The organism is Burkholderia sp. EMB26, from assembly GCF_024730645.1.
Classification (GTDB): Bacteria; Pseudomonadota; Gammaproteobacteria; order Burkholderiales; family Burkholderiaceae; genus Burkholderia; species Burkholderia cenocepacia.
The window spans coordinates 1,929,090-2,156,071 of the sequence record NZ_CP078071.1 but is presented as its reverse complement, the minus strand read 5'-3'; the positions used below and the strand labels follow the sequence as shown (position 1 = coordinate 2,156,071).

Genomic DNA, 226,982 nt, shown 5'->3' with positions numbered 1-226,982 from the left:
TCACGCCCGGCACCTGACGGGCCGCGTCCACCGCGGCCCGGTCCTGGGACTCGTCGGCGATCTGCCCGGCCAGCGTCACGTCGCCCGTCTTCGCCTTCGCGAACACGGTGACCTGCGCATTGCCGACGCCGGGCGCCCTCACGATGGCCTGACGGACCTTCTTCGCGAACGCGCGGTCGGCCGCGCGCTCGGCTTTCTTCGCCGCACGCGGCGACGCGGTTGCCGACGCCGCCTGCTCGGCGGGCGCAGCGGACGGGGCGGACTGCGCGTGAGCGGCCAGCGGCGACAGCGCAACGAAACCTGCAACGACGATTGCAAAACGAGACTTCATCGGATTCTCCTCGACAGGAACCAACGGGTACGACGGATGGGCCGGCCGTCAGGCCGTGACGCCCGACAACGCACGGGCATGCTCGCGGCCGTGCGGCGCCGCGAGCGCGTCCAGCGCGCGCGCGTCGGCTTTCAGCGCGGGCGACAGCGTCGCGCGCAGATGATCGACGAAGGTGCGGACCTTCGCGTCCAGGAAGCGGCGCGACGCATACATCGCGTACACGTCGAGCATCGTCAACCGGTAGTCCGGCAGCACGCGCACGAGCCGCCCGGTGCGCAGGTCGTCGATCGCCGAATAGATCGCGAGCGAACCGATGCCCAGCCCCGCGCGCAGCGCGATCGACATCGCCTCCGGCGCATTCGCGTGGAACGGCGCGGCCGCGACCGCATGCGACACCGCCTGGCCGCCCGCGCCGTGCAGCAGCCATTCGCCGTTCGCTTCCGCCGGCGTATCGAGGCGCAGGCAGGTATGGCGCGCCAGGTCGGCGGGCACGGCCGGCGCGCCGTGGCGGGCGAGGTAGGCCGGCGACGCGACCAGCACGCTGAAGGACGTGCCGCACGAATGCGCGATGCACGCGGAGTCCGGCAGGCTCGCGGCCGTGACGACCGACACGTCGTAGCCCTCCTCGACGAGATTGGGCATCCGCTGCGAATAGGTCATCTCGATGGCGACGTCGGGAAAGCGCGCCCGATAGGCGACGGCCGACGCGGTGACATGGCTCTGCCCGAGGCCGGGCATCGTATGCACGCGCAAGCGTCCGTACGGGCGGACCAGCGCGTTCCTCGCCTCGGCGTTCGCCTGGTCGACATCGCCGAGGATCGATTGCAGGCGCTCGAAATAGCGGCGTCCGCTGTCGGTCAGCGCGATTTTCCGGGTGGTCCGGTTCAACAGACGAATCTGCGCATACGCTTCCAGGCTCGCGACGGCCCTCGACACCTGGGCGGTCGCGACATCGGTCTGCTTCGCCACGGCGGAGAAGCTGCCGGCCTGCACGACGCGAACGAACGTCCGCATGTTCTCGAGCATGTCCATTTCGACTCATCGTCCAGTGCGGTGCTGCATCCACGCGACGCGCCGGCGGGGCGCGGCGACGCATTCGGTGCCCCGATTGTCGGACCATCCCCACCGCGGCTTCAGCCCCCCGACCGGGGGGCTGAAGGGTAGGCCGATCATGTGGAATGCTTGGCGTTTGCGTCGACGGCGGCCCGCAGCGATCCCTCCGCGGCCCGCGTCGCCAGCACGATCTTGCCGATATGTCGCCCCGAATCCATCAGCTCGTGCGCCGCACGGGCGTCGCGCAGATCGAACAGCCGATAGACCTGCGGCCTGACCGTGCCTTGCCGGATCAGCGGCCACACGGCCTCCTCGAGCTCGCGAATGATCTGCGCCTTCTCCGCGTAAGTGCGCGAGCGCAGCGTCGAGCCGATGTGCGTGAGCCGCTTCGTCAGCATCGGAAACAGGTCGAGCGCCTTCGCGGGGCCATTGATCACGCCGATCTGCACGATGCGCCCGTTCATCGCGGCGGCCGCGAAATTGCGCGCGACGTAGTCGCCCGCGATGATGTCGACGATCACGTCGACGCCCTTGCCGCCCGTGAAGCGCGCGACCGCCTCGACGAAATCCTCGCTGCGATAGTCGATCGCGAGATCCGCGCCGAGCCGCATGCTCGCGTCGCGTTGCGCGTCCGACCCGACGGTCGTGATGATCGTCGACGCGCCGAACGCCTTCGCCAGCATCGTCGCCGTCGTGCCGATGCCCGACGCGCCGCCGTGGATCAGCACGCTTTCGCCGGGCGACAACCGGCCGCGCTGGAACAGGTTCAGCCAGACCGTCATGAAGGTCTCCGGCAGCGCCGCCGCCTCGGCCATCCCGAGGCCGTCGGGAATCGCGAGCGTGTTGCTCTCGTTCGCCACCGCGTATTCCGCGTAGCCGCCACCGGGAATCAGCGCGCAGACGCGATCGCCGACGGCGAACCGCGTGACGTCGCGGCCGACCGCGACGATTTCGCCGGCGATCTCGAGGCCGGGAATGTCGGACGCGCCGGGCGGCGGATCGTACAGCCCCTTGCGCTGGAACACGTCCGGGCCGTTGACGCCGGCCGCATGAATCCGGATCAGCACGTCGTCGGGGCCTGGCACCGGTACGGCGCGGGTCGCCGGCACGAGCACGTCGGGGCCGCCGGGACGCACGATTTCGATCGCGGTCATATGGGTGGGAAGGGGGTTCGCGTCATCAATCACGATATGATCCTCAACGTTCGTCGATGCGCGGCCGATTCGCGGGCCATCCTCGAATCGCGGCATCGCCATGTGTGTGAAGCCAGTCTATGGGCGATGCCGCTGGCGGGCACGCAGCGATTTACCGGTCGGGGAATGCAAAAATGCATCAGTCGGGACACACGATGAACTGGGACGACGCGCGCGTCTTTCTCGCGATCCATCGCGAACGCACGCTGCGCCGCGCGGCGCAGACGCTCGGCGTCGATCAGGCGACGGTCGGGCGGCGGCTCGCGACGCTCGAGCACATGCTCGGCGCGACGCTGTTCCTGCGCTCGTCGAAAGGCTATCTGCCCACGCCGGTCGGCGAACTGGCGCTGCGCGCCGCCGAGGCGATGGAGCAGCACGCGCACGAACTGGTGCGGCTGACGCACGGGGTCGACCGGCGGCTTGCCGGCGAGGTGAAGATCACGACGACCGACGCGCTCGCGATCGAGTTCGTGATGCCGTCGATCGCGCGGCTGCACGCGAAACATCCCGACGTCTCCGTCGCGCTGAACACGTCGACCCACATCCTGAATCTCGCGAAGCGCGAAGCCGATATCGCCATCCGCACCGTGCGGCCCGAGAACCCCGATCTGGTCGCACGCCGGCTGGCGTGCTGGGACATGGGCCTGTTCGCGTCGCCCGACTATCTGCGCCGGCACGGCGAGCCCGAGCGCGGCCGCGCGTTCGCGGGCCACGACCTCGTCGTCTACCAGCCGTACATCGACGCCAGCCGCAAGCCGACCCTCGCCGGCGAACCGATCGACGGCGGGCGCATCGTCACGCGCACGAACTCGAACCTGATGATGCGCGCGGCGCTGCGCGCGGGCCTCGGCGTCGGCGAGATTCCCGTCCACATGGGCGAGCGCGACGGGCTCACGCGCATCTGGCCGGACCGCATGCGGCAGTCGCCGTACGAGGTCTGGCTCGTCACGCACCGCGACCTGCGCCACACCGCGCGCATTCGCGCGGCGATCGACGAGATCGTGGCCGCGTTCGCCGCGCACCGCTGACGCGCGCCGGCACCGTATCGGCCGGTCATTCGTCGTCGCGCCGCACCCGCGACGGATCGAGCGCCAGCCCGCTGCGCACCGCCTGGATGCGCGACGTCACGTTGAGCTTCTCGAAGACGTTCTTCAGGTGCCACTTGATCGTCTCCGGCGCGACCCGCAGCGCACGGGCAATTTCCTTGTTCGACAGGCCGCGCGCGACGTAGTCGAGGATCTCGACTTCCCGTGCGCTGAGGTTGCCGGCCCCACCCTGCCGTGTGGCGGGCGTGGCGTTCGATTGCCGCTGCCCGTCGAACGCACGGGCCAGATCGCGCAGATACCATGCGCCGACCGCCGGAAAGCGGTCGGCACGCTTGTGTAAGCGCGCCAGCAGGCGCTCGGCCGCGGCCCCTTCGTCGACGAAGGTTCGGACGAGTCCGTTGCCCTGGCCGTATTCGAGCGCGCGCGCCAACGCCGCGAGCGCCGCGCTTTCGTCGCCCGCCTGGTCGAGCGCGATCGCAAGCAGCACGGCCGCCTGCGCCGCGAACCAGTCGAACCCGCGTGCGGCCAGCACCGCGTGCACGGTCGCCATGCGTTGGGCCGCCTCGCTCGCGCGCGCATCGGCGAGCAGCAGCCTGGCCTGCGCGGATTGCGCCATCTGCCACGTCTCGACGTGGCTCGACGCTTCGTCCGGCGGCACGGGCGACACCAGCGACGCCAGCGCCCGCCCCACGCGATGGGCTTGCGTCGGCTTGCCGGCGGCCAGATGCAGCCGGATACCGGTCGCCATGCACGCGACGCGCAGCCGCAGCCATTGCCGGCTGCACGCGACGCGATCGGCTTCGTCGAGCATGTCGTGCGCGCGCGCATCGTTTCCCGACTGGAATTGCAGCAGCGCGGCCGTCTGCATGAACCTCAGCAACGGCCCGAGCGAGCACGCCTGCATCGCGATGTCGAAGCGATCGGCCTGCGCGTCGCGCACCTTCGCCCAGTCGTTCCATTCGTAATAGATCGCCGACAGATAGCCGGCCGACAGCGCCGTCGCCGCCGACAGGCGTCCCGCCGATCGTTCGGCGGCCCGCAGCGCCGCCTCGAACGTCTTCGACGCGTCGTGCAGCCGGCCCGCGACGAACTCGGCCAGGCCCGACATGTTCTGGCGGTACACGTTCGCGTAAAGCGGCTCGTGTCCGGACGCCGCGTGTTCCGCGCGCGCGCCGAGATCCCGCACGTCGCCGAGGCGGCCCGCGTAGCCGAGCCCGAAGATCAGCGTCGTCTGCCCGATCTGCTCGACCCACGAACCGGCCGGCGGCGCGGCCGCGAGCACGCGCTCGCCGAGCTGCAGCGATTCGATGCTGTGATCCGACAGCCCGGCGATCAGCGAGCGCACGGCCAACAGTTCGGTCGCCGTGACGGCATCGGTATCGAGTCGCCCGGCCGCGATGTCGGCTTCCAGCGCTTCCAGCGCACGGCGCGCCTCGACGATCTGCATCGACAGCGCGAGCGCCCACGTATGCGCGATCCGCAACCGCAGGCGGCCCGCCAGCGCCTGCGCGGGCAGGCGCGACACCCAGTCGAGCACGGTACGCACGTCGCTCGACGCGATGAGCTTCATCGCGCACGCCTCGACCCAGCCGGCGGCCGCATCGAAGTCGCCCGCCGCGAGCGCGTGCCTGACGGCGTCCGGCCATTGCCGCTCGTCCGCGTACCAGGCGCTCGCGCGACGATGCAGCGTGGCTACCGCGCCGGGCTCGCGCAGCGCCAGTTCCTCCCGCAGGTATTGCAGGAACAGCGCGTGATAGCGGTAGCGCCGCCGGTCACCGTCGATCGACCGGATGAACAGGTTGTGCGCATTCAGCCATTCGAGGCAATCGAGCGCATCGTCGCGGCCGGTCAGCGCATCGCACAGCGCCGGCGTCATCCGGTCGAGCACCGCCGTATGCAGCAGGAAGTGGCGGATCGCGTCCGGTACCTGCGTCATCACGTTGTCGTTCAGGTACGCGGCAATGCCGGCACGCGCGTGGCTGACCTGCTCGGCCACGCGCGCCGCGTCGCTGTCGTCGTGCAGCGCCAGGGCCGCCAGTTGCAGGCCCGACACCCAGCCTTCGGTCGCCGCGCGCAGACGCGCGACGTTGTCCGCATTGAGCGGCTTGCCGGCCACCCGCTCGAAGAACGCACGCGTCTCCGTGTCGTCGAAACGCAGGTCGTGCTCGTCCACCCGCACGAGTTCGTCGCGCGATTCGAAATAGCTGAGCGGCAGCGCGGGTACCGAGCGGCACGCCAGCAGGACGTGCAGGTTCGACGGCGCGTAGCGCAGCAGGTCGAACATCGCGTCGTGAATGACCGGCGACGCGAGGCGATCGAAGTCGTCGAGCATCAGGAACAGGTCGACGCCCGCGCTGTCCAGTTCGTTGAGCAGTTCGTCGAAGACGGTCTTCAGCGGAATCAGCGCGCGATCGCGCAACAACTGCTGCGCGCGGGCGCCGACACCGCCGGTTGCGTCGACGATCGCGGCGACCACGTAGGACGCGAAGATCGACGCGTTGTCGTCGTCCTGGTCGAGACTCACCCACGCGACTTTGACGTCCGACGCCACCAGCGCGTGGCGCCATTCCGCCAGCAGCGTGGTCTTGCCATATCCGGCCGGCGCGCACACGAGCGTCAGCCGGCGGTCGAGGCCGCGCCTGAGCCGGCCGAGCCGCGCGATGCGCGCCACGATGCCGCGGGCCGACGCCGGCGCCAGCTTGGTGCGCACCAGCACTTCGATCGCATCGGGGTCCGGCGGGCGGGCCGGTTGTCTGCTGTCCATCGGCGCCATGCTGTTCGTGTTCTCCTCGCGCTGATCGCGTGTCCGCCGGCCCGCCGGCGAAGCCGCCGGCCGGGCCCGGTCTCGCCGTGCGCCGAAAACAGCATAACGATTCGACGCCGGCCGTCAAAAGTAGGTGATGTCCGTACCGGCGTGGGCGCGCGCAGCGCGTATCGGTCCGCGACACGGGACCCGCATTGTTCTCGAACCGGCGCGCGATGTTCAGCCCCCCATTCGGGGGGTTACCCCGGGCGGGGAGCCGCGGGGCCCTGGCCACCGGCGTCTGGGCGGCCGGGCACCCGTCAGTCGGGCTGGTAGCGCTCGCGCAACGCGCGCTTGTTGATCTTCCCGACGCTCGTCTTCTCGATCGCGTCGACGATCAGCAGCCGTTCCGGCACCGCATAGCGCGAGATCAGCCCGCGATCGGCCACCTGCTTCAGATGCGCTTTCAATTCCTCCGGCTCGACGCGGCCAGCCTGCTCGTCGGTCAGCACGACCAGCGCGAGCGGACGCTCGCCCCAGCGCGCATCCTTCACGCCGATCACCGCCGATTCGCGCACGGCCGGATGACGCGACAGGATGCTCTCGAGTTCGAGCGACGAGACCCATTCGCCGCCCGTCTTGATCACGTCCTTGATGCGGTCGGTGATCTGCAGCCGGCCGTCGGGATCGATCACGCCGATGTCGTTCGTATGCAGATAGCCGCCGGCCCACAGCGCCGCCGACGCCGGCGCATCGCCGAGATAGCCTTGCGTCGCCCACGGCATCCGCACGACGACCTCGCCCGCCGACCGGCCGTCGTGCGGCACGTCGCGAAACTGCGCATCGACGATGCGCAGGTCGACGAGCGGCAACGGCAGCCCCGCCTTGGTCCGGCGCGCGATGTCGTCGTCGGCCGACGCACCGCCGGCCGCGCGCGGCGGGTCGATCTGCGCGATCGTCATCAGCGGGCAGGTTTCCGACATCCCGTACCCCGTGTAGACCTCGATGCCGCGCGCGAGCGCCGCCCGCGCGAGCCCGTCGGACAACGGCGAGCCGCCGACGATCACCTTCCACGCCGACAGGTCGACCGCCGCGGACGCCGGGCTGTCGAGAATCATCGCGAGCAGCGTCGGCACGCAATGCGAGAACGTCACCGCTTCGCGCGCGATCAGCGCCACCAATCCGTCCGGCGAATAGCGGCCCGGATAGACCTGCTTGAGCCCGAGCGCGGTCGCGATATACGGCATCCCCCAAGCGTGCACATGAAACATCGGCGTGATCGGCATGTAGACGTCGTCGCGATGCACGCGGCCGCGATCGCGCGCGCTCGACAACGCCGCCATGCCCGCGAGCGTATGCAGCACGAGCTGCCGATGGGTGAATGCAACGGCCTTCGGCAGGCCGGTGGTGCCGGTCGTGTAGAACGTCGTCGCGCGGGTTTGCTCGTCGAAATCGGGGAACGCGAAATCGGGCGAACCGGCCGCGACGAGCGCCTCGTATTCGTCGGTGAAACCATCCGGCAAACCGGCTTCATCGCCGTCGGCGATCAGCACGACGTGCCGCACCGTATCGAGCCGGTCGCGCATCCCCGCCAGCAGCGGCAGGAAGTCGCGGTGAACCAGCACGATGCGCGCGCCCGAATGGTTGAGCGTATACAGCAACTGATCGGGCGACAGCCGGACATTGGCCGTCATCAGCACCGCGCCCATCATCGGAATCGCGTGGTAGCACTCCAGATAGCGATGGCTGTCCCAGTCCAGCACGGCGACGACGTCGCCCGCGCCGACGCCGATCGACGCCAATCCGCTCGCGAGTTGCCCGATGCGATGCCGGAACGTCCAGTAATCGTGCCGGACCCGGTCGCCGTACACGATCTCCTGCTCGGGCCGCGTCGCCAGCGGCGCATGAAGCAACTGCTTGATCAGCAGCGGATACGCATGGGCGGACGGTGCCGGCTCGTCTTGCGGATACGGGTATGACGAATTCATGAATGTCTCCATGGGCGACCGGTCGGGTCGTCGGGCGTGCGGCCACGATACCGGACCGGCCGGCTTTCGCGCCCCCCCTGTCCGGGGGGAGCGAGCCCCCGTCGAAACCGGCGACGAGCCGTCCGGACGCGTATCACGGCGATGGATACGGGATACCCACCCGTTCGGGGAGGCGTTCGCCGCGGAACGGCGTTGTAGGATTCATCGCAGCACGTATCGTCCCTGCGAGATACCCGTCCGCACGACCGGGACATGACCGGAACGCCAGGTCGCCGCCGCGGAATCGCCGCGACGACTCACGCAGGCGCCCACCGGCCACGCCCGCCCCATCCGAACCCATCCCCCGAGCAAGGAGCAGCCATGACTTCCGACACGACGCAGACGGACCGCACGCCCGCCGCCGACCCGGCGGAGAACAACGCGTATTTCCCGTCGCCGTATTCGCTGTCGCAGTACACGTCGTCGAAGACCGACTTCGACGGCGCCGATTACCCGAATCCGTACACCGGCGGCAAGTGGAAGGTCCTGATGATCGCGACCGACGAGCGCTACATCCTGATGACGAACGGCAAGATGTTCTCGACCGGCAACCATCCGGTCGAGATGCTGCTGCCGATGCACCACATGGACAAGGCCGGCTTCGAGATCGACATCGCGACGCTGTCGGGCAATCCGGCCAAGCTCGAACTCTGGGCGATGCCGAGCGATGACGAGGCCGTGCAGAGCACCTACCGCAAGTACCTGCCGAAGCTGAAGACGCCGCTCAAGCTGTCCGACGTGCTCGACCAGCATCCCGGCGCCGATTCGCCGTATATCGCGGTGTTCATTCCCGGCGGCCACGGCGTGCTTGCCGGCATTCCGCACAGCAGGGACGTCAAGCGCACGCTGCGCTGGGCGCTCGACCAGGACCGGCACATCATCACGCTGTGTCACGGGCCCGCATGCCTGCTGTCGGCCGCCGTCGACGAAGATCCTCAGGACTACCCGTTCAAGGACTACGAGCTCTGCGTGTTTCCGGATGCGCTCGACACGGGGCCGAATCTCGACATCGGCTACATGCCGGGCCCGCTGCCGTGGCTCGTTGCGCAAAGCCTCGAAAAGCTCGGCGCGCGCGTGCTGAACAAGGACATGACCGGCCGCTGCCATCAGGACCGCAAACTGATCACGGGCGACAGCCCGCTCGCGTCGAACGGCGTCGGCAAGCTCGCGGCCGCCGCGCTGCTGAAGGCGGTCGGGCACTGACGGTACGCGCCGCCCTGGCGCGGCGTCTCGCCGGGGCATGGCCGCCCGTCTCCATTCGACCGCCAGAGCCGTACGGTAGTATGGCGATTCGATGGAACCCCGCTGAATCCGAACGAGTGGCCATGCCCGAATTTCCTTCATCTCCCGGCGCCGGCCAAGGCGCGCAGGCGCTCGTCCTCATCGCCGAGGACGAACCCGAGATCGCCGAGATCCTGATCGCGTATTTCGCGCGCAACGGCCTGCGCACCGTGCACGCCGCCGACGGCCGCCGCGCGCTCGAACTCCACCTGTCGCTGAAGCCCGACCTCGTGCTGCTCGACGTGCAGATGCCGCACGTCGACGGCTGGAAGGTGCTTGCCGAGATCCGCCATCGCGGCGACACGCCGGTCATCATGCTGACCGCACTAGACCAGGACATCGACAAGCTGACCGGGCTGCGCATCGGCGCCGACGACTACGTGGTCAAGCCGTTCAACCCGGCCGAAGTCGTCGCGCGCGCCCAGGCCGTGCTGCGCCGTTCGATGGCCGGCGCGCGCCAGGAAGAGCAGCGCGTGCTGCGCGCCGCGCCGTTCGAGATCGATCTCGAGCACCACGAAGCGACGGTCGAAGTCGACGGCGTGCGCCACACGCTCGTGCTGACGCTCACCGAATTCAAGCTGCTCGCGCAGCTCGCGCGCGCGCCGCGCCGCGTGTTCAGCCGCGCCGAGCTGATGGCGACCTGCCTGCCAGAAGGCGACGCGCTGGAACGCACGGTCGACAGCCACGTCAGCAAGCTGCGCAAGAAACTCGACGATCTCGGCGTCGCGGGCGTACCGGCCAGTGTGCGCGGCGTCGGCTACAAACTGTGGAGCGGCGAGTGAGACTCGATGGCCTGAGTCGCCAGATCGCGCTGACGATGGGCGCGATCGCCTTCGGCATCACGGTGCTGATCGTCGTGACGGCCTATGCGTTCTACTACCTGCTGTACCAGTACTCGCCGGAGTCGTTCAAGCCGGAAAGCTGGCTCCCGAGCGGACCGGAGTGGGTGTGGATCACCTCGACCACACTGGTCGGCCTGTTGATCGCGGTCATCGTTGCAATCAACCTGTCGCGCCGCATCCTCGTGCCGCTGAATTCGGTGACGGACAGCATCCGCCGCGTTGCCCGCGGCGATCTCGGCGCACGCGCGGTCGCCGGCGATCGTTCGTTGAAGGAAGCGGCGCTGCTCGCCGACAACTTCAACGCGCTCGCGAGCGAACTGCAGCGCGTGACCGACGAGCAAACCTTCTGGAACGCGGCGATCGCGCACGAGCTGCGCACGCCCGTGACCGTGCTGCGCGGGCGCTTGCAGGGGCTCGCCGAAGGTGTGTTCACGCCGAGCGATGCGCTGTACCGCAGCCTGCTCGTGCAGGTCGAAGGGCTGACGCGGCTGATCGAGGATCTGCGCGTGGTCAGCCTCGCCGACAGCGGCCATCTGAGCATCGAGATCCGCGACACCGACCTTGCCGCCGAAGTGCGCGCCGTAGTCGACGCGTTCGCGCACGCGCTGCAGGCCGCCGGCCAGCAACCGGTGCTCGATCTCGACCCGCGGCGCATGCGCTGCGACCCGGTGCGCATCCGCCAGGCGTTGCTCGCGTTGCTGGAAAACGCACGCCGCCACGCAGTGCCGGGCGCGATCCGGATCCAGACCCGCATCGAAGACGGCATGTGCCGGCTGCGCGTCGAGGACGACGGCCCCGGTATCCCGGCCGAGTTCGCGCCGCACGTGTTCCAGGCTTTCCGGCGCGTCGACGAGTCGCAACCCGGCGGCACGGGCCTCGGGCTCGCCGTCGTCGCGGCGATCGCGCATGCCCATCGCGGCGAAGCGCTGTGCGTGCCGACCGGCGCGGGCGGCACGCGGTTCGAGGTGCAGTGGCCGGACGATCTCGTGCCGGCGCCCGAAAGCGAGCGGTTCGCGGCGTAACCTGGCGCCGTTACGTCGCGACACCCTCACGCGCGCGGTTCGCGCCCGACCTGGTCGAGCGGCGGGCTGAACCAGGTGCCCCGCGGCGATAAAGGTCCCATCGCCGCCCCACCACCACATTTTGTGCATCGCACGACCGAACCTGAGCAAAAAGTATCGGTTCGCGAATTCTTTTGATGTGGTGATCGCATCGCCCCCGTCACACCATTGTCCCTGCCGTCATCGGCGGCATTCGAACAAGCAGAATCAAGGAGACACGGGTGAACAAGATGCGAATCGTCGCAGCCGGCCTGCTGCTCGGCGCCTGTCTGCCGGGCGTCGCGGCCGCGCAAACCTGCAAGGTGCCGACCCTTCGGGTGCTCGCGCAGAAGAGCCTCGGCCTGTCGGTGATGGAGAAATCGCTGGCCGACTACGAGAAGAAGAACGGCACCAAGGTCGAGATCAGCTATTTCGGCGAAAACGACCGCCGCGCGAAATCGCGGCTCGACGCGTCGACCGGCGCGGGTTCGTACCAGATCTACTACGTCGACGAGGCGAACGTCGCCGAATTCGCGTCGGCCAACTGGATCGTGCCGCTCCTGAAGTACTACCCGAAGGACTACGACTACGACGACTTCCTGCCCGGCCGCCGCGCGGTCGCGAGCTACAACGGCGTCGCGTACTTCGCGCCGCTGATCGGCGGCGGCGACTTCCTGTTCTACCGCCGCGACCTGCTCGACGCCGCGCACATCCCGGTGCCGAAGACCCTCGACCAGCTCGTCGCCGCGATCAGGAAGCTCAACGCGCCGCCGAAGCTGTACGGCTGGGTCGCGCGCGGCCAGCGCGGCTCGGGAATGAACGTGTGGCGCTGGTCGCCGTTCATGCTCGGGATGGGCGGCGCGTGGACCGACAAGGGCGGCCAGCCCGCGTTCAATTCGCCGGCCGCGGTGAAGGCCACGCAGCTCTACAGCGACCTGTTCAAGTACGCGCCCCCCGGCTCGGCGACCTACGACTGGAGCAACGCGCTCGAAGCGTTCCGCTCGGGCAAGGTCGCGTTCATGATCGAATCGACGCCGTTCGCGGACTGGATGGAAGATGCGAGCAAGTCGAGCGTGGCCGGCAAGGTCGGCTATACGCGGCCGCCCGCGCCGCTGCCGTCGGCCGCGTACGGGCACGGCTTCGCGATCTCGGCGGTCGGCGCAAAGGACGACTGCACGCGGATGGCCGCCGGCCGCTTCATCGCGTGGGCGACCAGCAAGGACCAGGAGCAGGCGCGGCTGCGCAACGGCGTGTTCAGCGACTACAACCGCTCCAGCACGATCGCCAGCCCGTACTTCAAGCAGCACGTCGCGCCGCAGATCCAGGCCGGGCTGAACGACACCAACCCCGTCACGCAGGTGACGATCTGGCGGACGCCGCAGTGGCCGGATATCGGCGACAACCTCGGCATCGCGCTCGAACAGGTGTTCACCGGCACGCAGACGGACATCCGCGGCACGCTCGACGACGCGGACCAGTATGCGAAGGACGCGCTCGAACATGGCGCTCGCAAATGACGGCACGGGCGGACGCACGCTCGGCGTCCGCCCGGCCCCTTCCGCCACGTCGGTCCGGCGCGGCCGCGCGCGCCGCGACCGCACGAGCCTGCCGTGGGTGTTCCTCGCGCCGACGCTCGCGCTGCTCGCGGTCCTGAGCCTCGTCCCGACGATCGCCGCGATCAATCTCGCGCTGCGCAACCGCGTGCTGCGCTACCCGGACAGCGAATACGTCGGCCTGCGCAACTTCGTCCGGCTCGCGTCGGACCGGCGCTTCCTGAACGCGATCGAGGTGTCGGTGCTGTGGGAAGTCGTCACGGTCGCCGGCGCGGTGCTGGTCGGGATCGCGCTCGCGGTGTTCCTGTTCGAGCGCGTGCACGGCCGCTGGCGCCGCTTCGCGTCGCTGGTGCTGATCATGCCGGTGCTGCTGCCGCGCGTGTCGGCCGCGTTCATCTGGAAGTTCATGTACGCGCCGCTCACCGGCATCCTGAGCTGGCTGCTCGGCACGCTCGGCGTCGAGCACACCGCGTTTCTCGCCGATCCGCATCTCGCGCTGTACGCGGTCGCGCTGGTCGACGTGTGGCAGTGGGGGCTGTTCTTCGCGGTCGTGATCCTGAAGCTGCTGGAAACGCTGCCGCCGGAGCCGCTCGAGGCCGCGCGGCTCGACTACGCGACGACCTGGCAGGTGCATGCGTACATCGCGCTGCCGATGCTGAAGGCGCCGCTCGTCAGTCTCGTGTTCATCAAGATGGTCGAATCGCTGCGCTCGTTCGACCTGATCTACGTGATGACCAAGGGCGGCCCCGGCATCGCGACCGAAACGCTCGATCTCTACGCGTACCAGCAGGGCATCGGCCTCGCCGGCAAGGTGTCGTATGCGTCGGGCATGGCCGTGCTGATGATGGTCGCGACCACGCTGGTCTTCACGCTCATCTGGAAGAGGGTCAACAAATGGGACGACTGATGGCCCGCCGCGGCCCCGCCGCCGTTTCCACCGTCGCGATCGCCGGCGCGATCGTGCTCGTCGCCGCGTTCCCGCTGTTCTGGGCCGTGCTCAATTCGCTCAAGCACCTGCTCGACATCGTCACGCCGACGCCGCGCTTCTTCTTCACGCCGACGCTCGCGAACTACGAACAGGTGCTGTCGAGCCCCGAGGTGCTGATCGGGCTCGGCAACAGCATCGCGATCGTCGGCGCGGCGGTGCTGATCGGTGCCGTGCTCGGCGTGCCGGCCGCGTATGCGATTGCGCGCTACCCGGTGCGCGGCAAGCGCGACATCCAGTTCTTCCTGCTGTCGCTGCGGTTCCTGCCGCCCGTCGCGGTCGCATTGCCGCTGATCGCGATCTGGGTCGATCTCGGGCTGTACGACACCAAGCTGTCGATGATCGTCACGTACCTGCTCGTCACGCTGTCGACCATCACGTGGCTGTCGATCCCCGTGTTTCGCCGGCTGCCGCGCGAGATCGAGGAAGCCGCCGCGCTCGACGGCTACGGCCCGTACGCGGTGTTCTGGCACATCGCGCTGCCGGTGTGCGCGAGCACGCTGCTCGGCGGCATCGTGTTCAGCTTCGTGCTGGTGTGGAACGAACTGATGATCGCGCTCGCCCTCACGTCGTCGCGCAGCGCGACGCTGCCGGTGGTCGCGTCCGCGTTCACGTCGCTCGGCCAGGAAGTGCCGTGGGGCGTGATCAACGCGTCGACGGTGCTGCTCGCGCTGCCGCCGCTCGTCTTCGTCGGCATGCTGAGCCGCCTGCTCAATTCGATGGTCAAGGGAAAATAAGGAGAACACGTTGAAAGCGCTCGTACTCGAACGCACGCGCGAGCTCGCGCTGCGCGACATCGACCTGCCGCAAGCGGTCGGCCCCGGCGACGTCCGGATCAAGGTCCATACGGTCGGCGTCTGCGGCAGCGACGTGCATTACTACGTTCACGGCGGGATCGGCCCGTTCCGCGTCGATGCGCCGATGGTGCTCGGCCATGAAGCGTCCGGCACGATCGTCGAGACCGGCGCCGACGTCACGCACCTGCGCGTCGGCGACCGCGTGTGCATGGAGCCCGGCGTGCCGCGCCTCGATTCGCCCGCGACGCTGCGCGGGCTCTACAACCTCGATCCCGACGTGCGCTTCTGGGCGACGCCGCCGATCCACGGCTGCCTGACGCCGTTCGTCGTGCATCCGGCCGCGTTCACGTACCGGCTGCCCGACAACGTGTCGTTCGCCGAAGGCGCGATCGTCGAGCCGCTGTCGATCGGCCTGCAGGCCGCGAAGAAGGCGGCGATGAAGCCCGGCGACCTCGCGGTCGTGATCGGCGCCGGCACGATCGGCGCGATGACGGCGCTCGCCGCGCTCGCCGGCGGCGCCGCGCGCGTGATCCTCGCCGACGTCGTGCCGGACAAGCTCGCGCTGTTCGCCGGCAACCCGGCCGTCACGACCGTCGACGTGCGTACGCGGCCGCTGGCCGACGCGGTGGCCGAAGCGTCCGGCGGCTGGGGCGCGGACGTCGTGTTCGAGGCGAGCGGCAGCGCGAACGCGTATGCGGGCCTCGTCGACCTGATGTGCCCGGGCGGCTGCGCGGTGCTGATCGGGATGCCGGTCGCGCCGGTGCCGCTCGACGTGGTCGCGCTACAGGCGAAGGAGGGCCGCATCGAATCGGTGTTCCGCTACGCGAACATCTTCCCGCGCGCGCTCGCGCTGATCGCGTCCGGCGCGATCGACGTGAAGCCGTTCATCTCGCGCACGTTCCCGTTTTCCGAAGGCGTGCGCGCGTTCGAGGAAGCGGCGAACGGGCACCCGCGCGACGTCAAGATTCAGATCGAAATGGATTGAGCCATGGCCCAGATCACCTGCAAGGCTTTGTCGAAGCACTACGACGGCGGCCCCGCCGTGCTGCATCCGCTCGACCTCGAGATCGCCGACGGCGAATTCATCGTGCTGCTCGGCCCGTCCGGCTGCGGCAAGTCGACGATGCTGCGGATGATCGCGGGCCTCGAGGCGATCACCGGCGGCGAGCTCGTGATCGGCGATGCGGTCGTCAACGACCTGCCGTCGCGCGAGCGCAATGTCGCGATGGTGTTCCAGAACTATGCGCTGTATCCGCACATGACGGTGTACGACAACATCGCGTTCGGCCTGCGGCGGCTGAAGGTGCCCGCCGACGAGATCGACCGCCGCGTGCGCGACGTCGCGCGCATCCTGAGCCTCGACGCGCTGCTCGACCGCCGTCCGCGCGCGATGTCGGGCGGCCAGCAGCAGCGCGCGGCGATCGCGCGCGCGATGATCAAGACGCCCGCCGTGTTCCTGTTCGACGAGCCGCTGTCGAACCTCGACGCGAAGCTGCGCACGCAGTTGCGCGGCGACATCAAGCGGCTGCACCGGCAACTGAAGACAACCACGCTGTACGTCACGCACGATCAGCTCGAGGCGATGACGCTCGCCGACCGCGTCGTGCTGATGCGCGGCGGCCACATCGAGCAGATCGGCACGCCGGCCGAGCTGTACGGCCAGCCGCACACGGTATTCGCGGCCGGGTTCGTCGGCACGCCGGCAATGAACTTCGCGGACGGCACGATCGCGCGCGTCGGCACGAACGTGCTGCTCGACTGCAACGGCGCGCGCTGGCCGCTCGCGTCCTCGCGCTTCGCACGGCTGCAGGACGGCCAGCAGGTGAAGGCCGCGATCCGCCCGAACCACCTGCAACTCGTCGCCGAAGGCGATCCGACCCCGGGCACGCTCACGCTGACCGGCACGGTCGAACTCGTCGAGCTGCTCGGCGCCGAGGCGCTCGTCACGCTGGACTGGCGCGGCCAGCCGTGCGCGGCCCTCGTGCCGGCACCGATGGCCCCGGCGCCGGGCGCCGTGGTAGCGTTCCGCTTCGACGAAGAAGCCCTGCATCTGTTCGACGCCGGCACCGAGCGCAACGTCACGTTGCCGGACGCGAACCCGATCGCGCACGCGGCGCCGCCGGCGGCCGCGACGCGCACCACGCCGCCTGCCGCGACGGGCTGGTCGATGTCCCGTTCGTAGCACGCCGGCACGCCCCGACGGAGTACACGATGAACCCGGATCTCGAGATCGTTCCCACCCACCGCGACGAATCGTTTCGCGCGTGGGTCCACGACTATCCGCATTCGGTCGCGAAGTGGCACTTCCATCCCGAGTACGAGATTCATCTGATCCAGGCGTCGCACGGCAAGGTGTTCGTCGGCGACCACATCGGCGATTTCGGCCCCGGCAACCTGATCGTCACCGGGCCGAACCTGCCGCACAACTGGGTCAGCGAGCTGGCCGACGGCGAACGCGTGCCGTCGCGCGACGTCGTGCTGCAGTTCTCGCGCGATGCGATCGAGAAGATGGTCGGCGCGTTCAGCGAGCTGCAGCCGGTGATCGACCTGATCGACGATGCGGCGCGCGGCGTGCAGTTTCCCGACCGCGTGGGCATCGAGGTAGCGCCGCTGATGCTCGAACTCGCGAATGCGCACGGCTGCCGCCGCGTCGAGATCCTGATGTCGCTGTTCGACCGGCTGTCGTCGTGCCGCGAGCGGCGCGTGCTCGCCGGTCCCGGCTACCGCAGCGACGCGCAGCACTACATGTCGTCGACCATCAACCAGGTGCTGTCGTACCTGCAGCAGAACCTGCCCGGCATGCTGCGCGAAGCCGACGTCGCCGCGTTCGCCGGCATGAGCGTCAGCACCTTCACGCGGTTTTTCCGGCGTCATACCGGCTCGTCGTTCGTGCGCTACCTGAACCGGCTGCGCATCAACGAAGCGTGCGAGCTGCTGATGTTTTCCGACCTGACGGTGACCGACATCTGCTACCGGGTTGGCTTCAACAACCTGTCGAACTTCAACCGTCAGTTTCTCGCGATGAAGCAGGTGCCGCCGTCGAAGTTCCGCGCGCTGCACCGGCTCAACGAACCGCACGGTCGCGACGACGCGCCGCCCCCGCGACGCGCGCCGCCCCGCGCCCCAGACAGGACGCTTCATACGTGACATATCTCGGCATCGACCTCGGCACGTCCGAGGTCAAGGTTCTGCTCACCGATTCCCGATCGGTGCCCCTCGCGACCGGCTCGGCCGCGCTGTCGATCAGCCGGCCGCATCCGCACTGGTCCGAACAAAGCCCGCAGGCGTGGTGGCACGCGATGCTCGACGCGATCGCGTCGGTGCGCGCCGCGCATCCGGCCGGCTTCGCCGCGCTGCGCGGCATCGCGCTGTCCGGCCAGATGCACGGCGCGACGCTGATCGACCGCGCGGACCAGGTGCTGCGCCCCGCGATCCTGTGGAACGACACGCGCGCCGGCACCGAATGCGTCGAGCTGGAAGCGCTGGTGCCGGAATCGCGCGCGATCACCGGCAACATGGCGATGCCCGGCTTCACCGCGCCGAAGCTGCTGTGGCTCGCGAAATACGAGCCCGCCGTGTTTCGCGCGGTGCACAAGGTGCTGCTGCCGAAGGACTACCTGATCTGGCGCCTGTCCGGCGAATTCGTGTCCGACATGTCCGACGCGGCGGGCACGCTGTGGCTCGACTGCGCGCGCCGCGACTGGTCGGACCGGATGCTCGCCGCGACCGAGCTGTCGCGCGCGCAGATGCCGCGCCTCGTCGAAGGCAACGCGCCCGCCGCGCAGTTGCGCGATGCGTTGCGGCGCGAATGGGGCATCGACGGGCCCGTGACGATCGCCGGCGGCGCCGGCGACAACGCGGCGTCCGCGATCGGCATGGGGGTCACGGGCGCCGGCAGCGGCTTCCTGTCGCTCGGCACGTCGGGCGTGCTGTTCGCCGGCAACGACCGCTTCGCGCCGAACCCGGACGCCGCCGTGCACGCGTTCTGCCACTGCGTCGAAGGACGCTGGCACCAGATGAGCGTGATCCTGTCGGCGGCCGCGAGCCTCGACTGGCTCGCGCGTGCGCACGGCACGACCGCCGGCGCGCTCGCTGCGCGCGCCGAACGCGCCGATCCGGCCCGCGCGCCGCTGTTCCTGCCGTATCTCGGCGGCGAGCGCACGCCGCACAACGACGCGCATGCGCGCGGCGTGTTCTTCGGGCTGTCGAACGAACACGATGCGGACGATCTCGCGTATGCGGTGATGGAAGGCGTCGCGTTCGCGATGGCCGACGGCTACGACGCGCTGCGCGCGGCCGGCACGACGCTCGACGCGGTGTCCTTCATCGGCGGCGGCTCGAAGAGCGCGTTCTGGGCGCGGCTGTGCGCGAATGCGACCGGGCTCGCGATGCAGCGCCATGCGGACGGCGCGGTCGGCGCGGCACTCGGCGCCGCGCGGCTCGCGCGGCTGGCGGCGACGAACGACACGCTGGAGGAGGTCTGCGTCGCGCCGCCCGTCACGGAGACGGTCGCGCCCGATGCCGCGTCGGTCGATCTGCTGGCGGGGCGGCTCGCGCGCTACCGGCGGTTGTATCGCGCGCTGCGGGACGAGTTCGCGGCGGCCGACTGAACGCCCGCGCGATCGCGCTTGACCCGGCCCTTGGGATCGCCTTTATGCTGGGCGCAACGAATCGACAGCAAAGAGGTGACGGATGGGTACCGCCACACCCCGTTTGAACGCATCGGCCGCCGCCGCGCGGCTCGGCGTCTCGATCAAGGCGCTGCGGCTGTACGAGCGGCACGGCCTCGTCACGCCGGCGCGCACGCCGGCCGGATACCGCACGTACGGCCCGGACGACCTCGCCCGCGCCGCCGACATCGCGGCACTGCGCAAGCTCGGCCTCACGCTCGCGCAGGTCGCGAGCGTGCTCGACGGCGACGCGCGCGGTCTCGACGCAGCGCTGGCCGCCCACGAAGCGGCGCTCGATCACGGGATTCACGATTTCGTCAGCAAGCTCGACCGCGTGCGCGCGATGCGCGCCGGCCTGGCACGCGGGCGGATGCCGGCGGACGGCGAACTCACGCGGCTGCTCGACCCCGGCAGCGCCGGCGTCGCGTTCAGCCTGCCGTGGCCGTGGGGCGGCGAGTGGTTCGAGTGTCGCGATATCCGGCCGCTGAACTACATCATCGGTTCGCCGGGGAGCGGCAAGACGCGGCTCGCGCTTCGGCTGGCGGAGGCGCTGCCTGGCGCCGTGTTCGTCGGCCTCGATCGGCTGGACGACGATTGTGCGGCGGCATCCGACGCATTGCGCGCCGATCCGCAACTGAAGTCACGTGTGGACCGCACGTCGGCGTTGCTGGTCGGCACGGGCGCGACGCCTTCGGCGGCGCTGACCGCGCTGCTCGTCAGCCTCGAAGCGGAAAGTCCGCGCGTGCGGATCGTCGACCTGATCGAGCAGGGCCTCGATCGGGCCACGCAACTGGCGCTGATCGCGCATCTGCGCGACAGCGCGGCCGCCGGCATGCGGCCGCTGTTCCTGCTGACGCGCTCGACGGCGATCCTCGATCTCGCGGCGGTCGGTCCCGACGAAACCATCCTGTTGTGCCCGGCCAATCACAGCCCGCCCGCACGCGTCGCGCCTTACCCGGGCGCACCCGGGTATGAAGCCGTGGCCACGTGCCTGGCGGCGCCGGAAGTCCGCGAGCGGATCGCGCGGCGGCCGGAAGCGCGCGCTATGATGCTCGGTACGGAACGCGAAATGAATTGAATGTTTCGCGACCTGTCCGTCGGAGAACATGATGGCACGCGACACGCGGGTAGAAATCGAACTCGACGATATCGAATCGACCGAACAGTTGCACGTACGACTGATGAAGAAGTTGAGTTTCCCGGATTGGTATGGAAGAAACTGGGATGCGTTCTGGGACGCCATTACCGCGCTGGTCGATATGCCGCTCATTCTCCGGCTGAAAGGCTGGTCGGAATTCGAACGCCGCTTTCCCCGCGACGCGAAGCTGATGCGCGACTGCCTGCAGGACATGGCCCGGCAATATCCGGCCTTCGCACCCCGTGTCGAATACGATTGATCGAACTCGCCGCGAGCCGCAAGATCGTGCGTCCGTTCCTTCCAGACTAGATCGCGACAACCTCAAATGGATTTGCCCCCGGATTGACGCCATTGTGACAGTTGCGCCACCGTCACGATCCCAGCCGCCCCATCCTCCGCGCCATCGCCGGGCTTACCGCATGCACGGGATCGAAGCCGAAGAATTCGAGCACGTGCCGCGCGACGTCGTCGCGATCGTTGTCCGCGCAGATCATGTGATAGCTGTTCTCCAGCACGATCCCGCGCGCATCGGGCATGTTCTCCAGCAGGAAATCGGCCGAGCGCAGGCTCGTCAGCTCGTCCTCGCGTGCATGCAGCACGAGCGTCGGGCACCGCGTGCCGGCCGCGGCGTCGAGCGCCCAGTCGCGCATCCGGTCCACCTGCCGCACGCACGCGAGCGGCACCCACGCATAGTGGAAACTGTCCTGCCGCTCGAACTTCTTCTTCACGATCGCGCGGATCGTCGCGTTCTTGATGCCGAACGGATCGCCTTCCTCCACGCGCATTCGCTCGGCGACACCCGGCACGCGGTACAGCACGTGCCGCAGCGACCGGTACCACGGCGTCGACCAGCCGTCGATGAACATCGGCGTCGCCAGCAGCGCGAGCCGGCCGCGCGCATGCTGCACGCGATGACACAGCAGCAGCGCGACGAGCGCGCCCATGCACATCCCCGCGACGTGCAGCGTGTCGTACTCGCGCGCCAGCGCGCGGTATTGTTCGGTCACCGCATCGAGCCACGCCTCCGCGCGCACGCCGACCAGATCCTCCGGGCGCGTGCCGTGCCCCGGCAGCGTGATCATGTGCGTGTCGCCGCCCGCGCGCCGCATCGCCTTGTGCAGCGAACCGAGATCGTATTGCGTGCCGCCGAGCCCGTGGATCAGCAGCACGCCCGTGCGGCCCGTCATGACGCGTACCCGCTCATTCGTCCGCCGGCCACACGCGCTCGAGCTGCCACACGCCCGCCACCACCGTCACGTCGACGTTCGAATCCAGCAGCGGCGCGCCGTGGTCGGTGATCGTCCGCGTGCCGCCGTCGCGCAGCACGATGCGCAGCGACAGCGACGCGCGGTCCTCGCCCGCGATCTCCGCATTCCAGTAGTCGCGCAGCGCGTCGCGATCGCCCGGCTGCACGCGTTCGAGCACGAGCGGCACGGTCGCGATCTGCGCGGCGTCGACGCCGACGCCGAACACGCGCTCGACGTCGCCGCTCCACTCGATGCGGCCCGACTCGGGATCGAGCACGTACGCGATCTGGCCGGCGCTCGCGAGCGCGAGCTCCATGTTGTTCTGCAGGACGGCCGCATGCTCGTGCACGCGCTCGCGCGTCGTCTTCAGCGTGCTGACCGTCAGCACCAGCAGCGACGCGACCGCCAGATAGAGCTGCGCTTCGAGCAGCGCGCTGCCGTAATGCGCGTGAAGCGACGCGAACGGGCCGTCCCCTTGCGCGGTCTGCTCGATCACGATCAGCGCGAGCACCAGCACCGACGACGAACCCGCCCGGCCGCCGAGCAGCAGCGTCACCGCGACCGTCAGGAACAACGGGACATACGTGAGCGCGAAGCCGGCGCCCGTGCCGAATTTCCGCGACGTATCGCCGTCGAAGATCACGAGCGCGACGGCCGCGAGCAGCACGAACGCGACGATGCCGAGCACCAGGTCGAAGCGCTCGTGGTCGCCCGAACGGTGCGCGCGAAAGCGCGACCACGACGCGAGCACCGGCGTGACCAGCAGCACGCCGACGAAATCGGATGCGGCCCACACCGACCACACGTCGAAGAACGGCGCGCCCTTGAGCGTCGTGTACCACGCCGCGCCGCCGATCGCGCCGACGACGCCCGCGATCATCCCGGCGAGGATCACCGAGCGCAGGAAATACAGCCCTTCGAGCGAAAAGCGCACGCGCTGCACGAGCCAGACCGCGAGCGCGGCCGCGCCGACCTCGTCGACCGTGAACAGCACCGCGTTGACGAGGCTGCCGTGCTCGATGGCGGTCAGCGCGAGCTGCCCAACCAGGAACGCGCCGGCCAGCGTCAGCCAGTCGCGCATCGGCCGCAGCATGAATGCGCCGACCGTCACGCCGGCCGGCAGCCAGATGTAGCCCGTCAGCCGGACGGGGCCGTTGAATTCGTGCGAGATGTAGCCGGTCGCGAGATACAGCGCCGCCCAGAGCAGCGCGGCGACGAGCCCCGGCCGCGATCGTTTGGTGTCCATCGAGAATCCCTGTGTATTGCGCCGTGCGTGCGAGCGATGTGCGAATGATAGGCGGGCGGGTTGAACGGCGGAATACCGGACGGCGGCAGCACGTTCGGGGCACCGGCGCGCGCCCGCAAGCTGGCGAGTGTGACCGGCAAGGTATCGGAAAAGTTCGCCGCTTGCCGGGCGCTATCGGGACACGTCTGCAAGCCGTCTTGTCCGGATGGCCAAAATCGCACGCGGCCGGTCATTCGGCCCTACGATGAAAGGCAGTCGAAAGCATTCGTTTCGGGTATCGTCCAGCTCTCCCATCTGCATTCCATACGACCGCAAATGAAAACAGTCCCGACCCGGCCGATATCGGCCTCTTCGACGCGATGAGCCGATTTCGCGTCACGTACGACGGGCCCGCGCTCGAATCGCCCGAGATGGACGTGCGCGAACTCGCGCCCGCGCTGCTCGCCTTCGGCGATTTGCTCGACGCGTCGACGCGCGCACTGTGCGGCGATCAGGTCCGGCCGCAGGTCAACGTGCGCGGCAGCTTCAAGACCGGCAGCTTCGGCATCGATTTCACGCTCGCGACCTCGCTGCTCGGCCGCATGCGCGACATGCTGAGCGGCAGCGAAGGCACGGCGCTCGCCAATGCGGTGACGATCCTGACCGCGCTCGGCATCGCCGCGCCCAGGGCGAGGAAGGGGCTTTTCGCCGTCCTCAAATGGCTGCGTGGGCGCGAGATCACGCACGTGCGGATGCAGAACAACACCGCGGTGCTGGACGTCGACGGCGACGAACTGGAAATCGACCTACCCGTCCTCACGCTGCTGAGTGACGTCCGCGTTCGCCAAGCCATCGCGCAAGTGCTTGCGCCGCTCGCTCGCGAAGGCATCGAGATTTTCGCTGCCGGCACCGATACCGAGGTATACGAGACGGTCGCCCACAACGAGATCGCATGGTTTCACGCGCCGGAGCCAACCGATTCGCTCCTGCTCGACGAGCATCGCAAGATGGCATTCTCGATCGTGTCGCTCGTGTTCAAGGACGACAACAAGTGGCGGCTGCACGACGGCACGGCGACGATTCACGCGACGATCACCGATGCCGGCTTCCTGTCGCGCGTGAACAACAGCCAGATCAGTTTCAGCAAGGGAGACGTGCTCTTGTGCAATGTCCGTATGCAGCAGTGGCAAACTTCGGACGGGGCAAAAACCGAATACGAGGTCACGGATGTCCTCGAACATCGCCCGGCCGGCCTGCAGATTCCGTTGTCGGGCCTGTGATCCACGTAGCGGCCTCGCGCCCGACGCAACGTCTCACCATTCATGAAACCCGCGATCCATCTGCGTGCTGCCTCCCAGGAAGATCTCCCGTTCCTGCTGACGCTCCGTCGACTCACGATGACCGAGCATCTGCAGCGCGTCGGCGCGCCGACCGACGATGAAGCGCACGACCGCCGCATCCGCGCGAACTTCGACGACGCGATGATCGTCTGTGAAGGCGCCGATGCCATTGGCCTGCTGAAGGTGACACGCGCCGCCAGCGAATGGCACGTCCATCAGGTCCAGATTCTCCCCGCGCGCCAGGGCCAGGGAATCGGCGAAGCCGTGCTGCACGCATTGCTGACCGATGCGGCGCACGCGCGCGTGCCGGTATCGCTCAGCGTGCTGCACGGCAACCCGGCGCGGCGGCTCTACGAACGGCTCGGCTTTCGCGTCGCGTCGGAAACCGACACGAGCGCGAGCATGGTCTGGCACGCGTGACGCGCGTCATGTCGACGCCATCGCATGGCCCTTACTGCGTGATCTTCGCGTCCTTCAGCAGATTGCCGATCATCTGCGCGCTCGCCTTCTCGGCCGCGATCGCCTGCAGTTGCTGCTGAAGCGTCGGCTTCGCGGTTTCGAAACCCGGCACCTGCGTCGGCCGCTTCGCATCCAGCTTCACGATCGCCCGCACGCCATCGACCGGAATCGAATCCTTCGTCGTCGCGCCGACCGTCAGCTTCTCGAGCGCCTGCGCAACCGGCAGCGGCAACCCGGCCGTCTTGCCTTCCGCCGCCGGCGTGTTGAAGCTCACCCACGGCAGCTCGCCGCCGGTATCGCGGCTCGGCGCCAGGCTGTACTGGCGTGCCAGCCCGTCGAACGACTTGCCCGCCTTCAGCTCGCTCAGCACGGTCGCCGCCGCGACCGGGTCCTTGACGACGATCACGCGCGGCTTGTATTCGTTCTTGCCGAGCGCGGCGACCAGTTCGTCGTAGCGCGCCTTGACCTGCTCGTCGGTCACCGGCTCCGGCTTCACGTGGTCGCGCAGGTACAGTTGCACCTCGGCCGTCACCTTCGCCTGCTGCATCGCCGCCTTGACCTCGGGCTTGTCCGCGTAGTTCGCCTTCTCGGCTGCCTGCTGAACCAGCACGCGCGTGATCAGCTGGTTCTTGATCGCCTGGCGGATCTGCGGCGAATCGGGCTGCCCGGACGCGCGCAGCAGCGTATCGACGTCGGCCTGCGTGATCGGCGTGCCGTTGACAGTCGCGACCGTCTCCGGCGTCTGCGCATGGACCGGGCCGCTCAGTGCGCCGGCCAGCACGACGATCGTCAACAGGCGATTCGGGATCGTTTTCGTCTTCATCGTTGGGTCGCTTCAAGCATAAGAAACGCGGCAGGGCAGCCGCGCTCGTTCATCGTGCACGCCCGCACAACGTCCGCGGGAGCCGCCGCCATTGTGCACGGAACCGCATTTCCACGTCGGGAGGTTCGGGAAGCAGGTCCGGCACGGCGCGGCGCGCAGGGTGCCCGCGGTGCATTGCATGCGCATTGCGCAACAATCCCGCGAAAATGCTCACCATTGCTTCACGACTTCGCGAGTACGGCCGCTGCCCGAAGCGGCCGCACGTTCAACACTTTCAGCACGTCAGGGCGTCCACCGGTACACGGTGATGCTGTTCCCCTTCACGTTGTTCTTCATCACCACGTACTCGCCGTTCGACCGGCGGTACGCGCGGATGCTGTACATCGCGTCGATCGCGCTGCTGGTGTCGACCGTCGCGGGGCTCGCATTGACCAGCGTCGTGTCGAGATTGCCGGTGGTGAGGTTGAACGCGTCGACGTTCGGCCACAGCGGCCCGCTGCTGCTGAACCAGTAGCCGACGAACAGATGGTTACCCGCCGCGTCGATCGATTTCGCGCCGCTGTGCGGCAGCGTGATCACCGGGTCCGGCTTCGTCGTATTGCCCGCGCGCCAGCCGTGATACACCTCGATGCGCGTGCCGATCGACGTCCAGTCGTTGCTGCCGATCGCGCCCTGCGCGAGCACCATCGTGTCGCTGTCCGCGAGATAGACGATGCGCGTCAGCGGCACGATGCTGGCCGGAATGCGGGTCGCGACACCCGGCCCCCACGACGGCTTGCCGTTCGCGTCGAAGCCGGTCAGCGGGTAATGCGTGATCGCCCCCGTCTTGTCGAGCCCGGCCCATACGCCGCCCTGGCTGTCGAGGCTGAAGCCGCCCGTCACGCGCTGCGTGGTATTGAACGCGGGGCCGGGAATCGAGCCGTCCGGAATCGCGACGTAACCGTTCGCCGCGTTGAAGTGATAGAAGTAGAAGACCGGCGGGTTCTGGCCGGCCGCGACGAGAATCCGGTTCGCGCCGACCGACGTGAGCAGCCCGAAGTGTTCGTCGCGCTGCGTGTCGCTCATGTTGATGCGCGGATCCGACGGGTACGTGAACGGATCGACGGTATTCGCGACGAACTTGCCGCCCGCGCTGCCGCTGTAGATGTGCGTACCGCCGTAGAACAGCGCACCGTCCGTGACCGGGTCCGGCGCGGCGATGCCTTCGAAGTTCAGCGACTGCAGCGTCCAGCGCAGGTTGCCGTTGCTGCCGTACGCATGAATGTCGGTCGCGCCGTTGCGCCCGAGATCCCAGCTGCCGCCCCACGGATTGTTGAGCACATAGAGGTTGCCGCCGGTGTCCTTGCCGATCCCGACGATGCGCGTGAAGCGTTGCGGGCCGACCTGCCCCTTGATGCCCGTCGTCGTGTCGAGATAGCCGCCGCGCACGCCGAACGTGCCGGCCAGCGCAGGCTGGCCCGATATCGAATAACGCTTGATGTTCTGGTCGGGGCCTTCGTCGCCCACCAGCAGTTGCCCGGCCGCCGCATCGACATGCAGCGCCGACGGATGCGAGCCGGCCGGCATCCGGATCGTATTCAGCAGCGCGCCGGTCGGCCTGAAGCCGACGATCGAGCCGGCGCTTTTCTGCGCGACCCACACGTTGCCCGCGCCGTCCACCGCGAGCGCGCCCGGCGCCGACACGCCGATGTCCCGCTGCCACACGCCGTCGGTCGTGAATACGCGCACGCGATTGCCGTAGAAGTCGCTCGCATAGAGCAGCGAGCCGGCCGTCGCGAGCCCGGTGACGACATCGATGCGCGGCTGGTTGGTCGCCGCGCTGATCTGGATGACACGATCGCGAACCTTCGTCGCGCGGCTGTAGCGCCCCACCGCGCCGCTGCCGTACGTCTTGCCGGGCTGCAGCGCGACGAACAGCGACGTTGCATTGCCGGTGATCGCGCTGCCCTGGAATTCCGAATGCGCGCCGATCGAGCCGATGCTCTTGCCGTTCTGGTAGATCGCGACGCCGCCCTCATCCTCGTCCCACATCGACGCCGTGTAGATCACGCCTTCGGGGGCGACCCACATCGCGCGCGCGACGTTGCCGACGTGCGCGGCGAGCGTGCCGTACGTATTCGCGAGCCAATCGGTGGTGTTGGCTGCATGACCAGCGGGTGCACATGCGGCGATTGCCGCGGCAACGAGCGCGGCCTGGATGCGTTTTCTGGCGACCATGACGGATGCTCTCCTGAACAGGGTAGTCATTCACATGAGGGATCGGCCGGCCAGATGGCTTGAAGCCCGCGAGATGTAAATTCTTCCCCGAATCATCCGGCGCAGTCGGTATGTCATACGGCATGCATTCGATCATGCGCAGCGCGAGAATAACGTCATATAAATCGAAAAAAATTGCGAATCTCCCCTTGCTTGCGGCGAGCGCCGCCGCCCGTCAGTGAATGGTCACTTACGCGCCGGATCGGGAATGGGGAAAATCAGGCGAGCGCCTGTCGGAATATCGCCGCCGATTCGACGTCGATCGATTGAAACGGCGAATGCCATTTCGGCAACATCGGGAAAAGCCGCCGCCCCAAAACACATCGCCGGCCCGAATCCGTATCGAATCCGGGCCGGCGAATGTCATTTGCCGCGGGTTGGGCAACGCGGCGTTGCGCCGCCGCGTTGCCACGCGTCATGCCGACGTTTCGCGCACCTTCACCGCTACGCGCGCACCGTCCGAATCGTCATCGTCGCGCGGCGCGTCGAGCTGCCCTTCCCACTTCGCGACCACGGCCGCCGCGATCGAGTTGCCGACGGCGTTGGTGGCCGAACGCCCCATGTCGAGGAACATGTCGACGCCCATGATCAGCAGCAACCCGGCTTCGGGCATGTTGAACTGGTTGAGCGTCGCCGCGATCACGACCAGCGACGCGCGCGGCACGCCCGCCATCCCCTTCGACGTCACCATCAGCATCAGCAACATCGTGATCTGCGTGCCGAGCGGCAGATGGATGCCGTACACCTGCGCGATGAACAGCACCGCGAACGTGCAGTACATCATCGAGCCGTCGAGGTTGAACGAATAGCCGATCGGCAGCACGAAGCTCGAGATCTTGCGGTTCACGCCGAAGCGGTCGAGCGCGTCCAGCAGCTTCGGATACGCGGCCTCGGAGCTGGCCGTCGCGAACGACAGCAGGAACGGCTCGCGAATCAGCCGGATCAGCGTGAACGCGCGCTTGCCGAGGAACGTCACGCCGGCCAGCGTGAGCACGGCCCAGAGCAGCGCGAGCGCCAGGTAGAAGCTGGCCATGAACTTCGCGAACGTGAGCAGGATGCCGAGCCCTTCGGTCGTGATCGTCGACGCGAGCGCCGCGAACACCGCGACCGGCGCGAACCCCATCACCGCCCCCGTGACCTTCAGCATCACCTGCGCGAGATCCTCGATCACCCCGGTCAGGCGCTTGCCTGCGTCGCCGAGCGCGGACAGCGCGGTGCCGAAGAAGATCGAGAACACGACGATCTGCAGGATTTCGTTGTTCGCCATCGCCTCGGCGATCGACTTCGGCACCAGGTGCACCACGAAATCCTTCAGCGTGAACGCGCCCGTCTTCAGGTTGAGCGCCGCATCGGACGGCGGCAGCGGCAGGCTCAGGTGGCTGCCCGGCTGCAGGAGCGTCGCGGTCAGCAGGCCGAGCAGCAGCGACGTGAACGACGCGATGAAGAACCAGCCGAACGCCTTGACGCCCACGCGGCCCACCGCGCTGCCGTCGCCCATCTGCGCGATGCCGACGGTCAGCGTCGCGAACACCAGCGGCGCGATGATCATCTTGATCAGGCGCAGGAACACATCGGACAGCAACGACACGTACCCGGCGACCTCCTTCGCCATCTTCGGGTCGGGAAACGCGCTATGGCAGGCGTAACCCACGGCGATGCCAAGAATCATCGCGACAACGATGTACCTGGTAATGTTGTGCTTCTTTTTCATTAGTGATCCAAATTACAAAGCGTATGTTGCTAACGGCTGGCCCATCATTCGCGTCCGGCTGCGAATCGAAACCTGTGTCTCCAAGCGGGCGACCTGTCCGCCTCGGGCGGTCACTCGGGCGGACAAGGGGGGGCATTCTAACGCAAACGGCGGGCCGGCTTTCAAATCTGAAAGCGCCGCGGGTTGATTTGCGTCCTGATGTCGTCGGGAAAGGGCAGGTGTCGCGGTCCGGCTCGCTTCCGGCGCGGCCGGATGCCGGGGAATTTCAGCGGATCGGATAGCGCGCGGCTTGCCGGAAGGCCGCGGCGAACGTGTCGACGTGATGCGCGCCGGTGGCGTCGGGCGTCAGGCAACCAGCACGTAGGTGCGGAAGAAATCGCCGAGCGCGGCGGCCGTCTGTTTCATGTCGACGGACGTGCCGAGGCTGCGGTCGAGCCACAGGCCGTTGAACAGCGCGAAGACGATGTTCGTCGCACCGGCAGGATCCAGCGATGGCCGGACCCAGCCTTCGGCCTGGCCGCGCGCCAGCAGCGCCGCAAGATCCGCGCGCATCTTCCGGTCGAGCCCGACGATATCGGGGCGGCGTTCGGCATCGCGCGCCAGTTCGAGCCAGCTGTCGACACCGAGGCCGTCATCGCCTTGCGCCATCATCCCGGCCAGCTCGTCGGCCGTGATGCCGGCCAGCCCAAGCAGGCCGTCCCTGCTGAGGATGCGGTTGAAGTCCTGCGTATAACGCTCGACCTCGACCGCGATGATCGCGTCGATCATCTCGCGCTTGTCGGCGAAATACCGGAACACCGCGCCCGCGCTCATGTCGGCCGCCGCACAGATATCTTCCGTGCGCGCGCCGTGGAACCCCTTGGCCTTGAAGACCCGGGCGGCCGCGGTCAGGATCTGCTCGCGGCGCTGCTGATGAAGGTTTTCGTTCCGTGTACGCGCCATGCTTCCCGAAATAACCGGACTAAATCGTCGCATTATAGGGAAGACATCGACCCGAATCAAATCCGGCGCCATCGTTGCAATCGAAATCGCGATCGCGGGAGATCGTCACGCACCGGGCGACACGATCCAGCGATCACGACAGATTCTCACAAAGATGCGCAGACCTCGACACTACGGCACGTAAACGATCTGTAATATTTGGAAATGATTCGCATTGACGCCGTACGCCGACGTCGATGCGCAATCCCGGGCCGGAAACGCGGCACCGCGTTCGCGCCATGGCTTCCATCAGATCGAGTCCGGCATTTCATCAGTATTCCTCTGAAATGACGGATCGATAAAAAAGCGGCATCGTGATGAACATTCTGTACACCAACTTCCACGGCGATTACGGCGGCGGCCAGGACACCTACGTCCGCGATCTCGCCGTCGCGATGAGCCGCCATCACCGCGTGACCGTCGCGTCGCCGGAAGGCAGCCGCCTGTCGCGACTGTTGAAGGACAGTCCCGACGTGGCGATCTTCGACATGGAATTCAAGCCGCGCTGGAACCGGCTGTGCCGGGAGATTCTCCGGCTGCGCCGGCGGATCGCCGCCGAGCGCTTCGACGTGATCCATGTGAACGGGGCCGCCGATCACAGGCAGGTGATGCTGGCACTGCTCGGCTGCCGGTATCGGCCCGCGATCGTGCTGACCAAGCACAACACCTATCGCGCCGACAGCCTCGGCAACGTGCTGCGTGCGCGGCTGGCCACCGACCATACGATCGCGGTCAGCGACTACGTCGCCAGCATGCTCGCGCTGCGCTCGCCGTACGGCAACGTCACGGTGGTCAAGCACGGCGTGCGCCGGCCGGCCGCCGAACGACTGGCCGGCGACGAGATCCGCCGCCGCAAGATCGCGCTGTTCGGCGCGTCCGGCGCGGAGGCGATCGTGCTCGGCAGCAGCGCCGGCACCACGCCCGAAAAAGGCTGGATGGACCTGATCGCGGCGCTGGGCCGCCTGCCGGAAGCCGAGCGCGAGCGGTTCCGCGTGCTGCTGATCGGCGCGGAGCCGTCCGGCGAGCAGCGCGAACAGCTCGCGCGGCACGGCATGGCGTCGCGCACCGCGTTCACCGGACGGCTCGACGACGTGTGGGCGCCGTTCTCGATCATCGACGTGTCGTTCGTGCTGTCGTACCACGAGAGCCTGTCGTATGCGTGCCGCGAAGCGATGTCGCTCGGCTGCCCGGCGATCGTGACGCGCGTGGGCGGGCTGCCCGAGAACGTCGAGCCGGGCGTGGACGGCTGGGTCGTCCCGCCGCGCGAGCCCGCGGCGATCGAAGCGATCCTGCGTGCGATCGTGCAGGAACCCGGCTGCGTCCGCGCGATGGGGCGCAGCGCGCGGCTGAAAGGCAAGCGCGAATTTTCGTTCGACGCGTTCGTCGACGCGACCTTGTCCGTCTATCAGAAGTCGATTCGACACAACCCGTACCGCTGGGTGACTTCCTTGAGATCCACGAAATGGCATTGAATATCTGGAAGAAGTACTGGGACCTGCGCACGCAGGAATGTCCGTGCGACGTGCACTTCGTCGAATGGCTGGAATCCGTGCACCTCAAGGGCATCCGCATCTATCACTTCGGCACCGGCGGGCATCACCATGTCGGCATCGAATGCGCGCGGCCGCACCTGAACAACACTGTCTTCGGCGTGACGGCATCGCCGAAGGAATACAAGTCGTATGTCGATCTCGTCACGCGGCAACCGGAGGTGAGCAAGACCTACCTCGCGTATTTCGGCGACATCTATACGAGCCATTCGCGCCTGCTGCCGACGTTCGACGTCGTCACGCTGTTCCATCTGTGCGAATTCCGCGACGAAGCGAACAGCCGCTACGGCGCGAAGACCGACGAAGCGGTGCTCGACCTGTTCGCGCGCCATACCGCGCCCAACGGCCATCTGTTGTTCTACACGGGATCGTCGGCGTATCGAAAGGCTGAACCGATCATCGCGCGGTGGGCCGCCAATGCCGATTTCGTCGAGGTCGGCGACTTCAAGACCCTGCGGATTTTCCGCAAGGCCGCGTAATCCCGCTTTCCTGCGACCCGCCGATGCTTGCGCGCACCCCACGCTATCCGATCCTGATGTATCACCAGATCCGCCCGCTGCCGCCGCCGACCGACCGGCTGCGCAGCCTGAGCGTCGCGCCCGACGCGTTCCGCCGCCAGATGACGCTGTTCCGGCGGCTCGGCTACCGCGGCCTGAGCGTGCGCGAACTGCAGCCGTACCTGCGCGGGGAGCGGCAGGGCAAGGTCTTCGGCATTTCGTTCGACGACGGCTTTCTCAACGTGCTGACGCATGCGATGCCCGTGCTGGACGCGCTCGGGTTCACCGCGACCTGCTACTTCGTCGCCGGCCGGTTCGGCGGCGCGAACGACTGGGATGCTGGTGCGCCGACCAAGCGCTCACCGTTGATGACCTGCGAGGACATGCTCGCGTGGCGCGATCACGGCCATGAAATCGGCTCGCACACGCTCGATCACGTCGCGCTGTCGTATGTGCCGGCGCCTGTTTCGGACTTTCAGCTTACCGAATCGAAGCGGCAACTCGAAATGCTGAGCGGGCAATGTGTCGAATCGTTCTGCTATCCGTACGGCGATCTCGACGCGCGCGTGCGCGACCAGGTCATCGCGGCCGGTTACGGCAACGCGACGACGACTCGACGCGGATGCGCCGGCGCGGCCGACGATCCGTTTCTGTTGCCGCGGATTCCGGTCGCGGGCGGAGTCGGGGCTGCGAGGCTGTGGTTCAAGTGCTGGAAGGGGCGGATAGCGGGGCGCCGATAAGTATCCAGGCAGTTCGTCCGGATGAACCGGTACCACGCCGAGCCAATACCCGTCTCCTTCGATGTCACTGTCATCATCCGCATCTTGTGTGGGCCATATTCATCGTTCTGGTCAGCAATCCTTCATGCTCCGACCGCACTCGAAGCATGTCGCGAGCAACGGACCAGGAAGCGTCCGCGGCCGGCCCATGCGCCGCCGAATCTCGGCGGCAATCATCACGTCGCACGCAACGCGGCGACTGCAACATGCGTGCGCCGTGTCCCGGGCAATGCGATTCAGAAGCGGTATCCGACCGACAGGAACGTCACGATCGGATTGACCCGGAATTTGCTGGTGCTCGTGACCGTGCCGACGGAGGACCGGGTGGTGAGCGTGGCGCGTGTCGATACCCACGAATACGCGACCGACGCGTTGATCGACCAGTGCGAATCGATGTTGTACGTCAGGCCGCCGTTGACGACGGGCGCGAAGGAATGACTGAGCGACACGGATGTCGGTCCCTCGAGCGCGGTCCCGACGGTCGGCGAGAAATAGATCTGGCCGGTGGAAACGGGATTGCTGAGCTTGATGTTGCTGAACCACGTGTAGGTGACGCCGGCGCCCAGATACGGCCTGAACCGTGCATTCGGCTGGCCGAAGTAGTAGTTGAAGATGATCGCCGGACTCCAGGCCCGCGCGGTCCCCAGCTCGCCGAAACCGCTGAGCGTACCTGCGCCGTTCAAGTGCCAGCTCGGCGGAAAGCCCATGACCGTCGTCGCCGCGATATGGTCGGTCAGGAAGTACGTTGCGGTCAGTCCGAACGTATCGCCGCTTGCGATGTCCCCGCCGCTGCCGGTCATCACTTGCGACTGGCCGAGTGCATTGAGGGTCAGCGGATCCGCCGATCCCTGCGGGGCAAAGTGGGACCAACCGGCACTGACCACCCACTGACCGGCTGATTGCGCATGCGCGCCAGAGATGGCCGCGACCAATACGACGGCTCCTGCACTGATTCGTTTCATGATTGTCTCCAGATTTTGGTGTTGGTGTTCAAGAATCGTGAAACCTGCCTTCATCGCCGTGCGCCACGCATGACTTGCGGGCTGTTCCCGCGCGTGTGACGCGCAACGCCAAAAACGTCGGGTGCTGCTTCGTCAAGCGAAATTCCCGCTCCATAAATTCGGATTCCGAATCTATTTGCTCAATTCAATGCCGAACGTTCCGGGAATCGACAATCAGTGATGTTCGGGTTCCACGGAAGTCGAAAAGGCGAACGGGAAGCGGCCCATCACCGTATTGGCCTTCGCTGTCTGCGCGTGATCGCTCAGCGCCACATGCAGGGTGAGCCCGCGCGACGGGTCGTCCACCATGCTCACCCGCGCACCCTCGACGCCGGCATCCTTCAGCGCGGAGACCAGCGCGTCGAACGTCTCCCATCGTTTGAGCTCGGGCTTGAAGATCTTGCCGACCGCCGTAAGCGGCATCGCATCGACGATATGAATCCGCTTCGGTATCGCGGCGCGCTCGCCGATCATGCCGCGTATGAACGTGTCGAGCTCCGTCTCGGTTGCCGTTGCGCCGGCTTTCAACTGCACGTACGCGACCGGCAGCTCGCCAGCATGCACGTCGGGACGTCCGATTGCCGCAGCGATCTGCACGGCCGGGTGGCGGTGCAGCGGTTCTTCGATCGTCGCCGGATCGATGTTGTGCCCGCCCCGGATGATGAGCTCCTTGCGGCGGCCCGTGAGCCAGAAGTAGCCCTGGGCATCGCGCCGCGCGAGGTCCCCGGTGTTGAGCCACTGCCGGCCGTCGCCGAGATCGAGCCACAGGCTCTTGTTCTGATCTTCCTGAAGATAGCCCGCGAACACGTTCGGCCCGGAAATCGTCAGCACACCGACTTCGTTCTCGACGCAATCGCGCACGTAGCGGCCTGCGTCGTCGAGTATCACCGCCTTCATCATCTGGCCGGGGATGCGCAAGCCGATCGAACCGAGACGCCGTTCGCCGCCTGGCGGATTGACGCTGCTGACGCAGGCGCCCTCGGTGAGCCCGTAGCCTTCGAGGATCCGGACCCCGGTGCGATCCTGGAACGTGCGGAATACTTCCACGGGCATCGGCGCGGCACCGCACAGTCCATATTCCAGCGAGTCGATGTTCCGGCCGTCGACGGGCACGTCGAGCAACGCCGAATACAAGGTCGGCACCGCGCTGAAGAAATTGATCCGGTGGTGCTCGACGATTTCCCAGAATCGTTTGACGACGCCGTCGCCGCGATAGCCCTGTGGCGTACCCAGCACCACATGTGCGCCGCGCGAGAACGGCACCAGGCCGGTTGCCAGCACGGCATTGACATGGAACAGCGGCAGTCCGCAGAACACGGTCTTCCCCGGGCCCATCCCGGCGCCGACGACCTGCCCGACGCTCCAGGCATTGGCCACCTCGTTGCCGTGCCGGCGAATCGCGATTTTCGGCAATCCCGTGGTGCCGCCCGTACAGAAGTAGGACGATATGTCGTCGGCTTCGAAACGCCGTGGGATCAGCAGCGAATCGCCGGATTCACGCGACATCGCACTGTCGAAATCGTGGATCGCGACGTGGCGCGGAACGGCGCCGCGCACGCCCGCGCGCCCGTGCAACCGTTTGCATTCGCGACGCTGCATCGCGCGTGCGGCAATGCGGCGCCACCCCTGCACGCGCTCGGCCAGATCGATCAGGACGAGGCTTTGCAGCGACGGCACCTCGCTCAGGACGGGCTGGATCTTCGACCAGATATCCGTTCCCGGAAAAGGCGCCAGCGTCACCAGCACCTTTGCGTTTGCGGCCTTGAGCAGCGATGCGATCGCCGGCCCCTCCAGCAACGGATTGATCGCGCACACGATCCCGGCCGCTTCGCCTCCCCAGATGACGAAATGCGTTTCCGGCAAATTCGGCAGCACGTAGGCGACCACCGCGTGGCGATCGATACCGAGGCGCGAAAACATGTTCGCGGCGCGGGTGATATCCCGCAGAAGCGCCGCATAGGTCCAGCGCAATGGCTTGCGATGATCGTCGGCGCGCAGGAAAAACGACAAGGCCGGCGCGCTCGGGTCGATTGCCGCACCACGGCCGATCATCTCGTAAGTGCTGGCCGGGAGGTCGGCGGGCGGCCCCTGGTTTTCGATCCGAAGCACGTCCGCTTCGGTTGCGATGGCGTTCATGCGAGCTCGTCCACGATTCGGTTGCGTTGCACACCGAGGTCGATCGCCCCGTCCCTGCTCCGGATCCGCGACTCGACCAGATCCCCGGCCTTCAGGTACTGCGGGCGCGCGGCCTGAACCTTCGTGAAAATCCGCCACTTCATGTGCTCCGGCAGCAACGCGGCAATTCGTTGCTTCGCCGGCGACGGAATGCTGAGCGCGCACCCGGAAGGCGTGCCGGTTGCAAGCAAGTCACCGGCGTTCAGATCCTGAACACCCGAAAGTTCCGTGAGCGTTTCGGCCGGACCGTACACGAGGTTCCCCGTCGAATCGCTCTGCCGCACGTCCCCGTTCACGGTCAGTGTCAGCGTCAGCGCGTGCAGCCGTGCGATATCGCTGGCCTCCAGCAGGCACAGATACGGCCCGACCGGCCCGAACGTCCGATAGCTTTTTCCCTTGTAAAACTGCATTTGGGGAATCTGGATATCGCGTGCGGAATAGTCGTTGACGATCACGAGGCCCGCGACGTACTCGTGCAGGTTCTTGTCCGTGATGGCTTGCCGGGACGTGATATCGCGGCGAAGCACGAGCCCCAGTTCGATCTCGTAGTCCAGAAACCGCACATGTTGCGGCCGGATGACGTCGGAATCGGCGGCGACGATGCAGCTCGTCGCCTTCGTGAAGATCATGTTGAATGACTTCGCATCCGGATTCATGCCGGACTCGATCATGTGCTGGCGATAGTTGGCGCCCTGGCAAACGAACCGTTGATTGCGCGTGACCGGCGACAGCCACTCGACGTCCGATTCGGGAATCGTTTCTCCGTCGAGCGCGGCGAGGTCATCGATCCGATGTGCGCGCACGAATTCGCCGGTCGTCGGGTAGTCGCCCGGTATCGGCGTGATCCGGTGATGCCTCACCACGCCCCATTGGGCGCGCCCCTGATGCCGGTAGTGCAAGACGTGCAATGCCATGAAGATGCCTCGAACAGGTCTGAGTGAAGATGAAGGTCACGCAAACAGCTTCGCGAGCGTGCGCAGCTTCGCGAACGTGACGTCCGGACTGGCCCGGAGGTTTCGGATGAGCGATGCGATGCTGGCGGCGGTGATCTTCGGTTTGGTGAAGCTGCGCGGCATCCGCGGGCCCCACTGCGACATCGCTTCACGGCTGACTTCATGGATGCCCGTCGCCACGTCCGCCGTGAACATGTCCCCATCGCAATAGTGTTCGTGCTTGTCGCCCCAGGGGTCCTGCCAATAATCGAAGACCTGGCTGCCGAGAATGTGGCGACCCATTCCCCATGCGTGCGTCCATCCTTTTTCGCTCAGCACACGCTGCCCGATCCCCACGGCGTCCGCGTCCACCAGCTCGAATGCCGAGTGGCTGTAAAGCGCTGCGAACCCCTGTGCCAATGCCAGCGTATGGTGATCCGTGGGGGTCGCCCCGCGATCGAGCCGCAAGAACGCGACGGCGGGCGATCCATCCGGCAACACCTGAACGTCGCTCGGGATGAAACCGAAGTGAGACGTGTACCACGCACAAGTCGCCTGGAAATCGGCGAGTTCGAGCACGACATGACCGAGGCGAATCACTTCCGGCGCCGCCAGCGGCGCACGCTGGGTATCGTTCACGCGAACGACGGAATCGGGGGAGTTGAACGGTAACGCCGACCGGTGCGGCAGGGCGCCGGCCCGCGCTTGTCCCGCGACCGCGTCGACACGAAAACCCGACGGATCGACGAGCGTGACGCGATGGCCGCCACCGGGCCACGGCGACGGCGCCACGTCCGACGCGCCCGGCACGCCGGCAAGCTTTCGCAGCGCGTCGATGCCGTCCACTTCAAGCCCGAAGCCGACGAACCGGTTTTTTTCAGCCCGCCGGACGACGTAGCAGAACGGTGTGGCGGCCGTGCCTCGAAGGAACAAATGTTCGCCGTCACGGGATACCGTCCGCAGGCCGAAGTCGTTGAGAAATCGTTCGGCCCGTTCGAGATCGGGACGCTCGAACATCAGGTAGGAAAGCGCCCGAGCCTTCGTCGTCGGCTGGGGACTCCGTGCGGGTTGTGCAGTCGTAAGCTTCATGGGGGCCTCAGGAAATCGGCTGGGCAATGTGATCGGACAGCGACGACAACGCGGTGCGCGCACCAAGCAATCGCAGGGATTCGAGAACCAGACGGGTCGAGTCGGCCACCGGGCCTTCGTGCAGGACCGTTTTGTCCGGCCGAATCACGGCCGCCCAGCCAAACCGCACGACACCCGGCATGAACGTACCGTCCAGGTCCTCCCATCCGTCGTCCTCGATGCGATGAAGGCGCTGCCCGCGGTGCATCACCTGCACCACGACGCCGCCCGCCGCGATCAGCGCGGCTCGCGCGCCGGCGTCGAGCTCGACGCCCGGATCCCGTCCGAATCCGATCAGCGCGAGACCAGTACCGAACACGTCGTCGCTCAGGCGGATCGTCCCATCGTGCCTGCGCAGCCATCCCTGCGGCAGGGCTGCACCGCGCACGAGCCGCGTGGACGAATGGCCGGGGACGAACAGACCGCTCCGGAACGCATTCTTCGGCTTGATCCCGAGTTCGTCGAAATGATTCCGTAGCGGCGGAACGAGCCGCGTCAATCGCATCAGACCATGCGTGAACAACGCGATCCCGGCGTTTCGCGGCATCACGAGCTTGCCCATGAATTTCGCGACGCCGATCATCGCCTTGGCGTGCGGTCGGCGTTCCCGATCGTAGGAATCCAGAATTTGCGGGGTTGCGTGGCCTTTGACGACCCACGCCAGTTTCCAGCCGAGATTCGCGGCATCGCGCAGGCCGGCGACGAGCCCCTGGCCAACGAACGGCGGCGTGATATGGGCGGCGTCGCCCGCGAGAAAAACGCGCCCTTTGCTGAACGTCGTGACGGTTCGGGCATGAAAACGGTACACGGCCTTGCGTTCGATCACCATGTCCTCGATGCCACCCCACGGCGCGAGCAGTTCGCGGATGCGTTCGTCGGATTCCATCTCTTCGCGCGTCTCGTCAGGATGGAGCATGAACTCCCAACGCTCGCGCCCCCCGGGTGCGGTCATATGAGGCGTCGGTCGCCGGTGGTCACAGATGAACTCGACATGGTCGATGGGTCGGCGCACGTTTCGCGCATCGACGATCAACCAGTCCTCCGCGAACGTCTTGCCTTTGAAATCCTGTCCGATCAGCTGGCGCACGATCGAGCTGGCGCCGTCGGCACCGACGACGTAGCGGGCGCGCACGACGTGCCGTGCGCCCGGCCCGCTGTCGAGCGTGGCGGCGACGTGGTCGGCGTGCTCGTCGAGCGAGACGAGCGTCACACCGAGCGCCATTCGGGCCGTGCGGTGCGCGGCCAGTCGGGCACGCAAGCATCGCTCCAGGTCCGGTTGATAGAACGTCACGAGCTTCGGATGGCCATCGATGCTCCCCAGCGTATTGATGCGCCCGAACTCGCCGAACCAGGGCGAGCGCATCCGGACGTACGGAATCGCCACCGTATCGAGGTCGGCTTCGTTCACCCCGACGTACTGCAGGATGCGAAGCGCGTCGTTGTCGAGCGCGATCGCACGCGGCGCCATGAAGATCTCCGCCGCCCTGTCGACGACGAGCACGCGCACGCCGTCCCGGCCGAGAAGCGCACCGATCGCCGCGCCAACGGGACCGCAGCCCACCACGAGCACGTCTACCTCCGACGGCAAGTCGCGGCCGCCGGCACAGTTCGCGTTGTCGTTGCCTTCATGGACGCCCGGCTCGCACGTCAGTTTTGTCTCCACCACCGTTCCGTCTCCCATTCTCGGGACTGGCCACTGCCGGTCGCCTTGATGACATTAAAGTCATAACTGATAACTTTGTCAATTTTGACGTTCGAACGTATACTCGAACACCGAAACCATGCGCACGCCGATGCCCAACACTTCTTCCCGTCGCACCAGAACACCGTCGCCGGCCGTCTCGAACGGGCAAGCGCCGTCGAGCCCCGAGGTTCGCGAGCCGCGGGGCGCGCGCCGCAAGCGCGAGACGCGCGCGCGCCTGCTGGATGCCGCCTTTGTACTCATGGCGCAAAAGGGGATGGAAGGCGTCGCGATCAATGAAATTACGGAAGCCGCGGACGTGGGTTTCGGGTCGTTCTACAACCACTTCGAATCGAAAGAGGCGATTCATGCCGCGGTGTTGGAAATCGTGTTCGAGGAGTTCGCGGATACCCTGGACCGCATCGCAGGCGGCCTCACCGACCCGGCCGAGATCATTTCCGTGTCGCTGCGCCATACATTGCTGCGAGCCAGAAGCGAGCCGGTCTGGGGACAATTTCTCCTGCGCGAGGGGTTGTCCATGCGAGCGCTCAGCCGCGGCCTCGGACCGCGGTTGTTGAGGGATATTCAGAAAGGCATCCTCGCGGGGAGGTTCTCGGCAAGCGACCCGCTGATGAGCGTGATCACGGTCGGGGGCGCGGTACTGACCGCCATTGCGATCGAGCTCCGATTCGATGCGGACGAGAAGCCGGTTACCGACATGTTGAACATGATCGGGTACAGTCAGAACGGCTTTGCCGAACGGGCAGCTTCATCCCTGTTGCAGACCTTGGGTGTGCCGCGAACTGAAGCGATAGAGATCGCGAATCGCCCGTTGCCGCCCGCCGTGACGCCTGCGCCCAACGAATCGCAAGAACGTTAGCGGTCCATCGTTCGGCTGTGATGGGCAGAACCTTGGCGGGTGCTCGCGTCGTGCTGACGACCGCCGTCACGCACTCCCACGCCCCGTACCGGCAATCGTCAATTTAACTGTACCGGTACTGTACAGAAAACCGTCGCTACACTGACTCCATCCCAGCCTCGAACCGAATGGAGAATCCGCGATGGAATTCCTCACCCTCAGCGCGCTGCCCGCCGGCATGCTGTTCGCGCTCGTCACGACGATCACGCCCGGCCCGAACAACACGATGCTGCTCGCGTCCGGCGTCAACTTCGGTTTTCGCCGCACGATGCCGCACCTGTTCGGCATCAGCATCGGCGTCGCGATCCTGATGCTCTGCGTCGGCTTCGGCCTCGGCGAAGCGTTCAAGCGCCTGCCGCTGCTGTACACGCTCCTCGAAGTGGCGAGCGTCGCCTATCTGCTGTACCTCGCGTGGCGCATCGGCACGTCGGGCGAAGTGAAGGCGCACGGCGCCAAATCGCGGCCGATGACGTTCATCGAAGCCGCCGCGTTCCAGTGGGTCAACCCGAAGGCGTGGATGATGGTGCTGACCGCCGCGACGACGATCCGCCTGTCCGCCGACTATGGAATGAATGCCGCATGGATGGCCATCCTGTTCATCCTGATCGGCTTCCCGTGCATCAGCCTGTGGGCCGCGTTCGGCCTCGGCCTGCGCCGCTTCCTGTCGAATCCCCGCGCGCTGCGCATCTTCAACGTGACGATGGCCGTGCTGCTGATCCTGTCGCTGTACCCGCTCGTCGCCCATCTGCTGCCGCAGTAAGCGCTCACGAGCGCCCGTTGAGCTTCAGGTGATGCAGGCGTACCCTTTCGGTACGGGCGCGTGCAACCGCTTCGGCGGTTGCACCGCTGCTCTGCATGGAGATTGCCGATGAAGCCAATGCTCAGAGCGGGCGAGCACATCGAGGGTATGCACTGGATCGCCGAGTATCACCCGCTCACGCACGATATCCGCGTGCTGCGCGAGAACATCGAAGTCGGCACTTACTGCGCGCCGCCGACGCTGTTCGGCGACGAGGCGGGAATGGGCGCCGCGAACCATGACGATCATCGCGGCCGGGAAGCCGCGCTGCGCGCGTATCTGCGCAACTTCGTCAAGGAGCACGACGCGGAGGAGTAACGGTGCGACGGCCGCAATGTCGACGGGCCGCGAAGGCGGCCCGGTCTGTCGTCGTGCGCCGGTCGATCTGCTCTCGCCCGGCCTGAATCCATCACGCGCCGGGCCGATGCAACGCACCGGCCCGCACGCCGCTCAATGCCCGAGCGACTCGATCTTGCCCGCCGGCTGCGCCACGCCATGCGGGCGCGCCATCTGCTTGATCAGCAGCGCGACACACGCGAGCACGCCCGCGACGGCGATCGTCGCGAACACCCCCGCGAACGAGAAGTGCCGGCGCGTCAGCTCGGCGACGAGGAACGACCCCGCGATCCCGCCGAAACGGCCGACGCCGAGCATCCACGCGACACCCGTGCCGCGCCCTTCGGTCGGATAGAACGCGGCGGCCAGCGCCGGCATCGACGACTGCGCGGTGTTCATCAGCACGCCGGCCACGAACACGACCAGCACCAGCAGCCCGACGTTGCCGGCCGCCTGCCCGATCGCATACACGCTCACCGCCGTCAGCGCGTAGCACACGGCGATCACGCGGTTCGCGTTGAAGCGGTCCATCAGCACGCCGCACAGCACGGCGCCCACGCCGCCGAGCGGGAACAGCGCCGAGATCAGCGTCGCGCTCTTCGGCGTCAGGCCCGCATCCTTCAGCAGGATCGGCATCCAGTTGATCGACGCGTAGAAGATCACGAGGCCCATGAAGTACGCGAGCCACAGCATCACCGAGCCGACGATGTACGAGCGCGACAGCACGACGCCGAGGCCCTTGCCGCCCGTCTGCGGTGCGGCTTCGGTCAATGCGAACGAGCCGGCGTTCAACGCGTCGCGCGAGATGCGTGCGAGCGTGGCGCGGATCTTGTCGACGGACTGACCGGTCGCGACCATGAAACGCACCGATTCCGGCATCTTCAGCAGCAACAGCACGCCGAGCAGCAGCGGCGTCACGCCGCCGAGCACCAGCACGCTGCGCCAGCCGAAATGCGGAATCATCCACGCGGCCAGGAAGCCGCCGAACGCGGCGCCGAGCGGAAAGCCGCAGAACATCAGGTTGATCACGGTCGCGCGGCGCTTGTCCGGGCAGAATTCGCCCATCATCGTGACCGCGTTCGGCATCGCGGCGCCGAGCCCGACGCCGGTGATGAAGCGCAGGATGGTCAGGTGTCCGATCGTGTTCGAGAACGCGGACATCAGGCACGCGACGCCGAACAGGAACACCGAGCCGAGCAGCAGCGAGCGGCGGCCGAGCCGGTCGGACAGCGGGCCCGACACGAGCGCGCCGCACGCGAGGCCGAACAGCGCGGCGCTCAACACGGGCGCGAGATCGGGCTTGGTGAGGTTCCATTCGCCGAGCAGCGACGGCGCGATGAAGCCGATCGCGGCCGTATCGAAGCCGTCGAGCAGCACGATCACGAAACACATGAGGAACACGAGCCATTGAAAGCCGCCGAACGGCTGCTCGTTGATGAAGGTCTGGACATCGACCACGGGTGCGCGATTCATCGCTAGTCTCCTTGTCGGCCGGCGTGGGCGCGTCTGCGCTTGCGCCGGTCCCATGCAACATTGATATATGCAAGAAGCGCGGCCTCGTGGCCGCGCCGTTCCTTCGTTCACGCACCGATTCGCTGCCGGTGCGCTCTTCATCGACGACTGCCCGCCAGCCTCGGCGGGCCGCCCGATCGGATCATCGCCGGCGCTTAACCGGCCGCATCCTGTTCCTTGAAGATCTTGTCCGCGAGATGGAACGCGGAATTCGCGGCCGGCACGCCGCAATAGATCGCGGTCTGCAGCAGCACTTCCTTGATCTCGTCGCGCGTCACGCCGTTGTTGCGCGCGGCGCGCAGGTGCAGCGCCAGTTCCTCGCCGCGATTCAGCGCGACCATCATCGCGATGGTCAGCAGGCTGCGCGTATGGCGCGGCAGCCCGTCGCGGGTCCAGATCTCGCCCCATGCATAGCGCGTGATCAGGTTCTGGAATTCGTCGGTCACCTCGGTGCGGTTCTCGATCGAACGGTCGACGTGCGCGTCGCCGAGCACCGCGCGACGCACCTTCATCCCTGCTTCATAACGTTCCTGGTCATCCATCGCCGGTGCCTCACGCAGTCAGGAAATCGAGCAGCGCGCGGTTAAACCCGCCGGTGCACTCGATGTTCGAAATGTGCGCGGCGTCGAATTCGACGTGCAGCGCACCGGGAATCGCGGCGGCCAGCGCGCGGCCCTGGTCGGGCGGCGTCGACATGTCCTTCGCGCCGGTCACGACGAGCACCGGCAACGCGATGCCCTTCACTTCCTCGCGCAGGTCGGCCGCGTTCAGCGCGTCGCAGTTCGCCGCATAGCCGTCCTTGTCGGTATGCACGAAGGTGTCGCGGATCGCATCGAACAGACGCGGCTCGCGTTCGACGAATGCGTCGGTGAACCAGCGCGGCAGCACGGCGTCGGCGAGCGCGGCCATGCCTTCGGCGCGCGCCTTCTGCGCACGCGGCCCCCACACTTCCGGCGAGCCGATCTTCGCGGCGGTATTCGACAGCACCGCGCGCACGATGCGCGACGGGTAGCGCGCGGCGAGCGCGGCGCCCGTCAGCCCGCCCATCGAGATGCCGCAGAAATGCGCGCAGTCGATGCCGACGTGGTCGAGCAGGCCGATCACGTCGCCCGCCAGTTGCTCGATCGTGTACGAACCGGACGGCGCGTCGGAATGGCCGTGGCCGCGCGTGTCGTAGCGCAGGATGTTGAAGTGCTGCGTGAGCGGGCGGATCTGCGGGGCCCACATCTGCAGGTCGGCGCCGAGCGAATTCGAGAAGACGAGCCACGGCGCGTCGTCGCGCGCGGCACGGTCGATCCGGTAATGCAGTTTCACGCCGTTGACAGTGGCGAAAGGCATCTCAAGGTTCTCCTGGTTAGTGCGCGCCCGCATGCAGCGCGAGCACGGCGTCGACATAGGCATGCGCCTCGCCGACGTAATGTGCGGGATCGAGCAGCCGCGCGAGCGCGTCGCGCGACAGGTGGGCCGACACGGTCGCATCGGCGGCGAGCACGTCGAACAGCGTCGCGCCCGTGCGCACGGCTTCCTTCGACGCGTGCTCGACGATGTGATGCGCATCGAGCCGGCCGATGCGGTCGCCGAGCGCGAGCATCACGGCTTCGCCGAGGATCAGCCCGTGCGTGAGGTCGAGGTTCGCGGCGAGGCGCTCGGTGTTGACGTCGAGGCCCGCGACGATCTGCGCGATCTGTGCGAGCGCGCCGCCCGTCAGGCGGGCGAGGTCGGGCAGCGCATCCCATTCGGCCTGCCAGCCGCCGAGGGCGCGCTCGTGCTCCTGCACCATCCCCGCGAACACGGTCGCGACGAGGTTCGGCGCGCGCACGGCAGCCGTCAGCACGGCTGCGCAGCCGACCGGGTTGCGTTTGTGCGGCATCGTCGACGAGCCGCCCTTGCCGGCGGCGGCCGGTTCGCCGAGCTCGCCGACTTCGGTCTGCATCTGCAGCGACACGTCGCGCGCGATCTTGCCGAGCGTGCCGATCAGCATCCCGAAGCACGCCGCCGCTTCCGCGATGCGATCGCGCTGCGTATGCCACGGCACGGCGGGCACCGCGAGCTTGAGATCGGCCGCGAGCGCGGCGCTCACGCCGGCTGCGTGTTCGCGCAGGCTCGCGAGTGTGCCGGCCGCGCCGCCGAACTGCAGCACGAGCGCGCGTTCGCGCAACTCGGCGAAACGCGCGCGATGGCGCAGCAGCGCATCGAGCCATTGGGCGAATTTGAGGCCGAGCGTGATCGGCAGCGCCTGCTGCAGCCACGTACGGCCGATCATCGGCGTCGCGCGATGGGTGCGCGCGAGCGCCGCGAGCGACGCGCAGGCTTCGTCGAGCAGCGGATCGAGCACGTCGAGCGTGTCGCGCAACTGCAGCACGGTCGCGGTATCGATGATGTCCTGGCTCGTCGCGCCCCAGTGCACGAACTTCGCGGCCTCGGGGTCGTCGGCCTTCACTTGCGCGGTGAGCTGCTTGACGAGCGGAATCGCAAGATTGCCGCCGAGCGCCGCACCGTGCGCGAGCGCGTCGGCATCGAGCCGGCCGGCGTCGCACGCACGTTCGATCGGCGCGACCGCGGCGGCGGGAATCACCTGCTGCGCGGCCAGCGCGCGCGCAAGCGCGGCCTCGACGTCGAGCATGCGCTGGATCGTCGCGCGGGGCGACCAGATCCGGTTGAGCGGCTCGGTGCCGCAGATCAGGGAGGTCAGGCGGGCGCTGTCTTCGAGCATGGCATCAGAATGGGGAAACGGCGTGCGCCTATTGTCTACCCAAGCGTGCCGGCGTGCGCTCGAATGCGCGCCCCGGCACGCTTGCCGTTCAGGCGGCGGCCTTTTGCGTCGCGTCGATCAGCGGCACGCCGGTCAGCTTCTGCAGCTCGTCGAACGACAGGTCGGTGAAGATCTCGCTCACCGCGAGGCCGTCGGCCGTCACGTCGAGCACGGCGAGATCCGTATAGATGCGGCTCACGCATTGCACGCCGGTGACCGGATACGAGCACTGCGCGACGATCTTGCTCTCGCCCTGCTTCGTCAGGTGCTCCATCATCACGAACACCTGCTTCGCGCCGATCGCGAGGTCCATCGCGCCGCCGACGGCCGGAATCGCATCGGGCGCGCCCGTATGCCAGTTCGCGAGATCGCCGTTCGCCGACACCTGGAACGCGCCCAGCACACAGTAGTCGAGGTGGCCGCCGCGCATCATCGCGAACGAATCCGAGTGGTGGAAATACGCGCCGCCGGTGAGCAGCGTCACGTGCTGCTTGCCGGCGTTGATCAGCTCGTCGTCCTCCTCGCCGGGCGCGGGCGCCGGGCCCATGCCGAGCAGGCCGTTCTCGCTGTGCAGGAAGATCTCCTTGCTCGGGTCGAGGTGGTTCGCCACCAGCGTCGGCACGCCGATGCCGAGGTTCACGTACGCGCCTTCGGGGATGTCCTGGGCGACGCGCTTGGCCATTTCATCGCGGGTCAGTCGTTTCATGTCGGTTTCTCCAGGCGGGTCAGGCGGCTTGCGACGCAGCGTGTTCGGCGGCCAGCTCGGCCGCGTGCGCGGCCTGCGGCACCTCGACGATCCGCTGGACGAAAATGCCCGGCGTCACGATGTGTTCCGGGTTCAGCGCGCCGAGCGGCACGACTTCCGACACCTGGACGATCGCGACCTTCGCGGCGCTGGCCATGATCGGCCCGAAATTGCGCGCGGTCTTGCGGTACACGAGGTTGCCCCAGCGGTCGCCCTTGTATGCCTTCACCAGCGCGAAATCGGCGTGGATCGGCGTCTCGAACACGTACGGCTTGCCGTCGATCACGCGCGTTTCCTTGCCTTCCGCGAGCTTGGTGCCGTAGCCCGTCGGCGTGAAGAACCCGCCGATGCCGGCGCCCGCCGCGCGGATGCGCTCCGCGAGGTTGCCCTGCGGCACGAGCTCCAGTTCGATCTCGCCCGCGCGGTACAGCGCGTCGAACACCTGCGAGTCGCTCTGGCGCGGGAACGAACAGATGATCTTGCGCACCTTCTTCGCCTTCAGCAGCGCCGCGAGGCCCGTCTCGCCGTTGCCCGCGTTGTTGTTGACGATCGTCAGGTCGCGCGCGCCCTGTTCGATCAGCGCGTCGATCAGCTCGGACGGCATGCCGGCCGTGCCGAAGCCGCCGATCATGATTGTCGCGCCATCGTGGACGTCGGCAACCGCCGACTGAAGCGATTCGAAAATCTTGTTGACCATGTCTCTTCCTGATGCGAACCCGCGGCTCGTGCGCGGCCTGTCGAGGGGACACGCGCGTGCCGCGTGCCGCGCCGGAGGCCTTCGTCGACCCTCGGCTTTTGTTCGCTATTCGAACTCAGATTCGATTAGCGAACGATGGGCCGATCATAGAGTCGCGCACAGCGCGTTGTCAAGGCGGGTTGCCTCGGAGGCCGTCGCATCGTCGAACGGCAAGCCGACGTAGTTTTCAGCGAGCGACTGCGCGGCGGCCCGCGAGCGCGTCACGTACTTCAACTCGGCAAACTTCAGGCGATTGACGAACGGCGAATCGTCCGGCGACGCATGCAGCATGTTCGTCATGAAGTACGAGAAGTGCTCGGCGCGCCACACGCGTTCGAGGCAAGTCGCCGAATAGCGCTCGAGCGGCGTCGCGTCGCCCGTCCGGTAGCGTGCGCCGAGCGCGCGGGACAGCGCGCGGACGTCGGCCACCGCGAGGTTCATGCCCTTCGCGCCGGTCGGCGGCACGATGTGCGCGGCGTCGCCGGCGAGGAACAGGCGGCCGTGCTGCATCGTCTCCGACACGAAGCTGCGCATCGGCGTCACGCTCTTCTGCGTGATCCGGCCCTCGGTCGGCGTCCAGCCGGTGTCGTTCGAGAAGCGCGTGTGCAGTTCGTCCCAGATCCGCGCGTCGGACCATGCGGCGAGGTCTTCATCCGGCTTGCATTGCAGGTACAGCCGCGTGACCGTCGGCGAGCGCATCGAGAACAGCGCGAAGCCGTTGTCGTGGTGTGCGTACACGAGCTCGTCGAGCGACGGCGCCGCGTCGGCGAGGATGCCGAGCCACGCGAACGGGTAGACGCGCTCGAACGTGTTCAGCCGGTCGGCCGGAATCGTCTGCCGCGCGATGCCGTGGAAGCCGTCGCAGCCGGCGATGTAGTCGCAGTCGATGCGGTCGGCGCGGCCGTCCGCATGCTTGAACGTGACGAACGGCCGCTCGCTTTCGACGTCGTGCAGCGCGACGTCGCTGACTTCGAAGTGCATCTGATGACCGTGCTCGACGCCGGCCGCGATCAGGTCGCGTACGACTTCGTGCTGGCTGTAGACGGTGATCGCGCGCCCGCCGGTCAGCTCGGACAGGTCGATGCGGTGACGCTGGCCGTCGAACAGCAGCTCGATGCCGTGATGTTCGAGCCCTTCGCGACGCATCCGGTCGCCGAGGCCGGCTTCGTTCAGCGTGTCGACCGTGCCCTGCTCGAGCACGCCGGCGCGGATGCGGTTCTCGCAGTATTCGCGCGAACGCGCTTCGACGAGGATGGAATCGACGCCTTGCAGGCGCAGCAGGTGGGAAAGCAGAAGGCCGGACGGACCGGCGCCGATGATCGCGACTTGGGTGCGCATTGTTCGTCTCCAGAACATTAATTCGAATCGTGGAACACATTTGAGCGCTTTCCCGACTATGCGGCAACGCGATTCAGGAGATATGTTGTATACGTTTCGAAGATACCGGCCCGGCCATGGATGCGCTCGATCTGAACCTGATTCCCTACCTCGTCGCGCTCGACGACGCGCGCAACGTGAGCCGCGCGGGCGACCTGCTCGGCGTGAGTCAGCCGCGCGTGAGCACCGCCCTCGGCCGGCTGCGCGAGTATTTCGGCGATCCGCTGTTCGTGCGCACGTCGCGCGGGATGGAGCCGACGCCGCGCGCGCTCGCGCTGCTGCCGGCCGCCCGCGACGCGCTCGCGCAGATCGAGCGCGGCCTCGTCGCGCCGCACGACTTCGATCCGGCCGCGAGCACGCATACGTTCTCGATCGCGCTGTCGGACGTCGGCGAGATCGTGTTCCTGCCGAAGCTGCTGCAGGCGTTCGCGACACATGCGCCGCACGCGAACCTGCGTTCGGTCTCGCTCGCGCACGACGAAGTCGGACGCGGCCTCGAAGCCGGGTCGATCGATCTCGCGGTCGGCTACTTCCCCGACCTCGACGGCAACAACTTCTTCCAGCAACGGCTGTTCACGCACCGGTTCGTCTGCCTGATGCGGCGCGGTCATCCGTTCGAGCAGACGCCGCCGTTCACGGTCGAGCAGTTCCTCGCGTGCGGGCACGCGGTGGTGCGCGCCGAAGGCCGCAGCCAGGAGGTGCTCGAGAAATATCTGGCGAAGCAGCGCATGCAGCGCCGCGCGGTGCTCGAAACGCCGCACTTCATGAGCCTCCCGTTCATCCTGAGCCGCACCGACCTGATCGCGACGGTGCCGCACGCGATCGGCTACGCCTATGCGGCCGAGCACGCGTTCATCGTGCCCGTCGAGCCGCCGCTCGCGTTGCCGCGCTTCGACCTGAAGCAGCACTGGCATCGCAAGTACCACAACGACCCGCGCACCGCGTGGCTGCGCGGCGTCGTCGCGTCGCTGTTCAACGACGAGCAGGACGAATGGCCGAAGTGACGAAGGGGCGCGGCGGCCCGCACGCACGACCGGCGAAAGCATGAAACAATGGCCGGATATCGGCCGCCGCAGGCGGCCTTCGATGGAGCCACTACATGGGTAAGGGAAAGAAATCCGCGCGGCCCGAGGCGGTCGCCTCCCGGCCGAGCCGTGAAGAAGCCGAAGACGCCGTCCGCGTGCTGTTGCGCTGGGCCGGCGACGATCCCGCGCGCGAAGGCCTGCTGGACACACCCGCACGCGTCGTGCGCGCGTACGAGCAGTTCTTCGCCGGCTATGCGCTCGACCCGCGCGACATCCTCGCGCGCACGTTCAGCGAAGTCGACGGCTACGACGAGATGATCGTGCTGAAGGACATCCGCTTCGAGAGCTACTGCGAGCACCACATGGTGCCGATCATCGGCCGCGCGCACGTCGCGTATCTGCCGAACCATCGCGTCGTCGGCATCTCGAAGCTCGCGCGCCTCGTCGATGCGTTCGCGAAGCGCCTGCAGATCCAGGAAAAGATGACCGTGCAGATCGCCGACACGCTGTTCGACGTGCTGCAGCCGAAGGGCGTCGGCGTGATCCTCGAAGCCGCGCACCAGTGCATCTCCACGCGCGGCGTGCACAAGCCGGGCGTCGAGATGGTCACGTCGCGCATGCTCGGCACGTTCCGCACCGATCCGTCGACGCGTCGCGAATTCCTGTCGATCGTCGCGAATCCTTCCTCGGTCAACCTGACGAATACCTGATGGAGCAGACGAAGCAAACGGCGCACGCGCCCGTCGTGCTCGTGACCGGCGCCGCGCGCCGGGCCGGGCGCGCGTTCGCCGAGTATTTCGCCGCGCACGGCTATCGCACCGCGGTGCACTACGACCGTTCGGCCGATGCCGCGCAGGCCGCCGCCCGCGCGATCGCCGAACGCGGGCACGATTCGGTGGCGCTGCAGGCCGACCTGTCCGATGCCGCGCAGATCACCACGCTGATCGACCAGGTGTACGCGCGCTTCGGGCGCCTCGACGTGCTGGTCAACAACGCGTCGGTGTTCTGGCAGGACCATTTCCCGAGCTTCGACCTCGCGGCGTTCGATCAGGCGTGGGCCGTCAACTGCCGCGCGCCGATCCTGCTCACGCGCGCGTTCTACGAGCGGGCCCGGGCGGCCGGCACGCAGGGCGTCGTCGTGAACGTGGTCGACCAGAAGATCAAGGAAAACTTCCACCGCGACCATTTCAGCTACACGGTCGCGAAGGCCGCGCTCGGCAACCTGACGCAGATGCTCGCGCTGTCATCCGCGCCGGTGCTGCGCGTGAATGCGGTGTTCCCGGGGCTGATGCTGCCGAGCGACGACCAGACGCAGGCCGACTTCGAACACGCGAGCCGCGCCTCGACGCCGCTCGCGCGCATCGCCGGCCCCGACGACGTCGCCAGCGCGATCCTGCTGCTGACGGGCAATGCGTACAACGGCGTGGATTTCGTCGTCGATGCGGGCCAGAACCTGATCCGCGTGGACCAGGACGTGCTGTACAAGCACCGCTCGCCGGACGGCAAGCACTGACGCTTCGATGAACGAAGGCGGCTGCACGCCGCCCTCGTGCGCCGGGCCGAGCGGGCTTCGCACCGCTCACGCCCGCGAACGCCGGACGGCGGTCCGGCCGCCGATCCATTCCGCGTCATCCGCCGCGTTGCGCGGAACGGCGCCCGCGCATTCGCTGCCGCGTTACGGCTTCTCGGCGCTCCCGCCTTCGCGGACCTTACCCTGCGCGACGCTCGTGCCGGGCGGCACGCTGTGCGTGAGCCACACGTTGCCGCCGATCACCGAGCCGCGCCCGATCGTCACGCGGCCGAGAATCGTCGCGCCCGCGTAGATCACCACGTCGTCCTCAACGATCGGGTGCCGTGCATTGCCCTTCACCAGCGCGCCGTCGCCATCGGCCGGGAAACTCTTCGCGCCGAGCGTGACGGCCTGGTACACGCGCACGCGCTCGCCGATGATCGCGGTCTCGCCGATCACGACACCAGTGCCGTGGTCGATGAAGAAGCTCGGGCCGATCTGCGCGCCGGGGTGGATGTCGATGCCGGTCGCCGAGTGGGCGATTTCATTGATGAACCGCGCGAGCAGCGGCACGCCGAGCTGGTGCAGCGCATGCGCGAGCCGATGGTGCATCATCGCCAGCACGCCGGGATAGCACAGCAGGATCTCGGTGATGTGCTGCGCGGCCGGGTCGCCCGCGTACGCGGCCTGGATGTCGCTGACGAGCAGCGCGCGGATCGCCGGCAACTGCCGGCCGAACTCGCGCGCGATCTCGAACGCGCGTTCGTCGAGCTCGGCGAACGGCGTATCGACGTGCTCGGGCAGGAACGGCAACGCGCGGCGGATCTGCTCGGACAGGATGCGCAGCGTGCTTTCGAGCGTGTGGCCGACGTAGTAGTCGACGCTTTCGTCGGTCAGGTCGGGCGCGCCGTAGTGCGTCGGAAACATCGACGCGCGCAGGCCGGTCACAATCTTGCAGATTGCATCGCGCGACGGCAGTTCGCGGATGCCGCGCGGATGGCGCGTGCGATGGAGTTCCTCGCGCGACTCGCGCAAGCCGGCGACGATTTCTTCGAGGCCCCACTGACGGGCGGGTGATGTCGACATAAGCCAATGCGGGCAGCCGCGCGCGGATGCGCGGCCGCTAATAAAGTGACGGGTTCCGCAAGATTACCGCGTTTTTTGTCCGGGAGCGGCACCCCGGGGATCGGCCGGACGGCCAGCGCCGCACGCGTGCGACGGCGTCACATCGAGATGCTGCTCGCGTCGATCCAGCGCACGGCCCAGTCGCGCGCGTGCGCGATCGCGTCGCCTTCGTCGTTGAACTGGAGCTCGATCGGAAAAAAACGGTTCGCAACCAGCTCCCCGTCGCTCGATCGGGAGATCACGACGTAGGGCTTGAATGAACCGTCACTGGCGCGTGCGGGCGCGCAATTCAACAGATAACCGCGGTGCGTGAAGGCAGTAGTCGCTTGCATGAATCCGCCACCTCTAGTCCCTTGCTTTGTTGTTCGCTACCCGTCTTTAAGGGTGCTGCGGCGCCCCGGCGCGGGCAGAGGCGGCGAGACTTCATCCCCTGTCGCCGCTTCGCAGGAAAAGAATCATACTCTGTAGAAAACGCGTCTTCTAGCTGAAATAAATCATGACAAATCAGTGCGCGTCGCGCGACCGCGGCGATCGCCCGCGCGCCTTTTCCCGTCGTGCCCGGAACGGGATTTGCTTCGATCCGGAGCGTGTCGCCGCCAGGAGAGCCGTGATGGAATCATCCGCTCAAACAGGTCGTGCGCATCCGCGCAGCGTCGAACTCGACAACGACGACACGCACGACAGCACGGTCGATACCGACGGCAAGCACCGCGAAGCGTCGCGCCTCGCCGGCGCCGGGCCGATCTCGCCCGACCAGATCACGCGCAGCAACGCGTCGCTCGTCAATGCGATGCCGGAAGCCGGCGACGGCTTCGCCGGTTTCGACAGCCGCCCCGACGGCAATCATCCGGCGTTCGCGCTGCGCGCCGGCTACAAGGTGATCGAGAAAGGCTTCGACACGCCGCCCGCGGGCGACGCGCCGTTCGGTCCCGTTCACCGGATGTACGGCAGCGCGTACTGGCCCGGCCACGGCCGCCGCCCCGAGCGCGTCATCGAGTTGACCGCCGTGCCGGGATAGCCCGCGCGGCGTTTGAATCGATCGTTCGATTCGGAATCGCCGTCGAACGATGGCGGTGGATCGGCGCGTACGATTCGCGCTACGCGCCGATACTCGTTCGCGCGATGCCGAAGCGAACGGTTCCGCGCACGGGCCTCGGCGTTCACGGTCATGCCTGCCGCGCATCGCATCGACGCACATGCATTGACCGAAGTCATGGCGGCGCGGCGCGATTGCGATTGAATGGCGATGCGTGCCGCGCATCGGCGTGACTGCCGTGTCGGGTCGATGCGCGCGCATGCGGTTTCGCCGACGATGCGGCCACACCACGCGACACGCATCGCGCGGTGCAGCATGCGTCGCATGCATGGCCCTGCCCGGCCGCGACCGGAACCGCGCGACCGTGCGGCAGCGCGGGCATCTCGCTGCACGATCCTGCCCGTTGGTTTACTCTGCCTCGCAGCATCGCGCATCGCCCAGCCCGCTCGGCCATCCGGCCGACTTCGTTTCAACCCGCCACTCGGAGACACTATGTACAAGCGTATTCTGGTTGCCGTCGACGGCAGCGACACGTCCCGCCATGCGTTCGACGCCGCGCTGGCGCTCGCGAAAGCGCACGGCGCCGAGCTGCAGCCGTTCTACGTCGTCGAAAACGCCGCGATCTACTACAACGTGCCCGGCTACGATCCGTCCGTGCTGCGCGATCAGCTCGTCGCGCAGGGCAACACGCTCGCGCAGGATTTCGCGAAGCGGATGCAGGCCGCCGGCGTGAAAGGCGAAACGCGGCTGAACGAAGCGACGTCGCTCAACGACGTATCGTCGCTGATCCTCGACGGCGCGAAAGCGTTCGGCGCCGATCTGCTCGTGCTCGGCACGCACGGCCGTCGCGGCTTCCGCCGCCTCGTGCTCGGCAGCATCGCCGAACAGTGCGTGCGCCACGCGACGCTGCCCGTGCTGCTGATCCCGGCGGCCGCCAACGCGGACGAGCCGGCCGCCTGAGCGGCGCTCGGCAGGCGCGGCCGGTCGCGACGTTTTGTCACCCGACAGCGGCAACTTGCGGTGGGACAATGATTTCGTCGATTCAACGCCGGAGTATACGATCATGCTGACGCCCGTCGCCACCCGCCCCGCCGCCACGCCCCATGCCGGTAGCTGGGCCCCTCGCCAGGCCGCGCACTGCTCGTCGTGCGCGATGCGGCACCTGTGCATGCCGCAGGGCCTGGCGCCCGAAGCGCTCAGTCGCCTCGAGTCGGTCATCTGCGCGGCACGCCCGGTCAAGCGCGGCGAAGCGCTGTTCCGCGAAGGCGACGCATTCGACAACCTGTACGCTGTGCGCTCGGGTTCGCTGAAAACCGTCGCGACGCGTCACGACGGCCGCGAACAGGTCACGGGCCTGCACCTTGCCGGCGAAGCGCTCGGCCTCGACGGCATCTGCGACGATACGCACCCGCGCACCGCGGTCGCGCTGGAAGACAGCTCGGTCTGCGTGATTCCGTACAGCGCGCTCAAGACGCTGTGCTCGGAAGCCGGCTCGATGCAGTTGCGCATGCACAAGCTGATGAGCGAACAGATCGTGCGCGAAACGTCGCAAACGATGCTGCTCGGTTCGCTGAATGCCGAAGAGCGCGTCGCCGCGTTCCTGCTCGACGTGTCGTCGCGCTACCTGAAGCGCGGCTACTCGCCGTCGGAATTCAACCTGCGGATGACGCGCGAGGACATCGGCAGCTATCTCGGCATGACGCTCGAAACGGTCAGCCGCACGCTGTCGAAATTCCAGAAGCGCGGCCTGATCGAAATGCAGGGCCGCCACGTGCAGATCATCGACTTCGACGGCCTGCAACACCTCTGATACCGCACGGCGCGCGCCCGTCGCGCGCCGCCTGCCCAACGTCGCCGGTCAGTCGAGAAACAGCGCGGCACGCGCTTTCAGCGCCGCGCTGAAATCGTCGAGCCAGCCGATCGACAGACGCCAGCTCTGCCAGTACAGATCGATGTCGATGGTTCGCCCGCGCGACATGTCGATCAACTCGCCCGCCGCCAGCTGGCGGTCGACCATCCGGTCCGGGCACATCCCCCATCCCAATCCCGTTTCGCACGCGCGCAGGTAGCCGGCGACGTGCGGTATCCAGTGCTGCGGCGGATCGAGATCCGCGCGCGTCACGCGCCGGATGAAACGCGCCTGCAACCCGTCCTTCGGATTGAACATCACGCACGGCGCGCGGCGCAGCGCATCGCGCGTGATCCCCGCGTCGAAATAACGTGCGTAAAACGCCGGCGAACACACCGCGCGATAGCGGATCCGCCCGAGCCGCTCCGACCGGCAGCCCTGGATGGGCTCGGCCTGCGCGGTCACGGCGCCCTGCACGCTGCCGTCGCGGATGCGCGAGGCCGTGTAATCCTGATCGTCGATCACGAGGTCGAGCAGCGTCTCGCGCTCGGTGCAGAACGGCCCGACCGCGTCGATGAACCACGTCGCGACGCTGTCGTCGTTGACGGCCACGCGCAGCGTCGGCCACGCGCTCGCGATCTGGCCCGGCAACGCGGGCATCCGGCCGCCCAGTTCGGCTTCCAGCAACTGCACGCGTTCGGTATGCCGGCACAGCAGCGCGCCCGACGTGGTCGCGACGCACGGCTGCCCGCGCTTGACGAGCACGCTGCCGACCCGCTCCTCCAGCAGCTTCACGCGCTGCGACACCGCCGACGGCGTGACATTCAGCTCCTTGGCCGCCCGCTCGAACGAACCGTGCCGGATCACGGCGGCGAGGGCATCGAGCAACGCGTAGTCGAGCATTAGATTTCCTTAATCTGCATTAGGTGATTTAGCTTCTCTTATTCCCGCGCTGCTCGCAGACTAGCGCTACCCGATTCGTTCGTCTACTGCTTCCACGGCTGTCCCCCATCATGAACTGGCTCGCTTTTTCTCACGGCGCCGCCCTGTGCGCGTCGCTCATCGTCACCATCGGCGCGCAGAACGCATTCGTCCTGCGCCAGGGCATCATGCGCTCGCATGTCGGCAAGATCGTGCTGCTGTGCGCGGTGTCCGACATGATCCTGATCGGCGCGGGCGTCGGCGGCGCGTCGGTGCTCGTCGAGCGCTATCCGACCTTCGTCCACGCGGTGCTGTACGTCGGCCTCGCATATCTCGCGTGGTTCGGCATCAATGCGCTGCGCCGTGCGTTCAAGCCCGGCCACGACACGCTCGACGTGCGCGGCGACGCGGTCGCGCCGCCGCCGCAGAGCGCGCTCGCGATCGTGCTGATGACGCTCGCGTTCACGTGGCTCAACCCGCACGTGTATCTCGATACGTTCCTGCTGATCGGCACGGCCGGCGCGCGCGAGCCGGAAGGCGGGCGGCTCGCGTTCGCGATCGGCGCGATGACGGCCAGCGTCGTGTGGTTCCTCGGGCTCGGCTATGGCGCGCGCTTGCTGGCGCCGTGGTTCCGCAAGGCGGTCGCGTGGCGCGTGCTGGATGGCGCGATCGGCAGCATGGTGCTGTTTCTCGCGGCCGTGCAGTTGCGGTAGGGAGGGAGCGTCGCGGCAGACGCGGTCTGCCGCGACGTGAGGTCAGCCGGTCGCGGTCGCGACCGGTATCGCGTTCGGCGTCAGGCCGTCGAAGTCGCGTCGGGCAGCGTGCCGCCAACCGCCGCGGGCTGGTTGCTGGCGAGCTGCGGCTCGTTGGCTGCCATCGGGTCCTGCTGCTTCGCCGGATCGGCCTTGGCGAGTTGCGTGGCGGCCTGCTCGGCCTTGTCGCCCTCGTAACGCCAGTACAGGAACTTCTTGCCGCGCTTGCCCATGAAGTACTGGCGGTTGACCGACCAGCGGCTCGCTTCGGCGAAGCCGGCGTAACCGTCTTCCATCTGCTTCTTGAAGCCCGCAATCGAGTCGTGCACGTAGTGATCGAAGAACCGGTCGAACGTCGCGCGCGCCGCCGGATCGATGCCGCCCAGCCAGTTGCCGGTGACCCGCGTCGCCGCGTCGATCGCCTTGTACTGCTCCGAGATGGTCCGCGTCAGGATGCCCCCGTTGGCCCGACGCACGGCATCCGCATCTTCGTTCCATTCGCCGTCGGTGATGGCCATGTGGGGGTCCACGCCGCCCGGCGGCTTCAGCCGGCCGTCGTGCAGGCGCCGGCTGCGGCTGGCGCGCCACTGGTAGTAGCGGTTCATGTGCCAGATGATCTGCGACTCGAGCCGGTCGCTGTTCGACGCCACGCCCGCGCGACGCTCGTTGCCCTGCCCCATGTACACGTTCCAGGCCGCCTCCAGCTCGCGGGAAATCGCGAACAGCCCGCCGGCCGTTTCCATGACATCCTTCGGCTCGCGGAACGGCACGCCGGCCTTCCAGGCCTCGATGAAGAGATTGTTCAGCGCGACGTTGGCCAGTTCGTTGGTTCGCCCTTCCTGGTAATTGCGCTCGTAGCCGCCGCCCACGTCCGAGTGCATGCCGGGGTAATACACCTCGCGGCAGTTCGCGGGAAGCTTCTGATCCTCGCGCACCGAGTCGCCGGGGAATTTCTCCCGGACCTCATGCGACGCGACATAGTGCACGCATTGCCGGACGTAGTCCGGAATGCGGATGTCGTTCGCCCATTCCGCATGGCCGCCCTTGTCGATGCCGTGCAGCACGCCGCCATAGACCGGCCCGAGGATCGCGCCCACGATGTAGGGCGCCGCCTTCTCCAGGCGGCTGCCGCCGAAGCCCGTCGACGCCACCGTATCGAGGATGCCCATGAAGTAGACGACCACTTCGGGACGCATCCCCTTCATGTTCTTCTTGTTCCACCAGAGCCGGCCGCCGATGTTCTCGGCCAGCTGCTCGGTCAGCATGCGGACGAACGCGCGCGCCTCGGTGGCGCCGCGCGAGAAACCGAACGCGGCCACGTTGATCTGGCTCACGGCCGGCATGTGGTTCGTCACGTGTTTTTCGAGCTCGCGGAGCATCCAGCGGATGCGCGCCTCGCCCTTGCTCGCGGCCGCCATGCCCAACACGCCGTCGAGACCCTTGCCCGAATCGCCGACCTTGCTGCAGGGGGTGCCGACGCCCTCGACGTACCGGCCCATCGTGCGCGGATTGGCCTTGTTGAACGGGACATGGGCGAACATCGCGAGCTTGGCGATGTTGCTGTACTTGGTTCTCGCGACGTCCGTCGAGCCGTTGCCGTCCTCGCCGTAGTTGTTGCCCGTGCCATCGAAGAAGGCCGTGAACCACACGGGCTTCGGACACTCCTTGCATTGCTCGACCCGCAGCGGATCGAGCGCCTCGCGGTGCGCGTGGCGGATCGAATCCTCGACCGGCGTGATATCGGTGATGCGTCGAATGAGGGGAGGATTGCTCATGGCGGTTACGCTCCTGTTCCGATCAGGTGTCCGGCGTCAATTCCACTGGGCCGGCTTCTTGCGCCCATAGAACGGATTGGGAATTTCCTTCAGGCACGCGCGGTCGGCCAGCTTGCGCTGCGCGTCACGCTTGGACAGGGCCACCTTCGGGTCCGGGCCGTCGACTTCGAAATCCATGTCGCCTTCCACCCGGCCATCGGGGAAGAAGTGCAGCACGATGCCGCCGCTCTTGTCCTTGACGGGCGGCCGCGTGACCGTGATCTCGCCTTCGCACCACGCCATCCCCGGCTGGGTTTCCCGGTGCGTGTACGGGTCGTAGTTCGCGGACGACGCTTCCATCGCGCGCTTGTCGACCACGCGCTCCCACCACACCTTGAACGTCTTCGGGGTCTTCCAGCGGAAATCCCACGCGAGACTCGGGCGCGAGCCGCCCCCGCCGGACCAGTACTTCGCATTCCGGGGCGTGGCGTGCGCGCCGTCGGCGCTCGCCGCGTCGTCGAGGCTGTTCTTGTCGGGCGGCAGCAGATAGACGCCGTAGATGTCGTAATCCGTATAGTTGAAGGACCCGGCGGTAATGATGTCGTAGTTCGGGTCGTTCCATTTATTCACTTCGCCCGGCGCCAAGCTGTCCTTTTCGGCATCGTTCACGCTCTTGCTGCAGGCAGCCGTGGAGAAAACCATCACGGACAGCAAGGTGATCCAGCAGCGGTTCATATTGAACTTCCTTCTCTTTCAGTCGATTTCATTCGCGTCGCGTCGCGCACGCGCCATCACGCGGCCGCTTCCTGCATCCGCCGCCAGTCTTCCGCCGGCACCCGCGCCAGCGCCTCCGGAAACGCCTGCCCCTGCGCCACCGCGTCGAACACGGCGGCCATCGCCGGATCCTCGTCGAAGCGCGCGCCGTACCGCAGCGCCAGTTCGCAATAGATCAGCAGCGACGCCGCGCTGTCGGCGCCGTGCGCACGGCAGCGCGCCAGTTGGTCGCGCACGAAGTCGTAGTGCCGCGCGGCCGGCAACGACGCCAGCAGCGCGGGCTTTTCGACGCGCAGCCGCTCGAGCATCGTGTACGGATAGCACGCGGCGAGCAGTTCGTCCTCCTGCGCCTGGGTCAACTGCAGCGGAAATTCGGCGGCCTGCCTGACGTCGGCGGGCGCGGCGATGTCCGCCGTGCGAAGCTGCAGCGCGGTATCGCGGTGAATCCAGTGCCGCACACCCTGCGCCAGATACGCGCGATGCGCGGCGGGCAGCATGTCGAGCCAGAACGGCAGCACGCGCGGATCGAAGAAGCGCATCAGCATCACGCTCTCCATCTGCTCGAGCTGGACGTCCACCATCGGCGCCAGATGCGCGGCCAGTCGCGCGAGCGACAGCGGCGACACGAGCACGCTCGCCGCCGGCCATGGAATGCTGCGCGCCTCGATCGCGTCCGCGGCATCGGCGCCGTCGGCGCCCGGCTGCCATTCGAACAGCAGCGGCCCGACGATTCTCGCCTCGTCGTCGGCGTCGTCGAGCAGCGAAGCCGCGACGAACGCGGGCCACGACGCCTTCTCATCGTCCGGCAAGGTATCGAGCAAGGCACCGTCGATCAGGACGTAAGCGCGCAGCCCGTCCTGCGACGACAGCGCCGCCTGCAGCGCGTCGGCCGCCTGCGCGGCGATCGGGTCATTCGTCATGCGCTGCCCTGCCTCACGCCTTGGCCGCGAACGGTGACGCCATCGACGCCGCGTTGACCATGCACGGCGCGCACGCCGTGCCCGGGAACGCGCGCGCGGGCACCGGCAGGCTGTCCGGCCCGATGAACGTATGCGACGCGGCATGCGCGGTGAATTCGCCCTTGGTCCCGTGCACGATGCCGCTGCCGTTCCAGCGCGTATAGCTGGTGCCGCCGTTGATCAGGACTTCTTCCTTCGCGGTGATGGTGATGCGGTTCGCATCGACCTTCACGTCCAGCTTGGCCAGCACGTTGATGCTGTCCTTCAGCGCCTGGATGTCGATGTCGGCGGCGGCGGCCACGAGCCGGATGCCCTTCTCGAACGCGGCGACGCGCACCGCCTGCTGCGCGCTGACCAGCATGCTCTTGCCCGCACCGATGCTCGTATGGGCGCCGCTCGTCAACGCGACGTGCTGATCGCTCGCGACATGGGTCGACCCCGTCGTCGTGGCCAGGATCCCGGCCGGGCTGGCGAGCGCGAGAAACGGCTGCGCGAACTCCGGAAACTCGCCTTGCTGCGGATTGCCGCCGCTGCCTCTCAGGCCGTCGTTCTGCGTGCGAAGCGCCTGATGGACGGCATCCTGGTCGCCGGACTCCTGCGCCTTCACGTCGTGCGCGGAACCCGACAGCGACTCGTGCAGGTCGTGCGCCTTGTCGAGACGCGCGACGGTCTCGCCGATGTCGGTCGCGTGGGCACGCGCGTCGTAGCGCGCCTCGCTGGTGACGAGCAGGCCCTTGGCCGCCCGCACCGCGCCATGCGCGTCGGTCCGCAACTCGAAGCCGCGGGCGCGCTGATCGGTGCGCCCCTGGGTTGCATCGATGCGGACGTTGTGCCCGAGCGTCAGCTCGCTCGCGTCGGTATCGCTGCGCAGCTTCAGCTGGAGCTGCTGCGGCGTATCGTCGAGCAGCACGTGGTTCGAACGCCCGCCCGCCGCGTTGCCGCTGTCGCCCGACAGCTCGCGGCTGCGCAGGCCCGTCAGCACGTGCTGGTCGGGCAGCGCCCACGGCGGCATCCGTTCCGCGTTGTACGTGGTGCCCGACACGACGGGGCGATCGGGATTGCCGTCGAGGCACATCACGAGCACCTCGCTGCCCACGCGCGGATGCGCGATCATGCCCTTCTCGCCGCCCGCCCAGCCGGCGGCCACGCGGATCCGCGCGCTGATCTGCGCCGCACGATCCCAGTGATAGACGATGCAGACGCGGCCATATTCGTCGACGTCGACGCTGCCGGCCCCTTTCGCGCCGGCGACGGTCGCGGTTTGCGGCGCCAGCACGCGCACCGGTTCGCTGTTGAACCCGCGGCCCGGGCGCCACGGCGTACGTCGATGGCCCGCGACGAAGCGGTTGCGATACTCGGGTTTCCCGTCGGCCTGCAGGTAATTGTTCGCCGCTTCGTGACGGGCTTCGAGAATCAGGTACTCCTGATCCTGCGGGCTACCCGACGCCGCGCTGAAGTGATCGGACAGCTGGAACCAGCGGCCGGGCAGGATGCCGTGATGGTTGCCGGCCGCGTCGAAACGCGTCGCGGCCGCCTCGATCTCTTCCATCCGCACGCGCGCGAGCGCATCGCCGGCGCGCGTCTGCTTCGCGAACCCGTAGTGCCCCACGTACTCGTGATGCTCGACCTGCGGCGCGACGCCCGGCGGATGCAGCGTCGGAATCTGCGCATGGGCCGCATGCGGCGCCTTGAAATCGAACGCGGTCGCGCTGTAGCTGCCGGCGGACAACGACCGCACCGCGGACCATTGGGAAATGGCGTCGGCGGCCATCGGGCCGTCGTGGGTCTGGAAACGGATCACCGGCGAGCGGCCGTCGACGGCCGGGCACTGCACCGTGCTGTCGTCGCCGACGATCAGCTTCAGGCCTTTCTCGTCGTGCTCCCACCAGTACAGGAACCCGACGGCTTCCAGATGGCGGACGATGTAGTTCCAGTCGCTTTCGCCGAGCCCGCCGCCCTGGACGTTCATCGTGCGCGCCGGATCGTCGCCGCGCACGCGCCACTCCCACGACGGCGCGAGCCCCTGGTAATCGGCGAGCAGCGTGCCGATCTGCTGCTGAAGCGATTGGCCGAGGAACAGGCGGTTGTTCACGCGAGTCCGCAGGAAATGGCTCCACGGGCGCAGCACCGCGCGGTATTCCGCAATCGAATCGTCGTTGCGGACCAGCGAAAACGCGGTGCAATAGCCGGTGAAATAACGCAGGCCGCCGTCGGGGCGCACCATCGACACCGCGAGCAGCTTGCCCAGCATGTCGGCCAGCGTGATGCCCGCCTCGCTGGACAGCAGCGTCACGTCGAACGTGAAATCGATCCCCAGCCCTTCGTGCGCGACGAGACGCTCGGCAACCAGCCGCGCCGGACGTTGCCGCCCGTACGCGTCGGTCACCGACGGTGCGTCGTCGTGCGGAAAAGACAGCGCGAGCAGGCGTTTGTCTTGCAGGAAAAACGGGGTTCGAATGAATGCCGCCAGGTCAGCCATGACCGCCTCAGAATGATTTTTCGTTCGTATGGAAACGGCCCGCTGCCATCCCTAATTTTGGGATGAAAGGATATCGTAGACAACGCAGCGCGACAACGTTGACGCCCTACGTCATTTCCCTGTCCCGGCACGGAAAATCGGTAATAAATACAGCACGTTGCGCGCGTGGGAGCCGGTGCTCGAACGGACGTCGCCGCCATGATGACGTCGCCTCGTCCGGCATCCCGACGCACGCGCGCGAAACCCGCCGGTTGCAGCGCCGGCGGCGGAACCTCGCCACGCGCTTCGCCGTCTCAACGCGACCGGCTTCACGTCCCGCAGTCCCTCCCGTCACCCGCAGCTTACGGAGCAGAACATGGCACATCGCACCCTCGGTACATCCGGCATCCAGGTTTCGCCGCTCGCGTTCGGCGGCAACGTCTTCGGCTGGACCGTCGACGAAAACGCATCGTTCGCGTTGCTCGACGCGCTCGCCGACACCGGCATCAACTTCATCGACACGGCCGACGTCTATTCGGCCTGGGTTCCCGGCAATCACGGCGGCGAATCGGAAACGATCATCGGCAAGTGGCTGAAGCGCTCCGGCAAGCGCGAGCAGGTCGTGATCGCGACCAAGGTCGGCCTGCTCGACGCGCGCGCGGGGCTGTCGAAAGACAACATCCTGAAGGCCGTCGACGATTCGCTGCGCCGCCTGCAGACCGACTACATCGACCTGTATTTCTCCCACCGCGATCTCGCCGACACGGCCCCGCTCGAAGAAACGCTCGGCGCGTATCAGACGCTGATCGACGCGGGCAAGGTGCGCATCATCGGCGCGTCGAACTACAGCGGCGCACGCCTGCGCGAGGCCGCCGCGATCAGCGCGCGCGACGGGCTGCCCGCCTACCAGGTCATCCAGCCCGAATACAACCTGCTCGACCGCGCCGACTACGAACGCGATCTCGAGCCGGTCGTGCGTGACCTGAAGCTCGGCGTCGTCAACTACTACGCGCTCGCGAGCGGGTTCCTGTCGGGCAAGTACCGCAGCGAAGCCGACCTGAAGAAGAGCGTGCGCGGCGATCGCGTCGCCGGCTATCTGAACGCGCGCGGCCTGCGCATCCTCGCCGCGCTCGACGCGGTGTCGGCGAAGCACAATACGCAGCCGGCCGCGATCGCGCTCGCGTGGCAGATCGCGCGGCCGACGATCACCGCGCCGATCGCGAGCGCGACGTCGCTCGCGCAGCTCGCGCTGCTCGGCGAGGCGATCCGCGTCACGCTCGATCAGGACGACATCCGCCGGATCGACGAAGCCAGCGCCCCCTGAAGTCCGCGGCGGCGGCAGGCCGATGGAATCGCACGGGCAGGCGGCTCCACGGCTTGCCCGCGATTCACGCAGGGCGGATGGATACAATGGCGAGCATCCGATGGCCGCGGGGCTCGACCGGGCTTCTTCGCGCCGAATCAAAACCACGCATAAGAAACCGCCGATGATCCACCTTGCCCGCCGCTCCCGTGCTGCCCGTCATGTCCGTCCGCTCGCCACGACGATCGCCGCGCTGCTCGCCTGCGCACCGGCCGTATCGTTCGCGGGCTGGTACGAAATCGCGAACTACACCGGCACGATCGGCAACGCGCCGGTGCACGTGTCGCTGCAGACCTACGACGCGATCAACCACAACGACGCGGGCCGCTGGCGCGTCGACGGCAGCTACTATTACGACGCGCATCGCAAGCCGATCCCGTTGCGCGGCCAGCGCGAGCCCGACGGCCGCCTGACGCTGTGCGAAGCGTCGTCGCCCGCATCGAACGCCGACGCGCCGGTCGTGCCGGCCGCCTCGCCGTCACGACCGAAGCCTTGCCCGATCGCGCTGACCGTCAGCGGCAAAGCGGCGACCGGCACGTGGGACGACGGCCGCAAGACGCTGCCGATCACGCTGAACGAAGTCGGGCGGCTGAACGACACCGACGACCCGCACCTGCAACTCGACGGCAGCGTCGATATCCCGATGTGGTATCGCACCAAGACGCACATGCTGGTCGGCGTCTACGCGCGGTCCGACAAGTGCGGCGTGGCGATGCAGTCGCTACGGGCCGTGAACATCGCGACGGGGCGCGTCGATCGCACCATCGCGCTCGACTGCGACGCGGGGATGGTGATGACGTCGATCTACGCGAACGTCACCGGCGCGCACCGGGCGGACCACGTGAGCGTCGAATTCCGCGACGGCAAGATGGGCTACGCGGAGGACGTGTCGCTCGGGCTGCCATCGTCCTCGTCGAAGCCGAAGTAAGCCGGCCACGCCTACCCCAAAGCCGCATACGTGTCTTGACTCGCACGGCCGCTTTCGTTGACCCGGACGGCCATCGATCGCGCAATCGCGCGCCGCGCCCCGCTGCAAGCGCGTCACGCGCATGTCCCGGGTCTTTCACGGATTGACCGCGACGTTCGGCGTGCCCGAGACTGCGCCGCTCGGGCCGTCATCGGGAGAACGTCATGCCGGACACCAGCACGGAGATCGCCACGATCTCGACGCGCGCCGTACGCGGCGCCGAGCGCGTCGACTTCTGGGTCGACCACGTCGCACGCACGCTCGTGCGGATCGAATGCAGCGGAAAGTCGTCCGAAGGGATCGATGCGTCGCTGCGCAAACGCGATCTCGGGCTGTTCCGCGCGTGCGACATCGTCGCGAACCGGCACGCGGTCGTGCGCACGTCGCACAACATCCACGCCGACCAGCGCGACGCCGTGTTCATCTGCCTGATGCACGAAGGGCACGGCTATACGTTCCAGGACGTCGACTGCATGCAGCACGGGCCCGGCGACCTCGTGCTGTACGACACGTCGATGCCGTACGGTCACGGCTTTCCCGCCGACATGGCGATGACCGTGCTCGACGTGCCGCGCGACGTGTTCGAAGCCCGCGTCGCCCCGTGGCGCTACCGCAGCCTCGTCAAGATCGATCGCGACGACGGGGTCGCGTCGTGGGCCGTGCGGCAGGTGGTTGCGCTGCTCGCCGCGCCGCAGGAGCCGACGCCCGACGCGCGCGAACGGCGCGCCGCCGCGATCCTCGAGCTCGTGCAGTCGATGCTGCGGCTGCGCGACGGCGACGCGTCGCCGACGAAGTCGACGGTCCACACGCTGTCGCGCGCGAAGGCGTTCATCGACAGCCATCTCGCCGACGACGATCTCGACAGCCGGTCGGTCAGCCGCGCGATCAACCTGTCGCCGCGCCAGCTCGCCCGCGTGTTCGAGATCGAAGGCACGCCGCTCACGCGCTACATCCTCGCGCGGCGGCTCGAACGCTGCCGCGCCGACCTGCGCGACCGGTCGCTGAAGCACCTGACGGTCAGCGAAATTGCGTTCCGCTGGGGCTTCAACAACAGCGCGCACTTCAGCCGCAGCTATCGCGCGCGGTTCGGCGAAACGCCGAGCGACACGCGCGCGCCGGCCGACACGCGCTAACCGCTGCCACCCGCTCCTCGCACCGCCGCTCGCCGCATGTCCCGCCGAGGCAAGCACGGCGTCCGCGTCGGTCAAATCGGGCCGCAACCCGCTCGCTAAGCTGGCTTCCTGCGCGGCGGCATTCGTTCCGCCGCCCGACAGCAAGGAGAAGAAGCGGGATGGAGACGTACGACCACATCGTCGTCGGCGGCGGTTCGGCCGGCTGCACGGTTGCGCACCGGCTGGTGAAGGCCGGCCGGCGCGTGTTGCTGCTCGAGGACGGCCCGAAGGACGACAGCCTGTTCATCCGGATTCCGGCGACGTTCATCCGCGTGCTCGGCACGCAACGGACGGTGACGTTCGAGAGCGAGCCGCAGCCGGGCGCCGCGGGACGCAAGACCTACGTGCCGCAGGGCCGCACGCTCGGCGGCGGCAGCTCGGTCAACGCGATGCTGTACGTGCGCGGCACGCGCGACGACTACGACGACTGGGCCGCGCTCGGCTGCACCGGCTGGGGCTGGGACGACGTGCTGCCGGTGTTCAAGCGCGCCGAATCGCATCTGCGGCTGTCCGAGCCGTTCCACGGCACCGACGGGCCGTTGAAGGTCGGCGACACGCGCTTCCGGCATCCGCTGAGCCTCGCGTTCGTGAAGGCCGCGCAGGAAGCCGGCATCGCGTACAACGACGACTTCAACGGCGCCGCGCAGCATGGCGTCGGCTTCTATCACACGACGATCTTCGACGGCCAGCGCGGCAGCACCGCGGCCACCTATCTGGCCGACGCGATCGCCGATCCGAACCTGCGCGTGCTGACCGGCTGCCGCGTGACGCGCATCCGGTTCGACGGGCGCCGCGCGAGCGGCGTCGAATGGCGCACCGCGAGCGGCGCGACGGGAGCGGCCGTCGCGCGCGCCGACGTCGTGCTCGCGGCCGGCGCGCTGAGCACGCCGAAGCTGCTGATGCTGTCGGGCATCGGCCCCGGCGCGCACCTGCACGCGCACGGCATCGACGTGCTGCACGACAGCCGCGACGTCGGCGCGCACTACCAGGATCACCTCGAGGTATCGATCTACGGCCGCACCCAGGCACCGGTCAGCCTGCTCGGCGAGGATCGCGGGTGGCGGGCGTTGCGGCACGGGCTGCAATGGATGCTGTGCCGCTCCGGCCTGCTGACGTCGAACGTCGTCGAATCGGGCGCGTTCGTCGATACGACCGGCGGCGGCCGCCCGGACATCCAGTTCCACGTGCTGCCGACGCTCGTCGGCGACGTCGACCGCGCCCCGCTGCCCGGCCACGGCCTGTCGATCAACCCGTGCCTGCTCCGGCCGCGCTCGCGCGGCACCGTGCAACTGCGCGGCAACGATCCGGCCGCGCCGATCCTGTTCGACAGCGGCGCGCTGTCGGACCCGGCCGACGTCGAGGGCCTCGTGCGCGGCGTCAGGCTCGCGCGGCAGATTCTCCGCGCGCCGTCGCTCGCCCGCCTCGTGCGCGAAGCCGAGACGCTGACCGACGCCGCGCTCGCCGACTACGTGCGGCGTCGCGCGAAAACCGTCTATCACCCGGCCGGTACGTGCCGCATGGGCAGCGACGCGCACGCGGTCGTCACGCCGCGTCTCGCCGTGCAAGGCGTCGACGGGTTGCGGATCTGCGATGCATCGGTGATGCCGCGCATCGTGTCCGGCAACACGAACGCGCCGACGATCATGATCGCGGAGCGCTGCGCGGCGTTCATGTTGACGGCGTGACGCAATGCACGTGCGTGTGCGCTGCAGCACGCCGCGCCGAAAACGCAGACGGCGCGTGATGCACGCGCCGCCGTCGACCTGTCGGAAAACCGGCGTCAGCCCGCGGCGTCACGCGCCGCGTCGCGCAGCGCCATCGGCGACGCGCCGTAGCGCTCGCGGATCGCGCGGCTGAAGTGCGCCTGGCTCGAAAACCCCCAGCGAAACGCGATCTCGCCGATGCTCGTCTTGCGCAGCCGCGCGTCGGTCAGTTCGCGATGCGCGTGCGACAACCGCTCCGACCAGATGTGCTGCGTGATCGACTCGCCTTCGGCCGCGAAGAGGCGCCCCAGATGCCGCAGCGACAGCCCGACCGCATCGGCGACGGCCTGCGGCCCGAGTTCCGGTTCGCCGAGATGCGTCGCGATGTATTGCTTCGCGGTCAGCAGGTACGACAGCGACGCGCGCGATGCGCCCGCGCCGTTCACCTCCGCATCGACGAGCGCCGCGATCAGCGTGCGCGTGTGCTCGGCGAACCGCGCGGCGTCGCGCTCGACCGGCGCCTTCATGAACCGCTCGACGCTCGCGCGCAAGGTCGCGCCGAGCATCGCGCCCGCACCCGGCTTCGGCGCGATCCGCAGCGGCAGCGCGGCCAGCTCCGCATCGAGGCGGTCGTCGAGCGTCGTGATCGGGATATCGATCAGCAACTGCCGCATCGGCGTCAGGAATCCGAACAGATACGGCACGCGCGTGTCGTAGACGACGACATCGCCGGCTTCCGCGAGCAGGCACCGGTCGCGCTGGATGAAATACGCGCGCCCGCTCAGGATCTGGCACGCGAACAGCGATTCCTTCGGCAACTGGCGCACCAGCGCTGGGCTGCGCTCGATCACGTGATCCTGCCCGCTGATGTCGGCGATGCCGAGGCCCGGCAGCGCGATGTCGGTCTTCTCCACTTCGAGCCCGGCCGGCGACAGCGACGAGCAGCGCAGGCCGACCAGCGTCGCCGCGTTGAACGCATCCCAGTACGCCATCCTGTCGCGCGCCGGCACGTCGGCCGTCGAACCTCGCGTGCGTGAAAAAACGGTCGAATTCGTCACGTCGCCTCCTGCTGGCGCCTGTCGTGCGGAGCGGCACGGATTGGGGGATGGTTCGTCTGGATCCTGGTGCGATGCAATGTCCGGCGCGGTCAAGCAATTCGTCCAGCCCAGTCAAGAGCGGCGCGCACCGGCTGGCTAAAGTCGAGCCCACGACACCCCTACATACAAGGAGACACACCGTGGTCGACAAAGCCGTATCCGAATTCTGGCAAAACATCCCGGCGATTGCCAATCCGTTCAAGCCCGATGCGCTGCCCGAAGCCTACATCCCGAACGCGGCCACCGACGACGAGCGCTATTACGTTCCGTTCACCGAAACGGTTTCATCGCGGCCGCTGTGGATCTCGCCGTCGCAGAACAAATGGTGCGACATCCTGATGGCGAAGGAAGCCGGGCTCGTGAACCGGCACTATCACCCGCACGAGGTGTTCGCGTACACGCTGTCCGGGAAATGGGGCTACCTGGAACACGAATGGACCGCGACGCGCGGCGATTTCGTGTACGAGACGCCGGGCGAAGGCCACACGCTCGTCGCGTTCGATCACCCCGAGCCGATGCGCGCGTTCTTCATCGTCAAGGGCCCGCTGATCTGGCTCGACGACGAAGGCAATCCCGACGGCTACTTCGACGTGCACTCGTACATCGCGATGTGCAAGGCGCATTACGAGAAGGTCGGCCTCGGCGCGCAAGCGATCGAGAAGCTGTTCCGCTGACGCGCGGCGAGGCTCACGATGACTTCCCCGTCCTCCTCCCGGCCCGCCTGGACGTACGAGAACAGGCTGCTGCTGATCCTGTTCATGACGTTCGGCTTCGTGTTCTTCGACCGCCTCGCGCTGTCGTTCCTGTTTCCGTTCATGTCGGCCGAGCTGCACCTGACGAACACGCAGCTCGGCATGGTGTCGTCCGCGCTCGCACTCACGTGGGCGCTGTCGGGCGCCGCCACGGGTGCATGGTCCGACGCGCGCGGCACCCGCAAGCCGCTGCTGATCGCGGCCGTGCTCGGCTTTTCCGTGTGCTCGGCGCTGTCGGGCCTCGTCGGCGGCTTCGCGAGCCTGATCGCGTTTCGCGCGCTGATGGGCATCGCCGAAGGGCCGGTGCTGCCGCTGTCGCAATCGCTGATGGTCGAAAGTTCGACGCCGAGCCGCCGCGGGCTGAACATGGGCCTGCTGCAGGGCTCGGCCGCCGGCCTGCTCGGCGCGATGATCGGCCCGCCGGTCGTGATCGGCATCGCCACCGCGTACGGCTGGCGCGAGGCGTTCTACGTGTCGTGCATTCCGGGCTTCCTGATCGCGTTCTGCATCTGGCGCTGGGTGCGCGAAGCGCCGCCCGGCGGCGTGCGCCACGCGCAGGCCGACACCACCGCGGCACCGGCCGGCGGCGGTGCGACGGTCAGCCGCTGGGCGCTGCTGAAGGAGCGCAACATCCTGCTCTGCGTGCTGATCAGCTGCTGCTTCCTCACGTGGTTCGTCGTGATCATCTCGTTCGCGCCGGTATTCCTCGTGGAAAGCCGCCACCTGTCGCCGGCCGACATGGGCGTCGTGATGACCTGCCTCGGCGCCGCGTGGGTGTTCTGGGGCTTCGCGGTGCCGGCGATCTCCGACCGGATCGGCCGCAAGCCGACGATGATCGCGTTCGCGCTGATCGCGGCCGTGTGCCCGGTCGTGCTGATCCACGTCGGTTCCGTCTGGGCGCTCGGCGCGCTGGTGTTCGTCACGTACACGGGCCTCGGCTGCTTCACGCTGTTCATGGCGACGATCCCGGCCGAGACGGTGCCGCCGCGCGCGATCGCGAGCGCGCTCGGGCTGATCATGGGCGCCGGCGAGCTGATCGGCGGCTTCGTCGCACCGACCGTCGCCGGCTTCGCCGCGGACAAGTACGGCCTGCAGTTCGCGATGTGGACGTCGACCACCGGCGCGATCCTCGCGTGCGTGCTGTCGTTCGGCCTCGTCGAAACCGCGCCGGCCGTGCTGCGCAAGCGCGCGCTCGCCGGCGCCGCGGCCGGCCGCCTCGATACGCAAAACCTCGGAGGACGCTGACATGCGCGCACTTCAATGGCATGGCCCGCGCGACGTCCGTCTCGTGGAAATCGACACGCCGCACGTCGGCCCCGGCGACGTGCGCATCGCGGTCGCGTATTGCGGCATCTGCGGCAGCGACCTGCACGAATATGCGGACGGCCCGCACGCGATTCCGGTCGACGCGCCGCATCCGCTGTCGCGCCGCACCGCGCCGCTGACGCTCGGCCACGAGTTCTGCGGCACCGTCGTCGAAGTCGGCGCAGGCGTGACGACGCTGCGCGCGGGCGACCGCGTCGCGGTCGAGCCCGAGTATCGCTGCAGCCAGTGCGCGTACTGCCGCGCGGGGTCGTACAACCTGTGCGTGTCGATGGGCTTCGCCGGGCTGATGGGCGACGGCGGGATGGCCGACTTCGCGGTCGTGCCCGCCTACATGCTGCATCGCCTGCCCGACGGCGTGAGCCTCGAACAGGCCGCGGTGATGGAGCCGGCCGCCGTTGCGCTGCACGCGCTGCGACGCAGCGAGCTGCGGCTCGGCGAGACCTGCGCGGTGTTCGGGCTCGGCCCGATCGGCCTGCTGCTGATCATGCTCGCGAAGCGGCAGGGCGCGACGACGATCGTCGCCGTCGACGTGTCGCCCGAACGGCTCGCGGCCGCCACGCGCTTCGGCGCGACGCATGCGTTCGATGCGCGCGGGCTCGATGCGTCCGCGCTGCAGGACGCGATTCGCGCGGCCACGGGCGGGCTCGGCGTCGATGCGAGCTTCGAGGCGGCCGGATTGCAGGCCACGTTCGAATCAGCGATGCGGGCACTGCGCAAGGGCGGCCGCGTCGTGATGGTGGGCCTGATGCCGCACGCGGGTTTCGACGCGTTCCGCGCGGTCAACGACGAACTGACCTTCACCGCGAGCGTCGGCTATCGGCATGCGTACGAAGACCTGCTGCGCATCGTCGCGTCGGGCGCGCTCGACCTCACGTCGATCGTCACGCGCACCGTGTCGCTCGAAGACGCCGTCGCTGACGGCTTCGACGCGCTGCTCGCCGATCGCACGCAGATCAAGATCCTCGTTTCACCCGCGCAGCGGCCAGCCCGTCGCGCCACCACCATCGGGAGTGCCGAACATGAATCGTCAGTGGGCGTTTGACGGGCAGACCGTCGTGGTGACGGGCGGCACGTCGGGCATCGGCGCGCGCACCGCGCTGCGGTTCGCGCAGGCCGGCGCGTCGGTCGTCGCGCTCGGGCTCGACGCCGCCGGTCCGCACGCGCCGGTGCATGACCGCATCCGGTGCGTGGAACTCGACGTGGCCGACGGCGCGGCACTGACGCGCACGATCGCCGGGCTGCCGCGGCTCGGCGCGCTCGTCAACGGCGTCGGCATCAGCCGCCACGCGGACGAATACCGGATGGACCAGTTCGAGCACGTGCTGAACGTGAACCTGACGTCGGTGATGCGGGCCTCCGACGCCGCGCTGCCCGCGCTGGCGGCCACCGGCGGCAGCATCGTCAATATCGCGTCGATGTACACGTACTTCGGCAGCAAGGACCGGCCCGCGTACAGCGCGAGCAAGGGCGGCATCGCGCAGCTCACGCGTTCGCTCGCGCAGGCGTGGGCCGATCACGGCATCCGTGTGAACGCGGTCGCGCCGGGCTGGATCGACACGCCGCTCAGCAGCGCGCTGATGGCCGACACGCAGGCGTCGCGCCGCATCGTCGAGCGCACGCCGCTCGGGCGCTGGGGCACGACCGACGAAGTCGCGGAAGTGATCCTGTTCCTGTGCTCGCCCGGCGCGTCGTTCGTCACCGGCGCGGTCGTGCCGGTGGACGGCGGGTATTCGACGGTCTAGCGCTCGACACGTCGCGCATCGACGGATCGACGCGGACCTGCCGAGGCGCGTTGCACGTCACGGCTTCCCGTGACCGTCGCCGAACCGGGTTCGCCCGGTTCCCGTTTCTTCATATCAATCAGTAGTCCCATTAAAAAATATCCGGCTCGACCGGATCATGTGAGGAGCACTTTGGAGATGACGAAAAAGACCTTTCTGGCCCTCGCGGCCTGCACGCTTCCGGCTGCGGCATTCGCCCAGAGCAGCGTGACGATGTTCGGGCTGATGGATGCCGGCATCAGCTACGTCAGCAACCAGGGCGGCCACGGCGCCGCGAAATTCGACGACAACATCTTCTTTCCGAACCTGCTCGGCTTCGAAGGCAAGGAGGATCTCGGCGCGGGCACGCGCGCGATCTTCCGGCTCGTCAACCAGTATTCGCTCGGCAACGGCTCGATCATCGGCGGCGGGCTGTTCGCGCGCACGGCCTATGTCGGGTTGCAGAACGACCGGTACGGCACGCTGACGCTCGGCAACCAGTACGAATTCATGGTCGATGCGCTGGCCGCCAGCGGCAACGAGATCGCGCAGGATCTCGTCGGCCTGTACGGCTTTCGCAACGGGCCGTTCGACCGGCTCGCGCTGCCGAACAACCCGACCGGCGCATTCGACTGGGACCGCGTCGCGGGCAGCAATCGCGTCGCGAATTCGGTCAAGTACACGAGCCCGTCGCTGTCGGGCCTGACTGTCGGCGCGCTGTACGGCTTCGGCAACGTCGCGGGCTCGATCGGTGCGAACAACACGGTCAGCATCGGCGCAAGCTACGATCGCGGCCCGTTCGGCGCGGGCGCCGCCTATACGAACCAGAAATACGGCGCGGCCGGCGGGCTGCCGCCCACCAGCGTGCGCAACTGGGGCGCGGGCGTGCACTACACGGTCGGCTCGGTCACGGGCAAGGCGCTCGTCACGACCGTGCACAACGCGCGGAACGGCGCGGGGGCGTGGTCGGCGGAAGCCGGCGCCGCGTGGCGGCCGTCGCCGGTATGGGTGATCGGCGCGAGCTACACGTACATGAAAGGCAACGACACGCTCGACAACGCGCACGCGCACCAGTTGCTCGCCGCCGTCCAGTACTGGCTGTCGAAGCGCACGATGGTGTACGTGGCCGGCGTGCATCAACGCGCGAGCCACGGCAGCAATGCGCAGATCAACGGCGTGATGGATGCGAACGGCGCATCGAGCGGCGCGGTGCAGTCGATCGCGCGGGTGGGGTTCAGTACGCGGTTCTGATCCGGCGCGGGCTGTCGACGCTCCGGCAGCCCGCGCGGTTCGCCGACAACACGATTGCGCGCGCAGGTCACAGAAACAGCAGCGCCGGATTCAGCGCCGTTTCGTCGCACGGCCGCGCACGCCAACCCAGTGCCACCGGAACCGAATAAAGCCGCCGCGCGCCGAAACGCGGCCAGAAATGGCACAGCCCGGGCGCGATCACCTGCACCACGGACAACCCGATGTCGGGCCGCGTCTTGTCGACGACGAGCACGTCCATCCCGGCCGCCGCGATCCGCCCGACACAATGCGCGATCGCCGCCGGCAACGACGCGATATCGAGCGGCTGCCACGTCGAATGCGTCGTGGCGGGCGTGCCTGGCGCCGGATACAGAAATCCCGTCGACGAAAGCATGTCGCGATCCCACGGATCGGGCGCATCCGCCGCGATATCGAGCAACTGGTTGACCTCGGTCAGTGCCCGCTGCACCGCGATCCTGCCATCAGGATGACAGCCGAAACCGATCGAGAAACGTCCGTCCTGCAGATTTTCCGCGAGCGCGGCCACGGTCGGCACCGTGAGATCGGTGGTGATGTCGAGCGCCCACACACGCCATCTGAACGTCGCGTATTCGTGCACGAGCGCGTCGAAGTACGGATCGGCGAAGCTCGCGAGATCGATGCCGGGGCGTTCGACCCGGTTGTACCACCAGATCGCGACCGCATCGCGCTCGATCAGCTCGAGCATGCCTTGCAGCATCGCCTCGTCGAGGCTCGATCCCGCCGCGCAGCCGTTCGGATTGTGCACGCAGGCGGCCGGCGCCCGCGCACTGTCGGGCGTTTCCGCGTAGCAATAGCTCAGCGGCACGAGACGGCGCCGACCGTCGACGAGCGACCACGCAGGCGTCCAGTCGATCACGTCGCGCGACGTGAAGCGCGGCGGCACCTGCTTGCGGACATCGCGCGTCAATGCGTTGATCGCGTCGCGCGCGTCGAATTGCCGTTCGCTGAACTGCTGAAGCGCGTTCACGTGGATCGGCTCGGCGTCGCAAGCCGGATCGGCGCGCAGGCCGTCGATGCTGCCGGTCACCGTTGCCTCGTCGCCTTGATACACGCTGCTGAAGCGTTCGAGCGCCTCGCACAGCGCGCTGGTGCGGGCCTGCTCGTCGGTGCGACCCTTGCCGGAGCAGAGCCTGTCGAACCGGTTGCTGTCCGGTACGGCGGCCGGGCACACGAGAAAGCCCGACGCATAGACCTTGCGCAGGCCCGCGTGCCGCTTCGGCATCGGATGCAGATACGCGATCGCGCCGCTGACCGGCGAGATCAGGTGCGCGTGGCGCGCGAACACCTGCTGCGGATCGGCGGTCCGGTAGCCGCCGTCCGCGCGCGCCAGCGGCGCAGGCCCGGCGAGCCGCGGCGCACGCGCCGCCTGCTCGCGCATCCACAATGGATGGCCGCAGCACGGGCATTGCGGCCGCCTGACCACGCGGTGCCGTTCGAGGGTCAGCGTGTCAAGGCGCTGCGCGACGATATGCGTTTGCAAACGCTCCGCGACCGCGCGGTTGACCGCGATCTGCTCGACCGTCGCGGCCACGAGCGCGGCCGCCGCCGCGGCCCCGGCTCGCGAGGCGGCCGGCGGCACATGCGTCGCGTCGCGGCCATGATGGCGCGCCAGCAGCGCCTCGACCGGCCGGTTGACGCGAATCCAGTAGCGCACGCATTCGACGCACGGCGCATCGGCAAGCGCGTCGACGCCGCCGGCCAGCAACGGCCCGATCAGCGTCTGCACACCGCCGGCCGCGACGACGAGCAGCGCACCGCCGCGCGCCGCCACGCGGGCGGCGCATGCGGCGAGATCGTCGCGGTCGTGCGTATCGACGATCGCGACGGTCAGTTCGGCTTCCTTGGCGATGCCGATACCGGCCATGTCGAGCGCGCGCCGAAGCGGCGCGCCGTCCGCACCGAACGTCTCCACCGCGACCCGCAGTTGCGCGACGCGCGCGCACGCCGCGTCGCCGTCGAGCCCGGCGCGCTCGAAATAGCCGCGCGCCGCATCGTCGCCGTGCGGCGGATCGGCGCGCACGTAGCCGCGCCGCACCAGATGGTCGAGCCGCGCGAGCACGTCCCATTCGCCGAACGTGCCGGCCAGCGACGTCACGATCTCGGCAATCGTCATGCGGGCCCGCAGGCACGCGGCGATCCGCACGAAGATCGCGCCGGACAGCATCGCGCGCTTGAATTCGTCGACGACGAACAGCGTATCGGGCCCGGCATCGAGCACGAGCAAGTGCGGCTTGAAGCGCAATACGCGCGAAAGGTCATCGAGCATGCGTCGGGCTCCGTGCGACGGGTCGGACAAACGTCGCGCGGCCCGGGCAACCGCCCTGGGCCGCGCGACGGTGCGCGGGTCGGCCGCGCCCGGTCAACAGCAGGTGAACAGGTAACACGGCCCCGCGTCGCAGTAGGCCGCGAGCGCCACGGCCTCCTCGTCCAGGTGCGCCGGCTGCTCCGGTATGCCGACCGTCATCACGTTGCGCGGCAGGTTCCAGCTCCCGCCGCCTTTCCCGTCGCTCGTCCAGCCATGATCGCCGCCCGTCTTCTCGATATCGATGTCGATGATCCACGGGCACTGATAGCCGAAGTATTTCGCGAGCGTATCCAGCGGCCGGTCCAGCAATTCGGTCTTGAACGCCGGGTCGCGCCACGAAAGCGCGATCGCACGCAGATAGACCTTCTGAAACTCCAGCATCGATTCGAGCGTCGGATTCGCGTTGTCCTTTGCCATGTCGGTTTCCCCGGAGTCATTCCATGATGGTGATGTGGTCCGCGTTGTACGCGGCCAGCGCCTGCGCGAACTGCGTCTCGTCGGCGGGCGCGGGCGGCAGGTACAGCGTGAGCCTGTTTTTCTGGCCGGCCGTCCAGTCGCCGTTGACGGTCGGCGTCCATTCCGACGATTTGAGCTGCACCTTCAGGTCAAGCTTGAACGGGAAGTGATAGTCGAACTGCTCGCGCAATGCATGGACCGGATCGGCCTCGAGCTTGTCGAGAAACGCCGACGAATGCCACGCGAGGGCGATCGCCCGGATGACGGTCGCGCGGTATTCGAGAAACTGTTCGTACGTCGGTAATCGAAGATCCTTGCTCATCGGTCTGCTCTCCTGAATGACGGTTTGAACTGCTTACGGCAACGACTGCAACGTCGCTTCGGCGAGCCTGGCGATGCGGCCCATGCCCGCCGTCGTTGCAATTTCGACTGCGCGCCGGCATGCGTCCAGCGCGGCCACGCCGCCGCAACGCGGATCGGCCCGGCGCAAGTACTCGCCCTGCTTCAGCAATAGTTGTGCTTCGTAATACCGTTCGCCGCTCGATTCGCACCAGGCGAGGCACTGCCCGATCTGCGCGAGCGCCGCGTCATGGTCGCCGCGTTCGGCATCCAGTTCGGCCAGCAGCGACGCGTAGTAGGTCAGCCCGAGCAGGCCGCCCGATTGCCGCTGCGCGTCGAGATGCGCGACGACGCCCGCGCGATCGCGTTGCGTCCACGCGTGAATGATCGCGGCGTAGTGCCCGACCGCGCGCAGCCGGTGCGCGTCCGCGAGGCGGAGAATCGCCTCGGACACCGCTCGCGCCGCGTCGCGATCGCCCGCGAGCTGATGCGTGCGCGCGAGGTACATCATCGTGACGCCGAGCGTCGGCAGATGATCGAGGCAGGTCGCGCGATACACGGCTTCGTGCGCCATCGCGAGCGCCGGCTGAGGATCGTCGTCCATGCACCAGCGCACGCTGGCGAGCGACGCCATCGTCCATGCGCGCGTATCGAGCCCCAGGATGCGCCGGTGCCCCGCGTCGCGTCGCACGTCGTAACCGGCCAGCACCGCGTCGAACGCGGCACGCGCGCGCGCATAGTCGCCGTCGACCCACAGGCTCATGCCGCGCATCGCGTCCGCCGCGACCTGCACGCCCGCCTCGCCGCGCTCGGTCGCGAGCGTGTCGAGCCGCTTGCCGATCCGGCGCACGGTCGCGCGGTCGCCGGCGACGTGGTAGTAGGTCGACAGCGTCCACAACGCGCTGATCTCGAGCTCCGGGTCGTCGAGCGTCTGCGTCTGCCGCAGCAACTGTTCCGCATGCTCGCGTACCTGCGCATCGGCCCAGCCGAAGCGCGCCATCGTCGCGTGCGTCAACGTGGCGCGGATGCGTGCGCGGTCGTGCTCGCGCTGCGCGTGATCGGCGGTGGCGAGCCAATCGAGCACGGCCTGCCCATAACGGATCGCATCGTCGTATCGCGAACGTTCGAGCGCGCGGCGCGCCGCGTCGATGCCGTGCGCGATCGCGTCCGCGCACGCGCCGGCGCGCGCGAAGTGTCCGGCGACGCCGAACGCATGCGCCCCGGCGCCGCGATCGGCCTGCGCGAGCAGCGCACGGCCGACGCGCGCGTGGTTGCCGCGCCGCACCGCGGGCGGCATCGATTCGTATGCGGCGTCGCGAATCAGCGCATGGCGGAACGCATAGAACACGCGGTCGCGCCGATGTTGCGCATACACGATCCGCTCCTCGAGCAGCAGCCGCAGATGCGCGTCGAGCGTGACCCGATCGTGCGGCGACGCGTCGGCGAGCAATTGCGCATCCACTTCGAGCCCGATGGTCGCGGCGAGCTGCGCGGTGTCGCGCGCGTCGTCGATCCGGTCGAAGGCCAGGCCGAGCATGCCACCGAGGCTGAGCGGCAGCGGATACGGGTCCGTTGCCGCAGGCCCCGCGAGCGGACCGTCCGCGCCGCTCACCGTCAGCTCGCGCGCGACGGCCTCGATGAACAGCGGAATGCCGGCGGTGCGATCGGCGAGCCGGTCGAGCCACACCGGATCGAACGCGCCCGGGCCCAGATGCGCCGACATCAGACGTTGTGCGTCGTCGCGCGGCAGGCGGCGCAGCACCACGCGATCGGTCGCGCCGCGCCAGCGCGCGAGCTTGTCGGGGCGCGACGTGAGCACGATGCACAGTGCCGCTGCGCGCGGCGAGTGCTGCAGATACGCGAGAAACTCCTCGGTCGAGCGATCGAGCCACTGAACGTCCTCGATCACGAGCAACACCGGCGCGCCGTTGCCGAGCGACACGATCAGTTGCTCCAGGACGTCGAACAGCGCGTGCTGCTCGCGCGCGCTCGACCACAGCAGCCCGTTCGGATCGCAGGGCAGCCCGAGCCAGGTCGCGAGCGCGACACGCGCCGCCGCATGGTCGCAATCGAGCGGCGCGATCATCGCGTCGATCGCCGCGAGCGCCGCGCCGGGCGCACGATCGGCGTCGACCTGCCAGTGCGCGGCGATGAACCGCAGGATCGGAAACAACGCGTGGTTCTCGCGTTCGGGCAGGCAGCCGCACTGCGCGAAGGCATGGCCGCGGGTCCGCACGGCCTCGCACAGCTCGTGCACGAGCCGCGACTTGCCGAAGCCCGCATCGCCGATCACCAGCCGCGGCACGCCGGGCGGCGCCGGCTCGCCGCGCCTCGCGCGACGATGCCGTCCGTGCGTGTCCTGCCACGCGCGCAGCAACGCGTCGAGTTCGCGCGCGCGGCCGACCATGGGCGTGCGCCTGCCGGCATCGAGCGAATCGAACGGCGTATCGGCGTGCCGCTCGCCGAGCAGTTCATGAACCGGCTGCGACACGACACCCGCGCGCGCGAGCCGCAACGCGGTCGGCCGCGAATCGGCATGCCGTTCGAGCACGAGCCGCGCATCGTCGCTGATCAGAATCTGTCCCGGGCCGGCCAGCCGCAACAGCCGCGATGCCGCGGCGGGCGTCGACACGCCCGACATGTGCGACGCCTGCGCGAGCACCTGCCCGACGTGAATCGCGGCGGCCACTTCGACCCGCCAGCCTTCTTCCGCGCCGGCAGCAGCACGGCCGCCGGCGGCCGGCGGCACCGGCAGCCGCGCGCGCTCGGCGACGCGCACCATGTCGAGCGCCGCCCGCACTGCCCGGCGGGCGGGCCGGTCGATGTCGCCTTGCAGGCCGAAATGGAACAGCAGCGTGTCGCCGAGCCGTCCGCCCGCATGCGCGCCGTAACCGACGGCGATATCGGCGCACTTCGTCAGCCACTGTTCCTCGTAGCCGTCGAGCACCATCCCGTGCTCGGTTCCGGCATGGCGCTGGCGGCCCTCTCCGGCGATCGTCACGCAGCAGCACAGGGTAGTGATCTGCCGGTACTCGCCCACCTCCGCGATCGTCTCGCCGCGCGGCGCAAGCGGTCGCGAACGCGCGTGCCGGCCGGCGCGACCGGCGTCGAACTGGCCGACGAGCGCGGCGAAGTTGAGCGCACGAAACTGCGCCGCGAGCGCCTCGGCCGACGCGGCGCGCTGCCGCGGATTCTTGTTCAGCGCATGCCGCAGCACCGCGCCGAGCGGCAGCGCCGCGATCGACGGCGGGAGCGCCACATCCACCGGGCTCAGTTGCTGATAGAGGATCTCGGCCACGCTTGCGCCTTGCATGACGACCTCGCCCGTCAGGCATTCGATCACGATCAGGCCCCACGCATACAGGTCGCTGGCGGGCGTCGGCGGCTCGTTGCGCAACTGCTCGGGCGCGCAGTAGGGCGGCGAACCGAGCACCTCGGTCGCGAGCGTCGCGGTCTGGCGCGCGATGTCTTCGGTGCCGGGCAGCAACGCGCCGATGCCGAAATCGAGCAGCTTCGCGTGCGGCCCGTCGTCGGCCATCGCGATCACGATGTTCTGCGGCTTCAGATCGCGATGCACGATGCCGCGCCGATGGGCGGCCGCGAGGGCGTCGAGCACCTCCGTCATCAGCCGCCCGGTGTCGATGGCCGACAGCGGCCCGTCCGCCGCGAGCCGGTCGCGCACCGTCCGGCCCTCGACCAGTTCGAATACGGCGAACAGCCGCCCGTCGGGCGCCTCGCCCTGGTCCAGCAGCGCCACGATGTTCGGATGCCGCAGCGCCTCGCACAGGCTCGTCTCGCGCCGGAAGCGTGCCCGCCGTCGCATCCGCTCCGGCGCAACCAGCGCGGCGTCGTCGCGCATCAGCTTGAGCGCGACGGCGTGCCCCGTCTCGTCGCAGGTCGCCCGAAACACCACGCCGTTGCCGCCTTCGCCGAGCAGCGCGCCGAGCCGGTAATGCCATTTGCCGGCGAGCGTCGCGAAAGGCGCCGCGCGCTTCGACGGTTCTGGTGCGTCCGGGCGGACGGCGGGGTGAGACGCGGTCGGTAGCACGGCCGGTTCTCCCGCGTTCACGGGCAATGGACGACCGGGCCCGGCACCGCGCGCGGCACGCCGAGACGCGGCCCGACGGCCGGCACCGACTCGCATTCGAGATGCTCGCCGCGCATGATCCGGAACGGCACATCGCCGAAGCGGACGCTGCCGCGCCGACGCTCGACGAGCTGGCTCGCGCCCAACCCCGGCAGCGCTGCGAACTGGCTCCGGGCGCGATGAATCTGCACGTTGACATGGGACGCGTCGATGCCGAGCATGCGCGCGAGCCGGTCGAGTTCGATCCACCCTTGCGTGGCGGCGTCGTAGCCGGCCTGCATGTCGGCCGAGCGCGCGCGGGCAAGCGTGACGAGGCTGTAGTGATGGGCGCGTTCGCCGAGGTCGACCACGCCGCCACGGACATGCAGCAGCATGCGCACGTGCTCCTCGTCTCGGCTGACGAAGAACTCGAGCAATTGCGCCGGCGCGGCCGGATCGGCGGGGGCGGCGAGCATCACCGTCGAGCCGTGGCGCGCGAGCGCGAGGCGCCACGCGAAGTCGCCGGTCGACACTTCGTCGCCGTCATGCAGCGCGCGCGGCGGCAACGTGTCGTCGCACAGCCATTCGCCGGCCGGCGAACGAACGATCGTGACCGGCTGCGCGGCAGGCGCCGGCAGGATCTGGCATGGCGCGAGCACGATCGGCGCGGCGGCGCCGCGGATCGGCCACAGCGTATCGGCCGGATCGTCGAGCGACTCGACGCGCCACGGCGCGATGCCGGCCCTGCCGAAGCGGATCACGTCGCCTTGCTGCAGCACCGCATGCTCGCCGTCGCGCAGCGAGACGCCCGATACCGACGTGCCGTTGCTGCTGTGATCGTGGAGCTCCCAGAGCCCGCCGACCCAGCGGATATGGGCGTGGACGCGGGACACCGAGCCGTCCCGGATGACCGTGTCGCAGCGCGCGTCGTCGCGGCCGAACACGTGATACGCGCGGAGCAGGCATGCGTCTCCGGAAGCGTCGTTCTTGAGTATCGCCATGGCCGCCCCGTGTCGGATTCGCCCGGATCGTTCGAGTGACGCATCGATGCCGCCGGGCAAGCGATTGCTTCAATGATCGCGAACAGTGCCGCCCGTTCGCCGCCTCGTTACCTGTTTTTCTGGTCAGCTTCCTGCAAGGGTCGCCCAAGCGTCGCGCGTTATTTCGGCAAATTGAATGGTCGATCGCTTTGTTTTTTTAAAGTCTGGCATCCCGATGAAAATCCTGCCAAATAAAATCGTGCTCCGCAACCGGCATACCTGGATAACGATTTTATATTGCAATGCCTTACCTTTTCGATGAATTTTCGGGTGACGGATAAAGGGTCGAAATTCTTCATCGCGGCTCGCTCTGCCGTGATCCATGCGCCATGGCCGACACGGTGACATTGAATGACGGAGTCGGATTAATGACCTTTGCCAACGCGGAATTCTTGTTTGCACGGTGGAAATAAAATAAAACCGTTTCGATTTTTAAAATAGTTTTCTTCGGCGTTTTTATAATCTCTCCTGTTTAACTTATTCATGAATCCCGCGGCATCGCGGCGGATGTCTCGCGGGGTAGTCGGCGAACGCAGGTGTATCCGCACGACCATGCATCGGGAGGCGTCGATCGAACGGCCGCGACACCGGATGCGGCATCGCGCCCGCCCAGTCGCCGGGATCGATTCACCCACGACATCGCAGGAACGCCCCCAACGGCCGCCTCGTCGCACGCCCCGCCCCACCATCCCGCCCTCAATAATCCCCTTGACGCTGTATCTTTCGATATATATCTTTAGATATGTTTTACGATATACAAGACACGATCATGCGACACAACCACTTCCGCGGCCATGCCCGATGCGACGGTCATGGTGCGCATGACCACCCCGAGGGATTCGCCGGTCTCTGGTACGCGATCGGTCGCCACCGTCGCGGCCACGATGCATTCGGCGGCGGCCCGTTCGGCGGCCGTGGCGGGCGCGGCTTCGGCGATTTCGGCGACGACGGCATGCCGCGCGGCCGCCAGTTCAGCTCCGACGATCTCCAGCTGCTGCTGCTCGCGCTGGTGGCCGAACAGCCCAGCCACGGCTACGAACTGATCAAGGCGCTCGACACACGCTCGAACGGCTTCTACAGCCCGAGCCCCGGCATGGTGTATCCGGCGCTCACCTATCTCGAGGAAGTCGGCTTCGTCGCGTCGCAAGCGGAAGGCAACCGCAAGCGCTATGCGCTGACCGACGCAGGCCGCGCGCATCTCGACGCCCAGCGCGAACGCGTCGACACGCTGTTCGCGCGCCTCACGCACCTCGCCCGCAAGATGGAGTTCATGCGGCGCGCGTTCGCCGGGGAATCGGCGGGCAACGAAGCGCAGGACGAATCGCAAGCCGGCTGGCTGCCGGAATTCGTCGAGGCGCGTCTCGCGCTCAAGCGCGCGCTGCTGCACAAGAGCGCCGCCGACGCCGACGAACAACGCCGCATCGCGGCCATCATGCGCCGCGCGACGGCCGAAATCGAAGGCGGCGCCGGCGCGTGATCCGCGCCGTCCCGTCACCACCCAAGGAGAACGGATCGATGCAGAACACATCCGAGCGCACCGTCACCCGCGTGCGCCACCCCCTCAAGTTCCGCCTGCTGCAAGTGCTGCGCGTGCATCCCGTGACGCCGCATCTGCTGCGCGTCACGCTCGGCGGCCCCGATCTCGCGGATTTCGAATCCGCGTCGTTCGACGATCACGTGAAGATATTTTTCCCGCCGCCGGGCGCGGAACGCCCCGCGCTGCCGACGCTCGGCGCGAACGGCCCCGAGTTTCCGGCCGGCGAACCGAAGCCGGTCGCGCGCGACTTCACGCCGCGCCGCTTCGACCGCGCCGCCCGCGAACTCGATCTGGAATTCGTGCTGAACCATCCGGGCCCGGCATCGCAGTGGGCCGCGCAGGCACGCGTCGGCCAATGGCTCGGCATCGGCGGCCCGCGCGGTTCGTTCGTCGTCCCGACCGGTTTCGACTGGCATCTGCTGATCGGCGACGATACGGCGCTGCCGGCCGTCGCGCGGCGTCTCTCGGAATTGCCGGCCGGCGCGCGCGCGGCGGTCGTGCTGGAAGTCGCGGATCGCACCGCGCAGATCTCGTTCGATACGCGCGCCGACGTGCATGAAATCTGGCGCTTTCGCGCCGAAGCCGACGCGGCGGACGGCGACGCGCTGCTGAATGCCGTGCGCGACCTGCCGCTGCCGTCGTCCGGCGACGGCTACGTGTGGGCGGCCGGCGAAGCGCTGTCGATGCGCGCGGTGCGCCAGCACCTGACCGGCGAGCGCGGCGTCGACAAGTCGCGCATCCGCGCGGCGGCCTACTGGAAGCGCGGCGCAGCGGCCGTGCACGAAACGCTGGAAGACTGAGCGGGGCGGATACCGCTCGACCGGCGGCTGAAACAATCGTGGCGCCGGCGCAGCAACGGGCTTGGCACCGGCATCGCGGCGGGTATATATGTATGTCTGCGACGCCGCTGTCGGGCGACAGCCGCCGCAGCCCGCCCAGGAGCGCCCGGTCATGACAAAAGAAAGCCACGCTTCGCCTTTCCTTCGCCACCTGAAGATCGCCGGTTATTGCGGCCTCGCCGCGGTCGTCCTCGCGCTGTTCGTCGCGATGTGCGCGATCCTGAAGGAAAGCGCCCTCGACCGCGATGCCGCGCGGCATCCGGCCGATACGTCCGAACTGCACGATGCGGGCGGCAGCCCGTCCGCCTCGGCCGAATCGGCCCGCACATCCGGCTCGTCCGGCTGACGGCGTTCCGCCGCTTCCTTCTGCTTACGGCGCCTGCCGGCGCCCCATCACGACCGCATGCACCGAATCGCCGAGCCGTTCGAGCAGCGCGGTCACGCGTTGCCCGTACAGGTGCGCGGCCAGCGCGCCCACCGTGCCGACCAGCACCCCGCCCGCCATGTCGAACGGCCAGTGCACGCCCGCATAGACGCGCCCCCATGCGATCGCCACGGCCATCGCGGCCATCACGAAACCGGTGACCCGCGTCGTGCCGCCGAGCAGCAGGCCGACCGCCATGCTCCACGCGAACGTCATGTGATCGCTCGGAAACGAACTGTCCGGCGCGTGCGGAATCAGCTGCGTGCCGACGCCGGCCATGAACGGGCGCGGCGAGAACCAGACATGCCCGAGCATCTGCGCGAGCACGAGCGCCACGCAGACGCCGACGCCGGCTTCGATCGCCTGGCGCCGCGCGGGGCGTGCGCCGAAGATCCAGGTCAGCAGCAGCATCGCGGGCAGCGCATAGACGAGCCAGTCGGCGGCGAAGATCGCGAGGCGGGCAACGCCCGGGTGCGGTGCACCGCCGGCGTTGATGGCGGAAAAGAGGGCGAGATTGAGGTTCTGCATGAATCCGGTTGCGTGGGGCGTCAAGGATCGGCCGGTTGCCCGGCCGGAGTCGAACGATGCTAGAGCGTCGCCGCTTAAGCGGTGCTTAATGCGGCAGCCGCCCGGACAAGGCCCGCGCGGCGAACGCACTTAGAGCCTGCACTGCAACACAAGTTCACACAATTGTCATATTCCCGCGCGACCGTTTCCCGTAAAGGCTCACCCTCGCTCCCGTAAAGACTCACCCTTTTCACACGATGGCGTCATCGATGCGTGCGACCATGGCCCGGCCGGCACGCCGTCCAGGCCGTTTGTCTCATTCATCTCAATATTTACGCCGCAAATTATTCGAAATCGGCAACAATTAATTCCAGATGCGGCATCGCACAACGGCAACGCACAGGCATACGATTACGTCCACTCATCCACGAAGCGATCAACAACAAGGAGTCCGCATGAAACCCAGCGATGTCCGATCGAAAGCGTTTGCGATGCCGTTGACCAGCCCTGCGTTCCCGATGGGCCCGTACCGTTTCGTCGATCGTGAGTTTCTGATCATCACGTACCGCACCGATCCGGACCGCCTCCGTGAAATCGTCCCCGAGCCGCTGCAGGTCACCGAGCCGCTCGTCCACTACGAATTCATTCGCATGGCCGATTCGACCGGCTTCGGCGATTACACCGAAAGCGGCCAGGTGATCCCGGTCGAATACAACGGTCAGGCGGGCGGCTATACGCTCGCGATGTATCTCGACGATCATCCGCCGATCGCCGGCGGCCGCGAGCTATGGGGCTTCCCGAAGAAGCTCGCGTCGCCCACGCTGCACGTGAACACCGATCACATCCTGGGCACGCTCGACTACGGCAAGGTGCGCGTCGCGACCGGCACGATGGGCTACAAGCACAAGGAACTCGACATCGACGAGCAGACGAAGCGGCTCGCCGGCCCCAATTTCCTGCTGAAGATCATCCCGCACGTCGACGGCACCGCGCGCGTCTGCGAACTGGTGCGCTATTACATGCAGGACATCAAGATGAAGGGCGCATGGACGGGCCCCGCATCGCTGGAGCTGGCGCCGCACGCGCTCGCGCCGGTGGCCGATCTGCCGGTGCTCGAGATCGTCGAGGCGCGCCACCTCGTCGCGGATTTGACGCTGGGCCTCGGCGAAGTCGTCTACGATTACCTGGCTCAGTAACACGTCCGCAGTCCTTTCTCCCTGTCAATCCTTTCACCACGGGAATTCGAACATGAGCAACCTGAATGGCAAGACCGCAGTCGTCACGGGCGCCGCGAGCGGCATCGGCAAGGAAATCGCACTGGAGCTCGCCAAGGCAGGCGCGGCCGTCGCGATCGCCGACCTGAACCAGGACGGCGCGAACGCGGTCGCCGACGAGATCAACAAGGCAGGCGGCAAGGCGATCGGCGTCGCGATGGACGTGACCAACGAGGAAGCCGTGAACACCGGCATCGACAAGGTGGCCGAAGCGTTCGGCTCGGTCGACATCCTCGTGTCGAATGCGGGCATCCAGATCGTCAATCCGATCGAGAACTACTCGTTCGCCGACTGGAAGAAGATGCAGGCGATCCACGTGGACGGCGCGTTCCTGACGACGAAGGCCGCGCTCAAGCACATGTACAAGGACGATCGCGGCGGCGTCGTGATCTACATGGGTTCGGTGCACTCGCACGAAGCGTCGCCGCTGAAGTCGGCGTACGTGACGGCCAAGCACGGTCTGCTCGGCCTGGCGCGCGTGCTGGCGAAGGAAGGCGCGAAGCACAACGTGCGCTCGCACGTCGTGTGTCCGGGCTTCGTGCGCACGCCGCTGGTCGACAAGCAGATTCCGGAGCAGGCGAAGGAGCTCGGCATCAGCGAAGAGGAAGTGATCAAGAAGGTGATGCTCGGCAACACGGTCGACGGCGTGTTCACGACGGTGCAGGACGTCGCGCAGACGGTGCTGTTCCTGTCGGCGTTCCCGAGCGCCGCGCTCACGGGCCAGTCGTTCATCGTCAGCCACGGCTGGTTCATGCAATGAAGCCGCACGCCCGCACCGAAAAGCAGGCCGTGGATGCGGCGGACCTGCACCACGAAGCCGGCGCGCCGGCGGCCGCACGGTCGCTGCCGTACGAAACGATCGCGCTCGTCCTGCAGGGCGGCGGCGCGCTCGGCGCGTACCAGGCCGGCGTGTTCGAAGGGCTGCACGAGGCGGGCATTCCGCTCGACTGGATCGCGGGCATCTCGATCGGCGCGCTCAACACCGCGCTGATCGCCGGCAATGCGCCCGAGCATCGCGTCGAGCGCTTGCGCGAATTCTGGGAAACGATCTGCCAGCCGGCGTTCTTTCCGACGATTCCGGCCGCGTTCGAATTCGCGCTGTTCAACAGCATCGACCAGGTCCGCACGTTCTTCACCGCGTCGCAGGCCGCCAGCGCGATGATGCAGGGCCAGCAGGGCTTCTTCGTGCCGCGCTTTCCGCCGCCGCTGCCGGGCGTGTCCGACCATCCTGAAAAAATCAGCTGGTACGACACGTCGGCGCTGCGCGCGACGCTGCTGAAACTGTGCGATTTCGACCGGATCAATTCGGGCGAGACGCGCGTGTCGGTCGGCGCGGTCAACGTCGGCACCGGCAACTTCGTGTACTTCGACAACTCGCGCATCCGTCTCGCGCCCGAGCATTTCATGGCGTCCGGTGCGCTGCCGCCCGCGTTCCCGCCCGTCGAGATCGACGGCGAGTATTACTGGGACGGCGGTGTCGTGTCGAACACGCCGCTGATGGAAGTGCTCCGCGCCCGGCCGCGCCGCGACACGCTCGCGTTCCAGGTCGATCTGTGGAGCGCGCGCGGGCCGCTGCCGCGCACGATGGCCGACGTCGCCGAGCGCACGAAGGACGTGCAGTACTCGAGCCGCACGCGTTTCGTCACCGACACGCTGCAGCGCGAACAGCGCTACCGCAACGTGCTGCGCCACGTGCTCGAACAGGTGCCGGAAGAGCAGCGCAAGAACGACCCGTGGTGCGTCGAGGCCGAAGCGATGTCGAGCGGGAAGAAGTACAACATCCAGCATCTGATCTATCAGCAGAAGGCGTACGAGCATCACTACAAGGACTATCAGTTCGGTCTGTCGACGATGCGCGACCACTGGTCCGCGGGTCTCGACGACATCCGCAAGACGCTCGCGGTGAAGGACGGCCTCGCGCTGCCCGTCAACGACGCGGGCTTCGTCACGCACGACATTCACCGCCGCCGGTAATGCCGTGTGCAACGGGCCGGCATGCTGCATGCGCCGGCCCGTCCTCCTTTCCGATTCGACATGCCGATTTTCATTGCGCTATTCGCGCTCATCGCCCTCGGATGGGGCGCCGTTCACCTGTTTCACGTCATCGCCGCGCAGTTCGGCCAGCCGGTCGCGATCGCGGCCGCCGTGCTGGCCGCCGCGCTCCTGGTCGCGCTGATCGCGTGGTGGCTCAAGCGTCGCCGCGACATCGCACCGAACACGAAGGAAGAAGGCTGGACGCACGTCGTGCATCGCGCATGGGGCGAGTTGCGCGTGTCCGCGACGCAAGGGCTGCTGTGGCTGTCGCATGACGGCGCGGACGGCCGCTATACGCTGTCGCAGCTCGACGGCTGCGAGGCCGCGCCGATCGACGGCCGCTGGCATCTCGTCGTGCGCGTGCGCGACGCCGTGCGCGGCGAATGGAAGCTGCCGATGATGGACAAGCGCGATGCGCAGCGCTGGGCGCGCGTGCTCACGCTGGCGAAGGACAACCGGCTCTGAATCTGAACGCGCGTGCGGGCCGCATGGCTCGCACGGGCCGATCGCACAATGATCGGCTATCGCGCACCGAGCGCCCACAGCGCGTCGAGCACGTGCTGCGTCGCCCGTTCGACCGGGCCGGCACGATGGGCAATCCCCAGCTCGCGCCACAACGCCGGCCGTAGCGGCCGCATGACGATGCGCGCATCCGGCAGCGGGGCACCCGCCTCGTGCGGCAGCAGCGTCGCGCCGTACCCCGCGGCGACCAAGCTCTTGATCGCATCGTTGTAGTTCAGTTCGATCCGCGGCTCGGGCCGATGACCGCCGAGCGCGAACCATTCGGTCGTGAGCCGCGACAGGCGCGTCGTCGCATCGTTGAGGATCAGCGGCCGCGCGGCCAGATACGCCGGCGTCACACGGGCCGGAAGCGGCCAGTCCGCAGGCAGGAAAGCCATCACCGGATCGCGGCGCCACGGCCGGATCGACAGCCCCGCGACCGGCGCCTGCGGCAGCGCAACCAGCCCGACATCGAGCGTGCCTTGTGCAATGCGCGCCAGCGTGTCCTGCGACGTGAGCACCGCGATCTGCACGTCGATATCCGGATGCTGCGCGCGCAATCCGGCCACCGCCTGCGGCAACAGATGCGCGATCGCGCCGGTCGATGCGCCGAGCCGGACGCGCCCGCTCAACCCCTGCACCTGTCGCTGCACGTCGTCCAGCGTGGCTTCGACCTCGGCCAGCAGGCGCCGCGCCCGCTCCACCAGCACTTCGCCGATCACCGACGGGCGCACGTTGCCGCGTGTGCGCGACAGCAGCGGCGCGCCGACGCGGCTTTCCAGCTCGGCGACATGCAGACTGACGGTCGGCGGGGCGAGGTGAAGCCATTGCGCCGCCGCCACGAAGGAACCCTGGTCCGCGATCGCGACCAGCGTACGCAGGCGGTCCAGACTGATCTCGCGCATCGCATCCCTCTCGTTCAGGAAAGCTGAATCATACGATCAGCAAATTCAACTTTTCCTATTCTAGGCGTTCGGTGGACGATACGGTTTCCCCCGACGACCGAACGCGACGCACACGACCATCATGAGCTTCCCCACTGTCTTCATCGACGGCGACCAGGGCACGACCGGGTTGCAGATTCACGCGCGTCTGCGCGACCGCACCGACGTACGGCTGCTCACGCTTCCCGCCGCCGAACGCAAGGACCCCGCGCGCCGCGCCGATGCACTCAACGCGTGCGATATCGCCATCCTGTGCCTGCCCGACGCGGCCGCGCGCGAAGCGGTCGGCTTCATCCGGAACCCGGCGGTACGCGTGATCGACGCGAGTTCGGCCCATCGCACGCAGCCCGACTGGGTCTACGGCTTTCCCGAGATGGCCGACGGACACGCGCAGGACATCGCACATGCGAAGCGCGTGACCAATCCCGGCTGCTACCCGACCGGCGCGATCGGCCTGCTTCGCCCGCTGCTGCAGGCCGGGCTGCTGCCGCGCGACTACCCGGTGAGCATCCACGCGGTGTCCGGTTACTCGGGCGGCGGCCGGGCGGCCGTCGACGCATTCGAATCGGCCGACGCCGCCACGCGCGCGTTGCCGCTGCAGGTGTACGGCCTCGCGCTCGAACACAAGCACGTGCCCGAGATCCGGCAGCATGCGGGGCTCGCGCACCGCCCGTTCTTCGTGCCGGCCTACGGTGCCTATCGGCAAGGCATCGTGCTCACCATTCCGATCGAGCTGCGGCTGCTTCCGGCCGGCGCGACCTGTGAGCGGCTGCACGCGTGTCTCGCGCACCACTACGCGGACGCGCGCCACGTCGACGTGACACCGCTCGCGGACGCCGCCGCGGCAACGCATCTCGATCCGCAAGCGCTGAACGGCACCAATGATCTGCGGCTCGGCGTGTTCGTCAACGAAGCGCGCGGCCAGGTGCTGCTGTCCGCGGTGTTCGACAATCTCGGCAAAGGCGCATCCGGCGCGGCCGTGCAGAATCTCGACTTGATGCTCGGTGCGTCGAGCGCCGTGTAACGCGCCCGCAGGCGCCGTCGACGGCGCCTGCGCACGCCCCCGTAAAAGCTCACCTTTAGCCGGTTTCAGGCCGTGTCGTCGCTCGCGACGGCGTTCAGGCCGGCCAGCGTCTCCACCAGAAAATCCACGCACACGCGCACCTTCGCCGACGCCGCGACGCGTTCCGGATACACGGCCCAGATGTTCGCGGGCTGAAGCGCGTCCGGCAGCACGCGGCACAACGCGCCACGTTCGATCAGCGGCCCGGCCTCCCAGATCGAGCGCAGCACGATGCCGCGCCCGGCCAGCGCCCATTGCACGGCCACCTCGCCATGGTTTGTCGACAGCGCGCCGCCGACCTTCACCGTGGCCGTTTCGCCGCGCACGGTCAGCCGCCATACGCCGAACGGATGATCGCGCTCCTTGATCGCGAGACAGTCGTGCGAGGCCAGATCGGCCAGCGAGCGCGGCGTTCCGCGGCGGGCCAGATAGTCGGGCGACGCGCACAGCACGCGATGGTTCGTGGCGAGGCGGCGCGCGATCAGGTGATCGGCGATCTCGTCGCCGATGCGCACGTCGAGGTCGTAGCCTTCGCCGGCCACGTCGACGAGCCGGTCGAACAGATCGAGCCGCACGTTCAACTGCGGATAGCGCGCGCTGAAGTCGAGCAGCGCCGGCGCGACGACGTGCCGGCCGAAGCCGAAGCTGCTCGACAGGCGCAGCGTGCCGCGCGGCACCGTGCGCGTGGTCGACACGTCCTCGACGAGATGATCGACGTCGTCGAGAATCTTCTCCGCGCGCGCGAACACGCGTTCGCCGGCTTCGGTGACCGTCATGCGGCGTGTCGAGCGATGCAGCAGGCGCGTGCCGAGCTGCGCCTCGAGCATCGCGATGCGCTTGCTGACGTACGCGGGCGATACCGCGAGCTGCTCGGCGGCCGCGCTGAAGCTCGCGAGGCGGACAACCAGGCTGAACACGCGCAGGTCGTCGAGGTTCGGCGATTTATTCACGATTCGTGGAAAGTCGATTAACTTTTGCGTGATTTTAATCCGGATGGAAATAAATAGAATGACGTGACGGGCCGTTGCCTTCCCGGCAGCTGGCCGACCAGCCAAGGAGATTTGCATGACCGACAGGACTTACAGGATTGCCGTGATCCCCGGCGACGGCATCGGCCGCGAAGTGATGCCCGAGGGGCTGCGCGTGCTCGCCGCCGTGACCGCGCGCTTCGGCGTGCGCTTCGACTTCGTCGAGATCGACTGGGCGAGCTGCGACTACTACGCGCGGCACGGCAAGATGATGCCGGACGACTGGAAAGCGCAGCTGTCGGACATGGATGCGATCCTGTTCGGCGCGGTCGGCTGGCCGGCGACCGTGCCCGATCACATTTCGCTGTGGGGCTCGCTGCTGAAATTCCGCCGCGAATTCGACCAGTACATCAACCTGCGGCCCGCGCGCCTGTTCGACGGCGTGCCGTCGCCGCTCGCCGGCCGCCGCGCCGGCGACATCGACTTCATGATCGTGCGCGAGAACACCGAGGGCGAATATTCGTCGGTGGGCGGCACGATGTTCGAAGGCACCGAACGCGAAGTCGTGATGCAGCAGTCGGTCTTCACGCGGCACGGCACCGAGCGCGTGCTGAAATTCGCGTTCGAGCTCGCGCAGCGGCGCGCGAAGCGCGTGACCGTCGCGACGAAAAGCAACGGCATCGCGATCAGCATGCCGTGGTGGGACGCGCGCGCGGCCGAGATGGCCGAACGCTATCCGGAAATCGCGGTCGACAAGCAGCACATCGACATACTGTGCGCGCGCTTCGTGCTGCAACCGGACCGCTTCGACGTCGTCGTCGCGTCGAACCTGTTCGGCGACATCCTGTCGGATCTCGGGCCGGCGTGTACGGGCACGATCGGCATCGCGCCGTCGGCGAACCTGAACCCCGACCGCACGTTCCCGTCGCTGTTCGAACCCGTGCACGGTTCCGCACCCGACATCGCGGGGCAATACATCGCGAATCCGGTCGCGATGATCTGGTCGGCGGCGATGATGCTCGACTTCCTCGGCAACGGCACGGGCCGCGAACGCGACGCGCACGATGCGATCGTCGCCGCCATCGAGGACGTGCTGCGCACGGGGCCGCGTACCCGCGATCTCGGCGGCCATGCAGGCACGCAGGAAGTGGGCGAGGCGATCGCCGCGCGGGTCGCCGGTTGAGGGGCGCGTCCGGCGTTCGCGCCGGGCGGCACTGCGTGAATAGTCTGCGGTGAGCGGCGCGCGATGCGGTTGCGCACTTGTGCAGACTCCGCCGATACGTCGCGGTGGAGTCGAGCGGTGAGCGACGGCACATCGCAACGCGCACTGTTTGCGCGGATCTTCGTTGACGTCGAAATCAATTCGATCGGTGAGTTGCACGTCGCGCTCGCACCCACCGATCGTCAACACACGTTCGCTTCGACGCGATCGGTGAGATGCATCACGCGACGACGCACACCGCAGCACGTCGAGACATCCGCCGCTTCATCGGGCGCAAGGCCGCGTCGAGTCGAAGCACACAGTCCGACGCAGCATTTCACCTCGTCCCGAAAAATCTCACCTTCAGCGGACGGCTCCCGAATTTCCTCACCATTGAACCGCGGGGACGCGTTCGCCGCTCCGTTGAGCGCGTGCGCGGCATCACAGCCCGAGGTCGGACAGCCCCGGATGATCGTCCGGACGACGGCCAAGCGGCCAGTGATAAAGGCGGTCCGCCTCGCGAATCGGCAGATCATTGATGCTCGCGTGGCGATGCGCCATCAGGCCGTTCTCGTCGAACGCCCAGTTCTCGTTGCCGTACGAACGGAACCAGTTGCCCGCATCGTCATGCCACTCGTACGCAAAACGCACCGCGATGCGATTGCCGTCGAACGCCCACAGCTCCTTGATCAGCCGGTAGTCGAGTTCGCGCGCCCACTTCCGCTGCAGCAGCCCGACGATCTCGTCGCGGCCCGTCACGAATTCCGCGCGATTGCGCCAGCGGCTTTGCGGCGTATAGGCGAGCGAGACGCGTTGCGGGTCGCGCGTGTTCCACGCGTCCTCGGCGGCGCGCACTTTCTGGCGCGCCGTGTCGAGCGTGAAGGGCGGAACGGGCGGACGAACTTCGGGGGAAGCGGACATGGGTTGCTCCTGTTCAGGGTTGTGGCCGCGAACGCACGCAGCCGGTTCGGGTTCGCTGCGTCGGCTACCGCGACACGGCATCGAGCAGCAGTTCGGCCGTCGCGCGCGCATCGCGCGCGGCGTTTGCATCGCCACTGACGAGCGCCACGCCGATCGCGCCGTCGATCAACACGAGCCACTGACGCGCGATGCGCGCGAGCCCGCGGCGCTCGATGCCGGTTTCGTCGGCACAGGCGTCGAAGCGCTCGCGCACGAACGCCAGCAGACGCGCCTTGTGCATGCGGGCAACGACGCGCACGGGATCGTCGGCGTGGGGTATCTCTCCCGCCGTATTCAGGAACGCGCAGCCATGAAAGTCCGGCTGCCCGAACCAGTCGCGCAGCACGTCGAACATGCCGAGCAGTTGCGCGCGCGGCGTCTTGCCGCGCGCCAGCGTGGCGTCGACGAACCAGCGCATCCAGCGCTCGTCGCGACGTTCGAGCGCGGCGACCACCAGCGCCTCTTTCGATTCGAAATGCGAATAAAAGCTCTTTCGTGCCGCGCCGGATCGCTTGACGATCGCATCGACGCCGGTCGCATGGATGCCGCCCGAATAGATCAGCGCTTCGGCCGCGTCGAGCAGCCGGTCGCGCACGCCCGGTTCGCCGGAGGAGTCGAGAAGTGTGTTCATGGGTTTACGGTAGAACGATCGTTCTCCGCCGTCAACCTTCATGCGAAAAGCCCTGCCGGCGAGAGGGCCTCGTCGGGTCCTGGCGGAGACGTCGAGGCCGGCCGCGTTTACGACATTTTTTCTTGAAGCGGCGACGCGACGCTCACTACACTTCGGTCACCCTGTCTGGGCGAAAGGACATCATGCAGCGACCGGAATCCGCGCGCCCCGCGCGCGCCTATGCGGCTTATGCGAAGCGGCTCGACCGCCGCGTCATCGTGCGGCGCTTCGACCCGCGCAGCGATTCGTACGACACGCTGACCGCGCTGCTGCATCGCGCGTTCGCGCCGCTCGGCGCCTTGGGCTTCAATTGCCCGTGCGTCGATCAGCCGGCCGCGGCGACGCGCGAACGCGTGCTGACCGGCGAGTGCTTCGTCGCACTCGGCAACGCGCATCTGGTCGCGACGATGACGATGCGCTCGCACGATCCCGATTCGCGCTGCGATCCGTATCGCAGCCGGCGCGTCGCGACGCTCGAGCAGCTGGCCGTCGATCCGGTCTGGCAGGATCGCGGCATCGGCCGCGCGCTGCTCGCATTCGCGCAACGTCGTGCCGCCGCGCGCGGCGCGACGCATCTCGCGCTCGACGCGCCGTACGCGGCGGCTCGGCTCATCGCGTTCTATCGTCGCGACGGATTTCAGCCGGTCGACGTGGTGCGCTTTCCGGGGCACAACTACGACAGCACGATCCTGTGCAAGGCCGTCGGCGGCGCCGACGGCAGCACGCGCGCGCACGGCACGATACAGATCGACGTCGCGCGGCAAGCCGGTGCGGCATCGTGAAACCCGATGTGCGCAAGCGCGATGACGACGACGATCGCGCACGGCTCGCCATCCGGCAGGCACGCGTGCGGGCGGCGCTAAGGCTGCGTGGCGTGATGAAGCTGACGATCGTCACGATCGCGGTGGCGCACGTGTTGACGTTCGCGTTCGAAGGCGTGCTGGCCGCAGCCGGTTTCGCACCGGACGCGGCGGCCGTGCTGCTGTTCCGCTTCGCGACGTGCGCGCTCGTGAGCTTCTGGCTGCAGGCGGATGCGTTGCGCGCGTACCGGTACGCGGCGCAACACGGGTTCGTCACGGCTCCCGGCGCGCATGGCGATCCGCTCGACGTTGCGCCGCAGTGTCCGAAGCGCTGGCTCGTCGTGTTGAGCCTTCAGCTCGACCCGCGCGGATCGAATGGTGAACGGATCAAGTAGCGGTCGGCGCACCGATCGAAGCCGATCGCCCGCGCATCAGTGAGTCGCAACGCGGGGTGCGGCTCACGGTTGAGGTTTCGGTTCGGCATGATGTCGCATAGGGTGGCGGGCGAACGCGTGCACGCCAAGCGAAGCGGGGAACTGCGGGGAAGTGGAGAAACAGGCGCCGTATGGCGTGACGGGAGAGAAGCGAAGCAGCTGCCGACCGGTGAAGCGAACGTGCAATTGCCGGTCACCGATGCGGGATCGTGCGGCGATTCGGCACGCAAACACAGCTCCCGAATAATCTCACCTCAAGCGCTGCGTCACGCGTTTCGACGTGTGACGGTGCGCGTGCAAACGAAAACGGGGCAGGCGGCGATCGCGCCGCGCTGCCCCGTCTCGACACTCAGTCGACTCAGACGGTCCAGTCGAGAATCACCTTGCCGCTTTCGCCGGACAGCATCGCGGCGAAGCCTTGCTCGTAATCGTCGGCCGCGAAGCGGTGCGTGATGATCGGCGACAGGTCGAGGCCGCTCTGCAGCATCGCGACCATCTTGTACCAGGTCTCGAACATCTCGCGGCCGTAGATGCCCTTGATCTCGAGCCCCTTGAAGATCACCTGGTTCCAGTCGATCGCCGTCTGCGCGGGCGGGATGCCGAGCAGCGCAACCTTGCCGCCGTGGTTCATCGCCTCGAGCAGGCTCGTGAACGCGCTCGGCACGCCCGACATCTCGAGACCGACGTCGAAGCCTTCGGTCATGTGCAGGTCGGCCATCACGTCGCGCAGCGACTCGCGCGCGACGTTGACCGCCCGCGTCGCGCCCATCTTGCGCGCGAGCTCGAGCCGATAGTCGTTGATATCGGTGATGACGACGTTGCGCGCGCCGACGTGCTTCGCGATCGCGACGGCCATGATGCCGATCGGGCCCGCGCCGGTGATCAACACGTCCTCGCCGACGAGGTTGAACGACAACGCCGTGTGCGTCGCGTTGCCGAACGGATCGAAGATCGACGCGAGATCGTCGGAAATCTCCGGCGGAATCTTGAACGCGTTGAATGCCGGAATCGCCAGGTATTCGGCGAACGCGCCTTCGCGATTCACGCCGACGCCCACCGTGTTGCGGCACAGATGCCGGCGCCCGGCGCGACAGTTGCGGCAGAAACCGCACGTGATGTGACCTTCGCCGGACACGCGATCGCCGATCGCGAAGCCGCGCACTTCCTGCCCCATCTCGACGATCTCGCCGACGTATTCGTGGCCGACGTGCATCGGCACCGGAATCGTCTTCTGCGCCCAGTCGTCCCACTTCCAGATATGGATGTCGGTGCCGCAGATCGCCGTGCGGCGGATCTTGATCAGCACGTCGTTGTGGCCGACTTCGGGGCGCTTCACCCGCGTGAGCGTGAGGCCGGGGCCGCGTTCGAGCTTTGCCAGTGCTTTCATGGTCGCGCCTCCGTCAGATGATGCCGAGCGACTTGCCGACGCGCACGAACGCGGCGACCGTCTGGTCGATCTGCTCGGGCGTATGCGCGGCGCTCATCTGCGTACGGATGCGCGCACGGCCGCGCGGCACGACGGGGAACGAGAAGCCGATCACGTAGACGCCTTCGCCGAGCAGCCTGTCGGCCATGTTCGTCGCGAGCTGCGCGTCGCCGAGCATCACCGGGATGATCGGATGCGCGCCGGGCACGAGCGTGAAGCCGGCTTCGGTCATCTGCTTGCGGAACCGCGCGCCGTTCTCGCGCACGCGCTCGCGCAGCTTCGCGCCTTCGTCGCTGCCGAGCAGTTCCAGCACCTTCAGCGACGCCGCGGCGATGCTCGGCGTGAGCGTGTTCGAGAACAGATATGGACGCGAGCGCTGGCGCAGCAGCTCGATCACCTCGCGACGCGCGGCGACATAACCGCCCGAGGCGCCGCCGAGCGCCTTGCCGAGCGTGCCCGTGATGATGTCGACGCGGCCTTCGACGCCGCAGTGTTCGGGCGTGCCGCGGCCGTGCGTGCCGATGAAGCCGACCGCATGCGAATCGTCGACCATCACCAGTGCGCCGTAGCGATCGGCGAGATCGCAGATGCCTTTGAGATCGGCGATGATGCCGTCCATCGAGAACACGCCGTCGGTGGCGATCAGCTTGTGCCGCGCGCCCGCGGCATCGGCTTCCTTGAGCTTCGCCTCGAGGTCGGCGAGATCGTTGTTCTTGTAGCGGAAACGCTTCGCCTTGCACAGGCGAATGCCGTCGATGATGCTCGCGTGGTTCAGCTCGTCGCTGATCACTGCGTCGTTCTCGTCGAGCAATGTTTCGAACAGGCCGCCGTTCGCATCGAAGCAGCTCGAATAGAGGATGCTGTCCTCGGTGCCGAGAAACGCGGCCAGCGCGCTTTCCAGTTGCTTGTGGACGGTTTGCGTGCCGCAGATGAAGCGCACCGATGCCATGCCGAAGCCGTCCTGGTCGAGGCCGGCCTTCGCCGCATCGAGCAGGCGCGGATCGTTCGCCAGACCCAGATAGTTGTTCGCGCAGAAATTGAGCACGCCGGCACCGCCGGCGAGCCGCACGGCTGCCGCCTGGGGACTCGCGATCTCGCGCTCGGTCTTGTAAAAACCGTCCGCGCGGATCTGGTCGAGCGTCCCGCGCACCTGGGCGAGAAAGGCATCACGCATCGCAAAGCTCCTGACAGGGTTTCGCATTCCGCAGCGCACTGCTCGTGGCGGCGCAACGGCCTGCTACTGTTATAGTCGGTCGTTCGGTTGACCGCATTTATCCGATATTCCGAACTTGAATTCGAAATATCGAACAACTCTAAGCGAACGGAATCCAAATGGCAAGTTCCTCCGGCTCGCGGCGCCCGCCCGCCGCAGCCGCCCCGCAACCGCCGGCCGCGACCCCGCCGCGCGTGGGCGAGCAGATCCAGCGACTGCGCAACGAGCGCAAGCTGACGCTCGACGACCTGTCGCGCGCGGCCGGCGTATCGAAATCGATGCTCTCCGAGATCGAACGCGACAAGGCCAACCCGACGATCGCCGTCGCGTGGCGGCTGACGAACGCGCTCGGCATCACGCTCGACGAACTGTTCTCGCAGCCGAAGGCGCCCGAGACGATTCGCGTGGACGGCCCGCATGACATTCCGACGCTCGCCGGCCACGACGGCCGGTACCAGCTGCGCGTATGGGGCCCGATCGACCTCGCCGGCAAGTTCGAGTGGTACGAGCTGACGCTGCCCGGCGGCGGCGCACTGGTATCGAACGCGCACGAACCGGGCACGCGCGAACATCTCACCGTGCTGCAGGGCGCGATGGAAATCGAGGCCGCCGCCGCCAGCCGACGCCTGAAGACGGGCGACACCGCACGCTACCCGGCCGACGAGCCGCATGCGATCCGCAATCCCGGCAAGGCCGAAGCGCGGGCACTGCTGATCGTGATCCATCGCTGACGGCGCGGATAGTCGGCCAAAAGGCCAATCGCAGGCCTGTTGCGGAAAACACTGTATGTTTGTACAGTATACGGACATTCCGCCATGCACGGGCCGGAGCCGGCGCACCGAGGCGCCCGCCCTGGTCGACAGGAGCCTGCAATGACAGAAGAACAAGATTTGGCCGCGCTCAGCTTCAAGGCTGCCGCGCACGACCTCGAATTGATCGTCCGCCATATCGCCGGGCGCTACATCCGTCAGCGCGTGCCGCTGACGTGGCGCCTGCTGCACGCGATCGAAGCCGAAGCGCTCGCCGATCTCGGCTTTGCGAGCCGGCACGACGCGGGCATGCGCCAGTTGTTCGAACGGCCGTCGGACATGACGTTTCCCGAAACCGACGATCCGATCGACTTCGGGCGCTCGAATGCGCTGCCCGCGGTCTTTTCGTTCGCCGTTCTCGCCTATGAAGCCGCGGCAACGGCGCACGACACCGCGCGTCCCGCGCGCGCGCTGCGCCCGTCCAAGGCGTGGGGAGACTGATGGCCCAGCCCCGGCCGAGCCGCACGGCGGCCGATTCACCCGTTCGCTGCCCGAGACGTTGCGGAAAGGGCTACCATATACGCAACTAACGGAATTAATACCATGTCCCTTCCCGCCGCTCCCGACACTGCCGCACACCCGGAAGAAAAGGATCTGTTCGATCGCGATGCGTCCGACTGGGTCGCGTCGCCCGAAGCTGCGTTCGACGCATGGCTGGCCATGCAGGACTATCGCCGCTCGTCAGCCGATGTCTATCGCGCACAGTGGGGCGCGTTTCTCGCGTGGATGCGCGCGCATCAAAAGAACCTGGCGACGGTCGATACACCGACCATCGCGAACTTCGTCGGCGAGTTGCCGATCAAGAAAACGCAGCGGATGCGCTATCTCCGGCTGATCGAGCGCGTGCTCGACCATATCCGCCGCACCGAGTACGCGTCGACCAATCCGGCCCGCTTCATTGCTCAGGATGGCGAAGCGAACTGGCGCAAGGCGCGCGACAACGAGCCGACCGGTTTCCTCACGCCGGCAGAGCGCGCGACGTTGCTCGCCTATCTGTTTTCGCCGATCGGCGTATCGGGTTCCGCATACTGGAAGGAGCGTCGCGACCGCGCGCTCGTCGCTGCATTTCTCGGCGCCGGCATCAAAACCGGCGAAGCGCGCTCACTTACGATTAGTTGCATCAATACGAGTGGCACGTCGCTGCGGATCGAGTCGACGCATCCGGATTATTCGCGGGAGACCCATCTGGCCTCGTTTGCGATCGCTTTGCTCGAAGCCTGGCTCACCGAGCGCAAGCGCCAGGAGATTCCGGGAGAACTCGTCTTCCCCGCATCGCATGCCGGGCGACCGATGCACAAGGCGACGATGCTGCGCGCGATCGATGCGATCGTCGAATCGGCCGGGCTCACGTCGTCACGCACCGCGCGCGCCAGCCCGCAAACATTGCGCAACACCTATGCGGCGGAATTGTTCGAGCACGACGTGCCGCCCGAGCGGGTCGGCAAATGGCTGGGCTTCATGCGGCCGATCTCGTCGAATCGCCTGCATCGCGCGTGGAAAAACTGGCGCGACGGGCTGGCCGACCACAACGGTGACGCGTCCGACCGCGACGAAACTCACTGATCGGGAACCGGCTGCTCACGCGAACCGATCCGTGAGCAGCCTTGTGTGGCGCAGCCTCACCGTTTCACAGCTCCCGAAAAATCTCACCTCAAGCTTCCCGGATCATCTCACCTGTGCGGCGCCGCTGGCCTCCCGGTCAGGTGTGCGCAAAACGCGCGACGGCTTCGAAGCGGGACGGCCAGGTGCCGGAAGCGTGCTCGCACTCGGGGCACGCGACTTCAAAACCTTCGTCGCCGTGCGACAGTTCCGGTTCGCCATCGCAATGCGGGCACTGGGTCGGCGCCGGAATCTCGTGATCCAGCGCGGTGCCGATCGCGGCATACGCATCCGCGTCGAGTTGTCCCGCCTCGGCCAGGCGCCGGATCAGCGCGGCGATTTCCGGATTCATTCCGCGGTTCGCGCGCAACGAACTCACGTCACGCGTTGCGCGCTCCAGTTCGTCGCTCTGCGTACGCAGCTGTTCTTCGAGCCGGTCGGCGCGCGCCTTGGCCGAACTCAATTGCTGCAGGAAATCGAACTCCTTGCGCTGGACGTCGCGCAACCCGCTCTGGTAGGTCGACGCCATGCTGCGCAACGAGTCCAGTTCGACCAGCATCGGTTTGACGCGACGCTCGGCTTCGGCCACCGCATCCTTGATTTGCTGCGCATAGTGCTCGGTACGCTGCTGTAATTCGGCTTGCAGCGCATCGATGCGGTCGCGCAGGGCGGCGTTCTGTGCCTGTTCGGCTTCGATCCGGCCGGCAGCCGCGGCCAGTTCCTTTTCCAGTCGTGCGACTGTGGTGAGCAACGTTGCTTCGCTTGCCGAACCGTGAGTCGTTTGCGACGCGAGCTGAACCTCAAGTTCGGTTACCCGCGCCTGCAATTGTTCGTTTCTCGCTTCCCCGCGCGCGAGCGCCCCTTCGAGCGTTTCCTGGCGGACGGTTGCGTCACGCAACCGCTGTTCGGCTTCGGCCATGTCGGCGCGAACCTGCTCGCGGTCGCCATCGAGGCTGTCGCGCGCCGCTTTCAATGCTTCTTCATAGAGTGCGCCCAGCAACGCGCCGGCTTTTTCCTCGACGGCTTTCGGGATCGCCGCGCCGTCCAGCCTGATCTTGGACGCGGAACGAATGCGCTCCCAGAAATGGTCGATGTCTTTCGGGATGTCGCTGGCGCTGCCGGTCTGGGTGAGATCGCGGACGTTGGCGGCCGAGGGCCGGATGCCGAGATCGAAGAACAAGCGTTTGCACGCATGCAGTGACAGTTCCTGGCGCCGTGCACCGCTTGCGCGCAGCGATTCCAGTTCTTCCCGAATGACTTGACGCATTTCGTCCAGGGTCATGACCACACTCGCAGACTATGAAATGTTGCAATCATAACGAAATACGTATTTCTTGATACTTGTTTCGGGGGTCCGTTGTGAATTTACGTCGTTTTGCACAGAAATCGGATCCGCGCGCCCATCTGGTCGAAGGAGGCCCGGAATTCCGTGAAACAAAGCGAAGAAAGTCAGCCAAGTCCTTGTCCTGCAAGCATTTTCCAGTGAACCGCGAATTTCGGCCTTTGTTTCACATGACACCGGATCCGGTTGCCGTTCGGTGTTCAGGGGTTGAGGTGTCTGTGGAAAACTCGTCAGCCGATGTCTTGAGAGTATTAGAAGTAAACACCCTTGAACCCTTAGTTAAAAACGTTAACGCCACGGCACAGCCTTATGGAGCAAGGCTTTCCGGCCGACAAGGTGAAGTTTTACGGGAGCCAAGGTGACCTTCTGCGGGAGCTGACGTGATGGGGTTCGGGGAGCTGCGTGAGCCGTTGCAGGAAGGGTCGTGAGCGGATTCGGGATCACAGTAAAACACGCGTTTTCCCAAAGGTGAGGGTTTTCGGGGCCTCACAGCCATGGAACCCGCGCTGTGCCTGACTGCACAGTTTTCTGCCTGTGCAGACATAGGTGAGAATTTGCAGGACCCGCTTCGCGCCCCGATTCTGCCCATCTTTTGGGCAGATTTGGCGAAAGGTGAGGTTTCACGGGACTCCACGGGAATTTGCTGTGAGGATTTCCGGGAAGCGAACGCCATTTTGCACAGCAAAAGTGCTCTCGGGGGCCTGTGATGCCCCAAAGGTGAGGTTTTTCGGGAGGGAAATCCGGGTTTTCCTGCCCCGATCCCGTTAAGGTGAGCTTTTTCGGGGCATGGATCACAGACCGTGATCCGGCTTGCAGGTGAGATTTTCCGGGAGCCGCAGGTGCTGAAAAAATGGGCAAAGGTGAGGCTTTTCGGGACCTGTTGCCGGCCAAATTCGCTGAAAAGCCCGCCAGGACTGGAAGAAATCTCGTTTTTGCTGTGCCACTTTTTGGCACAGGTGAGATTTTTCGGGGGCTGACATACGGTTGTCGTATGAAGGATTCCGGTCCAAAGGTGAGGTTTTTCGGGGGATCCTGGCGCGGCACAGCCAAATGCCTGCTGTGCATAAGTATCGGAAGAGATTGGAGTTTTTGATACCGCGCCGGTTACGGTGAGGTTTTTCGGGAGCGTTTTCCGTGCCCGCTGCTGTGCCGCATTTCGTCGGTAAGGTGAGCGTTTTCAGGAGTCGTTGGCAGCCGATCCCGCGCGGGTCGGGCGTTCGTCGGTAGCCGGATGAATCAGCAGGCTGTGCTTGAGGTGAGTATTTTCGGGACCGGATACGATTTGCGCGCTGTACAATGCGCGCCCGGGCTGGCCAAACACGCGCTGATCAGGCTGCGCGTGCCGGTTTCGACGGCGCTTTTGCATGTGTCGAAGCCGAATCGATCTCCCGGCGCGCCACGCCTGTACATGCATACAGGCCCGCTGGGCGGCGGTCGACGAGATCCGGTGAGGTGCAATCGCGAGCCGGTGTCGAACTCACGGCTGCGCAGTCGCAAAATTACGACAAATCGAAAGGTGAGCCGATACGGGAGCCAATTCCGCACGTGTCGAGCACAGGTGAAATTCTGTGAATCGGCGCATGCCGCGGCACGTCTGGAAGAGTCCGGAACGCCGCAACGGCGGACCGGTGAGCGTTTTCGGGAGCCGTTCGGGTGAGTGCCGTTTTGCCGGCGAGCTTCACCGGCTATGGTGAGCATGTCGTTCTGGACGCACATCACCGCAGGCGCTATCCTTCCGGGAAACTTCTCCTCCGACCCGACGTATGGCCACGACGAAGCGCGCCAAGAAAACCGATGTGGATGTGGTGAGTGCCAGTTCAGCCGAATTGCGAAAGGCCGTCGAGGCGATCGCCATTCAGCCGAAGAGCGGCAAGATCACGCTCCTCACTCGCAAGCTGTTCAATGTCCTGCTGGCCGTCGCGCAGCAGGCCGACGACTCGGGCGATACGTATCGCGCACTGCTGTCGGACATCGTCGCCAACTCCGCTTTCGATTCGAACGACACCGCCTTGGTGAAGGAACACCTGCGCCGCATGGTGTCGGTGCAGGTCGAATGGAGCACGGGGACGTCGAGCCAGAAGCCGGGCCGCAAGTGGGGGATCTCCACGCTGATCGCGGATGCGGAAATTCTCGAGGATCCGACCACCCGCCGCGTGTGGGTCGAATTCTCGTTCGCGCCGAAGATCAAGAAGAAGCTGCTCGACCCGGTCCAGTACGCGCGTCTGAGCCTGCAGTTCCAGAGCCAGCTGCGCAGCAGCGCGGGTCTCGCGCTGTACGAGATCTGCGTGCGCTACCTGACGAACCCGAGCCACCTGACGATGCGCGAGCCGTGGGAATGGTGGCGGCCGATCCTGTCGGGCACACCCGACACGGAAGCCGGCGACGAAGCGAAGCGCGAGTACAAGTACTTCAAGCGCGACTACCTGCGCCCGGCGATCGCGGAAGTCAACGCGGTCACGAACATCTTCGTCGAGCTGATCGAGCACCGCGAAGGGCGCCGGGTTGCCGAGATCCAGTTCCGCGTGACCGAGCGCAAGCAGCCGATGCTCGCGCTCGACGAACACCCGAACGTGTTCGACAGCACGCTGGTCGACCGGATGGTGAAGCTCGGGATCCCGCTGAAGGAAGCGCAGACGCTCTACGCGGACAGCGAGGAAAACCGGATTCGCGCCGCACTGCAGATGACCGAGCAGCGGATGCGCAGCACGACTCTCCCGCCGGTGCGCAGCGCGCCGGCGCTGTTCAAGGATGCGCTGAAGAAGGGGTATGCGCCGCCGGTCGAATCGGTCGACGCGCTGCCTGCCGGCACGCCGTCCGCGAAGGTCGCGGCTGCCCAGCCGGACGATCTGAAGGCCCGCCTGCTGAGCGAGTTCGCGGCGTTCCGCCGCAAGGAAGCGAAGGTGCTGTACGAAGAGCAGGGCGACGCGGAGCGCGAAGTGGCGCGCGAGTCGTTCGAATCCGAGGCATTGCCGACGATGGGCTCGCATCTGCGCGACGACTGGCGCAAGCGCGGCCTCGATTCCAAGCTGGCCGAGACGGCTTTTTTCGACTGGCTGGCCCAGAAGACCTGGGGCGAACCGACGGACGGCGACCTGCTGTCGTTCACGCTGAACCAGTCGCGGGCCGCTTGAGGCCCGCTCAGGCCCGTTGACGGGCCGCCGCCGGCTCCGCCCCCTGATCGGGCGGGACCGGCGCCCTCAATAGGCCCTGCGGGCCGTTTCCCTCACTCCGACAACAGCATCCGCTCGAGCTGCTCGAGAATCGCGTCGCGCTTGTCCTTCGGGAGGCCGCGCAGGCGCAATTCGATGCGGTCTTCGCCATACGACTTCAGGTCGCCGACCGACTTGCCGCCGAGCTTGATCTCGAGACGCTGCGCATAGCGCTGACGGCCTGCAGGCTTCGGCGTCTCCTGTGCCGCGACGCGACCCTTGACGATGTCCGACACCTGGCGCGTGCTGAGATCGTCCGACACGATCTTGTTGATCAGCCGCAGCGTGGCCTCGGTGCCGCGCGCATTGTGATAGCGGCCGACCTGATACGCCATGTTCGATCCGAAGCGATCGGGGCGTGCGACCATTTCCTGCATGATCGCTTCCGGCAACTTGCCGATCGACAGCGCGACGGCCACCGTCGACTCGTCGAGGCCGAGATGCTCGGAGAGTTCTTTCTGGCTCTGGAAATGCTTGTCGTCGAGGAAGCGGCGCCACACGACGGCGTTGTCGAACACCGTCTGCGAATCGCGCTGAACGTTCAGGTCGTAGCCGAGCTTGTAGCTCTGGATGCCGATCGGCACATCGATCACGATCGCTTTGACCGATTCCTTGTTCGCTTCCTTCAGCGCCCGCACGCGACGCCCGCCATCGCTGACGAAATATGTGCCCGGGTTGTCGTAATCCGGAATCACGTGGATCGCCTGCTGCTGTCCCTGCTTCGCGAGGTTGACCGCGAGTTCGGCAATCGACGATTTCAGATAGAAGTGCCGCGGGTTGAACGGGCTGTGCTTGATCGCCTTCAGCGGCAGCTCGATCACCTGCCCGGGTGCATAGCGATTCTCGAGACGCCACGCGCGATATTGCTGCGATTCGTCGATCGACGGATCGATCGTGAATTCCGGAGCAGGCGGCGGTGCGATGTCCTTCTTCGCGGATTTGGTCGGCGCCGGGGGCGGCGTCTCGGACTTGACGATGCCGTCGATCGCATTGAGCCGATCAAGCGCCGTGCGCTTCTCGCTCGTCGTGATATCCGGGCGCGCTTGGAATCCTTTGGCAAATTGGGAGGGTTTCATGTGACTCCTTTGTGCGCATAAAGTCAGGGCAGCATGGCGACGATTTCGTCGGCGCATGCGCGAATTTCGGCGGCGGCCAGCTTGCCGCCACGATCGTTCATCTGCAGCACGGTCTGACCGAGCGCCATCGCCTGCTTGTACGCTTCCCGAGTCGGAATCTGCGTCTTCAGCAGCGGGAAGCCGAGTTCCTCAAGCGCACGCTTGAGCTCACGGGTCAGCATGCGCTTCTCTTCGGTCTTGTTCAGCAGGAAGACCGCGCGGAGGTCTTCGTTCATCACCTGCGCCTGCTGAATCAGTTTGACCAGCCCGACGCTCGACCAGTAGTCGGCCGGCGACGACGACGTCGGAATCACGGCAATCGACGCGGCCAGCAGGACGACACCGGAGACTTTCTCGGTGATCGACGGCGGGCAGTCCACGACGATGATGTCGTAGTCGTTGATGAACTTCTTGATCTCGCGATGGATCTGGCCGTCGGCCTCGGCAAGGTTGACGACCGGAAACGGGATGCCGTTGTCGCTGTCGCCGGATGCGCTCGACCAGTGAACGAGCGTGTTTTGACGGTCTGCGTCGATGACGAGGACGCGCTTCCCTTTTTCATGGAACGCGGCGCCGAGATGCATGGCAATCGTGCTTTTGCCGACGCCACCTTTTTGTTGAGTGACTGCAATGATTTCCGCGGCCAATTTTCACTCCTGTTTTGGTCGTTGGAATTCTACAGGACGATATTTGAATTTCAATGAAATTGTCGTTCGACAACTACGCGTTGGCCATTCGGACGATCGGTTTATGCGCATAAACGAGCGGTGGATGTTCGATGGCTCGTTTGGACGGTGTGGTGAAGAGGAAGCGGCTGATGCCGAGTGATCGATGCCCTGCTCAGGATTACGTCTTCATGGGCGTATCGTCGGGGCCGTTCGTGGCAGAGATATCTCGACGCTCTCTCCTTTCGCGGGACGAGCCGCGTTGCCTGCGAGCCGCGAGTTTGTGCGCATAAAGACTGCGGAGGCCGATCGATGGGCTTCGTCGCTAGAGCGCATGGTATTCACTCGCGAGCGTCCGGCGTGAGCTGCGTGTCGTAGTCAGGTGCGTAGATCACGAGGTGCGTCGTTGAATGGACGTGCATGGAGGCAATGTCCTGCCGGGCCGTAGTGTTTATGCGCATAAACCAGAGGCAACGATAGGCCGCGACGAAGCGCCGTTGACAGAGACTACACCTGAGTCAGGCGGCAACGACGTCATGTCGGGGACGACGGTCTATCGATATAGCCATCGCGCAGTGCCGTTGCGTGTCGACATACGTCCATGCCACGAGCCACGCTGTACTTCGCCCGGCAATCGCGCGCTTTATGCGCATAAACCTTCCCGGCGTGTTCCGCAATCGCATACCCCTTTCGCCACCCGAGACAGCCCTCACGAGACAGCCCTCACGAGACAGCCCTCACGAGACAGCCCTCACGAGACAGCCCTCACGAGACAGCCCTCACGAGACATCGGCTGCGCCGGTCGTCGGCCCCGCGAAGCCACCCGCCCGACTTTATGCGCATAAACAACCACTCTTCGACGCGTCTCCCGCCGAACACAGGACACTCCCCTCTCGCGATCACAGCGCATCGCCAAACCGAAACCGCCTCAGCGACCTATCAAGAGGAACCCCACACCGATCTCGATTGCCCCCCCATCAGGCCCCTCGATGCAGACTCGCTACAATACAGGCCTCCCCCATCCTGCCTTGAACGATGATCACGATCTACCACAACCCCCGATGCTCGAAGTCCCGCGAGACGCTTGCGTTGGTCGAGTCGCTGAATACCGCCGGCGCGCCGCTGAATGTCGTCGAGTACCTGAAGACGCCGCCGACTGTCGAGGAGCTGGACACGCTGCACAAGCAGCTCGGCCGCCCGGTCCGCGACATGCTGCGCGACGGTGAGGAGCCGTACAAGGCGTTGAATCTGGCCCGCGCGGATCTGACCGACGCCGAAGCCTACGGAGCGATCGTCGCTCATCCGGTTCTGCTGCAACGCCCCATCGTCGTGTATCGCGGCAAGGCGGCTATCGGTCGCCCGCCCGAGTCGGTGAAGGCGCTGTTCGAATAATTCTTGCCGCGCGTATTTTTCTTATTGCATCAACGCGCTCCAGCCCGGCGAGCGCAACGGCAATCCACGCCGACGCGCTCGCCGGGCCGCACCCGCCAGCCACCACCGGAACGATGCGTCGGCAGGCACCGCGACGCCTAGCCCCCACCGGACGATCCATCGTCACCGTCCGGCTCCCCCCCGGCCGCCGCTTTCGCCGCCGTCCGCAACAGCGCGATCTGTCCGCGATAGGCGCGGCATCCGCTGCAGGTCGGCAGATGCACGCGCACCTGCAGGCGCTCGTGCAGCGTCAGACGCCGATCGAGCGCATCCGACAGCAGTCGCGTCACGTCAGTACATTTCCCCGGCAGCATCTTCGGTCGTCAGTCCTTTTTCGCTCAGGCAGGTTCGCAGGCGCGTGCGCGCCCGATACAGCAGCACGCTGCAATGATTCGTCGTCAGCGTCAATTCACTGCAGATGTCCACGATCTCGACATCGAGGAATTCGCGCATCATGAACACGCGTCCGATCTGCTCCGGCAGATGGTCGAGGCACGCCTGGAACAGCGTCCAGAATTGCTGCCGCTGCAACAGCGTTTCGGGCTTCGGCCACGGACGCGGTTTCGCATGCGCGGCCCAGTGACCGTTGTCCTTGAACAGTTCGCGATCGAGCACGGATTCGCCGTCGAGCTCCGCATCGAGCGCGGTCAGGCTCACCATCCGCTGCCGTGCGCGCAGCACGTCGATCAACTTGTTGCGCAGGATGCCGAACACCCAGGTCTTGTGGGCCGACTGTCCGGCGAAATCGCCGGCATGCGACCACGCGGCGGCCAGCGCTTCCTGCACGGCGTCTTCGGCCGCGTCGGCGTCGCGGAGCTGGAGTCGCGCGAAGCGCAGCAGGTCGCGCCGCAGTTGCGCGAGATAGGTGGGATCGTCGTATGCGGACGGCATGTCTGGGTGGCAGTGTCTCGAGGCGACCGCGCGTGCGTCACCGAGCGGGCGCGTCGCGGTGCGAGCAGCTTACTGGGCGCGGTGCCGGCCTGCAACGCAATGTTCCGTCACGATTTCACGAAGCCGGTCGCCGCGCTGCGCTATGCTTGCCGAACCCCGTCGCGCGCGTCGACGCCGACACGCGGCGGGCAATCTGTAACGTCGGAACATAACGGTCGAGTTATCCACAATTTCTGTGGAAAACCTTGTGGAAAGTCGGCCGGACGGCCCCGTGGGACGGCTCGCGGGCTGGCTTGCCTATAAACAGACCTTTGTCGCTCATTCGGAAGCAATCGATCCGATTCCTCACTCACCGGAAGGAGAATGCCATGTCCTATCGTATTGCGGTCGTCGTCGGCAGCCTGCGTCGCGCGTCGACGAACCGTGCGCTCGCGCACGCCGTGATCTCGCTCGCCCCCGCCGATTTCTCGTTCGAGTTCGTCGAGATCGGCGAGCTGCCGTTGTACAGCCAGGACTACGACGCGGATTTCCCGGACGTCGCGAAACGCTTCAAGCAGTCGATCGAAGCCGCCGACGCGCTGCTGTTCGTCACGCCCGAGTACAACCGGTCGATTCCGGGCGTGTTGAAGAATGCGCTCGACTGGGGTTCGCGCCCGTGGGGTTCCAACTCCTGGTCGGGCAAGCCGGGCGCGGTGCTCGGCACGTCGCCGGGCGCGGTGGGAACCGCGCTCGCGCAGCAGCACCTGCGCAACGTGCTCGCGTACCTCGACGTGAAGACGCTCGGTCAGCCGGAGATGTTCATCAAGCACGATCCGGCGCGCATCGACGACCAGGGGCAGATCGTCAGCGAGGACACGCGCAAGTTCCTGCAAGGCTTCGTCGATCGCTACGCGAGCTGGGTGCGCCTGCTGAAGTCGGCGTGATGTCGCCGGCCTGATCGCCACCCCCGTTCACGCCGCCGGCGCCGGCCCGCCCGCAGCGGGTCACGCGCCGGCGTGGCGTGCGTCGCGCGCTTCGCGGATGCCGAGCAGGATCTCGTCGAGCAGCGCGATGTCGAACGGCTTCGACAGCACGCGGACGTTGACGGTGCGCGTGCGGTCGAGTTCCTCCGCATAACCCGTGACGAGAATCACGGGCAGTTTCCCCGGCCGCTTCTCGATCGCTTCGGCGAGATCGATGCCGTTCAGGCGGCCCGGCATGTGGATGTCCGAAATCACGAGATCGAACGCATCGTTCGCGGCGGCGCCTTCGATCAGGCGCAACGCGTCGTCGGCAGTCGGCGCATAGGTCACGCGATGACCGAGCAGCGACAGCAGCGCCTCCGTGCCGGCCGCGACTTCGCCGTTGTCCTCGACGAGCAGCACGTGCAGGCCGGCGAGCGCGCCGCTCCCCGCATCGTGCGCGACGGCCGCCGGCCGCGCGACGACATCCTCGGCGCGCGCGCGCGGCAGATACAGACGCACCGAGGTACCCGCGCCGACCGCGCTGTCGATCGTCGCGAGGCCGCCCGAGCGTTCGCAGAACGCGAATACCTGGGGCAGGCCGAGCCCCGTCCCCATCCCCTGCGCCTTCGTCGTGAACAGCGGCTCGAACGCGCGGGCGAGCACGTCGGGCGCCATGCCCGAACCCGTGTCGTCGAGCGAGATCTGCACGAAGTCGCCGGTCAGCGGGAAGCCGTCCTCGCGGCGCAGCGTGACGTTGCGCGCACCGACCGTGAAGCGTCCGCCGGTCGCCATCGCATCGCGTGCGTTGACCGCGAGGTTGATCACCGCGAGCTCGAGCTCCGCGACGTCCACGCGGATCGGCCAGACGCCCGGCTCGATCGCGACGACCAGCGACGACTTCGACCCGAGCGACGTCTTCAGCAGTTCGCGGCACGTGCCGACCCATTGCCCGACGTCGATCGTCTCGTTGTGCAGCGGCTGCTTGCGCGCGACGCCGAGCAGCTGGCGCGTGAGCGACTGCCCGTTCTTCAGCGCGCGTTCGATCGCGCCGAGCTCCTTGTCGAGATGCTGGACGCCGCGCCGCCGCGCGATCTGCACGTTGCTCGAGATGATCATCAGCAGGTTGTTGAAGTCGTGCGCGACACTGCCGACGAGATTGCCGAGCGCCTGCATCTTGCGCGACTGCCGGTACGCCGATTCGATCGAGCGCCGCATCGACGCTTCGGCCTGCCAGCGGTCCCACGCCTCTTCTTCCGCCTTCAGCCGCTTGAGCGACAGCCAGATCACGGACCACAGCGCGACCGACGGCGCGAACATCGAGAGGAACAGCACGCTCAGGTGTTCGTACCATTCATGCCAGATCGCCGACGTGCGGTACGCGCAGCTCACGTAGACGGGATAGCTGCCGACCTGGCGATACGCGACGATCTCGCTGCTCGCGCCGTCGTGGCGCACGCGCACGACGCCGGCGCGCGGATCGTTGCGCGCATTGCCGAACGTGATCGAGCGATCGGTGTGCGCGAGCGACGGCGGCGGCGGATACGACGCGATCACCGCGCCGTCCGAGCGCGCGAGCGCCATCGTCATCGGCGTGCTCGCGCCGCCGAGCAGGTCGCGGTAGAACGCGTTGAAATACGACGACTTCAGCGCGATCGACACCATGCCGGCGAACGAACCGTCGCTATGGCGCCGCGCGACGCCCGTGTTGAACACGGGGATGTTCTCGAGCTTGAGCGGCCCCATCATCAGCCGCGAGATGTGTTCGATGACCTTGCCGTCGCGAATGCCGGCGAAGTCGTCGCGGTTCGCGATCGACGCGTACGGCGCCGGATAGTAGAGGCTGTTGGCGAGCAGCATCCCGCTCGCGCCGAAGATCGACACGGCCGCCACCTGCGGATAACCGCCGCCGATCGTGTTCAGCGCTTCGTGGATGTCGGATTCCCTGCTGCGCACGGTCGCGTCGTCCATGTCCTGCACGAGGTCGACGATGCGCGCATCGAGCGTTTCGCTCAGGTCGAACACCTTGAGCGCATGCTCCTCGGCGACGCGCACCGTGCGCATCGTCACGTCGCTCGCGGCGGCCTCGCGCGCCTTCAGGTCGTTGTACGCCATCACCACCACGTAGATGCACGGCAGCACGATCGCCGCGACGAGCAGCACGATCAGCGTGACGCGGCGCACCGCGAAATCGTGCTCCGGTGCGCCGGACGCGTAGCTGCCGTCGTCCTGCCAGTCGTCGGCGGGAGGGGGGGCGGGGGCGCGGGAGTCGGCAGGCCGTTCGGACGTCATCGAGGAAAGCAGGTGAGGCAGAGGTGTCTGCCATCATAAACGAGTTGCGACGGCCCGCCGCGCGGCGCCGTACGGGCGTCATCCCGTCGCATGTGACAGCGGTAAACCGTCAGATTGAAAACGCGACGAATCCGGCAGCGCAAACGTACACAAGGAAAAATTTTGCGTGCTTATCTCGAAAATGGTCGCGGCTGTTTTCGGAATGGCCCGCGATCGGATCGATTCTGTTCGAAATGGTGAAAATGGCGAGTTGCATCGCCTCCGGTTTACTCCGAGAATCGCGCCTTGCTTTCCCTATGACAGATATATGCGCCCGCCGGCGATGCCGCGCGGTGCGTCGCGCGCATCTGCGTCGCGGCGCCCGTGCGCGGCCGCAAGGCGGTTGCCCGCGCCCGAAACGCATGGCACTAAAGAAGTGCGCCGCGCGGTCGTTAACGCGAGAGAGACCATTCCGTATACCGCATCGCCCCATGCCTTTGCCGATTGTAATTGCCGACGATTCGCTGCTCGCTCGCAAACTTCTGACAAAGGCGCTGCCGGGAGACTGGGACGTTGACGTCGCGTATGCAGCGAATGGTCGCGAGGCCTTGGCGCTCTATCGTGACGGCAAAGCTTCCGTGATGTTTCTGGACCTGACGATGCCCGACATGAGCGGATATCAGGTCCTGGAAACACTGCGCCACGAAGATCTGAACACGTTCGTGATCGTGGTATCCGCCGATATCCAGCCGCAGGCGCAAGCACGCGTGCGTGAATTGGGCGCGATCGCATTCGTTGCCAAGCCCGTGACGTCGGAGGCATTGCTGCCCATTCTCAAGGAGTATGGGTTGTATGCCTGAATCGGTGTTCACGGCGGAGCAACGCGACGCGTTGCAGGAGATCGCCAACCTTGCAATGGGCCGCGCCGCCGCGCGGCTGGCGTTGCTGCTCGGGCATTTCATCGAGCTGTCGGTGCCGCGCGTGCGCGTCGTGAAAGCGGCCGACGCGGGCGACGCGCTGCGCGAGATGACGGGCATCCACGACAACGTGACCGCCGTGCGCCAGGGCTTCCGTTCCGACATCAAGGGCGAGGCGATCGTGCTGTGCCGCACGGCGGGCGTCGCGCGGCTCATGTCGGTCGTCGACCGCACGTTCGGCGACGGCGTGTACGGCGGGATGGCGACGCCGGACGAGCTCGTGTTCGACGTCGCCAACGTGCTGATGGGCGCGTGCGTCGCGTCGATCCTCGACGAACTCGGCCGCAAGCCCGTGTTCTTTCCGCCGGGGCTGCTCGGCGCGAACGTGTCGTTCGACGACGTGTTCCAGCCGAACGAACTCGGGTGGAGCGTCGCGCTGCTGCTGGAGGTGAACTTCGGGCTCGAGGACCACACGTTCCGCGCGCATTTCGTGATGCTGATGGCCGAGGATTCGATCCGGCTGATGGGCGACGCGCTCGACGCGTTGCTGTCCGCGCTATGACGGCCGCCGCCCCGTCGCTGAGCGACCTCGTGATCGAGCGGGTCGGCTTCGGCCTGTTCGTGCTCGACCGTTCGATGACCGTCCTGATGTGGAATCGCTTCATGCAGGACCACAGCGGCATCCCGGCCGCCGACGTGATCGGCCGCAACCTGTTCGACTGCTTTCCGGACCTGCCGCACGCGTGGCTGTCGCGCAAGCTCGAGAGCGTGTTCCAGCTCGGCAGCTTCGCGTTCAGCTCGTGGGAGCAGCGGCCCTACCTGTTTCGCTTCGAGCACGACCGGCCGATCACGGGCGGCGTCGACTACATGCAGCAGGACTGCACGTTCATGCCGCTCACGCGCGGCCGCGACGTCGAGGCCGTGTGCGTGACGATCTCGGACGTCACGCATGTGAGCGTGATGCAACGGGAGCGCGAGGAAGCGGTCGCGAAGCTGCGCGAACACGCGAATCGCGACGGGCTGACCGGCATCGCGAACCGGCGCTTCTTCGAGGCGCGGCTCGGCGACGAATTCGCGCGCTGGCAGCGCTACGGCGGCGACCTGTCGGTGCTGCTGTTCGATCTCGACCACTTCAAGACGATCAACGACCGCTTCGGGCATGCGGCGGGCGACGCCGTGCTGCGCGAAACCGCGCGCCGCGTCGCGTCGATCGTGCGCGGACAGGATACGTTCGGCCGGTTCGGCGGCGAGGAATTCGCGCTGCTGCTGCCGTGCACGAATCTCGACGAGGCGATGCGGGTGGCCGACAAGGTGCGCGACGCGATCGGCAGCCTGCCGGTCGACGCCGAGGGCGTCAGCGTGCCGGTCACGGCGAGCGTCGGCGGCGCGTGCGCGAAAGCCGGCGCGCTGACCTGCGACGTGCTCGTCAACGAGGCCGACGCCGCGCTCTATCGCGCGAAGCGGCTCGGGCGCGATCGGTCGGTCGCGTACGCGTGACCGGCCGCGCCCGCCCTGCTCAACCCTTCGCGATGTCGGCGAGCACGCCGGCCAGCACGGCCGGCTGCGACACGAACGGCGAGTGGCTGCTGTCGAGCTGGTGCACGTGGGTCGGGTTGCCGGGTGCGAACGCGTCGGCTTCGTCGATGAAGCGCTGCTGCAGCGCGGGCAGGATCACGCGATCCTGCAGGCACTTGATGTAGTGACGGTCGAGCGCGCCCCAACGGGCGGCGGTCGTCGGGATCGCGGTCGCGAACGGCGCGGCCGGCACGTCGCAGCTCATCAGGTTCGCGACCGCATCGAAATCGGCCTGCGGCACGTCTTCGTACAGCGCGCGCTTCATCAGTTCGCGATATGCGGCGTCGCCGCTGTGCGGATCGACGCGCAGCGCACCGGCCACACGCGGGCTCGCGAGCATCAGCGGGCCGAGCAGCTCGCCCTGGTTTTCCGGCGCGCGCACGTAGTCGAGGCCCGGCACGCCCGACGCGGGCATGAACGCCGCGAGATAGACGATCTTCGCGATCTTCTCCGGCGCGCGTTCGGCGGCCGCCGTGATCGCGAGGCCGCCCATGCTGTGCCCGACCAGCACGACCTTGCCGCGGCCGAGCGCGTACGCGTCGTCGACGGCCTGCATCACCTGCGTCGCGTATTCGTCGAGCGTGGTGTTCGCGACCGGCGACGGCTCGGCGCCGAACGCGTCCTGATCGAGCGGCCGGGCGAGATACGACGCGGGAAAGCGGGCATGGATGCCGTGCGCGGGCAGGTCGCGCGCGATCGACAGGTAACCGCGCGCGGCCAGCGCCGCCGCGACGTGGGCGTAGCACCACGCGCCATGCCACGCGCCGTGCACGAGCACGAAAACGGGATGATCGGCCTGCGGGGTGGCGGTGTCGTGCGTCTCCATGGTGTCCGTATTTTTTGCGGGAAAGGTGTCATCTTAGACGAACCGGCCGGCATCGAGACGCGATCGCGCGGCGCGTTTCGATGCCGGCAACGATCCGTCCCTTTGTGTCGCGCAGGCCACATTTCGTCGGGATCCGATTTGAATTTGTGCCGAAGCGCGCTAATTTGTTGCTTTACCTGCGATTGCGCCCCATGAACGTCGACTATCTCTTCTATCGGAAGCCGAACAAACCCGGCCCCTATTCGCTCGACGACCTGGGCGACATCGCGCCGCCGATCGGCCCGGGCGACGTGGTGCGGGCGGGCATCGCGCGCGTGTTCGAGCAGATCGACTGGCAGGAATCGCCCGACGTGCCGGGCGCGTGGTTCGGCACCGGCGGCGCGGTTTTCCAGTTCACCGCCGAGCCCGACGGCCGCGTGACGAGCTTCATGGGCTCGCGCCTCGAGCGCCGCTCGATGCTGCAGCTCACGCGCGAAATGGGACTCATCGCGCTCGATCTGCAGCGCGACATCGTCTACGGCTGACGCACCGCGCGGCGCCGGTTTGCCAAGGCCGGCTGTGCGGGCCTCCCGACAGCGCTGAACGCCCCGCCAGACAGGGCGCGTGTCCGCCATCGAACTTCAAAGATTGCTATACTTTCGGCCAATTCCGGCTTCCGGCCGGTAATTTGTGCCTGTCTGCGTCGATCGTTCGCATATCTCGCACGCATTCGACGCCCTGACCATCCCAGCCGGGCATGGCTTCTTCAATCGCCCCGCGTGGGTGTCTCCGTGGAGCTCGTCTTGGCCGTTTCCCATTCCGTCGTGGACGAACAAGAAACCGACGCCGCTGCCGTCACATCGGGCAGTTCTTTCTATCTGGCGATGCGCATCCTGCCGGCCGTGCAGCGCGATGCGATGTTCCAGGTCTACGCGTTTTGCCGCGCGGTCGACGACATCGCCGACAGCGACCTGCCGCGCGCCGAGCGCAACGCGGGCCTCGATCGCTGGCGCGCGGACATCGACGCATGCTTCGCCGGCCGCCCGCCGCGCCACCTGGCCGCGCTCGATCGCGAGATCCGCGCGTTCAACCTGCAGCGCGACGATTTCCACGCGATGATCGACGGGATGGCGATGGACGCGGCGGAAGACATCTGCGCGCCCGACGAGCCGACGCTCGACCTCTTCTGCGACCGCGTCGCGAGCGCGGCCGGCCGGCTGTCGGTGAGGATTTTCGGGATGCCGGAAGCCGAAGGGATCACGCTGTCGCACCACCTCGGCCGCGCGCTGCAACTGACGAACATCCTGCGCGACATCGACGACGACGCGGCGATCAACCGCTGCTACCTGCCGCGCGAACTGCTCGCGCGCGAAGGCATCGCGATCACCGATCCGGCGACGATCGTGCGCGATCCGGCGCTGCCGCGCGTGTGCGCGACGCTCGTCGAGCGCGCGCTCGAGCATTTCCGCCAGGCCGACGCGGTGATGGATACCTGCCCGCGTGCGCAGGTGAAGGCGCCGCGCATCATGTCGGGCGCGTATCGCTGCATTCTCGAGGCCGCGATCGCACGCGGCTTTGCCGCGCCGCGCGCCCCGCTGCGCAAGCCGAAGGCGCGCATGCTGATGATCGCCGCGCGCTACGCGCTGTTCTGAGTCGACCGACGCGATGCCCAGGACCGTCCATGTGATCGGCGCAGGACTCGCGGGCTTGTCGGCCGCGGTCGAGCTGCAACGGCGCGGGCGGCGCATCGTGCTGCACGATGCGCATGCGCACGCCGGCGGCCGCTGCCGGTCGTGGTTCGACGGGACGCTGAACACGACGCTCGACAGCGGGCTGCACACGGTTTTCGCGGGACAGCCGGCGACGCAGCGCTACCTGCGCGCGATCGGCGCGGCCGATCAGCTCGCCGGGCCCGCGCTGGCTGAATTCCCGGTGATGGACATCGCGTCGCAACAGCGCTGGACGCTGCGCTTCGGCAACGGCCGCTGGCCGTCGTGGCTGTTCGATGCCGCGTCGCGCGCGCCGGGCACGACGCCGCTCGACTACCTCGCGCTTGCGCCGCTCGCGCTCGCCCGCACGGGCCGCTCGCTCGCGCAGACGATGCGATGCGACGGCGTGCTGTGGGATCGCTGGCTGCGGCCGTACTTCCTCGGGGTACTGAATATCGAGCCGCGCCACGCGAGCGCCGAGCTCGCGCGCGCCGCGCTGTGCGGCACGTTCGCCGCGGGCGGCCCCGGTTGCCGTCCGCGCGTCGCGCGCCGCGGGCTCGGCAGCGCGTTCGTCGAACCGGCGCTGCGGATGCTGCAGTACGGCGGCGCGCAGATTCGCCTGAATTCGCGGCTCGACGCGTTCGAGTTCGGCGCGCACGGCAATGCGGTCGATGCGGTGTCGATCGGCGGCGAGCGCATCGATCTCGCGCCGGGCGACGCGGTCGTGCTGGCCGTGCCGCCCGAGGTCGCGCAGCCGCTCGTGCCGGAACTCGCCGCGCCCGACACGTTCAGCGCGGTCGTGACCGCGTATTTCGCGGTCGAAGCGTCGGCCGGCCATCCGCTGCAGACGACCGTCGTCAACGGCGTCGTCGATGCGGTGCGGAGCGGCGACGGCCAGCTCGCGGCGACGATCCGCGATGCGGGCCGCTGGCTCGACATGCCGCGCGACACGCTCGCGCGGCGCATCTGGGAAGACGTCGCGCGCGTGACCGGCGCGAACCCGGAAACCATCCCCGCGTGGCAGCTCGTCGTCGAGCCGCGCGCGGGCTTTGCGGCGGTGCCGTCGCAGGAAATGAAACGTCCGGCCGTGCGTACGCGCTGGACCAATCTTGTACTGGCGGGCGACTGGATTGCCACCGGCTTGCCCGCCACGATCGAGGGCGCGATCCGTTCCGGCCAGCTGGCCGCGGACGTGCTCCAGACGCAATAAAGAGAGGGACCGATGAACGATCTCACCGAAATGGCTACCTTGTCCGCCGGCGCCGTGCCGGCCGGCGTCGACGCGGCCGTCGCGCGGGCGACCGACGCGCTGCTGGCCGCGCAGCAAGCGGACGGCCACTGGGTCTACGAACTCGAGGCGGATTCGACGATTCCCGCCGAATACGTGCTGCTCGTCCACTATCTTGGCGAGACGCCGAACCTCGAGCTCGAACAGAAGATCGGCAAGTATCTGCGCCGCATCCAGCAGGCCGACGGCGGCTGGCCGCTGTTCACCGACGGTGCGCCGAACATCAGCGCGAGCGTGAAGGCCTACTTCGCGCTGAAGGTGATCGGCGACGACGAGAATGCCGAGCACATGCAGCGCGCGCGCCGCGCGATCCACGCGATGGGCGGCGCCGAGATGTCGAACGTGTTCACGCGCATCCAGCTCGCGCTGTACGGTGCGATTCCGTGGCGCGCGGTGCCGATGATGCCGGTCGAGATCATGCTGCTGCCGCAGTGGTTCCCGTTCCACCTGTCGAAGGTGTCGTACTGGGCGCGCACCGTGATCGTGCCGCTGCTCGTGCTGAACGCGAAGCGACCGCTTGCGAAGAACCCGCGCGGCGTGCGCATCGACGAGCTGTTCATCGACCCGCCGGTCAACGCCGGGCTGCTGCCGCGCCAGGGGCATCAGAGCCCGGGCTGGTTCGCGTTCTTCCGCGTGGTCGACCATGCGCTGCGCGCGGTCGACGGGCTGTTCCCGAGCTACACGCGCGAACGCGCGATCCGCCAGGCCGTGTCGTTCGTCGACGAGCGCCTGAACGGCGAGGACGGCCTCGGTGCGATCTATCCGGCGATGGCCAACTCGGTGATGATGTACGCCGCGCTCGGCTATGCGGAAGATCATCCGAACCGCGCGATCGCGCGCAAGTCGGTCGAGAAGCTGCTCGTCGTGCACGACGATGAAGCGTATTGCCAGCCGTGCCTGTCGCCGGTGTGGGACACGTCGCTCGCCGCGCATGCGCTGCTCGAAACCGGCGATGCGCGTGCGCAGGAAGCCGTGCTGCGCGGCCTCGAATGGCTGCGCCCGCTGCAGATTCTCGACGTGCGCGGCGACTGGATCTCGCGCCGCCCGAACGTGCGGCCCGGCGGCTGGGCGTTCCAGTACGCGAACGCGCACTACCCGGACGTCGACGATACGGCCGTGGTCGTGATGGCGATGGATCGCGCGCAAAAGCTCACGCAATCGGACACGTATCGCGAATCGATGGCGCGGGCGCGCGAATGGGTCGTCGGCATGCAGAGCAGCGACGGCGGCTGGGGCGCGTTCGAACCGGAAAACACGCAGTACTACCTGAACAACATTCCGTTCTCCGATCACGGCGCGCTGCTCGATCCGCCGACGGCCGACGTGTCGGGGCGCTGCCTGTCGATGCTGTCGCAGCTCGGCGAGACGCCGCTGAACAGCGAGCCGGCCCGCCGCGCGCTGGACTACATGCTGAAGGAGCAGGAGCCGGACGGCAGCTGGTACGGCCGCTGGGGGATGAACTACGTGTACGGCACGTGGACGGCGCTGTGCTCGCTGAATGCGGCCGGCCTGACGCCGGACGACCCGCGCATGAAGCGCGCCGCGCAGTGGCTGCTGTCGATCCAGAACAAGGACGGCGGCTGGGGCGAGGACGGCGACAGCTACAAGCTGAACTACCGCGGTTACGAGCAGGCGCCGAGCACGGCGTCGCAGACGGCCTGGGCGTTGCTCGGCCTGATGGCGGCCGGCGAAGTGAACAACCCGGCCGTGGCGCGCGGCGTCGACTACCTGGTTGCCCAGCAGAACGAAGAAGGTCTGTGGGACGAGACGCGCTTCACCGCGACGGGCTTCCCGCGCGTGTTCTACCTGCGCTACCACGGCTATCGCAAGTTCTTCCCGCTGTGGGCGCTCGCGCGCTACCGCAACCTGAAGCGCGCGAACGCGACGCGCGTGACGGTCGGGATGTAACGCGTGGCGACGACGCAGCACAACGGCGCATTGCCCGTCATCGCGGTGACGGGGATGGCGTTCGAGGCGCGCATCGCACGCGGTGACGGCGTCGAGGCGGTGTTCGCCGCGCGGGCCGACCGGCTCGAGCGCGCGCTCGCCGATGCGACCGCGCACGGTTGCGCGGGTATCGTGAGCTTCGGCACGGCGGGCGGCCTCGCGCCCGATCTCGCGCCCGGTGCGCTCGTGATCGCGAACGCGATCGACGGGCCGTTCGGCCGCGTGGAGACCGATGCGGGCTGGAGCGCGCGGCTCGTCGCCGCGCTGCAAGACACGCCGGTGTGGGCGCGCGTCACGCGCGGCACGATGGCGGCCGTCGGCGCGCCGGTCGTCAGCGAACAGGACAAGGCGTCGCTGCATCACGCGAAGGGCGCGCTGGCCGTCGACATGGAGTCGCACATCGCGGCGGCCTTCGCGGCCGCGCGCGGCGTGCCGTTCGCGGTGTGCCGCGCGATCGTCGATCCGGCGTGGCGCACGCTGCCGCGTGCGGCGACGGCCGGCCTGCGCGACGACGGCAGCACGGCGATCCTGCCGATCCTGCGCGAACTGCTGAAGCAGCCGTCGCAGCTCGGCCCGCTGCTGCAGGTCGCGAGCGACGCGCGCGCGGCGCGCACGACGCTGATCCAGGCGCGCCACGCGTTCGAGCGGGCGGGCGCGATGCGGATCGTTTGAGCGGCGCGCGCCGATTTTTCTCCCCTCTTCGCGTTTTGCGCGGACAAAAAAAGAGCGCTGCATGATGCAGCGCGCTTTGTTCTTGCGCGGTCGCCGTGGTGGCGTTACTGCGCGGCCGGATTGCTCGCGGGCAGCGTCGGCATCGCCGGCGCGATCGGCGCGCCGTTGGCGGCCGGCGCCGTCGTGGCGCCCGACGATGCCGGGGCCGATGCAGCCGCCGGCGCGCTCGCGGGCATCGCACTATCCGCACCCGGATCGTCGTACTGCGGCAATCCCGGCGCGGCCGGCGCGTTGCTCGGCGTGGCGCCCGATGCGCCGCCCGACTCGCCCGGATCCTCGTAGTTCGGCAAGCCGCCCGGCATGGTCGGCGTAGCCGCCGGCACCGCGCCTGCTTCACCCGGCTCCGCATAGTTCGGCGCCGCGGCCGATGCCGACTGGCCGTGGTACGTGAGCGACTTGCGCTGCTGCAGGTACGCGTCGCGCACGAACGAATACGGATCGAGCGCGGCCTGCTTCAGCAGGTCGGTCGCGCCGAGCAGGTCCGAACGCGCGCTGATGAACTGCGCGATGTACATCGGATTGCGCGCGGCCGGCTCGATGTAGTTCAGCAGGTTGAAGCGCACGTCCACCGCGCGGCCGACGCCGTCGCGGATCGTGCTCGGCCCGAACACGGGCAGCACGAGATACGGGCCGGACGGCATGCCCCAGCGCGCCATCGTCAGCCCGAAATCCTGGTGATGCTTCGGCAGCCCGGCCGGCGTCGCGATGTCGATCAGGCCGGCGACGCCGAACACCGAGTTCATCGCCACGCGCATCAGATCCTGCGTCGCATCGGTGATGCGCAACTGCAGCAGGTTGTTCGCCATGTTGCCGAGATCGCCGAGGTTCGAGAAGAAGTTGCTGATCGCGGTGCGTACCGGCGTCGGCGTGACTTTCTGGTAGCCCTTCGCGATCGGCTGGGCGATGTTCGTGTCGACCGTGTCGTTGAACTTGTACATCGCCCGGTTCATCGGCTCGAGCGGGTCGTTGGGATTGCGGTTCGGTCCCGTCGCGCAGCCGGTCAGCATCGCGCTGGCGGCGACGGTCGCCGCAATGATTCGCACCTTATTCATTGATTCCTTGCGATTGGTTCTTGGCGCGTTTGACGCGCGGTTTGCCCATCAGGACGGGCTGGAACACCACGGCGCCGATCAGCGTACAGGTCAGGGCCAGCGCGAGCAGCTTGCCCATGCTCGACGTGCCCGGATGATGCGACAGCCACAGGCTGCCGAAGGCGGTCGCCGTCGTCGCGGCGCTGAACAGCACGGCATGCGTGAGGCTCGAATGCAGCAGCCCCGTCTGTCCCGCGCGCCACGCCATCACGAAATACACCTTGAACGCGACGCCGACGCCGAGCATCAGCGGCAGCGCGATGATGTTCGCGAAGTTCAGCGACATGCCGAGCACGACGCACATCTCGAGCGTCACGATGCCCGACACGAGCAGCGGCACCAGCGTGCGCAGCACGTCGCCGAAGCGGCGCAACGTGACCCACAGCAGGATCGTGATCGAGATGATCGACCACAGCGCCGCATGCAGGAACGCGTTGATGATCGTGTCGGCCGAATGCAGGATCGAGATCGGCCCGCCGGTCGCGCCCGGTTCCGCGGCCTTCACGGCCTTGGCGAAACGGCGCAGCATCGTGTCGTCGTTCGGGTCGACGCCCTTCGGCACCTTCGGCGAGATCTGCACGAGCGCGTGGCCGTCCGGCGCGACCCAGTCGCGCACGACTTGCGGCGGCAGCGATTCGCGCGTGATGTCCTGCGGCTGCAGCAGCGAAGCGAGCTGGTCGAGCGCGATGCGCAGCGTATCGGAGAACGCGCGTTCGGCACGGTCGCGCGTCGCGCTGTCGGCGGCGGCGAGCTTCGCGAGCGACGCGGACAGGTGCTGCGCGGCGGCGGCGCCCGGGCCGGGGTGATCTTCGGCTGCATAGCTCAGCAGATCCGACACGCGCTTGAGCGCGGCCACGCGTTGCGCGTCGGTCGCGGGCGGCGCGGCCGGCTGCGTCAGCGCGGGCAGCAGCTCGCTCGCGGCCGCGGCGATCGCCGCGCGCTTGGCCGGCTGGTCGGCGGGGATGAAGGTCGACAGCGTGGTCGTGCGGCCGACTTCGGGCAGCGCGTCGAGGCGCTTCGCGGCCGCATCGGCTTGCGCGAGCGACGGCGCGAGCAGCGTGACGTCGTTGACGGCGGCTTCCGGCGAATCCTTCAGCGCGAGCAGCGTCGCCATCGATTCGCTGTTCGGATCTTTCAGGTGCAGCGGGTTGAAGTCGAAATGCAGGAACGCGAGCAGTGGCAGCGCGCCGATCACGACCGCGAGCGTGCCGATCAGGATCGGCTTGCGGTGGCGATCGAGATAATCGTCGACCGGCGCGAGCCACGGAAAGCCCGGCGTCTTCGATTCGCCCGGCGGCGCGAACAGGCGCAGCAGCGCGGGCAGCAGCGTGAGCGTGGTCAGCAGCGCGACGAACATCCCGACGCCCGCGATCAGCCCGAGCTCGGACACGCCGCGATACGCGGTGGGGATGAACGAGAAGAAGCTCGCCGCGACGGCCGCGGTGGCCAGCGCGAGCGGCATGCCCATCGAGTGCGCGGCGCCGATCAGCGCGTGATCGATGCGCGAATCGCGGAAGCGTTCCTCGCGGTACTTCACGCCGTACTGGATCGAGAAATCGACGCCGAGGCCGACGAACAGCACCATGAACGCGACCGAGATCATGTTCAGCGAGCCGACCATCGCGAGGCCGAGCGCGGCCGTCACGACGAGGCCGACGAACAGCGTGACGAGCACCGAGCCGATCATCCGCTTCGAGCGCAGCGCGAGCCACAGGATCACGAGCACGGCGAGCAGCGTGAGCACGCCGTTGAGCGCGGCGCCGTCTTCGACCGACGCGAATTCGTCGTCGGCGAGCGGCTGTTCGCCGGTCAGGCGCACGGCCGCGCCGTAGCGCTTTTCGAGGTCGAGCGACCGGGCCGCGTCGCGGATCACCTGGCTCGTCGCCGCGCCGGCCTTCAGCGCGCCGTAGTTGACCACCGGCTGCACGGTGACGAACGCGCGCGCGGGCTGCCGCGCGGCATCGTTGTCGACCAGCGCGCGCCACGAGAACGCGGCCGGCTTGCCGGCCAGCACATCGTCGACCGTCGCGGCGCTGCGCGCGAGCAGCTTCGCCATCGCGGGCAGCTTCACCTGGCCGGTCAGGAGCGGCTGGCCGAGCGTGGTGGACAGTGTGGTGGCGAGCCCGGTGAGGCTCGGGTTCTTCGCGAGTTCGTTGACGAGCGGGCGCGCGCTCGCGAGCTGCGCGGTCGTATCGGTGACGTCCTGCGGCGACAGGAACAGCAGCCCGTTGTGCTCGAAGAACGGCCCGCCGCCCGGCTCGGCGACGGGGCCGATGCGGCCGGCGGCGGCGTCCTTCTGCAGCGCTTCGGTCAGCGCGTGCGCGGCGGCCGTCGCGAATTCGGGCGCGGGCGCCTCGACGACCGCGAGGATCGTGCCGTTGCGTTGCGGGAACGCCTTGTCGACGGCTTGCCCGAGCGCGGCCCATTGCGGCTCCGCATCGACGAGCTTGCTGATGTCGGTGTTGATCTTGAAATGCTGCGCGACGTAGACGCCGCTGAAGGCGGCGATGACGAGCGACAGGACGACGACCCAGACGGGGCGGCGCACCGACCACGCAACGAGTCGGACGATGAGAGATGTCACCATGTGGCGGTGGGGAGCGGCTGGCAAGGGCAAAGTAGCCAAGTATACCGGCGCGGGGCGGCGACGGTCGTGACGTTGGGGAGATTCGGGGCGGGAAGGATATTTGCTCGCGACGTTGGAATCGGATCGCGCGGCCGGTCCATTTGTATGGGGATATTTACATAATCGGCGCGGCGCTGCGCCGCCACGCCGCCACGCGCCTGTGACAAACGGCGCCGAAAGGTAACAGTCGGTCACCGGGCGGCAACGGGGCGTCAGGCCCGGTATACTTTGCTCCACCGGCCGATGCAAAGAGCCGGCCGTTTTTTTCCATCGAGTGCGAAATTCGTATGAAACGTCATCTGTTTGCTTTCGTCGCGGCGGCCGCCGTGTCGGTTTCCGCTTTCGCGCAGAGCGCGCCGGTCGATGTCGTCCGCACGGCGGTCGAGGGCACCGTCAACGCGATGAAGGCCGATCCGGCCGCGCGCGGCGGTGACATGGCGAAGGTCACGCAGGTCGTCGAGCAGCGCTTCCTGCCCGCGACCAACTTCGAGCGCACGACCCGCATCGCGGTCGGCGACGCGTGGAAGCAGGCCACGCCGCAACAGCAGCAGGAGCTGTACAAGCAGTTCCGGTTGCTGATGACGCGCACCTACGCCGCGTCGCTCGCGCAGCTCGGCGGCCAGGACGCGAAGTTCTCGTTCAAGGCCGGCGGCGCGTCGGGCGCCGATGCGCTGGTGCAGTCGACGGTGACGACGCCGGGCGACAGCCAGTCGGTCGGCTATCGTCTCGGCAAGGTCGGCAACGACTGGAAGATCTACGACATCGACATGTCGGGTGCGTGGCTGATCCAGGTCTACCAGGGCCAGTTCAAGAGCCAGCTCGCGACGGGCGGGATCGACGGCCTGATCGCGTATCTGCAGAAGCACAATTCGCGGACCAACTGACGACCGCTGCAAGGCTGCGGTCTGGATGGACGAAGGGCGCCCCCGGGCGCCCTTTTTTCATCGCGGCGCGTCGGCCGCGCGTCATGCGCCGACGCCGAGCATCCGCAGGCAATCGTCGACCACCGCATCGACGAACGCGGCGCGATCCGTTTGCGGCGCCGCGATGATGTGATCGGTCGCGCCGTGCACGCCGGCATAGATCAGCAGCGCGGTGACCTGCGGGTGCGCGAGCCGCCACGTGCCGGCCCGGGCGCCGCCGTCGAGAATCGCGCCGAGCTGCTCGAGGATCGCGTTCTTGTCGGCATTCTCGCGATCGTGGTGGTGATGGTTCGTGTAGACGATGTCGTGCGTGCGATAGGTTGCGGCGTAGATGTCGATGCTGGCGCGGATCCATGCGCGCAGGCGCGCGAGCCAGTCGTCGGCGTCGCACGCGTCCACCGCCTGCTGCAACTGATCGAGGAACGATGCGGTGTAGCGCTGCGCGAGCGCCGCGAGCATGTCGGTCTTCGATTCGAAGTAGTGATAGAACGTGCCCTTCGCGACCTGCGCGTGCTCGACGATCTCGCTGATGGTGGTCGCTTCGACGCCCTGCGCGAGGAACAGCGTCTCGGCCGCGGCCATCAGCTCCTCGAGGCGGACTTCCGCCGGCTTCGTGCGCGGCTTGCCCGCCGGCGCGTCGTCTTTCACTGTCCTGATCCCTGCCTTGGTCCTGTCCGTCATCGCGCGGCTCGACGCCCGTTCATGCAAAGCCCGCAGTTTAGGCCAGCGCCCCCGTTTACGGCCAACATGATCCATTGACCGACGGTCAGTCGATATGTAAGATGAGAATCATTCTCATCAATGGACCCGTCGCGGGTCGACCGCCATGTCTCGCTACCGTCGCGCCGCACTCGTCCTGGCCGTCTGTCTCGGCACCTTTCTCGCCACGCTCGACATCAGCATCGTCAACGTCGCGTTGCCGACGCTGCAGACGGCGCTCGATACCGATATCGGCGGCCTGCAGTGGGTCGTCAATGCGTACGCGCTCGCGCTGTCCGCGTTCATGCTGTCGGCCGGCCCGCTCGGCGACCGCTACGGTCACAAGCGCGTGTGGCTCGCGAGCGTGATCCTGTTCACGGCCGGTTCGATCGTCTGTGCGTGCGCGGGCCGGATCGGGCCGCTGCTGGCCGGCCGCGCGATCCAGGGGCTCGCCGGCGCGTTGCTGATTCCCGGCGCGATGCCGATCCTCACGCATGCGTTTCCCGATGCGCGCGAACGCGCCCGCGTGATCGGTGGCTGGTCGGCGTTCAGTGCGCTCGCGCTGATCCTCGGGCCGCTGCTGGGCGGCCTGCTCGTCGAGCATGGCGGATGGCAGGACATCTTCCTCGTCAACGTGCCGATCGGCATCGTGGCCGTGCTGCTCGGCGCCTGGGGCATTCCGGAGCGCCGGCATCCGGCGCATGCGGCGTTCGATCCGTTCGGGCAGGCGCTGAGCGTGGTGTGGTTCGGGTTGCTGACCTACGGGCTGATCGGGATCGGCCAAGCCGGTGTGTCGCAGGTGAAGGTGCTGGCGCCGCTGGCGGGCGCCGCGGTGGCGTTCGTCGTCTTCGTGCGGGTCGAAACGCGGGTCGAGCGGCCGCTGCTGCCGGTGTGGCTGTTTCGCGACCGGCGGCTGGTGCGCGCGAATCTCGCGTCGTTCGTGCTCGGGTTCTCCGGGTACAGCAGTCTGTTCTTCCTGTCGCTGTTCCTGCAGCAGGCGCAGGGTCGTGCGCCCGCCGCGGCCGGCTGGCAACTGATGCCGCAGTTCGTGATGACGGCGATCACGTCGATGCTGTTCGGGCGCATCGCGGCACGCATGCCGCTGCATACGCTGATGGTGGCCGGATACGGGCTGATCGGCACGATGCTCGCGGTCATGGCCGGCTTCGGTGCGACAACCCCCTACGCGGCGGTCGGCGTGGTGCTGGCGCTGCTCGGCGTCGGCATGGGGCTCGCGGTGCCGGCGACCGGCATGACCGTGATGGAACTGGCGCCGGCCGAGCGCGCGGGCATGGCGTCGGCGACGATGAACGCATTGCGCCAGACCGGGATGAGCCTGGGCATCGCGGTGCTCGGCAGCATGATGAGCGTCGGCGCGTTGCACCGGATGACGGCCGCGATGCACGCGGCGGGCGGCGCGCACGCGGATACGCTTGCGCGGCAGGCCGTGATGGAGCACGTGCTCGCGGCCGGACGGCCCGACATGCTCGGTGCGTATCGGGATGCGATGGCGCACGGGTTTTCGCTCGCGATCCTGTGTTCCGGAATCCTCAGTATGGTGATCGCGCTGATGTTGACGATGCGACGTGAAAAGGCGCAGCAAGCGGCCGTGTCGTGCGTGACGTCTTCACGGCCGGAGCCGGAATGAGAAGGCGCGCGGGCGGGTCGCGGCGGATCGGTTCGACAGGCGGGCCTACCGCCGCCGATGCTCGACCGCGAACTTGATCAGCTCGGCCTGCCCTTCGATCTCCAGCTTGCGCTTCAGGTTGAGCCGGTGCGTCTCGACCGTGCGCACCGACAGCCCCGTCTGTTGCGCGATCTGCTTGCTCGACAGCCCCTCGGCCAGCGCGTCGAGGATGTCGCGCTCGCGCGGCGTCAACCGGTCCAGCGGCGACGCGGTCGCGCTCGCCTGGATCATGCGCGCGGCCAGCCCTTCGCTGAAGAACGTCTGCCCGGCCAGCACGGCGCCGATCGCGCGGACGATCTCGCTCGCGGGCGAATCCTTCAGCAGATAGCCGCTCGCGCCGGCACGCACCGCCTGCGTCACGTACTCGATGTTGTCGTGCATCGACAGCATCAGCACGCGAATGCCCGGAAAGCGCTCGTGGAATACGCCGGCGAGCGTGATGCCGTTCATGCCGTTCATGCCGACGTCCATCAGCGCGAGATCGGGTTCGAGCGACGCGGCGAGCGCGAGCGCCTCGTCCGCGTTGCCGGCCTCGCCGACCACCGACAGATCGGCCGCTTCGAGCCGCATCCGCAAGCCGTCGCGTACGAGCGGGTGGTCGTCGACGAGCAGCAGTCGGGCGGCGGGCCGGGCGGTATCGGGGGCGCTCATGCGTGAAAGGTCTCCTGTAATGGGGCGCGTCGTCACGCCGCGCTGCGCAGCGGCACGCGTGCGGCGACGATCGTGTGGCCCACTTGCGACGTGATCGTCAGCGTGCCGCCGAGCGCGTCGAGGCGCTCGCGCATGTTGCGCAGGCCGATGCCGCGGCGCGCGTCGGCCTGCGAGCGTTCGGCGTCGAAGCCGCAGCCGTTGTCGGCAATCGTCAGCGTGACGGTTTGCGCGCCGACGTCGAGCGTGACGGCCGCGCGCGACGCCCGCGCATGATGCACGATATTGCTCAGCGCTTCCTGCGCGATCCGGAACAGCGCGGTGTTGACGGCTTCGGGCAAGGGCTGCGTGCCGCTGTGCGCGACCTGCGTATAGCCGATGTCGATGCCGCTCTCGGCGCCGAGCTCGCGCACGAGTTGCTCGAGCGCGGCCGCGAGGCCGAGATCGTCGAGCATCGACGGCCGCAGCGCATGCGAGATGCGCCGGACTTCGCGCAGCGTATCGCCGAGCCGCCCGACACCCGACGCGAGCGCCTGCTCGGCTTCGGGCACGCGCGACGTGCCGCGCTCGAAGCGCGCGAGCGCGGATTCGAGCATCAGCTTCGCGGACACCATCATCTGGCTGATCCCGTCGTGCAGTTCGCGTGACAGCCGCGCGCGCTCCTGCTCCTGCGATTCGACGACGCGCTGCGCGAGCTGCTTGAGTTTCGCGTCGGCGCTGCGCGACTCGCTGACGTTCAGCACCAGCGCGCACACGGCGATCGCCGCCGCGCCGGTGAGCGCGATCGCGGTGAGCCAGCTCATCGTGCGCTCGATGTTCGCGGACGCGCGCGCGTCGATGCGCTGCAGCGCGGTGTCGACGTCGTCGAGATAGATGCCGGTGCCGACCATCCAGCCCCAGCGCTCGAGCGCGACGACGTAGCCGAGCTTCGGCGCGACGCGGCCCGTCGACGGCCGCTGCCATGCATAGCGCACGTAGCCGCCGCCCTGCGACGCCGCGCCGATCAGCTTCTGGATGGTCAGCGCGCCCTGCGGGTCGCGCATCGACCAGAAGTTGTGGCCGACGCGCTCGGGCTCGCGCGGATGCATCAGCGAATTGCCGTGCAGGTCGTACACGAAGAAATAGCCGTCCGGGCCGAAATCCATCTTTTGCAGCATCGCGAGCGCCTGCGTGCGCAGCAGCGCGTCGTCGCGCGCATTGCGGCCGCTCGCGTCGTAGAGCGGCATGATCGCGCTCGTCGCGAGCTCGACGTAGTGTTTCAGCTCGACTTCCTTGCTCGACAGGTACGCGGCCTGGATCGTCGCGTGCTGCGTGCGCGCGAGCGACGTCGCCTGCTGGCGCACGCCGAAGCCGATGCCGGCGATCGCGAGCAGGAACGGCACGATGGCCAGAAGGAAGATCTTTGCCTTGAGTCTCATGGTGGTGCGAAGCGGCCGCGAACCGGCGCGGCCGTGGTGCGGCTGGCCAGGCGCGGCCAGCCAGGCGCGGCCCGGCCGGGGACGTCGGCCGCGCGGTGGCGCGGTGGCGTATCGAGCCGATATTGTCGGTGATTTTGTCTGCGGACGGCGGCGGCCCCGCCGCTGCCCGTACGCTCAGGCCCGCCGCGACTGGCGATCGTCGGGCGGCGTGGCCGCCTGCACGACGATGCGGTTGCGCCCGCCTTCCTTCGCCCGGTACAGCGCATCGTCGGCCAGCTTCAGCGCGGCCTGGATGTTGTCGTCGCGTTCGGGATAGCTGGTCGTCACGCCGATGCTCACCGTCAGCCGGCCGACCGTGCCGGCGTCGTGGCGGATGCCGAGATCGAGGACGCCCGTGCGGATCGTTTCGGCGATCGTCACCGCGCCGTCCGAGTCGATGTCCGGCAGCACCACGACGAATTCCTCGCCGCCATAGCGCGCCGCATAGTCGGCCGGGCGGCGCAGGCAGCCGGCGATGCAGTGGCCGACCGCGGCGAGGGCGTCGTCGCCGGCCTGGTGGCCCTGCGTGTCGTTGTAGCGCTTGAAGTAATCGACGTCGATGAACAGCAGCGACAGCGCATGTTGCGAGCGCGCGGCACGCCGCCATTCGCGCGCGAGCGTGACGTCGAGCATCCGGCGGTTGTCGAGGCCCGTCAGGCCGTCGGTGCGCGCGAGCGCCTGCAGCTCGGTTTCCGCGCGATGACGCTTGCGCAATTGCACGTCGAGCAGCAGCGACAGGCCGACGAAGCCGATCGCGAGCACGACCATCGCGGAGCCGATCGGGATCGCACGGTCGTACCACGCGGCGTAGGTGTCCGCTTCCGAGCGCGCGACCATGACGATCAGCGGCAGGCCGTCGAGGTGCCGGAACACGTACAGGCGTCGCACGCCGTCGATCGACGCGGTATCGGCGAAGCTGCCTTCGCTGGCGGTCATGAAATGCCGGAACGTGCTCGCGCGACTGATGTCGCGGCCGACAATCCTGGGGTCGTAGGGCTCGCGCGCGACCATCTTGCCGTCCGTGTTGATCAGGGCAACCGAGCCGCGATCGCCGAGCGACAGGCGCGAGAACAGATTCTGGAAATATTCGAGCCGGATCGACATCACCGCGACGCCGCCGAACGACCCGTCGGGCCGCGTGATTCGCCGGCTGAGCGCGATGCTCGGCGAGCCGCCGCGCAGCCGCGAATGATACGGGGGGCTCACGTACAGGCCGATCTCGGGGTGGTCGCGGGGCACGGTGAAGTACGGTTCGTTCGCGAAGTTGGCCTTGCGCGGCACGTCGCTCTTGCCGTCGACCGCGATGTCGCCCTTTGCGTCGAGCACGTAGATGCCGCCGAGGTACTTGGCCGTCGTCGCGCGGTCGAACAGCACCTGGCGGCGCAGCGGCATCGGCAGCTTGGTGACGTCGGGGTCGTTCGCGCCTTCGACGACCGCCTGCAGCGACAGCGAATAGATCTCGATGTTGCGTTCGATGTCCCACGACGCCATCAGCGCGAGATTCTGCTGCATGCTGCGCGAACGGTCGCGCGCGTCGATGCGGCCTTCGTACAGCACGATTCCGCACAGTAGCAGCAGGATCAGCGCGATCAGCAGCCCCGTATAGAAGATCAGGTGCGGCAGCAGGAACCGGCGCAGATGAGCGGCGACACGGCTCGTCAGGCCGGATTCGCTGGGCATTGCGTAGTCGGTTTCGGCCATGGTCCGTGGATCGGGGGCATCGTCGCCGGGCGGCGGATCGATGCGATTGTTCGTATGACTACCGGTGGCGATCCGGTGCGCAGCCCTCTGCCCGTGCCAGCCTTTCGTTCAGCGGAAAAAACGGCCGCCGATTATCGACAATCGCGACCGGATAAACCCTATATTCACAGGTAAACATTGACTGCAATTCGACGATCTGACGAATTGCGTGATGCGAATTCCACGGAGTATAACGCGCGTGTTTGCGTGCGCGGAAAATGTTGCATCCTGTTGATCGGGGTCAAATTACGGTGTAGTCCCGGGCTTGCCAATATCGGGCGCAGCGTTGCGGCGCAAGGCTCTGCGGGGGAGCGGGGAGGTCGCGCCGACGGTTGCGGATACCGGCGGATTAATGGTGGGCCGGCGACAGGCGCCGATTATCGGTTTCAACGCTCGGCTGAACGCGAATATGAAAACGGGCAGCCGCGAGGCTGCCCGTTTCGCGAGGCCGGCGTACGGCATGCGGGACGAACCCGCATGCGCAGGTTCATGCGCCGCGCTGTTGCGCCTTGAACGCGAGCCGGAACTGATGCAGCAGCGGCTCGGTATAACCGCTCGGCTGCGACGTACCTTGCAGCGCGAGCGCGCACGCGGCCTGGAACGCGGTCGACTGGTCGTAGCCGGGCGCCATCGGGCGATAGTTCGGATCGCCGGCGTTCTGCTGGTCGACGACGCGCGCCATCCGCTTGAACACGTCGAGCACGAATGCCTCGGTGATCACGCCGTGGCGCAGCCAGTTCGCGATGTGCTGGCTCGAAATGCGCAGCGTCGCGCGATCTTCCATCAGGCCGACGTCGTGGATGTCCGGCACCTTCGAGCAGCCGACGCCCTGTTCGACCCAGCGCACGACGTAGCCGAGGATGCCCTGCGCGTTGTTCTCGACCTCGCTCAGGATTTCCGCCTCGCTCCACGCGGCACGCTCGACGACCGGCACGGTCAACAGCCCCTCGAGCAGTGCGTCGCGCTCGCTCGCGTACGGCGTCTTCTCGAGTTCCTGCTGGACGGCCTGCACGTCGACGAGGTGGTAGTGCAGCGCGTGCAGCGTCGCGGCGGTCGGCGACGGCACCCATGCGGTGTTCGCGCCGGCGCGCGGATGCGCGATCTTCTGCTCGAGCATCGCATGCATCAGGTCCGGCATCGCCCACATGCCCTTGCCGATCTGCGCGCGGCCGCGCAGGCCGGCCGACAGGCCCGCGAGCACGTTGTTGCGCTCGTACGACTGGATCCACGCCGACGACTTCATGTCGCCCTTGCGGATCATCGGGCCCGCTTCCATCGCGGTGTGCATCTCGTCGCCGGTGCGGTCGAGGAAGCCGGTGTTGATGAACGCCACGCGCGCGGCGGCGGCGGCGATACATGCGGCGAGGTTCACGCTGGTGCGGCGCTCCTCGTCCATGATGCCCATCTTCAGCGTGTTGCGCGGCAGGCCGTACAGATCCTCGATGCGCGCGAACAGCGTGTCGGCGAACGCGACTTCCACCGGGCCGTGCATCTTCGGCTTCACGATGTAGATCGAGCCCGTGCGCGAATTGCGCTTCGCCTTCAGGTCGTGCAGCGCGCACAGCACCGTGACGACGCCGTCGAGAATCCCTTCCGGAATCTCGTTGCCGTCGCGGTCGAGCACCGCGCCGTTGGTCATCAGGTGGCCGACGTTGCGCACGAACAGCAGCGAGCGGCCATGCAGCGACAGCGTGCCGCCGGCGGGCGTCGTGTACTCGCGATCGGCGTTCAGGCGGCGCGTGAAGGTCTTGCCGCCCTTCGCGACTTCCTCGACCAGCGTGCCCTGCATCAGGCCGAGCCAGTTGCGGTAGAGCTGGACCTTGTCGTCGGCGTCGACCGCCGCGACCGAATCCTCGCAGTCGATGATCGTGCTGACCGCGGCTTCGAGCACGACGTCCTTCACGTTCGCGAGATCGGCGCGGCCGATCGGCGTCGACGCGTCGATCTGGATCTCGAGGTGCAGGCCGTTGTGCTTCAGCAGGATCGCGGACGGCGCATCGGCCGTGCCCTGGTAGCCGACGAACTGCGCGGGCTGCGCGAGCGCGACGTTGCCCTTCGCGGTTTCGACCGCGAGCTGGCCGTCCTGCACGCGGTAGCGCAGCGCGTCGCGGTGCGAGCCGCTCGCGAGCGGCGCCGCGGTGTCGAGCACGTTGCGCGCGTAGTCGATCACGCGCTGGCCGCGCGTCGGGTTGTAGGCCGACGTGCGTTCGGCGCCGCCGTCTTCGGGCAGTGCGTCGGTGCCGTACAGCGCGTCGTACAGGCTGCCCCAGCGCGCGTTCGCGGCGTTCAGCGCATAGCGTGCGTTCGACAGCGGCACGACGAGCTGCGGGCCGGCCTGCGTGGCGATCTCGCTGTCGACGTTCGCGGTGGCTGCCGCGACGTTCGACGGGACCGGCACGAGGTAGCCGATTCGTTCGAGGAATGCGCGATACGCGGCATGGTCGCGAACCGGGCCGGGGTGCGCGCGATGCCACGCGTCGAGTTCCTGCTGCAGGCGGTCGCGTTCGGCGAGCAGCTCGCGGTTGCGCGGCGCGAGGTCGTGCACTAGGGCCGAGAAATCGCTCCAGAACGCGGCCTTGTCGATGCCGGTGCCCGGCAGCGCTTCGTTTTCAATGAACTGGCTCAGCGCTGGCGCGACTTGCAGTCCTGCTTGGTCGATCATCGTGAATCCTCCCGGGGAAAATGCGCGCGGTTTGGCTGGTTATTCCGCGACGCTCTGTGTACCGGCGCGGGCGATCTGCGCGTCCTGTTCGGACTTTACGCCAGACACACCGATCGCGCCTGCAATCCGGCCGCCGACCGTGACCGGCACGCCGCCTTCGAGCAAGCCCGTCAGCGGCGCGCTCAGAAACGCGGTGCGGCCACCGTTGATCATATCCTCATACGCCTTCGTCTCGCGACGGCCGAGCGCCGCCGCGCGGGCCTTGTCCTGCGCGAGGGTGCTGCTGGCCGGCGATGCGCCGTTCAGCCGAGCGAACGCGAGCAGGTGGCCGCCGTCGTCGACGACGGCGATCGACACGGCCCAGCCGTGGCGTTCCGCTTCCGCGCGCGCCGCGGCGAGCATGCGCTCGGCATCGGCCAGTTCGAGTTCGGGTTTCATTTGCATGGGTTTCCTCCGGAAGCGGTGGTCAGGTGACCAGCCGGTTGTCGACGAGCTCGATCCAGTGGCGCACGGGCGTGCGGCCCGCGCCGTTCAGATGAGTCTGGCAGCCGACGTTGGCGGTGACAATCAGGTCCGGCTGCGCCGCTTCGAGCGCATCGAGCTTGTTGTCGCGTAGTGTCGTCGCGAGGTCGGGTTGCGTCAGCGCATACGTGCCGGCCGAGCCGCAGCACAGATGGCCGTCGGCGACATTCGTCAGATCGAAGCCCAGCCGCGTCAGGATGCGCTCGACCGCACCGCCGAGGCGCTGCGCGTGCTGCAGCGTGCACGGGCAATGGACCGCGACGCGCCGTGGCGTCGCATCGGCGAGTGCCTCGAGCGGCTCGGCCGCGATCACTTCGGCCAGATCGCGCGCGAGCGCGCTGACGCGCCGCGCCTTCTCCGCATAGACGGGGTCGGAGCGCAGCAGGTCGCCGTATTCCTTCACGAACGCGCCGCAGCCGCTCGCGGTCAGCACGATCGCCTCCGCACCGGCCTCGATCGCGGGCCACCATGCGTCGATGTTGCGGCGCGCGCGCTGAAGGCCCGCATCCTGCGCGTTCAGGTGATATTCGGTCGCGCCGCAGCAGCCGGCTTCGCGCGCGGGGCTCACGCTGATGCCGAGCCGGTCGAGCACGCGCGCGGCGGCCGCATTGGTGTTCGGCGACAGCGACGGCTGCACGCAGCCCTCGAGCATCAGCACGCGCCGTGCATGACGCACGGCCGGGCGCGGCGCGGCGGCGGGCACGGCGGCCGGGATCTTGTCCCGCAGCGTGCCGGGCAGCAGCGGGCGCAGCGCGCGGCCGGCCTTCAGCAGCGCGGCGAACGTCGCCGGGCGCGGCACCACGTGACGCAACCCGGCGCGCAGCAGGCGTTCGCGCGCCGGCCGTTGCACGCGCTTTTCGGCTTCCGCGCGGCCGATGTCGAGCAGCGTGTGATAGCGCACGCCGGACGGGCAGGTCGTCTCGCAGTTGCGGCACGTCAGGCAGCGGTCGAGATGCCGTTGCGTGCGTTCGCCGCACGGCTCGCCTTCGAGCAACTGCTTGATCAGGTAGATGCGGCCGCGCGGCCCGTCGAGCTCGTTGCCGAGCACCTGATAGGTTGGGCAGGTCGCATTGCAGAAGCCGCAGTGCACGCACGCGCGCAGGATCGCTTCCGCTTCGTCGGCCCGGGCGAGGGCCTTGCTTGCTTCGCTGAGATTGGTTTGCATCGGCGGGTCGGGATCGGGTTCGCGTCAGAAGTCGGCGTAGAGCCGGCCGGGATTGAAGATCGCGTGCGGGTCGAGCTGCGCCTTGAGCTGCCGGTGTACGCGCAGCAGCGCGGGCGGCAGCGGCTGGAACGGCTCAGGTGTCGTGCCCGGCGTGAAGCAGGTCGCGTGGCCGCCCCATTGCGCGGCCAGGCGCTGCACGTCGGCCGGCGCCGCGTCGCTTTTCAGCCAGCGCTGCGCGCCGCCCCAGTCGACGAGCTGCGCGCCCGGCCACGCGTCGAGCGGCGCGGCAGCCGGCACCGACACGCGCCACAGCGGGCGCGGGTCGTCGAAGAACGGCAGCGCGAGATCGCGCAGCCGCGCCCAGAATGCGTCGCCGCGGTCGTCCATCCGGTCGCCGCCGATCGTGTCGCGCGCGGCCTTCACCGAGCCGTCGCCGCCTTCGATCCGCACGCGCAGTACGCCGTTCGCGTGGCACGCACCCGCGAGCGGCAGCCCCGCGCGACGCCACGCGGCGACGCGCTGCACGGCTTCGCTTGCCGCAAGCGTCAACGCGAGATCGCACGTCGCGCGCGGCTTCGGCAGCACCTTCAGCGACACTTCGGTCACGACGCCGAGGCAACCGAAACTGCCGGCCAGCAGGCGCGACACGTCGTAGCCCGCGACGTTCTTCATCACTTCGCCGCCGAAGCGCAGATGCTTCGCGTGGCCGGTGATCACGCGGCAGCCGAGCACGAAGTCGCGCACCGCGCCGGCCCACGGACGACGCGGGCCCGACAGCGCCGCCGCGAACATGCCGCCGACGGTGGCCGCGCCGCCGAACGACGGCGGCTCGCACGGCAGCATCTGGCCGGCCGCGTCGAGCATCGCGTCCAGATCGGCGAGCGGCGTGCCCGCGCGCGCGGTGATCACGAGTTCGGTCGGGTCGTACGACACGATGCCGCGATGCGTGCGCACGTCGAGCGTGCGGCCTTCGACCGGGCGGCCGGCGAACGCCTTCGTGCCGGCGCCGCGGATGCGCAGCGGCTGGCGATCGCGGATCGCCGCGTCGACCTGCGCGACGAGCGCCGCGCTGTCGTCGATGGATTCGATGTCGCGTCGCATCAGAAGCGCTCCAGTTCGGGAAACGGCAGCTTGCCGTGATGGACGTGCATTGCGCCGAATTCGGCGCAGCGGTGCAGCGTCGGGATGTTCTTGCCGGGATTGAGCAGCCCCTGCGGATCGAATGCGGCCTTCACCGCGTGGAAGAACGTGATTTCGTCGGCGTTGAACTGCACGCACATCTGGTTGATCTTCTCGCGCCCGACACCGTGTTCGCCGGTGATGCTGCCGCCCGCCGCGACGCACAGCTCGAGGATCTTGCCGCCGAGCGCTTCCGCGCGGTCGAGCTCGCCGGGCCGGTTCGCATCGAACAGGATCAGCGGGTGCATGTTGCCGTCGCCCGCGTGGAACACGTTCGCGACCGGCAGCCGGTATTCGGCGGACAGCGCGGCGATCCCTTCGAGCACGCGCGGCAGCTCGCGGCGCGGGATCGTGCCGTCCATGCAGTAGTAGTCGGGCGACATCCGGCCGACCGCCGGGAACGCGTTCTTGCGGCCGGCCCAGAAGCGCTGGCGCTCGGCTTCGTCGCGCGCGACGCGAATCTCGCTTGCGCCCGCGTCGCGCAGCAGCGCGGCGACGCGTTCGGCATCCTCGTCGACGTCGCTGGCCGCGCCGTCGAGCTCGCACAGCAGGATCGCCTGCGCGTCGACCGGATAGCCCGCGTGGATGAAGTCCTCGGCCGCGCGGATCGCGAGGTTGTCCATCATCTCGAGGCCGCCGGGGATCACGCCCGCGCCGATGATCCGCGCGACCGCGGCGCCCGCCTCGGCGACGTCGTCGAAGCTCGCCATCAGCACCTTCACGCTCGGCGGCTTCGGCAACAGCTTCACCGTCACCTCGGTGACGATGCCGAGCATTCCTTCGGAGCCGGTGAACAGCGCGAGCAGGTCGAAGCCCGGTGCATCGAGCGCGTCGGCGCCGAGCGTGAGCGTGTCGCCGTCGATCGTCAGGATCTCGACCTTCAGGATGTTGTGCACCGTGAGCCCGTATTTCAGGCAGTGGACGCCGCCCGCGTTCTCGGCGACGTTGCCGCCGATCGAGCACGCGATCTGCGACGACGGGTCGGGCGCATAGTAGAGGCCGTGCGGCGCGGCGGCTTGCGAGATCGCGAGATTGCGCACGCCGGGCTGCACGCGCGCGATGCCGGCATCGGGGTCGATGTCGAGGATCCGGTTGAACTTCGCCATCACCAGCAGGATGCCTTTTTCGAGCGGCATCGCGCCGCCCGACAATCCGGTGCCCGCGCCGCGCGCGACGACCGGCACGCCGTGCGCGGCTGCGACGCGCAACACCGCGCGCACCTGGTCGACCGTGTCGGGTAGCACGACCGCGAGCGGCACCGTGCGGTACGCGGCCAGCCCGTCGCATTCGAACGGCTTGAGCGCCTCGCGTTCGTGCAGCACGTCGAGGCCGGGCGCCGCCGCGTGCAGCGCGGCGACGAGGGTGGCGCGGTCGACGGTCGCCAGCGGCCCGTCGATCCGTTCGTCGTAGATGAAACTCATTGGTTCGTCTCCACCATGCGGGCGGCCGCGCGAGGCGCGACACGCCGGAAGGACAGGATTCTTGGCGGCCCGCGCGGGCATGTCCAGACGTCGCTAAGGTGGTCATACCAGTTTTTGATAAGCGATCGATCCTGCGTTCTTGAATGATCGGTAAAACCCAACGACAACAAGGCTTTGTGCGAAAATCGGCGTCATCTGTCCAAAGTGGTCATACCAGTATGGAAATGCAGGAGCGGGAAGGGCCGGCGCGACGCGTGGCCGACGTCGTCGCCGAGCGGATCGAGCAGTTGATCGTCGACGGCGTGCTGAAGGCCGGGCAGGCGCTGCCGTCGGAGCGGCGGCTGACCGAGAAGCTCGGCGTGTCGCGCACGGCCGTGCGCGAAGGCATGAAGCTGCTGCACGCGCGCGGGATCATCGATACGACGCACGGCAAGGGTTCGTTCGTCGCGAGCCTGACCCCGCAGCGTGCGATCACGCCGATGATGCATCTGCTCGGCTCGCAGCCGCGTACGCTGTACGACCTGTTCGAGGTGCGCGGAATGCTCGAGGCCGAGGCCGCGCGGCTCGCGGCGCTGCGCGGCACGCCGGCCGATTTCATCCTGATCCGGCGCCGCTACGAGGAAATGACGGCGGCCGACGCGCAGGATCTCGATCCCGCCGCGCGCGCGAAACTCGACCACGCGTTTCATCTTGCGATCTGCGAGGCGTCGCACAACCCCGTGCTCGTCAATACGCTGCAGTCGCTGACCGACCTGCTGCTCAGCTCGGTGTTCGCGTCGGTGAACAACCTCTATCACCGCGAACCGCTGAAAAAGCAGATCGACCGTCAGCACGCGCGGCTCTACAACGCGGTCACGGGGCGGCTGCCCGACCAGGCGCGCAAGGCCGCGAGCGAACATATCCGTCAGTGCGTAGACTATCTGCGCGAGATCGAGCAGGAGGAGCAGCGGCTCGTGCGTTCGACGTTGCGGCTCGAAGGGTGGACGTGAACGGGCGGTGGCTCGCCTGCACGTTGATGTAAATCACGCCTGGTGCGCTGACGCTGCGGCCTCACGATCGAATATGTCACAATGTGATCTATTCGGTGCGCGGCTTGGCATCGCTCGTGCACGTGGATGCAACACGTACGGCGTACCGTCGAGCGTGATACGCCACCGATCCCGCTTCTGACAGGAGGATGCTGCATGTCGATTCCGACGCGTGGCGACGGGCACGACGCCCGCGCCATCCAGATCCTGCATCGCCCCGTCTGCGACCTGCTCGGCTGCACCTGGCCGATCGTGCTCGCGGGCATGGGCGGTGTCGCGCGCGCGGAGCTCGCGAGCGCCGTGAGCGCGGCCGGCGGGTTCGGCTTTCTCGGCATGGTGCGCGAGCCGGTTGCGCTGATCCGCAGCGAAGTGCAGCGAGTACGCGCGGCGACCGATCGCCCGTTCGGCATCAATCTGATTCCCGCGTCGACGCCGCCCGATCTGCTCGATGCCCAGCTCGACGCATGCGTCGAGCTGCGCGTGCCCGTCGTCGCGCTGTTCTGGGACGTGATGCCGGCCGTCGTGCGGCGCCTGCGCGACGCGGGCGTGTGCGTGGTGCATCAGGTCGGCTCGCTCGACGATGCGCGCGCGGCCGAAGCGGCCGGGGCGCAGGCATTGATCGTGCAGGGGCGCGAGGCGGGCGGCCATGTCCGCGGCGACCGGCCGCTTGCCGCGTTGCTGCCCGACGTGATCGGTGCCGCGAACGTGCCGGTACTCGCGGCGGGCGGGATCGTCGACGGTGCGGGCGTGGCGGCCGCGATGGCGCTCGGCGTGCAGGGCGCGGTGATGGGCACGGCCTTCATCGCGACCCACGAATCGTTCGCGCATGCGTATCACAAGCAGCGCATCGTCGAGGCGCACGAAGGCGACACGCTGCTGACCGACATCTTCCACATCAACTGGCCGCGCGGCGCGAGGGTGCGCGTGCTGCCGTCGAGCGTGACGCGCGGCGAACGCGGCGATCCGTTCGGCGACGCGCGGACCGTGATCGGCGACGAGGAAGGGCGGCCGATCTATCTGTTCAGCACCGATTCGCCGCTGCGCACGATGACCGGCGATGTCGAGGCGATGGCGCTGTATGCGGGCACGGGCGCGGGGCGGATCGAGGCGGTCGAGATGGCCGGCGACGTGTTGCAGCGGATCGTCGCCGGCGCGGCCGCGATACTCGACAAAGGCGGCGCGGGGACGCCGGCTGTCGCCGTCGACGAGCGCGAACACGAGCGCCGCGCCGCGTTGCTGGCTACGCTCGACGAATTGCTGGCAGCCGAGCGCGCGGGTGCGCGCGTCGCGTCCGAGACGGCGACCGAGGTGACCGACGATACCGAGCTGCATCGGCTGATCGCCCGTATCCGCCAGGACGAGGCGCACTGGTGCAGCGTGCTCGTCGACGCGATCCGGTCGCTCGACGCGGTGCCGACGCGCGCGACCGGCGCGTTCTATGAGAAGGCGATGGCGATCGACGATCTGGCGGAGCGGATGGCGTTCCTGAATCGCGGCCAACGCTGGGTCGTGCGCAAGCTGCAGACCTTGCTGCCGACGCTCGCCGATCCGGACATTCACCATGCGCTGTCGTTGATGCTGGTCGCGCACGAGAAGAATATCGGGGCGGTGGACGTGCGGCTGCGCGGCGGCGCGGGCGGGGCGCAACCGGCGCGGTAACCGCTAGAATTGCGGTTTTCGCCCGGAATACGTCCATGTCTTTTGCCTCGCTTGGCCTGATCGAGCCGTTGCTGCGTAACCTGCAGGGCCTCAATTACCAGACACCCACGCCGGTGCAGGCCAAGGCGATTCCCGCCGTGCTCGGCGGCAAGGACGTGATGGCCGCGGCCCAGACCGGCACCGGCAAGACGGCCGGTTTTGCGCTGCCGCTGTTGCAACGGCTGGTGCAACACGGCCCGGCGGTATCCAGCAACCGCGCGCGCGTGCTGGTGCTGGTGCCCACGCGCGAACTGGCCGAACAGGTGCTGCAAAGCTTCGTCGAATACGGCAAGGGCCTCGATCTGCGGTTTCTGGCCGCCTACGGCGGGGTGAGCATCAATCCTCAGATGATGAAGCTGCGCAAGGGCGTCGACGTGCTCGTGGCGACGCCGGGCCGCTTGCTCGACCTCAATCGCCAGAACGCGGTGCAGTTCGATCAGGTGCAGACGCTGGTGCTCGACGAAGCCGACCGCATGCTCGATCTCGGCTTCGCGCGCGAACTCGACGCGGTCTTTGCCGCGTTGCCCGCCAAGCGCCAGACATTGCTGTTCTCCGCCACGTTCTCCGACGAGATCCGCACGATGGCGGCGGGCATTCTGCGCAGCCCGGTCGATATCAGCGTCAGCGCGCCCAACGCCACGGCCAGCAAGATCAAGCAATGGGTGGTGACGGTCGACAAGCGGAACAAGCCGGACCTGTTCATGCATCTGGTGGCGCAAAACAAGTGGGAGCACGCGCTGGTGTTCGTCAAGACCCGCAATGGCGTCGATTATCTGGCGGTGATGCTGGAGAAAGCCGGCTATGCGGTCGACACGATCCACGGCGACAAGCCGCAACCCGCGCGTTTGCGGGCGCTGGAGCGTTTCAAGGCGGGCGAAGTGCAGATGCTGGTCGCCACCGATGTGGCGGCGCGCGGACTGGATATCGACGATCTGCCGCTCGTGATCAACGTCGATCTGCCGATCGTCGCGCAAGACTATGTGCACCGTATCGGCCGCACCGGCCGCGCGGGCGCCAGCGGCGTGGCGGTATCCCTCGTATGCGCCGATGAAGCGCCGCAACTGGCCGCGATCGAAGCGCTGATCCGGCAGACGCTGCGGCGCGAAGAAGAGCCGGGTTTCGAAGCCGAGCATCGCGTGCCGGAAACCAGCGCGACGGGCCAGATCATCAAGAAACCGAAAAAGCCGAAGAAGCCCAAGGTGCCGCAAGCCGCGCCGGTCGCGAGGCAAACGCCGGGCAAGAAGCCGCATACGCCGAGCAACGACGGCAGGCGCAAGCCGGGGGCGCAGCATGCGACGGCCGCTGGTGCCGGTAAAGGTCCGGACTACACCATCGGCAGCCCGTTCAGCGTGCAGAAGCCGCGCAGCAAGCCAGCCGGGAAGGCGGGGGCGGCGAAGCCCGCCGGGAAATCCGCCGGTGGGCGCGGCAAACCGGGCAAACCGTCCAGGTAGGCCGAATCTTCCTGTCCGGGGTGCCGAGACGATTGAATCGTCCGATGCAGTGGACGAATGCGGATGGTTGGAAGCAGCGCGGCCGGTTTTCTCGTTGCCGGCCTGAAACCGGCCGCGACCCGGCCTTCCCGGCGTGACCGACGATGTGCGATGACTGAAGTGAGAGAGGGAATGACGACGACATTCGACGAGGCGACAACGGCGGCGATCGCCGCGTTTGCCCAACTGGATTTGTACACGGCCGTGCAAGCAATGCGCGCCGAGGCCGATTATGACCACGAGCGGGACCAGTGGATCACGCGCTATATCGACGAGCACGGCGGCGGCGTGGACGATGCCGAGTACGACGCCTTGCATGCTCAGGCGCAGGCAACGCCGGAATACGCGCACTTCATCGATGGGGTTCGCCAAGAAATCCTCGAATACTTCGGCGTGACCGACGATCAACTGGACTGCATGATCGTGCTGCGCGAGGACGACAGCGATGCGCTGTGGGCGGAGGTCAACCGCCAGCGGAGCGCGCTGGGAACCGGTGAAGTGCGCGGCGATCTCTGACAGGCCCGTCATTCGCCGGTACTGTGGGTGGGTCATTCGAGCATGTCGATTCCACCCGGGTATCGGATGCTCGCCTATCGGTCTTCTCGCGCAAGTCGCAGCAAGACGTCGGCGAGGGCCCGAATTTTCGGTTGTGCCGCACGTTGGGGCGGATAGACGAGGAAGTACGAAAGGCCGTCTCGAGCCACGTCCTCGAACGGCGTCACCAGCGATCCGGCGCGGAGCCGGTCTCTTGCCATTCGCGGGTCGCCGATTGCAACGCCGTGTCCTTCCATCGATGCCGCGAGCGTCAATTCGAGGGTATCGAATACGAGTCCGCGTCCCGCATCGACCTGGCGTGCCCCGACATGATCGAGCCAGCACTTCCATTCCGCGTGGCTGGGCCCGGGATGGAGCAATTCGACCTGCGCAAGGTCGGCAACGGATCGCAGTGAGGTTGCCAAGGCGGGCGCGCACATCGGCGTGAGCATCTCGGCAAACAGCGGGATCGCCTCCATACCGGTCCATTGCCCCGTGCCGCGCACGACGACGGCATCGACGTCGGACGTCGTGAAATCCGGCGTGTCGTCCGCGGATGTCGAGATACGAAGCTCCGTTCCGCTCATCGCGCGCTGGATGTCCGGCAGCCGCGGGAGCAGCCAGCGAACGGCGAACGTGGAAGGCAGCTTCAACGTGAGCACCGAGGTCGCCCGTGCATGGACGTCCGCGTGCCGAACCAATTGCGTGAGCACGTTGACCGCGACCGTCAGCAGTGCATTCCCTTCCGCCGTCAACGTCAGCCCCGATACGTGGCGCACGAAGAGTGCGCATCGGTAATGCGTTTCCAGCTGCTGTATCTGGCGGCTGACCGCACCTTGCGTCCGGCATAGGTGGTCCGCCGCCTTGCTGATGCTGCCCAGCTGCGCCGCGGCGACGAACGACTGAATCGCCGCCAACGGCGGGAGCGGCCGCGTCAGGTCGGCCAGCGGATATGCATGCGCCGCATACCCGGATTGCAAATTTTTCGATTGTTCGGTCATCGGGGCGTCGCTATCGTGCGTCTACCGGATGCCCTGTTCTTGCGAGTGAACGGGGTCGTCAACGAATGATCGGAGGATAGTCTTGGGCTCAACGTCGGGATCACTATATACGCAACAGGTTCGCGCCTACCTTCGGGAACTGGAGCGAGGCGATGTCGGCGCCATCTGCGCGCTATTTACGCCGGACGCGCGGATTTTCTCGCCATTTCTCGGCTGGATGCAGCCTGAGCCCTTCTTTTCGAAGGTCGCTGCCGCGTCGGGAGAAAGCAGGATTACGCCGATCGATATCTGCGTCAGCACGAGTGGCGCTCGCCGTGCGACCGGTTACTTCATCTACGACTGGGGCCTGAAAGACGGCTCGGCGGCGCGCTTCGAGTGCGTCGACGTATTCGAGTTCGACGTCGCGGGGCTCATCGAACGAATGATCATCGTCTACGACACCCATCCGATTCGCAGTACGGTCGGCGACAAGTACGCGTAGCCGAATCGATGTCGAGCAAAGTCGCGCCCAGACGTCCAGGCGCGTCGAAACCGGCAGTCAGCTGCGCGTTTAATCGGTTGGCGGCATTGGAGCCTGGATGGCGGGCCAAGGTCGCCAACCGACATCGCCCCAATCTGCAAAGCATGAAAAAAGCCCGCCGAAGCGGGCAACCTCACGATGCGGAGGGGGAGATTCGAAACGCGAGCGGCGCGCGTTCAGCCTTTCGTCGCGCCGAACGTGAGCCCCGCGACGAAATGCTTCTGCATTGCGAAGAACATCGCGACCGACGGCAGCGCGGCGAGAATCGACCCGGCCGAGACGAGGTTCCAGGAAGTCGTCCATTGCCCTTTCAGCGCGGCGACGCCCGCCGTGATCGGCGCCGCCTCGTCGCCTTGCGTAAGGCACAGCGCCCAGAAGTAATCGTTCCACACGAACGTGAACACGAGAATCGCGAGCGCGGCCAGCGCCGGCCGGATCAGCGGCAGCACGATCCGCCAGAACACCGTCCATTCGCCCGCGCCTTCGATGCGCGCCGCCTCGATCAGCTCGAACGGCAGCTGCTTGATGAAGTTGCGCAGGAACAGCGTGCAGAACCCCGTCTGAAATGCGACGTGGAACAGGATCAGCGCTTCGACGGTATTGAACACGCCGAGCCGCAGCGACAGGTCGCGCACCGGAATCATCAGCACCTGCACCGGCACGAAGTTGCCGGCGACGAACGTGCCGAACAGCGCGGTATTGCCGCGAAACCGGTAGGTCGCGAGCGCGAAGCCGGCCATCGCCGCGAGCGCGATCGAGCCGATGACCGACGGCACGGTGATCTGCACGCTGTTCCAGAAGTAATGCAGCATCGGCGACGTGGTCAGCGCATCGCGATAGTTCTCGATCATCGCGAAGCGGCGCGGCCAGCCCCAGTAGTGGCCTTCGACGAGTTCCTCCGTCGAGCGCACCGACGTGACGAACACCGCGATCATCGGCAGCAGCCAGATCGCGAGCGCGACGGGCAGCGACAGCTTGTACAGCCGGCGCGATACCGGCTTCCAGTGGGCAACGGGTGTCGGAAACATGATGAGTGGGCTCCCGAAAGGTCACTGCTCGTTGCGCAGCATGCGGCGCAACTGGAACACGATGTAGACGAGCATGATCGCGAACAGCACGACCGCGATCGACGCGGAATAGCCGAGCCGGTAGTACTTGATCGCCTGGTCGTACATGTAATACGCAAGCACGGTCGAGCTTTCGAACGGGCCGCCGCCCGTCATCACCGAGATCAGGTCGAAGCTGCGCAGCGCGCCGATCACGGTGACGACGATTGCCATGAAGGTGGTCGGCCGCAGTTGCGGCAGCACGACGTGCCACAGCAGCGCGAAGCCGCGCGCGCCTTCCATCCGCGCGGCTTCGATCTGTTCCGGGTTGATCGACGTGAGGCCGGTCAGGTACAGGATCATGCAGTACGCCGTCTGCGGCCACAGCGCCGCGAACACCACGCCGAGCGTCGCATAGCGTGCGTCGCCGAGCACCGGGATGCCGTGCCCGGCGATGAGCGCGAGCAGCCCGAAAGTCGGATCGTAGAACCACGAGAAGATCAGCCCGACGACCACGCCCGACAGCACGAACGGCGCGAAGAACAGCGACTTCACGAGCCGGATGCCGCCGACCGCCTGGTTCAGGTACAGCGCGAGCGCGAGGCCGAGCGGCGGTGCGAGCATGAACAGCACGAGCCAGATCACGTTGTTGCGCAGCGCGGTGTAGAACGTCGGCGCCTGCAGCAGCTCAGCATAGTTCGCGAGCCCGACGAAGGTGCGCTCGGTCATCCCGTCCCAGTTGTACAGGCTCAGCCACAACGTCGACAGGATCGGCCAGATCACATAAATGGCAACCATTGCGCAGGCCGGCGCGAGAAACAGCCACGCGGCGCGCCGTTGCCGCCGCACGGCGGGCGACGGCCGGCGCGCGGGCAACGCGGTGGTGGACGGGCCGCGCGGCGGCGGTGCGGTGCCGGCGGGCGGGGTGGACGTGATCGGACTGGACACGGCAAGCCTCCTGAACGGACACGGCGGCGCGCGGCCGCCGGTTGGGTCACGCGGTCACTTCTTGTAGATCCGCTTGCGGGTCTGTTCGAGTTGCGCGAGCACCGTATCGAGCTGCGCGGGATTCGCGAGGAACTGCTGCATGCCCTTCATCCCTTCGTCGGCCATTTCCTTGGTCATGTCGCGGTCGTAGAACTGCGCGACGCCGCCCTTCGTGTCGGCGAGGATCCGGAAGCCGATGCGCGAGATCGGATCGGCCGGCTCGGGCGACTTGCTGTTGGCCGACAGCGAGCCGAGCCCTTCGGCGAGCTTCGCGCCCATCTCGGGCGTTTCGACGAACGCGAGGAACGTGTGCGCATCGGCCTTGTTCTTCGCCTTGGTCGGGATGTGCAGCGATTCGACCGGGCCGTCCTCGGCGGTCGGCACCTTCGGGTCGATGATCGGAAAGCGGTAGTAACCCATTTCCGGCTTCACGTTCGGCGGGAAACCGGCCGCGATGAAGGTGCCCATCAGCATCATCGCGGCCTTGCCCTGGAACAGGAACGGCTGCGCGCCGTCGAGATCGTAGGACAGCGCGTTGTCGATGAAGTAGCCCGAGTCGATCAGCGATTTCCACGTCGTGTAGACCTTCTTCACGCGCGGGTCGGTGTACGGCACGTCGCCGGCCATCAGTTGCTGATGGAACGCGTTGCCGTTCAGGCGCAGGTCGAGATAGTCGAACCAGCCGGCGAGCGTCCACGCGTCGCGGCCGCCGATCGCGATCGGCGTGATGCCGGCCGCCTTCAGTTTCTTGCACGCATCGAGAAACTGGTCCCACGTCTTCGGCTCGTCGGCGATGCCGACCTTGCGGAACAGGTCCTTGCGGTAGAACAGCCCCCACGAGTAGTAGACGGTCGGCGCCGCGTACTGCTTGCCGTTATAGGACGACGCGCCGCGCGTCGACGCATACATCGCATCCCAGCCGTTCTTCGTCCAGTCGCCGCTCAGGTCCTCGAACAGCCCGCGCTTCGCGTAGTACGCCATCCGTTCGCCCGCATGCCAGTTCACGACGTCCGGCGCGACGGTGGTGAGCCACGCCGGGAGCTGCACCTTGTACGCTTCCTCGTCGACGAAGGTCGGCTTCACGTCGATGTCGGGATGCGCCTTGTGGAACGCTTCGATCGTCGACTGCCAGACCGCGCGCTGGCTCGCGCCCTTGAACGCGATGTTGATGGTCAGCGTGCCGGCATCGGCGGGCGCCGTCGTGCCGAGCGACGCGAAGGCGACCGCGGCGGCCGTGGCGAGCCGGGCGGCGGCGCGAAGGGGGCGATGTGTCATGGTGTCTCCAGTCCTGTGTGTCGTTGTGCGTGCCCGGCGCGTCGCGGCGCCGGTGAGGGGTTACGAACGGCTTCGATACACGGCTACGTCCTGCGGTCCGACCTGCGCGGCGCCGAACACGAACGCCGACGGCGGTATCGCGTCGATCGTGTGCGGCGTGCTGCCGTAGTTGAACACGTAGGTCAGGCCGCCGCGGCGGCTCACGCGTACGCCGTCGGGCAGCGGTGTCGGCGCGAGGCCCGCTTCGGCCGCGACATCGGCGAACAGGCGCATGGTGGTCGCGTCGTCGAACAGCGCGGCCCAGTAATGCAGCGCGCCATGCGACACGCAGGCGGGATGACCGTCGGCGAAGCGCGCATGCACGACGCTGCGCGTGTCGTCGTGCAGTTCGACGAAGTCGCGCCAGTGGCGCGCCGCGCCCGCGAGCGGCGAGCCGTCGCGCAGCGCGCCGTCGATCCGTTCGGTCAGGTTCGGCCGCAGCGATTCGACGCGCCACACGCGTACCGGCAGGATCGACGCGAGCGGGCCGGGCGGCAGCGCCGGCGGAATCTGCAGGTCGACGGTTTTCGAGCCGGTGCGCGGCCCGAACACCACATGGGCGCTCGATGCGGCGAGCCGTGACGCGAAATCATCCGGCACGATCGGCAGCGGCGGCACCACGACGACGCGGTAGCCGTCGAGCGGCGCGTGCGCGGACACGATGTCGACGTCGAGGCCGAGCGCGCGCAGCGCCGAGTAGTACTCGAACGCGAAACGCGGGTAGTGGAAATCGGCACCCTGCGGCTGCACTTCGAACAGCCACTTCGCCTCGTAGTCGAACACCAGCGCAACGGGCGCGCGCACCGCGCCGTCCGCATCCGCGCCGGCGTCGTGCACGGTCGCGATCTCGCGCGCGACGCGCTGCGCTTCGCGGCCGCCTTCGTCGAGCTTGTCGTCGGGCGTGTGCAGCCCCGCGTGCATCTGTTCCTGCGCGAACGGCGCCTGCCGCCAGCGGAAGTAGGACACGCAGCCGGCGCCGTGCGCGAACGCCTCCCAGCTCCACAGCCGCACCATGCCCGGCAGCGGCGCGGGGTTCCACTGCGCCCAGTTCACGGGCCCCGGCTGCTGTTCCATCACCCAGAACGGCAGCTGCGACATGCCGCGATACAGGTCGTGATTGAACGACGCGAAATCCGGATGGCCGGTGCGCAGCCAGCGCGCCTTCACGTCGGGCGCGAACCATTGCTCCTCCAGCGCGCCGAGCGGGTAGCTGTCCCACGTCGCGATGTCGAGGTCGCGGGCGACCTCGTAGTGATCGAACTCGGTGAACAGCTGCATGAAGTTGTGCGCGACCGGCCGGCCCGGCGAGTGTGCGCGGATCACGTCGACCTGCATCCGGTGATAGCGCGCGAGCTCGTCGGACGCAAAGCGTCGGTAGTCGAGGCGATGCGACGGATGGGCTTCGGTCACGGTGCCCACCGGCGCGTCGACTTCGTCGAAATGGCGATACTCCATGCTCCAGAACACGGTGCCCCATGCACGGTTCAGCGCGTCGATCGTGCCGTAGCGCGCCTTCAGCCATTCGCGGAAGCGCACGAGCGCGGCCGGCGAGTAGCTGACGACGGTCTGGTGGCAGCCGAGCTCGTTGTCGGTCTGCCAGTAGCGCACGGCCGGATGGCGGCCGTAGCGCTCGGCGACCGCCGTGCAGATCTGGCGCGACGCTTCGAGATAGGTCGGCGACGAGAAATCGTAGTGGCGGCGCGAGCCGAACGCGCGCGGCCGGCCGTCCGCGCCGATCGCGAGGATGTCGGGATGACGGTCGACCAGCCATTTCGGCGGCGTCGCGGTCGGCGTGCACATCACGATCTCGAGGCCGGCCGCGCCGAGCACGTCGACCGCACGGTCGAGCCAGCCCCAGTCGTATTCGCCCGGCGACGGCTCGATGCGGCTCCATGCGAATTCGGCGATCCGCACCTGCTCGATGCCGAGCGTTTTCATCCGGCGGGCGTCGTCGGCCCACATCGATTCCGGCCAGTGTTCCGGGTAGTAGCAGACTCCGAGGCGCATGCCGATCCTTATGCGTAGTGGTGAACGTGGACGTCGGCGCACGCGGGCACCGCGCGGCCGTCTTCGGTAAACAGATGGCAGGCCGCGGCCGGCGCGTGCACGTGCACGCGTTCGCCGGTGCGCACCTGCGCGTCGCCGGGCACCTTCGCGATCAGCGGCGTCGCGTCGGGCAGGCCGGGCGAATCGAGGTGCACGTAGGTCTGTTCGCCCAGGCGTTCGACGAGCGCGACGTCGCGCGCGAGCGTCGTTGCGTCGGCCGCGGCGCCGAGCGTCAGGTGTTCGGGACGGACGCCGAGCGTCACGGCGGCGCCGGCGCTCAGCGCCGAGCCGTCACGCGGCAGCGCGAAGGTTTCGCCGGACGGCACCAGCTTGACGGTCGTGCGCTGCGCGTCGCACGCAGTCACGACGGCCGGCAGGAAGTTCATCCGCGGCGAGCCGATGAAGCCCGCGACGAAGCGGCTGGCCGGGTGGTGGTAAAGGTCGAGCGGCGCGCCGACCTGCGCGATGCTGCCGTGCTGCGCGGTATCCGCGCCGGCGTGCAGCAGCACGATCTTGTCGGCGAGCGTCATCGCCTCGGTCTGGTCGTGCGTCACGTAGACGACGCTCGCGCGTTCGAACTGCCGGTGCAGCCGCGCGATCTCGATGCGGGTCTGGCCGCGCAGCGCCGCGTCGAGATTGGACAGCGGTTCGTCGAACAGGAACACGCCGGGCTCGCGCACGATCGCGCGGCCGATCGCGACGCGCTGCCGCTGGCCGCCCGACAGCGCCTTCGGCTTGCGTTCGAGCAGCGTGTCGAGCTGCAGGATGCGCGCGGCGTCGCGCACCTTCCGGTCGATCTCGGCTTTCGGCACGCGCGCGAGCTTCAGCCCGAACGCCATGTTCTCGTACACCGTCATGTGCGGAAACAGCGCGTAGCTCTGGAACACCATCGCGACGCCGCGCTCGGCGGCCGGCACGTCGTCGACGCGGCGGCCGTCGATCGACAACTCGCCCGCGCTCAGATCCTCGAGCCCGGCGATCATGCGCAACAGGGTCGACTTCCCGCATCCGGACGGCCCGAGAAACACGCAGAACTCGTGCGCGCCGATCTCCAGATCGACGTCGCGAATGACCGGCGCGTGCTCGCCATAGGCTTTCTGCACGCGTCGCATCGAGATGCTCGCCATTGTCTCCGCTCCATGTTTTAATGCGCCACACTGCTTGATTAAGCGCTTAATCATCGCGATCAAAAAAAGGGGCGATGCGATCGCGGCCGAGTCGCGCCCGTCGGTCGGGCGGCAGGGTGTGCGGCGATAGTGCGCCGCTTCGGTGAGCGAAGCAAATATTGGATCGACGTCTCATATAGTGAGCAAACGATGGCAACTCTGGATGAAGTGGCGCGCCGCGCCGGCGTGACGGCCGCGACGGTGTCGAACGTGCTGCGCGATCGCGGCCGGGTCGGCGACGCGACGCGGGCGCGGGTGCTCGAAGCGGTCGACGCGCTCGGGTATCGGCCGCACCTCGCCGCGCGGGCGCTGGCGGAAGGGCGCGCGCCGACGGTCGCGCTGATGGTATCGAGCATCGCGAACCCGTTCTATCCGGAGTTCGCGCTGGCGGTCGAGCGCGCGGTGCGCCGCAACGGGCAGTTCCTGATCGTCTGCAATACGAACGAAGATCCGTTGCAGGGGCGCGCGTATCTCGACCAGATCGCCGGCACGATCTCCGAAGGGATTCTCGTGACCAATGCGAACCTGCACCTGCCGGACCTGCTCGACGTCGCGCGGCGTGGCGTGCCGGTCGTGCTGTGCCTGTGGGAGCGGCCCGACGCGCCGCCCGATGGGTTGCCGTGCGTCGCGATCGATTTCCGCGAGGCGGGACGGATCGCGACGCGGCATCTGCTCGAACTCGGTCACGAGACAATCGGCGTGATCGTCGGCGGCGCGGCGAGCGGCGTGCAGGCGGCGCGCTACGACGGCTTCGTCGACGTGATGCGCGATGCGGGGCTCGACGCGTCGATCGTCGCGGCCGAGCGTGATTCGATCGAAGGCGGGCTGCGTGCGGCGGGCCGGCTGCTCGATGCGCACCCGCGCTTGACCGCGCTGGTCGCGACCAACGACCTGCCGGCGATCGGCGCGATGCATGCGGCGGCCGATCGTGGCCGGCGCGTGCCCGACGATCTGTCGATCGTCGGCATCACCGACATTCATCTCGCGCGCGACACGCGGCCCACGCTGACGACCGTCGCGATCCCCACCGCCGAAGCGGCCGGCCTCGCAGTCGAGCTGCTCAATACGCTGCGCGAGGCGGGCGGGCAGGGCGACGACGCGTCGCGCGTGCGGGTCGCGTCGCTGCCGACGCTGACGGTGCGCGGCACGACCGGGCCGGTGCCGCGCGCGGCATGACGAAACGCGAGCGGTAGCCCGCCGGCTTCAGCCGCCTTCGACGAGCCGCAGCACGATGCGCCGGGCCGAATCGAGATGCGCGACGGTCATCGCGCGGGCGCCGCGGGCATCGCGTTCGAGGCACGCCTGCAGGATATCGTCGTGTTCGACCTGGAACGACGGGGTATCCGCGAGCAGCGTGGCCTGCAGGCGCTCGTAACGTTCGACCTGGCCGCGCAGTTCGGCGATCGACTTCAACTGCCGCGCGTTGCCGCAGCGCGAATACAGCAACGCGTGGAATTCGCGGTTCAGTTCGCCTTGCCGGCGTGGCACGGTTGCATCGCCGAGCAGCCGATGCACGAGTTCGGCGCGGGCGAGCGTTTCGTCGTCGAGCCGCTTCACGCTGCGGTAGATCGCATCGCCTTCGAGCAGCACGCGCAGATCGTAGATTTCCTGCACGTCCGACGCGCTCAGCATGCGCACGACGGCGCCGCGATTCCGGAAGATGTCGAGCAAGCCCTCGCGTTCCAGCCGCTGGATCGCCTCGCGCATCGGAATCCGGCTGATGCCGAAGCGCTCGGCCAGATCGCGCTCGACGAGCCGCTCGCCGGCCGCCAGTTCGCCGTTGATGATCATGTCGCGCAGCGACGCGGCGATCGCGTCCGCCGTGGAGTCGAGTTTGGCTTCCATGCCTGCCTGTTTCGTCATTTTGGAATAATGGTATACCAAACGGCCATCCAGTGCCACAATGGCGATCATCGGCGGGCGTCACGCAACGGCGTCCGGCCCGGTCGAGGCAACCGACATCAATGGAGAGCGAGATGGCATCGGGCGAACACCAGTATCGCGTCGCAGTGGAGTGGACGGGCAATCGTGGCACCGGCACGTCGGGGTATCGCGAGTACGGGCGCGATCATGTGATCCGCGCAGGCTCCAAGCCGGATATTCCCGGCTCGTCGGACCCGGCGTTTCGCGGCGACGCGGCGCGCTGGAACCCTGAAGACCTGCTGCTCGCGTCGGCATCGGCGTGCCACAAGCTGTGGTATCTGCACCTGTGTTCGGAAGCCGGCATCCGCGTGCTGGCCTATGTCGACCACGCGGAAGGCACGATGCTCGACGGCGCCGAAGCGGGTCGCTTCACCGAAATCGTGCTGCGCCCGCAGGTGACGATCCGGGCCGGCGACGATCGTGAACGCGCGGCGCAGCTGCATCACGATGCGCATGCGAAGTGTTATATCGCGAATTCGGTCAATTTTCCGATTCGGTGCGAGCCGGTGATCGAGGTTGCCGCGGCGTAGAAAACCGCGGCTGCGTCGTCACAGCGCGACCCCATAAACCTCCCGCGCCGCGGCCCGAATCGCCTCGACCATCACCGTCACCGCCGGCGAATGCAGCCGGTCGGTGCGCGTGATGATCCCGAAATCGTCCATCCGGCAATCCATCTCCAGCGGCAGCATCGTGACGATCCCGTGCCGCGCGTAGTAGCGCGCGACGTCCTCGGCGAGCACCGCGATCATGTCGCTCTGTTCGAGCAGTTGCGTGATGAACAGCAGCGCCGACGTTTCGACGAGGTTCGCCGGCGGCGCGAGGCTCGCGCGCTGGAACACGAGTTCGAAGCGGTGCCGCAGCACGCTGCCGGCCGGCGGCACGACCCACGCGGCGCGCTGGACGTCCGCGAGCGCCAGCGGCGCTTGCGCGAGCAGCGGATGGCCGGGCCGCACGACCGCGGCCACCGATTCGCCGGTCAGCGGCTCGTAGCGCAGGCGCAGCTTGTCGTGTTCGGCGGACAGCCGGCCGAGCACGATGTCGATCTTTTCCTGCGCGAGATGTTCGAGCAGCACGTTGCTGGTGTCGATCTCGACCGACACGTGCAGGCCCGCATGCGTGCCCTTCACCGCGGCGACGGCCGGCGGCACGAGCCGCAGGGCCGGCGACGTGATCGCCCCCACCGCCACGTGGCCGAGATGGCCGGCCTTCAGCGCGGCCAGCTCCTCGCGTGCCTGGTCGAGGCTGCCGAGCGCCGCGCGCGCGTGGCGGATCAGCGCGTCGCCGTACAGCGTCGGCCGCATCCCGCGCGGCAGACGCTCGAACAGCACCGCGCCGATCGATTCCTCGAGTTCGCGCAGCAGCTTCGACGCGGCCGGCTGCGTCATGTTCAGCGCGGCCGCCGCGCGGTGGATGCTGCCTTCGTCGGCGAGCGCGACGACCAGCAGCAACTGGCGCGTCTTCAGGCGGGCGCGGTTTCCCCACGGACTGGCTTCGGTCATCGTACGGGTTTATATCGATATCGGAATCGATATCGTAATCGCCAAAAACGTCATTAGCCAGTTATCAAAATTCTGCCTAGACTGCGCCGGTATCCCGTCACCACAGGACTGACGATGTCGGCAACAAAACCCAGGCTGCGCTCCGCCCAATGGTTCGGCACGAACGACAAGAACGGCTTCATGTACCGGAGCTGGATGAAGAACCAGGGCATTCCCGATCACGAATTCGACGGCCGGCCGATCATCGGCATCTGCAATACGTGGTCCGAACTGACGCCGTGCAACGCGCACTTCCGCAAGCTCGCCGAGCACGTGAAGCGCGGGATTTCGGAAGCGGGCGGCTTCCCGGTCGAGTTCCCGGTGTTCTCGAACGGCGAATCGAACCTGCGGCCGTCGGCGATGCTCACGCGCAACCTCGCGTCGATGGACGTCGAGGAAGCGATCCGCGGCAACCCGATCGACGCGGTCGTGCTGCTCGCCGGCTGCGACAAGACGACGCCCGCGCTGCTGATGGGCGCGGCAAGCTGCGACGTGCCGGCGATCGTCGTGTCGGGCGGCCCGATGCTCAACGGCAAGCTCGAAGGCAAGAACATCGGTTCGGGCACGGCCGTGTGGCAACTGCACGAAGCGCTGAAGGCCGGCGAGATCGACCTGCATCACTTCCTGTCGGCCGAAGCCGGGATGTCGCGCTCGGCCGGCACCTGCAACACGATGGGCACCGCGTCGACGATGGCGTGCATGGCCGAGGCGCTCGGCGTCGCGCTGCCGCACAACGCGGCGATTCCGGCCGTCGATTCGCGCCGCTACGTGCTCGCACACATGTCGGGCATCCGCATCGTCGAGATGGCGCTCGAAGGGCTCGTGCTGTCGAAGGTCCTGACGCGTGCGGCGTTCGAGAACGCGATCCGCGCGAATGCGGCGATCGGCGGCTCGACCAACGCGGTGATCCACCTGAAGGCGATCGCCGGCCGCATCGGCGTGCCGCTCGAACTGGAAGACTGGATGCGTATCGGCCGCGACACGCCGACGATCGTCGACCTGATGCCGTCGGGGCGCTTCCTGATGGAGGAGTTCTATTACGCGGGCGGGCTGCCGGCCGTGCTGCGCCGGCTCGGCGAAGGCGGGCTGCTGCCGCACCCGGACGCGCTGACGGTCAACGGCAAATCGCTGTGGGACAACGTGCGCGAAGCGCCGAACTACGACGACGAGGTGATTCGTCCGCTCGACCGGCCGCTGATCGCGGACGGCGGGATTTGCATCCTGCGCGGCAATCTCGCGCCGCGCGGCGCGGTGCTGAAACCGTCGGCGGCGAGCCCCGAACTGCTCAAGCATCGCGGCCGCGCGGTGGTGTTCGAGAACCTCGACCACTACAAGGCGACGATCAACGACGAAGCGCTCGACGTCGACGCGAGCTCGGTGATGGTGCTGAAGAACTGCGGGCCGCGCGGCTATCCGGGCATGGCCGAGGTCGGCAACATGGGGCTGCCGCCGAAGCTGCTGCGCCAGGGCGTGAAGGACATGGTGCGGATTTCCGACGCACGGATGAGCGGCACCGCGTACGGCACGGTCGTGCTGCACGTCGCGCCGGAAGCGGCCGCTGGCGGGCCGCTCGCCGCGGTGCGCAACGGCGACTGGATCGAACTGGACTGCGAGGCCGGCACGCTGCATCTCGACATTCCGGATGAAGAGTTGCAGCGCCGCCTGTCCGACGTCGATCCGACCGCGGCGCCGGGCGTGGCCGGCCAGCTCGGCAAGGGCGGCTACGCGCGGCTGTATATCGATCACGTGCTGCAGGCGGACGAGGGGTGCGACCTCGACTTCCTGGTCGGCACGCGCGGCGCGGACGTGCCGAGCCATTCGCATTGAGCAGGCGGGCGGCGCGACCTGCGTCGCCGCCGGTTGCGGGCCTTCCCGGCCCGCGCTTCATGAAACCGTGAACGCATGACGGCCGGCGACAACCGGGCCGAAGCAGGACGCGAACCATGACATCGAGCAGCACGCCGCGCTATCGCGGCATCTTTCCCGTCGTTCCGACGACGTTTGCCGATACCGGCGAGCTCGACCTCGCGAGCCAGAAGCGCGCGGTCGATTTCATGATCGACGCCGGCTCGGACGGGCTGTGTATCCTCGCGAACTTCTCCGAGCAGTTCGCGATCACCGACGACGAACGCGACGTGCTCACGCGCATGATCCTCGAGCACGTGGCCGGCCGCGTGCCGGTGATCGTCACGACGTCGCACTACAGCACGCAGGTGTGCGCGGCGCGCAGCCTGCGCGCGCAGCAGCTCGGCGCCGCGATGGTGATGATGATGCCGCCGTATCACGGCGCGACGTTCCGCGTGCCGGAAGCGCAGATCTTCGACTTCTATGCGCGCGTGTCGGATGCCATCGACATTCCGATCATGATCCAGGATGCGCCCGCGAGCGGCACCGCGCTGTCCGCGCCGTTCCTCGCCCGGATGGCGCGCGAGATCGAGCAGGTCGCGTACTTCAAGATCGAGACGCCGGGCGCGGCGAACAAGCTGCGCGAGCTGATCCGGCTCGGCGGTGACGCGATCGAGGGGCCGTGGGATGGCGAGGAAGCGATCACGCTGCTCGCCGACCTCCATGCGGGCGCGACCGGCGCGATGACGGGCGGCGGCTTCCCGGACGGCATCCGGCCGATCCTCGAAGCGTTCCGCGAAGGGCGGCACGACGATGCGTTCGCGCATTACCAGGCGTGGCTGCCGCTGATCAATCACGAGAACCGCCAGTCCGGGATCCTCACCGCGAAGGCGCTGATGCGCGAAGGCGGCGTGATCGCGTGCGAGCGGCCGCGGCATCCGATGCCGGAACTGCACCCGGACACGCGCGCGGAATTGCTCGCGATCGCGCGCCGGCTCGATCCGCTCGTGCTGCGCTGGGCGCGCTGAGCGATTCGCGAAGGAGAAAGGCACGATGAGTGAACCGATTTCGCTGGGCGTCGTCGGGATCGGCAAGATCGCACGCGACCAGCATCTGCCGGCGATCGCCGCCGAACCGGGCTTCGCGCTGACCGCATGCGCGAGCCGTCACGCGGAAGTCACGGGCGTACGCAACTACTCCGACCTGCGCGCGCTGCTCGCCGCCGAACCCGAACTCGACGCGGTGTCGCTGTGCGCGCCGCCGCAGGTGCGCTACGCGCAGGCGCGCGCCGCGCTCGAAGCCGGCAAGCACGTGATGCTCGAGAAGCCGCCGGGCGCGACGCTCGGCGAAGTGGCCGCGCTGGACGCGCTGGCCCGCGAGCGCGGCCTCACGCTGTTCGCGACCTGGCATTCGCGTTGCGCGAGCGCGGTCGAGCCCGCGCGCGCATGGCTCGCGCACCGCACGATCCGCGCGGTGCAGGTGCGCTGGAAGGAAGACGTGCGGCGCTGGCATCCGGGGCAGCAGTGGATCTGGGAGCCGGGCGGCCTCGGCGTGTTCGATCCGGGCATCAATGCGCTGTCGATCGTCACGCGCATCCTGCCGCGCGAACTCGTGCTGCGCGAGGCGACGCTCATCGTGCCGAGCGACGTGCAGACGCCGATCGCGGCCGAACTCGATTGCGCGGATACCGACGGCGTGCCGGTGCGCGCGGAATTCGACTGGCGCCACGGCCCCGTCGAGCAATGGGAGATCGCGGTCGACACGGCCGACGGCGTGCTCGCGATCAGCCGCGGCGGCGCGCAATTGTCGATCGCCGGCGAGCCGGTCGAGATCGGACCCGAACGCGAATACCCGGCACTGTATGCGCACTTCCATGCGCTGATCGCGCGTGGCGAAAGCGACGTCGACGTGCGGCCGCTTCGGCTCGTCGCCGATGCCTTCCTGTTCGGCCGGCGCGTGCAGACCGACGCGTTCGGCCGCTGAACCTGCGCGCGCGCTTCGGTACGACGAAGCGCGCGCGACGAATGATTGATTACGGCACACATCACGGCATCAGCCGATACAAAGGAGACACCCATGAACCGCACGACTCACACGATTCGCCGCCATACCCTGCGCGCGCTGCTGGTCGCGCTCTGCATCGCGCCGCTCGGCATGCAGGGCGCCGCGCACGCCGACGCGCCGCTGAAGATCGGCTTCCTCGTGAAGATGCCGGAGCAGGCGTGGTTCATCAACGAGCAGAACGCGGCGTCCGCGCTCGGCCAGAAGGAGAATTTCTCGGTCGTGAAGATCGGCACGCCGGACGGCGAGAAGGTACTGGCCGCGATCGACAACCTCGGTTCGCAGGGCGCGCAGGGCTTCGTGATCTGCGCGCCGGACGTGCGCCTCGGGCCGGCGATCGCGTCGCGCGCGAAGCGCTACAACATGAAGTTCGTGACGGTCGACGACCAGCTCGTCGATTCGAGCGGCAAGCCGCTGCCGAACGTGCCGCACCTCGGGATGTCGGCGACCAAGATCGGCAACCAGGTCGGCCAGGCGATCGCCGACGAGATGAAGCGGCGCGGCTGGAAGCCGGAAGAAGTCGGCGCGCTGCGCGTGACCAACTACGAGCTGCCGACCGCGAAGCTGCGCACCGACGGCGCGACGCAGGCGCTGCTCGCGAACGGCTTCCGCAAGGAAAACATCTTCGACGCGCCGCAGAAGACCACCGACGACGAAGGCGGCTTCAGTGCGGCGGCGCCGGTGCTCGCGCGCCATCCGAACGTGAAGAAATGGGTGATCTACGCGCTGAACGAGGAAACCGTGCTCGGCGCGGTGCGCGCGACCGAACAGCTGCACATCCCGGCGGCCGACGTGATCGGCGTCGGCATCAACGGCGCGGGCGAGGCGTTCGCCGAGTTCCAGAAGAAGGAGCCGACCGGCTTCTACGGGACGATCGCGGTCAGCTCGACGAACCACGGCAAGGACAGCACGCAGAACCTCGTCGACTGGATCCGCAACGGCAAGACGCCGCCGGCCGACACGCAGACGAGCGGCAAGCTGATGACGCGCGCGAACTGGCAGGCCGTGCGCGCCGAACTCGGTATCTGAGCGGGGCGAGGCGAGAACGCGATGACGATGCAGACGATCACGGCCGCGTCCGGCCACGACGCCGAAGCGGGCATGCGGCCGGACGGCCCGCTGCTCGCGCTCGACGGCATCACGGTGACGTTTCCGGGCGTGCGGGCGCTCGACGCGGTGTCGCTGTCGGTGCGCGCGGGCGAGGTGCACGGGCTGATGGGCGAGAACGGCGCGGGGAAATCGACGCTGCTGAAGGTGCTGTCCGGCGTGAACCAGCCGCAGGCCGGCACGCTGACGCTGAACGGCACGGCGCAGCGCTTCGCGTCGACGCGCGCGGCGCTCGAGGCCGGCATCGCGATCATCTACCAGGAACTGCATCTGGTGCCCGAGCTGACGGTCGCGGAAAACCTGATGCTCGGGCAATTGCCGAGCCGGCTCGGCGTGGTCGACGAGCGCACGCTCGCCGCGCGCGCGCTCGATGCGCTGGAGCGGCTCGGCGAGCACATCGATCCGGGCATCCCGGTGAAGTATCTGTCGATCGGCCAGCGCCAGATGATCGAGATCGGCAAGGCGCTGATGCGCGACGCGCGCGTGATCGCGTTCGACGAACCGACGAGTTCGCTGTCCGCGCGCGAAACCACGCAGCTGTTCCGGATCATCCGCGCGCTGCGCGCGGAAGGCCGCGCGATCATCTACGTCACGCACCGGATGGAGGAGGTCTATGAACTGTGCGACCGCGTGACGGTGTTTCGCGACGGTCGCCGCATCGACACGTTCGATTCCGTCGCCGATCTCGACCGCGACCGGCTGATCGGCTGCATGGTCGGCCGTTCGATCGAGGACGTGTACGGCTACCGGCCGCGTGCGGCCGGCGACGTGCTGATCGAAGCGAAGGGGCTGGCGGGGCCGGGGCTGGCCGAGCCCGTGTCGTTCACCGCGCGGCGCGGCGAGATCGTCGGCTTCTTCGGGCTCGTCGGCGCGGGCCGCTCCGAGCTGATGAAGCTGCTGTACGGCGCGGTGCGACCGAGCGCCGGGCACGTCGAGCTGAACGGCAAGCGGGTGGCGTTCGGCAGCCCGCGCGACGCGGTGCGCGCCGGCATCGCGCTGTGCCCGGAAGACCGCAAGCAGGAAGGCATCGTCGCGATCGCGTCGGTGGCCGACAACCTGAACATCAGTGCGCGCCGTCATTTCAGCCCGGCGCGCGTGCTGCTCGACGGGCGGCGCGAACGCGAGCTCGCGCAGCAATACATCGAGCGCCTCGCGATCAAGACCCGCGACGGCGACACGCCGATCGGCGCGCTGTCGGGCGGCAACCAGCAGAAGGTCGTGCTCGCGCGCTGGCTGGCCGAGCGCATCGACGTGTTCCTGATGGACGAGCCGACGCGCGGTATCGACGTCGGCGCGCGCGCGGAAATCTACAACCTGTTCTACGAACTCGCGGAAGCGGGCCGCACCGTGATCCTCGTGTCGAGCGATCTGGCCGAGGTGATCGGCGTGTCGGACCGCATCGTCGTGATGAAGGAAGGACGGGTCGCGGGCGAGGTCGCGAAGGCGCACGCGACGCCCGATGCGCTGATCAAGCTCGCGCTGCCGCGCTAGCGGCGTGCTGTTCAACCGGAAAGCAAGTGAACTGATATGAGCCAGGCAATGCAACCCCAACGTACTTCCCCGTCCCCGGATGCCGCGGCCGCGGCCACGCCCGCGCGGCCACGCGGCGGCGTGTGGCAGCTGATCAACCGCTCCGGCATCGTGATGGTGTTTCTCGTGCTGTTCGCGGTGCTGTCGATGACCGTGCCGGACTTCCTCACGCCGCGCAACATCCAGGGCCTGTTGCTGTCGGTCACGCTGATCGGCTCGATCGCGGTGACGATGATGTTCGTGCTCGCGCTCGGCGAGGTCGACCTGTCGGTCGCGTCGATCGTCGCGTTCTCGGGCGTCGTCGCGTCGACGCTGATCACCGCGACGCACAGCGTCGTGCTGGGTATCGCGGCCGGCGTGCTCGCCGGTGGGGCGGTCGGGCTCGTGAACGGCGTGCTGATCGCACGCTACCGGATCAACTCGCTGATCGTCACGCTCGCGATGATGGAAGTCGTGCGCGGGCTCGCGTTCATCACGTCGAACGGCGACGCGGTGATGATCTCGGAAGAGCGCTTCTTCGATCTCGGCGGCGGGTCGTTCCTCGGTATTTCGTATCCGATCTGGAGCAACATCGTCGGCTTCGTCGTGTTCGGTTTCCTGCTGCGCAAGACGGTGTTCGGCAAGAACGTGCTGGCCGTCGGCGGCAACGGCGAGGCGGCGCTGCTCGCGGGGCTGCCGGTGATGCGCATCAAGATCGCCGTGTTCGTGCTGCAAGGGCTCGTGACGGGCTTCGCCGGTGTAATGCTCGCATCGCGGATGAGCCTCGGCGACCCGAAGACGTCGGTCGGCCTCGAACTCGGCGTGATCTCCGCGTGCGTGCTCGGCGGCGTGTCGCTGACGGGCGGCGTCGCGACGATCTCCGGCGTGCTGGTCGGCGTGCTGATCATGGGCTCCGTGCAGGACGCGATGAGCCTGCTGAACGTGCCGACGTTTTACCAATATCTGATACGCGGCGGAATTCTGTTGCTCGCGGTGCTGTTCGACCAGTATCGTCGCAACCAGCGGCGCGCGATGAAGATCTGATTTCGGTGATGGCGCGGCCGCCCGCGAACGCGACAGATCAGACATCGGGAGACGGCATGCAACAGACTCATCCGGCCGCGTCGGCGACGCTGCTGGCCGACAGCCGCAACACGCTCGGCGAAGGCGCGACGTGGTGCGACAGGACGCACGCGCTGTATTGGGTGGACATCGAAGGCGCGCGGCTGTGGCGCTGCCGCGCGGACGGCTCGGACCTCGCGCAGTGGGCGATGCCCGAACGGCTCGCGTGCTTCGCGCTGACCGACGAGCCGGACGTGCTGCTCGTCGGGCTCGCGACCCATCTCGCGTTCTTCGACCTGCGCAGCGGCGCGTTCACGCGGATCGTCGACGTCGAGCCCGACTTGCCGACGCGGCTCAACGACGGGCGCTGCGACGGGGCCGGCGCATTCGTGTTCGGGATGAAGGACGAAGGCGCCGAACCGCCGCGCGCGGTCGGCGGGTTCTATCGCCTCAATCCCGACCTCACGCTCGAACGGCTCGCGTTGCCGCCGGCCGCGATCGCGAACAGCATCGGGTTCTCGCCGGACGGTTCGAAAATGTATTTCTGCGATTCGCTGGTGCGCGAGATTTTCGTGTGCGATTACCGTGCGGGTGGCGACGTCGCGAACGTGCGGCCGTTCGCGCGGCTGATCGATGCCAATGGCGATCCGGACGGGTCGATCGTCGATCGCGACGGTGGGCTGTGGAATGCGCAGTGGGGCGGCAGGCGCGTGGTGCGTTATGGGCCGGACGGGGTCGAGACGGATCGCGTTGAAGTGCCGACCGCGCAGCCGAGCTGCGTTGCGATCGACGGTGAAGGCCGGCTGTATGTGACGAGTGCGCGTGTTGACCTGAGCGATGACGCGCTGGCCGGCGATGTGCACGCGGGCGGCGTGTTCGTCGCGCAGACGCGCTACGCGGGGCTGCCGACCGCGCGGTTCGCGGGCCGGCGCGCGTCGCACGGCTGACCGCCGCAGCCGACCGCGCGTACCGCGCGTGTCGCGTACAACCGGACAGAACGACGTTTCGCGTGCTGGTAAGATGGCTCGCAATTCCATCCAGCACGCGCCATGAGTTCCACCCCGACCAAGCCCGCCCGTTCGAAACCCGCCGCGAAGGACGCCGCCCGCGCCACGGGCGACAAGCCGAAAGCGCGCGTGCAACAACGTCTGACCTACGTGATCGGCGGCCTCGACAGGCTGCTGCGCCGTCACATGACCGACGCGCTCGCGCCGCTCGGCATCACGCTCGCGCAATACACGGCGCTGTCGGTGCTCGAGGCGCGCGGCGCATCGTCGAACGCGCAACTGGCCGAGCGCTCGTGGATCACGCCGCAATCGGCGAACGAGGTGATGAGCGTGATGGCCGCCCGCGGTTTCGTCACGCGCGAAGCCGACCCGTCGCACGGCCGCATCATCCTGCTGAAGCTGACCGACGCAGGCGCGGCGATGCTGCGCGAATGCGAAGCCGTGCTGCGCCCGCTCGAGGCCCGCATGCTGGGCGACATCCCGGCCGACGACGCCGCGCACGTGCAGCGCGCGCTCGAACTGTTCTCGCGCAACCTGCGCGGCTGAGCGCCTCCCCGATTTTCACGACGCGGGCCCGTTCGGCCCGTGCGCGCTTCGTCCGCGCCATCGGCGATCGCTCGACCGCTCCCTGATTTCCCCGCCGCATTCTCCGGTTTCCGCTCCGGGTTTACACCGGCGCTCGTGCCGCTTGCAATATCAGGTAGCCTGATATTAAATGAAGTCGTCCGCAGCACGCAGGCTGCGCACCGAATCGCACTGGAAACGAACGACAGGAACAGACATGAGCAAGTACGACAACCGCTGGCAGACCGTTGAAGTGAAAGTGGAGGCCGGCATCGCGTGGGTGACGTTGAATCGCCCCGAGAAGCGCAACGCAATGAGCCCCACGCTGAACCAGGAGATGCTTCAGGTGCTCGACGCGGTCGAGTTCGACGACGAGGCGAAGGTGCTCGTGCTGACCGGCGCGGGGGCCGCATGGACGGCCGGCATGGATCTGAAGGAGTATTTCCGCGAGATCGACGGCGGCCCGGACGCGTTGCAGGAAAAGGTGCGCCGCGACGCATCGGAATGGCAGTGGCGCCGCCTGCGGATGTACGGCAAGCCGACCATCGCGATGGTGAACGGCTGGTGCTTCGGCGGCGGGTTCTCGCCGCTCGTCGCGTGTGACCTCGCGATCGCGGCCGACGAAGCGGTGTTCGGGCTGTCGGAGATCAACTGGGGCATCCCGCCCGGCAACCTCGTCAGCAAGGCGATGGCCGACACGGTCGGACACCGCCGCGCGCTGCACTACATCATGACCGGCGACACGTTCACCGGCGTCGAAGCAGCGGAGATGGGCCTCGTGAACAGCAGCGTGCCGCTCGCCGGGCTGCGCGACGCGACGATCGCGCTCGCGGCACGGCTGATGGACAAGAACCCGGTCGTGCTGCGCGCGGCGAAGCACGGCTTCAAGCGCTCGCGCGAACTCACGTGGGAGCAGTGCGAGGATTACCTGTATGCGAAGCTCGACCAGGCGCAACTGCGCGACCCGGAGCGCGGCCGCGAACAGGGGCTGAAGCAGTTCCTCGACGACAAGGCGATCAAGCCGGGTCTGCAAGCCTACAAGCGCTGATACAAGCGCGGACGCAGCCGCCGGCTTCCCCGCCGGCGTAATCGCAAGAGACAGGCAAGGCAGGAGACGACATGACCGACAGACGGATGCTGATCGGCGGCGAGTGGTGCACCGCCCGCGACGGCCGCACCTTCGACCGCTTCAACCCCGCGACGGGCGCGCTTGCGTCGCGCGCGCCGGCGGCCGGCAGCGCCGACGCCGACGCGGCGATCGACGCCGCGCACCGCGCGTTCCCCGCATGGGCGGCGCTCGCGCCGACCGAGCGCCGCCGGCTGCTGCTGAAGGCGGCCGACCTGATGGACGCGCGCATCGACGAGATCATCGCGACCGGCGTCGCCGAAACGGGCGCGACGCCCGGCTGGATCGGCTTCAACGTGACGCTCGCGGCGAACATGCTGCGCGAGGCCGCGTCGATGACGACGCAGATCGCCGGCGACGTGATTCCGTCCGACGTACCGGGCAATCTCGCGCTCGCGATGCGGGTGCCGTGCGGCGTGGTGCTCGGCATCGCGCCGTGGAACGCGCCGGTGATCCTCGGCACGCGGGCGCTGGCGATGCCGCTTGCGTGCGGCAACACGGTCGTGCTGAAGGCGTCCGAGGCGTGCCCGGGCGTGCACGCGCTGATCGGCGCGGTGCTGGACGACGCCGGGCTCGGCGCCGGCGTGGTCAACGTGATCACGCACGCGGCGGCCGATGCACCGGCGCTTGTCGAACGGATGATCGCGCATCCGCATGTGAAGCGGATCAACTTCACCGGGTCGACGCACGTCGGCCGCATCATCGCGCGCCACGCGGCCGCGCACCTGAAACCCGTGCTGCTCGAACTCGGCGGCAAGGCGCCGGTGCTGGTGCTCGACGATGCGGATCTCGATGCAGCCGTCGACGCGATCGCGTTCGGCGCGTTCTTCAACCAGGGGCAGATCTGCATGTCGACCGAGCGCGTGATCGCCGCGCGGCCGGTCGCCGATGCGCTCGTCGAGCGGCTCGCCGCAAAGGCGCGCACGCTGGTTGCCGGCGATCCGCTGGCCGGCCATCCGCTCGGCACGATGGTCGATGCGTCGGCCGCCACGCGCGCGGCGTCGCTGGTCGAGGATGCGCGTGCGCACGGTGCGCATCTGCCGCTCGGCTGCCGCGTCGAAGGCGCGACGATGCAGCCGGCGATCGTCGACGGCGTGACGCCCGAGATGCGCCTGTATCGCGAGGAATCGTTCGCGCCGGTCGTCGCGATCCTGCGTGCGGACAACGACGACGAAGCGGTCGCGCTCGCGAACGACAGCGAGTTCGGGCTGTCGGCGAGCGTGTTCAGTCTCGACGTCGCGCGCGCGATGGCGGTCGCGCGCCGAATCGAATCGGGGATCTGCCACATCAACGGGCCGACCGTGCACGACGAAGCGCAGATGCCGTTCGGCGGCACGAAGGCGAGCGGCTACGGACGCTTCGGCAGCCGCGCGTCGATCGCCGAATTCACCGAGCTGCGCTGGATCACCGTGCAGACCGCGCCACGGCATTACCCGGTATGAGCGAGCCGACGATGAATGTTGAGACGCCCGCCAGCGGCCCGATGAACGACACGGGCGCCGTGCGCTATCGCGCGGCCGCCGTCGCGGTCGGCTCGGCCGAGATTCGCCGCGCCGACGACGGTACCTGGTACCTGCGCTCGCGCGAACCGCTCGGCGATTATCCGACTCGCGTCACCGACTGCCTCGTGCGCGGCGCGCAAGCGCATCCGGACCGCGTGCTGGCCGCGCGGCGCGGTGCCGACGGCCGCTGGATCGAGATCACGTACGCGCGGATGCTCGAACGCGCCCGCGCGCTCGGCCAGGGCCTCGTCGATCTCGGGCTGTCGGCCGAGCGCCCGCTCGCGGTGCTGTCCGGCAACGACCTCGAGCATCTGCAGCTGATGTTCGCGGCGATGCTGGCCGGCGTGCCGTACTCGCCGATCTCGCCCGCGTATTCGCTGGTGTCGACCGACTACGGCAAGCTGCGTCACACGCTCGGCGTGCTGCGGCCGGGCGCGGTGTTCGTCGCCGAACGCGCGCCGTTCGCGCGGGCGCTCGATGCGACGTTGCCGGCCGATGCGGCGCTGATCGTCGCGCACGATGCCGATGTCGATGCCGAGGGCCGCGCGGTGCCGCTGTCGCGCCTGCTCGCTACCGCCCCGCGCACGATCGACGCGATTCACGAGGCGGTCGGCCCCGACCATCTCGCGAAGATCCTGTTCACGTCCGGCTCGACGAAGCAGCCGAAGGCCGTGCCGACCACGCACCGGATGCTGTGCAGCAACCAGCAGATGTTGCGCCAGACGATGCCGGAACTGACGCGCGAGCCGCCGGTGCTGGTCGACTGGCTGCCGTGGAATCACACGTTCGGCGGCAGCCACAACCTGGGCATCGCGCTGTACAACGGCGGCACGCTGTATATCGACGACGGTCGCCCGGTGCCCGGCCGCTTCGACGAAACCGTGCGCAACCTGCGCGAGATCGCGCCGACGATCTACTTCAACGTGCCGAAGGGCTGGGAGGAACTGACCGCCGCGCTCGAACGCGATGCCGAATTGCGCGACACGTTCTTCTCGCGCGTGAAGCTGTATTTCTTCGGCGGCGCGGGGCTGTCGCAGGCCGCGTGGGACCGGCTCGATCGCGTGACCGAAGCGCATTGCGGCGAGCGCATCCGGATCATGGCCGGCCTCGGGATGACGGAGGCGTCGCCGTCGTGCCTGTTCACGACGGGGCCGCTGATGCGCGCCGGGTATATCGGGCTGCCCGCGCCCGGCTGCGACGCGAAGCTGGTGCCGTGCGGCGGCAAGCACGAACTGCGCTTCAAGGGGCCGAACGTGATGCGCGGCTACTGGCACGCGGACGTCGATCCGCGCGACGTGTTCGACGACGAAGGCTACTACCGCAGCGGCGACGCAGGCGTCTTCGCCGATCCGGCGCGGCCGGAACTCGGGCTGCTGTTCGACGGGCGGCTGACCGAGGATTTCAAGCTGAGCAGCGGCACGTTCGTCAGCGTCGGGCCATTGCGCGCGAATGCGGTGTCGACGGGCGCGCCGTACGTGCAGGACGTGGTCGTCACCGGGATCAATCGCGACGACATCGGCTTGCTGGTGTTTCCGCGTGTCGACGCGTGCCGTGCGCTGGCAGGGCTCGCCGCGGATGCATCGGTGACCGACGTGCTGCGCGCGCCGGCCGTGCGCGCGGCGTTCGCGGCGTGGCTTGCCGCGCTGAACCGGAACGCGAGCGGCGGGTCGACGTTCGTCGCGCGAATCCGGCTGATCGACACGCCGCCGTCGCTCGATCTCGGCGAGGTGACCGACAAGGGTTCGCTGAACCAGGCGGCCGTGCAGAAGCATCGCGCGGCGGCGATCGAAGCACTGTACGACCCGGCGCGGCGCGATCCCGACGTGATTTACGCGTAAGCGCACGCACGGGCAGCAACGAGCAGCAAGCAGTCAGCAACAACAAGCAGGCACAACGACCGGCCGGCCACGACACCGGCGGGCATTCTTGCGGCCAGTGAATCAGGTTGCCTGATAAAGGCGACCTTTCATTCGACACCTCGCGCGCCGAACCGCCACTGGCCGGCGGCGGCGCGCGACGGTCGTTGCACGGCCGACCGACTACAAAGACATGGGACTGGAGACATGAACACTTACGTTGCCGAAAAATCCACGGTCGCGACCACGCTGGCGTTGTGTTTCGCGATCGCCCTCCTCGAAGGGCTCGACCTGCAGTCGGTCGGCGTCGCCGCGCCGCGGATGGCGCGCGAATTCGGGCTGTCCGTATCGCAGATGGGCATCGCATTCAGCGCGGGCACCTTCGGGCTGCTGCCGGGTGCGATGCTCGGCGGGCGGCTCGCCGACCGGATCGGCCGCAAGCGCGTGCTGATCGCGTCGACCGTGCTGTTCGGGCTGCTGTCGATCGCGACCGCGCAGGTCTCGCGCTTCGCGATGCTCGTCGTCGTGCGCGTGCTGACCGGTATCGGCCTCGGCGGCGCGATGCCCAACCTGATCGCGCTGTCGTCCGAAGCGGTCGAGCCGCGCTCGCGCAGCAGCGCGGTCGCGACGATGTACTGCGGGATCCCGTTCGGCGGCGTGATCGCGTCGCTGATCGGCGTGCTGCTCGCGGGCGATACCGAATGGCGCCACATCTTCTACGTCGGCGGCCTGGGGCCGCTGCTGCTCGTGCCGCTGCTCGTGTGGTGCCTGCCGGAATCGCGCGCGTATCTCGACGTCGCGGGCACGCAGGCCGCGCGCGCCAGCGTCGCCCGGACGCTGTTCGGCGATGGCCGTACGACGTCGACGCTCGCGCTGTGGGTCAGCTACTTCTGCACGCTGATCGTCCTCTACTTCCTGCTGAACTGGCTGCCGTCGCTGATGGCCGCGCGCGGGCTCGATCGCGCGCACGTCGGCCTCGTGCAGATCGCGTTCAACGTCGGCGCGGGGCTCGGCGCGCTCGGCATCGGCGCGGCGCTCGACCGGATGCGCGCGTCGCGCGTGGTCGGCGGCATGTACGTCGGCATCGTGCTGTCGCTCGCCGCGCTGGCGGCCGCACCCGGCTTCGCGTCGCTCGCGGCGGCTGCGTTCGCGGCCGGGATGTTCGTCGTCGGCGGCCAGTCGGTGCTGTATGCGCTGGCCGCGATGTACTACCCCACCGCGATGCGCGGGACCGGCGTCGGCTCAGCGGTCGCCGTCGGCCGGCTCGGCTCCGTCGTCGGCCCGCTCGCGGCCGCGACGTTGCTGGCCGCCGGCCGCAGCGCGCCGGTCGTGATCGGCGCGAGCATCCCCGTCACGCTGGTCGCGGCCGTGGCCGCGCTGCTGTTGATCCGCCGCCCGCGGGCCGGCGACTGACATTGCCCGGTTTTTTCGATGCGCGCCGTCAGAGCGCGCGATTCAACATGGTCTGGAGACGCAACGAAATGAAGACGAAGACAAGGAATGGCCTGCTGGCCGCCGGCGCGTGCTGCGCGCTCGCCGCGCCGGGCGCGCACGCGCAGTCGAGCGTGACGCTGTACGGGATCATCGACACGGGCGTCGAATTCGTGTCGCACGCGAACGCGGCCGGCGATCACGTGGTGCGGATGCCGGGCGTGACGGGCGAACTGCCGTCGCGCTGGGGGCTGCGCGGCAGCGAGGATCTCGGCGGCGGCTATCAGGCGGTGTTCACGCTCGAAAGCGGCTTCAACGTGCGCGGCGGCGATCTCGGCCAGGGCGGCCGGCTGTTCGGGCGGCAGGCGTTCGTCGGGCTGAAGAGCGGCTTCGGCACGCTCGCGTTCGGCCGCCAGTACACGATGACCTATCTCGCGCTGCAGGGCGCGGACATCATCGGCCCCGACATCTACGGGCTCGGCTCGTTCGACGCGTACGTGCCGAACGGCCGCGCCGACAATGCGGTGACCTACCTCGGCACGTATCGCGGCGTGACGCTCGGCGCCGCGTATTCGTTCGGCCGCGACGGCGCGGGCACCGGCAACTCGCCGGGGCAGGGCACGTGCGCGGGGCAGGTGCCGGGCGACGCGGTGCAATGCCGCAACTGGTCGGTGATGCTCAAGTACGACAGCGCGTACTTCGGTGCGGCGGCGTCGTACGAGGAACAGCGCGGCGGTACCGGCGCGGCCGCGAACTTCTTCGACGGCGTGGCGCCCGTTCCCTTCACCAGCAGCGGCGGCAAGGATGCGCGCACCCACGTGAGCGCGTATGCGCAAGCGGCCGGCGCGAAGATCGGCGCGGGCTGGATCGGGCGGCGCGTGTCGACCGGTTCGCCGGCGGCGGCGGGCGCGCATTCGGACCTGTTCTTCGTCGGCGCGTCGTATGCGGTGAAGCCCGATTTCATCGTCGACGGCGAAGGCTACCGGATCGTCAATTCCGCGCACGACACGCGCGCGACGATGGCCACGCTGCGCGCGACCTATCTGCTGACCAAGCGCACGGCCGTCTATGCGCAATCGTCGTATCTGTGGAACAGCGCGCATGCACGCTACTCGGTCAGCGGCGGCGGGCCCGGCACCACGCCCGGCGCGGGGATGGGGCAGCTCGGCGCGATGGTCGGCATGCGGCACATGTTCTGATTCACTGGCGTGACGAACCGAACGGGAGCTATCTTGAACAGAAAATCTGCATTCCTTTGCATTGCGCCGTTGTCTGCCGCCGCGATGCTCGCCGGGTGCGGCGGCGACGATTCGGTCAGCGCCGCGCCCACGCACCTGAGCGCCGCGACGCCGGCCGCGATGGCGCAGACCTGCGACGCGCTCGCCGCGAAGCTCGCGTATGCGAACACGTCGTTCACGTCGGTGACGACCGCCGCGGCCGGCACGCTGACGGTGGCCGGCAAGCCGGTCGCCGAGCACTGCGTGATCGCCGGCAAGATGAACGAGCGCGTGAGCGCGGTGGACGGCAAGACCTATGCGATCGGCTTCGAGATGCGTTTGCCGAAAGCATGGAACGGCCGCTTCTTCTACCAGGCCAACGGCGGGCTCGACGGCAACGTCGTGACCGCGACCGGCGAGATCGGCGGCGGCGGCCCGCTGACCAACGCGTTGAACCAGGGTTTCGCGGTGATCAGCTCGGATTCGGGGCACAGCGCTGCGCAGAATCCGCTGTTCGGTCTCGATCCGCAGGCGCGGATCGATTACGGCTACGGCGCGGTCGACGCGCTGACGCCGATGGCCAAGCAGGTGATCCGGCTCGCGTACGGCAAGGCGCCCGATCGCAGCTATTTCGGCGGTTGCTCGAACGGCGGCCGTCACGCGATGGTCACGGCGGTGCGCAACCCGGCCGACTACGACGGCATCATCGCGGGCGATCCGGGCTTCCATCTGCCGAAGGCGGCGATCGGCGAGATGTATGGCGCGCAGCAGTTCGCGAAGATCGCGTCGGCCACCGGAACGAACGGGCTGCCGGATATCCGCAGCGGTTTCAACGATGCGGAGCGCCAGTTCGTCGGCGCGAAGATTCTCGAGAAATGCGATGCGCTCGATGGCGCGGCCGACGGGATGGTGCAGGACGTCGCCGCGTGCCAGACGCATTTCAGCGTCGACACGGACATCCCGACCTGCGCGAACGGCACGCGCACCGGGTCGTGCCTGACGCCTGCGCAGAAAACCGCGCTGGAGAACGTGTTCGCCGGTGCGCGCAACAGCGCGGGCACGGCGCTCTACGCGAGCTTCCCGTACGATCCGGGCATCTCGGGCCCTGGTTGGGCCGGGTGGAAGCAGTCGAATTCCGTCACGCTCGATCCGGCCGCGATGGCGTTCACGTTCATGACGCCGCCGAAAACCGCCGCGGCGCTCGCGAACCTGCCCGGCTTCGCGCTCGGCTTCGACATGGACAACGATGCGCCGGCGATCTTCGCGACGAACGGGGTTTATACCCAATCGTCATGGTCGTTCATGACGCCGCCCGACGAGACGAACCTCGCCGCGCTGAAGGCGCGCGGCGCGAAGCTGCTCGTCTATCACGGCACGGGTGATCCGGTGTTCTCGTTCAACGACACGCGCGACTGGTATGCGAACGTCACGCAGGCGAACGGCGGCGACGCGTCGGACTTCGCGCGCTTCTATCCGGTGCCGGGGATGAATCACTGTTCGGGCGGGCCGGCGGCCGACCAGTTCGACATGCTGACGCCGCTCGTCGCGTGGGTCGAGCAGGGGCAGGCGCCGGCCGCGATCGTGGCCGCCGCGCGCGACACGACGAACGCGGTGCCGAACGCGGACGTGCCCGCGTCGTGGGGCGCGGGACGCACGCGGCCGTTGTGCCCGTATCCGCAGGTCGCGCGCTACAACGGCTCGGGCGACGTGAATTCGGCGGCGAGCTTCAGTTGTCGCTGACGTAGCCGTCGATGGGAGGCGGCCGGCGCATGCAACGATGTGCCGGCCGCTTCATGGCCTCATTCATTTACTCGCCGGCATCGACCGGCACGTCGAGCCCGACCTTCACGCGGCTCATGCTCACCAGCGTCTTGAACCGCTTCACGTTGTTGTTCGCGAAGAACAGCTCGCGCGTGAGCGCGTTGTACTGATCCATGTTGCGCACCGCGAGGATCAGCACGAAATCCCATTCCCCCGTCACGTAGTAGCACTGCTGGATCTGCGGGCAGCGCTCGAATGCGCGCTTCATCGCGTCGAGCTGGTCGATCTGCTCGCTCTCGACCTCGACGTTCACGACGATCGTCAGCGGATGATCGACCTTGTCCGGCGCGACGACGGCCGTGTAGCGCTCGATCACGCCATCTTCCGCGAGGCGCCGCAGCCGCCGGTTCACCGCGGCCGTCGACAGGTTGACGCGCGCGCCGAGCTCGGCTTGCGGCGTCTGCGCGTCGCGCTGGACTTCCATCAGCAACTTGCGATCGAACGCATCGAGAGGGGTCGTCATGACGGTGTGTCGAACCTCGGAAGAATGAGAAATTTTTGCGTCTGGGCCATCGATTTGGCGATTTTGTTGACCGGCATGCGCAATATTATTTTTCCAACCGACGGCAAGCGCAACCCGCGCCTGCCCGACCCGACCCGACCCACCCGACGGACCGCCCGCGCGGTCCCGATCCGGAGCCTTTCGTCATGCTGATCGCCAACCCGCGCGCGTCGCGCACCGCTTACCCGAACGCGCTGCGCCGCGTGATGAACATCGCGTCGGCCGACGAAAGCGGCGCGTGGCTCGCGCACTGGCCGCTCGTCGGCCACGCGCGCACGCCGCTGCGCGCGCTGCCCGATCTGGCCGCGCGGCTCGGCGTCGCGAGCGTCAGCGTGAAGGACGAGTCGTGCCGCTCGCCGCTCGGCAGCTTCAAGGCGCTCGGCGCGCCGATCGCGCTGGTGCGGCTCGTGAAGCGGTTGCGCCGCACGCAAGAACTCGATCCGCAGGGGCTCGTCACCGGCTGCTACGCGTCCGAGCTGGCCGACCTGACGGTGATCAGCGCGACCGACGGCAATCACGGCCGCGCGCTGGCCGCCGCCGCGCGCGCGATCGGCTGCGGCTGCGTGATCGTGCTGCATGCGAACGTCGACGCCGAGCGCGAACGCGCGATCTCGGCCTACGGCGCGCGGATCGTGCGCATCGCGGGGAACTACGACGAATCGGTCGTCTGCGCGGCGCAGCTCGCGCAGGCGAACGGCTGGTACGTCGTGTCGGATACGTCGTACGACGGCTACGAAGCGATTCCGCGCGACGTGATGCAGGGCTACGGCGTGATCGCCGCCGAAGCGGCCGCACAGGCCGCGGAGGACGACGGACGGCCGTTCACGCACGTGTTCCTGCAAGGCGGCGTGGGCGGCCTCGCCGCGGGCGTCGCGAGTTACCTGTGGGAGCGCGACGGCGTGCAGCGGCCGCGCTTCGTCGTCGTCGAGCCGCGCCAGGCCGATTGCCTGTACCAGAGCGCGTTGGCCGGCCGTGCGACGAAGGCGACCGGCAGCGTCGATTCGGTGATGGCCGGGCTCGCATGCGGCGAGGCGTCGCCGCTCGCGTGGGATTTCCTCGAGATGTGCATCGACTACTTCATGCTGATCGACGACGAGGACGCGGTGCAGGCGATGCGCGGCCTCGCGGCCGGCAGCGCACGCGACGTGCCGGTCGTCGCCGGCGAATCGGGCGCGGCCGGCGTGGCCGGGCTCGACGTGCTGATGCGCGACCCGGCGCTCGCTCGGCAGGTCGGGCTCGATGCGAATGCGCGCGTGCTGGCGATCAACACGGAAGGGGCGACCGCGCCGTCCGTGTACCGGCATTGCGTCGGCGAGACGGCCGACGCGGTGCTCGCGCGGCAGCGCGACTGGCTGAGCCGCGTGGCGGTGGCGGCCTGAACGACATGACGACCGACGTGACTATCGACGAGGCCAACGCAATGGACACAATCGACGCAACGGCAGAAAGCACGCTGCAGGGGCAGCTGAAGACCTGGCGCCGCCATCTGCACCAGTATCCGGAGACGGGTTTCGAAGAGGTGAACACGTCGGACTACGTCGCGCGGATTCTCACGACGCTCGGGCTCGACGTACATCGCGGCATCGGCGGCACCGGGCTCGTCGCGAACCTGACGGCCGGCACGGGCCGGCGCGCGATCGGCATTCGCGCGGACATGGACGCGCTGAACATCGCCGAGCACGCGCCGGGCCGCGAACACGTATCGCGCACACCGGGCAAGATGCATGCGTGCGGACACGACGGCCACATGTCGATGGTGCTCGGCGCTGCACAACTGCTGGCCGAGCGCAAGGATTTCGACGGCACGGTGCGCTTCATCTTCCAGCCGGCGGAAGAGCACGGCCGCGGCGCGAAGGCGATGATGGCGGACGGGCTGTTCGAGCGCTTTCCGGTCGATGCGATCTTCGGCGCGCACAACATGCCGGGCATGCGCGCGGGCACGTTCTCGACGCGGGCGGGCGGCATCATGGCGAGCGAGGACAACTTCGTGATCCGGATCGACGGGCGCGGCACGCATGCGGCGCGTCCGCACATGGGCATCGACCCGATCGTGATCGGCTCGCAGATCGTGCTCGCGCTGCAGACGATCGTGTCGCGCAATCTCGACCCGGGCCAGCAGGCGGTGATCTCGTGCACGGAATTCATCACCGACGGGCTGCGCAACGTGCTGCCGTCGACCGTGACGATCAAGGGCGACACGCGCAGCTATTCGCGCGACGTGCAGGCGCTGCTGGAAACGCGGATGCGCGAGATCAGCGAAGGGATCTGCCGCACGCACGGCGCGACCTGCACGTTCGAATACACGCACGAGTTCGCGCCGACGGTGAATTCGCCGGAATGGGTCGACACGGCCGTGCAGGCCGCCGCGCACGTCGCGGGCGCCGACGCGGTGCACGCCGACGTGCAGCCGATGATGATCTCGGAGGATTTCGGCGCGTTCCTGCAGGCAGTGCCGGGCAACTTCGTGTTCATCGGCAACGGCGAGGCGGCCGGGCAGGGCGGCGTGCCGCTGCACAACGCGACCTACGATTTCAACGACGCGATCCTGCCGGTGGGCGCGCGGTATTTCGCGGAAGTGGCGCGGCGGGCGTTGAAGGCGGTGTAGCGAAAGCGGCGGCCCGGTACGCGCTCGCGCGCGTACCGGCCCTGCGTCAGCGCATCACACCAGCTCACCCAGACACGCATCGAACTGCGCGACGAGCCGGTCGACATCGTCGTCGGTCGTTTGCGGGCACACGAGCATCATGTTGTGGAAGGGCGTGATCAGCACGCCGCGATTCAACAGGTACAGGTGCACGATGTGCTCGAGTTCGCTGTCGAGCTGCGCGCCGGCCAGCGTGCCGTTGCGCGGCGGCACCGGCGCGAACTGAAACTCGGTGCGCGCGCCGATGCGCGTCACGCACCACGGCAGCCGGTGTGTCGCGATCGCGTGTTCGAGGCCCGTCGCGAGCCGCGCGGCGAGTGCGAACATGTGCGCATACGCGGCGTCGGTCGCGACTTCGGCGAGCGTCGCGCGCATCGCATGCATCGCGAGCATGTTCGCGGTGAGCGTCGTGCCGATGCCCGAGTGGCCGGGCGGCGCGTTCAGCTTCGCCTGCTTGGCGCGCGCCGCGAATTCGGCGCTGAACCCGTACACCGCGCACGGCACGCCGCCCGCGATCGGCTTGCCGACCACCAGCATGTCCGGTTCGAGACCGTGCGCGACCGCGTAACCGCCGGGGCCGCTGCTGATCGTGTGCGTCTCGTCGATCACCAGCAGCGTGCCGGTGCGGCGCGTCAGTTCGCGCGCGGCTTCCCAGAAACCCGGGTCGGGCAGCACCATGCCGATGTTCGTCATCGCGGGCTCCGCGAGCACGCACGCGACATCGCCGTCCTGCAGCGCCGCTTCGAGCGCGGCCAGATCGTTGAACTCGACGACGCGCGTGTTCGCGAGCAGGTCGTACGACTGCCCGAGCAGGCTGTCGCGCTGTACCGGGCGGCCGTCGACGAGATCGACGAACACGTCGTCGACCGTGCCGTGATAACAGCCGTTGAACACGACGATCGTGTTGCGGCCGGTGGCCGCGCGCGCCCAGCGCAGCACGAAGCGGTTCGCGTCGCTCGCGCTCAACGCGAATTGCCAGACCGGCAACTTGAAGCGCCGCGCGAGTTCGCGCGACACCCACGCGGCGTCCTCGCTCGGCAGCATCGTCGTGTAGCCGCGCGTGGCCTGTTCGACGAGCGCGCGGGCGACGGGTTCGGGCGCATGGCCGAACATCGCGCCGGTGTCGCCGAGGCAGAAATCGACGTAGCGATGACCGTCGACGTCGGTAAACGTCGCGCCGCGGGCTTCCTTCACGTAGAGCGAGAACGGGGTCGACCAGTCCTGCATCCAGTGCAACGGCACGCCGAACAGCAAGTGCTCGGACGCTTCCGCGGACAGCGCGCGGGAAACCGGCATGGCTTCGGTGAACGTCTGGCGTTCGCGATCGAACAGCGCGCGGGCGCGGATGAGGTCGACTCCGTGGCGGGTAGGCAAAGGCAGCTCCTGGGCTGTGGGGATGGGGGAAACGATAGCGCGGGTGGCGCGGGGCTGACCAGAGGCGGAATTACCGAGGCGGTTGGCAGTGGGCGGGAGGGGTGGCGAGTACCGATGGAGAGCGTTAGCGGCGGAAGATTGATTTGTGGTTTTTGCGCATAAACATACGACAACATATCTCTAAAGACGCGCTCGACAATGTGAGTGTGCGCACACATATGCCGCATATATTCGATAAAAACAGGGTAAACGACAAATACGTCCCTTACGCTAATCGCGTCTAGACTGCGCAATGTAGTACGACGACGTATAAATTGCGATCCGCCTACCCGGCGCATCGATACCCATTACCCTGAAGGAGTGCCCATGGCCGCTCATCGCCGCCGTCCGTCTTCATCCGTCCGATCGTCCGCGTCGAAACGGGTATCGCGCCGCGCCTTCATCAGCTGGACCGGTGCACTCGCCGGCGCTGCGATGCTCGGCGGACCGTTGGCGGCCACCCGGGCGCTGGCGGCAGGCACGACGCGCGGTGCGTCGGCGGTCGATCTCGTGTGGGGCGAGCACGGCGCGGCGGCGCGCATCGCCGCGTCGCTCGCGCACGTATCGCGGCTCGCGCGGCACGGCCGCGACTTCGACGTGACGCACTACGGCGCGCGCCCGTGCGCGACGGTCGCGCAGACGTCGCCGTACCCGGCGGCGAAATCGCCGGTCAGCCCCGGTTCCGACCTGACGACCGCGCCCGGCGCCTTCGATTCGCGCCCGGCGTTTCTCGCGGCGATCGACGCGTGCCGGCGCGAAGGCGGCGGCCGGGTCGTCGTGCCGTCCGGCAACTGGTACTGCGCGGGGCCGATCGTGCTGCAGAGCAACGTCACGTTCCACCTGAGCGCGAACTGCACGATCTACTTCAGCCCGAACCCGGCCGACTATGCGAAGGACGGCCCGGTCGATTGCGGCGCGAACGGCCGGCTGTACTACAGCCGCTGGCAGGCGAACGATTGCCTGAACTACGGCGCACCCGTCTACGCCCGCAACGCGACGAACATCGCGTTGACCGGCGAGGGCCCGACGTCGGTGCTCAACGGACAGGCGATGACGCCGTTCTCCGGCAGCGGCGCGAACAGCGTCTGCTGGTGGACCTACAAGGGCTCGTCGGGCGCGTACGGCGCGAGCGCGACGGTGCCGGCGCAGAACACCGCGAATCCGAACAACGTCGACCTGCGGATCGTCGCGCCCGCGATCCCCGACACGCTCTATGCGCTGCTCACATCGCCCGTCACGCCGTGGCAGCAGGACCAGAACTACCTGCCCGCGCTGTCCGAGGCCGGCGTGCCGGTCGAGAAGCGCATCTTCGGCCTCGGTCACTACCTGCGGCCGTGCATGGTCGAATTCATCGGCTGCACCAACGTGCTGATGGCGAACTACCAGACGCAGAACACGCCGTTCTGGCAGCACCATCCGACCGCGAGCCGCAACGTCGTGATCCGCGGCGTGACGACCAACAGCATCGGCCCGAACAACGACGGCTTCGATCCGGACGCATGCACCGACGTGCTGTGCGAGGACTGCACGTTCAACACCGGCGACGACTGCATCGCGATCAAGTCGGGCAAGGACCGCGACACCGAATACGGGCCCGCGAAGCGGCACCTGATCCGCAACTGCACGATGAACAGCGGGCACGGCGGGATTACGCTCGGCAGCGAGATGGGCGGCGGCGTCGAGCAGATCTATGCGTCCAACCTGTCGATGCTGAACGCGAACTGGCAGACCAACCCGCTGAACATCGCGATCCGCGTGAAGACCAACATGAACCGCGGCGGCTACGTGAAGGATTTCCACGTGAAGGGCGTCACGCTGCCGAACGGCTTGACGCTGAAGGGCGGCGGCTACGGCAGTGCGCTGCTCGCCGGCAGCCCGATCAACGCGAGCGTGCCGCTCGGCGTCGTCACGCCGTCGGCCGGCAATCCGTCGGCCGCGCAGGGCGGCATCGTCACGTTCGACTGCGACTACCAGCCGGCGAACGATGCGGTGCGCACGCGGGCGCCGGTCGTGCAGAACGTGACGATCTCCGACGTGAAGGCGAGCAACGTGACACTGAATGGCGTGACCGCGTCGTGTTTCCAGGCGATCGTCGCGCAGGGGCCGGTCGCGTTCGACTACAACGGCACGCCGCCGACGCCGGCCGTGCAGCCGATCTCCGGCGTGACGATCAGCAACTGCGATTTCGGCACGCCGGTGGCGTCAGGCACGCCGACGGTCACGTCGCCAGGGCCGGTCTATGCGTTCAACGTAAGCGCAATGACGTTGGCGAACGTGACGATCGCCGGACAGATCGTCAACACGACGATCACCGACAAGCGATGAGATAGAGGAGATAAAACACGCGACGACGTTCGCATGCGGCCCGGCCGGTGCCCGCGCGCGAACGCGAATGCGTTACGCCAGCGTCTTGATCATGTAGTGCTCGTCGTAGAAGCGGCCATCGACGAACATCGAGCGCGGCTCCGTGCCGAACCGCACGAACCCCTGCGACGCATACAACCGCTCCGCGGCGTGGTTGACCTCGTTCACGCACAGCATCAGCTGGCTGCATCCCCACGCGTTCGCCGCATGCGCGGTCGCGCTGTCGAGCAGCGCCTGCGCGATGCGTTGCCCGCGATAGGCGGCGTCGACGTACACGCCCCAGATCGTCGCCTTGTGCGCGATCTTCGTGCGCGCATCGCGGCGTACGCCGGTGATGCCGACGAGCGTGTCGCCGTCGAACGCGCCGAATACGGCCTGGACCTGCGTCGGCGTGAGGCGCTTCGCGAATTCGTCGACCGGCACCTGCGATTCTTCGTCGAGCGTCGGCAGGAAGGACGTGGGCGCGGTATCGACCGCACGCAGGCGGACGGCGCGGAAACAGGCGGTATCGGCCGCGTCGAGCAGGCGGATCGTGATCGTCATCGGCAGCGTTCCGGTTGAGGGGCGTGCAGGCCGGCGCGCCGCTGCGGCCGCCGGATGCATCGCGTCTATCCTAATAGGAATCCGGCTGCCGCGCGATCGACGCGCGTCGCGCTCGGGGCCGAGCGCGTGTGACTTCGACGCCGCGCCGCGTGCGGGGCCGACGTCGCGGGTTCGACGGGCGCGCGCGATCCGCTCACGCGCACGCCGGCGGCATCAGTAGCGCGACAGCTGATTGCCGTTGATCTGCACGCGGTCGCCCGGACGCAGGTTGCCCGGCGACTGCACGTCGAACGAGCGCATCGAGCCGTCGCTGACCTGCACGTCGATCCGGTAGCTGCTCGGGCCCTGCGCGGCGCCCATCTGCTGGCCGATCTGGTTGCCCGCCACCGCACCGCCGAGCGCGCCGATCACGGTCGCCGCATCGCGGCCGTGGCCGCGGCCGAACTGGTTGCCCACGAGGCCGCCGACCAGCGCCCCGACAACGGTGCCGGCCACGCCCGACGGGCCGACCGAGCCGTTGACCGGCTGGATGTTCGACACGGTGCCGTACTGCGTGCCGTACGGGTTCGCGTATTGCTGTTGCTGATTGCCGTACTGGTCATACGGCTGCGAGCCGTATTGCGACGGGTTGCCGTATTGGTCGTACGGTTGCGGCGCCTGGTTCGGATACGCCGGTTGCTGCTGCACGTAGCCCGGTTGCGAATACGCGGGCTGCGCATAGCCGGGCGTCGCGTATTGCTGCTGCTGCGGATAGCCCGGCTGCGCGCCGTAGTAGCCCGGCGCGACGCAGGCGGTGAGCGGAAGCGCCGCCACGGCGACGAGCGAGGCGAACAGAACGGTCTTCGTGGAAGGCATGCGCATCATGATGTTTCCTGCATCGGCAACGTGTCCGCCGATGGATTCCCGTCACGGGTGGCGAACTCGGCGTGAGTATAAGGAATGGCCGGATGCGCGTCCGGTGCGGCCGGGTAACAACGTGTAAAGTCTGTTGCCGCGTAAATCGCCGCTGGGGCGGGCGTCGAAGCCCGCTGGTGGGCGATGGCGCGACGCGGTTTCCGGGCGCCGTGTGCCGACGATGCGCGATCGCCGACAGGCTGTTGTTTCCACGGTGATCGCACCTGCCGTCGCGGCCGGCCCGGCGGACCTCCGCGCCGCACATCGCGAAATCGAATGCGCGGCATCGCGACATTTAATTGGCCTCGCGCAGCGTCGTCCGATATCGTGGCCGGATTCCCTGCCAACGGTCGCGCCGCGCCGGTCGCGGTTCCCTCCCCTGTCCGCGCCGGGCCGCGTCGCGACCGCCCCACATTCCAGGCCATGACCGAACGATTCTTCATCAACGCCGTCGACGCCGGCGGCCAGCCCGTCAATCTCGTCGTCCGTGACGGCCGCTTCGCCGCGATCGGCGCCGATTGCGCGGCCGCGCCGGGCGCGCAGACGATCGACCTCGACGGTCGCGTCGTGCTGCCCGGTTTCGTCGACGGCCACATCCATCTCGACAAGAGCTTCGTCGGCGATCGCTGGGTGCCGCATGAATCGGCCGGCTCGCTGCGCGAGCGGCTCGCGGTCGAGAAGCGCCAGCTCGCGGCCGCGCCGCCGATCGTCGAGCGTGCGAACGCGCTGATCGCGCAGGCCGCCGCGTTCGGCACGATCGCGATGCGCAGCCACGTCGACGTCGATGCGACGACGGGCCTGTCGAACCTGCAGGCCGTGATGGCCGCGCGCGAACAATGGCGCGGCATCGTCGACATCGAACTGGTCGCGTTTCCGCAGGCCGGCGTGATCACGTGCCCGGGCACGGCCGAGATCCTCGATGCAGCCGTGCGCGAAGGCGCGGACGTGGTCGGCGGGATCGACCCGACGACGCTCGACGGCGACGCGGACGGCCAGCTCGACATCGTGTTCGGCATCGCCGAGAAGCGCGGCGCGAAAATCGACATCCACCTGCACGAGCCGGGCGAGGCAGGCATCGCGCAACTGCTGCGGATCGCGGCGCGCACGCGCGCGGCCGGGCTCGGCGGGCGCGTGAACGTGAGCCACGCGTACGCGCTGGGCCAGGTGAGCGACGACGACGTGCAGCGCACCGCGGCGGCCTTGGCCGACGCCGGGGTATCGATCCTGACGAATGCGCCGGGCGACTGCGCGTTTCCGCCGGTGCAACGGCTGCGCGACGCGGGCGTGCACGTGTTCGCGGGCAACGACAACATTCGCGACGCATGGTGGCCGTACGGCAACGGCGACATGCTGCAGCGCGCGATGATGGTCGGCTACCGGTCGGGCTTCTACACCGACGAAGCGCTCGGCATTGCACTCGACATGGCGACGCACGCCGGCGCGCGCGCGATCGGTAAGGAAAACTATGGAATCGCGGTCGGCTGCGACGCGAGCTTCGTCGCGGTGCGTGCGCCGAATGCGGCGGCGGCCGTCGCGGGCGTGCCGGCCGAACGCTGGGTATTCCGCCGCGGCGAAAGCGATACGGGCGCGCCGTTCGCCCCGTCGCTGCGCTTCACGCGCTGATCCACCCGACCGACGGCACGGCGCGCGCCGCGCGCGCCTTGCACTGACCGACCGCACCGGAACCGACATGACGACCCTGCTGATTCGCAATGTCCGCACGAGCGCCGACGCCGCGCTCGATATCCTGATCGAAGACGATCGCATCGCGCGCGTCGGCCCGTCGCTCGATGCGCCGGCCGGCTGCGCGATCGAGGATGGCGGGCTCGCGTTGGCGCTGCCTGGCCTCGTCGAAGGCCACACGCACCTCGACAAGACTCACTGGGGGATGCCATGGTATCGCAACCAGGTCGGGCCGCGCCTCGTCGATCGCATCGAGAACGAACGCCACTATCGCGCGACGAGCGGCCATGACGCGGGCACCGCGTCGCTCGCGCTGGCGCGTGCGTTCCTCGCGGCCGGCACGACGCGCATCCGCACGCACGTCGACGTCGATACCGAAGCCGGGCTGCGTCATCTGCACGGCGTGCTCGCGACGCGCGAGACGCTGCGCGGGCAGGTCGAGATCCAGATCGTTGCGTTTCCGCAATCGGGCGTGCTCAAGCGGCCGGGCACCGATGCGCTGCTGTCCGACGCGCTCGGCGCCGGCGCCGACCTGCTCGGCGGGCTCGACCCGTGTGCGATCGAAGGCGATCCGGTCGAGGCGGTGGACGTGCTGTTCGCGATCGCCGATCGCCACGGGTGCGGGCTCGATATCCATCTGCACGAGCGCGGGTCGATGGGCGCGTATTCGCTCGACCTGATCCTGCAGCGCACGGCCGCGCACGGCATGCAGGGGAAGGTCACGATCAGCCATGGTTTCTGTCTCGGCGACATCGCCGAACGCGAGCGCGATGCGCTGCTCGCGCGGATGGCCGGGCTCGGCGTCGCGATCGTCACGACCGCGCCGGCGGCGGTGCCGGTGCCGCCGGTGGCCGCGTGCCGCGCGGCGGGCGTGATCGTGATCGGCGGCAACGACGGCGTGCGCGACACGTGGACGCCGTACGGTTCGCCCGACATGCTCGAACGCGCGATGCTGATCGGCATGCGCAACGATTTCCGCCGCGACGATGCGCTCGAAGTCGCGCTCGACTGCGTGACGCACGGCGCGGCGCGCGGCTGCGGTTTCGCGGATTACGGGTTGCAGCCGGGTGGCCGCGCGGACGTCGTGCTCGTCGATGCGCTGACGTTCGCCGAGGCCGTCGTCGCGCGGCCGGTGCGGCGCCTCGTCGTATCGTCCGGGAAGATCGTCGCGCGCGACGGCGCGCTGGTCTGAGCGCCGCGTCGCCCCGGTATGATCCGGTTTTCAGCCGGATTTCCGGGGAGACGACGATGCGACGCACGACCGCGGCACGGGCCGCACGAGGGATGGCGGCAGCCCTGTTCGCCGTGGCGGCCGCGCAGGCGGTGGCGGCCGGCCCGGCCGACGCGCAGCAGGAAGCCAACCGGCGCACGGTGCTGGCGTTCTACGAGAAAGGGCTGAACGAGAAGGATGCGGACGCCGCGCTCGCATATGTCGGCGATCGCTACGTGCAGCACAACCCGAACGCGGCCGACGGACGCGACGGCTTCCGCAAGTTCGTCGCGTTCCTGCGCGACAAATATCCGCAGTCGCACAGCGAGATCAAGCGCTCGTTCGTCGACGGCGACTACGTGATCCTGCACGTGCACGCGGTGCGCGAACCGGGCACGCGCGGCAGCGCGATCATGGACGTCTTCCGGCTCGAACACGGCAAGATCGTCGAGCACTGGGACGTCAACCAGCCGGTGCCCGAGCAGGCCGCGAACGGCAACACGATGTTCTGATTGTTCTGACGCGTGTGGTGCGCGGCGCCCTTGTGCGCCGCTGCCGTTGGCATTCCGCTGCGCTTACCGCCCTTCGAGTTCCAGCATCGCCGCGAGCGCTTTCGTCAGCTCGCTGACCATTGGGTCGGCCGTCGGCCGGTGCAGGATCGCGATGTCCATGTGCTCGATCGGTGCGAAGCCCTGCTTCGCGGTCAGCACCACATGCTCGTCCGTCACCACGCGCGCGGGCAGCACGCTGATGCCGAGCCCGTCCGCGACGGCCGCCTGGATGCCGCTCAGGCTCGACGTCGTGAAGCTGATCCGCCAGCGGCGGCCGCGTTCCTCGATCGCCTTGATCATGTCGTCGCGATAGAGCCCGCGCGGCGGGAACACGACGATCGGCACCGGATCGAGATCGATCGACGGATGCTTCGCGCTGTCGATCCAGCGCAGCTTCTCCGGCCAGCGCACGACGGCCTCGCGACTGTCGCGCCGCTGCTTGATCAGCACGAGGTCGAGTTCGCCGCGATCGTACGCGGCGCTGATGTCGCGGCTCAACCCGCACGTCACTTCGAGCTTGACCTGCGGGTGCTCGCGCTTGAATGCCGCGAGCGCGTGCGTCGTGCGGCCCGCTGCGAAATCGTCGGGCACGCCGAGCCGGATCGTCAGCGCGACCGTCGCGCCCGACAGCGCCTCCAGCATCTCGTCGTTCAGCGCGAGCATGCGCCGCGCATAGCTGAGCACCGTCACGCCCGCGTCGGTTGGCCGCACGTCGCGCGTGCCGCGGTCGAGCAGCCGGTGACCGGCGATTTCCTCGAGCCGGCGCACCTTCTGGCTGACCGTCGACTGCGTCGAATGCAGGCGCGCGGATGCCGTCGTGAAGCTGCCGCAGTCGGCGACCATCACGAGCGCGCGCAACAGGTCGATGTCGAACAGGGGTCTATTCATTTCTGCACTTCTGTGGAATCGCGCATTTCATTTTCAAATGCGTGCGGCGACTTTTAACATGGCCGGGCGCCGTGGGCAATCGCGGTTTCGCCGGACTTGGGGGCGGTGTTTTGCGGGGTTTGAAGGCGCCTGGCGCATATTCAACGAGCGGTATAGGGTGCGTTGCGGGAACGGCGGGAACCGCATTCGGAAAGCGCTACGCTGATTGCCTGCATAGACATCGCCGTTCGGCAAATATCCGAGGAAATACGCTCCGTGGCGAATGCGCGTCACGTAGGGTAAACGCTCGAAATTCCCGGCTGGATGGCGGTAAATCAAGCGCTGTGCCGGCCTTCGGGTTCGCGGCCGCCTCTGCCCCTTTCTATTCTTGATTCCCCCGCTTGCGCTCAAAAATCAAGCAGTCTAGACTGCATCGCAATTTCACCGAAGTCCCTCGTCTTTCGCACCCCGCGCCGGCCTCCCGTCGCGACGCTTCCACCGTACGCCGGCATCCCCCGCCGCGTCGAGACTCACAAGGACCCGCCATGAACCGCACCGCAAAGCTCCTCGTCACCGCGCTGGCGTTCGCGCCGCTCGCGTCGTTCGCGCAGGACACGTCGACGATCCGCTGGGGTATCGACCCCACGTATCCGCCGTTCGAGGCGAAGCAGCCCGACGGCTCGCTCGCCGGCTTCGACATCGACCTGCGCAATGCGATCTGCGAGCAACTGCATGCGAAGTGCGTGTGGGTCGAGCAGGGCTTCGACGGGATGATCCCGGCGCTGCGCGCACGCAAGTTCGACGTCATCATGTCCGCGATGACGGCCACCGACGAGCGGCTCAAGCAGATCGACTTCTCGAACAAGCTGTATGCGTCGCCGGGCGCGCTCGTCGCGCCGGTCGGCTCGAAGCTGCTGCCGACCGCCGCGTCGCTCGCCGGCAAGCGCATCGGGATCGACCAGGGCACGACGCAGGAGGCGTACGCGAAGGCCGAATGGGCGACCAGAGGCGTGACGATCGTCTCGTACCAGAACCAGGACCAGGTGTATCAGGATCTCGTCAACGGCCGCCTCGACGCGACCTTCCAGGACAAGACGCAGGCCGGCTACTCGTTCCTGAAGACGCCGCGCGGCAAGGGCTACGCGTTCGCGGGGCCGGACGTGACCGACGCGCGGATCACCGGCTACGGCGTCGCGATGGGCATCCGCAAGGGCGACGCCGACATGAAGAAGCGGCTGAACGACGCGATCGTCGCGATTCGCGCGAACGGCACCTATCAGAAGATCGCCGCGAAATACTTCGACTTCGACATCTACGGCGCGAAGCAGCAACTGACTTCGGCACCGTGACCCCGTGACTCATTCGATCGACAGGCACACCATGACGAGTATCCAGGAGCGCGTCGCGCAAGCCGTGACGCCCGAACTGATCGCCGCGTTCCGAGAGGAAGGCGCGGTCTGCATCAAGGGCATTTTTTCGCCTGACGAAGTGGCCGCGCTGCGGGCCGGCATCGACGCGAACCTCGCGCAGCCGAGCGAACGCGCGAAAGTCGCGAGCCGGCCCGACGATCCCGGCTGGTTCTTCGAGGATTTCTGCAACTGGCAGCACAACGACGCGTATCGTGATTTCATCGTGCGCTCGCCGGCGCCGTCGGTCGCCGCCGCGCTGATGGGCACCGACCACGTGCGGCTGCATCACGACCACCTGCTCGTGAAGGAGCCCGGCACGCGGCAGCGCACGCCGTGGCATCAGGACCAGCCGTACTACAACATCGAAGGCGACGACAACGTCAGCATGTGGATTCCGGTCGATCCGGTGCCGCTCGAATCGACGCTGGAATTCGTCGCGGGCTCGCATCGCGGGCCATGGCTGATGCCGCGCACGTTCATGGACAAGGAGGCGAAGTGGTTTCCGGAAGGCAGCCTCGCCGACCTGCCCGACATCGAAGCCGACCGCGCGGCGTTCCCGATTCGCCACTGGGCGCTCGAACCTGGCGACATGGTGTGCTTCCGGATGCTGACGCTGCATGCGTCGGGCGGCACGCAGAACCGCCGGCGCGCGTTCTCGATCCGCTTCGTCGGCGACGATGTCCGCCACGCGCCGCGCCGCTGGAAAACCTCGCCCGATTTCCCCGTGCTCGCGGCGCAACTGGCCGACGGCGCGCCGCTCGACCACCCGCTGTTCCCGGTCGTGTGGTCGCGCGATGCAGGGCAGGTCGGCGCGATCTGACCTGCTGTCACCCACACGGCGGCCGTTTCATGACGAAACGGCCGCCGTGCGTTCGGGGGCGTGCGTGCGCCGAAGGATCAGGTCGGGTGGCGCCCCGCGCCCGGCTTGAAGCGCGAGCCGAGCCGGTAGCGGTTGCCCGGATGCAGGAAGTGCACGAACGTGACGGGCAGCCCGTCCGTCCACGTGCGCCGCGTGAGCGTGAGGCACGGCTCGTCGGCGCGCATGTCGAGCAGCCGCGCCTGCTCGCCGGTGGGCAGCGACGCGTCGACGACGTGCTCGATTTCCAGTTCGTAGTGCGACACGTTGTTGTACAGGTACTCGGACGGCGGCTCGGCCTCGAAATCCTGGTCGATGAAGCCGGGCGCGGCGGCCGGGTTCACGTAGCGGTCCTCGAGCTGGATCGGGCGGCCGTTTTCCTCGTGCACGCACACCACGTGAAAGACCGGCGTGTTGACCGGCAGGCCGAACGCGGCGGCGACGTCGAACGACGCGGGTTCGCTCGACCGGCTCAGCACGCGGCAGCGATATTCGTGCCCGCGTGCGCGGATTTCGTCGCGGATGTGCGCGATCATCAGCAGGTTCGACTGCGGCTTCACCTCGGCGACGAAGGTGCCGACGCCCGCGATGCGCTTCAGCACGCCTTCCTCGGTCAGCTCGCGCAGCGCGCGGTTGACCGTCATGCGCGCGACGCCGAACTGCGCGGCGAGGTCGAGCTCGGACGGGATGCGGTCGCCGGGGCGCCAGTCGCCCGACTCGACGTTCTGGCGAACGAGCGTCTTGATCTGCTGGAACGGTGCGGTGGCCTTGGTGACCATCGGAAGATCCTTGCGCGAAGAAGTGACGAGGCTAGTCGTCGTGGCTGACGATGACCAGGATCTCCGCCTGCGCGGTGCCGAGGCTGCGCGTGCGGTGCGGGATGAGTGCGTTGAAATAGACTGAATCGCCAGCCCTGAGTTGCACCGTCTCGTTCGGAAATTCGATTTCGACGCGCCCCTTGTGCACGAACAGGAATTCCTCGCCTTCGTGCTCGCGGAACGTCGACGCGACGAATTCGTGCGGCGGATGCACGACGAACGGCAGCATCTTCTTCGGCGCGACGCCGGCCGCGATGCTCTCGAAGCGGTGCGCGTGGCGGTCGGCCGCCGCGCCCATCGCGGTGCGCTCGCCGGCGCGCGTGACCGTGATCAGCTCGCGGTTGCGGCTTTCCGAGAACAGTTGCTCGACGTCGACGTTCAGCGCCTTCGACAGTTTCAGCGCGACCGCGATCGACGGCACGCTCAGGCCGCGCTCGACCTTCGACAGGTAGCTCTTGGTGAGGCCCGTCTCGTCGGCCAGCACGTCGAGCGTCCAGCCCTTCTGTTTTCTGAGCAGCTTCAGGCGAATCGTCATGGGGCGCCAGGTGTCCTTCGAAAAACCGATTGTAACGCATGACACAAAGTGTCATTCGGTGTATCGTGTGTCGCGTGTGACCGGGGAAACGGCCGCGGACGGCGTGGCAGGCCCGGTCCATTCAGGAGGCGAACATGGCGGAAACGCTGAATTTGACGAAGGAAGCGCTGGTCGCGCTGGCGGAGCGGCGTCTGGACAACGCGGTGGGCGACAGCGGCTGGTCCGCGCGGCAAAAGCTCGCGCTGACGTGCCGGATCTTGTTCGACGCCGGCCACGACTCGGGCCTGGCCGGGCAGATCACCTGCCGCGCGGATGCGGCCGGCACGTACTACACGCAGCGGCTCGGGCTCGGCTTCGACGAGATCTCGGCCGCGAACCTGCTGCGCGTCAACGAGGATCTCGACGTCGTCGATGGCGAAGGCATTCCGAACCCGGCCAACCGGTTCCATACGTGGATCTATCGCGAGCGCCCGGACGTGAACTGCATCATCCATACGCACCCGGCGCATGTCGCGGCGCTGTCGATGCTCGAGCAGCCGCTCGTCGTGTCGCACATGGACACCTGCCCGCTGTACGACGACTGCGCGTTCCTGAAGGACTGGCCGGGCGTGCCGGTCGGCAACGAGGAGGGCGAGATCATCTCGAAGGCGCTCGGCGACAAGCGCGCGATCCTGCTGTCGCATCACGGGCAGCTCGTGGTCGGCAAGACGATCGAGGAGGCATGCATCCTCGCGCTGCTGATCGAACGCGCGGCAAAACTGCAACTGCTCGCGATGTCGGCCGGCGAGATCAAGCCGGTGCCGCCGGCCCTGGCGCGTGAAGCGCACGACTGGATCTCGAAGCCGAAGCGCGATGCGGTGACGTTCGACTACTACGCGCGCCGCGCATTGCGTACGCATCAGGATTGCGTCGCGTGAATCGGCGCATCGTTACCACTTCGCCAGACAATCATTGAGGAATGCATATCGTGTCCATCCTGCTGAAAGGCATCATTGCCTACCCGGTCACGCCATTCTCCGCCGACGGCGGCGTCGACCTGACCGCGCTCGATGCGTTGATCGAACGCCTGGTCGCCGACGGCGTTCATGCGATCGCGCCGTTGGGCAGCACCGGCGAAAGCGCCTACCTGTCCGATGCCGAATGGGAGGCCGTCGCCATCGCGTCGATTCGCGCGGTGCGCCGGCGCGTGCCGACCGTCGTCGGAATCTCGGATCTCACCACGGCGGGCGCGGTGCGCCGCGCCCGCTTCGCCGAGCAGGCCGGCGCCGATGCGGTGATGGTGCTGCCGGTGTCGTACTGGAAGCTCGGCAACGACGAGATCGTCGCGCACTATCGTGCGATCGGCGACGCGATCGGCATCCCGATCATGCTGTACAACAACCCGGCGACGAGCGGCGTCGACATGTCGCCCGAGCTGATCGCGACGATCTGCCGGACCGTCGACAACGTGACGATGGTCAAGGAGAGCACCGGCGACATCGGCCGGATGCACCGGCTCGCGCAATTGAGCGACGGGACGATCCCGTTCTACAACGGCAGCAATCCGATGGCGCTCGCCGCGCTGGCCGCGGGCGCGGCAGGATGGTGCACGGCCGCGCCGAATCTCAACGCCGCGTTGCCGCTCGCGTTGTTCGACGCGATGCGCACGGGCGACCTCGTGCGCGCCCGATCGGTTTTTCACGCGCAGTTGCCGTTGCTGCAGTTCATCGTCAACGGCGGGTTGCCGGTGACCGTGAAAGCCGGGCTGAGGCTGCGCGGCTTCGACGCCGGTGAACCGAGGCGGCCGCTGCTGCCGCTCGGCGAGGCACGCACGCGCGAACTCGAGCGCCTGCTCGCGGCGCTGCCGGACGGTGTGGCGGCATGAGCGGCGACGCGCGGCCGGCGATCGCGGCGGCCATCGGCGCGGTGCGGATCGGCGCGAGCCGGCCGCTCGCCGGTACGCCGCACGCGAGCGCGATCGACAAGCAGCCGGTGGATGCGCGCCTGTGGCTGGGCGCACTCGGGTTTGCCGGCGACGAGCAGGCCGATGCGCGGCATCACGGCGGCCCCGACAAGGCCGTTCACCACTACGCGCACGATCACTATGCGTGGTGGGCCGGGCAGATCGGCGCACGCGACGTGCTCGCCCGGCCCGGCGCGTTCGGCGAGAACCTGTCGACGCGCGGCATCACCGAGCACGACGTGTGTCTCGGCGACGTGTTCACGCTGGGCGGCGCGGTGCTCCAGGTCTCGCAGTCGCGGCAGCCATGCTGGAAGCTCAACGCACGCTTCGACCATCCGCGGATGGCGGCGCTCGTGCAGCACAGCGGCCGGACCGGCTGGTACTACCGCGTGCTGCAGGAAGGCTGGGTGGCGGCGGGCGATGTGCTGGCGCTGCACGAGCGCCGCTACCCGCAGTGGCCGCTGTCGACGGTGCTCGACGTGCTGTATCGCCGCACGCTCGACATGGCCGCGCTCGATGCGCTGTGCGACGTGCCGCTGCTGCCGCCCGGCTGGCGCGCGATGCTGGAAAAACGCCGGACGGCGCGGCAGGTCGAGGACTGGACGAAGCGGCTCGAAGGATGACGGGCCGCGTCCGACGCTTACTGCGTCGGCAGGTTGCGCACGTCGGCCGTCGGCTCGGTACCGAATGCGTCGCTCAGCGCATAGCCGATCAGTTGCCGGGCGGTCGCCTCGGGCGTCGCGAGCGCGCCGCTCGATTTCAACTGGTCGAATTTCTCGCGCATCGGGAAATTATCTTCGTCGGTCGCGCGGATCGTGGCCTGCATGCCCGTATCGACGACGCCCGGCGCCACGCTGCAGATGCGCAGCCCGCCGTTCGCGTCGAGCGCGACCGCGCGCGCATGGTGATCGAGCGCGGCCTTGGTCGCGCAGTAGATGCTCCAGCCCGCATATGCGTTGCGGGCCGCGCCGCTCGACAGGTGCACGATCCGGCATTCGGTCGCGGCCGATACGGCCTGCGCGAGCGCCGCCGACAGCATCAGCGGCGCGGCGACGTTCAGGCCGACCGCGCGGGCGACGATCGCCGGGTCCTGCGTGGCGAGCGGGCCGATCGGATCGACGATGCCCGCGTTGTTGAACAGCAGCACGAGCGACGCGCCGTCGACGAAGCGGCGCAGCGTGTCGCCGGCCAGCCAGCTCGCGATCGTCTTCGAGTCGGACAGATCGAGTTCGACCTCGGTCAAGCGCTCGCCGGCCCGTGACGCGAGCGACGGATGACGGCTACGCGACACGCCGAGCACGGCGATGCCTTCCTGCAGCAGTTGTTCGGCGAGCGCCGCGCCGACGCCGCGGGTGTGTCCGGTGACGATGGCGCGCACGGGTGCGGAAGAAGATGCAGTCATGGTGGTGAACCGGTGAGGGGGTGAACGGGTTTGACGAGCGGCGCGCAGGCACGGCGGCAGCGCATTCAACGCGGGTGCTGCGTGGTGTCGACGTGTGAAGGCGGTCGTGTGCGGCGCCGCTGATATCGGGATGAACGTCTATCGTAGCGCCGGCATGCGCATCGCGCAAACGCCCGGCGCGCGCGAAGGATGAAGCTGCGGTGCCGCGCACGCGCATCGCCGCGCTGCGCCGCACGCTATCGCGCGCGCCGCTACGTCCGACGAAAGCCCGCTGCGGCAAGTCCGCACGCTGCTGCGCCAAGGGCGCCGGGCCGAGCGTCGCGAGCTATCATATGGCTCGCCCGTGCGCGATGCCGGACGGGCCGCGACCGTTTCCCTTCACCTGCTGCACGCTGCGATGTCACTCATGAACACCACGCCGGATACGCCCACGCCCCGCGCCCTTCGCGAACTCACGCCCCTCGAGGCCCGCATTCTCGGCGTGCTCGTCGAGAAACAGCACACGGTGCCGGATACCTACCCGCTGTCGCTGAACGCGCTGACCGCGGGCTGCAACCAGAAAACCGCGCGCGCGCCGGTGATGAACGTGAGCGAGGACGAAGTGACGACCGCGCTCGACGGCCTGAAGCACCTGAGCCTCGTGATGGAGGGCAGCAGCAGCCGCGTGCCGCGTTTCGAACACAACATGAACCGCGTGCTCGGCATCCCGAGCCAGGCGATCGCGCTGCTGACGATCCTGCTGCTGCGCGGCCCGCAGACGGCCGCCGAGCTGCGCCTGAACAGCGCGCGCCTGCACGGCTTCGCGGATATCTCGTCGGTCGAGGCGTTCCTCGACGAACTCGCGGCGCGTGCGCAGCCGCTCGTCGTCCGGCTGCCGCGTGCACCGGGCGCGCGCGAGAACCGCTGGATGCACCTGATGTGCGGCGAGGTGAACATGGCCGACTTCGCGAGCGCGGATGCGGGCGGCGGCGCGGATTCGGTGCCGCCTTCCGAATTCGAGGCGCTGAAGGCCGAACAGAAGCGCCTTGCGGACGAAGTGACGCGCCTGAATGCGCTGGTTCAACGGATGGCGAGCGAACTCGGCATCGACGTCGACACGCCGGGCGACGCGTCCTGATCGCTTCCTGATGCAGTGCCGGCGGTGCGCGCGCACCGCCGCGTCACTTCAGCTTGACGCCCGGGACGAGGTAGCGCGCGCCGCCCGGTCTCAGGACCGGCTTGAGCGCGGCAAACGGCGCGTCGAGCTGCGGGCCGAGACAGGCACCCATTGCGTGACCGATGCCGGATACGACGAACGACAGCTTGCCCGGTGCATCGAGTTCGAACGCCAGATACTGCGGGAACACGTCGGCGCACGACAGCGAATCGCCGTCGCCGTCCGTCGGCTGGTTGCCCGGTGCGGCTTCGTCGCGCAGCCGCGCAATGAACTTCACCATCGCGGCGCTCGTTGCCGATTCACGGTCGTCGGCCGGCGCGGCCGCATCGATTACGCGATTCCAGTCGAGATACGCACCGCGCAGCAGGTCGAACGTGACCGGATCGTAGTGATTGGCCGGGTGCGCGCCGCCGCAGTACGTGCTGCCGGCTTCCACGATGCCCAGTGCCGCACGCGACAGCCACGTGACCGTCACGCGCTCGTCGTCGTAGCTGCCGAGCGTGCCGGCGGCCGGGCCGTCGTCGGTATAGCGGGTCGACGCGCATTCGAGCGCCGCGAGACTCATTTGCCAGTGCCGCTGTTCGAGCAGATGGTTGACGCGCGCCATCACGGTTGGATCGGGATGACGGCTCAGTCGCGGATACGCGAGCACCGTGCGCGGGTCACGCCACATCCGGTACGCCACCGTGCCGTCGCCAACCTCGGGGCCGACCGGCTGCGCATGCCCGGCGAGCTTCAACGCGGCGTAAGGCGCGTGCTGCATGTCGATGTCCGCGCCGCGGGCGATGCCGCTGCCGACACCGCCCGCCACGAGCGCGGTGACGGCTTCGACCGAGCCGGGCGCAACCGAGTCGGGATCGTATGCCGCCACGCGGCGCAACGCGAAGGTACGTGTCTTGCCTGAACGCGCATCGGTCCATCGGCCGCGATAGCCGTCCTTGTCCCGCGTGCCCTGCCAGGTGGCCGCCCCATGATCGAAATCGGGCTTGTCGCTGTATTCCGGCGCGGAGCGCGCATCGTCCGGCAATTGCGTGCGCACGAGCGGCTCGACGAGTCGCGCGGGCTTGCCGCGCAGCGGAATATCGACGCCGAACTGCGCGTAGAAATAGCGACCCGAGATCGTGCCGTCCGCGGCCGGGCGATCGTCGAGTTCCATCACGACGGTGCCGGCGCCTTGCAGCGTCCCTTCATAGACGGTGCGCGGCGCGGCATTCGCAAAGCCCGCGTGCAGTGCGATCAGGACGCACGCGCTTCGGAAGAACGGGCGCATCAACGGCGATAACCGGGTGGTTTTCATGAGGATGGGGGAACGATGAAGGTGCATATCAACCAACACGGATCCGCGTCGCGCCCGCGTCGACGAGCCGGAACAGCAGATCCTCGACGGCCGTCTCCGGCGCGGAACCGAGATCCGCGTGGATGCGCCAGCCCTGTTCCGTGCGAACCGGTTCCGACAGGTAGTGAACGATGCCGTGCAGCCCGTCCTCGGCCGGCGTGTTCTCGTCGTCCGCGTCGAACCACGCGAGGAACCACGTCTTGAACGCATCGTTCGCGGTACTTTCGTCGAGACCGTCGGCTTCGACCGCGGCCCAGTCCCACACGAACGGCTGGATCGACACGGCCGCCGTTTCCAGTTCGAAGGCGAACGGCTCGAAATCCAGCTGCGTGGCCGAATCGACCATCGCGGGCTGGCCGGCCGCCTCGCCCTCGGTCGCGATGGTGTCGGCGCGGCACGGCAGCGCGAGCGGGCCTTCGGTGGCCAGCGTGCCGTCGGCGCGCCGGTAGGCGGGTTCGACGACGATCGCCGGTTGCGTGGCCGCTTTCGCGAGCAGGTCGGCATAGGGTTGGCGGATGGCGCGGAGCAGTTCGGAGACGGTCATCGTGGCGTGTCGGTTGAGCAGGAAGCGATCGGTCACGGGCAGGCGGTGCACGGCGCGGCCGACGTGGCACGACGGGCCGCCTCGCTATCGGACAGCCATGATCGTACGGTACTTCGCTCGAACGCGAACATTCGGCCGAACGGCCGGGGCGCTCGCCTCGCGTGGCAAGCCGGTTTAGACGTTTACCTTCAAACAGTCGAAAACGCATCTCGAACGCATTCGCGTTGTGCTTCAATGAATCAGCTTTGCAGTCCTACCAAATTACAGAATCGGAACAAACCGGATCATTCACTTACAGGAGACAGTCGATGGCACGGAAACGCCGTTGAAGCGGCAATCGAGATGGTCTGCAACACCGCCGAATTTCCTTCGATGCAAGCAGGTTATCCCAGGGGCCTCCACCCATGTCCTCCAGACGTTTCATGATGGCCGCGGCCGCGGTGTCGGCCGCACTGGCCGTCGCCGCACCGCCGGCCGGCGCCGCCGCACCGGCCGTTTCCGATCCGTTCTACACATACACCGGCACCACGCCGCTGGCATCGGTTCCACCGGGCACCGTGGTCAAGACGCGCAACGTCACCTATCACGTGGCCGGCATGCCGACCGCGGTGACCGCGCAGCAGCTGCTGTATCGCACCCACAACGCGCTGAACCAGCCGGTCGTCAACGTGACGTCGGTGATCCGCAGCCCGGTCAGCAACGGCCGGGCGATCTCGTACCAGTCGGCCTACGATTCGCTGAACCCGTACGACGAACCGTCGCAGGTGATCGCCGGCGACCGCGACGTGACCAAGGTGATCAACGTCGGCACGTTGCTGTACAGCGCGGAATCGATTCCGCTGGCGACGCTGCTGCTGCTCGGCTACAACGTCATCGTGCCCGATACCGAGGGCCAGACGGCCGATTTCGCGGCCGGCCCCGAATACGGGATGACGACGCTCGATTCGATCCGCGCCGCGCTCAATACGCCGTCGACCGGGCTGAGTCCGTCGAGCAAGGTCGCGATGATCGGCTATTCCGGCGGCGCGATCGCGACCAACTGGGCCGCGCAACTCGCGCCGAGCTATGCGCCCGACGTCAACCGGCAGCTCGTCGGTGCGGCGGAAGGCGGCGTGCTGGTCGATCCGGCGCACAACCTGCGTTACGTCGACGGCAGCATCGTGTGGGGCGGCGTCGCCGCGGCCGCACTGGCCGGGCTGTCGCGTGGCTACGGTTTCGACCTGACGCCGTACCTCAGCGAGACGGGCGTCGCCGTGTTCAAGGACATCCAGAGCCAGTCGCTCGCGTACATCCTGCCGAAGTACACGGGCCTGCGCTGGGGCACGCTGTTCAAGCCGCAATACGCGAACGACATCAACAGCATTCCGGTGTACGTCACCTATGCGAACAAGGTGAATGCGGGGCTGGCTGCGTCGCCGACGATCCCGATGTTCATCGGCCAGGGCACCGCGGGCGCGCTGGACGGCACGTTCGGCAGCCAGGTAGGCGACGGCGTGATGCTCGCGTACGACGTGCGCGCGCTGGCGCAGAAATTCTGCGCGAGCGGCACGGCGGTCACGTACACCGAGTATCCGCTCGAACACGCGGGCGCGATCGTGCCGTGGGTGGCCGGCATGCTGCCGTGGCTCTACGACCGCTTCAACGGCAAAGCCGCGCCGAACAATTGCTGGCTGACGTCGCTGCTGCCGAGCAATTCGCTCGCGCCCGAGACGCTGCACTAGCCGCTGCCGCGCAACGCGGCGAACGGCGGGCGACCCTTTTACGGGTCGCCTTTTTTGTCTCGTTTGACGTCGGTCGCGTGACTGCCGCGGCCGCCGCCCGCACTGCGTCGCCGTACCCCGCTGCCACCTCGTCCGGGTGCCATAATCGAGCCTGCCCATCATTCCAGACAGACGTCCCCCGGAGAATCACCATGCAGAACCTCGACAATCCTTCCCACGATCGCGAGGTAGGCAGCGCCGACGCGACGCAGGACACCACCCGCATCGACGACGTCCGCATCGGCGCCGTGCGTCCGCTGATTTCGCCCGCGCTGCTGCTCGACGAGCTGCCGGTGCCGGCCGCCACGCAGACGCTCGTCGAGGATACGCGCCGCGCGATCGGCGACATCCTGCACGGCCGCGACGACCGGCTGCTGCTCGTCGTCGGCCCGTGCTCGATCCACGATCACGACCAGGCGCTCGATTACGCGCGCCGGCTGAAGGTCGCCGCCGACGCGCTGAAGGACGACCTGCTGATCACGATGCGCGTGTACTTCGAGAAGCCGCGTACGACGGTCGGCTGGAAGGGGTACATCAACGATCCGCGCCTGGATGGCAGCTTCCGCATCAACGAAGGGCTGCGCGCCGCGCGGCAACTGCTGCTCGACATCAACGCGCTCGGCCTGCCCGCATCGACCGAATTCCTCGACCTGCTGAGCCCGCAGTACATCGCCGACCTGATCGCGTGGGGCGCGATCGGCGCGCGCACCACCGAGAGCCAGAGCCATCGCCAGCTCGCGTCGGGGCTGAGCTGCCCGATCGGCTTCAAGAACGGCACGGACGGCGGCGTGCAGGTCGCGTCGGACGCGATCGTCGCCGCGGCCGCGAGCCATGCGTTCATGGGGATGACGAAGATGGGGATGGCCGCGATCTTCGAGACGCGCGGCAACGACGATGCGCACGTGATCCTGCGCGGCGGCAAGAACGGCCCGAACTACGATGCGGAGCACGTCGAAGCGAGTTGCGCGGTGCTGCGCAAGGCCGGCTTGCGCGAGCAGGTGATGGTCGACTGCTCGCATGCGAACTCGAACAAGTCGCACGAGCGGCAGATCGAGGTCGCGCAGGATCTCGCGCGGCAATTGGGGCAGGGCGAGCACCGGATCGTCGGCGTGATGGTGGAAAGCCATCTCGAAGCCGGGCGGCAGGACCTGAAGCCGGGCGTGCCGCTGAAGTACGGCGTGTCGATTACCGATGCGTGCCTGAGCTGGACGCAGACGGAGCCGGTGCTCGACGTGCTGGCGGAGGCGGTGCGGCATCGCAGGGTGTATTCGCGGAATGCGTGATACCGCGTCGCGTCCCGGCGCCCGCCGCGTCATTCGCGGCGCTGCGACGATCGGCGGCGCGTCAGCGACGGCGTCCTGATCGACAGGCCGCGGCGCCTTTATTTTCGCGCCGCGCGCCCCGCTGTTCTGCGTGGTCCTTGATCCTGATCCGGTTTGCCCCACCGGCCACGTCGCACGCCGAACGCACGATCCGCCAATTGCCGCTACCATGAACTCCGTGTTGCACGCTGCGGCCCGGCCATGCCGGTCCGCCACGCACACACGCAATGGCGGCGCGGCCGGCCGCCATGCGACCGACGAAGCGCGGGGCGGCCATCCGCGGGGCGGCCATCTGTGGGGTGTCCATTCGCTGGGTGTGTACCGATCAGCCGTTGCGCCCGCGCCGCTTCGTTCCCGGAATCCACAACAACCGAACCGGAGTGCAACGCATATGAAGTTCTACAAGACCCTCATCGCAGCAACCGTCCTCGCGTCGAGCGTCAGCGCGCATGCGCAGATCGCGGGCGCGCAGCCCATCAGCGTGACCGTCGAGCAATCGCAGGCGCTGCTCGAAGGCTGGAGCGTGAAGAAGAGCGTGCTCGGCAAGACCGTCTACAACGACGAGAACCAGAAAGTCGGCAAGGTGCGCGACCTGATCGTCGCGCCGGACGGCTCGGTGTCGGCCGCGATCGTGTCGGCCGGCGGCTTCCTCGGCGTGGCCGCGCACGACGTCGCGGTGCCGATCGCGTCGCTCGACGTGCGCAACGGCAACATCTACCTGCCGGGCGCGACGAAGGAGGCGCTGAAGGCCACGCCGGCGTTCCAGTACGCGAAGGTGCCGTCGCCGCCGAAGCCGAAGAAGCTCGACGAAAAGCACTGATTTGCCCCTTCGCGCGGCACGCGTCGTACGTCGCGTGCCGCGCGTTCTCGCGACGGTCAGGTTGCGTCGAGTCCGCCGTCGACCGTGATCACCTGCCCCGTCATCCATGCCGCCAGCGGCGACGCGAGCGACACGATCCAGTTCGCGACGTCCGCGGGCTCGCCGCGCCGGCCAAGCGGAATGCGCGTGCGCTCCTGCGCCTTGATTGCTTCGATGTCGGGCGCCGACAGCTTCATCCGTTCCGACAGGAAGTCCGTTTCCGTCGGGCCCGCCGCGACGGCGTTCACGCGTACGCCCGCCGATGCGAGCTCGAGCGCCCAGCAGCGCGTCAGATGCTCGAGCGCGGCCTTGCTCGCTGCATAGTGCGACAGCAGCGCAGCGGCCTTGTGTCCGAACGTGCTCGACACGTTGACGATGCTGCCGCGGGCTGCTTTCAGATGCGGCAATGCGGCGGTCGCGAGCATCGACGGTCCGAGCGTATTGACTGAAAAGATCGCGCTGATCGCTTCGAAGGTAGCCGACCCGAGCGGCAGGATTGCACCTGCGCCCGCATTGTTGACCAGCACATCGAGCCGCCCCGCGAGTGCGACCGCTTCGTCGATCGTGCGCGCGGCATCGGCCGGATCGCCGGCGTCCGCGACCACGTAGTCGATACCGGGCGCGCTGCGCGCGGCGGCGGACAGCGCATCTTCGCGGCGGCCCGTGATGACGACGCGCGCACCTTCGCGTGCGAACGCGACGGCCGCTGCCAGCCCGATGCCGGCGCCGCCGCCGGTAATGAGGACCACCTTGTTGTCGAATGACTGCATGACTTTCTCGTGAAGATGATGGGTTGAACGTGCGTGCCGTTTAGCGTTCGTGCGCATCGTCCGTCGGCGCCAGCGCCACCACGTGGCTGATCCCTTCGTGCGCCATCTTCGTATACGGACTGAAACGCTCGGTGTTGCGGACGAGTTCTTCCGCCACCGCGCGTTCGACGCCCGGCAGCCGCACGCGAATGTTCGCGTTCAGCATGAACAGTCCGTCCATCGGATCGCGGCAGAAGTCGATCGATGCGGACACCGAGGCACCGGCGATCGACACCCCCGCCCGTGCGGCCAGCAGGCTCAGCGCGCCATGAAAGCACGCCGCATAGCTGGCGGCGAACAACTGCTCCGGATTGGGGCCGTCGCCGGGCCCGCCGAGCGCGGACGGCAGGCGCAGCTCGACATCGAGCCGCCCGTCGTCGGAACGCGCGACGCCCGATGCGCGGCCATGCTCCGCCGCGCCGCCCGTGACGGTCACCGTCGTCGAGTACAGCGTCTGCGGTTCTCGTCCGCGATACCGGTCGAGCAGCGAGAGCGGCGGCGGGCGCAGCGGCGTCATGGCGTGCGTGATCCGGCGGTGGCGTTCAGCGCGCGAGCGCGTTCTGCCGGAACCACGCGTCGAAGGTCGTCGCGCCGAGGCGCGCACCGGCTGCCGGCACGAGCGTGTCGTCCTGCAGCACCGCGCCGAAGTAGTCGGCGCTGGCGTCGCGCGTCACCGTGCGCGCGTCGTGCGTCGCCGACAGGAAACGCTCGACCAGATCGGCGATCCGCACGCGCTCGGGGCCGCCGATTTCGGCGATGCCGTTGCGCGGCGCGTCGAGCGCGAAGTCGGTCACGGCGGCCGCGACGTCGTCCGATGCGATCGGCTGGAAGTGCGCGGTGGTCAACCGGACCGTATCGCCCTGCGCGCCGGCCTGCGCGATCGCGCCGACGAATTCGAAGAACTGCGTCGAGCGCACGATCGTGTACGGCACGCCTGCTTCGCGGATCAGGTTTTCCTGGATGATCTTGCCGCGGAAATATGCGCTCTGCTGCAGCCGGTCCGTGCCGACCACCGACAGCGCGACGTGATGGCGCACGCCGGCCGCGCGCTCCGCGGCGAACAGGTTGCGCCCCGACGCCTCGAAGAACGCCTTCACGGCCGCTTCCTCGAACGACGGCGAATTCGCGAGATCGACCACGACCTCCGCGCCGGCGAGCGCGTCGTCCAGTCCCGCCCCGGTGATCGTATCGACGCCGGTCGACGGCGCCGCCGCCACCGCGTCGTGGCCGCGTGCGATCAGGTTCCTGACGACCTTGCTGCCGATGAGGCCGGTACCACCAATCACGACGATTTTCACGATTGCTCTCCTTGAACGGGCGCGCGACATGCGCGCCGCTTGAATCTGCCGAAACCGGCGCTCATCGCGTTCGCGCGATCGGGCCCGGACCTTGCCGAACGGCGCCTTGCCGGATCCGGATGCGTGTCGAACAGCCTGCATCGTAGGCATGCGCCGCCCGATCCGGTAGGGTCCGGCAGGCCCTCACCGTGTTGTCGTGCATGCATCAATCGACGGCCTCCAGCGGCGCCATCGTCGTCATCGTCGTCAGGCACTGCAGGTCGCGCGCACGCGTCTGTTCGATCATGTAGTCAATGAACACGCGGATGCGCGTGGGCAGGTGCTTGCGGCTCAGGTAACAGAGATAGTGGCCGCCGTCGTCCGGCGCGTGCTGGCCGAGACAGCTCACCAGCCGGCCGTCGGCGAGCAGGTCGCACACCTGGTACGCGGGCAGTTGCGCGATGCCGAGGCCGTCGAGCGCCGCGCGCACGACGAGATCGATGTCGTTGAACGTGTGATGCGCGGCGAGCTGGCGCTGCTGCGTCAGCCCGTCGATCCTGAATTCCCATTCCGTCACGCGGCCCGATGCGGTGCACAGGTTGATGCAGCGATGTCGCGCGAGGTCGTCGACGTGGCGCGGCAGGCCGTGCCGGTGCGCGTACGACGGCGACGCGCAGACGATCATCTGCATCGGAATCAGCCGGCGCGCGACGATCGCGCTGTCCTCCATGCGGCCGTCGCGAAACGCGACGTCGATGCGGTCGGCGGAGAAATCGGCCGGCCGGTCGTTCAACAGCAGGTCGAGCGTGATGTCCGGATAGCGCGCATGGAAATCGCGCAGCAGCGGCGCGACGACCTTGCGGCCGAAGCCGGGCGTCGAGCCGATGCGCAGGTGCCCGCTCGGCGGCCCGCTGCGCAGCTCGCGCATGTCCTCGAGCGCCTGCGCCAGGTGCTCGATGCCGGGCCGGCAGTTTTCGTAGAAGAGCTCGCCTTCGCGCGTCAGCGACATGCTGCGGGTCGTGCGCTGGAACAGGCGGGCGTCGAGCCGGTCCTCGAGCCGTTGCACGTGGCGGCTGACCGACGAGCGGCCGACGCCGAGGCGATCGGCCGCGCGTGCGAAGCTGCCCTCGGTGACGACGGCGAGGAACGTGACCACGCCGGCATAGCAGGTCGAGAAGCTGCGCGCGAACGGATCGTCGGCATCGGGGCGGCGAATGGAGGTGTCGGGCATGGGGGCGCTGGAATCGTGGTGTCCGTATGCGACTAGACGGTTCAGCGCTGCCGCCTGTGACACCGCCCGCCGCATTTTTTCAAAAAAAGGGCGCGGCGGCGTGCGAGCCGGTTATTTTTCCGGCACGAGCACGGGCGCGCCCTTGTCCTTCAACAGCAGCACGATGAACTTCGCGGGCCGCGTCCGGCTCGCGTTGCGTCCGACCGTGTGCAGATCGTTCGGGCCCTCGTAGAAGGTCTGGCCCGGTTTCAGCGTGACGGGCTCGCCGCCCTTCACCTGCATCACGATCGAACCCTCGACGACATAGACGAACGCGTCGGCGTGGTGGCGATGGACCGGGTCGACCGCGCCGGGCGGATACTCGACCGAGATCATCAGGGCTTCCTTGCCCGGGTACGCGTCGAGCGGCTTCGTCATCAGCGGCGTGACGATGGCCGAGGGCGCCGCTCGGGCGACGCCGGTCGCGGCGCCCGCGACGACGAGTGCGGCCGCGAGCACGTGTTTCATGCGAATCATGGTGGTGGCTTCCGGTGGGCCGCCGGCCGGCGGCCGGCAGCGAGGGAGGGGCGTGGCCTGCCGTCGGGCGCGGCCGTCAGGCGAGATTGGCCTTGTCGAGACCGAAGGCCTTGTCGGACGAGCCCGGCACGGTCCGGAACGCGACATTCGCGCGGTTCCAGCCGTTGATCGCCATCACTTCGAACGTCAGGTCCGACAATTCCTTTTCCGAGAGCTGGCCGCGCACACGGTCGTAGAGGTCGTCCGGCACGCCGTGCGCGGGCAGTGTCGTCAGCGCTTCGGTCCACGCGAGCGCGGCCCGCTCGCGCGGCGAGAAGAGCGTCGATTCGCGCCACGTCGCAAGATGATGCAGGCGCAGCTCGCGCTCGCCGTGGATGCGCGCCTCCTTCACGTGCATGTCGAGGCAGAACGCGCAGCCGTTGATCTGCGACGCCCGGACGGACACGAGATCGCGGATCGATTCCTCGATCGCGCTGTTGCGCAGCAGGTTGCTGAGTTCGAGGAATTTCCGGAACAGCTCGGGCGACTGTTGAATGTAGTTGAGACGCTGCGTCATGATTTCTCCTGGCGACGAAGAGGCTGGCCCGCGTTGCGCGGGCGTCGTGGGCGGCAGGGCGCCGCGCGAAATCATCTTAGGAGTGTGCACCGGGGCGCGGTAGCCACGTACAGGGACGCATCGTGTTGCGCGCGCTGCACCAATCCGGGCTCGACGGCGAGCGCGGCCGGCGCCGGCGCGCGGCGATGCGCGCGTCAGCCGGCGGCGCAGGCGCTCGCGATCCGGGCGAGCTTCTCCGGGTTGCGCTGCACGAGAATCCGGCCGATGCGCGTGCCGTCGGTGTCGAACGACATCGCCGATTCGAGTTGTCCGTCGATGAAGCGCAGCATCGCCCACTCGCCGTTCAGCACGACCGGCCGCATCTCGACGCCGCTGCCGCAGCGCAACCACGTCGCATAGAACAGTTGAGCGATGCGCCGGCCGCCGACCATCGGTTTCGGGAAGCTCTGGACGTGGCCGCCGCCGTCGCCGATCAGCATCGCGTCTTCGGCGAGCAACGCCTGGATCGACGGGAAGTCGCCTTGCGCGAGCGCATGCGTGAACGTCTGCAGCAGCCGGCGATGCGTTTCATGCGGCACCGCGTGCCGCGGCGGGGTGTCGTCGCGCAGCCGCGCGCGGGCCCGGCTGACGAGCTGCCGGCACGCGGCTTCGGTCTTGCCGATCGCGTCGGCGATCCGGTCGTAGTCGAATTCGAAGACTTCGTGCAGCAGGAACGCCGCGCGCGCTTCCGGCGTCAACCGTTCGAGCAACAGCAGGTACGCGACCGATACGTCGCTCGCGCGCTCCGTCATTTCCTCGGGCGTCGCGGGCGATTCGCCGAGCTCCGGCTCGGGCAGCCAGATACCCGTGTAGTGCTCGCGCCGGATCTTCGCCGCGCGCAGGCGATCGATCGACGTGCGCGTCGTGACCGCGACGAGCCACGCCTCGGCGTTCTCGATGCTGTCGCGCGCCGCGTCGTGCCAGCGTAGCCACACGTCCTGCACGATGTCCTCGGCATCCGCGACGGAGCCGAGCATCCGGTACGCGATCTTCTGCAGGCGCGGGCGCAGCGCGTGGAAGGTTTGTGCGTCGTCGGTCATGACGGCCACACTCCGCTGAAGCCGACCGTCACGGGCCCGCTCAGGAATACGCTGCCGGCGCCGTCCCAGTGAACGGCGACGTCGCCGCCGTCGCAGGTCACCCGCACGGTATCGTCGAGCAGCCCGCGCCGGATGCCGTTGACCACCGCGCCGCACGAGCACGAACCGGAACCGAGCGGCACGCCGCCGCCGCGTTCCCAGATGCGCAGGCGAATGTGCGTGCGATCGATGACCCGCACGAAATGGACGTTGGTTTTCTGCGGAAACAGCGGATGTGCTTCGATCGCCGGGCCGAGTGCGGCGACGTCGAGCGTGTCGGGATCGTCGACGAAGAACGTGCAGTGCGGATTGCCCATGCTGCAGGCGGCCGGCGTGCCCGGCAGCGGCAGCGCGAGCGTGTCGGCGGCTTCGGCGAAGGGTATGTCCTGCCAGCCGAGCCGCGGCGCGCCCATCTCGACCTTGATCAGCCCGTCCGCATCCTGCGAACAATGCAGGCGGCCGCGATTCGTGCGCAGCACGATCGACGCCGCGCCGGTTTCCCGCATCAGCTTCCATGCGACGCCGCGCGTCGCGCTGCCGCAGGTATCGAGCGCCGAGCCGTCGGGGTTCCAGAACGCGACGCGCGCGGCCGCGTCGTCGCCGTCCGAGATCACCGCGAGCTGGTTGAAGCCGATGCCGCGATGCCGATCGCCCATGCGCCGCGCGAGGTCGCCGTCGACGGGATGCGCGCGATCGTGTTTCCGACCGCGCAGGTCGACGATGACGAAGTCATCGCCATTCGCGTTCATCTTCTGAAATGCGATCGGCATGGGGATTCCGGAATGGAGGCAGGCAAATACTGTACGTGGCTCGCCGGTCGCGGGCAATCGTCGCCCGATGGCGCGCACGCGCCAACGATCTACGTAATTCTACGTAGATCGTCATACGTAGTTGTCCGCTTGTAAGCGGCCCCCGTCGCGCGGAATACTACGGCCCATCGCCGCAGTCTCCGCGAGGCTGCGGCACGACGCATCGACGTCACGCGGGTTCGGCCCTCGCCGCATCCACTCAAAAACACATTGGAGACCAGGAGACGCCATGAATCGGGCTTCCAGTACCCTGCTCTGGATCGCGGTCGCGCTACTCGGCGCGTTCGCATTCGGCACGATCGCACTCGCGCACGGCGAGCGCGTCAGTGCCCTCTGGATCGTGATCGCCGCAGTCTGCGTGTATCTGATCGCGTATCGCTTCTACAGCCGTTTCATCGCCAGCAAGGTCATGCAGCTCGACGGGCTGCGGATGACGCCGGCGGTCAAGTACAACGACGGCCTCGACTACGTGCCGACCAACAAGTACGTGCTGTTCGGCCATCACTTCGCCGCGATCGCCGGCGCCGGGCCGCTGGTCGGCCCCGTGCTCGCCGCGCAGATGGGCTACACGCCCGGAATGCTGTGGATCCTGGCCGGCGTCGTGTTCGCCGGCGCGGTGCAGGACTTCATCGTGCTGTTCATCTCGACGCGCCGCGACGGCCGTTCGCTCGGCGATCTCGTCAAGATGGAGCTCGGCACGGTGCCCGGCGTGATCGCGCTGTTCGGCGCGTTCCTGATCATGGTGATCATCCTCGCGGTGCTCGCGCTGATCGTCGTGAAGGCGCTGACCAATTCGCCGTGGGGCACGTTCACCGTCGCCGCGACGATTCCGATCGCGCTGTTCATGGGCGTCTACACGCGCTACATCCGTCCGGGCCGCATCGGCGAAGTGTCGATCATCGGCTTCGTGCTGCTGATGGCGTCGATCGCGTTCGGCCAGCAGGTGCACGATTCGCCGACGCTCGCCGCGTGGTTCACGTTCAGCGGCACGCAGCTCACGTGGATCCTGATCGGCTACGGCTTCGTCGCGTCGGTGCTGCCGGTGTGGCTGCTGCTGGCGCCGCGCGACTACCTGTCGACGTTCCTGAAGATCGGCACGATCCTCGGCCTCGCGATCGGCATCCTGGTCGTCGCACCGGAACTGAAGATGCCCGCGCTGACGAAGTTCGTCGACGGCACGGGCCCGGTGTGGTCGGGCAACCTGTTCCCGTTCCTGTTCATCACGATCGCGTGCGGCGCGGTGTCGGGCTTCCACGCGCTGATCTCGTCGGGTACGACGCCGAAGCTGATCGACAACGAAACCAACGCGCGCTTCATCGGTTACGGCGCGATGCTGATGGAATCGTTCGTCGCGATCATGGCGCTGGTCGCCGCGTGCGTGATCGAGCCGGGCATCTACTTCGCGATGAACGCGCCGGCCGCCGTGCTCGGCTCGACGCCGGAAGCGGTCGCCAACACCGTCACGCAATGGGGCTTCGTGCTGACGCCCGACATGCTGACGCAGACGGCCAAGGCCGTCGGCGAAACGACGATCATCGCGCGGGCGGGCGGCGCACCGACGCTGGCCGTCGGCATGGCGCACATCCTGCACCAGGTGATCGGCGGCGAAGCGATGATGGCGTTCTGGTATCACTTCGCGATCCTGTTCGAGGCGCTGTTCATCCTGACGGCCGTCGATGCCGGCACGCGCGCGGGCCGCTTCATGCTGCAGGATCTGCTCGGCACGTTCCACCCGGCGCTCAAGCGCACCGAATCGCTGCCGGCGAACCTCGTCGCCACCGCGCTGTGCGTGGCTGCGTGGGGTTACTTCCTGTACCAGGGCGTGGTCGATCCGCTCGGCGGCATCAACACGCTGTGGCCGCTGTTCGGCATCTCGAACCAGATGCTCGCCGCGATCGCGCTGGTGCTCGGCACCGTCGTGCTGTTCAAGATGAAGCGCGAGCGCTATGCGTGGGTGACGATCGTGCCGACCGTCTGGCTGCTGATCTGCACGCTGACGGCCGGCTGGCAGAAGATTTTCGACGCGAACCCGAAGGTCAGCTTCCTCGCGCACGCCGCGAAGCTGCAGGCCGCGGTGGACGAAGGCAAGGTGCTCGCGCCGGCGAAGTCGATCGCGCAGATGAAGCGGATCATCTTCAACGACTACATCGATGCGGCGCTGGCCGGGTTGTTCATCTTCGTCGTCGTGGCGATCGCGGTGTACGGCGTGATCGCCGTGCTGCGTGCGCGCCGCGAGTCGAAGCCGACCGTGCGCGAGACGCCGTACGAAGCGATGCCGGCCGCGCAGGCGCTCGGCAGCGGACGTTAAGGGGAGGCCGCGATGTTCAGCGATCTTGGCAGCGACCTGCGCAGCGCGGGGCGTTACCTCGGGCAGGCGTTGCGGCTGATGGTCGGCCTGCCCGACTACGATACCTACGTCGCGCACATGCGCGAAACCCATCCGGACCGCGAGCCGATGACGTATGAGGAATTCTTCCGCGAGCGTCAGAATGCGCGCTACGGGTCGGGTGCCGGGAAGTGTTGCTGAACCGGGCCGTTGCAATCACCTGACGAATCGGTCCGGTGATCGAAAGGGAAGCGCCGCGACGAATGTCGCGGCGCTTTTTCTTTGGCGGGCCGGCGGCGCGCCTCGCACGGCGCGCGCCAGCCGTTTGCCCGGGCGCAGCACGGCGATATCCGGCCGCCGGTATCATAGGGCTCCCTCTTTTCCCGATGGCCCCGCAGGAGAACACGTCGTGCATGCCGGTGAGCGTTTCAACAGCATTTCCCATCTCGTCGGCGCGGTGCTGTCGGTGGCCGGCCTCGTCGCGCTCGTGACGATGGGCGCGCTCGAAGGCGACCCGTACAAGGTGGTGAGCTTCAGCGTGTACGGCGCGATGCTGATCCTGCTCTACGCGATCTCGACCGCGTATCACAGCGTGCGCAACCCGCGCCTGAAGGCGATCCTGCAGAAATGCGACCATTCGGCGATCTACCTGCTGATCGCCGGCAGCTACACGCCGTTCACGCTGGTCACGCTGCGCGGCCCGTGGGGCTGGTCGCTGTTCGGCGTGAGCTGGGGGCTCGCCGTGTTCGGCATCGTGCAGGAGCTGACGCTCGGGCGCCGCACGCGCCTGCTGTCGATGATCCTGTACGTGCTGATGGGCTGGCTCGCGCTCGTCGCCGTGCGTCCGCTGATCCATGCGCTGCCGCCGATCGGCACCGCATGGCTCGTGGCCGGCGGCGTGATCTACAGCGCGGGGATCTACTTCTTCATCAACGACGAACGCATTCGCCACGGCCACGGCATCTGGCACCTTTTCGTGCTGGCCGGCAGCCTGTGCCAGTTCGTCAGTGTCGCGATGTATGTCGCGTGAGCGGCGCGGGGCGTCGAGCGGGTGACGCCGCGTGCGTGGCGCGTCGGCCAGAGTAGGCGCTACCGACGCGCGGCGCCGCGCAGCGCGCTGAACCCGACCCATCCCCAGTACACGCGATGATGCGCGATCACCCCGTCGCGCAGATCCATCACTTCGACGAGATCCACCTGATCGCCGTCCGGCGTTGCGCGCGGGTATTCCCAGACGAGCTGGCGACCGTTCGAGAAGAACAGCCCGCTTCGGTACCAGCGCCCGAGCGGGTTGTCCGGATTGCGCAGGCCGGCCGCGAAGAATGCGCCGATCGCGGCCTTGCCGTGCAGCACGCCGGAGCCGTGCGCGGGCAGCGTGGCGACGACGAGCGGGGTTTCGAGCACCGCGTCGTCGGCATACAGCGACATCAGCGCGTCGAGGTCGCGGGCGACGACGGCGGCGTGCCAGTCTTCATGGATGCGCCGGGCGTCGGCATCGGTGTCTGCGGGTGTCATGGCGGATTTCCGGAAGTCGATCACGGAAACCACTGTACGGGCGTACCGTCGCGAGACGTTTCACGTCGCCCCGAAACGTGGATGCCCCGCCGCGGCGAACGCGGTCGGACGTCGGCCCTCAGCCGGCCAGCGCGTCGAGATTGAGCGCATACGACTTGCCGATCCACACCGCGCAATCGCGATGGTCGCGCAGTTCGTCGTGCGTATTCGGATGCAGGAAGATGTCGAGCGCGCCGTGGTTCAGCACGAGCCACGGCACGATGTCGTCGAATCGGGCGGCGTCGAACGCGATCTGGTACGACCAGGCCGGATGCGGGCCGACGAGGCGTTCGTGAAAGCGGCCGAGTTCGATGACCGCGCCGAACCGCGCGTCGACGACCTGGCGAAACGCCCAGGCCGCGTCGCGGCTCGCCGCATCGAAATAGACGTGCGCGTGCCAGCTGTCGATGGCGGTAATGTCGAGGGCAGCCATGGAGGGACTCGATTAAAAAGGGAAATGCGTGAGATGCCGTGCGAAACGACCGATGCGTGATTATCGCGCGTCCTCGCCGCTTGCGTCGTGTCTCGATCCGGCAAGTCGATGCGGATGATTTGTCCTGCATCAGGAGAATCGGCCGATCCGCTGAAATCGTTTCGGCGCGATCCGCGTGCGCGATATCACGCCGGAGCCTTGCGGGCAGGCGCGCTGGCCGGCATCGCACCGGCAACACGTCATTTCGAAAATTGAAAGAGCGGCGTGAGCGCCCCACCGGATCGTCGCTAAAAATCCGATCAGGTCATTGAATGAAATAAAGAAATTCCATGCCGGCGGGATTCGCGAATGACGCGGTGCGCACGCCGAATGCCGCACCTGAAAATAACAATTGCGGATTCGGCTATTCAAGCGGGATGCGGGCCGACATACGATGATTTCAACGCATCGATGATGGATCGATGCGGAGACAACCATCTGGAGGCCACTATGCGATCCCTCGTTCCCGTTGCTGTTCTTTCCTGCGCACTGGTTGCGCTGCCTGCCGTCGGTTTTGCGCAGTCGATCGGCGCTGGCGATACCCCGCATGCCGCGCCGTTGACCTGGTCGGCGGCGCGTGCCGAGACCGATGTGCAGTTGATGCAGATGACGCGCGCGGGCTATCGCGCGACGACGGCCGGCAACCAGAACTATCCGCTCGCGATGCAGCGCGCCCTTGCGCGCGTGAACAACCCGATGCCCGACCGGTGGCGCGACGAGAAGGCCGCGATGGAAGCGCGGGCGGCCCGCGACGCGCAGACCGGCCATCCGGTGAAGGCGTTCTTCGTGAAAACCGCGTACTACCTGAAGGGCGAGAACACGTTTTGATGCAGGAGACGATCATGGCATGCCCCAACCGATTGTCCGGCGTGTGGCGTGCGTCGGCGATACGCAGGCTGCCGGAAGTGGGCTCGATGCGACGGCGCGCCGATGTGCACGGCATGCGACGCCGGGCGAACGCCCTGCGCGACGCGGGCCGCGGCGCCGTCGTGTGCCGTGGCGCGTGGCCGGGATCGGCGAAGGGCGACGTGTCCGCGAGCGGGGGCGAATCATGAAGGCTGCCCGAAAAGGTCGTCGCCATCCGCCATTGACGCGCGAATGGCTGCTGCCGCTGCCGCCCGCGCATGCCCGCGACATCTCGCTGAAATGCCATATGGCGCTGGTCGCGCTGCGCGGCGAGCACGGGAGCGAAACGCTGCTGATGCGGCTGCGCACGAGCGTGTATCTGGTGTTCCTCGCGCTCGACGATGCGGTCTCTCCCGATGCGACCATCGACCTGTGCGTCGACGCGGAGCGCGTGCTGGACGCGAGCGTGGCGCGCGCCGCGCAAAGCGGGGCATGGACGCTGCACGACGACGAATGCGCGGTACTCGAACGCGTGCTCGCCGCGAACGACGCGTGCGTCGCGACGCTCACGCGGCATCGGCTGGCTGAGCTGTGGCGTCATGTCTGCACGTTCGCCTCTGCCGAACAGCCGGGGCTCGTCGCGCAGGCCGCGGCGAAGATGCGGGAGCCGGCCGTTCTGCATTGAGTGGCTGCCCACGGGCCGTGTTTCATACGCGTCCGATTCCATCGCGCGGCCGCGCGCCGTCTAATGCCATGACTGGAACCCGGCGTGTCCGGACGACGATCCATCCTCGCGTTTGCGACGAGCATGCGTGTCGGCGCGAACGCATTCGTTTCGGTCAGGAGGAGCGATGGCGCTATACAGGAGCGGCGGCTACTTCACGTGCGGAAGTGGCCGCGCATTCAGCGAGAATCTGCCGCCGGGCAGCAAGGTGACGGTGGCGGGCATCTATCGATGCACCGTATGCGGCGACGAAATCGGCATTGCGAAAGCGCAGACGTTGCCGTCTGAGGAAGCGCATCCGCACGATCTCGATCCGCCGTCCGACCCGCTGCTCGATCCGGGCCCGACCGCCTGGCAGCTGATCGCCGCGGCGGAGTCGCGCAGCTAGGCAACCGACGCTGGGCCTCGCACGCAGGGCGCAAGCGCTGCGCGTCACACGGCGTCCGTCAAAACAAAAAGCGCCACGGAGCGAATGAACTCCGTGGCGCTTTTTCGATTCCAGCCGCTGCGAAGGCGCGAACCTTCTCGCGGCGCAACGCGCGACTTAAGCGGCCGTTGCCGACTTCGCCGGCTTCTGCAGCTTGCCCTTGCCGGCGCGCTGGATTTCCTCGAGCTTGATCTCGACGTGGCGCGAGAACACGTACTCGGCCGGACGCTGCTTCGCGATCGAGATGTCCGGTGCGAACGGGCCGTCGGTCTTGATGCCCTTGCGGCTCACACGCAGCGCCTTCAGCGGGTTCGAGATCGTGTCCATCACGGCCGTCGCCTCGAAGCCGCAGTGGACCATGCAGTCCGCGCACTTCTCGTAGTTGCCGACGCCGTAGTTGTCCCACTCCGTCGTTTCCATCAGTTCCTTGAAGGTCTTCACGTAACCTTCGCCGACCAGGTAGCACGGCTTCTGCCAGCCGAACACCGTACGCGCCGGGTTGCCCCACGGCGTGCACTTGTACGTCTGGTTGCCGGCCAGGAAGTCGAGGAACAGCGACGACTGGCTGAACGACCAGCGCTTGCCGCCTTCGCCGCGCTTCAGGATTTCGCGGAACAGGTTCTTCGTCTTGTCGCGGTTCAGGAAGTGCTGCTGATCCGGCGCGCGCTCGTACGCGTAGCCCGGCGACACGGTGATGCCGTCGACGCCGATCGGGCCCAGCGTGTCGAAGAACTTCGCGACGCGCTCGGGGATCGCATCGTTGAACAGCGTGCAGTTGATGTTCACGCGGAAGCCGCGGCGCTTCGCTTCCTTGATCGCCGCGACCGCCTTGTCGTACACGCCTTCCTGCGACACGGAATGGTCGTGCATGTCCTTGTCGCCGTCGAGGTGGACCGACCAGACGAAATACGGGCTCGGCTGGTAGTCGTCCATCTTCTTTTCCATCAAGAGCGCGTTCGTGCACAGGTACACGAACTTCTTGCGCTTCATGATGCCCTTGACGATTTCCGGCATTTCCTTGTGGAGCAGCGGCTCGCCGCCGGCGATCGACACGACGGGCGCGCCGCACTCGTCGACGGCCTGCAGGCATTCCTCGACGGACAGGCGCTGGTTCAGGATCGGATCCGGATAATCGATCTTGCCGCAGCCGTTGCACGCGAGGTTGCAGCGGAACAGCGGCTCGAGCATCAGCGCGAGCGGATAGCGTTTGTTGCCGGACAGGTGCTGGCGCACGATGTAGGCGCCGACACGGACTTGCTGGAGCAGCGGAATAGACAAGGGATGTCCTCCTTAAACTTCGCGGGCGACAGCTTGCGTGAGCTTCGCCGGCAACTTGAATTCGACTTTTTCTTCACGGCCCGCCATCGTCGCGACATCGACGGGCCCCAGCGCGCGCAGCGCGCTGATTACATCCTCGACCATTTCTTCGGGCGCCGACGCGCCGGCGGTCAGGCCGACCGTCTGCACGCCCGCGAACCATTCGGCCTTCACTTCCGAGCCGTCGGCGACGAGATAGCTCGGCACACCGCTTTCGGTGCCGATCTCGCGCAGGCGGTTCGAGTTCGAGCTGTTCGTCGCACCGACGACGAGCAGCACGTCAACCTGTTCGCTCAGCTCGCGCACGGCGGCTTGGCGATTCTGCGTGGCATAGCAGATGTCGCGCGTGTCCGGGCCGACGAGGTCGGTGAACCGGCGCTGCAGCGCTTCGATGATGCCGCGCGTGTCGTCGACCGACAGCGTGGTCTGCGTGATGTACGCGACCGGCGTATCGACGGGCAGCGTCAGCGTATCGACTTCGGCTTCGCTCTGCACGAGGATCACCTCGGCCGGAATCTGGCCGATCGTGCCCTCGACTTCCGGGTGGCCCGCATGGCCGATCAGGATCAGCCGGCGGCCCGCCGCGACGTACTGGCGCCCCTGCACGTGCACTTTCGTGACGAGCGGGCAGGTTGCGTCGAGCACGTCGAGCCCGCGCGTCTGCGCGTCGCGCTCGACCGTCTGGGCGACACCGTGCGCGCTGAAGATCGCGACAGCGCCGTGCGGCACCTCGTCGAGCTCCTCAACGAATCGTGCCCCTTTATTACGCAGATTTTCGACGACATGCCGGTTATGCACGATCTCGTGACGCACATAGACCGGCGCACCGTGCTGTTGCAGCGCGCGATCGACGATCTCGATCGCACGGACAACCCCCGCACAAAAGCCGCGGGGCTGGGCAAGGATGACTCGCATAGGTGAGCGAACTCCGACGACAGACGCCGGGGTTCGAGGAGCTGGCACTCGCTCGCTCGCCCCGGCTTGATGTTATGAAGGCAGGAACGAACCGGCCGGCCAGGCCCCGGAACCCCGAATTAATCGCGCATTTTAACCCTATCGGGCCGTCCGTGCTTTGGTGCTGTGTCGGCACCGTTGCAATTGCGGGAGAGCCGCGTCGGCGCTGGCGGGCGCGGAACCCAGTAAACTACGCGGTTTCGCGGGCGGCCGCTCCGGCTGCCCGGCGTCGCGCTCATTTCAAGGCCATTCGATGACCGTCGATTCTTACGCGTATTGCCCTTCCGCCCGTGCGGTTTCGGGCGTTTTGTTCCCGACCCCTATTAATTCCTACCCGGCCGGCGGGCGGCAGGAGGCAGGCCGATGATGCTGGCGCTTGCTTTCCTGGTGTCCGGCCTGTCGCTGGTGATCTGGATCGTGCTGCTCGTCGCGCGCGGCGGCTTCTGGCGCGCGCAGCCCGCGCGGCCGCTGCCGCCCGAGGCTCGCGGCGAGGCGGCCGAGGCGGGCTGGCCGGCCGTCGTGGCCGTGGTGCCGGCGCGCAACGAAGCCGACGTGATCGCTCGCGCGGCGACTTCGCTGCTCGAGCAGGACTATCCGGGCGAATTCCATCTGATCATCGTCGACGACCACAGCGACGACGGCACCGCCGACGCGGCCCGCGCGGCCGCGCTCGCGATCAACCGCGCCGACCGGCTGACGGTGCTGACCGCGAAGCCGCTGCCGGCCGGTTGGTCGGGCAAGGTGTGGGCGCAGTCGCAGGGGATCGCGGCCGTGCAGACGCTCGGCCTGCCGGCCGACTACCTGCTGCTGACGGATGCCGACATCGGCCATCCGCCCGACGCCGTCGCGCAACTCGTCACGCGCGCGCAGGCCGAGCGTCGCGATCTCGTGTCGCTGATGGTGCGGCTGCGCTGCGACTCGTTCTGGGAAAAGGCGTTGATTCCGGCGTTCGTGTTCTTCTTCGCGAAGCTGTACCCGTTCTCGTGGATCAACAACCCGCGCAACCGGACGGCCGGTGCGGCCGGCGGCTGCATGCTCGTGAAGCGCACGGCGCTGGAAGAAGCGGGCGGCATCGAATCGATTCGCGGCGCGCTGATCGACGACTGCAGCCTCGCCGCGCAGATCAAGCACCGCGGCAGCGGCCGCCATCCGATCCGGCTCGATCTCGCCGATCGCAGCGTGTCGCTGCGCCCGTACGACAGCTGGCGCGACATCTGGAACATGATCGCGCGCACCGCGTTCACGCAGCTGCACTATTCGCCGCTGCTGCTGGCCGGCACGCTGCTCGGGATGACGATCATCTATCTGGTGCCGCCCGTCGTCGCGCTCGCCTACGGCGCGCGTGCATGGCCGGCCTGGCTCGCGTGGGCGTCGATGTGCGCCGCGTATGCGCCGATGCTGCGCTACTACCGGCGCTCGCCGCTGTGGGCGCCCGCGCTGCCGCTCGTCGCGCTGTTCTATGTGGGTGCGACGTTCGCGTCCGCGTGGCGTTACTGGCGCGGCAAGGGCGGCCAGTGGAAGGCGCGCGTGCAGGCGCCGGTGGATCGCTGAACGGGGCCGGGAGGCATGCCTCCCGGCAGCCGGACAGCAAACAGCCCGATCGGTGCGAACCGGTCGGGCTGTTTTATTTTCTGCCGTGTCGTATACCGATGCCGGCGCTTACCGCTGGGTCAGCATCATGTACATCTGGACCACGACATCCGGCGAGAACGTGAACGGCACCCAGCCGTAGCCCGTGTGGCGGGCGACCAGCAGACGGTCGCCGTTCGACTGCTTCTGCACGGCCATCATCGGGTTCTTCGTCGTCACGAAACGCCAGCCGGCCGGAATGCCGGGCGGCGGCTCCGGCTGCATCGACGCGCGTGCGTGCGCGAGTTCCTCGATCAACTGGCCCAGTTGCTCCGGATGCAGCGTGATCGATTCGCCGTTGATGGTCAGCGTGAGTTCGTTCTGGGACGGGCGCGCGACGTGCAGCGTCGCCTTGTCGGCCGGCGCGGCAACGGTGTCGCTGTCGGTTTCGGTTTCACCCGCGGCGCCGGCTTGCGCCGCCGGGACGATCGCGGTTTCGGCGTCGGCGCCTGAAGTCGGCACTTCGGCTGCTTCGGCCGCAACCGGCGCGACTGCGTGCACGGCCGGCTCCGCTGCCGGCTCGACGGCTTCGGCCGTCACCGCCGTGGCGGCCACCGCGTTCGTCGCGGCTTCCTTGACGACGGCCTCGACCAGCGCCTCGGCGTCGGCGATGGCCTTCGCGTGGTGCTGCGCGGCGGCTTCGGCCTGGGCGATCGCTTCGGTGTGGCGCTGCGTGAGGGCTTCGGCTTCGGCGGTCGCTTCGGCGTGGCGTTGCGCGGCGGCTTCGGCCTGGGCGATCGCTTCGGCGTGACGCTGCGTGATGGCTTCCGCCTCCGCGGTGGCTTCGTCGTGACGCCGGGCGGCGGCCTGCGTGTCGGCGAGCGCCTGCGTGTGACGCTGGGCGAGCGCCTCGGCCTCGGCAATCGCGGCCATGTGGCGCTGCGCGGCTGCTTCGGCTTCGGCGGTCGCTTCCGCATGGCGCTTCGCGGCGGCTTCCGCTTCGGCGGTCGCCGCGGCATGACGTTGCGCGGCCGCTTCGGCTTCGGTCGCGGCGGCGTGATGACGCTGCGCGGCGGCCTCGGCTTCGGCGATCGCCGCCGCGTGACGCTGCGACGCGGCTTCGGCATCCGCGTGACGTTGCGCGAGCGCTTCGGTCAGCGCGGTGGCTTCCGCATGGCGCTGCGAAGCGGCTTCGGCTTGCGCGGCGGCATCCGTATGACGTTGGGCGGCCGCTTCGGCGGCGGCGGTGGCATCGGCGTGGCGCCGCTGCGCGGCTTCGGCATCGGCGGCAGCGGCCGTGTGGCGCTGCGCGGCGGCCTGCGCGTCGGCTTCCGCCGCGGCGTGGCGCTCGGCCGCGGCCCGGGCTTCCGCTGCCGCGGCGCGCGCGAAGGCTTCCGCGCTGCGTGCCGCCTGCTGCGCGGCGTGGTGATCGTGGAGGAGCTGATCGACGCCCGTGGCGAGCGAAGCGATCTGATCGTTCAGGTTCATGCGTGTCTTCTCTGCGTAAGACCCGCGATTTTAACCGCTGCGCCGATGCCGGTCCGCGCGCGACGTGTAACAAAGTGCGCAAAGCGGCGCGAGGTGCGCCGCTTTGTGTTACTTGAGGTAGCCCGCCGAGCCGAACCAGTCCAGCGCATCGCGCAGCCCTTCGCGATACGGACGCGCACGGTAGCCGAGCTCGCGCTCGGCCTTCGCCGACGTGAAATACATCTTGTTCTTCGACATCCGCAGCCCGTCGACGGTGACGAACGGCTCCTTCTTCGTGAACTTCGCGACCGCTTCGGCACCGACCGCGAGCGGGTACAGCGGCCAGCGCGGCAGCGCGATCGTCGGCGCCTTGCGGCCCGTCATCTGCGCGATGTCCGCGAGCATCTGCTGCAGCGGCAGGTTCTCGCCGCCGAGGATGTAGCGCTCGCCGATCCGGCCGCGCTCGAGGGCGAGGAAGTGGCCGTGCGCGACGTCGTCGACGTGCACGAGGTTCAGCCCCGTATCGACGAACGCGGGAATCTTGCCGAGCGCGGCCTCGACGATGATGCGGCCGGTCGGCGTCGGCTTCACGTCGCGCGGGCCGATCGGCGTCGACGGATTGACGATCACGGCCGGCAGCCCTTCGTCGGCGATCATCCGTTCGACCGCGCGCTCCGCGAGCACCTTGCTGCGCTTGTAGACGCCGATCGCCTGCTCGGCCGTGAGCGGCCGGTTCTCGTCGGACGGATCGCCGGCGCTCGTCACCTTCAGCGTCGCGACGCTGCTGGTGTAGACGATCCGCTCGACGCCTGCCGCGCGGGCCGCGCGCATCGTCGCGACCGCGCCTTCGAGGTTCGCGCGCTCGATCTCGTCGGGGTCGGGCGCCCACAGCCGGTAGTCGGCCGCCACGTGCAGCAGGTAGCGCACGCCGCGCAGCGCGGCGCGCATCGACGCCTCGTCGCGCATGTCGCCGGTGACGATCTCGGCGTCGAGATCCGCGACGTTCGTGCGCGGGCTGGTCGGGCGCACCAGCACGCGCACCGCATAGCCTTTCTGCTGCGCGATGCGCGCGACGGCCGAGCCGACGAAACCGGACGCGCCGGTGACGAGAACGAGATCGCGGGAGGTATCAGTCATGCGTTTCCTTCAGGGCCGCGCGGGCGGCGCGGCGGTTGGGCATCGGCGAGATTGTACGTGGTCGGCGTGCGCGGCGACGCCCCGCCGGCGCGTGTGCGAAGCGGCCGACGCGACTACAATGCCGGGCTTGAATGCAACGGGAGGGCGACGCAATGAGCCGCAATGAGCTGGACGAACGGATCGAGACCTACTACGTGCGGGTGCGCGGCGTCGTGCAGGGCGTCGGCTTTCGTCATGCGACGGTGCGCGAGGCGCATGCGCTGAAGCTGCGCGGCTGGGTCGCGAATCTCGAGGACGGCACCGTCGAGGCGATGATCCAGGGCCCCGGCGCGCAGATCGACCGGATGCTCGCGTGGCTTCGCCACGGGCCGCCCGCCGCGCGCGTGACCGAGGTGACGTTCGAGGAACGCCGGACCGAGAAGCGCTTCGAACGCTTCCAGCAGCAGTAAGAGGCGCACAACGATCATGACGGGGTATCCGGAGGCGGGGCGCGGCCTCATGCTGTCGGTGATGGCGTCGACGCTGTTCGCGCTGATGTCGGCTTACGCGAAACTGCTCGCGCCGCTCACGGGCCTCGACATCTTCGCGTGGCGCGTCGTGTGGACCGCGCCGGGCGCGCTCGCGCTGATCGCGCTGCGCGGCCGCTGGCCGGCGCTCGTCGGGCTGGCGCGGCGCAGCGCGCGCGACTGGCGCCTGCTGATCGCGCTGCCGGTGAGCGCGGCGCTGCTCGGCGTGCAGCTGTGGCTGTTCCTGTGGGCGCCGCTGCACGGCCGCATGCTCGAAGTGTCGCTCGGCTATTTCCTGCTGCCGCTGACGATGGTGCTCGTCGGCCGCTTCTACTATCACGAGCGGCTCGACCCGCTGCAATGGGCGGCGGTCGCCTGTGCGGCGCTCGGCGTCGCGCACGAGGTGTGGGCGACGCGCGCGTTCGCATGGCCGACGCTGGTCGTCGCGCTCGGCTATCCGCCGTATTTCGTGCTGCGCCGGCGCATCAACGCCGATTCGCTGGCCGCGTTCGCGATCGAGATCGCGCTGCTGTGCCCGATCGCGCTCGCGATGGTCGCGACGAGCACCACGCGCGTCGCCGGCCATCCGCTGCTGTGGGCCGTACTGCTGCCGGGGCTCGGCATCCTCAGCACGCTCGCGCTGGCGAGCTACCTGAAGGCGAGCCGGATGCTGCCCATGGCGCTGTTCGGGATTCTCGGCTACGTCGAGCCCGTGCTGCTCGTCGTGGTGTCGCTGCTGCTGCTCGGTGAAACGCTGAGCGTCGCACAGCTCGCGACGTACGGGCCGATCTGGATCGCCGTCGCGCTCACCGCGTGGCACAGCGCGATGCTGATGCGGCGGCTGCCCGCGCGCGGCTAACCGCATCGTCGCGATGCGCCGGCCGCGCGGAACGCGCCGCGCAGCGCGCTTCATCCGAGCGTCGAACACCGCGCGTTGTGTCGCCGACTCCCGCCGAATCCCTCGATCCTGACCGCCAACTGGCGACGCGCTGACGCGAATCTGGCGACGCTGCCTGCTTCGCCGCGCAACGCTCGCGCTTGTAATCGAACAGAAGATTCGGTTGCACTTTGTTACTTAGGGTCTCCCCTGATCGGCTACTAGACTGGCCTGACCGACTTCCCTTCGTATGCAGCTTTTCCATGAACGGTCACCTCCGCGCCAAGCCGGCCGGGTTGGCGCGATGCGAGCATACGCGTATCGCCGCCGATCGCGCTCGCCTGCCTTTTCCCGATCCTTTCCACGGTGCGCGTCGCACCGCCGCCGCACAGGTGGGCTCATGTCGTTGAGCCCGCCGCCTTCCGTCACGGTCCAGCCGTCGCGCGGCGGCCGCCTGATCGAAATCGACTTCTTCCGCGGGCTCGTGCTGTTGATGATCGTCGTCGATCACATCGGCGCGAGCGTGCTGTCGCGCGTGACGCTGCACGCGTTCGCGCTGTGCGACGCGGCCGAGGTGTTCGTGTTCCTCGGCGGCTTCGCGACCGCGAGCGCATACGGCGCGATCGCCGAGCGGCACGGCGCGCGCGCCGCGCAGCGGCGTTTCGTGCGGCGCGCGATGCAGATCTACCGCGCGTTTCTCGCGACGTCGACGCTGATGCTCGTCGTGTCGGTGGTGCTCGATCACTACGGGATCGATGCGCCGAACCTCGCGCTCGACGACGTCAGCGTGATGCTCGCGTCGCCGCTCACGGGCGCCGCCGAGCTGCTGACGTTCCAGCGCCAGCCGTATCTGGCGTCGGTGCTGCCGATGTACGTGCTGTTCGCGCTCGCGTCGCCGGTGCTGGTGCCGTTCGCGCGGCGCCATCCGTGGCTGCTCGTCGCGCTCAGCGTCGCGTCGTGGCTCGCGGCGGGCTGGCTCGGCCCGGAACTGCTGGACACCGACGGTTTCCGCTGGAGCTTCAACCCGTTCGCGTGGCAACTGATGTTCGTCGCCGGCGTGCTCGCGCGCTGCCAGCCGTTCTACCGCCGCATCGCGCTCGGCCGCTGGGGCGCCGCGGCGACCGGGCTCGCATGCGCGATCGTGCTCGGCTGCGCGAGCTACAAGCTGTTCTCGGGGCTGCCGGTGCCGGAAGGCGTGCTCAAGCGCGATCTCGCGCTGCCGCGCGTCGTGAGCTTCGCGGCCGTCGCGTGGCTGATGGCCGATTGCGTGCGCTTCGGCTGGATCGCGCGGATCGCACAGGGCGTGCGGCCCGTCGTGGCGGTCGGCCAGCGCGGGCTGATCTGCTTCGTCGCGGGCGCGGCGATCTCGCTCGTGATCGATTCGCTGCTGCATCCGGCCGTGCGCAGCGCCGATCTGCGGCATGTCGGCGTGGGCCTCGTGGCCGACGCATGCGCGGTCGGGCTGATGATGGCGGTAGCCGGTTCGGGAACGTGGATCGCGCGATGGCGCGGCGCGGCGGCGTAGGCGCGCGACGGATGCGGGCGGCGCGGCAGGCGCCGCGCGGCGTCAGTGAGGTGACCCGATACGGGAGCGGGGCGTGGCGGATGCGTCGTCGGATTCGGCGTCTTCGCGTTCGTCCTGCGCCGGGTCGTCGCGCTCCGCGAGGACCGCATCGGCTTCGGCCGCGGCCCGGGCGGCGCGCATCGCGGTGCAGCGCTGCGCGTGCCGGATGTCCGACAGAATCCTCAAAAGCCGCGTCGTCTTGCTTTTCATCGTGTTCTCCCGCCAGTGCGCATCGCGCGAAGCGGATGCGTTGCCTGCAACCAGTGTAGGACGCGTTCGCGTGTCTGGCGGGAGAATGTGGCGTGCGAGCCGCACGCCGAGGGATAGTCCTTACTGCGCGGCGGTGGCGGCCTGCGCCTGCAGCGCTTCTTCGCGGCGCTCGTCGGTGCAGCGCTGATGCTGGCGCGACAGGCGGTTCATCAGCGGCAGCAGCAGCAGCGCGAGCAGCATGCCGATCGCGGCGAGCCAGCCGAGCTTCTCGAACAGCGACAGGTAGAGCGGCAGCGATTCGGTGGCCGGCAGTTCGTGCGACGGCATCTGCGCGAAGTTCGCGACGACGCTGCCCAGATACTGCGACACGCCCGTCGCGACGAAATACGCGCCCATCATGAAGCCGCTCATGCGCGCCGGCACGTAGCGGGCGATCATCGCGAGGCCGAGGCCGCTCACCAGCAGCTCGCCGAGCGAGTACAGGCCGTAGCCCCACACCATGAACCACGACGACACGCGGCCGTCGACCGCGTAGCGGCCGCTGATCGTGAACACCAGGTAGCCGGCGGCGACCGCGCCGAAACCGAGCGCGTACTTCGCCGCGACCGGCAGGTCGCGGCCGCCCTTCGCGACGGCGTTGTAGACCCACACGAGCACCGGGCTCAGCAGCATGATCCAGATCGGGTTCAGCGCCTGGAACTGCGCGGCGCTCCACGTGAACAGCGTCGTGCCGAACAGCATGAAGCGCGGATCGACGTTGCGCAGCGCGAACAGCGTCAGCGACGTCGACATCTGCACGTAGAAGATGAAGAACAGGATCACCTGGCCGATCAGCACGAGCGCCGCGATCAGGCCCGCGCGCTCCGAGCGCTCCGACTTCGCGATCATGTACGCGAAGATCGCGAGGATCGCGAATGCCGCCGTCCACACGCTCGCGACCGCGAGCTGCTTGTGCTGCAGCACGTACAGCGTGATCAGCGCGAGCCCGACGCCGCCGGCCGCGACCGCGCCGAGGCGCTTCCAGCGGATCGGCTCGTCGTCCGGCTGCGAGCCGACGTGCGCGAGCGTGCGGTGCATCAGCATGAAGTTGAGGATCGCGAGCAGCATGCCGCCGCAGCAGACCGCGAACGCGGTGTGCCAGCCCCAGTGATCCTTGATCCACGGCGTCGCGAGCATCGACACCGTCGAGCCGATGTTGACCGCCATGTAGTAGATCGTGAACGCGCTGTCGATGCGCGCGTCGTCGCCTTCGTAGATGCGGCGCACGAGGTTCGCCGCGTTGGCCTTGAACAGGCCGTTGCCGACGACGATCACGCCGAGCGACGCATACATGTACGTCAGGTGATCGTTCGGCACCGCGAGCATCAGGTAGCCGGCGCACAGCACCGACGCGCCGATGATCATCGTGCGGCGGGCGCCGAGCACCTTGTCGCCGATCCAGCCGCCGATCGACGGCGCGGCGTAGACGAGTGCGGTGAACGCACCCCAGGTCAGGTTCGCGTGGCTGTCGGTGAAGCCGAGCCGGTCGACCATGAAGAGGACCAGGAGCGCGGCCATGCCGTAGTAGCCGAAGCGCTCCCACATTTCGATGAGGAAGACCGTCGTAAACGATCGGGTTTGGGAAACAGGTGAATGCATCATCAATCTCGTTGAAACGGACGGCACGGATCACGCGTCGTCTTGGGTCGAACTGGCGCCGGTGCACAATCGGCCGGATAGGCTTGTGCAGGCGATGGAACAGTCGGGCGGTTAGCCCGGGCCGGGGTCGGACACCGCCTGATGGGGCGGGGAAGGTCCCCGACCGGCGCGCGCATGGTAGCGGGTGCCGGTCCGGTGCGACAGGTGGGCGCTACCTAGGGAAACTCCCGATGTGGCAGCAGCTTTCAGCAACATTCGTCTCATCATCTAGTTGTAAGCATTGGCGCAGGTCCTCCGAAGATTCCCGGAGAGCCGCTTGCAGCTTGCCTGTGAAGCCGGCGAGTCTGGCAAGATAGCGCGTCGTTTCGTTCGCTTCGTGCCCTGTTTAGTGCACCAGGCTCAACACCGAAGACGTGTACGAACCCGAAGATTAAGCTATCTCTAATTAACTTAGTTACTTTCCATCAAACATTTTTTGACGATCACTTTTCGGCCTGCTATGGTTCCCCCCACTGAAAACTCGCGATCGGCAGACGCTGTCGCACTCGGCAGCAAGATTCGCGCGTTGCGCCAACGTCTGAAGCGCACGCTCGACGACACCGCTACCGCCGCGGGGATTTCGAAGCCGTTTCTGTCTCAAGTCGAGCGCGGGCTCGCGTCGCCGTCACTGACGTCGCTGGCCGGTATCGCCCACGCGCTCGGTGTGACGGTGCAGTACTTCGTGGATACGCCGAGTGAAGAACGCT

At 67.9% G+C, this 226,982-nt stretch carries 208 protein-coding genes (2 of these 208 cut by a window edge); 111 read left to right on the top strand and 97 right to left on the bottom strand.

What is annotated here, in order from left to right; genetic code table 11:
- From KU887_RS26470 to KU887_RS26460, 3 genes are all read right to left on the bottom strand, one after another.
- Positions 1-331, bottom strand: partial view of a BON domain-containing protein gene (locus tag KU887_RS26470; protein ID WP_006494542.1) — the 5' portion only. 47 nt of this gene lie to the left of the window's left edge; 331 of the gene's 378 nt are visible here — the first part of the coding sequence; it begins with the start codon at positions 329-331; its stop codon lies off the left edge, out of view.
- Between the two features lie 48 nt (positions 332-379).
- The gene (locus tag KU887_RS26465; RefSeq protein WP_258256016.1) at positions 380-1,363 is read right to left on the bottom strand and encodes a LysR family transcriptional regulator; all 984 of its coding nucleotides are present in this window, start codon (positions 1,361-1,363) and stop codon (positions 380-382) included.
- A 137-nt stretch (positions 1,364-1,500) separates the two neighbouring features.
- Complete coding sequence (locus tag KU887_RS26460; protein WP_062885124.1) at positions 1,501-2,538, bottom strand: NAD(P)H-quinone oxidoreductase; 1,038 nt, start codon at positions 2,536-2,538, stop codon at positions 1,501-1,503.
- Between the two features lie 194 nt (positions 2,539-2,732).
- On the opposite strand from KU887_RS26460, the gene KU887_RS26455 reads away from it, so the two are divergent.
- Positions 2,733-3,605, top strand: a complete 873-nt coding sequence (locus tag KU887_RS26455) for a LysR family transcriptional regulator (RefSeq protein WP_012493015.1) — start codon at positions 2,733-2,735, stop codon at positions 3,603-3,605.
- A gap of 25 nt (positions 3,606-3,630) precedes the next feature.
- Here KU887_RS26455 and KU887_RS26450 read toward each other — a convergent pair whose 3' ends face one another.
- The gene (locus tag KU887_RS26450) at positions 3,631-6,396 is read right to left on the bottom strand and encodes a LuxR C-terminal-related transcriptional regulator (protein ID WP_309138177.1); all 2,766 of its coding nucleotides are present in this window, start codon (positions 6,394-6,396) and stop codon (positions 3,631-3,633) included.
- Between the two features lie 290 nt (positions 6,397-6,686).
- Positions 6,687-8,354 (bottom strand): fatty acid--CoA ligase, encoded by a 1,668-nt coding sequence (locus tag KU887_RS26445; RefSeq protein WP_258256013.1) that lies wholly within the window; start codon positions 8,352-8,354, stop codon positions 6,687-6,689.
- A gap of 360 nt (positions 8,355-8,714) precedes the next feature.
- Between KU887_RS26445 and hchA the strand changes: the two genes are divergently transcribed.
- The 12 genes from hchA (at position 8,715) to KU887_RS26385 (ending at position 20,958) form a co-directional block, all read left to right on the top strand.
- Positions 8,715-9,596 (top strand): glyoxalase III HchA, encoded by an 882-nt coding sequence (gene hchA / locus KU887_RS26440; protein WP_258256011.1) that lies wholly within the window; start codon positions 8,715-8,717, stop codon positions 9,594-9,596.
- A gap of 122 nt (positions 9,597-9,718) precedes the next feature.
- Positions 9,719-10,456 (top strand): response regulator, encoded by a 738-nt coding sequence (locus tag KU887_RS26435; protein WP_006482275.1) that lies wholly within the window; start codon positions 9,719-9,721, stop codon positions 10,454-10,456.
- Complete coding sequence (locus tag KU887_RS26430; RefSeq protein WP_006494550.1) at positions 10,453-11,538, top strand: ATP-binding protein; 1,086 nt, start codon at positions 10,453-10,455, stop codon at positions 11,536-11,538. The genes KU887_RS26435 and KU887_RS26430 overlap by 4 nt, the downstream gene beginning before the upstream one ends.
- Before the next feature lie 269 nt (positions 11,539-11,807).
- Positions 11,808-13,073, top strand: a complete 1,266-nt coding sequence (locus KU887_RS26425; RefSeq protein WP_012493008.1) for a sugar ABC transporter substrate-binding protein — start codon at positions 11,808-11,810, stop codon at positions 13,071-13,073.
- The gene (locus KU887_RS26420; RefSeq protein ID WP_006494551.1) at positions 13,057-14,016 is read left to right on the top strand and encodes a carbohydrate ABC transporter permease; all 960 of its coding nucleotides are present in this window, start codon (positions 13,057-13,059) and stop codon (positions 14,014-14,016) included. The genes KU887_RS26425 and KU887_RS26420 overlap by 17 nt, the downstream gene beginning before the upstream one ends.
- The gene (locus KU887_RS26415) at positions 14,004-14,831 is read left to right on the top strand and encodes a carbohydrate ABC transporter permease (protein WP_080331041.1); all 828 of its coding nucleotides are present in this window, start codon (positions 14,004-14,006) and stop codon (positions 14,829-14,831) included. The genes KU887_RS26420 and KU887_RS26415 overlap by 13 nt, the downstream gene beginning before the upstream one ends.
- Before the next feature lie 10 nt (positions 14,832-14,841).
- Complete coding sequence (locus KU887_RS26410; protein ID WP_200036838.1) at positions 14,842-15,876, top strand: NAD(P)-dependent alcohol dehydrogenase; 1,035 nt, start codon at positions 14,842-14,844, stop codon at positions 15,874-15,876.
- A 3-nt stretch (positions 15,877-15,879) separates the two neighbouring features.
- Positions 15,880-17,073, top strand: a complete 1,194-nt coding sequence (locus tag KU887_RS26405; RefSeq protein ID WP_006482347.1) for an ABC transporter ATP-binding protein — start codon at positions 15,880-15,882, stop codon at positions 17,071-17,073.
- Between the two features lie 29 nt (positions 17,074-17,102).
- On the top strand, positions 17,103-18,038 hold the full coding sequence (locus tag KU887_RS26400; protein ID WP_006482319.1) for an AraC family transcriptional regulator: 936 nt from the start codon (positions 17,103-17,105) through the stop codon (positions 18,036-18,038).
- Positions 18,035-19,501, top strand: coding sequence for a xylulokinase (gene xylB, locus KU887_RS26395; RefSeq protein WP_006482345.1), 1,467 nt, complete (start codon positions 18,035-18,037; stop codon positions 19,499-19,501). The genes KU887_RS26400 and xylB overlap by 4 nt, the downstream gene beginning before the upstream one ends.
- Before the next feature lie 82 nt (positions 19,502-19,583).
- Entirely contained in the window at positions 19,584-20,639 is a 1,056-nt protein-coding gene (locus KU887_RS26390; protein WP_258256007.1) for a MerR family transcriptional regulator, read from the top strand.
- A gap of 31 nt (positions 20,640-20,670) precedes the next feature.
- The gene (locus KU887_RS26385; protein WP_027813915.1) at positions 20,671-20,958 is read left to right on the top strand and encodes a barstar family protein; all 288 of its coding nucleotides are present in this window, start codon (positions 20,671-20,673) and stop codon (positions 20,956-20,958) included.
- Between the two features lie 112 nt (positions 20,959-21,070).
- Here KU887_RS26385 and KU887_RS26380 read toward each other — a convergent pair whose 3' ends face one another.
- Together KU887_RS26380 and KU887_RS26375 are read right to left on the bottom strand one after the other, a co-directional pair.
- Positions 21,071-21,886 carry a carboxylesterase gene (locus KU887_RS26380; protein ID WP_034203064.1) on the bottom strand — a complete coding sequence of 272 codons (816 nt, stop codon included), beginning with the start codon at positions 21,884-21,886 and terminating at the stop codon, positions 21,071-21,073.
- A gap of 13 nt (positions 21,887-21,899) precedes the next feature.
- The gene (locus KU887_RS26375) at positions 21,900-23,192 is read right to left on the bottom strand and encodes an MASE1 domain-containing protein (RefSeq protein ID WP_006482331.1); all 1,293 of its coding nucleotides are present in this window, start codon (positions 23,190-23,192) and stop codon (positions 21,900-21,902) included.
- 359 nt (positions 23,193-23,551) lie between these two features.
- On the opposite strand from KU887_RS26375, the gene KU887_RS26370 reads away from it, so the two are divergent.
- Both KU887_RS26370 and KU887_RS26365 read left to right on the top strand, forming a co-directional pair.
- Complete coding sequence (locus KU887_RS26370) at positions 23,552-24,451, top strand: hypothetical protein (protein ID WP_309138176.1); 900 nt, start codon at positions 23,552-23,554, stop codon at positions 24,449-24,451.
- A gap of 42 nt (positions 24,452-24,493) precedes the next feature.
- Positions 24,494-24,931, top strand: coding sequence for an N-acetyltransferase (locus tag KU887_RS26365; protein ID WP_258256002.1), 438 nt, complete (start codon positions 24,494-24,496; stop codon positions 24,929-24,931).
- A 31-nt stretch (positions 24,932-24,962) separates the two neighbouring features.
- Here KU887_RS26365 and KU887_RS26360 read toward each other — a convergent pair whose 3' ends face one another.
- The 5 genes from KU887_RS26360 to KU887_RS26340 all read right to left on the bottom strand — a co-directional run bounded on the left by KU887_RS26360 (position 24,963) and on the right by KU887_RS26340 (position 30,774).
- Positions 24,963-25,793: a peptidyl-prolyl cis-trans isomerase gene (locus KU887_RS26360; protein ID WP_258256001.1), complete on the bottom strand. Its 831-nt coding sequence runs from the start codon at positions 25,791-25,793 to the stop codon at positions 24,963-24,965.
- Between the two features lie 282 nt (positions 25,794-26,075).
- Positions 26,076-28,010, bottom strand: a complete 1,935-nt coding sequence (locus KU887_RS26355; RefSeq protein WP_258256000.1) for an SMP-30/gluconolactonase/LRE family protein — start codon at positions 28,008-28,010, stop codon at positions 26,076-26,078.
- A 257-nt stretch (positions 28,011-28,267) separates the two neighbouring features.
- A complete protein-coding gene (locus KU887_RS26350; RefSeq protein WP_006494560.1) occupies positions 28,268-28,468 on the bottom strand; it encodes a hypothetical protein in 201 nt (66 codons plus the stop codon).
- Positions 28,465-29,760: a dicarboxylate/amino acid:cation symporter gene (locus KU887_RS26345; protein ID WP_258255998.1), complete on the bottom strand. Its 1,296-nt coding sequence runs from the start codon at positions 29,758-29,760 to the stop codon at positions 28,465-28,467. The genes KU887_RS26350 and KU887_RS26345 overlap by 4 nt, the downstream gene beginning before the upstream one ends.
- Positions 29,761-30,105: 345 nt before the next feature.
- Positions 30,106-30,774: a TetR/AcrR family transcriptional regulator gene (locus tag KU887_RS26340; protein WP_240465765.1), complete on the bottom strand. Its 669-nt coding sequence runs from the start codon at positions 30,772-30,774 to the stop codon at positions 30,106-30,108.
- Between the two features lie 284 nt (positions 30,775-31,058).
- Between KU887_RS26340 and KU887_RS26335 the strand changes: the two genes are divergently transcribed.
- From KU887_RS26335 to KU887_RS26325, 3 genes are read left to right on the top strand one after another with little or no spacing between them, the layout of a single operon-like run.
- Complete coding sequence (locus KU887_RS26335; protein ID WP_006482301.1) at positions 31,059-32,213, top strand: glycosyltransferase; 1,155 nt, start codon at positions 31,059-31,061, stop codon at positions 32,211-32,213.
- On the top strand, positions 32,210-32,770 hold the full coding sequence (locus KU887_RS26330; RefSeq protein WP_077189832.1) for a hypothetical protein: 561 nt from the start codon (positions 32,210-32,212) through the stop codon (positions 32,768-32,770). The genes KU887_RS26335 and KU887_RS26330 overlap by 4 nt, the downstream gene beginning before the upstream one ends.
- 23 nt (positions 32,771-32,793) lie before the next feature.
- Positions 32,794-33,528, top strand: a complete 735-nt coding sequence (locus KU887_RS26325; RefSeq protein ID WP_058902487.1) for a polysaccharide deacetylase family protein — start codon at positions 32,794-32,796, stop codon at positions 33,526-33,528.
- Positions 33,529-33,803: 275 nt separating this feature from the next.
- Here KU887_RS26325 and KU887_RS26320 read toward each other — a convergent pair whose 3' ends face one another.
- From KU887_RS26320 to KU887_RS26300, 5 genes are all read right to left on the bottom strand, one after another.
- On the bottom strand, positions 33,804-34,529 hold the full coding sequence (locus tag KU887_RS26320; RefSeq protein WP_080323121.1) for an OmpW family protein: 726 nt from the start codon (positions 34,527-34,529) through the stop codon (positions 33,804-33,806).
- Positions 34,530-34,742: 213 nt separating this feature from the next.
- The gene (locus KU887_RS26315; RefSeq protein WP_034203073.1) at positions 34,743-36,704 is read right to left on the bottom strand and encodes an acyl-CoA synthetase; all 1,962 of its coding nucleotides are present in this window, start codon (positions 36,702-36,704) and stop codon (positions 34,743-34,745) included.
- Positions 36,701-37,657 carry a fumarylacetoacetate hydrolase family protein gene (locus tag KU887_RS26310; protein WP_034203074.1) on the bottom strand — a complete coding sequence of 319 codons (957 nt, stop codon included), beginning with the start codon at positions 37,655-37,657 and terminating at the stop codon, positions 36,701-36,703. Before KU887_RS26310 ends, KU887_RS26315 begins: the two co-directional genes overlap by 4 nt.
- Positions 37,658-37,693: 36 nt before the next feature.
- Positions 37,694-38,764, bottom strand: a complete 1,071-nt coding sequence (locus KU887_RS26305; protein ID WP_012493005.1) for a VOC family protein — start codon at positions 38,762-38,764, stop codon at positions 37,694-37,696.
- A 7-nt stretch (positions 38,765-38,771) separates the two neighbouring features.
- Entirely contained in the window at positions 38,772-40,484 is a 1,713-nt protein-coding gene (locus KU887_RS26300; RefSeq protein WP_043204583.1) for a bifunctional 3-(3-hydroxy-phenyl)propionate/3-hydroxycinnamic acid hydroxylase, read from the bottom strand.
- Between the two features lie 100 nt (positions 40,485-40,584).
- Here KU887_RS26300 and KU887_RS26295 point away from each other — a divergent pair, with 100 nt between their 5' ends.
- The 3 genes from KU887_RS26295 (at position 40,585) to KU887_RS26285 (ending at position 42,520) form a co-directional block, all read left to right on the top strand.
- Positions 40,585-41,364, top strand: coding sequence for a TetR/AcrR family transcriptional regulator (locus KU887_RS26295; protein WP_063899349.1), 780 nt, complete (start codon positions 40,585-40,587; stop codon positions 41,362-41,364).
- A gap of 181 nt (positions 41,365-41,545) precedes the next feature.
- Positions 41,546-42,163, top strand: coding sequence for a LysE family translocator (locus tag KU887_RS26290; protein WP_006482276.1), 618 nt, complete (start codon positions 41,546-41,548; stop codon positions 42,161-42,163).
- Positions 42,164-42,271: 108 nt separating this feature from the next.
- Positions 42,272-42,520, top strand: coding sequence for a hypothetical protein (locus KU887_RS26285; RefSeq protein WP_012492997.1), 249 nt, complete (start codon positions 42,272-42,274; stop codon positions 42,518-42,520).
- 132 nt (positions 42,521-42,652) lie between these two features.
- On the opposite strand, the gene KU887_RS26280 is transcribed toward KU887_RS26285, so the two are convergent.
- The 7 genes from KU887_RS26280 to pobA all read right to left on the bottom strand — a co-directional run bounded on the left by KU887_RS26280 (position 42,653) and on the right by pobA (position 49,621).
- Complete coding sequence (locus KU887_RS26280) at positions 42,653-44,011, bottom strand: MFS transporter (protein WP_006482278.1); 1,359 nt, start codon at positions 44,009-44,011, stop codon at positions 42,653-42,655.
- A gap of 194 nt (positions 44,012-44,205) precedes the next feature.
- The gene (gene pcaC / locus KU887_RS26275; protein ID WP_006480129.1) at positions 44,206-44,592 is read right to left on the bottom strand and encodes a 4-carboxymuconolactone decarboxylase; all 387 of its coding nucleotides are present in this window, start codon (positions 44,590-44,592) and stop codon (positions 44,206-44,208) included.
- Between the two features lie 10 nt (positions 44,593-44,602).
- A complete protein-coding gene (pcaD, locus tag KU887_RS26270; protein WP_058902482.1) occupies positions 44,603-45,388 on the bottom strand; it encodes a 3-oxoadipate enol-lactonase in 786 nt (261 codons plus the stop codon).
- Between the two features lie 16 nt (positions 45,389-45,404).
- Entirely contained in the window at positions 45,405-46,763 is a 1,359-nt protein-coding gene (locus KU887_RS26265; RefSeq protein WP_258255987.1) for a 3-carboxy-cis,cis-muconate cycloisomerase, read from the bottom strand.
- 88 nt (positions 46,764-46,851) lie between these two features.
- Positions 46,852-47,508 carry a CoA transferase subunit B gene (locus KU887_RS26260; RefSeq protein ID WP_006482308.1) on the bottom strand — a complete coding sequence of 219 codons (657 nt, stop codon included), beginning with the start codon at positions 47,506-47,508 and terminating at the stop codon, positions 46,852-46,854.
- Between the two features lie 19 nt (positions 47,509-47,527).
- Entirely contained in the window at positions 47,528-48,244 is a 717-nt protein-coding gene (locus tag KU887_RS26255) for a 3-oxoacid CoA-transferase subunit A (protein WP_006482282.1), read from the bottom strand.
- A 144-nt stretch (positions 48,245-48,388) separates the two neighbouring features.
- On the bottom strand, positions 48,389-49,621 hold the full coding sequence (pobA, locus tag KU887_RS26250; RefSeq protein ID WP_059720963.1) for a 4-hydroxybenzoate 3-monooxygenase: 1,233 nt from the start codon (positions 49,619-49,621) through the stop codon (positions 48,389-48,391).
- A 116-nt stretch (positions 49,622-49,737) separates the two neighbouring features.
- Here pobA and KU887_RS26245 point away from each other — a divergent pair, with 116 nt between their 5' ends.
- The 3 genes from KU887_RS26245 to KU887_RS26235 all read left to right on the top strand — a co-directional run bounded on the left by KU887_RS26245 (position 49,738) and on the right by KU887_RS26235 (position 52,198).
- Positions 49,738-50,664, top strand: coding sequence for a LysR family transcriptional regulator (locus KU887_RS26245; RefSeq protein WP_006482291.1), 927 nt, complete (start codon positions 49,738-49,740; stop codon positions 50,662-50,664).
- A gap of 95 nt (positions 50,665-50,759) precedes the next feature.
- Positions 50,760-51,395, top strand: a complete 636-nt coding sequence (folE, locus tag KU887_RS26240) for a GTP cyclohydrolase I FolE (protein WP_006482320.1) — start codon at positions 50,760-50,762, stop codon at positions 51,393-51,395.
- Positions 51,395-52,198 carry an SDR family oxidoreductase gene (locus KU887_RS26235; protein WP_006482287.1) on the top strand — a complete coding sequence of 268 codons (804 nt, stop codon included), beginning with the start codon at positions 51,395-51,397 and terminating at the stop codon, positions 52,196-52,198. The genes folE and KU887_RS26235 overlap by 1 nt, the downstream gene beginning before the upstream one ends.
- Before the next feature lie 162 nt (positions 52,199-52,360).
- On the opposite strand, the gene epsC is transcribed toward KU887_RS26235, so the two are convergent.
- On the bottom strand, positions 52,361-53,281 hold the full coding sequence (epsC, locus tag KU887_RS26230) for a serine O-acetyltransferase EpsC (protein ID WP_006482285.1): 921 nt from the start codon (positions 53,279-53,281) through the stop codon (positions 52,361-52,363).
- 137 nt (positions 53,282-53,418) lie between these two features.
- Positions 53,419-53,652 carry a hypothetical protein gene (locus KU887_RS26225; RefSeq protein ID WP_006480138.1) on the bottom strand — a complete coding sequence of 78 codons (234 nt, stop codon included), beginning with the start codon at positions 53,650-53,652 and terminating at the stop codon, positions 53,419-53,421.
- A 278-nt stretch (positions 53,653-53,930) separates the two neighbouring features.
- On the opposite strand from KU887_RS26225, the gene KU887_RS26220 reads away from it, so the two are divergent.
- From KU887_RS26220 to fnr, 3 genes are all read left to right on the top strand, one after another.
- The gene (locus KU887_RS26220; protein WP_060264132.1) at positions 53,931-54,338 is read left to right on the top strand and encodes a DUF3005 domain-containing protein; all 408 of its coding nucleotides are present in this window, start codon (positions 53,931-53,933) and stop codon (positions 54,336-54,338) included.
- Between the two features lie 510 nt (positions 54,339-54,848).
- On the top strand, positions 54,849-55,316 hold the full coding sequence (locus KU887_RS26215; protein WP_006482283.1) for a universal stress protein: 468 nt from the start codon (positions 54,849-54,851) through the stop codon (positions 55,314-55,316).
- 103 nt (positions 55,317-55,419) lie between these two features.
- A complete protein-coding gene (gene fnr / locus KU887_RS26210; RefSeq protein WP_006482294.1) occupies positions 55,420-56,166 on the top strand; it encodes a fumarate/nitrate reduction transcriptional regulator Fnr in 747 nt (248 codons plus the stop codon).
- A 48-nt stretch (positions 56,167-56,214) separates the two neighbouring features.
- Here fnr and KU887_RS26205 read toward each other — a convergent pair whose 3' ends face one another.
- Positions 56,215-57,108 (bottom strand): LysR family transcriptional regulator ArgP, encoded by an 894-nt coding sequence (locus KU887_RS26205; RefSeq protein ID WP_006480142.1) that lies wholly within the window; start codon positions 57,106-57,108, stop codon positions 56,215-56,217.
- 110 nt (positions 57,109-57,218) lie between these two features.
- Between KU887_RS26205 and KU887_RS26200 the strand changes: the two genes are divergently transcribed.
- Entirely contained in the window at positions 57,219-57,839 is a 621-nt protein-coding gene (locus tag KU887_RS26200; RefSeq protein WP_006482350.1) for a LysE/ArgO family amino acid transporter, read from the top strand.
- A gap of 80 nt (positions 57,840-57,919) precedes the next feature.
- Here KU887_RS26200 and KU887_RS26195 read toward each other — a convergent pair whose 3' ends face one another.
- The 4 genes from KU887_RS26195 to KU887_RS26180 are packed head-to-tail and all read right to left on the bottom strand — an operon-like array spanning position 57,920 to position 63,844.
- Positions 57,920-59,653, bottom strand: coding sequence for a DUF2235 domain-containing protein (locus KU887_RS26195; RefSeq protein WP_006482310.1), 1,734 nt, complete (start codon positions 59,651-59,653; stop codon positions 57,920-57,922).
- A gap of 36 nt (positions 59,654-59,689) precedes the next feature.
- Complete coding sequence (locus KU887_RS26190; RefSeq protein WP_006494589.1) at positions 59,690-60,367, bottom strand: DUF3304 domain-containing protein; 678 nt, start codon at positions 60,365-60,367, stop codon at positions 59,690-59,692.
- A gap of 56 nt (positions 60,368-60,423) precedes the next feature.
- Positions 60,424-61,326, bottom strand: coding sequence for a DUF4123 domain-containing protein (locus KU887_RS26185; RefSeq protein ID WP_258255975.1), 903 nt, complete (start codon positions 61,324-61,326; stop codon positions 60,424-60,426).
- 13 nt (positions 61,327-61,339) lie between these two features.
- Positions 61,340-63,844: a type VI secretion system Vgr family protein gene (locus tag KU887_RS26180; protein WP_258255973.1), complete on the bottom strand. Its 2,505-nt coding sequence runs from the start codon at positions 63,842-63,844 to the stop codon at positions 61,340-61,342.
- A gap of 355 nt (positions 63,845-64,199) precedes the next feature.
- Between KU887_RS26180 and KU887_RS26175 the strand changes: the two genes are divergently transcribed.
- The 4 genes from KU887_RS26175 (at position 64,200) to KU887_RS26160 (ending at position 69,010) form a co-directional block, all read left to right on the top strand.
- Positions 64,200-65,147, top strand: coding sequence for an aldo/keto reductase (locus KU887_RS26175; RefSeq protein WP_048986186.1), 948 nt, complete (start codon positions 64,200-64,202; stop codon positions 65,145-65,147).
- 100 nt (positions 65,148-65,247) lie between these two features.
- On the top strand, positions 65,248-66,114 hold the full coding sequence (locus KU887_RS26170) for a hypothetical protein (RefSeq protein WP_077175677.1): 867 nt from the start codon (positions 65,248-65,250) through the stop codon (positions 66,112-66,114).
- 203 nt (positions 66,115-66,317) lie between these two features.
- Positions 66,318-67,286: a helix-turn-helix domain-containing protein gene (locus KU887_RS26165; RefSeq protein WP_006494595.1), complete on the top strand. Its 969-nt coding sequence runs from the start codon at positions 66,318-66,320 to the stop codon at positions 67,284-67,286.
- A gap of 158 nt (positions 67,287-67,444) precedes the next feature.
- Positions 67,445-69,010: a GMC family oxidoreductase gene (locus KU887_RS26160; RefSeq protein WP_258255965.1), complete on the top strand. Its 1,566-nt coding sequence runs from the start codon at positions 67,445-67,447 to the stop codon at positions 69,008-69,010.
- A 95-nt stretch (positions 69,011-69,105) separates the two neighbouring features.
- On the opposite strand, the gene KU887_RS26155 is transcribed toward KU887_RS26160, so the two are convergent.
- Complete coding sequence (locus tag KU887_RS26155; protein ID WP_034203091.1) at positions 69,106-70,086, bottom strand: helix-turn-helix domain-containing protein; 981 nt, start codon at positions 70,084-70,086, stop codon at positions 69,106-69,108.
- A 179-nt stretch (positions 70,087-70,265) separates the two neighbouring features.
- Here KU887_RS26155 and KU887_RS26150 point away from each other — a divergent pair, with 179 nt between their 5' ends.
- The 5 genes from KU887_RS26150 (at position 70,266) to KU887_RS26130 (ending at position 75,214) form a co-directional block, all read left to right on the top strand.
- The gene (locus KU887_RS26150) at positions 70,266-70,799 is read left to right on the top strand and encodes a 2,4'-dihydroxyacetophenone dioxygenase family protein (protein WP_006488523.1); all 534 of its coding nucleotides are present in this window, start codon (positions 70,266-70,268) and stop codon (positions 70,797-70,799) included.
- 18 nt (positions 70,800-70,817) lie between these two features.
- Positions 70,818-72,122, top strand: coding sequence for an MFS transporter (locus KU887_RS26145; RefSeq protein ID WP_205670820.1), 1,305 nt, complete (start codon positions 70,818-70,820; stop codon positions 72,120-72,122).
- Position 72,123: 1 nt separating this feature from the next.
- Positions 72,124-73,245, top strand: a complete 1,122-nt coding sequence (locus KU887_RS26140; protein ID WP_006494597.1) for a 2,3-butanediol dehydrogenase — start codon at positions 72,124-72,126, stop codon at positions 73,243-73,245.
- Positions 73,223-73,945 (top strand): SDR family NAD(P)-dependent oxidoreductase, encoded by a 723-nt coding sequence (locus tag KU887_RS26135; RefSeq protein WP_058902470.1) that lies wholly within the window; start codon positions 73,223-73,225, stop codon positions 73,943-73,945. Before KU887_RS26140 ends, KU887_RS26135 begins: the two co-directional genes overlap by 23 nt.
- A gap of 177 nt (positions 73,946-74,122) precedes the next feature.
- Positions 74,123-75,214 carry a porin gene (locus KU887_RS26130; RefSeq protein WP_258255961.1) on the top strand — a complete coding sequence of 364 codons (1,092 nt, stop codon included), beginning with the start codon at positions 74,123-74,125 and terminating at the stop codon, positions 75,212-75,214.
- A gap of 67 nt (positions 75,215-75,281) precedes the next feature.
- Here KU887_RS26130 and KU887_RS26125 read toward each other — a convergent pair whose 3' ends face one another.
- The 6 genes from KU887_RS26125 to KU887_RS26100 form a co-directional block, all read right to left on the bottom strand.
- Positions 75,282-77,522 (bottom strand): TOMM precursor leader peptide-binding protein, encoded by a 2,241-nt coding sequence (locus tag KU887_RS26125; protein ID WP_258255960.1) that lies wholly within the window; start codon positions 77,520-77,522, stop codon positions 75,282-75,284.
- Between the two features lie 93 nt (positions 77,523-77,615).
- Positions 77,616-77,978, bottom strand: a complete 363-nt coding sequence (locus KU887_RS26120; RefSeq protein ID WP_006488518.1) for a BMA_0021/BMA_0022 family TOMM bacteriocin — start codon at positions 77,976-77,978, stop codon at positions 77,616-77,618.
- A 16-nt stretch (positions 77,979-77,994) separates the two neighbouring features.
- The gene (locus KU887_RS26115; RefSeq protein ID WP_258255958.1) at positions 77,995-78,339 is read right to left on the bottom strand and encodes a BMA_0021/BMA_0022 family TOMM bacteriocin; all 345 of its coding nucleotides are present in this window, start codon (positions 78,337-78,339) and stop codon (positions 77,995-77,997) included.
- Positions 78,340-78,372: 33 nt separating this feature from the next.
- Entirely contained in the window at positions 78,373-82,425 is a 4,053-nt protein-coding gene (locus tag KU887_RS26110) for a TOMM system kinase/cyclase fusion protein (protein ID WP_258255955.1), read from the bottom strand.
- Positions 82,422-83,423: an FHA domain-containing protein gene (locus KU887_RS26105; RefSeq protein ID WP_034178667.1), complete on the bottom strand. Its 1,002-nt coding sequence runs from the start codon at positions 83,421-83,423 to the stop codon at positions 82,422-82,424. The genes KU887_RS26110 and KU887_RS26105 overlap by 4 nt, the downstream gene beginning before the upstream one ends.
- Before the next feature lie 123 nt (positions 83,424-83,546).
- Positions 83,547-83,786 carry a hypothetical protein gene (locus tag KU887_RS26100; protein WP_200036810.1) on the bottom strand — a complete coding sequence of 80 codons (240 nt, stop codon included), beginning with the start codon at positions 83,784-83,786 and terminating at the stop codon, positions 83,547-83,549.
- 445 nt (positions 83,787-84,231) lie between these two features.
- On the opposite strand from KU887_RS26100, the gene KU887_RS26095 reads away from it, so the two are divergent.
- The 3 genes from KU887_RS26095 (at position 84,232) to KU887_RS26085 (ending at position 86,184) form a co-directional block, all read left to right on the top strand.
- Positions 84,232-84,939 carry a PadR family transcriptional regulator gene (locus KU887_RS26095; protein ID WP_012492994.1) on the top strand — a complete coding sequence of 236 codons (708 nt, stop codon included), beginning with the start codon at positions 84,232-84,234 and terminating at the stop codon, positions 84,937-84,939.
- Positions 84,940-84,977: 38 nt separating this feature from the next.
- The gene (locus tag KU887_RS26090; protein WP_006485177.1) at positions 84,978-85,799 is read left to right on the top strand and encodes a siderophore-interacting protein; all 822 of its coding nucleotides are present in this window, start codon (positions 84,978-84,980) and stop codon (positions 85,797-85,799) included.
- A gap of 151 nt (positions 85,800-85,950) precedes the next feature.
- Positions 85,951-86,184: a hypothetical protein gene (locus KU887_RS26085; RefSeq protein WP_212093904.1), complete on the top strand. Its 234-nt coding sequence runs from the start codon at positions 85,951-85,953 to the stop codon at positions 86,182-86,184.
- A gap of 24 nt (positions 86,185-86,208) precedes the next feature.
- On the opposite strand, the gene KU887_RS26080 is transcribed toward KU887_RS26085, so the two are convergent.
- A complete protein-coding gene (locus tag KU887_RS26080) occupies positions 86,209-86,790 on the bottom strand; it encodes an undecaprenyl-diphosphatase (protein WP_062910153.1) in 582 nt (193 codons plus the stop codon).
- 434 nt (positions 86,791-87,224) lie between these two features.
- Here KU887_RS26080 and KU887_RS26075 point away from each other — a divergent pair, with 434 nt between their 5' ends.
- Genes KU887_RS26075 through KU887_RS26060 form a run of 4 tightly spaced genes read left to right on the top strand, consistent with a single transcriptional unit; the run spans position 87,225 to position 90,542 of the window.
- Entirely contained in the window at positions 87,225-87,965 is a 741-nt protein-coding gene (locus KU887_RS26075; RefSeq protein ID WP_006485181.1) for an acetoacetate decarboxylase, read from the top strand.
- 52 nt (positions 87,966-88,017) lie between these two features.
- Positions 88,018-88,803 (top strand): 3-hydroxybutyrate dehydrogenase, encoded by a 786-nt coding sequence (locus KU887_RS26070; protein ID WP_006485158.1) that lies wholly within the window; start codon positions 88,018-88,020, stop codon positions 88,801-88,803.
- Positions 88,800-90,017 carry a patatin-like phospholipase family protein gene (locus KU887_RS26065; protein WP_006496219.1) on the top strand — a complete coding sequence of 406 codons (1,218 nt, stop codon included), beginning with the start codon at positions 88,800-88,802 and terminating at the stop codon, positions 90,015-90,017. The genes KU887_RS26070 and KU887_RS26065 overlap by 4 nt, the downstream gene beginning before the upstream one ends.
- Before the next feature lie 60 nt (positions 90,018-90,077).
- Positions 90,078-90,542: a hypothetical protein gene (locus tag KU887_RS26060; protein WP_034203099.1), complete on the top strand. Its 465-nt coding sequence runs from the start codon at positions 90,078-90,080 to the stop codon at positions 90,540-90,542.
- Positions 90,543-90,598: 56 nt separating this feature from the next.
- On the opposite strand, the gene KU887_RS26055 is transcribed toward KU887_RS26060, so the two are convergent.
- Entirely contained in the window at positions 90,599-91,483 is an 885-nt protein-coding gene (locus KU887_RS26055) for a LysR family transcriptional regulator (RefSeq protein WP_006485167.1), read from the bottom strand.
- A 121-nt stretch (positions 91,484-91,604) separates the two neighbouring features.
- Between KU887_RS26055 and argC the strand changes: the two genes are divergently transcribed.
- Positions 91,605-92,546, top strand: coding sequence for an N-acetyl-gamma-glutamyl-phosphate reductase (gene argC / locus KU887_RS26050; RefSeq protein WP_258255944.1), 942 nt, complete (start codon positions 91,605-91,607; stop codon positions 92,544-92,546).
- 65 nt (positions 92,547-92,611) lie between these two features.
- On the opposite strand, the gene KU887_RS26045 is transcribed toward argC, so the two are convergent.
- A complete protein-coding gene (locus tag KU887_RS26045) occupies positions 92,612-93,535 on the bottom strand; it encodes a LysR substrate-binding domain-containing protein (protein ID WP_006485150.1) in 924 nt (307 codons plus the stop codon).
- Between the two features lie 115 nt (positions 93,536-93,650).
- Here KU887_RS26045 and KU887_RS26040 point away from each other — a divergent pair, with 115 nt between their 5' ends.
- Positions 93,651-94,736, top strand: a complete 1,086-nt coding sequence (locus KU887_RS26040; protein ID WP_077020560.1) for a tartrate dehydrogenase — start codon at positions 93,651-93,653, stop codon at positions 94,734-94,736.
- A gap of 459 nt (positions 94,737-95,195) precedes the next feature.
- On the opposite strand, the gene KU887_RS26035 is transcribed toward KU887_RS26040, so the two are convergent.
- On the bottom strand, positions 95,196-95,675 hold the full coding sequence (locus KU887_RS26035) for a nuclear transport factor 2 family protein (RefSeq protein WP_006485164.1): 480 nt from the start codon (positions 95,673-95,675) through the stop codon (positions 95,196-95,198).
- A gap of 64 nt (positions 95,676-95,739) precedes the next feature.
- Positions 95,740-96,345: a TetR/AcrR family transcriptional regulator gene (locus KU887_RS26030; RefSeq protein WP_058902461.1), complete on the bottom strand. Its 606-nt coding sequence runs from the start codon at positions 96,343-96,345 to the stop codon at positions 95,740-95,742.
- Between the two features lie 182 nt (positions 96,346-96,527).
- Here KU887_RS26030 and KU887_RS26025 point away from each other — a divergent pair, with 182 nt between their 5' ends.
- Entirely contained in the window at positions 96,528-97,166 is a 639-nt protein-coding gene (locus tag KU887_RS26025; protein WP_060266748.1) for a GNAT family N-acetyltransferase, read from the top strand.
- The gene (locus tag KU887_RS26020) at positions 97,163-97,579 is read left to right on the top strand and encodes a hypothetical protein (RefSeq protein ID WP_006493628.1); all 417 of its coding nucleotides are present in this window, start codon (positions 97,163-97,165) and stop codon (positions 97,577-97,579) included. Before KU887_RS26025 ends, KU887_RS26020 begins: the two co-directional genes overlap by 4 nt.
- Before the next feature lie 397 nt (positions 97,580-97,976).
- On the opposite strand, the gene tdh is transcribed toward KU887_RS26020, so the two are convergent.
- Both tdh and KU887_RS26010 read right to left on the bottom strand, forming a co-directional pair.
- The gene (gene tdh, locus KU887_RS26015; RefSeq protein WP_006480187.1) at positions 97,977-99,005 is read right to left on the bottom strand and encodes an L-threonine 3-dehydrogenase; all 1,029 of its coding nucleotides are present in this window, start codon (positions 99,003-99,005) and stop codon (positions 97,977-97,979) included.
- Positions 99,006-99,018: 13 nt separating this feature from the next.
- Entirely contained in the window at positions 99,019-100,218 is a 1,200-nt protein-coding gene (locus KU887_RS26010; protein ID WP_006496225.1) for a glycine C-acetyltransferase, read from the bottom strand.
- Positions 100,219-100,376: 158 nt separating this feature from the next.
- Here KU887_RS26010 and KU887_RS26005 point away from each other — a divergent pair, with 158 nt between their 5' ends.
- From KU887_RS26005 to KU887_RS25995, 3 genes are all read left to right on the top strand, one after another.
- Positions 100,377-100,988 (top strand): helix-turn-helix domain-containing protein, encoded by a 612-nt coding sequence (locus KU887_RS26005; RefSeq protein WP_006496226.1) that lies wholly within the window; start codon positions 100,377-100,379, stop codon positions 100,986-100,988.
- A gap of 141 nt (positions 100,989-101,129) precedes the next feature.
- Positions 101,130-101,507, top strand: coding sequence for a DUF2471 family protein (locus tag KU887_RS26000; protein ID WP_006485149.1), 378 nt, complete (start codon positions 101,130-101,132; stop codon positions 101,505-101,507).
- A 102-nt stretch (positions 101,508-101,609) separates the two neighbouring features.
- Entirely contained in the window at positions 101,610-102,629 is a 1,020-nt protein-coding gene (locus KU887_RS25995; protein ID WP_006485171.1) for a tyrosine-type recombinase/integrase, read from the top strand.
- A 136-nt stretch (positions 102,630-102,765) separates the two neighbouring features.
- Here KU887_RS25995 and KU887_RS25990 read toward each other — a convergent pair whose 3' ends face one another.
- Positions 102,766-103,947: a DNA-binding protein gene (locus KU887_RS25990; protein WP_006485168.1), complete on the bottom strand. Its 1,182-nt coding sequence runs from the start codon at positions 103,945-103,947 to the stop codon at positions 102,766-102,768.
- Between the two features lie 1,823 nt (positions 103,948-105,770).
- Here KU887_RS25990 and KU887_RS25985 point away from each other — a divergent pair.
- On the top strand, positions 105,771-107,138 hold the full coding sequence (locus tag KU887_RS25985; protein WP_006480193.1) for a replication initiation protein: 1,368 nt from the start codon (positions 105,771-105,773) through the stop codon (positions 107,136-107,138).
- A 92-nt stretch (positions 107,139-107,230) separates the two neighbouring features.
- Here the strand turns inward: KU887_RS25985 and KU887_RS25980 are convergent, their stop codons facing one another.
- On the bottom strand, positions 107,231-108,292 hold the full coding sequence (locus tag KU887_RS25980) for a ParB/RepB/Spo0J family partition protein (protein WP_062885083.1): 1,062 nt from the start codon (positions 108,290-108,292) through the stop codon (positions 107,231-107,233).
- Positions 108,293-108,315: 23 nt separating this feature from the next.
- The gene (parA, locus tag KU887_RS25975; RefSeq protein ID WP_006480195.1) at positions 108,316-108,978 is read right to left on the bottom strand and encodes a ParA family partition ATPase; all 663 of its coding nucleotides are present in this window, start codon (positions 108,976-108,978) and stop codon (positions 108,316-108,318) included.
- A gap of 1,053 nt (positions 108,979-110,031) precedes the next feature.
- Between parA and arsC the strand changes: the two genes are divergently transcribed.
- On the top strand, positions 110,032-110,388 hold the full coding sequence (gene arsC / locus KU887_RS25970) for an arsenate reductase (glutaredoxin) (protein WP_006485155.1): 357 nt from the start codon (positions 110,032-110,034) through the stop codon (positions 110,386-110,388).
- A gap of 137 nt (positions 110,389-110,525) precedes the next feature.
- On the opposite strand, the gene KU887_RS25965 is transcribed toward arsC, so the two are convergent.
- Together KU887_RS25965 and KU887_RS25960 are read right to left on the bottom strand one after the other, a co-directional pair.
- Positions 110,526-110,741, bottom strand: coding sequence for a zf-HC2 domain-containing protein (locus KU887_RS25965; protein ID WP_060266757.1), 216 nt, complete (start codon positions 110,739-110,741; stop codon positions 110,526-110,528).
- Complete coding sequence (locus KU887_RS25960) at positions 110,719-111,318, bottom strand: RNA polymerase factor sigma-70 (protein WP_258255936.1); 600 nt, start codon at positions 111,316-111,318, stop codon at positions 110,719-110,721. The genes KU887_RS25965 and KU887_RS25960 overlap by 23 nt, the downstream gene beginning before the upstream one ends.
- A 368-nt stretch (positions 111,319-111,686) precedes the next feature.
- Here KU887_RS25960 and KU887_RS25955 point away from each other — a divergent pair, with 368 nt between their 5' ends.
- Complete coding sequence (locus KU887_RS25955) at positions 111,687-112,241, top strand: NADPH-dependent FMN reductase (protein WP_006485152.1); 555 nt, start codon at positions 111,687-111,689, stop codon at positions 112,239-112,241.
- Between the two features lie 60 nt (positions 112,242-112,301).
- Here KU887_RS25955 and KU887_RS25950 read toward each other — a convergent pair whose 3' ends face one another.
- Complete coding sequence (locus KU887_RS25950) at positions 112,302-114,551, bottom strand: hybrid sensor histidine kinase/response regulator (protein WP_012493655.1); 2,250 nt, start codon at positions 114,549-114,551, stop codon at positions 112,302-112,304.
- Positions 114,552-115,021: 470 nt separating this feature from the next.
- Between KU887_RS25950 and KU887_RS25945 the strand changes: the two genes are divergently transcribed.
- From KU887_RS25945 to KU887_RS25935, 3 genes are read left to right on the top strand one after another with little or no spacing between them, the layout of a single operon-like run.
- Positions 115,022-115,390 (top strand): response regulator, encoded by a 369-nt coding sequence (locus tag KU887_RS25945; RefSeq protein WP_011548759.1) that lies wholly within the window; start codon positions 115,022-115,024, stop codon positions 115,388-115,390.
- A complete protein-coding gene (locus KU887_RS25940) occupies positions 115,383-116,009 on the top strand; it encodes a chemotaxis protein CheC (protein WP_006496234.1) in 627 nt (208 codons plus the stop codon). Before KU887_RS25945 ends, KU887_RS25940 begins: the two co-directional genes overlap by 8 nt.
- Positions 116,006-116,944, top strand: a complete 939-nt coding sequence (locus tag KU887_RS25935) for a GGDEF domain-containing protein (RefSeq protein ID WP_006485173.1) — start codon at positions 116,006-116,008, stop codon at positions 116,942-116,944. The genes KU887_RS25940 and KU887_RS25935 overlap by 4 nt, the downstream gene beginning before the upstream one ends.
- A gap of 19 nt (positions 116,945-116,963) precedes the next feature.
- On the opposite strand, the gene KU887_RS25930 is transcribed toward KU887_RS25935, so the two are convergent.
- A complete protein-coding gene (locus tag KU887_RS25930; RefSeq protein ID WP_006485162.1) occupies positions 116,964-117,848 on the bottom strand; it encodes an alpha/beta fold hydrolase in 885 nt (294 codons plus the stop codon).
- Between the two features lie 191 nt (positions 117,849-118,039).
- Between KU887_RS25930 and KU887_RS25925 the strand changes: the two genes are divergently transcribed.
- From KU887_RS25925 to KU887_RS25905, 5 genes are all read left to right on the top strand, one after another.
- Entirely contained in the window at positions 118,040-118,372 is a 333-nt protein-coding gene (locus tag KU887_RS25925; protein ID WP_034203111.1) for a hypothetical protein, read from the top strand.
- Positions 118,373-118,630: 258 nt separating this feature from the next.
- Positions 118,631-119,479: a presqualene diphosphate synthase HpnD gene (gene hpnD / locus KU887_RS25920; RefSeq protein ID WP_006485179.1), complete on the top strand. Its 849-nt coding sequence runs from the start codon at positions 118,631-118,633 to the stop codon at positions 119,477-119,479.
- Positions 119,480-119,492: 13 nt separating this feature from the next.
- Positions 119,493-120,746 (top strand): hydroxysqualene dehydroxylase HpnE, encoded by a 1,254-nt coding sequence (gene hpnE / locus KU887_RS25915; RefSeq protein ID WP_012493654.1) that lies wholly within the window; start codon positions 119,493-119,495, stop codon positions 120,744-120,746.
- A 12-nt stretch (positions 120,747-120,758) separates the two neighbouring features.
- Complete coding sequence (gene shc, locus KU887_RS25910) at positions 120,759-122,732, top strand: squalene--hopene cyclase (protein ID WP_258255919.1); 1,974 nt, start codon at positions 120,759-120,761, stop codon at positions 122,730-122,732.
- Positions 122,733-122,735: 3 nt separating this feature from the next.
- Entirely contained in the window at positions 122,736-123,443 is a 708-nt protein-coding gene (locus tag KU887_RS25905; protein ID WP_006496236.1) for a phosphorylase, read from the top strand.
- A gap of 104 nt (positions 123,444-123,547) precedes the next feature.
- Here the strand turns inward: KU887_RS25905 and KU887_RS25900 are convergent, their stop codons facing one another.
- Both KU887_RS25900 and KU887_RS25895 read right to left on the bottom strand, forming a co-directional pair.
- Positions 123,548-124,555 carry a VacJ family lipoprotein gene (locus tag KU887_RS25900; protein WP_012493653.1) on the bottom strand — a complete coding sequence of 336 codons (1,008 nt, stop codon included), beginning with the start codon at positions 124,553-124,555 and terminating at the stop codon, positions 123,548-123,550.
- Positions 124,548-127,181, bottom strand: a complete 2,634-nt coding sequence (locus KU887_RS25895; protein ID WP_006496238.1) for an MMPL family transporter — start codon at positions 127,179-127,181, stop codon at positions 124,548-124,550. Before KU887_RS25895 ends, KU887_RS25900 begins: the two co-directional genes overlap by 8 nt.
- A gap of 326 nt (positions 127,182-127,507) precedes the next feature.
- Here KU887_RS25895 and KU887_RS25890 point away from each other — a divergent pair, with 326 nt between their 5' ends.
- On the top strand, positions 127,508-128,104 hold the full coding sequence (locus tag KU887_RS25890) for a phospholipid-binding protein MlaC (protein WP_060266782.1): 597 nt from the start codon (positions 127,508-127,510) through the stop codon (positions 128,102-128,104).
- 81 nt (positions 128,105-128,185) lie between these two features.
- Here KU887_RS25890 and KU887_RS25885 read toward each other — a convergent pair whose 3' ends face one another.
- Entirely contained in the window at positions 128,186-128,824 is a 639-nt protein-coding gene (locus tag KU887_RS25885) for a TetR/AcrR family transcriptional regulator (RefSeq protein WP_012493651.1), read from the bottom strand.
- Positions 128,825-128,969: 145 nt separating this feature from the next.
- Between KU887_RS25885 and KU887_RS25880 the strand changes: the two genes are divergently transcribed.
- A complete protein-coding gene (locus KU887_RS25880) occupies positions 128,970-130,490 on the top strand; it encodes an MFS transporter (RefSeq protein ID WP_258255917.1) in 1,521 nt (506 codons plus the stop codon).
- A 45-nt stretch (positions 130,491-130,535) separates the two neighbouring features.
- On the opposite strand, the gene KU887_RS25875 is transcribed toward KU887_RS25880, so the two are convergent.
- The 8 genes from KU887_RS25875 to glcD all read right to left on the bottom strand — a co-directional run bounded on the left by KU887_RS25875 (position 130,536) and on the right by glcD (position 141,323).
- Entirely contained in the window at positions 130,536-131,180 is a 645-nt protein-coding gene (locus tag KU887_RS25875; protein WP_006485936.1) for a response regulator transcription factor, read from the bottom strand.
- A gap of 32 nt (positions 131,181-131,212) precedes the next feature.
- Complete coding sequence (locus KU887_RS25870; RefSeq protein WP_006496242.1) at positions 131,213-132,595, bottom strand: cache domain-containing protein; 1,383 nt, start codon at positions 132,593-132,595, stop codon at positions 131,213-131,215.
- A gap of 174 nt (positions 132,596-132,769) precedes the next feature.
- Complete coding sequence (locus KU887_RS25865) at positions 132,770-134,335, bottom strand: sensor domain-containing diguanylate cyclase (RefSeq protein WP_059722224.1); 1,566 nt, start codon at positions 134,333-134,335, stop codon at positions 132,770-132,772.
- A 526-nt stretch (positions 134,336-134,861) separates the two neighbouring features.
- Positions 134,862-137,036: a malate synthase G gene (locus KU887_RS25860; protein ID WP_258255913.1), complete on the bottom strand. Its 2,175-nt coding sequence runs from the start codon at positions 137,034-137,036 to the stop codon at positions 134,862-134,864.
- Positions 137,037-137,075: 39 nt separating this feature from the next.
- Positions 137,076-137,480: a heme-binding protein gene (locus tag KU887_RS25855; protein WP_058902450.1), complete on the bottom strand. Its 405-nt coding sequence runs from the start codon at positions 137,478-137,480 to the stop codon at positions 137,076-137,078.
- 22 nt (positions 137,481-137,502) lie between these two features.
- Positions 137,503-138,723 (bottom strand): glycolate oxidase subunit GlcF, encoded by a 1,221-nt coding sequence (gene glcF, locus KU887_RS25850; RefSeq protein ID WP_058902449.1) that lies wholly within the window; start codon positions 138,721-138,723, stop codon positions 137,503-137,505.
- Between the two features lie 24 nt (positions 138,724-138,747).
- Positions 138,748-139,824 carry a glycolate oxidase subunit GlcE gene (gene glcE / locus KU887_RS25845; protein WP_058902448.1) on the bottom strand — a complete coding sequence of 359 codons (1,077 nt, stop codon included), beginning with the start codon at positions 139,822-139,824 and terminating at the stop codon, positions 138,748-138,750.
- Positions 139,824-141,323: a glycolate oxidase subunit GlcD gene (gene glcD, locus KU887_RS25840; protein ID WP_006483541.1), complete on the bottom strand. Its 1,500-nt coding sequence runs from the start codon at positions 141,321-141,323 to the stop codon at positions 139,824-139,826. The genes glcE and glcD overlap by 1 nt, the downstream gene beginning before the upstream one ends.
- 218 nt (positions 141,324-141,541) lie before the next feature.
- Between glcD and glcC the strand changes: the two genes are divergently transcribed.
- The 4 genes from glcC to KU887_RS25820 all read left to right on the top strand — a co-directional run bounded on the left by glcC (position 141,542) and on the right by KU887_RS25820 (position 146,055).
- Positions 141,542-142,312, top strand: a complete 771-nt coding sequence (gene glcC / locus KU887_RS25835) for a transcriptional regulator GlcC (RefSeq protein WP_006483542.1) — start codon at positions 141,542-141,544, stop codon at positions 142,310-142,312.
- Between the two features lie 195 nt (positions 142,313-142,507).
- A complete protein-coding gene (locus KU887_RS25830; protein ID WP_258255907.1) occupies positions 142,508-144,010 on the top strand; it encodes a nitronate monooxygenase in 1,503 nt (500 codons plus the stop codon).
- Between the two features lie 35 nt (positions 144,011-144,045).
- On the top strand, positions 144,046-145,500 hold the full coding sequence (locus KU887_RS25825; protein WP_034203122.1) for a DEAD/DEAH box helicase: 1,455 nt from the start codon (positions 144,046-144,048) through the stop codon (positions 145,498-145,500).
- Between the two features lie 171 nt (positions 145,501-145,671).
- The gene (locus KU887_RS25820; RefSeq protein ID WP_006493972.1) at positions 145,672-146,055 is read left to right on the top strand and encodes a hypothetical protein; all 384 of its coding nucleotides are present in this window, start codon (positions 145,672-145,674) and stop codon (positions 146,053-146,055) included.
- 74 nt (positions 146,056-146,129) lie between these two features.
- On the opposite strand, the gene KU887_RS25815 is transcribed toward KU887_RS25820, so the two are convergent.
- Positions 146,130-147,074: a LysR substrate-binding domain-containing protein gene (locus KU887_RS25815; protein ID WP_034203124.1), complete on the bottom strand. Its 945-nt coding sequence runs from the start codon at positions 147,072-147,074 to the stop codon at positions 146,130-146,132.
- Between the two features lie 82 nt (positions 147,075-147,156).
- Here KU887_RS25815 and KU887_RS25810 point away from each other — a divergent pair, with 82 nt between their 5' ends.
- Positions 147,157-147,555 (top strand): nuclear transport factor 2 family protein, encoded by a 399-nt coding sequence (locus KU887_RS25810; RefSeq protein ID WP_171983974.1) that lies wholly within the window; start codon positions 147,157-147,159, stop codon positions 147,553-147,555.
- A gap of 215 nt (positions 147,556-147,770) precedes the next feature.
- Here KU887_RS25810 and KU887_RS25805 read toward each other — a convergent pair whose 3' ends face one another.
- From KU887_RS25805 to KU887_RS25785, 5 genes are read right to left on the bottom strand one after another with little or no spacing between them, the layout of a single operon-like run.
- Positions 147,771-148,622, bottom strand: a complete 852-nt coding sequence (locus KU887_RS25805) for a carbohydrate ABC transporter permease (protein WP_212157506.1) — start codon at positions 148,620-148,622, stop codon at positions 147,771-147,773.
- A 21-nt stretch (positions 148,623-148,643) separates the two neighbouring features.
- Positions 148,644-149,588: a carbohydrate ABC transporter permease gene (locus KU887_RS25800; RefSeq protein ID WP_006494288.1), complete on the bottom strand. Its 945-nt coding sequence runs from the start codon at positions 149,586-149,588 to the stop codon at positions 148,644-148,646.
- A 54-nt stretch (positions 149,589-149,642) separates the two neighbouring features.
- On the bottom strand, positions 149,643-150,902 hold the full coding sequence (locus KU887_RS25795; RefSeq protein ID WP_058902445.1) for an ABC transporter substrate-binding protein: 1,260 nt from the start codon (positions 150,900-150,902) through the stop codon (positions 149,643-149,645).
- A 60-nt stretch (positions 150,903-150,962) separates the two neighbouring features.
- Positions 150,963-152,948, bottom strand: a complete 1,986-nt coding sequence (locus KU887_RS25790; protein ID WP_060266808.1) for a beta-galactosidase — start codon at positions 152,946-152,948, stop codon at positions 150,963-150,965.
- An 8-nt stretch (positions 152,949-152,956) separates the two neighbouring features.
- Positions 152,957-154,114, bottom strand: coding sequence for an ABC transporter ATP-binding protein (locus tag KU887_RS25785; RefSeq protein ID WP_006485100.1), 1,158 nt, complete (start codon positions 154,112-154,114; stop codon positions 152,957-152,959).
- A 189-nt stretch (positions 154,115-154,303) separates the two neighbouring features.
- Here KU887_RS25785 and KU887_RS25780 point away from each other — a divergent pair, with 189 nt between their 5' ends.
- Positions 154,304-155,329 carry a LacI family DNA-binding transcriptional regulator gene (locus tag KU887_RS25780; protein ID WP_048988860.1) on the top strand — a complete coding sequence of 342 codons (1,026 nt, stop codon included), beginning with the start codon at positions 154,304-154,306 and terminating at the stop codon, positions 155,327-155,329.
- Positions 155,330-155,356: 27 nt separating this feature from the next.
- On the opposite strand, the gene KU887_RS25775 is transcribed toward KU887_RS25780, so the two are convergent.
- Positions 155,357-155,998 carry a GntR family transcriptional regulator gene (locus tag KU887_RS25775; RefSeq protein WP_171983973.1) on the bottom strand — a complete coding sequence of 214 codons (642 nt, stop codon included), beginning with the start codon at positions 155,996-155,998 and terminating at the stop codon, positions 155,357-155,359.
- Positions 155,999-156,129: 131 nt separating this feature from the next.
- Here KU887_RS25775 and KU887_RS25770 point away from each other — a divergent pair, with 131 nt between their 5' ends.
- Complete coding sequence (locus tag KU887_RS25770) at positions 156,130-156,606, top strand: OsmC family protein (protein WP_006485099.1); 477 nt, start codon at positions 156,130-156,132, stop codon at positions 156,604-156,606.
- Between the two features lie 18 nt (positions 156,607-156,624).
- Here KU887_RS25770 and KU887_RS25765 read toward each other — a convergent pair whose 3' ends face one another.
- Positions 156,625-157,575, bottom strand: a complete 951-nt coding sequence (locus KU887_RS25765) for a LysR family transcriptional regulator (protein WP_006485089.1) — start codon at positions 157,573-157,575, stop codon at positions 156,625-156,627.
- A 114-nt stretch (positions 157,576-157,689) separates the two neighbouring features.
- Between KU887_RS25765 and KU887_RS25760 the strand changes: the two genes are divergently transcribed.
- The 14 genes from KU887_RS25760 to KU887_RS25695 all read left to right on the top strand — a co-directional run bounded on the left by KU887_RS25760 (position 157,690) and on the right by KU887_RS25695 (position 175,641).
- Positions 157,690-159,441: an IlvD/Edd family dehydratase gene (locus KU887_RS25760; RefSeq protein ID WP_006485093.1), complete on the top strand. Its 1,752-nt coding sequence runs from the start codon at positions 157,690-157,692 to the stop codon at positions 159,439-159,441.
- 116 nt (positions 159,442-159,557) lie between these two features.
- Positions 159,558-160,487 carry a dihydrodipicolinate synthase family protein gene (locus tag KU887_RS25755; protein WP_258255899.1) on the top strand — a complete coding sequence of 310 codons (930 nt, stop codon included), beginning with the start codon at positions 159,558-159,560 and terminating at the stop codon, positions 160,485-160,487.
- Positions 160,488-160,512: 25 nt separating this feature from the next.
- Complete coding sequence (locus tag KU887_RS25750) at positions 160,513-161,442, top strand: Gfo/Idh/MocA family protein (RefSeq protein WP_060266820.1); 930 nt, start codon at positions 160,513-160,515, stop codon at positions 161,440-161,442.
- Positions 161,443-161,535: 93 nt separating this feature from the next.
- Complete coding sequence (locus KU887_RS25745; RefSeq protein ID WP_080323057.1) at positions 161,536-162,549, top strand: arabinose ABC transporter substrate-binding protein; 1,014 nt, start codon at positions 161,536-161,538, stop codon at positions 162,547-162,549.
- A gap of 21 nt (positions 162,550-162,570) precedes the next feature.
- Entirely contained in the window at positions 162,571-164,118 is a 1,548-nt protein-coding gene (gene araG / locus KU887_RS25740; protein ID WP_048988855.1) for an L-arabinose ABC transporter ATP-binding protein AraG, read from the top strand.
- A gap of 36 nt (positions 164,119-164,154) precedes the next feature.
- Complete coding sequence (araH, locus tag KU887_RS25735) at positions 164,155-165,180, top strand: L-arabinose ABC transporter permease AraH (protein WP_006485094.1); 1,026 nt, start codon at positions 164,155-164,157, stop codon at positions 165,178-165,180.
- A gap of 56 nt (positions 165,181-165,236) precedes the next feature.
- Positions 165,237-166,145 (top strand): SMP-30/gluconolactonase/LRE family protein, encoded by a 909-nt coding sequence (locus KU887_RS25730; protein WP_048988851.1) that lies wholly within the window; start codon positions 165,237-165,239, stop codon positions 166,143-166,145.
- Between the two features lie 102 nt (positions 166,146-166,247).
- The gene (locus KU887_RS25725) at positions 166,248-166,751 is read left to right on the top strand and encodes a MarR family winged helix-turn-helix transcriptional regulator (RefSeq protein WP_034203131.1); all 504 of its coding nucleotides are present in this window, start codon (positions 166,248-166,250) and stop codon (positions 166,749-166,751) included.
- Between the two features lie 235 nt (positions 166,752-166,986).
- Complete coding sequence (locus KU887_RS25720) at positions 166,987-167,817, top strand: p-hydroxycinnamoyl CoA hydratase/lyase (protein ID WP_006494300.1); 831 nt, start codon at positions 166,987-166,989, stop codon at positions 167,815-167,817.
- A gap of 71 nt (positions 167,818-167,888) precedes the next feature.
- A complete protein-coding gene (locus KU887_RS25715) occupies positions 167,889-169,337 on the top strand; it encodes an aldehyde dehydrogenase (protein WP_258255895.1) in 1,449 nt (482 codons plus the stop codon).
- Positions 169,334-171,235: a feruloyl-CoA synthase gene (locus tag KU887_RS25710; protein WP_200038580.1), complete on the top strand. Its 1,902-nt coding sequence runs from the start codon at positions 169,334-169,336 to the stop codon at positions 171,233-171,235. Before KU887_RS25715 ends, KU887_RS25710 begins: the two co-directional genes overlap by 4 nt.
- A 225-nt stretch (positions 171,236-171,460) precedes the next feature.
- A complete protein-coding gene (gene mhpT / locus KU887_RS25705) occupies positions 171,461-172,666 on the top strand; it encodes a 3-(3-hydroxy-phenyl)propionate transporter MhpT (RefSeq protein ID WP_258255892.1) in 1,206 nt (401 codons plus the stop codon).
- Between the two features lie 68 nt (positions 172,667-172,734).
- Positions 172,735-173,883 (top strand): porin, encoded by a 1,149-nt coding sequence (locus KU887_RS25700; protein ID WP_043204478.1) that lies wholly within the window; start codon positions 172,735-172,737, stop codon positions 173,881-173,883.
- 33 nt (positions 173,884-173,916) lie between these two features.
- The gene (locus tag KU887_RS25695; RefSeq protein ID WP_200063907.1) at positions 173,917-175,641 is read left to right on the top strand and encodes a tannase/feruloyl esterase family alpha/beta hydrolase; all 1,725 of its coding nucleotides are present in this window, start codon (positions 173,917-173,919) and stop codon (positions 175,639-175,641) included.
- Positions 175,642-175,708: 67 nt separating this feature from the next.
- Here KU887_RS25695 and KU887_RS25690 read toward each other — a convergent pair whose 3' ends face one another.
- Positions 175,709-176,185 (bottom strand): Lrp/AsnC family transcriptional regulator, encoded by a 477-nt coding sequence (locus KU887_RS25690; RefSeq protein ID WP_006485043.1) that lies wholly within the window; start codon positions 176,183-176,185, stop codon positions 175,709-175,711.
- Between the two features lie 185 nt (positions 176,186-176,370).
- Between KU887_RS25690 and KU887_RS25685 the strand changes: the two genes are divergently transcribed.
- Positions 176,371-177,603 carry a diaminopropionate ammonia-lyase gene (locus KU887_RS25685; protein WP_058903553.1) on the top strand — a complete coding sequence of 411 codons (1,233 nt, stop codon included), beginning with the start codon at positions 176,371-176,373 and terminating at the stop codon, positions 177,601-177,603.
- A gap of 41 nt (positions 177,604-177,644) precedes the next feature.
- Entirely contained in the window at positions 177,645-178,829 is a 1,185-nt protein-coding gene (locus tag KU887_RS25680; protein ID WP_060211061.1) for a M20 aminoacylase family protein, read from the top strand.
- A 54-nt stretch (positions 178,830-178,883) separates the two neighbouring features.
- On the opposite strand, the gene KU887_RS25675 is transcribed toward KU887_RS25680, so the two are convergent.
- Positions 178,884-180,242, bottom strand: a complete 1,359-nt coding sequence (locus KU887_RS25675) for an aspartate aminotransferase family protein (RefSeq protein ID WP_006485067.1) — start codon at positions 180,240-180,242, stop codon at positions 178,884-178,886.
- A gap of 366 nt (positions 180,243-180,608) precedes the next feature.
- On the opposite strand from KU887_RS25675, the gene KU887_RS25670 reads away from it, so the two are divergent.
- Entirely contained in the window at positions 180,609-182,606 is a 1,998-nt protein-coding gene (locus tag KU887_RS25670; RefSeq protein ID WP_258255885.1) for a glycoside hydrolase family 28 protein, read from the top strand.
- A 72-nt stretch (positions 182,607-182,678) separates the two neighbouring features.
- Here KU887_RS25670 and KU887_RS25665 read toward each other — a convergent pair whose 3' ends face one another.
- Together KU887_RS25665 and KU887_RS25660 are read right to left on the bottom strand one after the other, a co-directional pair.
- The gene (locus tag KU887_RS25665; RefSeq protein WP_258255883.1) at positions 182,679-183,188 is read right to left on the bottom strand and encodes a GNAT family N-acetyltransferase; all 510 of its coding nucleotides are present in this window, start codon (positions 183,186-183,188) and stop codon (positions 182,679-182,681) included.
- A 213-nt stretch (positions 183,189-183,401) separates the two neighbouring features.
- Positions 183,402-184,052, bottom strand: a complete 651-nt coding sequence (locus KU887_RS25660) for a glycine zipper 2TM domain-containing protein (RefSeq protein WP_034203140.1) — start codon at positions 184,050-184,052, stop codon at positions 183,402-183,404.
- A gap of 453 nt (positions 184,053-184,505) precedes the next feature.
- Here KU887_RS25660 and KU887_RS25655 point away from each other — a divergent pair, with 453 nt between their 5' ends.
- From KU887_RS25655 to KU887_RS25645, 3 genes are all read left to right on the top strand, one after another.
- Entirely contained in the window at positions 184,506-185,705 is a 1,200-nt protein-coding gene (locus KU887_RS25655; protein ID WP_006494314.1) for an amidohydrolase family protein, read from the top strand.
- Positions 185,706-185,772: 67 nt separating this feature from the next.
- On the top strand, positions 185,773-186,957 hold the full coding sequence (locus KU887_RS25650; RefSeq protein ID WP_060266845.1) for an amidohydrolase family protein: 1,185 nt from the start codon (positions 185,773-185,775) through the stop codon (positions 186,955-186,957).
- A gap of 56 nt (positions 186,958-187,013) precedes the next feature.
- Positions 187,014-187,487, top strand: a complete 474-nt coding sequence (locus KU887_RS25645; protein WP_034203143.1) for a nuclear transport factor 2 family protein — start codon at positions 187,014-187,016, stop codon at positions 187,485-187,487.
- Positions 187,488-187,550: 63 nt separating this feature from the next.
- Here KU887_RS25645 and KU887_RS25640 read toward each other — a convergent pair whose 3' ends face one another.
- Entirely contained in the window at positions 187,551-188,414 is an 864-nt protein-coding gene (locus tag KU887_RS25640) for a LysR family transcriptional regulator (RefSeq protein ID WP_006485037.1), read from the bottom strand.
- Positions 188,415-188,938: 524 nt separating this feature from the next.
- Here KU887_RS25640 and KU887_RS25635 point away from each other — a divergent pair.
- Both KU887_RS25635 and KU887_RS25630 read left to right on the top strand, forming a co-directional pair.
- The gene (locus KU887_RS25635) at positions 188,939-189,742 is read left to right on the top strand and encodes an ABC transporter substrate-binding protein (RefSeq protein ID WP_006485061.1); all 804 of its coding nucleotides are present in this window, start codon (positions 188,939-188,941) and stop codon (positions 189,740-189,742) included.
- A 31-nt stretch (positions 189,743-189,773) separates the two neighbouring features.
- Entirely contained in the window at positions 189,774-190,622 is an 849-nt protein-coding gene (locus tag KU887_RS25630) for a phytanoyl-CoA dioxygenase family protein (protein WP_258255879.1), read from the top strand.
- Positions 190,623-190,699: 77 nt separating this feature from the next.
- Here the strand turns inward: KU887_RS25630 and hutC are convergent, their stop codons facing one another.
- Complete coding sequence (gene hutC, locus KU887_RS25625) at positions 190,700-191,437, bottom strand: histidine utilization repressor (RefSeq protein WP_006485039.1); 738 nt, start codon at positions 191,435-191,437, stop codon at positions 190,700-190,702.
- A 31-nt stretch (positions 191,438-191,468) separates the two neighbouring features.
- Positions 191,469-192,011 (bottom strand): helix-turn-helix domain-containing protein, encoded by a 543-nt coding sequence (locus KU887_RS25620; RefSeq protein WP_006485051.1) that lies wholly within the window; start codon positions 192,009-192,011, stop codon positions 191,469-191,471.
- Between the two features lie 134 nt (positions 192,012-192,145).
- Between KU887_RS25620 and KU887_RS25615 the strand changes: the two genes are divergently transcribed.
- From KU887_RS25615 to KU887_RS25605, 3 genes are read left to right on the top strand one after another with little or no spacing between them, the layout of a single operon-like run.
- Positions 192,146-192,928 (top strand): aldolase, encoded by a 783-nt coding sequence (locus KU887_RS25615; RefSeq protein WP_006494319.1) that lies wholly within the window; start codon positions 192,146-192,148, stop codon positions 192,926-192,928.
- Between the two features lie 50 nt (positions 192,929-192,978).
- Positions 192,979-193,875 carry a dihydrodipicolinate synthase family protein gene (locus KU887_RS25610; RefSeq protein ID WP_012493634.1) on the top strand — a complete coding sequence of 299 codons (897 nt, stop codon included), beginning with the start codon at positions 192,979-192,981 and terminating at the stop codon, positions 193,873-193,875.
- Positions 193,872-194,576 (top strand): MOSC domain-containing protein, encoded by a 705-nt coding sequence (locus KU887_RS25605; protein ID WP_062910175.1) that lies wholly within the window; start codon positions 193,872-193,874, stop codon positions 194,574-194,576. Before KU887_RS25610 ends, KU887_RS25605 begins: the two co-directional genes overlap by 4 nt.
- A gap of 17 nt (positions 194,577-194,593) precedes the next feature.
- Here KU887_RS25605 and KU887_RS25600 read toward each other — a convergent pair whose 3' ends face one another.
- Positions 194,594-195,355 carry an SDR family oxidoreductase gene (locus KU887_RS25600; protein ID WP_059722179.1) on the bottom strand — a complete coding sequence of 254 codons (762 nt, stop codon included), beginning with the start codon at positions 195,353-195,355 and terminating at the stop codon, positions 194,594-194,596.
- A gap of 406 nt (positions 195,356-195,761) precedes the next feature.
- Between KU887_RS25600 and KU887_RS25595 the strand changes: the two genes are divergently transcribed.
- A complete protein-coding gene (locus KU887_RS25595) occupies positions 195,762-196,472 on the top strand; it encodes a YceH family protein (protein ID WP_034203459.1) in 711 nt (236 codons plus the stop codon).
- Between the two features lie 43 nt (positions 196,473-196,515).
- Here the strand turns inward: KU887_RS25595 and KU887_RS25590 are convergent, their stop codons facing one another.
- Together KU887_RS25590 and KU887_RS25585 are read right to left on the bottom strand one after the other, a co-directional pair.
- The gene (locus KU887_RS25590) at positions 196,516-197,781 is read right to left on the bottom strand and encodes a hypothetical protein (protein ID WP_059722178.1); all 1,266 of its coding nucleotides are present in this window, start codon (positions 197,779-197,781) and stop codon (positions 196,516-196,518) included.
- Positions 197,782-197,836: 55 nt separating this feature from the next.
- A complete protein-coding gene (locus KU887_RS25585) occupies positions 197,837-198,391 on the bottom strand; it encodes a hypothetical protein (protein ID WP_077189914.1) in 555 nt (184 codons plus the stop codon).
- Between the two features lie 404 nt (positions 198,392-198,795).
- Here KU887_RS25585 and KU887_RS25580 point away from each other — a divergent pair, with 404 nt between their 5' ends.
- From KU887_RS25580 to KU887_RS25570, 3 genes are all read left to right on the top strand, one after another.
- On the top strand, positions 198,796-200,112 hold the full coding sequence (locus tag KU887_RS25580) for a lipase family protein (RefSeq protein WP_069352741.1): 1,317 nt from the start codon (positions 198,796-198,798) through the stop codon (positions 200,110-200,112).
- 191 nt (positions 200,113-200,303) lie between these two features.
- The gene (locus KU887_RS25575) at positions 200,304-201,434 is read left to right on the top strand and encodes a 3-deoxy-7-phosphoheptulonate synthase (RefSeq protein ID WP_011694899.1); all 1,131 of its coding nucleotides are present in this window, start codon (positions 200,304-200,306) and stop codon (positions 201,432-201,434) included.
- Positions 201,435-201,864: 430 nt separating this feature from the next.
- Positions 201,865-202,293, top strand: coding sequence for a PRC-barrel domain-containing protein (locus KU887_RS25570; protein ID WP_006485034.1), 429 nt, complete (start codon positions 201,865-201,867; stop codon positions 202,291-202,293).
- A 56-nt stretch (positions 202,294-202,349) separates the two neighbouring features.
- Here the strand turns inward: KU887_RS25570 and KU887_RS25565 are convergent, their stop codons facing one another.
- From KU887_RS25565 to dapF, 8 genes are all read right to left on the bottom strand, one after another.
- Positions 202,350-203,102, bottom strand: a complete 753-nt coding sequence (locus tag KU887_RS25565; protein WP_006485028.1) for an SDR family NAD(P)-dependent oxidoreductase — start codon at positions 203,100-203,102, stop codon at positions 202,350-202,352.
- A 40-nt stretch (positions 203,103-203,142) separates the two neighbouring features.
- Positions 203,143-203,658 (bottom strand): Ohr family peroxiredoxin, encoded by a 516-nt coding sequence (locus KU887_RS25560; protein WP_006485024.1) that lies wholly within the window; start codon positions 203,656-203,658, stop codon positions 203,143-203,145.
- A 25-nt stretch (positions 203,659-203,683) separates the two neighbouring features.
- A complete protein-coding gene (locus KU887_RS25555; protein WP_012493629.1) occupies positions 203,684-204,439 on the bottom strand; it encodes an SDR family oxidoreductase in 756 nt (251 codons plus the stop codon).
- A gap of 205 nt (positions 204,440-204,644) precedes the next feature.
- The gene (locus tag KU887_RS25550) at positions 204,645-205,649 is read right to left on the bottom strand and encodes a LysR family transcriptional regulator (RefSeq protein ID WP_060266869.1); all 1,005 of its coding nucleotides are present in this window, start codon (positions 205,647-205,649) and stop codon (positions 204,645-204,647) included.
- Positions 205,650-205,760: 111 nt separating this feature from the next.
- Positions 205,761-206,165, bottom strand: a complete 405-nt coding sequence (locus tag KU887_RS25545; RefSeq protein ID WP_006485044.1) for a cupin domain-containing protein — start codon at positions 206,163-206,165, stop codon at positions 205,761-205,763.
- Positions 206,166-206,241: 76 nt separating this feature from the next.
- A complete protein-coding gene (locus tag KU887_RS25540; protein WP_006485066.1) occupies positions 206,242-206,721 on the bottom strand; it encodes a carboxymuconolactone decarboxylase family protein in 480 nt (159 codons plus the stop codon).
- A 194-nt stretch (positions 206,722-206,915) separates the two neighbouring features.
- The gene (locus KU887_RS25535; protein ID WP_060211052.1) at positions 206,916-207,800 is read right to left on the bottom strand and encodes an RNA polymerase sigma-70 factor; all 885 of its coding nucleotides are present in this window, start codon (positions 207,798-207,800) and stop codon (positions 206,916-206,918) included.
- Complete coding sequence (dapF, locus tag KU887_RS25530) at positions 207,797-208,609, bottom strand: diaminopimelate epimerase (protein WP_069352742.1); 813 nt, start codon at positions 208,607-208,609, stop codon at positions 207,797-207,799. Before dapF ends, KU887_RS25535 begins: the two co-directional genes overlap by 4 nt.
- A gap of 268 nt (positions 208,610-208,877) precedes the next feature.
- Here dapF and KU887_RS25525 point away from each other — a divergent pair, with 268 nt between their 5' ends.
- From KU887_RS25525 to KU887_RS25515, 3 genes are all read left to right on the top strand, one after another.
- Positions 208,878-210,956: a carbon starvation CstA family protein gene (locus KU887_RS25525; RefSeq protein WP_006485014.1), complete on the top strand. Its 2,079-nt coding sequence runs from the start codon at positions 208,878-208,880 to the stop codon at positions 210,954-210,956.
- 12 nt (positions 210,957-210,968) lie between these two features.
- Positions 210,969-211,175, top strand: coding sequence for a YbdD/YjiX family protein (locus KU887_RS25520; protein WP_006480280.1), 207 nt, complete (start codon positions 210,969-210,971; stop codon positions 211,173-211,175).
- A 208-nt stretch (positions 211,176-211,383) separates the two neighbouring features.
- Positions 211,384-212,004 carry a hemolysin III family protein gene (locus KU887_RS25515; RefSeq protein WP_006494332.1) on the top strand — a complete coding sequence of 207 codons (621 nt, stop codon included), beginning with the start codon at positions 211,384-211,386 and terminating at the stop codon, positions 212,002-212,004.
- 59 nt (positions 212,005-212,063) lie between these two features.
- Here KU887_RS25515 and KU887_RS25510 read toward each other — a convergent pair whose 3' ends face one another.
- Together KU887_RS25510 and KU887_RS25505 are read right to left on the bottom strand one after the other, a co-directional pair.
- Positions 212,064-212,489, bottom strand: a complete 426-nt coding sequence (locus KU887_RS25510; protein ID WP_258255872.1) for a nuclear transport factor 2 family protein — start codon at positions 212,487-212,489, stop codon at positions 212,064-212,066.
- A gap of 118 nt (positions 212,490-212,607) precedes the next feature.
- Positions 212,608-212,961 carry a DOPA 4,5-dioxygenase family protein gene (locus tag KU887_RS25505; protein WP_006494334.1) on the bottom strand — a complete coding sequence of 118 codons (354 nt, stop codon included), beginning with the start codon at positions 212,959-212,961 and terminating at the stop codon, positions 212,608-212,610.
- 489 nt (positions 212,962-213,450) lie between these two features.
- Between KU887_RS25505 and KU887_RS25500 the strand changes: the two genes are divergently transcribed.
- From KU887_RS25500 to KU887_RS25490, 3 genes are all read left to right on the top strand, one after another.
- Positions 213,451-213,828, top strand: coding sequence for a hypothetical protein (locus KU887_RS25500; RefSeq protein WP_006485009.1), 378 nt, complete (start codon positions 213,451-213,453; stop codon positions 213,826-213,828).
- A 223-nt stretch (positions 213,829-214,051) separates the two neighbouring features.
- Entirely contained in the window at positions 214,052-214,531 is a 480-nt protein-coding gene (locus KU887_RS25495; RefSeq protein WP_006485040.1) for a hypothetical protein, read from the top strand.
- 166 nt (positions 214,532-214,697) lie between these two features.
- Positions 214,698-214,958 carry a hypothetical protein gene (locus KU887_RS25490; RefSeq protein WP_006485063.1) on the top strand — a complete coding sequence of 87 codons (261 nt, stop codon included), beginning with the start codon at positions 214,698-214,700 and terminating at the stop codon, positions 214,956-214,958.
- A gap of 156 nt (positions 214,959-215,114) precedes the next feature.
- Here KU887_RS25490 and hpnH read toward each other — a convergent pair whose 3' ends face one another.
- The gene (gene hpnH / locus KU887_RS25485) at positions 215,115-216,275 is read right to left on the bottom strand and encodes an adenosyl-hopene transferase HpnH (protein WP_006480287.1); all 1,161 of its coding nucleotides are present in this window, start codon (positions 216,273-216,275) and stop codon (positions 215,115-215,117) included.
- A 12-nt stretch (positions 216,276-216,287) separates the two neighbouring features.
- Positions 216,288-217,229, bottom strand: coding sequence for a 4-hydroxy-3-methylbut-2-enyl diphosphate reductase (gene ispH, locus KU887_RS25480; RefSeq protein WP_006485062.1), 942 nt, complete (start codon positions 217,227-217,229; stop codon positions 216,288-216,290).
- A gap of 402 nt (positions 217,230-217,631) precedes the next feature.
- On the opposite strand from ispH, the gene KU887_RS25475 reads away from it, so the two are divergent.
- The gene (locus KU887_RS25475; protein WP_006494339.1) at positions 217,632-218,819 is read left to right on the top strand and encodes a glycosyltransferase; all 1,188 of its coding nucleotides are present in this window, start codon (positions 217,632-217,634) and stop codon (positions 218,817-218,819) included.
- A gap of 108 nt (positions 218,820-218,927) precedes the next feature.
- Here KU887_RS25475 and KU887_RS25470 read toward each other — a convergent pair whose 3' ends face one another.
- Together KU887_RS25470 and hpnA are read right to left on the bottom strand one after the other, a co-directional pair.
- Positions 218,928-220,325, bottom strand: coding sequence for a phage tail protein (locus KU887_RS25470; protein ID WP_124634021.1), 1,398 nt, complete (start codon positions 220,323-220,325; stop codon positions 218,928-218,930).
- Positions 220,326-220,433: 108 nt separating this feature from the next.
- Positions 220,434-221,441: a hopanoid-associated sugar epimerase gene (gene hpnA, locus KU887_RS25465; protein WP_006483842.1), complete on the bottom strand. Its 1,008-nt coding sequence runs from the start codon at positions 221,439-221,441 to the stop codon at positions 220,434-220,436.
- 152 nt (positions 221,442-221,593) lie between these two features.
- On the opposite strand from hpnA, the gene KU887_RS25460 reads away from it, so the two are divergent.
- The 3 genes from KU887_RS25460 (at position 221,594) to KU887_RS25450 (ending at position 224,349) form a co-directional block, all read left to right on the top strand.
- On the top strand, positions 221,594-221,890 hold the full coding sequence (locus tag KU887_RS25460; RefSeq protein ID WP_006480292.1) for an acylphosphatase: 297 nt from the start codon (positions 221,594-221,596) through the stop codon (positions 221,888-221,890).
- Between the two features lie 16 nt (positions 221,891-221,906).
- A complete protein-coding gene (gene rarD / locus KU887_RS25455; RefSeq protein WP_043204482.1) occupies positions 221,907-222,806 on the top strand; it encodes an EamA family transporter RarD in 900 nt (299 codons plus the stop codon).
- A gap of 418 nt (positions 222,807-223,224) precedes the next feature.
- Complete coding sequence (locus KU887_RS25450) at positions 223,225-224,349, top strand: OpgC domain-containing protein (protein WP_006490174.1); 1,125 nt, start codon at positions 223,225-223,227, stop codon at positions 224,347-224,349.
- 42 nt (positions 224,350-224,391) lie between these two features.
- Here KU887_RS25450 and KU887_RS25445 read toward each other — a convergent pair whose 3' ends face one another.
- Together KU887_RS25445 and KU887_RS25440 are read right to left on the bottom strand one after the other, a co-directional pair.
- Positions 224,392-224,598, bottom strand: coding sequence for a hypothetical protein (locus KU887_RS25445; protein WP_006490170.1), 207 nt, complete (start codon positions 224,596-224,598; stop codon positions 224,392-224,394).
- A gap of 120 nt (positions 224,599-224,718) precedes the next feature.
- Complete coding sequence (locus KU887_RS25440) at positions 224,719-226,239, bottom strand: peptide MFS transporter (RefSeq protein WP_006490183.1); 1,521 nt, start codon at positions 226,237-226,239, stop codon at positions 224,719-224,721.
- A 496-nt stretch (positions 226,240-226,735) separates the two neighbouring features.
- Between KU887_RS25440 and KU887_RS25435 the strand changes: the two genes are divergently transcribed.
- Positions 226,736-226,982 carry the beginning of a cupin domain-containing protein gene (locus KU887_RS25435; protein ID WP_006490124.1) on the top strand. It continues 332 nt past the right edge of the window, so the window shows 247 of its 579 coding nt (coding positions 1-247); its start codon is at positions 226,736-226,738; the stop codon falls past the right edge of the window.

Coding starts and splice junctions, on each gene's coding strand:
- KU887_RS26465 (WP_258256016.1), bottom strand. CDS start 1,363: ATGGACATGCTCGAGAACATGCGGACGTTCGTTCGCGTCGTGCAGGCC.
- KU887_RS26460 (WP_062885124.1), bottom strand. CDS start 2,538: ATGACCGCGATCGAAATCGTGCGTCCCGGCGGCCCCGACGTGCTCGTG.
- KU887_RS26455 (WP_012493015.1), top strand. CDS start 2,733: ATGAACTGGGACGACGCGCGCGTCTTTCTCGCGATCCATCGCGAACGC.
- KU887_RS26450 (WP_309138177.1), bottom strand. CDS start 6,396: ATGGCGCCGATGGACAGCAGACAACCGGCCCGCCCGCCGGACCCCGAT.
- KU887_RS26445 (WP_258256013.1), bottom strand. CDS start 8,354: ATGAATTCGTCATACCCGTATCCGCAAGACGAGCCGGCACCGTCCGCC.
- hchA (WP_258256011.1), top strand. CDS start 8,715: ATGACTTCCGACACGACGCAGACGGACCGCACGCCCGCCGCCGACCCG.
- KU887_RS26435 (WP_006482275.1), top strand. CDS start 9,719: ATGCCCGAATTTCCTTCATCTCCCGGCGCCGGCCAAGGCGCGCAGGCG.
- KU887_RS26425 (WP_012493008.1), top strand. CDS start 11,808: ATGCGAATCGTCGCAGCCGGCCTGCTGCTCGGCGCCTGTCTGCCGGGC.
- KU887_RS26420 (WP_006494551.1), top strand. CDS start 13,057: ATGGCGCTCGCAAATGACGGCACGGGCGGACGCACGCTCGGCGTCCGC.
- KU887_RS26415 (WP_080331041.1), top strand. CDS start 14,004: ATGGGACGACTGATGGCCCGCCGCGGCCCCGCCGCCGTTTCCACCGTC.
- KU887_RS26405 (WP_006482347.1), top strand. CDS start 15,880: ATGGCCCAGATCACCTGCAAGGCTTTGTCGAAGCACTACGACGGCGGC.
- KU887_RS26400 (WP_006482319.1), top strand. CDS start 17,103: ATGAACCCGGATCTCGAGATCGTTCCCACCCACCGCGACGAATCGTTT.
- KU887_RS26390 (WP_258256007.1), top strand. CDS start 19,584: ATGGGTACCGCCACACCCCGTTTGAACGCATCGGCCGCCGCCGCGCGG.
- KU887_RS26385 (WP_027813915.1), top strand. CDS start 20,671: ATGGCACGCGACACGCGGGTAGAAATCGAACTCGACGATATCGAATCG.
- KU887_RS26380 (WP_034203064.1), bottom strand. CDS start 21,886: ATGACGGGCCGCACGGGCGTGCTGCTGATCCACGGGCTCGGCGGCACG.
- KU887_RS26375 (WP_006482331.1), bottom strand. CDS start 23,192: ATGGACACCAAACGATCGCGGCCGGGGCTCGTCGCCGCGCTGCTCTGG.
- KU887_RS26370 (WP_309138176.1), top strand. CDS start 23,552: ATGAGCCGATTTCGCGTCACGTACGACGGGCCCGCGCTCGAATCGCCC.
- KU887_RS26365 (WP_258256002.1), top strand. CDS start 24,494: ATGAAACCCGCGATCCATCTGCGTGCTGCCTCCCAGGAAGATCTCCCG.
- KU887_RS26360 (WP_258256001.1), bottom strand. CDS start 25,793: ATGAAGACGAAAACGATCCCGAATCGCCTGTTGACGATCGTCGTGCTG.
- KU887_RS26355 (WP_258256000.1), bottom strand. CDS start 28,010: ATGGTCGCCAGAAAACGCATCCAGGCCGCGCTCGTTGCCGCGGCAATC.
- KU887_RS26350 (WP_006494560.1), bottom strand. CDS start 28,468: ATGACGCGTGGCAACGCGGCGGCGCAACGCCGCGTTGCCCAACCCGCG.
- KU887_RS26345 (WP_258255998.1), bottom strand. CDS start 29,760: ATGAAAAAGAAGCACAACATTACCAGGTACATCGTTGTCGCGATGATT.
- KU887_RS26340 (WP_240465765.1), bottom strand. CDS start 30,774: ATGGCGCCGGATTTGATTCGGGTCGATGTCTTCCCTATAATGCGACGA.
- KU887_RS26335 (WP_006482301.1), top strand. CDS start 31,059: ATGAACATTCTGTACACCAACTTCCACGGCGATTACGGCGGCGGCCAG.
- KU887_RS26325 (WP_058902487.1), top strand. CDS start 32,794: ATGCTTGCGCGCACCCCACGCTATCCGATCCTGATGTATCACCAGATC.
- KU887_RS26320 (WP_080323121.1), bottom strand. CDS start 34,529: ATGAAACGAATCAGTGCAGGAGCCGTCGTATTGGTCGCGGCCATCTCT.
- KU887_RS26315 (WP_034203073.1), bottom strand. CDS start 36,704: ATGAACGCCATCGCAACCGAAGCGGACGTGCTTCGGATCGAAAACCAG.
- KU887_RS26310 (WP_034203074.1), bottom strand. CDS start 37,657: ATGGCATTGCACGTCTTGCACTACCGGCATCAGGGGCGCGCCCAATGG.
- KU887_RS26305 (WP_012493005.1), bottom strand. CDS start 38,764: ATGAAGCTTACGACTGCACAACCCGCACGGAGTCCCCAGCCGACGACG.
- KU887_RS26300 (WP_043204583.1), bottom strand. CDS start 40,484: ATGGGAGACGGAACGGTGGTGGAGACAAAACTGACGTGCGAGCCGGGC.
- KU887_RS26295 (WP_063899349.1), top strand. CDS start 40,585: ATGCGCACGCCGATGCCCAACACTTCTTCCCGTCGCACCAGAACACCG.
- KU887_RS26290 (WP_006482276.1), top strand. CDS start 41,546: ATGGAATTCCTCACCCTCAGCGCGCTGCCCGCCGGCATGCTGTTCGCG.
- KU887_RS26285 (WP_012492997.1), top strand. CDS start 42,272: ATGAAGCCAATGCTCAGAGCGGGCGAGCACATCGAGGGTATGCACTGG.
- KU887_RS26280 (WP_006482278.1), bottom strand. CDS start 44,011: ATGAATCGCGCACCCGTGGTCGATGTCCAGACCTTCATCAACGAGCAG.
- pcaC (WP_006480129.1), bottom strand. CDS start 44,592: ATGGATGACCAGGAACGTTATGAAGCAGGGATGAAGGTGCGTCGCGCG.
- pcaD (WP_058902482.1), bottom strand. CDS start 45,388: ATGCCTTTCGCCACTGTCAACGGCGTGAAACTGCATTACCGGATCGAC.
- KU887_RS26265 (WP_258255987.1), bottom strand. CDS start 46,763: ATGCTCGAAGACAGCGCCCGCCTGACCTCCCTGATCTGCGGCACCGAG.
- KU887_RS26260 (WP_006482308.1), bottom strand. CDS start 47,508: ATGAAACGACTGACCCGCGATGAAATGGCCAAGCGCGTCGCCCAGGAC.
- KU887_RS26255 (WP_006482282.1), bottom strand. CDS start 48,244: ATGGTCAACAAGATTTTCGAATCGCTTCAGTCGGCGGTTGCCGACGTC.
- pobA (WP_059720963.1), bottom strand. CDS start 49,621: ATGCGCACCCAAGTCGCGATCATCGGCGCCGGTCCGTCCGGCCTTCTG.
- KU887_RS26245 (WP_006482291.1), top strand. CDS start 49,738: ATGGATGCGCTCGATCTGAACCTGATTCCCTACCTCGTCGCGCTCGAC.
- folE (WP_006482320.1), top strand. CDS start 50,760: ATGGGTAAGGGAAAGAAATCCGCGCGGCCCGAGGCGGTCGCCTCCCGG.
- KU887_RS26235 (WP_006482287.1), top strand. CDS start 51,395: ATGGAGCAGACGAAGCAAACGGCGCACGCGCCCGTCGTGCTCGTGACC.
- epsC (WP_006482285.1), bottom strand. CDS start 53,281: ATGTCGACATCACCCGCCCGTCAGTGGGGCCTCGAAGAAATCGTCGCC.
- KU887_RS26225 (WP_006480138.1), bottom strand. CDS start 53,652: ATGCAAGCGACTACTGCCTTCACGCACCGCGGTTATCTGTTGAATTGC.
- KU887_RS26220 (WP_060264132.1), top strand. CDS start 53,931: ATGGAATCATCCGCTCAAACAGGTCGTGCGCATCCGCGCAGCGTCGAA.
- KU887_RS26215 (WP_006482283.1), top strand. CDS start 54,849: ATGTACAAGCGTATTCTGGTTGCCGTCGACGGCAGCGACACGTCCCGC.
- fnr (WP_006482294.1), top strand. CDS start 55,420: ATGCTGACGCCCGTCGCCACCCGCCCCGCCGCCACGCCCCATGCCGGT.
- KU887_RS26205 (WP_006480142.1), bottom strand. CDS start 57,108: ATGCTCGACTACGCGTTGCTCGATGCCCTCGCCGCCGTGATCCGGCAC.
- KU887_RS26200 (WP_006482350.1), top strand. CDS start 57,219: ATGAACTGGCTCGCTTTTTCTCACGGCGCCGCCCTGTGCGCGTCGCTC.
- KU887_RS26195 (WP_006482310.1), bottom strand. CDS start 59,653: ATGAGCAATCCTCCCCTCATTCGACGCATCACCGATATCACGCCGGTC.
- KU887_RS26190 (WP_006494589.1), bottom strand. CDS start 60,367: ATGAACCGCTGCTGGATCACCTTGCTGTCCGTGATGGTTTTCTCCACG.
- KU887_RS26185 (WP_258255975.1), bottom strand. CDS start 61,326: ATGACGAATGACCCGATCGCCGCGCAGGCGGCCGACGCGCTGCAGGCG.
- KU887_RS26180 (WP_258255973.1), bottom strand. CDS start 63,844: ATGGCTGACCTGGCGGCATTCATTCGAACCCCGTTTTTCCTGCAAGAC.
- KU887_RS26175 (WP_048986186.1), top strand. CDS start 64,200: ATGGCACATCGCACCCTCGGTACATCCGGCATCCAGGTTTCGCCGCTC.
- KU887_RS26170 (WP_077175677.1), top strand. CDS start 65,248: ATGGCCGCGGGGCTCGACCGGGCTTCTTCGCGCCGAATCAAAACCACG.
- KU887_RS26165 (WP_006494595.1), top strand. CDS start 66,318: ATGCCGGACACCAGCACGGAGATCGCCACGATCTCGACGCGCGCCGTA.
- KU887_RS26160 (WP_258255965.1), top strand. CDS start 67,445: ATGGAGACGTACGACCACATCGTCGTCGGCGGCGGTTCGGCCGGCTGC.
- KU887_RS26145 (WP_205670820.1), top strand. CDS start 70,818: ATGACTTCCCCGTCCTCCTCCCGGCCCGCCTGGACGTACGAGAACAGG.
- KU887_RS26140 (WP_006494597.1), top strand. CDS start 72,124: ATGCGCGCACTTCAATGGCATGGCCCGCGCGACGTCCGTCTCGTGGAA.
- KU887_RS26135 (WP_058902470.1), top strand. CDS start 73,223: ATGAATCGTCAGTGGGCGTTTGACGGGCAGACCGTCGTGGTGACGGGC.
- KU887_RS26130 (WP_258255961.1), top strand. CDS start 74,123: ATGACGAAAAAGACCTTTCTGGCCCTCGCGGCCTGCACGCTTCCGGCT.
- KU887_RS26125 (WP_258255960.1), bottom strand. CDS start 77,522: ATGCTCGATGACCTTTCGCGCGTATTGCGCTTCAAGCCGCACTTGCTC.
- KU887_RS26120 (WP_006488518.1), bottom strand. CDS start 77,978: ATGGCAAAGGACAACGCGAATCCGACGCTCGAATCGATGCTGGAGTTT.
- KU887_RS26115 (WP_258255958.1), bottom strand. CDS start 78,339: ATGAGCAAGGATCTTCGATTACCGACGTACGAACAGTTTCTCGAATAC.
- KU887_RS26105 (WP_034178667.1), bottom strand. CDS start 83,423: ATGGCGATACTCAAGAACGACGCTTCCGGAGACGCATGCCTGCTCCGC.
- KU887_RS26100 (WP_200036810.1), bottom strand. CDS start 83,786: ATGGATCACGGCAGAGCGAGCCGCGATGAAGAATTTCGACCCTTTATC.
- KU887_RS26095 (WP_012492994.1), top strand. CDS start 84,232: ATGCGACACAACCACTTCCGCGGCCATGCCCGATGCGACGGTCATGGT.
- KU887_RS26090 (WP_006485177.1), top strand. CDS start 84,978: ATGCAGAACACATCCGAGCGCACCGTCACCCGCGTGCGCCACCCCCTC.
- KU887_RS26085 (WP_212093904.1), top strand. CDS start 85,951: ATGACAAAAGAAAGCCACGCTTCGCCTTTCCTTCGCCACCTGAAGATC.
- KU887_RS26080 (WP_062910153.1), bottom strand. CDS start 86,790: ATGCAGAACCTCAATCTCGCCCTCTTTTCCGCCATCAACGCCGGCGGT.
- KU887_RS26075 (WP_006485181.1), top strand. CDS start 87,225: ATGAAACCCAGCGATGTCCGATCGAAAGCGTTTGCGATGCCGTTGACC.
- KU887_RS26070 (WP_006485158.1), top strand. CDS start 88,018: ATGAGCAACCTGAATGGCAAGACCGCAGTCGTCACGGGCGCCGCGAGC.
- KU887_RS26065 (WP_006496219.1), top strand. CDS start 88,800: ATGAAGCCGCACGCCCGCACCGAAAAGCAGGCCGTGGATGCGGCGGAC.
- KU887_RS26060 (WP_034203099.1), top strand. CDS start 90,078: ATGCCGATTTTCATTGCGCTATTCGCGCTCATCGCCCTCGGATGGGGC.
- KU887_RS26055 (WP_006485167.1), bottom strand. CDS start 91,483: ATGCGCGAGATCAGTCTGGACCGCCTGCGTACGCTGGTCGCGATCGCG.
- argC (WP_258255944.1), top strand. CDS start 91,605: ATGAGCTTCCCCACTGTCTTCATCGACGGCGACCAGGGCACGACCGGG.
- KU887_RS26040 (WP_077020560.1), top strand. CDS start 93,651: ATGACCGACAGGACTTACAGGATTGCCGTGATCCCCGGCGACGGCATC.
- KU887_RS26035 (WP_006485164.1), bottom strand. CDS start 95,675: ATGTCCGCTTCCCCCGAAGTTCGTCCGCCCGTTCCGCCCTTCACGCTC.
- KU887_RS26030 (WP_058902461.1), bottom strand. CDS start 96,345: ATGAACACACTTCTCGACTCCTCCGGCGAACCGGGCGTGCGCGACCGG.
- KU887_RS26025 (WP_060266748.1), top strand. CDS start 96,528: ATGCAGCGACCGGAATCCGCGCGCCCCGCGCGCGCCTATGCGGCTTAT.
- tdh (WP_006480187.1), bottom strand. CDS start 99,005: ATGAAAGCACTGGCAAAGCTCGAACGCGGCCCCGGCCTCACGCTCACG.
- KU887_RS26010 (WP_006496225.1), bottom strand. CDS start 100,218: ATGCGTGATGCCTTTCTCGCCCAGGTGCGCGGGACGCTCGACCAGATC.
- KU887_RS26005 (WP_006496226.1), top strand. CDS start 100,377: ATGGCAAGTTCCTCCGGCTCGCGGCGCCCGCCCGCCGCAGCCGCCCCG.
- KU887_RS26000 (WP_006485149.1), top strand. CDS start 101,130: ATGACAGAAGAACAAGATTTGGCCGCGCTCAGCTTCAAGGCTGCCGCG.
- KU887_RS25995 (WP_006485171.1), top strand. CDS start 101,610: ATGTCCCTTCCCGCCGCTCCCGACACTGCCGCACACCCGGAAGAAAAG.
- KU887_RS25990 (WP_006485168.1), bottom strand. CDS start 103,947: ATGACCCTGGACGAAATGCGTCAAGTCATTCGGGAAGAACTGGAATCG.
- KU887_RS25985 (WP_006480193.1), top strand. CDS start 105,771: ATGGCCACGACGAAGCGCGCCAAGAAAACCGATGTGGATGTGGTGAGT.
- KU887_RS25980 (WP_062885083.1), bottom strand. CDS start 108,292: ATGAAACCCTCCCAATTTGCCAAAGGATTCCAAGCGCGCCCGGATATC.
- arsC (WP_006485155.1), top strand. CDS start 110,032: ATGATCACGATCTACCACAACCCCCGATGCTCGAAGTCCCGCGAGACG.
- KU887_RS25965 (WP_060266757.1), bottom strand. CDS start 110,741: ATGCTGCCGGGGAAATGTACTGACGTGACGCGACTGCTGTCGGATGCG.
- KU887_RS25960 (WP_258255936.1), bottom strand. CDS start 111,318: ATGCCGTCCGCATACGACGATCCCACCTATCTCGCGCAACTGCGGCGC.
- KU887_RS25955 (WP_006485152.1), top strand. CDS start 111,687: ATGTCCTATCGTATTGCGGTCGTCGTCGGCAGCCTGCGTCGCGCGTCG.
- KU887_RS25950 (WP_012493655.1), bottom strand. CDS start 114,551: ATGACGTCCGAACGGCCTGCCGACTCCCGCGCCCCCGCCCCCCCTCCC.
- KU887_RS25945 (WP_011548759.1), top strand. CDS start 115,022: ATGCCTTTGCCGATTGTAATTGCCGACGATTCGCTGCTCGCTCGCAAA.
- KU887_RS25940 (WP_006496234.1), top strand. CDS start 115,383: ATGCCTGAATCGGTGTTCACGGCGGAGCAACGCGACGCGTTGCAGGAG.
- KU887_RS25935 (WP_006485173.1), top strand. CDS start 116,006: ATGACGGCCGCCGCCCCGTCGCTGAGCGACCTCGTGATCGAGCGGGTC.
- KU887_RS25930 (WP_006485162.1), bottom strand. CDS start 117,848: ATGGAGACGCACGACACCGCCACCCCGCAGGCCGATCATCCCGTTTTC.
- KU887_RS25925 (WP_034203111.1), top strand. CDS start 118,040: ATGAACGTCGACTATCTCTTCTATCGGAAGCCGAACAAACCCGGCCCC.
- hpnE (WP_012493654.1), top strand. CDS start 119,493: ATGCCCAGGACCGTCCATGTGATCGGCGCAGGACTCGCGGGCTTGTCG.
- shc (WP_258255919.1), top strand. CDS start 120,759: ATGAACGATCTCACCGAAATGGCTACCTTGTCCGCCGGCGCCGTGCCG.
- KU887_RS25900 (WP_012493653.1), bottom strand. CDS start 124,555: ATGAATAAGGTGCGAATCATTGCGGCGACCGTCGCCGCCAGCGCGATG.
- KU887_RS25895 (WP_006496238.1), bottom strand. CDS start 127,181: ATGGTGACATCTCTCATCGTCCGACTCGTTGCGTGGTCGGTGCGCCGC.
- KU887_RS25890 (WP_060266782.1), top strand. CDS start 127,508: ATGAAACGTCATCTGTTTGCTTTCGTCGCGGCGGCCGCCGTGTCGGTT.
- KU887_RS25885 (WP_012493651.1), bottom strand. CDS start 128,824: ATGACGGACAGGACCAAGGCAGGGATCAGGACAGTGAAAGACGACGCG.
- KU887_RS25880 (WP_258255917.1), top strand. CDS start 128,970: ATGTCTCGCTACCGTCGCGCCGCACTCGTCCTGGCCGTCTGTCTCGGC.
- KU887_RS25875 (WP_006485936.1), bottom strand. CDS start 131,180: ATGAGCGCCCCCGATACCGCCCGGCCCGCCGCCCGACTGCTGCTCGTC.
- KU887_RS25870 (WP_006496242.1), bottom strand. CDS start 132,595: ATGAGACTCAAGGCAAAGATCTTCCTTCTGGCCATCGTGCCGTTCCTG.
- KU887_RS25865 (WP_059722224.1), bottom strand. CDS start 134,335: ATGGCCGAAACCGACTACGCAATGCCCAGCGAATCCGGCCTGACGAGC.
- KU887_RS25860 (WP_258255913.1), bottom strand. CDS start 137,036: ATGATCGACCAAGCAGGACTGCAAGTCGCGCCAGCGCTGAGCCAGTTC.
- KU887_RS25855 (WP_058902450.1), bottom strand. CDS start 137,480: ATGCAAATGAAACCCGAACTCGAACTGGCCGATGCCGAGCGCATGCTC.
- glcF (WP_058902449.1), bottom strand. CDS start 138,723: ATGCAAACCAATCTCAGCGAAGCAAGCAAGGCCCTCGCCCGGGCCGAC.
- glcE (WP_058902448.1), bottom strand. CDS start 139,824: ATGCGACGCGACATCGAATCCATCGACGACAGCGCGGCGCTCGTCGCG.
- glcD (WP_006483541.1), bottom strand. CDS start 141,323: ATGAGTTTCATCTACGACGAACGGATCGACGGGCCGCTGGCGACCGTC.
- glcC (WP_006483542.1), top strand. CDS start 141,542: ATGGAAATGCAGGAGCGGGAAGGGCCGGCGCGACGCGTGGCCGACGTC.
- KU887_RS25830 (WP_258255907.1), top strand. CDS start 142,508: ATGTCGATTCCGACGCGTGGCGACGGGCACGACGCCCGCGCCATCCAG.
- KU887_RS25825 (WP_034203122.1), top strand. CDS start 144,046: ATGTCTTTTGCCTCGCTTGGCCTGATCGAGCCGTTGCTGCGTAACCTG.
- KU887_RS25820 (WP_006493972.1), top strand. CDS start 145,672: ATGACGACGACATTCGACGAGGCGACAACGGCGGCGATCGCCGCGTTT.
- KU887_RS25815 (WP_034203124.1), bottom strand. CDS start 147,074: ATGACCGAACAATCGAAAAATTTGCAATCCGGGTATGCGGCGCATGCA.
- KU887_RS25805 (WP_212157506.1), bottom strand. CDS start 148,622: ATGTTTCCGACACCCGTTGCCCACTGGAAGCCGGTATCGCGCCGGCTG.
- KU887_RS25795 (WP_058902445.1), bottom strand. CDS start 150,902: ATGACACATCGCCCCCTTCGCGCCGCCGCCCGGCTCGCCACGGCCGCC.
- KU887_RS25790 (WP_060266808.1), bottom strand. CDS start 152,948: ATGCGCCTCGGAGTCTGCTACTACCCGGAACACTGGCCGGAATCGATG.
- KU887_RS25785 (WP_006485100.1), bottom strand. CDS start 154,114: ATGGCGAGCATCTCGATGCGACGCGTGCAGAAAGCCTATGGCGAGCAC.
- KU887_RS25780 (WP_048988860.1), top strand. CDS start 154,304: ATGGCAACTCTGGATGAAGTGGCGCGCCGCGCCGGCGTGACGGCCGCG.
- KU887_RS25775 (WP_171983973.1), bottom strand. CDS start 155,998: ATGGAAGCCAAACTCGACTCCACGGCGGACGCGATCGCCGCGTCGCTG.
- KU887_RS25770 (WP_006485099.1), top strand. CDS start 156,130: ATGGCATCGGGCGAACACCAGTATCGCGTCGCAGTGGAGTGGACGGGC.
- KU887_RS25765 (WP_006485089.1), bottom strand. CDS start 157,575: ATGACCGAAGCCAGTCCGTGGGGAAACCGCGCCCGCCTGAAGACGCGC.
- KU887_RS25760 (WP_006485093.1), top strand. CDS start 157,690: ATGTCGGCAACAAAACCCAGGCTGCGCTCCGCCCAATGGTTCGGCACG.
- KU887_RS25755 (WP_258255899.1), top strand. CDS start 159,558: ATGACATCGAGCAGCACGCCGCGCTATCGCGGCATCTTTCCCGTCGTT.
- KU887_RS25750 (WP_060266820.1), top strand. CDS start 160,513: ATGAGTGAACCGATTTCGCTGGGCGTCGTCGGGATCGGCAAGATCGCA.
- KU887_RS25745 (WP_080323057.1), top strand. CDS start 161,536: ATGAACCGCACGACTCACACGATTCGCCGCCATACCCTGCGCGCGCTG.
- araG (WP_048988855.1), top strand. CDS start 162,571: ATGACGATGCAGACGATCACGGCCGCGTCCGGCCACGACGCCGAAGCG.
- araH (WP_006485094.1), top strand. CDS start 164,155: ATGAGCCAGGCAATGCAACCCCAACGTACTTCCCCGTCCCCGGATGCC.
- KU887_RS25730 (WP_048988851.1), top strand. CDS start 165,237: ATGCAACAGACTCATCCGGCCGCGTCGGCGACGCTGCTGGCCGACAGC.
- KU887_RS25725 (WP_034203131.1), top strand. CDS start 166,248: ATGAGTTCCACCCCGACCAAGCCCGCCCGTTCGAAACCCGCCGCGAAG.
- KU887_RS25720 (WP_006494300.1), top strand. CDS start 166,987: ATGAGCAAGTACGACAACCGCTGGCAGACCGTTGAAGTGAAAGTGGAG.
- KU887_RS25715 (WP_258255895.1), top strand. CDS start 167,889: ATGACCGACAGACGGATGCTGATCGGCGGCGAGTGGTGCACCGCCCGC.
- KU887_RS25710 (WP_200038580.1), top strand. CDS start 169,334: ATGAGCGAGCCGACGATGAATGTTGAGACGCCCGCCAGCGGCCCGATG.
- mhpT (WP_258255892.1), top strand. CDS start 171,461: ATGAACACTTACGTTGCCGAAAAATCCACGGTCGCGACCACGCTGGCG.
- KU887_RS25700 (WP_043204478.1), top strand. CDS start 172,735: ATGAAGACGAAGACAAGGAATGGCCTGCTGGCCGCCGGCGCGTGCTGC.
- KU887_RS25690 (WP_006485043.1), bottom strand. CDS start 176,185: ATGACGACCCCTCTCGATGCGTTCGATCGCAAGTTGCTGATGGAAGTC.
- KU887_RS25685 (WP_058903553.1), top strand. CDS start 176,371: ATGCTGATCGCCAACCCGCGCGCGTCGCGCACCGCTTACCCGAACGCG.
- KU887_RS25680 (WP_060211061.1), top strand. CDS start 177,645: ATGGACACAATCGACGCAACGGCAGAAAGCACGCTGCAGGGGCAGCTG.
- KU887_RS25670 (WP_258255885.1), top strand. CDS start 180,609: ATGGCCGCTCATCGCCGCCGTCCGTCTTCATCCGTCCGATCGTCCGCG.
- KU887_RS25665 (WP_258255883.1), bottom strand. CDS start 183,188: ATGACGATCACGATCCGCCTGCTCGACGCGGCCGATACCGCCTGTTTC.
- KU887_RS25660 (WP_034203140.1), bottom strand. CDS start 184,052: ATGATGCGCATGCCTTCCACGAAGACCGTTCTGTTCGCCTCGCTCGTC.
- KU887_RS25655 (WP_006494314.1), top strand. CDS start 184,506: ATGACCGAACGATTCTTCATCAACGCCGTCGACGCCGGCGGCCAGCCC.
- KU887_RS25650 (WP_060266845.1), top strand. CDS start 185,773: ATGACGACCCTGCTGATTCGCAATGTCCGCACGAGCGCCGACGCCGCG.
- KU887_RS25645 (WP_034203143.1), top strand. CDS start 187,014: ATGCGACGCACGACCGCGGCACGGGCCGCACGAGGGATGGCGGCAGCC.
- KU887_RS25640 (WP_006485037.1), bottom strand. CDS start 188,414: ATGAATAGACCCCTGTTCGACATCGACCTGTTGCGCGCGCTCGTGATG.
- KU887_RS25635 (WP_006485061.1), top strand. CDS start 188,939: ATGAACCGCACCGCAAAGCTCCTCGTCACCGCGCTGGCGTTCGCGCCG.
- KU887_RS25630 (WP_258255879.1), top strand. CDS start 189,774: ATGACGAGTATCCAGGAGCGCGTCGCGCAAGCCGTGACGCCCGAACTG.
- hutC (WP_006485039.1), bottom strand. CDS start 191,437: ATGGTCACCAAGGCCACCGCACCGTTCCAGCAGATCAAGACGCTCGTT.
- KU887_RS25620 (WP_006485051.1), bottom strand. CDS start 192,011: ATGACGATTCGCCTGAAGCTGCTCAGAAAACAGAAGGGCTGGACGCTC.
- KU887_RS25615 (WP_006494319.1), top strand. CDS start 192,146: ATGGCGGAAACGCTGAATTTGACGAAGGAAGCGCTGGTCGCGCTGGCG.
- KU887_RS25605 (WP_062910175.1), top strand. CDS start 193,872: ATGAGCGGCGACGCGCGGCCGGCGATCGCGGCGGCCATCGGCGCGGTG.
- KU887_RS25600 (WP_059722179.1), bottom strand. CDS start 195,355: ATGACTGCATCTTCTTCCGCACCCGTGCGCGCCATCGTCACCGGACAC.
- KU887_RS25595 (WP_034203459.1), top strand. CDS start 195,762: ATGAACACCACGCCGGATACGCCCACGCCCCGCGCCCTTCGCGAACTC.
- KU887_RS25590 (WP_059722178.1), bottom strand. CDS start 197,781: ATGCGCCCGTTCTTCCGAAGCGCGTGCGTCCTGATCGCACTGCACGCG.
- KU887_RS25585 (WP_077189914.1), bottom strand. CDS start 198,391: ATGACCGTCTCCGAACTGCTCCGCGCCATCCGCCAACCCTATGCCGAC.
- KU887_RS25580 (WP_069352741.1), top strand. CDS start 198,796: ATGTCCTCCAGACGTTTCATGATGGCCGCGGCCGCGGTGTCGGCCGCA.
- KU887_RS25575 (WP_011694899.1), top strand. CDS start 200,304: ATGCAGAACCTCGACAATCCTTCCCACGATCGCGAGGTAGGCAGCGCC.
- KU887_RS25570 (WP_006485034.1), top strand. CDS start 201,865: ATGAAGTTCTACAAGACCCTCATCGCAGCAACCGTCCTCGCGTCGAGC.
- KU887_RS25565 (WP_006485028.1), bottom strand. CDS start 203,102: ATGCAGTCATTCGACAACAAGGTGGTCCTCATTACCGGCGGCGGCGCC.
- KU887_RS25560 (WP_006485024.1), bottom strand. CDS start 203,658: ATGACGCCGCTGCGCCCGCCGCCGCTCTCGCTGCTCGACCGGTATCGC.
- KU887_RS25550 (WP_060266869.1), bottom strand. CDS start 205,649: ATGCCCGACACCTCCATTCGCCGCCCCGATGCCGACGATCCGTTCGCG.
- KU887_RS25545 (WP_006485044.1), bottom strand. CDS start 206,165: ATGATTCGCATGAAACACGTGCTCGCGGCCGCACTCGTCGTCGCGGGC.
- KU887_RS25540 (WP_006485066.1), bottom strand. CDS start 206,721: ATGACGCAGCGTCTCAACTACATTCAACAGTCGCCCGAGCTGTTCCGG.
- KU887_RS25535 (WP_060211052.1), bottom strand. CDS start 207,800: ATGACCGACGACGCACAAACCTTCCACGCGCTGCGCCCGCGCCTGCAG.
- dapF (WP_069352742.1), bottom strand. CDS start 208,609: ATGCCGATCGCATTTCAGAAGATGAACGCGAATGGCGATGACTTCGTC.
- KU887_RS25525 (WP_006485014.1), top strand. CDS start 208,878: ATGAATCGGGCTTCCAGTACCCTGCTCTGGATCGCGGTCGCGCTACTC.
- KU887_RS25520 (WP_006480280.1), top strand. CDS start 210,969: ATGTTCAGCGATCTTGGCAGCGACCTGCGCAGCGCGGGGCGTTACCTC.
- KU887_RS25510 (WP_258255872.1), bottom strand. CDS start 212,489: ATGACACCCGCAGACACCGATGCCGACGCCCGGCGCATCCATGAAGAC.
- KU887_RS25505 (WP_006494334.1), bottom strand. CDS start 212,961: ATGGCTGCCCTCGACATTACCGCCATCGACAGCTGGCACGCGCACGTC.
- KU887_RS25500 (WP_006485009.1), top strand. CDS start 213,451: ATGCGATCCCTCGTTCCCGTTGCTGTTCTTTCCTGCGCACTGGTTGCG.
- KU887_RS25495 (WP_006485040.1), top strand. CDS start 214,052: ATGAAGGCTGCCCGAAAAGGTCGTCGCCATCCGCCATTGACGCGCGAA.
- KU887_RS25490 (WP_006485063.1), top strand. CDS start 214,698: ATGGCGCTATACAGGAGCGGCGGCTACTTCACGTGCGGAAGTGGCCGC.
- ispH (WP_006485062.1), bottom strand. CDS start 217,229: ATGCGAGTCATCCTTGCCCAGCCCCGCGGCTTTTGTGCGGGGGTTGTC.
- KU887_RS25475 (WP_006494339.1), top strand. CDS start 217,632: ATGATGCTGGCGCTTGCTTTCCTGGTGTCCGGCCTGTCGCTGGTGATC.
- KU887_RS25470 (WP_124634021.1), bottom strand. CDS start 220,325: ATGAACCTGAACGATCAGATCGCTTCGCTCGCCACGGGCGTCGATCAG.
- hpnA (WP_006483842.1), bottom strand. CDS start 221,441: ATGACTGATACCTCCCGCGATCTCGTTCTCGTCACCGGCGCGTCCGGT.
- KU887_RS25460 (WP_006480292.1), top strand. CDS start 221,594: ATGAGCCGCAATGAGCTGGACGAACGGATCGAGACCTACTACGTGCGG.
- rarD (WP_043204482.1), top strand. CDS start 221,907: ATGACGGGGTATCCGGAGGCGGGGCGCGGCCTCATGCTGTCGGTGATG.
- KU887_RS25450 (WP_006490174.1), top strand. CDS start 223,225: ATGTCGTTGAGCCCGCCGCCTTCCGTCACGGTCCAGCCGTCGCGCGGC.
- KU887_RS25445 (WP_006490170.1), bottom strand. CDS start 224,598: ATGAAAAGCAAGACGACGCGGCTTTTGAGGATTCTGTCGGACATCCGG.
- KU887_RS25440 (WP_006490183.1), bottom strand. CDS start 226,239: ATGATGCATTCACCTGTTTCCCAAACCCGATCGTTTACGACGGTCTTC.